This window comes from Streptomyces sp. Inha503 (genome assembly GCF_047215865.1).
In the GTDB taxonomy this organism is placed as follows: domain Bacteria; phylum Actinomycetota; class Actinomycetes; order Streptomycetales; family Streptomycetaceae; genus Streptomyces; species Streptomyces lycopersici.
On sequence record NZ_CP178360.1, the window covers coordinates 2119632 to 2346279 of the forward strand.

At 71.4% G+C, this 226648-nt stretch carries 204 protein-coding genes, 11 pseudogenes and 3 riboswitches (2 of these 218 only partly in view); of the genes and pseudogenes, 104 read left to right on the plus strand and 111 right to left on the minus strand.

The window, feature by feature from the left end; genetic code table 11:
- Positions 1 to 983, plus strand: the 3' portion of a protein-coding gene (locus ACJX2R_RS08625; protein WP_413099528.1) for an ABC transporter substrate-binding protein. It extends 52 nt beyond the left edge of the window; only the last 983 of its 1035 coding nucleotides appear in the window; the start codon falls outside the window, past its left edge; it ends in the stop codon at positions 981 to 983.
- Positions 984 to 1072: 89 nt separating this feature from the next.
- A complete protein-coding gene (locus ACJX2R_RS08630; RefSeq protein WP_413099529.1) occupies positions 1073 to 1537 on the plus strand; it encodes an ATP-binding protein in 465 nt (154 codons plus the stop codon).
- A gap of 49 nt (positions 1538 to 1586) precedes the next feature.
- On the opposite strand, the gene ACJX2R_RS08635 is transcribed toward ACJX2R_RS08630, so the two are convergent.
- Positions 1587 to 2369: a TetR/AcrR family transcriptional regulator gene (locus ACJX2R_RS08635; protein WP_413099530.1), complete on the minus strand. Its 783-nt coding sequence runs from the start codon at positions 2367 to 2369 to the stop codon at positions 1587 to 1589.
- 164 nt (positions 2370 to 2533) lie between these two features.
- Between ACJX2R_RS08635 and ACJX2R_RS08640 the strand changes: the two genes are divergently transcribed.
- On the plus strand, positions 2534 to 3757 hold the full coding sequence (locus ACJX2R_RS08640) for a DUF418 domain-containing protein (RefSeq protein WP_413099531.1): 1224 nt from the start codon (positions 2534 to 2536) through the stop codon (positions 3755 to 3757).
- A gap of 116 nt (positions 3758 to 3873) precedes the next feature.
- Here ACJX2R_RS08640 and ACJX2R_RS08645 read toward each other — a convergent pair whose 3' ends face one another.
- Positions 3874 to 4392, minus strand: coding sequence for a lytic polysaccharide monooxygenase auxiliary activity family 9 protein (locus ACJX2R_RS08645; RefSeq protein ID WP_413099532.1), 519 nt, complete (start codon positions 4390 to 4392; stop codon positions 3874 to 3876).
- Positions 4393 to 4769: 377 nt separating this feature from the next.
- Positions 4770 to 7532, minus strand: coding sequence for an FAD/NAD(P)-binding protein (locus ACJX2R_RS08650; protein WP_413099533.1), 2763 nt, complete (start codon positions 7530 to 7532; stop codon positions 4770 to 4772).
- A gap of 215 nt (positions 7533 to 7747) precedes the next feature.
- On the opposite strand from ACJX2R_RS08650, the gene ACJX2R_RS08655 reads away from it, so the two are divergent.
- Together ACJX2R_RS08655 and ACJX2R_RS08660 are read left to right on the plus strand one after the other, a co-directional pair.
- A complete protein-coding gene (locus ACJX2R_RS08655; RefSeq protein WP_262698878.1) occupies positions 7748 to 8212 on the plus strand; it encodes an RrF2 family transcriptional regulator in 465 nt (154 codons plus the stop codon).
- Positions 8213 to 8276: 64 nt separating this feature from the next.
- Positions 8277 to 8933 (plus strand): maleylpyruvate isomerase N-terminal domain-containing protein, encoded by a 657-nt coding sequence (locus ACJX2R_RS08660; RefSeq protein ID WP_413099534.1) that lies wholly within the window; start codon positions 8277 to 8279, stop codon positions 8931 to 8933.
- A 47-nt stretch (positions 8934 to 8980) separates the two neighbouring features.
- On the opposite strand, the gene ACJX2R_RS08665 is transcribed toward ACJX2R_RS08660, so the two are convergent.
- Both ACJX2R_RS08665 and ACJX2R_RS08670 read right to left on the minus strand, forming a co-directional pair.
- A complete protein-coding gene (locus ACJX2R_RS08665) occupies positions 8981 to 12112 on the minus strand; it encodes a CHAT domain-containing protein (RefSeq protein WP_413099535.1) in 3132 nt (1043 codons plus the stop codon).
- A gap of 47 nt (positions 12113 to 12159) precedes the next feature.
- Positions 12160 to 12600 (minus strand): PPOX class F420-dependent oxidoreductase, encoded by a 441-nt coding sequence (locus tag ACJX2R_RS08670; protein ID WP_413099536.1) that lies wholly within the window; start codon positions 12598 to 12600, stop codon positions 12160 to 12162.
- Positions 12601 to 12720: 120 nt separating this feature from the next.
- Between ACJX2R_RS08670 and ACJX2R_RS08675 the strand changes: the two genes are divergently transcribed.
- Positions 12721 to 13698, plus strand: coding sequence for an MsnO8 family LLM class oxidoreductase (locus ACJX2R_RS08675; RefSeq protein ID WP_413099537.1), 978 nt, complete (start codon positions 12721 to 12723; stop codon positions 13696 to 13698).
- A gap of 162 nt (positions 13699 to 13860) precedes the next feature.
- Positions 13861 to 15306 carry a sulfatase gene (locus ACJX2R_RS08680; protein ID WP_413099538.1) on the plus strand — a complete coding sequence of 482 codons (1446 nt, stop codon included), beginning with the start codon at positions 13861 to 13863 and terminating at the stop codon, positions 15304 to 15306.
- Positions 15307 to 15330: 24 nt separating this feature from the next.
- On the opposite strand, the gene ACJX2R_RS08685 is transcribed toward ACJX2R_RS08680, so the two are convergent.
- On the minus strand, positions 15331 to 15891 hold the full coding sequence (locus tag ACJX2R_RS08685; protein WP_413099539.1) for a YceI family protein: 561 nt from the start codon (positions 15889 to 15891) through the stop codon (positions 15331 to 15333).
- 10 nt (positions 15892 to 15901) lie between these two features.
- Positions 15902 to 17881 carry an aconitate hydratase gene (locus tag ACJX2R_RS08690; RefSeq protein WP_413099540.1) on the minus strand — a complete coding sequence of 660 codons (1980 nt, stop codon included), beginning with the start codon at positions 17879 to 17881 and terminating at the stop codon, positions 15902 to 15904.
- A gap of 128 nt (positions 17882 to 18009) precedes the next feature.
- Here ACJX2R_RS08690 and ACJX2R_RS08695 point away from each other — a divergent pair, with 128 nt between their 5' ends.
- Entirely contained in the window at positions 18010 to 19341 is a 1332-nt protein-coding gene (locus ACJX2R_RS08695; RefSeq protein ID WP_413099541.1) for a family 43 glycosylhydrolase, read from the plus strand.
- A 59-nt stretch (positions 19342 to 19400) separates the two neighbouring features.
- Here the strand turns inward: ACJX2R_RS08695 and ACJX2R_RS08700 are convergent.
- From ACJX2R_RS08700 to ACJX2R_RS08710, 3 genes and pseudogenes are all read right to left on the minus strand, one after another.
- Positions 19401 to 19796 (minus strand): annotated as a pseudogene (locus ACJX2R_RS08700) (hypothetical protein); the annotation flags it as partial.
- 20 nt (positions 19797 to 19816) lie between these two features.
- Positions 19817 to 20050: a hypothetical protein gene (locus ACJX2R_RS08705; RefSeq protein WP_413099542.1), complete on the minus strand. Its 234-nt coding sequence runs from the start codon at positions 20048 to 20050 to the stop codon at positions 19817 to 19819.
- Between the two features lie 27 nt (positions 20051 to 20077).
- Positions 20078 to 21232, minus strand: a complete 1155-nt coding sequence (locus ACJX2R_RS08710) for an inorganic phosphate transporter (RefSeq protein WP_413099543.1) — start codon at positions 21230 to 21232, stop codon at positions 20078 to 20080.
- Between the two features lie 211 nt (positions 21233 to 21443).
- Here ACJX2R_RS08710 and ACJX2R_RS08715 point away from each other — a divergent pair, with 211 nt between their 5' ends.
- Complete coding sequence (locus ACJX2R_RS08715) at positions 21444 to 22460, plus strand: alpha/beta fold hydrolase (protein WP_413099544.1); 1017 nt, start codon at positions 21444 to 21446, stop codon at positions 22458 to 22460.
- A gap of 64 nt (positions 22461 to 22524) precedes the next feature.
- Here ACJX2R_RS08715 and ACJX2R_RS08720 read toward each other — a convergent pair whose 3' ends face one another.
- From ACJX2R_RS08720 to ACJX2R_RS08740, 5 genes are all read right to left on the minus strand, one after another.
- Positions 22525 to 23130: a DNA-binding response regulator gene (locus ACJX2R_RS08720; RefSeq protein ID WP_121824937.1), complete on the minus strand. Its 606-nt coding sequence runs from the start codon at positions 23128 to 23130 to the stop codon at positions 22525 to 22527.
- A complete protein-coding gene (locus ACJX2R_RS08725; RefSeq protein ID WP_413099545.1) occupies positions 23127 to 24341 on the minus strand; it encodes a sensor histidine kinase in 1215 nt (404 codons plus the stop codon). The genes ACJX2R_RS08720 and ACJX2R_RS08725 overlap by 4 nt, the downstream gene beginning before the upstream one ends.
- A gap of 35 nt (positions 24342 to 24376) precedes the next feature.
- Entirely contained in the window at positions 24377 to 25192 is an 816-nt protein-coding gene (locus ACJX2R_RS08730; RefSeq protein ID WP_413099546.1) for an ABC transporter permease, read from the minus strand.
- Positions 25189 to 26115, minus strand: a complete 927-nt coding sequence (locus ACJX2R_RS08735) for an ABC transporter ATP-binding protein (RefSeq protein WP_413105806.1) — start codon at positions 26113 to 26115, stop codon at positions 25189 to 25191. Before ACJX2R_RS08735 ends, ACJX2R_RS08730 begins: the two co-directional genes overlap by 4 nt.
- A 137-nt stretch (positions 26116 to 26252) precedes the next feature.
- Complete coding sequence (locus ACJX2R_RS08740; RefSeq protein WP_413099547.1) at positions 26253 to 27566, minus strand: aspartate aminotransferase family protein; 1314 nt, start codon at positions 27564 to 27566, stop codon at positions 26253 to 26255.
- 97 nt (positions 27567 to 27663) lie between these two features.
- On the opposite strand from ACJX2R_RS08740, the gene ACJX2R_RS08745 reads away from it, so the two are divergent.
- Positions 27664 to 28623 carry a LysR family transcriptional regulator gene (locus tag ACJX2R_RS08745; protein WP_413099548.1) on the plus strand — a complete coding sequence of 320 codons (960 nt, stop codon included), beginning with the start codon at positions 27664 to 27666 and terminating at the stop codon, positions 28621 to 28623.
- Between the two features lie 61 nt (positions 28624 to 28684).
- Here ACJX2R_RS08745 and ACJX2R_RS08750 read toward each other — a convergent pair whose 3' ends face one another.
- A complete protein-coding gene (locus tag ACJX2R_RS08750; protein ID WP_413099549.1) occupies positions 28685 to 28993 on the minus strand; it encodes a hypothetical protein in 309 nt (102 codons plus the stop codon).
- Here ACJX2R_RS08750 and ACJX2R_RS08755 point away from each other — a divergent pair.
- Positions 28884 to 29249, plus strand: a pseudogene (locus ACJX2R_RS08755) (haloacid dehalogenase); the annotation flags it as partial. The gene ACJX2R_RS08750 and the pseudogene ACJX2R_RS08755 sit on opposite strands and share 110 nt — an antisense overlap.
- Positions 29250 to 29285: 36 nt before the next feature.
- Here ACJX2R_RS08755 and ACJX2R_RS08760 read toward each other — a convergent pair.
- Both ACJX2R_RS08760 and ACJX2R_RS08765 read right to left on the minus strand, forming a co-directional pair.
- Positions 29286 to 31673 (minus strand): glycosyl hydrolase family 95 catalytic domain-containing protein, encoded by a 2388-nt coding sequence (locus ACJX2R_RS08760; protein ID WP_413105807.1) that lies wholly within the window; start codon positions 31671 to 31673, stop codon positions 29286 to 29288.
- A 29-nt stretch (positions 31674 to 31702) separates the two neighbouring features.
- Positions 31703 to 31816 (minus strand): annotated as a pseudogene (locus tag ACJX2R_RS08765) (ThuA domain-containing protein); the annotation flags it as partial.
- Positions 31817 to 32121: 305 nt separating this feature from the next.
- Here ACJX2R_RS08765 and ACJX2R_RS08770 point away from each other — a divergent pair.
- Positions 32122 to 32973 (plus strand): putative RNA methyltransferase, encoded by an 852-nt coding sequence (locus ACJX2R_RS08770; protein ID WP_413099550.1) that lies wholly within the window; start codon positions 32122 to 32124, stop codon positions 32971 to 32973.
- A gap of 39 nt (positions 32974 to 33012) precedes the next feature.
- On the opposite strand, the gene ACJX2R_RS08775 is transcribed toward ACJX2R_RS08770, so the two are convergent.
- A complete protein-coding gene (locus ACJX2R_RS08775; protein ID WP_413106181.1) occupies positions 33013 to 33144 on the minus strand; it encodes a hypothetical protein in 132 nt (43 codons plus the stop codon).
- A 142-nt stretch (positions 33145 to 33286) separates the two neighbouring features.
- On the opposite strand from ACJX2R_RS08775, the gene ACJX2R_RS08780 reads away from it, so the two are divergent.
- The 3 genes from ACJX2R_RS08780 to metE all read left to right on the plus strand — a co-directional run bounded on the left by ACJX2R_RS08780 (position 33287) and on the right by metE (position 37217).
- Positions 33287 to 33946 carry a hypothetical protein gene (locus ACJX2R_RS08780; RefSeq protein WP_413099551.1) on the plus strand — a complete coding sequence of 220 codons (660 nt, stop codon included), beginning with the start codon at positions 33287 to 33289 and terminating at the stop codon, positions 33944 to 33946.
- Positions 33947 to 34219: 273 nt separating this feature from the next.
- Positions 34220 to 34441: a hypothetical protein gene (locus tag ACJX2R_RS08785; RefSeq protein ID WP_413099552.1), complete on the plus strand. Its 222-nt coding sequence runs from the start codon at positions 34220 to 34222 to the stop codon at positions 34439 to 34441.
- Between the two features lie 68 nt (positions 34442 to 34509).
- Positions 34510 to 34732: riboswitch (cobalamin riboswitch) on the plus strand.
- A gap of 166 nt (positions 34733 to 34898) precedes the next feature.
- Positions 34899 to 37217 carry a 5-methyltetrahydropteroyltriglutamate--homocysteine S-methyltransferase gene (gene metE / locus ACJX2R_RS08790; RefSeq protein WP_413099553.1) on the plus strand — a complete coding sequence of 773 codons (2319 nt, stop codon included), beginning with the start codon at positions 34899 to 34901 and terminating at the stop codon, positions 37215 to 37217.
- Positions 37218 to 37228: 11 nt separating this feature from the next.
- Here the strand turns inward: metE and ACJX2R_RS08795 are convergent, their stop codons facing one another.
- The gene (locus ACJX2R_RS08795; protein WP_413099554.1) at positions 37229 to 38098 is read right to left on the minus strand and encodes a helix-turn-helix transcriptional regulator; all 870 of its coding nucleotides are present in this window, start codon (positions 38096 to 38098) and stop codon (positions 37229 to 37231) included.
- A 151-nt stretch (positions 38099 to 38249) separates the two neighbouring features.
- Between ACJX2R_RS08795 and ACJX2R_RS08800 the strand changes: the two genes are divergently transcribed.
- Positions 38250 to 39182 (plus strand): SDR family NAD(P)-dependent oxidoreductase, encoded by a 933-nt coding sequence (locus ACJX2R_RS08800; protein ID WP_413099555.1) that lies wholly within the window; start codon positions 38250 to 38252, stop codon positions 39180 to 39182.
- A 16-nt stretch (positions 39183 to 39198) separates the two neighbouring features.
- Here ACJX2R_RS08800 and ACJX2R_RS08805 read toward each other — a convergent pair whose 3' ends face one another.
- Positions 39199 to 39639 (minus strand): Lrp/AsnC family transcriptional regulator, encoded by a 441-nt coding sequence (locus ACJX2R_RS08805; RefSeq protein ID WP_262698844.1) that lies wholly within the window; start codon positions 39637 to 39639, stop codon positions 39199 to 39201.
- A gap of 186 nt (positions 39640 to 39825) precedes the next feature.
- Here ACJX2R_RS08805 and ACJX2R_RS08810 point away from each other — a divergent pair, with 186 nt between their 5' ends.
- The 3 genes from ACJX2R_RS08810 (at position 39826) to ACJX2R_RS08820 (ending at position 45170) form a co-directional block, all read left to right on the plus strand.
- Positions 39826 to 43341, plus strand: a complete 3516-nt coding sequence (locus ACJX2R_RS08810) for an indolepyruvate ferredoxin oxidoreductase family protein (protein ID WP_413099556.1) — start codon at positions 39826 to 39828, stop codon at positions 43339 to 43341.
- Positions 43342 to 43393: 52 nt separating this feature from the next.
- Positions 43394 to 44533 (plus strand): acyl-CoA dehydrogenase family protein, encoded by a 1140-nt coding sequence (locus tag ACJX2R_RS08815; RefSeq protein ID WP_413099557.1) that lies wholly within the window; start codon positions 43394 to 43396, stop codon positions 44531 to 44533.
- A 61-nt stretch (positions 44534 to 44594) separates the two neighbouring features.
- Entirely contained in the window at positions 44595 to 45170 is a 576-nt protein-coding gene (locus ACJX2R_RS08820) for a hypothetical protein (RefSeq protein ID WP_413099558.1), read from the plus strand.
- A gap of 13 nt (positions 45171 to 45183) precedes the next feature.
- Here the strand turns inward: ACJX2R_RS08820 and ACJX2R_RS08825 are convergent, their stop codons facing one another.
- The 13 genes from ACJX2R_RS08825 to ACJX2R_RS08885 all read right to left on the minus strand — a co-directional run bounded on the left by ACJX2R_RS08825 (position 45184) and on the right by ACJX2R_RS08885 (position 57907).
- Entirely contained in the window at positions 45184 to 46101 is a 918-nt protein-coding gene (locus tag ACJX2R_RS08825; RefSeq protein WP_413099559.1) for a MurR/RpiR family transcriptional regulator, read from the minus strand.
- Positions 46102 to 46117: 16 nt separating this feature from the next.
- Entirely contained in the window at positions 46118 to 47047 is a 930-nt protein-coding gene (locus ACJX2R_RS08830; RefSeq protein ID WP_413099560.1) for a phosphoglycerate dehydrogenase, read from the minus strand.
- The gene (locus ACJX2R_RS08835; RefSeq protein ID WP_413099561.1) at positions 47044 to 47625 is read right to left on the minus strand and encodes a glucose-6-phosphate isomerase; all 582 of its coding nucleotides are present in this window, start codon (positions 47623 to 47625) and stop codon (positions 47044 to 47046) included. Before ACJX2R_RS08835 ends, ACJX2R_RS08830 begins: the two co-directional genes overlap by 4 nt.
- Positions 47622 to 48584, minus strand: coding sequence for a shikimate dehydrogenase (locus ACJX2R_RS08840; RefSeq protein ID WP_413099562.1), 963 nt, complete (start codon positions 48582 to 48584; stop codon positions 47622 to 47624). The genes ACJX2R_RS08835 and ACJX2R_RS08840 overlap by 4 nt, the downstream gene beginning before the upstream one ends.
- Positions 48585 to 48638: 54 nt before the next feature.
- Positions 48639 to 50138, minus strand: coding sequence for a glycerol kinase GlpK (glpK, locus tag ACJX2R_RS08845; RefSeq protein WP_413099563.1), 1500 nt, complete (start codon positions 50136 to 50138; stop codon positions 48639 to 48641).
- A 4-nt stretch (positions 50139 to 50142) separates the two neighbouring features.
- Positions 50143 to 51237, minus strand: a complete 1095-nt coding sequence (locus ACJX2R_RS08850) for a zinc-dependent dehydrogenase (RefSeq protein WP_413099564.1) — start codon at positions 51235 to 51237, stop codon at positions 50143 to 50145.
- Positions 51234 to 52322 carry a galactitol-1-phosphate 5-dehydrogenase gene (locus ACJX2R_RS08855; protein ID WP_413099565.1) on the minus strand — a complete coding sequence of 363 codons (1089 nt, stop codon included), beginning with the start codon at positions 52320 to 52322 and terminating at the stop codon, positions 51234 to 51236. The genes ACJX2R_RS08850 and ACJX2R_RS08855 overlap by 4 nt, the downstream gene beginning before the upstream one ends.
- 13 nt (positions 52323 to 52335) lie before the next feature.
- Positions 52336 to 53172, minus strand: coding sequence for an SDR family oxidoreductase (locus tag ACJX2R_RS08860; protein ID WP_413099566.1), 837 nt, complete (start codon positions 53170 to 53172; stop codon positions 52336 to 52338).
- Positions 53173 to 53314: 142 nt separating this feature from the next.
- Complete coding sequence (gene eda / locus ACJX2R_RS08865; RefSeq protein ID WP_413099567.1) at positions 53315 to 53959, minus strand: bifunctional 4-hydroxy-2-oxoglutarate aldolase/2-dehydro-3-deoxy-phosphogluconate aldolase; 645 nt, start codon at positions 53957 to 53959, stop codon at positions 53315 to 53317.
- On the minus strand, positions 53956 to 54855 hold the full coding sequence (locus ACJX2R_RS08870; protein WP_413099568.1) for an MBL fold metallo-hydrolase: 900 nt from the start codon (positions 54853 to 54855) through the stop codon (positions 53956 to 53958). The genes eda and ACJX2R_RS08870 overlap by 4 nt, the downstream gene beginning before the upstream one ends.
- Before the next feature lie 40 nt (positions 54856 to 54895).
- Positions 54896 to 55735, minus strand: a complete 840-nt coding sequence (locus ACJX2R_RS08875) for an ATP-binding cassette domain-containing protein (RefSeq protein ID WP_413099569.1) — start codon at positions 55733 to 55735, stop codon at positions 54896 to 54898.
- Positions 55732 to 56769 (minus strand): ABC transporter permease, encoded by a 1038-nt coding sequence (locus ACJX2R_RS08880; RefSeq protein WP_413099570.1) that lies wholly within the window; start codon positions 56767 to 56769, stop codon positions 55732 to 55734. The genes ACJX2R_RS08875 and ACJX2R_RS08880 overlap by 4 nt, the downstream gene beginning before the upstream one ends.
- A gap of 82 nt (positions 56770 to 56851) precedes the next feature.
- Positions 56852 to 57907: a substrate-binding domain-containing protein gene (locus tag ACJX2R_RS08885; RefSeq protein ID WP_413099571.1), complete on the minus strand. Its 1056-nt coding sequence runs from the start codon at positions 57905 to 57907 to the stop codon at positions 56852 to 56854.
- A gap of 384 nt (positions 57908 to 58291) precedes the next feature.
- Between ACJX2R_RS08885 and ACJX2R_RS08890 the strand changes: the two genes are divergently transcribed.
- From ACJX2R_RS08890 to ACJX2R_RS08900, 3 genes and pseudogenes are all read left to right on the plus strand, one after another.
- On the plus strand, positions 58292 to 58831 hold the full coding sequence (locus ACJX2R_RS08890) for an ATP-binding protein (protein ID WP_413099572.1): 540 nt from the start codon (positions 58292 to 58294) through the stop codon (positions 58829 to 58831).
- 58 nt (positions 58832 to 58889) lie between these two features.
- A pseudogene (locus ACJX2R_RS08895) lies at positions 58890 to 58946 on the plus strand (hypothetical protein); the annotation flags it as partial.
- 304 nt (positions 58947 to 59250) lie between these two features.
- The gene (locus ACJX2R_RS08900; RefSeq protein ID WP_413099573.1) at positions 59251 to 59445 is read left to right on the plus strand and encodes a hypothetical protein; all 195 of its coding nucleotides are present in this window, start codon (positions 59251 to 59253) and stop codon (positions 59443 to 59445) included.
- Between the two features lie 287 nt (positions 59446 to 59732).
- Here ACJX2R_RS08900 and ACJX2R_RS08905 read toward each other — a convergent pair.
- From ACJX2R_RS08905 to ACJX2R_RS08920, 4 genes and pseudogenes are all read right to left on the minus strand, one after another.
- A pseudogene (locus ACJX2R_RS08905) lies at positions 59733 to 59828 on the minus strand (hypothetical protein); the annotation flags it as partial.
- Between the two features lie 60 nt (positions 59829 to 59888).
- Positions 59889 to 60713 (minus strand): aldo/keto reductase, encoded by an 825-nt coding sequence (locus ACJX2R_RS08910; protein WP_413099574.1) that lies wholly within the window; start codon positions 60711 to 60713, stop codon positions 59889 to 59891.
- A 62-nt stretch (positions 60714 to 60775) separates the two neighbouring features.
- Positions 60776 to 61201, minus strand: a complete 426-nt coding sequence (locus ACJX2R_RS08915; RefSeq protein WP_413099575.1) for a GlcG/HbpS family heme-binding protein — start codon at positions 61199 to 61201, stop codon at positions 60776 to 60778.
- Between the two features lie 77 nt (positions 61202 to 61278).
- The gene (locus tag ACJX2R_RS08920; RefSeq protein WP_413099576.1) at positions 61279 to 62484 is read right to left on the minus strand and encodes an MFS transporter; all 1206 of its coding nucleotides are present in this window, start codon (positions 62482 to 62484) and stop codon (positions 61279 to 61281) included.
- A gap of 178 nt (positions 62485 to 62662) precedes the next feature.
- Here ACJX2R_RS08920 and ACJX2R_RS08925 point away from each other — a divergent pair, with 178 nt between their 5' ends.
- Positions 62663 to 63166, plus strand: a complete 504-nt coding sequence (locus ACJX2R_RS08925; protein WP_413105808.1) for a MarR family winged helix-turn-helix transcriptional regulator — start codon at positions 62663 to 62665, stop codon at positions 63164 to 63166.
- Between the two features lie 2 nt (positions 63167 to 63168).
- Here the strand turns inward: ACJX2R_RS08925 and ACJX2R_RS08930 are convergent, their stop codons facing one another.
- A complete protein-coding gene (locus ACJX2R_RS08930) occupies positions 63169 to 64107 on the minus strand; it encodes a LysR substrate-binding domain-containing protein (protein ID WP_413099577.1) in 939 nt (312 codons plus the stop codon).
- A gap of 142 nt (positions 64108 to 64249) precedes the next feature.
- Here ACJX2R_RS08930 and ACJX2R_RS08935 point away from each other — a divergent pair, with 142 nt between their 5' ends.
- The 7 genes and pseudogenes from ACJX2R_RS08935 (at position 64250) to ACJX2R_RS08965 (ending at position 71603) form a co-directional block, all read left to right on the plus strand.
- The gene (locus tag ACJX2R_RS08935; RefSeq protein ID WP_413099578.1) at positions 64250 to 65260 is read left to right on the plus strand and encodes an aldo/keto reductase; all 1011 of its coding nucleotides are present in this window, start codon (positions 64250 to 64252) and stop codon (positions 65258 to 65260) included.
- 37 nt (positions 65261 to 65297) lie between these two features.
- A complete protein-coding gene (locus ACJX2R_RS08940) occupies positions 65298 to 65726 on the plus strand; it encodes an SRPBCC family protein (RefSeq protein ID WP_020873308.1) in 429 nt (142 codons plus the stop codon).
- 507 nt (positions 65727 to 66233) lie between these two features.
- Entirely contained in the window at positions 66234 to 68270 is a 2037-nt protein-coding gene (locus tag ACJX2R_RS08945) for a flavin monoamine oxidase family protein (RefSeq protein WP_413099579.1), read from the plus strand.
- Positions 68267 to 70114 (plus strand): thiamine pyrophosphate-binding protein, encoded by a 1848-nt coding sequence (locus ACJX2R_RS08950; protein WP_413099580.1) that lies wholly within the window; start codon positions 68267 to 68269, stop codon positions 70112 to 70114. The genes ACJX2R_RS08945 and ACJX2R_RS08950 overlap by 4 nt, the downstream gene beginning before the upstream one ends.
- 4 nt (positions 70115 to 70118) lie before the next feature.
- Positions 70119 to 70625: an inclusion body family protein gene (locus ACJX2R_RS08955; protein ID WP_413099581.1), complete on the plus strand. Its 507-nt coding sequence runs from the start codon at positions 70119 to 70121 to the stop codon at positions 70623 to 70625.
- Positions 70626 to 70771: 146 nt separating this feature from the next.
- Positions 70772 to 71263: pseudogene (locus ACJX2R_RS08960) on the plus strand (glycosyl hydrolase family 95 catalytic domain-containing protein); the annotation flags it as partial.
- Entirely contained in the window at positions 71229 to 71603 is a 375-nt protein-coding gene (locus ACJX2R_RS08965) for a glycoside hydrolase family 95-like protein (protein WP_413099582.1), read from the plus strand. The pseudogene ACJX2R_RS08960 and the gene ACJX2R_RS08965, both read left to right, overlap by 35 nt.
- Before the next feature lie 48 nt (positions 71604 to 71651).
- On the opposite strand, the gene ACJX2R_RS08970 is transcribed toward ACJX2R_RS08965, so the two are convergent.
- From ACJX2R_RS08970 to ACJX2R_RS08980, 3 genes are all read right to left on the minus strand, one after another.
- A complete protein-coding gene (locus tag ACJX2R_RS08970; RefSeq protein WP_413099583.1) occupies positions 71652 to 72443 on the minus strand; it encodes a heparin lyase I family protein in 792 nt (263 codons plus the stop codon).
- 114 nt (positions 72444 to 72557) lie between these two features.
- Entirely contained in the window at positions 72558 to 73409 is an 852-nt protein-coding gene (locus tag ACJX2R_RS08975; RefSeq protein WP_413099584.1) for a PaaX family transcriptional regulator C-terminal domain-containing protein, read from the minus strand.
- A gap of 105 nt (positions 73410 to 73514) precedes the next feature.
- Positions 73515 to 73934 carry a RidA family protein gene (locus ACJX2R_RS08980; RefSeq protein ID WP_413099585.1) on the minus strand — a complete coding sequence of 140 codons (420 nt, stop codon included), beginning with the start codon at positions 73932 to 73934 and terminating at the stop codon, positions 73515 to 73517.
- Positions 73935 to 74058: 124 nt separating this feature from the next.
- On the opposite strand from ACJX2R_RS08980, the gene ACJX2R_RS08985 reads away from it, so the two are divergent.
- From ACJX2R_RS08985 to ACJX2R_RS09000, 4 genes are read left to right on the plus strand one after another with little or no spacing between them, the layout of a single operon-like run.
- Positions 74059 to 74544, plus strand: coding sequence for a cupin domain-containing protein (locus ACJX2R_RS08985; RefSeq protein ID WP_413099586.1), 486 nt, complete (start codon positions 74059 to 74061; stop codon positions 74542 to 74544).
- Positions 74541 to 75443 carry an acyl-CoA thioesterase gene (locus ACJX2R_RS08990; RefSeq protein ID WP_413099587.1) on the plus strand — a complete coding sequence of 301 codons (903 nt, stop codon included), beginning with the start codon at positions 74541 to 74543 and terminating at the stop codon, positions 75441 to 75443. The genes ACJX2R_RS08985 and ACJX2R_RS08990 overlap by 4 nt, the downstream gene beginning before the upstream one ends.
- A gap of 40 nt (positions 75444 to 75483) precedes the next feature.
- On the plus strand, positions 75484 to 77157 hold the full coding sequence (locus ACJX2R_RS08995; RefSeq protein WP_413099588.1) for an AMP-binding protein: 1674 nt from the start codon (positions 75484 to 75486) through the stop codon (positions 77155 to 77157).
- A gap of 11 nt (positions 77158 to 77168) precedes the next feature.
- On the plus strand, positions 77169 to 79670 hold the full coding sequence (locus ACJX2R_RS09000; protein WP_413099589.1) for a bifunctional salicylyl-CoA 5-hydroxylase/oxidoreductase: 2502 nt from the start codon (positions 77169 to 77171) through the stop codon (positions 79668 to 79670).
- On the opposite strand, the pseudogene ACJX2R_RS09005 reads toward ACJX2R_RS09000, so the two are convergent.
- The 8 genes and pseudogenes from ACJX2R_RS09005 to ACJX2R_RS09040 form a co-directional block, all read right to left on the minus strand.
- Positions 79606 to 80118 (minus strand): annotated as a pseudogene (locus ACJX2R_RS09005) (ABATE domain-containing protein); the annotation flags it as partial. The gene ACJX2R_RS09000 and the pseudogene ACJX2R_RS09005 overlap by 65 nt on opposite strands.
- Positions 80102 to 80494, minus strand: coding sequence for a nuclear transport factor 2 family protein (locus tag ACJX2R_RS09010; protein WP_413099590.1), 393 nt, complete (start codon positions 80492 to 80494; stop codon positions 80102 to 80104). The pseudogene ACJX2R_RS09005 and the gene ACJX2R_RS09010, both read right to left, overlap by 17 nt.
- Before the next feature lie 3 nt (positions 80495 to 80497).
- Positions 80498 to 80983, minus strand: a complete 486-nt coding sequence (locus ACJX2R_RS09015; RefSeq protein WP_413099591.1) for a hypothetical protein — start codon at positions 80981 to 80983, stop codon at positions 80498 to 80500.
- 114 nt (positions 80984 to 81097) lie between these two features.
- Positions 81098 to 81898 (minus strand): ABC transporter ATP-binding protein, encoded by an 801-nt coding sequence (locus ACJX2R_RS09020; RefSeq protein ID WP_413105809.1) that lies wholly within the window; start codon positions 81896 to 81898, stop codon positions 81098 to 81100.
- Between the two features lie 26 nt (positions 81899 to 81924).
- Positions 81925 to 82938, minus strand: a complete 1014-nt coding sequence (locus tag ACJX2R_RS09025) for a FecCD family ABC transporter permease (RefSeq protein ID WP_413099592.1) — start codon at positions 82936 to 82938, stop codon at positions 81925 to 81927.
- A gap of 56 nt (positions 82939 to 82994) precedes the next feature.
- A complete protein-coding gene (locus tag ACJX2R_RS09030; RefSeq protein ID WP_413105810.1) occupies positions 82995 to 84041 on the minus strand; it encodes an ABC transporter substrate-binding protein in 1047 nt (348 codons plus the stop codon).
- A 54-nt stretch (positions 84042 to 84095) separates the two neighbouring features.
- Positions 84096 to 84310: riboswitch (cobalamin riboswitch) on the minus strand.
- 27 nt (positions 84311 to 84337) lie between these two features.
- Entirely contained in the window at positions 84338 to 85261 is a 924-nt protein-coding gene (locus ACJX2R_RS09035) for an RNA polymerase sigma-70 factor (protein WP_262698798.1), read from the minus strand.
- 43 nt (positions 85262 to 85304) lie between these two features.
- Positions 85305 to 85778, minus strand: a complete 474-nt coding sequence (locus ACJX2R_RS09040) for a carboxymuconolactone decarboxylase family protein (RefSeq protein ID WP_413099593.1) — start codon at positions 85776 to 85778, stop codon at positions 85305 to 85307.
- Positions 85779 to 86303: 525 nt separating this feature from the next.
- On the opposite strand from ACJX2R_RS09040, the gene ACJX2R_RS09045 reads away from it, so the two are divergent.
- Entirely contained in the window at positions 86304 to 86432 is a 129-nt protein-coding gene (locus ACJX2R_RS09045; RefSeq protein WP_413099594.1) for a hypothetical protein, read from the plus strand.
- Between the two features lie 154 nt (positions 86433 to 86586).
- Positions 86587 to 87135, plus strand: coding sequence for a DUF2165 domain-containing protein (locus tag ACJX2R_RS09050; protein ID WP_413099595.1), 549 nt, complete (start codon positions 86587 to 86589; stop codon positions 87133 to 87135).
- 51 nt (positions 87136 to 87186) lie between these two features.
- Here ACJX2R_RS09050 and ACJX2R_RS09055 read toward each other — a convergent pair whose 3' ends face one another.
- The 3 genes from ACJX2R_RS09055 to ACJX2R_RS09065 form a co-directional block, all read right to left on the minus strand.
- Positions 87187 to 89055 (minus strand): serine/threonine-protein kinase, encoded by a 1869-nt coding sequence (locus ACJX2R_RS09055; RefSeq protein ID WP_413099596.1) that lies wholly within the window; start codon positions 89053 to 89055, stop codon positions 87187 to 87189.
- A 370-nt stretch (positions 89056 to 89425) separates the two neighbouring features.
- Positions 89426 to 90208, minus strand: a complete 783-nt coding sequence (locus ACJX2R_RS09060) for a polysaccharide lyase family 7 protein (protein ID WP_413099597.1) — start codon at positions 90206 to 90208, stop codon at positions 89426 to 89428.
- 110 nt (positions 90209 to 90318) lie between these two features.
- Entirely contained in the window at positions 90319 to 91113 is a 795-nt protein-coding gene (locus ACJX2R_RS09065; protein WP_413099598.1) for an FHA domain-containing protein, read from the minus strand.
- A gap of 268 nt (positions 91114 to 91381) precedes the next feature.
- Here ACJX2R_RS09065 and ACJX2R_RS09070 point away from each other — a divergent pair, with 268 nt between their 5' ends.
- Positions 91382 to 91861, plus strand: a complete 480-nt coding sequence (locus tag ACJX2R_RS09070) for a hypothetical protein (RefSeq protein WP_413099599.1) — start codon at positions 91382 to 91384, stop codon at positions 91859 to 91861.
- A gap of 18 nt (positions 91862 to 91879) precedes the next feature.
- Here ACJX2R_RS09070 and ACJX2R_RS09075 read toward each other — a convergent pair whose 3' ends face one another.
- The 3 genes from ACJX2R_RS09075 to ACJX2R_RS09085 form a co-directional block, all read right to left on the minus strand.
- Positions 91880 to 92653 (minus strand): IclR family transcriptional regulator, encoded by a 774-nt coding sequence (locus ACJX2R_RS09075; protein WP_262698791.1) that lies wholly within the window; start codon positions 92651 to 92653, stop codon positions 91880 to 91882.
- Positions 92654 to 92909: 256 nt separating this feature from the next.
- The gene (locus tag ACJX2R_RS09080; RefSeq protein WP_413099600.1) at positions 92910 to 93746 is read right to left on the minus strand and encodes a 2-keto-4-pentenoate hydratase; all 837 of its coding nucleotides are present in this window, start codon (positions 93744 to 93746) and stop codon (positions 92910 to 92912) included.
- Between the two features lie 43 nt (positions 93747 to 93789).
- Positions 93790 to 94896, minus strand: coding sequence for a zinc-binding dehydrogenase (locus tag ACJX2R_RS09085; RefSeq protein WP_413099601.1), 1107 nt, complete (start codon positions 94894 to 94896; stop codon positions 93790 to 93792).
- Between the two features lie 179 nt (positions 94897 to 95075).
- On the opposite strand from ACJX2R_RS09085, the gene ACJX2R_RS09090 reads away from it, so the two are divergent.
- Positions 95076 to 96512, plus strand: coding sequence for an aldehyde dehydrogenase (NADP(+)) (locus tag ACJX2R_RS09090; RefSeq protein ID WP_413099602.1), 1437 nt, complete (start codon positions 95076 to 95078; stop codon positions 96510 to 96512).
- A 90-nt stretch (positions 96513 to 96602) separates the two neighbouring features.
- Here the strand turns inward: ACJX2R_RS09090 and ACJX2R_RS09095 are convergent, their stop codons facing one another.
- Entirely contained in the window at positions 96603 to 97826 is a 1224-nt protein-coding gene (locus ACJX2R_RS09095; protein ID WP_413099603.1) for an alpha-hydroxy acid oxidase, read from the minus strand.
- 254 nt (positions 97827 to 98080) lie between these two features.
- Here ACJX2R_RS09095 and ACJX2R_RS09100 point away from each other — a divergent pair, with 254 nt between their 5' ends.
- From ACJX2R_RS09100 to ACJX2R_RS09120, 5 genes are all read left to right on the plus strand, one after another.
- Positions 98081 to 98854: an SDR family oxidoreductase gene (locus ACJX2R_RS09100; RefSeq protein ID WP_413099604.1), complete on the plus strand. Its 774-nt coding sequence runs from the start codon at positions 98081 to 98083 to the stop codon at positions 98852 to 98854.
- 143 nt (positions 98855 to 98997) lie between these two features.
- Complete coding sequence (locus tag ACJX2R_RS09105) at positions 98998 to 100302, plus strand: MFS transporter (RefSeq protein ID WP_413099605.1); 1305 nt, start codon at positions 98998 to 99000, stop codon at positions 100300 to 100302.
- Positions 100303 to 100356: 54 nt separating this feature from the next.
- Positions 100357 to 101175, plus strand: a complete 819-nt coding sequence (locus ACJX2R_RS09110) for an N-acyl homoserine lactonase family protein (protein ID WP_413099606.1) — start codon at positions 100357 to 100359, stop codon at positions 101173 to 101175.
- Between the two features lie 78 nt (positions 101176 to 101253).
- On the plus strand, positions 101254 to 102543 hold the full coding sequence (locus tag ACJX2R_RS09115) for a hydroxyacid-oxoacid transhydrogenase (protein WP_413099607.1): 1290 nt from the start codon (positions 101254 to 101256) through the stop codon (positions 102541 to 102543).
- 9 nt (positions 102544 to 102552) lie between these two features.
- Positions 102553 to 102999 carry an FmdB family zinc ribbon protein gene (locus ACJX2R_RS09120; protein WP_413099608.1) on the plus strand — a complete coding sequence of 149 codons (447 nt, stop codon included), beginning with the start codon at positions 102553 to 102555 and terminating at the stop codon, positions 102997 to 102999.
- A gap of 3 nt (positions 103000 to 103002) precedes the next feature.
- Here ACJX2R_RS09120 and ACJX2R_RS09125 read toward each other — a convergent pair.
- Together ACJX2R_RS09125 and ACJX2R_RS09130 are read right to left on the minus strand one after the other, a co-directional pair.
- Positions 103003 to 103158: pseudogene (locus ACJX2R_RS09125) on the minus strand (LLM class flavin-dependent oxidoreductase); the annotation flags it as partial.
- Positions 103086 to 104318 carry an LLM class flavin-dependent oxidoreductase gene (locus ACJX2R_RS09130; protein ID WP_413099609.1) on the minus strand — a complete coding sequence of 411 codons (1233 nt, stop codon included), beginning with the start codon at positions 104316 to 104318 and terminating at the stop codon, positions 103086 to 103088. The pseudogene ACJX2R_RS09125 and the gene ACJX2R_RS09130, both read right to left, overlap by 73 nt.
- Positions 104319 to 104597: 279 nt before the next feature.
- Here ACJX2R_RS09130 and ACJX2R_RS09135 point away from each other — a divergent pair, with 279 nt between their 5' ends.
- Positions 104598 to 105158 (plus strand): hypothetical protein, encoded by a 561-nt coding sequence (locus tag ACJX2R_RS09135; RefSeq protein WP_413099610.1) that lies wholly within the window; start codon positions 104598 to 104600, stop codon positions 105156 to 105158.
- 33 nt (positions 105159 to 105191) lie between these two features.
- Here ACJX2R_RS09135 and ACJX2R_RS09140 read toward each other — a convergent pair whose 3' ends face one another.
- Complete coding sequence (locus tag ACJX2R_RS09140) at positions 105192 to 106499, minus strand: flavin monoamine oxidase family protein (RefSeq protein WP_413099611.1); 1308 nt, start codon at positions 106497 to 106499, stop codon at positions 105192 to 105194.
- Positions 106500 to 106740: 241 nt separating this feature from the next.
- Between ACJX2R_RS09140 and ACJX2R_RS09145 the strand changes: the two genes are divergently transcribed.
- The 7 genes from ACJX2R_RS09145 to ACJX2R_RS09175 all read left to right on the plus strand — a co-directional run bounded on the left by ACJX2R_RS09145 (position 106741) and on the right by ACJX2R_RS09175 (position 113101).
- Positions 106741 to 107535 (plus strand): IclR family transcriptional regulator, encoded by a 795-nt coding sequence (locus ACJX2R_RS09145; protein ID WP_413099612.1) that lies wholly within the window; start codon positions 106741 to 106743, stop codon positions 107533 to 107535.
- Positions 107536 to 107920: 385 nt separating this feature from the next.
- Positions 107921 to 109342, plus strand: a complete 1422-nt coding sequence (locus ACJX2R_RS09150) for an LLM class flavin-dependent oxidoreductase (RefSeq protein WP_413099613.1) — start codon at positions 107921 to 107923, stop codon at positions 109340 to 109342.
- Positions 109343 to 109435: 93 nt separating this feature from the next.
- Positions 109436 to 110017, plus strand: coding sequence for a flavin reductase family protein (locus ACJX2R_RS09155; protein WP_413099614.1), 582 nt, complete (start codon positions 109436 to 109438; stop codon positions 110015 to 110017).
- 223 nt (positions 110018 to 110240) lie between these two features.
- Positions 110241 to 111092 (plus strand): oxidoreductase, encoded by an 852-nt coding sequence (locus ACJX2R_RS09160; protein ID WP_413099615.1) that lies wholly within the window; start codon positions 110241 to 110243, stop codon positions 111090 to 111092.
- 77 nt (positions 111093 to 111169) lie between these two features.
- A complete protein-coding gene (locus tag ACJX2R_RS09165; RefSeq protein WP_413099616.1) occupies positions 111170 to 111766 on the plus strand; it encodes a TetR/AcrR family transcriptional regulator in 597 nt (198 codons plus the stop codon).
- 223 nt (positions 111767 to 111989) lie between these two features.
- Positions 111990 to 112811 (plus strand): SigB/SigF/SigG family RNA polymerase sigma factor, encoded by an 822-nt coding sequence (locus tag ACJX2R_RS09170; protein WP_413099617.1) that lies wholly within the window; start codon positions 111990 to 111992, stop codon positions 112809 to 112811.
- A 59-nt stretch (positions 112812 to 112870) separates the two neighbouring features.
- A complete protein-coding gene (locus ACJX2R_RS09175; RefSeq protein WP_413099618.1) occupies positions 112871 to 113101 on the plus strand; it encodes a DUF5133 domain-containing protein in 231 nt (76 codons plus the stop codon).
- 65 nt (positions 113102 to 113166) lie between these two features.
- Here the strand turns inward: ACJX2R_RS09175 and ACJX2R_RS09180 are convergent, their stop codons facing one another.
- Positions 113167 to 114345 carry an Lrp/AsnC family transcriptional regulator gene (locus ACJX2R_RS09180; RefSeq protein ID WP_413099619.1) on the minus strand — a complete coding sequence of 393 codons (1179 nt, stop codon included), beginning with the start codon at positions 114343 to 114345 and terminating at the stop codon, positions 113167 to 113169.
- A 52-nt stretch (positions 114346 to 114397) separates the two neighbouring features.
- On the opposite strand from ACJX2R_RS09180, the gene ACJX2R_RS09185 reads away from it, so the two are divergent.
- From ACJX2R_RS09185 to ACJX2R_RS09200, 4 genes and pseudogenes are all read left to right on the plus strand, one after another.
- The gene (locus ACJX2R_RS09185) at positions 114398 to 115699 is read left to right on the plus strand and encodes an amidohydrolase family protein (protein ID WP_413099620.1); all 1302 of its coding nucleotides are present in this window, start codon (positions 114398 to 114400) and stop codon (positions 115697 to 115699) included.
- Between the two features lie 32 nt (positions 115700 to 115731).
- Positions 115732 to 117270, plus strand: a complete 1539-nt coding sequence (locus tag ACJX2R_RS09190; protein ID WP_413099621.1) for an AbgT family transporter — start codon at positions 115732 to 115734, stop codon at positions 117268 to 117270.
- A 214-nt stretch (positions 117271 to 117484) separates the two neighbouring features.
- Positions 117485 to 118588: pseudogene (locus ACJX2R_RS09195) on the plus strand (amidase); the annotation flags it as partial.
- Positions 118589 to 118688: 100 nt separating this feature from the next.
- Positions 118689 to 118904, plus strand: coding sequence for an amidase family protein (locus ACJX2R_RS09200; RefSeq protein ID WP_413099622.1), 216 nt, complete (start codon positions 118689 to 118691; stop codon positions 118902 to 118904).
- A 20-nt stretch (positions 118905 to 118924) separates the two neighbouring features.
- On the opposite strand, the gene ACJX2R_RS09205 is transcribed toward ACJX2R_RS09200, so the two are convergent.
- Positions 118925 to 119938, minus strand: a complete 1014-nt coding sequence (locus ACJX2R_RS09205) for a threonine/serine dehydratase (RefSeq protein WP_413099623.1) — start codon at positions 119936 to 119938, stop codon at positions 118925 to 118927.
- A gap of 30 nt (positions 119939 to 119968) precedes the next feature.
- Complete coding sequence (locus ACJX2R_RS09210) at positions 119969 to 120652, minus strand: helix-turn-helix transcriptional regulator (RefSeq protein ID WP_413105811.1); 684 nt, start codon at positions 120650 to 120652, stop codon at positions 119969 to 119971.
- 119 nt (positions 120653 to 120771) lie between these two features.
- On the opposite strand from ACJX2R_RS09210, the gene ACJX2R_RS09215 reads away from it, so the two are divergent.
- Positions 120772 to 121656: an NAD(P)H-binding protein gene (locus ACJX2R_RS09215; RefSeq protein ID WP_413099624.1), complete on the plus strand. Its 885-nt coding sequence runs from the start codon at positions 120772 to 120774 to the stop codon at positions 121654 to 121656.
- Positions 121657 to 121673: 17 nt separating this feature from the next.
- Here ACJX2R_RS09215 and ACJX2R_RS09220 read toward each other — a convergent pair.
- Positions 121674 to 122441 (minus strand): annotated as a pseudogene (locus ACJX2R_RS09220) (ATP-binding cassette domain-containing protein); the annotation flags it as partial.
- Between the two features lie 283 nt (positions 122442 to 122724).
- On the opposite strand from ACJX2R_RS09220, the gene ACJX2R_RS09225 reads away from it, so the two are divergent.
- The 5 genes from ACJX2R_RS09225 (at position 122725) to ACJX2R_RS09245 (ending at position 127932) form a co-directional block, all read left to right on the plus strand.
- Positions 122725 to 124260, plus strand: coding sequence for an MFS transporter (locus ACJX2R_RS09225; RefSeq protein ID WP_413099625.1), 1536 nt, complete (start codon positions 122725 to 122727; stop codon positions 124258 to 124260).
- Positions 124260 to 124667 carry a hypothetical protein gene (locus tag ACJX2R_RS09230; protein WP_413099626.1) on the plus strand — a complete coding sequence of 136 codons (408 nt, stop codon included), beginning with the start codon at positions 124260 to 124262 and terminating at the stop codon, positions 124665 to 124667. Before ACJX2R_RS09225 ends, ACJX2R_RS09230 begins: the two co-directional genes overlap by 1 nt.
- Complete coding sequence (locus tag ACJX2R_RS09235; protein ID WP_413099627.1) at positions 124664 to 125563, plus strand: ABC transporter permease; 900 nt, start codon at positions 124664 to 124666, stop codon at positions 125561 to 125563. The genes ACJX2R_RS09230 and ACJX2R_RS09235 overlap by 4 nt, the downstream gene beginning before the upstream one ends.
- 51 nt (positions 125564 to 125614) lie before the next feature.
- The gene (locus ACJX2R_RS09240) at positions 125615 to 126319 is read left to right on the plus strand and encodes a response regulator transcription factor (protein WP_413099628.1); all 705 of its coding nucleotides are present in this window, start codon (positions 125615 to 125617) and stop codon (positions 126317 to 126319) included.
- A 137-nt stretch (positions 126320 to 126456) separates the two neighbouring features.
- A complete protein-coding gene (locus tag ACJX2R_RS09245) occupies positions 126457 to 127932 on the plus strand; it encodes a sensor histidine kinase (RefSeq protein ID WP_413105812.1) in 1476 nt (491 codons plus the stop codon).
- Between the two features lie 76 nt (positions 127933 to 128008).
- Here ACJX2R_RS09245 and ACJX2R_RS09250 read toward each other — a convergent pair whose 3' ends face one another.
- Complete coding sequence (locus ACJX2R_RS09250; protein WP_413099629.1) at positions 128009 to 129502, minus strand: FAD-dependent monooxygenase; 1494 nt, start codon at positions 129500 to 129502, stop codon at positions 128009 to 128011.
- A gap of 100 nt (positions 129503 to 129602) precedes the next feature.
- On the opposite strand from ACJX2R_RS09250, the gene ACJX2R_RS09255 reads away from it, so the two are divergent.
- Complete coding sequence (locus ACJX2R_RS09255; RefSeq protein WP_413099630.1) at positions 129603 to 130244, plus strand: TetR/AcrR family transcriptional regulator; 642 nt, start codon at positions 129603 to 129605, stop codon at positions 130242 to 130244.
- Between the two features lie 119 nt (positions 130245 to 130363).
- Here ACJX2R_RS09255 and ACJX2R_RS09260 read toward each other — a convergent pair whose 3' ends face one another.
- The 3 genes from ACJX2R_RS09260 to ACJX2R_RS09270 all read right to left on the minus strand — a co-directional run bounded on the left by ACJX2R_RS09260 (position 130364) and on the right by ACJX2R_RS09270 (position 132526).
- The gene (locus tag ACJX2R_RS09260; protein WP_413099631.1) at positions 130364 to 131125 is read right to left on the minus strand and encodes a CbtA family protein; all 762 of its coding nucleotides are present in this window, start codon (positions 131123 to 131125) and stop codon (positions 130364 to 130366) included.
- Positions 131126 to 131146: 21 nt separating this feature from the next.
- On the minus strand, positions 131147 to 131368 hold the full coding sequence (locus ACJX2R_RS09265) for a CbtB domain-containing protein (protein WP_020873239.1): 222 nt from the start codon (positions 131366 to 131368) through the stop codon (positions 131147 to 131149).
- 39 nt (positions 131369 to 131407) lie between these two features.
- Positions 131408 to 131558, minus strand: a riboswitch (cobalamin riboswitch).
- A 68-nt stretch (positions 131559 to 131626) separates the two neighbouring features.
- Positions 131627 to 132526 carry a MurR/RpiR family transcriptional regulator gene (locus ACJX2R_RS09270; RefSeq protein ID WP_413099632.1) on the minus strand — a complete coding sequence of 300 codons (900 nt, stop codon included), beginning with the start codon at positions 132524 to 132526 and terminating at the stop codon, positions 131627 to 131629.
- Positions 132527 to 132618: 92 nt separating this feature from the next.
- Here ACJX2R_RS09270 and ACJX2R_RS09275 point away from each other — a divergent pair, with 92 nt between their 5' ends.
- Both ACJX2R_RS09275 and ACJX2R_RS09280 read left to right on the plus strand, forming a co-directional pair.
- Positions 132619 to 133527, plus strand: coding sequence for a polysaccharide deacetylase family protein (locus ACJX2R_RS09275; protein WP_413099633.1), 909 nt, complete (start codon positions 132619 to 132621; stop codon positions 133525 to 133527).
- An 11-nt stretch (positions 133528 to 133538) separates the two neighbouring features.
- The gene (locus tag ACJX2R_RS09280; RefSeq protein WP_413099634.1) at positions 133539 to 134474 is read left to right on the plus strand and encodes a polysaccharide deacetylase family protein; all 936 of its coding nucleotides are present in this window, start codon (positions 133539 to 133541) and stop codon (positions 134472 to 134474) included.
- Between the two features lie 86 nt (positions 134475 to 134560).
- On the opposite strand, the gene ACJX2R_RS09285 is transcribed toward ACJX2R_RS09280, so the two are convergent.
- From ACJX2R_RS09285 to ACJX2R_RS09305, 5 genes are all read right to left on the minus strand, one after another.
- Positions 134561 to 135808: an alpha-L-fucosidase gene (locus tag ACJX2R_RS09285; RefSeq protein WP_413099635.1), complete on the minus strand. Its 1248-nt coding sequence runs from the start codon at positions 135806 to 135808 to the stop codon at positions 134561 to 134563.
- Between the two features lie 80 nt (positions 135809 to 135888).
- Complete coding sequence (locus ACJX2R_RS09290) at positions 135889 to 136704, minus strand: carbohydrate ABC transporter permease (protein WP_413099636.1); 816 nt, start codon at positions 136702 to 136704, stop codon at positions 135889 to 135891.
- A 34-nt stretch (positions 136705 to 136738) separates the two neighbouring features.
- Positions 136739 to 137719 (minus strand): carbohydrate ABC transporter permease, encoded by a 981-nt coding sequence (locus tag ACJX2R_RS09295; protein WP_413099637.1) that lies wholly within the window; start codon positions 137717 to 137719, stop codon positions 136739 to 136741.
- A gap of 5 nt (positions 137720 to 137724) precedes the next feature.
- Positions 137725 to 138957: an ABC transporter substrate-binding protein gene (locus ACJX2R_RS09300; RefSeq protein ID WP_413099638.1), complete on the minus strand. Its 1233-nt coding sequence runs from the start codon at positions 138955 to 138957 to the stop codon at positions 137725 to 137727.
- Positions 138958 to 139424: 467 nt separating this feature from the next.
- Entirely contained in the window at positions 139425 to 140201 is a 777-nt protein-coding gene (locus ACJX2R_RS09305; RefSeq protein ID WP_413099639.1) for a DeoR/GlpR family DNA-binding transcription regulator, read from the minus strand.
- 327 nt (positions 140202 to 140528) lie between these two features.
- Here ACJX2R_RS09305 and ACJX2R_RS09310 point away from each other — a divergent pair, with 327 nt between their 5' ends.
- From ACJX2R_RS09310 to ACJX2R_RS09320, 3 genes are read left to right on the plus strand one after another with little or no spacing between them, the layout of a single operon-like run.
- Complete coding sequence (locus ACJX2R_RS09310) at positions 140529 to 142097, plus strand: FGGY family carbohydrate kinase (RefSeq protein WP_413099640.1); 1569 nt, start codon at positions 140529 to 140531, stop codon at positions 142095 to 142097.
- Positions 142090 to 143577: an FGGY-family carbohydrate kinase gene (locus ACJX2R_RS09315; protein WP_413099641.1), complete on the plus strand. Its 1488-nt coding sequence runs from the start codon at positions 142090 to 142092 to the stop codon at positions 143575 to 143577. The genes ACJX2R_RS09310 and ACJX2R_RS09315 overlap by 8 nt, the downstream gene beginning before the upstream one ends.
- The gene (locus ACJX2R_RS09320) at positions 143574 to 144206 is read left to right on the plus strand and encodes a histidine phosphatase family protein (RefSeq protein WP_413099642.1); all 633 of its coding nucleotides are present in this window, start codon (positions 143574 to 143576) and stop codon (positions 144204 to 144206) included. The genes ACJX2R_RS09315 and ACJX2R_RS09320 overlap by 4 nt, the downstream gene beginning before the upstream one ends.
- Positions 144207 to 144363: 157 nt before the next feature.
- Here the strand turns inward: ACJX2R_RS09320 and ACJX2R_RS09325 are convergent, their stop codons facing one another.
- Positions 144364 to 145644 (minus strand): ricin-type beta-trefoil lectin domain protein, encoded by a 1281-nt coding sequence (locus ACJX2R_RS09325; protein WP_413099643.1) that lies wholly within the window; start codon positions 145642 to 145644, stop codon positions 144364 to 144366.
- A gap of 349 nt (positions 145645 to 145993) precedes the next feature.
- Here ACJX2R_RS09325 and ACJX2R_RS09330 point away from each other — a divergent pair, with 349 nt between their 5' ends.
- Both ACJX2R_RS09330 and ACJX2R_RS09335 read left to right on the plus strand, forming a co-directional pair.
- Positions 145994 to 147037 (plus strand): chitinase, encoded by a 1044-nt coding sequence (locus ACJX2R_RS09330; protein ID WP_413099644.1) that lies wholly within the window; start codon positions 145994 to 145996, stop codon positions 147035 to 147037.
- Positions 147038 to 147051: 14 nt separating this feature from the next.
- Positions 147052 to 148851 (plus strand): coagulation factor 5/8 type domain-containing protein, encoded by a 1800-nt coding sequence (locus tag ACJX2R_RS09335; protein WP_413099645.1) that lies wholly within the window; start codon positions 147052 to 147054, stop codon positions 148849 to 148851.
- Positions 148852 to 148917: 66 nt separating this feature from the next.
- Here ACJX2R_RS09335 and ACJX2R_RS09340 read toward each other — a convergent pair whose 3' ends face one another.
- Entirely contained in the window at positions 148918 to 149622 is a 705-nt protein-coding gene (locus tag ACJX2R_RS09340; protein ID WP_413099646.1) for a GntR family transcriptional regulator, read from the minus strand.
- A 161-nt stretch (positions 149623 to 149783) separates the two neighbouring features.
- On the opposite strand from ACJX2R_RS09340, the gene ACJX2R_RS09345 reads away from it, so the two are divergent.
- The 3 genes and pseudogenes from ACJX2R_RS09345 to ACJX2R_RS09355 all read left to right on the plus strand — a co-directional run bounded on the left by ACJX2R_RS09345 (position 149784) and on the right by ACJX2R_RS09355 (position 152842).
- Positions 149784 to 150323: a YbhB/YbcL family Raf kinase inhibitor-like protein gene (locus ACJX2R_RS09345; RefSeq protein WP_413099647.1), complete on the plus strand. Its 540-nt coding sequence runs from the start codon at positions 149784 to 149786 to the stop codon at positions 150321 to 150323.
- 415 nt (positions 150324 to 150738) lie between these two features.
- Positions 150739 to 151761: pseudogene (locus ACJX2R_RS09350) on the plus strand (chitinase); the annotation flags it as partial.
- An 85-nt stretch (positions 151762 to 151846) separates the two neighbouring features.
- A complete protein-coding gene (locus ACJX2R_RS09355; protein WP_413099648.1) occupies positions 151847 to 152842 on the plus strand; it encodes an aldo/keto reductase in 996 nt (331 codons plus the stop codon).
- Between the two features lie 15 nt (positions 152843 to 152857).
- Here ACJX2R_RS09355 and ACJX2R_RS09360 read toward each other — a convergent pair whose 3' ends face one another.
- Complete coding sequence (locus ACJX2R_RS09360; RefSeq protein ID WP_413105813.1) at positions 152858 to 154543, minus strand: FAD-dependent monooxygenase; 1686 nt, start codon at positions 154541 to 154543, stop codon at positions 152858 to 152860.
- 70 nt (positions 154544 to 154613) lie between these two features.
- Here ACJX2R_RS09360 and ACJX2R_RS09365 point away from each other — a divergent pair, with 70 nt between their 5' ends.
- From ACJX2R_RS09365 to ACJX2R_RS09375, 3 genes are read left to right on the plus strand one after another with little or no spacing between them, the layout of a single operon-like run.
- The gene (locus tag ACJX2R_RS09365; RefSeq protein WP_413099649.1) at positions 154614 to 155240 is read left to right on the plus strand and encodes a TetR/AcrR family transcriptional regulator; all 627 of its coding nucleotides are present in this window, start codon (positions 154614 to 154616) and stop codon (positions 155238 to 155240) included.
- A 9-nt stretch (positions 155241 to 155249) separates the two neighbouring features.
- Complete coding sequence (locus ACJX2R_RS09370; RefSeq protein ID WP_413099650.1) at positions 155250 to 156509, plus strand: AAA family ATPase; 1260 nt, start codon at positions 155250 to 155252, stop codon at positions 156507 to 156509.
- Positions 156506 to 158125 (plus strand): VWA domain-containing protein, encoded by a 1620-nt coding sequence (locus ACJX2R_RS09375; protein ID WP_413099651.1) that lies wholly within the window; start codon positions 156506 to 156508, stop codon positions 158123 to 158125. Before ACJX2R_RS09370 ends, ACJX2R_RS09375 begins: the two co-directional genes overlap by 4 nt.
- 40 nt (positions 158126 to 158165) lie before the next feature.
- Here ACJX2R_RS09375 and ACJX2R_RS09380 read toward each other — a convergent pair whose 3' ends face one another.
- On the minus strand, positions 158166 to 158534 hold the full coding sequence (locus tag ACJX2R_RS09380) for a VOC family protein (protein WP_413099652.1): 369 nt from the start codon (positions 158532 to 158534) through the stop codon (positions 158166 to 158168).
- 33 nt (positions 158535 to 158567) lie between these two features.
- Positions 158568 to 159341, minus strand: a complete 774-nt coding sequence (locus tag ACJX2R_RS09385) for an oxidoreductase (RefSeq protein ID WP_413099653.1) — start codon at positions 159339 to 159341, stop codon at positions 158568 to 158570.
- A 107-nt stretch (positions 159342 to 159448) separates the two neighbouring features.
- Here ACJX2R_RS09385 and ACJX2R_RS09390 point away from each other — a divergent pair, with 107 nt between their 5' ends.
- Entirely contained in the window at positions 159449 to 160012 is a 564-nt protein-coding gene (locus ACJX2R_RS09390; RefSeq protein ID WP_413099654.1) for a TetR/AcrR family transcriptional regulator, read from the plus strand.
- A 10-nt stretch (positions 160013 to 160022) separates the two neighbouring features.
- On the opposite strand, the gene ACJX2R_RS09395 is transcribed toward ACJX2R_RS09390, so the two are convergent.
- A complete protein-coding gene (locus ACJX2R_RS09395) occupies positions 160023 to 160892 on the minus strand; it encodes a helix-turn-helix domain-containing protein (protein WP_413099655.1) in 870 nt (289 codons plus the stop codon).
- 178 nt (positions 160893 to 161070) lie between these two features.
- Here ACJX2R_RS09395 and ACJX2R_RS09400 point away from each other — a divergent pair, with 178 nt between their 5' ends.
- Both ACJX2R_RS09400 and ACJX2R_RS09405 read left to right on the plus strand, forming a co-directional pair.
- Complete coding sequence (locus ACJX2R_RS09400) at positions 161071 to 161988, plus strand: alpha/beta hydrolase (protein ID WP_413099656.1); 918 nt, start codon at positions 161071 to 161073, stop codon at positions 161986 to 161988.
- A gap of 188 nt (positions 161989 to 162176) precedes the next feature.
- Positions 162177 to 162962, plus strand: a complete 786-nt coding sequence (locus tag ACJX2R_RS09405) for a class I SAM-dependent methyltransferase (protein ID WP_413099657.1) — start codon at positions 162177 to 162179, stop codon at positions 162960 to 162962.
- 36 nt (positions 162963 to 162998) lie between these two features.
- Here the strand turns inward: ACJX2R_RS09405 and ACJX2R_RS09410 are convergent, their stop codons facing one another.
- The 6 genes from ACJX2R_RS09410 to ACJX2R_RS09435 all read right to left on the minus strand — a co-directional run bounded on the left by ACJX2R_RS09410 (position 162999) and on the right by ACJX2R_RS09435 (position 169269).
- Positions 162999 to 163748 (minus strand): DNA alkylation repair protein, encoded by a 750-nt coding sequence (locus ACJX2R_RS09410; protein ID WP_413099658.1) that lies wholly within the window; start codon positions 163746 to 163748, stop codon positions 162999 to 163001.
- 116 nt (positions 163749 to 163864) lie between these two features.
- The gene (locus ACJX2R_RS09415) at positions 163865 to 164329 is read right to left on the minus strand and encodes a ribose-5-phosphate isomerase (RefSeq protein WP_413099659.1); all 465 of its coding nucleotides are present in this window, start codon (positions 164327 to 164329) and stop codon (positions 163865 to 163867) included.
- Positions 164326 to 166071: a dihydroxyacetone kinase family protein gene (locus tag ACJX2R_RS09420; RefSeq protein ID WP_413099660.1), complete on the minus strand. Its 1746-nt coding sequence runs from the start codon at positions 166069 to 166071 to the stop codon at positions 164326 to 164328. Before ACJX2R_RS09420 ends, ACJX2R_RS09415 begins: the two co-directional genes overlap by 4 nt.
- The gene (locus ACJX2R_RS09425) at positions 166068 to 167528 is read right to left on the minus strand and encodes an FGGY family carbohydrate kinase (RefSeq protein WP_413099661.1); all 1461 of its coding nucleotides are present in this window, start codon (positions 167526 to 167528) and stop codon (positions 166068 to 166070) included. Before ACJX2R_RS09425 ends, ACJX2R_RS09420 begins: the two co-directional genes overlap by 4 nt.
- Positions 167525 to 168595 (minus strand): 2-hydroxyacid dehydrogenase, encoded by a 1071-nt coding sequence (locus ACJX2R_RS09430; RefSeq protein WP_413099662.1) that lies wholly within the window; start codon positions 168593 to 168595, stop codon positions 167525 to 167527. The genes ACJX2R_RS09425 and ACJX2R_RS09430 overlap by 4 nt, the downstream gene beginning before the upstream one ends.
- Positions 168596 to 168600: 5 nt before the next feature.
- Complete coding sequence (locus ACJX2R_RS09435; RefSeq protein ID WP_413099663.1) at positions 168601 to 169269, minus strand: HAD family hydrolase; 669 nt, start codon at positions 169267 to 169269, stop codon at positions 168601 to 168603.
- A gap of 177 nt (positions 169270 to 169446) precedes the next feature.
- Here ACJX2R_RS09435 and ACJX2R_RS09440 point away from each other — a divergent pair, with 177 nt between their 5' ends.
- From ACJX2R_RS09440 to ACJX2R_RS09450, 3 genes are all read left to right on the plus strand, one after another.
- A complete protein-coding gene (locus ACJX2R_RS09440; protein WP_262698708.1) occupies positions 169447 to 170235 on the plus strand; it encodes a DeoR/GlpR family DNA-binding transcription regulator in 789 nt (262 codons plus the stop codon).
- 104 nt (positions 170236 to 170339) lie between these two features.
- A complete protein-coding gene (locus ACJX2R_RS09445) occupies positions 170340 to 171638 on the plus strand; it encodes an MFS transporter (protein ID WP_413099664.1) in 1299 nt (432 codons plus the stop codon).
- A 190-nt stretch (positions 171639 to 171828) separates the two neighbouring features.
- Positions 171829 to 172497, plus strand: coding sequence for a carbon-nitrogen hydrolase family protein (locus ACJX2R_RS09450; RefSeq protein WP_413099665.1), 669 nt, complete (start codon positions 171829 to 171831; stop codon positions 172495 to 172497).
- A gap of 101 nt (positions 172498 to 172598) precedes the next feature.
- Here the strand turns inward: ACJX2R_RS09450 and ACJX2R_RS09455 are convergent, their stop codons facing one another.
- Positions 172599 to 173375: an alpha/beta fold hydrolase gene (locus ACJX2R_RS09455; RefSeq protein WP_413099666.1), complete on the minus strand. Its 777-nt coding sequence runs from the start codon at positions 173373 to 173375 to the stop codon at positions 172599 to 172601.
- A gap of 111 nt (positions 173376 to 173486) precedes the next feature.
- Here ACJX2R_RS09455 and ACJX2R_RS09460 point away from each other — a divergent pair, with 111 nt between their 5' ends.
- Positions 173487 to 174314, plus strand: a complete 828-nt coding sequence (locus ACJX2R_RS09460; RefSeq protein WP_413099667.1) for a helix-turn-helix domain-containing protein — start codon at positions 173487 to 173489, stop codon at positions 174312 to 174314.
- Between the two features lie 101 nt (positions 174315 to 174415).
- Here the strand turns inward: ACJX2R_RS09460 and ACJX2R_RS09465 are convergent, their stop codons facing one another.
- Positions 174416 to 175084, minus strand: coding sequence for a shikimate kinase (locus ACJX2R_RS09465; protein ID WP_413099668.1), 669 nt, complete (start codon positions 175082 to 175084; stop codon positions 174416 to 174418).
- A gap of 67 nt (positions 175085 to 175151) precedes the next feature.
- On the minus strand, positions 175152 to 175682 hold the full coding sequence (locus ACJX2R_RS09470; RefSeq protein ID WP_413099669.1) for a hypothetical protein: 531 nt from the start codon (positions 175680 to 175682) through the stop codon (positions 175152 to 175154).
- Between the two features lie 280 nt (positions 175683 to 175962).
- On the opposite strand from ACJX2R_RS09470, the gene ACJX2R_RS09475 reads away from it, so the two are divergent.
- The 3 genes from ACJX2R_RS09475 (at position 175963) to ACJX2R_RS09485 (ending at position 178567) form a co-directional block, all read left to right on the plus strand.
- On the plus strand, positions 175963 to 176607 hold the full coding sequence (locus tag ACJX2R_RS09475) for a hypothetical protein (protein WP_413099670.1): 645 nt from the start codon (positions 175963 to 175965) through the stop codon (positions 176605 to 176607).
- Between the two features lie 128 nt (positions 176608 to 176735).
- Positions 176736 to 177893 (plus strand): sensor histidine kinase, encoded by a 1158-nt coding sequence (locus ACJX2R_RS09480; protein ID WP_413099671.1) that lies wholly within the window; start codon positions 176736 to 176738, stop codon positions 177891 to 177893.
- The gene (locus ACJX2R_RS09485; protein ID WP_413099672.1) at positions 177890 to 178567 is read left to right on the plus strand and encodes a response regulator; all 678 of its coding nucleotides are present in this window, start codon (positions 177890 to 177892) and stop codon (positions 178565 to 178567) included. Before ACJX2R_RS09480 ends, ACJX2R_RS09485 begins: the two co-directional genes overlap by 4 nt.
- A 40-nt stretch (positions 178568 to 178607) precedes the next feature.
- Here the strand turns inward: ACJX2R_RS09485 and ACJX2R_RS09490 are convergent, their stop codons facing one another.
- From ACJX2R_RS09490 to ACJX2R_RS09500, 3 genes are all read right to left on the minus strand, one after another.
- The gene (locus ACJX2R_RS09490) at positions 178608 to 179105 is read right to left on the minus strand and encodes a MarR family winged helix-turn-helix transcriptional regulator (protein WP_413099673.1); all 498 of its coding nucleotides are present in this window, start codon (positions 179103 to 179105) and stop codon (positions 178608 to 178610) included.
- A complete protein-coding gene (locus tag ACJX2R_RS09495) occupies positions 179105 to 180547 on the minus strand; it encodes an MFS transporter (RefSeq protein WP_413099674.1) in 1443 nt (480 codons plus the stop codon). Before ACJX2R_RS09495 ends, ACJX2R_RS09490 begins: the two co-directional genes overlap by 1 nt.
- Before the next feature lie 140 nt (positions 180548 to 180687).
- On the minus strand, positions 180688 to 181686 hold the full coding sequence (locus tag ACJX2R_RS09500) for a LacI family DNA-binding transcriptional regulator (RefSeq protein WP_413099675.1): 999 nt from the start codon (positions 181684 to 181686) through the stop codon (positions 180688 to 180690).
- Between the two features lie 244 nt (positions 181687 to 181930).
- On the opposite strand from ACJX2R_RS09500, the gene ACJX2R_RS09505 reads away from it, so the two are divergent.
- The 4 genes from ACJX2R_RS09505 (at position 181931) to ACJX2R_RS09520 (ending at position 189902) form a co-directional block, all read left to right on the plus strand.
- Positions 181931 to 184951 carry an alpha-L-fucosidase gene (locus tag ACJX2R_RS09505; protein ID WP_413099676.1) on the plus strand — a complete coding sequence of 1007 codons (3021 nt, stop codon included), beginning with the start codon at positions 181931 to 181933 and terminating at the stop codon, positions 184949 to 184951.
- Between the two features lie 22 nt (positions 184952 to 184973).
- A complete protein-coding gene (locus tag ACJX2R_RS09510) occupies positions 184974 to 186428 on the plus strand; it encodes a glycoside hydrolase family 28 protein (RefSeq protein ID WP_413099677.1) in 1455 nt (484 codons plus the stop codon).
- A gap of 157 nt (positions 186429 to 186585) precedes the next feature.
- The gene (locus tag ACJX2R_RS09515; RefSeq protein ID WP_413099678.1) at positions 186586 to 188235 is read left to right on the plus strand and encodes an alpha/beta hydrolase; all 1650 of its coding nucleotides are present in this window, start codon (positions 186586 to 186588) and stop codon (positions 188233 to 188235) included.
- A 254-nt stretch (positions 188236 to 188489) separates the two neighbouring features.
- Positions 188490 to 189902, plus strand: a complete 1413-nt coding sequence (locus ACJX2R_RS09520) for a hypothetical protein (RefSeq protein WP_413099679.1) — start codon at positions 188490 to 188492, stop codon at positions 189900 to 189902.
- Positions 189903 to 189947: 45 nt separating this feature from the next.
- Here the strand turns inward: ACJX2R_RS09520 and ACJX2R_RS09525 are convergent, their stop codons facing one another.
- The 8 genes from ACJX2R_RS09525 to ACJX2R_RS09560 all read right to left on the minus strand — a co-directional run bounded on the left by ACJX2R_RS09525 (position 189948) and on the right by ACJX2R_RS09560 (position 196760).
- On the minus strand, positions 189948 to 190772 hold the full coding sequence (locus ACJX2R_RS09525) for a putative hydro-lyase (protein ID WP_413099680.1): 825 nt from the start codon (positions 190770 to 190772) through the stop codon (positions 189948 to 189950).
- The gene (locus ACJX2R_RS09530) at positions 190769 to 192103 is read right to left on the minus strand and encodes an MFS transporter (protein ID WP_413099681.1); all 1335 of its coding nucleotides are present in this window, start codon (positions 192101 to 192103) and stop codon (positions 190769 to 190771) included. Before ACJX2R_RS09530 ends, ACJX2R_RS09525 begins: the two co-directional genes overlap by 4 nt.
- Before the next feature lie 147 nt (positions 192104 to 192250).
- Positions 192251 to 192703 carry a VOC family protein gene (locus ACJX2R_RS09535; RefSeq protein WP_413099682.1) on the minus strand — a complete coding sequence of 151 codons (453 nt, stop codon included), beginning with the start codon at positions 192701 to 192703 and terminating at the stop codon, positions 192251 to 192253.
- A 50-nt stretch (positions 192704 to 192753) separates the two neighbouring features.
- Positions 192754 to 193692, minus strand: a complete 939-nt coding sequence (locus tag ACJX2R_RS09540; protein ID WP_413099683.1) for a biotin-dependent carboxyltransferase family protein — start codon at positions 193690 to 193692, stop codon at positions 192754 to 192756.
- Positions 193689 to 194342, minus strand: a complete 654-nt coding sequence (locus ACJX2R_RS09545; RefSeq protein WP_413099684.1) for a 5-oxoprolinase subunit B family protein — start codon at positions 194340 to 194342, stop codon at positions 193689 to 193691. Before ACJX2R_RS09545 ends, ACJX2R_RS09540 begins: the two co-directional genes overlap by 4 nt.
- Before the next feature lie 71 nt (positions 194343 to 194413).
- Entirely contained in the window at positions 194414 to 195217 is an 804-nt protein-coding gene (locus tag ACJX2R_RS09550) for a LamB/YcsF family protein (RefSeq protein WP_413099685.1), read from the minus strand.
- Positions 195214 to 195918, minus strand: a complete 705-nt coding sequence (locus ACJX2R_RS09555; protein WP_262698677.1) for a GntR family transcriptional regulator — start codon at positions 195916 to 195918, stop codon at positions 195214 to 195216. Before ACJX2R_RS09555 ends, ACJX2R_RS09550 begins: the two co-directional genes overlap by 4 nt.
- Positions 195919 to 196010: 92 nt before the next feature.
- The gene (locus ACJX2R_RS09560; protein ID WP_413099686.1) at positions 196011 to 196760 is read right to left on the minus strand and encodes a dienelactone hydrolase family protein; all 750 of its coding nucleotides are present in this window, start codon (positions 196758 to 196760) and stop codon (positions 196011 to 196013) included.
- Positions 196761 to 196869: 109 nt separating this feature from the next.
- On the opposite strand from ACJX2R_RS09560, the gene ACJX2R_RS09565 reads away from it, so the two are divergent.
- Entirely contained in the window at positions 196870 to 197352 is a 483-nt protein-coding gene (locus ACJX2R_RS09565) for a MarR family winged helix-turn-helix transcriptional regulator (RefSeq protein ID WP_413099687.1), read from the plus strand.
- 154 nt (positions 197353 to 197506) lie between these two features.
- On the opposite strand, the gene ACJX2R_RS09570 is transcribed toward ACJX2R_RS09565, so the two are convergent.
- Together ACJX2R_RS09570 and ACJX2R_RS09575 are read right to left on the minus strand one after the other, a co-directional pair.
- On the minus strand, positions 197507 to 198394 hold the full coding sequence (locus ACJX2R_RS09570) for a serine hydrolase (RefSeq protein WP_413105814.1): 888 nt from the start codon (positions 198392 to 198394) through the stop codon (positions 197507 to 197509).
- Positions 198395 to 198585: 191 nt separating this feature from the next.
- Entirely contained in the window at positions 198586 to 199701 is a 1116-nt protein-coding gene (locus tag ACJX2R_RS09575) for a hypothetical protein (protein ID WP_413099688.1), read from the minus strand.
- Positions 199702 to 199825: 124 nt separating this feature from the next.
- Here ACJX2R_RS09575 and ACJX2R_RS09580 point away from each other — a divergent pair, with 124 nt between their 5' ends.
- From ACJX2R_RS09580 to ACJX2R_RS09595, 4 genes are all read left to right on the plus strand, one after another.
- Positions 199826 to 200392, plus strand: coding sequence for a TetR/AcrR family transcriptional regulator (locus ACJX2R_RS09580; protein ID WP_413099689.1), 567 nt, complete (start codon positions 199826 to 199828; stop codon positions 200390 to 200392).
- A 64-nt stretch (positions 200393 to 200456) separates the two neighbouring features.
- The gene (locus ACJX2R_RS09585) at positions 200457 to 201185 is read left to right on the plus strand and encodes a transporter substrate-binding domain-containing protein (RefSeq protein WP_413099690.1); all 729 of its coding nucleotides are present in this window, start codon (positions 200457 to 200459) and stop codon (positions 201183 to 201185) included.
- 192 nt (positions 201186 to 201377) lie between these two features.
- On the plus strand, positions 201378 to 201812 hold the full coding sequence (locus tag ACJX2R_RS09590; RefSeq protein ID WP_413099691.1) for a DUF6069 family protein: 435 nt from the start codon (positions 201378 to 201380) through the stop codon (positions 201810 to 201812).
- Positions 201813 to 202364: 552 nt separating this feature from the next.
- On the plus strand, positions 202365 to 202517 hold the full coding sequence (locus ACJX2R_RS09595) for a hypothetical protein (protein WP_262698669.1): 153 nt from the start codon (positions 202365 to 202367) through the stop codon (positions 202515 to 202517).
- Between the two features lie 25 nt (positions 202518 to 202542).
- On the opposite strand, the gene ACJX2R_RS09600 is transcribed toward ACJX2R_RS09595, so the two are convergent.
- Positions 202543 to 203418: a CPBP family intramembrane glutamic endopeptidase gene (locus ACJX2R_RS09600; protein WP_413099692.1), complete on the minus strand. Its 876-nt coding sequence runs from the start codon at positions 203416 to 203418 to the stop codon at positions 202543 to 202545.
- A gap of 276 nt (positions 203419 to 203694) precedes the next feature.
- Here ACJX2R_RS09600 and ACJX2R_RS09605 point away from each other — a divergent pair, with 276 nt between their 5' ends.
- Positions 203695 to 205128 carry a sensor histidine kinase gene (locus ACJX2R_RS09605; protein ID WP_413099693.1) on the plus strand — a complete coding sequence of 478 codons (1434 nt, stop codon included), beginning with the start codon at positions 203695 to 203697 and terminating at the stop codon, positions 205126 to 205128.
- Complete coding sequence (locus ACJX2R_RS09610) at positions 205125 to 205889, plus strand: response regulator (RefSeq protein WP_413099694.1); 765 nt, start codon at positions 205125 to 205127, stop codon at positions 205887 to 205889. The genes ACJX2R_RS09605 and ACJX2R_RS09610 overlap by 4 nt, the downstream gene beginning before the upstream one ends.
- Positions 205890 to 206072: 183 nt before the next feature.
- On the opposite strand, the gene ACJX2R_RS09615 is transcribed toward ACJX2R_RS09610, so the two are convergent.
- Entirely contained in the window at positions 206073 to 206879 is an 807-nt protein-coding gene (locus tag ACJX2R_RS09615) for an alpha/beta fold hydrolase (RefSeq protein WP_413099695.1), read from the minus strand.
- 61 nt (positions 206880 to 206940) lie between these two features.
- Here ACJX2R_RS09615 and ACJX2R_RS09620 point away from each other — a divergent pair, with 61 nt between their 5' ends.
- From ACJX2R_RS09620 to ACJX2R_RS09635, 4 genes are all read left to right on the plus strand, one after another.
- Positions 206941 to 207417 carry a MarR family winged helix-turn-helix transcriptional regulator gene (locus ACJX2R_RS09620; RefSeq protein WP_413099696.1) on the plus strand — a complete coding sequence of 159 codons (477 nt, stop codon included), beginning with the start codon at positions 206941 to 206943 and terminating at the stop codon, positions 207415 to 207417.
- A 58-nt stretch (positions 207418 to 207475) separates the two neighbouring features.
- Positions 207476 to 207784: a CU044_2847 family protein gene (locus ACJX2R_RS09625; RefSeq protein ID WP_262698663.1), complete on the plus strand. Its 309-nt coding sequence runs from the start codon at positions 207476 to 207478 to the stop codon at positions 207782 to 207784.
- The gene (locus ACJX2R_RS09630) at positions 207784 to 208602 is read left to right on the plus strand and encodes a S1 family peptidase (protein ID WP_413099697.1); all 819 of its coding nucleotides are present in this window, start codon (positions 207784 to 207786) and stop codon (positions 208600 to 208602) included. The genes ACJX2R_RS09625 and ACJX2R_RS09630 overlap by 1 nt, the downstream gene beginning before the upstream one ends.
- Before the next feature lie 977 nt (positions 208603 to 209579).
- Positions 209580 to 212567, plus strand: coding sequence for a BTAD domain-containing putative transcriptional regulator (locus tag ACJX2R_RS09635; protein ID WP_413105815.1), 2988 nt, complete (start codon positions 209580 to 209582; stop codon positions 212565 to 212567).
- 31 nt (positions 212568 to 212598) lie between these two features.
- On the opposite strand, the gene ACJX2R_RS09640 is transcribed toward ACJX2R_RS09635, so the two are convergent.
- On the minus strand, positions 212599 to 213285 hold the full coding sequence (locus ACJX2R_RS09640; protein ID WP_413099698.1) for a DUF899 domain-containing protein: 687 nt from the start codon (positions 213283 to 213285) through the stop codon (positions 212599 to 212601).
- Positions 213286 to 213482: 197 nt separating this feature from the next.
- On the opposite strand from ACJX2R_RS09640, the gene ACJX2R_RS09645 reads away from it, so the two are divergent.
- Entirely contained in the window at positions 213483 to 215609 is a 2127-nt protein-coding gene (locus tag ACJX2R_RS09645) for a SpoIIE family protein phosphatase (protein ID WP_413099699.1), read from the plus strand.
- A gap of 13 nt (positions 215610 to 215622) precedes the next feature.
- Here the strand turns inward: ACJX2R_RS09645 and ACJX2R_RS09650 are convergent, their stop codons facing one another.
- The 6 genes from ACJX2R_RS09650 to ACJX2R_RS09675 form a co-directional block, all read right to left on the minus strand.
- Complete coding sequence (locus ACJX2R_RS09650; RefSeq protein ID WP_413099700.1) at positions 215623 to 216546, minus strand: LysR family transcriptional regulator; 924 nt, start codon at positions 216544 to 216546, stop codon at positions 215623 to 215625.
- 82 nt (positions 216547 to 216628) lie between these two features.
- Positions 216629 to 217981, minus strand: a complete 1353-nt coding sequence (locus ACJX2R_RS09655) for an MFS transporter (protein ID WP_413099701.1) — start codon at positions 217979 to 217981, stop codon at positions 216629 to 216631.
- 59 nt (positions 217982 to 218040) lie between these two features.
- Entirely contained in the window at positions 218041 to 219192 is a 1152-nt protein-coding gene (locus tag ACJX2R_RS09660; RefSeq protein WP_413099702.1) for a M20 family metallopeptidase, read from the minus strand.
- Positions 219193 to 219200: 8 nt separating this feature from the next.
- Entirely contained in the window at positions 219201 to 219875 is a 675-nt protein-coding gene (locus ACJX2R_RS09665; protein WP_413099703.1) for a DUF1028 domain-containing protein, read from the minus strand.
- The gene (locus tag ACJX2R_RS09670) at positions 219872 to 220351 is read right to left on the minus strand and encodes a RidA family protein (protein WP_413099704.1); all 480 of its coding nucleotides are present in this window, start codon (positions 220349 to 220351) and stop codon (positions 219872 to 219874) included. The genes ACJX2R_RS09665 and ACJX2R_RS09670 overlap by 4 nt, the downstream gene beginning before the upstream one ends.
- 11 nt (positions 220352 to 220362) lie before the next feature.
- Entirely contained in the window at positions 220363 to 221658 is a 1296-nt protein-coding gene (locus ACJX2R_RS09675; RefSeq protein WP_413099705.1) for a flavin-containing monooxygenase, read from the minus strand.
- A 400-nt stretch (positions 221659 to 222058) separates the two neighbouring features.
- Between ACJX2R_RS09675 and ACJX2R_RS09680 the strand changes: the two genes are divergently transcribed.
- Positions 222059 to 223228 (plus strand): family 2 encapsulin nanocompartment cargo protein terpene cyclase, encoded by a 1170-nt coding sequence (locus ACJX2R_RS09680; RefSeq protein WP_413099706.1) that lies wholly within the window; start codon positions 222059 to 222061, stop codon positions 223226 to 223228.
- A 17-nt stretch (positions 223229 to 223245) separates the two neighbouring features.
- Positions 223246 to 224142, plus strand: a complete 897-nt coding sequence (locus tag ACJX2R_RS09685) for a geranyl diphosphate 2-C-methyltransferase (RefSeq protein ID WP_413099707.1) — start codon at positions 223246 to 223248, stop codon at positions 224140 to 224142.
- Positions 224143 to 224214: 72 nt separating this feature from the next.
- Here the strand turns inward: ACJX2R_RS09685 and ACJX2R_RS09690 are convergent, their stop codons facing one another.
- The gene (locus ACJX2R_RS09690; protein WP_413099708.1) at positions 224215 to 225186 is read right to left on the minus strand and encodes a LacI family DNA-binding transcriptional regulator; all 972 of its coding nucleotides are present in this window, start codon (positions 225184 to 225186) and stop codon (positions 224215 to 224217) included.
- Positions 225187 to 225547: 361 nt separating this feature from the next.
- Between ACJX2R_RS09690 and ACJX2R_RS09695 the strand changes: the two genes are divergently transcribed.
- Positions 225548 to 226648 carry the 5' portion of a purine-cytosine permease family protein gene (locus ACJX2R_RS09695; protein WP_413099709.1) on the plus strand. It continues 426 nt past the right edge of the window, so only the first 1101 of its 1527 coding nucleotides appear in the window; it begins with the start codon at positions 225548 to 225550; its stop codon lies beyond the right edge, outside the window.

The window sequence follows — 226648 nt, forward strand, 5'->3', positions numbered from 1 at the left end:
CCGCCTGCGTCAGCTCGCACGCGCAGAACGACTCCGGCTCCTCCGGCAACACCGACGGCAAGGGCGATGTGACCCTCAAGGTCGGTGACCAGAAGGGCAATGACGAGGCGGTACTGCGCGCCGCCGGGCAGCTCAAGAACCTCCCCTACAAGATCAAGTGGTCGACGTTCACCTCCGGCCCGCCGATCCTGGAGGCCGTGAGCGCCAAGGCCGTGGACATCGGCGGGGTCGGCAACACCCCACCGGTCTTCGCCGCGGCCGCCAGGTCCCACATCAAGGTCGTGGCCGCCAAGCACGGCACGTCCGACGGGGAGACGATCCTGGTCAAGAAGGGGTCGCCGGTGAAGAAGACGGCCGATCTCAAGGGCAAGTCGGTGGCGGTCGCACAGGGCAGCTCGGCCCATTACCAACTGGTCGCCTCGCTGGCCAAGGCCGGGCTCTCGATCAAGGACGTCAAGGTCAGCTTCCTCCAGCCCGCCGACGCCCTGGCCGCCTTCAGCCGCGGCAAGGTGGACGCCTGGGCCGTCTGGGACCCGTACACCTCCCAGGCGCTGCGCCAGTCGGACGCGCGGGTCCTCACCACGGGCCAGGGGGTGGTCAACGGCCTCAACTTCCAGGTGGCCAACCCCTCCTCCCTCGAGGACAAGAAGAAGGTCAAGGTCATCAAGGACTATCTCGGGCGGCTCCGCCGGGCCCAGGACTGGGTCTACAAGCACCCCGAGGAGTGGGCCAAGGTGTGGGGCAAGGAGACCGGGCTGCCGTACCAGGTGGCGCTTGACTCGGTGAAGCGGACCAACGGCACCAGGGTGTACGTCGCCGTCGACAAGCCCGCCGTCGCCTCGGAGCAGGAGATCGCGGACACCTTCGCGAAGCTGAAGCTCACCCCGCGCCGCTATCAGTTCGCCGACTATGTCGACACCCGCTTCAACGGGGATCTGCCGCCCTCCACCTCCGCACCGCGCACCTATGGAAAGGGATCCTGAGGGCGTCCCTTTTCGGGAGCGCCGCATCGGGTAAGCGCGTGGAAACCGTCAGCCGCGCGATACGTACCCGATGAAACGAGGTGAGCGTCATGCACACCGCCACGGCCCAGCGGACGGCCGCCACGCCGTCCACGGTGCGGGAGACCCTGGAATGCCGCCCCGAAGCCGCCGCGCACGCACGACATCTCACCAGCGGCTTTCTGGAAGGCCTGCGTCCGGCGCCCGGTCAGGGCGCCGCCGACGCGGTGATGCTGGTCGTCTCGGAGCTGGTCACCAATGCCGTACGGCACTCGGGCGGCCGGTTCTGCTCGTTGCGCGTGTCGGCCGACCCCGACGCCATCACCGTCGCCGTCGGCGATGCCAGCCGCGTACCGCCGCACCGGCGCTCTCCGGATGTGCGCGGCGAGGGGGGCGGATTCGGCTGGCCGATGATCAGCGGCCTGGCCACGGCCACGGCCGTCCGTGAGGAGCCGGGGGGCAAGACCGTGACCGCGGTCATCGCCCGAAGAGGACGGGTGTCGGGGCGTGCCACCACCGCCCCGACACCGAATTGACCCACTCCGTGCCCTCGCGTGGCGTCATCGCCCCCTGCCGCGTCCCGCTCTAGCCCGTCCCCGTCCGCGCGCGGTCGACGGCCACGGCGATCCCGTCGAGGACGCGTTCGAGGCCGAAGACGAAGTCATGGTCGGTCGCCGGATCGTCGTACGCCCCGTCGGGCGCCGCCTCGAACAGGCCCGACGAGAACAACAGCGCCACCTGCGGAAAGCGGTCCGGGGTGATGAGCCGCGCCAGGGTCCTGCCGTAGGCCCGTTCGGTCTCCTCCTGGCTCAGTCCCGTTTCGCTCCTGCCCTGCGCGTGTTCCTGGGACAGCAGGGAGGCGTGGCGCACATAGCCGCTGAGCAGGGCCAGACTGCCGACCTTCGCGGCCCAGTCCAGCTCCGTGCCGCTCAGCGCGCTCAGGCCCGCTTCCATCCAGGCGATCTCATGGGGCCCCATCGGCGGCCCCGCGATGGGGAGGCGCGGGAGCCAGGGACGGTCGTGGTGGACCAGCCGCTGGGCGACGGTCCACTGCCGTAGCCCCTCGCGCCACCGGTCCGGCGCGGTCTCGACCTCGGGCGGAGAGCCGAGCGCCAGGTCCCGCATGAGGACGAGGAGCTCGTCCTTGGACCCCACATGGCGGTAGAGGGACATCGGGGAGACGCCCAGCTCCTTCGCGATCTTCGGCAGCGTCGCGCCCGCCAGCCCGTCGCGGTCCGCCAGTTCCACCCCCGTCCGCACCACGCGCTCGGTGTCGAGTGCGGCGGGCCGGCCGAGGCCCGAGGCCGGGGCCGGGAGCCTCCACAGCCGGGCCAGCTCGGCGGGTGCCTCCTCCTGCTCGGCCGACATGGCGCTTCTCCTTCTCCTGCCTCGGTTGCTCACCAGGTACATCATGGCCTACCGGCACTTAGTATCTGCCATATAGATTATGCCTTATACTAAGCCAGGGCGCCGAGGGCTCGCCCATGCCCCTTGCCCGCTGGGCCCTCATGTCAGGACGGAGAGAGATCCAGGTGACAGCCATAACGCAGTCCCATGCCCAGGGCCCCGCACGGGGCCCCGTCCGCCGGACCGAACGGGCCCTGGCCCCCGATCTGGCGCGGGGCACCATGCTGCTGTTCATCGCGCTCGCGAACGCCGCGGTGGCCGCCTTCGGCAACCAGCCGGGCGCCGAGGCGTCGCCACACGGCTGGGAACGCCCGTTCAACCTCGTCATGTTCGTCTTCGTGCACGCCCGCGCCTATCCGATGTTCGCCGTGATGTTCGGCTACGGGCTGGTGCAGCTCACCCGCAGACAGGACGCGGAGGGGTCCGGGCCCGGCGCGGCCCGCTCGGTGCTGCTGAAGCGCAACGCATGGCTCGTCGCCTTCGGCCTCGTCCATGCCGCACTGCTCAACTTCGGTGATTTCCTCGGGGCCTACGGCATCGTCGGCATCGCCTTCACCCTGCTGCTCCTGCGCCGGGGCGAGCGTGTGCACCGCGTCGTGCTGTGGCTGTGGGGGTGCACGGCGGTGTACGCCGCCGCCCTGGCGGCCGTGGCCGGGTACCGCGCCACGCACGGCGGCCCGGGGTCCGCCGCCGTGCCGACGGACGACGTCGACTCACTCACGGCCCCCGACTACCTCACGTCCGTGGCCGACCGGCTCGGCGAGTGGCCGATCCACACACTGACCGCGCTGGGGATCGTCGTGATCGTCTGGCTGGGCGCGTGGGCCGCGCGGCGCGGCATCCTGGAGGACCCGGCCCGCCACCGGCGGCTGCTGGTCCGCACCGCCGTGGTCGCGCTCGGTGTCGCCTTCGCGGGCGGGGTGCCGATCGGCCTGGTCAGCGGCGGATTCGTACATGTCGACAAGGCCACCGCGGACGCGTTCCTGAGCCTGTACGAAGTGAGCGGCCAGTTCGGCGGCCCCGGATATGTGGCGCTCTTCGGGCTCCTCGCGCTGCGCCTGTCGAAGGCAGGCACCGCGTCGCGGCGGAAGCTTCCCGTGGAGGCCCTGGCGGCGCTCGGCCAGCGGTCGCTGAGCGGCTATCTGTTCCAGTCCCTCGCATGGGTGGTACTGCTCTCCCCCTTCGCGCTCGCGCTCGGAGAGCGGACCGGCAGCCCGACGCTCACCGCATTCCTGAGCGCCGTCCTGGTCTGGCTCGCCACGGTGGCCGGGGCCCATCTCCTCCAGCGCCGTTCGCTTCCGGGGCCCGCCGAAAAGCTGCTGCGCAGGCTGACGTACGGCCCCCGATAGCCGGGCGCACCGCATTTCCCGCACACGGCGACGCCGAAGGCCGGCCGCCCCAGAGGCGACCGGCCTTCGGTGTTCAACCGCCGATGTTCAAACAGCCCGCGTTCACCCGACCGCGTTCAGCCGCCGATGTTCACATCGATGCAGGCGTAGAAGGCGTTGGCGGTGTCCGCGATGTTCCAGACCGCGAGCACCTTCTGCTTGCCCTTCAGGCCGCCGAAGTCCACCTGGTGGGTGACGGTCTCGCCCGGCTGCGCCCCGCCGTCGTTGACCTCGGCGACCTTCTGGCCACCGACGAAGTACTGCCAGGTGTTGGTCGCGTGACGCGCGGTCAGCTTCCAGGTGAAGTCGGCCTTGGACGGGATGGGCGTGACCGCCCAGCCCTTGCTGTCGTCGTCGAGTTCGGCGAACTTCGCATTGCCACCGCTGCAACTCGTCAGCCCCTTGGGGCCTTCGACGCTCTGCGGCTCGTACTTGATGTCGCCGCAGGACACGGTCCCGGCCGCACACTGGGCCTGGCGGCTCGGCGGGGTGGAGATGTAGCCGTGCGCGCTGGCCTCGCTCGCGGGGAGGCTCAGCGCGACCAGGGGGGCTATCCCCGCGCCGACGACGACCGCCAACTTTCGTTTCATGTTCATGCCAACTCCTTCACGGCGAGGCCCCACGCCAGACGGGAAGTCCTTGCCGAAGGTGGGGATGTGGGGGGATGTGGGGGGTGGCTGCACGGAGCGCTTCACGGGCCGCGAGGGGCGGCCGTGAATCAGCGCCGCACTAGGTCTAGACCATACCCTCTGTCCGTTCACGGTCAAGACGTGTGACGGAAGTGGTCTGGTCCACTGTCATCCCCACACATGTCACCGCCCCGGCCCGGGAATCCGGGCCGGGGCGCGTGGGAAACAGTGGGGCTCCGCCCCAGACCCCGGAGACTGGGGCGGAGCCCCGGTTGAGGGAAGGGGAGGGGGAAGCACCGATATGCGGCTCCGCCGCGTGGCCCGCCGCGGGCGGCACAGTGCGGTCAGGAGGAGAGGGCCGCCAGCCGTCGGCGGTCGTGGGGGGAGGAACGGCGGTCCAGCCGCTCCTCCAGACGATCGCGGGCCGCCTCGCACCGGCCCGCGGACACGAGCGCGTACAGCAGGGCCTCCTCCACGACCTCGCGCTGCGCTGCGCTACCGCCCACGCCGGGGAGGCGTGGCAGGAGGCGCTCCAATCCGCGTGCCGCGTCCGTCCAGCGCTCCTCCAGGATGTCCTCGAACGCCGCGCACAGCGGGGCGATGACACGTCGCTGCACCTCGTCGGCGCGCAGGGCGTGGACCCGCAGCCGCCGCAGCCCCGGCAGGTCGTCCGCGGCGGTGAGGGCGACGGCGGAGTGCAGGGCGACGAACGCGGTGGCCGGGCGCTCCAGGACGTCGGCGGGCGCCGTGTCCAGGACGTCGCCGATCGGGAACGGGCCCTGCCACGCACCCGCCAGCCGGGCCCGCCACAGCAGGGAGCCGGAGTCGACCAGGGCGCGGACCCCGTACACCTTCCCCGGCGACAGCTGCTCCGCCCACCGGCGGCGGACCGCCGCGGTGTCCTCGAGGGCGAGTTCGTGGAGGGCGGCGTGCCAGGAGAAGTGGGCGCGATGTGTTCCGCCGCGGCCCTGGTGGGCCAGCCATCGCTGTAGTCGCTCACGGCCCGCCCGGTGGTCGCCGGACTCGTAGTGCACATGGGCGAGCGCGTGCATGGCGTGGCCCGAGGCGGGTTCGGCGGCCAGGGCGCGCTCGGCCAGGACTCCGGCCTCGTCGTAACGCCCCTGCTCCTGGCGCATGAAGGCGAGCAGGGAGGTGTGGAACCAGCTTCCCCCGTGTGCCGGGGCGGTGTGCTCGACCACGCGGAGCGCGGTGGTGCCGTCGAGATCGCGCAGACCGGAGAAGGCGATGGTGGGCACGGCCACGGCGAGCGCCAGCGCGTCACCCGGATACTCCTCCAGGTGGCGCAGGAGGGCGGCGTCACCGTCCGCGGATGTGTGCGGGACGCGGCGGGAGACGACGTCCACGAAGGAGCGTTCGTAGTCGTCGGCGCGTTCGCGCACCGCGCGCCGGGCGTCGGCCAGGGCCCGGGGGACATCCACGTCGGCCCCGCACTCATGGCCGATGAGCGCGAGCGCGGCGTGGCCGAGGGCGAAGCCGGGGTCGAGCGCCACGGAGCGGCGGAGCGCCTGCGCGGCCCCGGTCCGGACCTTCAGCAGCCGGTCCACGCCGAGGCGGTAGGCGGTGGCGGCGGCCGCGTGGGTGCTGAGGGGGAAGCCCGAGGTGTCCGTGGGCCGACGTGTCGGACGCCGGGCGGGGCCGTCGGTGGCGGGGGGTGCGGGGGCCGTCCACGGGTCGAGGACGGCCTCGGCGATCGTGGCGGCCTGTGCCCGGATCTCCGGGATGGCGGTGGTCTCCCACAACTCGCCACGGCGGGGCGCGCCGAGGGTCCACAGGGGGCGTGTGGTGCCGCCGTCCGCGCCACGCAGCCGTCCGTGGTCGGTGGCGACGCCCATGCTCAGCGGGCCGGGCATCGCGGTGCCCTGGTCGAGCAGGCTCCGCCACAGCGGGTCGGCCGTGTCGGAGAGCCGCAGGCCCGGCCCCGTACAGTCCACCACCCAGCCCACGGGCAGCGTGCGGGGGCCATCGGCGGTGGTGAGGGACACGGTCAGGGAGCCGTCCGGCCGGGCCCAGGCGGAGGCGAGCCGCCCCTGGTACGTCCGCATCCGCCGGGTGCGGCGCATGCGCCCGACCGCCTCGGCGGTGGCCGGGGGCATGCGGTGGCGGTGGGTGTTCCACAACGAGCCGTCCCGCTCGACGAATTCGGCCCGTTCCGCGGTGGACATCGACGCCCAGATCTCGGCCGTGACCGGGCGCAGCCCGTCCACCGCGGGCCGCCAGTCGCCGTGGCTGCGCATGACGCGGCCGATGTGCCGGCGCACCGCGGCCCGCAGCGCGGCCAGGGAGAGACCGTGCAGTGGGGCCGTACACGCGGCGGCGGGCAGCGGGTCCACCGCATGCGCCTGCGGCAGCCTTCCGCCACGGGACACGCTGTGTACCGTGCGACCGGGGCGGTCGAGCGTCATGGCGATGTCCACCGAGGTCAGCCCGGTGCCGACGAGGAGTACATCCTCCTTCTGGCCGTCCTGGAGGGCGGCGTCCAGGGCGCCCGGCGCCCAGGGGTCGGCGATGAAGCGGTCATTGCCACGCAGGTCCTCGGGGGCCCAGGCGGAGCTTGCGCGGGACGGCCCGGTGGCCAGCACCACGCGGTGCGCCTCGACGGTACGGCCGTCGGCGAGCTCCAGCCGGGCCCGCGGGTCCCCGCCGCCGGGGAGGGTGGTCCAGTGGCAGCCGGTGGCCCGGGTGCGCAGTCGGCGGACGGTGACGACGCCCTGGGCGGCCATGATGGCCCGGCCGAGGGTGTCGGCGAGGTAGGCGCCGTAGCGGTAGCGCTCCGCGAAGTCGCCGCTCCGTACGTCCGGTTCACCGTGGTGGCACAGCCATCGCACGAAGTGTCCGGGATCGTCGGGGTAGCAGCTCATCTTGCCCGCCGGGACGTTGAGCCGGTGGCGCCGGTCGAGAGTGGAGTAGGCGACGCCGCGACCGGCCTCCGGGGCGGGGTCGATCAGCAGGAGTTCGAACGGGACACGGCGGCGTGCCGCCGTCTCGCAGAGCTGAATCGCCACCAGCGCGCCGGCGGCCCCCGCCCCCACGACGGCGACGGTCCTCGTATACGGCCCTGACGTGCTACACGGCTCTGGCGATGCCATGTGATACCTCCTGCTTCCCCGGAACCGGCGGCGGAGCAGAACCGATGCCCCGCTCACGCAACCGGTACCGTAGCCATCTAAGTTCACCAATTCAATGAACTTGGTGAACTCATGGCGGAACAACGCGGCGACCTCGACCGCCACCAGGGTGGACGCCCAAGCCGGTGGTATGGGGCCCGGCCCCATGAAACGGACGTGCGTGATAACTTGCCCGGGTGCGGATCACAGCCAAGTCGGACTATGCCGTCCGGGCGATGGCCGAACTGGCGGCCGCGGAGGGCTCACCCCTGACCGCCGAGCAGGTGGCGACCCGGCAGGACATTCCCCTGCGTTTCCTCTTCGGCATCCTGCGCGAGCTGCGCCTGGCCCATCTGGTGCGCAGTGTGCGGGGCCCGGAAGGCGGATATCTGCTGGCGCGCCCGGCGAGGGAGATCACCCTCGCCGACGCGATCCGCGCCATCGACGGCCCGCTGGCCAACGTACGGGACGTGGGCCTCAGCGGTCTGGAGTACCCCGGAGCGGCGGCGGTGCTGCCCGATGTGTGGCGCGCGGTGCGGGCGAGTCTGCGGCAGGTGCTGGAGAAGACCACCTTCGCGGATCTGGCCGCCGGTGAACTGCCCCCACTGGTCCAGGAGCGGGCGCGCGAATACCTCGACGACGTCCGCCACTACGACACATAGCCCTTCTGACGGGGCGGGGAAGAAATCGGTCGCCCGATGGGCCGCGCGCTGCTAGCTTGCGGCCGTGGATCTCTTCTCACGCTCGTGGACGGCATTGCGCACGGCGGTCGCCGAACTCCCGGACGAGGACTTCGCACGGCCCTCCGGCTGTGCCGGCTGGCTCGTCCGGGACCTGGTGTCCCACCTGGTCATCGACGCTCAGGACGTCCTGATCACCCTGGTGACCCCCACCGACGCGGAACCGACGCGCGACGCGGTGACCTACTGGGAGGTGGCCGACACGCCACCGACCGGCGACGACCCGCTCGACGCGCTGATCGTCCGGCTGGCCGCCGCGTACGAGGATCCGGGGCTGCTGAAGTTCCACCTCGACGACGTGGGCTCCGCCGCCGGGCGCGCGGCCGGGCTCGCCGACCCGGCCCTCCGGGTCGGCACCCGCGATGTGGTGCTCACCGCGGGCGACTACCTCTCCGCGTACGTCATGGAGTGGACCCTGCACCATCTCGATCTGATCGCCCACCTCCCGGGCGCGGCGGACCCTCCCGCCGAGGGCCTCGCCGGGGCGCGCGAGATGCTGGAGAGGATCGCCGGGGCGGCGTTCCCCGCGTCGTGGTCCGACAAGGACACGCTGCTGGTCGGCACCGGGCGACGGGCCCCGACCGCCGACGAGCGGGCCAACCTGGGCGACCTGGCCGCGAAGCTCCCGCTCGTCCTCGGATAGCCCCGCGTTCGGCCGGAGGGCGCGGGGAGCAGGGCGCGGAGCCGGGATCAGTGTGTGTTCCGGGCCGCCGGGTTGCCCTGGTGGGTGAAGGCGGCCCAGAAGTGGATCTGGTCGAGGTCGGTACGGGCGGCCTCGCCGCGGAGTTCACCGCGGAGGGTGGGCGGGGGCTCCCGGCGCGGGTCGAGCATCCAGAGCTGGGCGGCGCGCAGGGCGTCCACCGGGGCGAGGCCGTGTGTGGTGACGAAGTCGTGGAAGACGGCCATCATCAGGGCCGTCGGCGCGTCGTTCACGGCCCAGCGAGAGCCGATGACATCGGCCGCGCCACGGGCGACCAGGGCGGTGGACAGGGTCAGCGCCTCGTCGTGGTCGCGGGTGCTCAGGTCCGTCTCACAGGCGCTGAGCACCACCAACGGGCCCGCCGCGCCCGGCTGTTCGGTGGCGGCGCCGTCCAGGATGCGGGCCACGGTCAGGCGTCCCGCCTGCTCGGGACCGGTCGGCGGGGCGGCGAGCCAGAGTGCCGAGCGCGTGGGGTCAGGACCGGCCAGGGCGTGGCAGCAGATGTGCAGAACGGCCACCGGTGAGCCGCCACCGGGCAGGGCGGCGAGGATGTCCTCGGGTGTCCCCGGCGCGTCGCTGACGTCGGCCGTGGGGAACTCGCCGTAGCGGAGGCCGCCCGGGTAACAGGCCGTGTGCAGCGCCTCCGTCTCGATCTCGGCCCATACGAGGCTGAGTTCGGGGTCGGCGACCAGGACCTGCCCGGCGGTGGTGGGCAGCCGGTCCCGGGGCGCGGCCCGCAGGAACTCGGCGCCGGAGGGGGCGTAGCTGACCACCGCTTCCTCGCAGGCGTACCGGTGCTCACGCCCGTTGGTCCCGTACGGGGTGCGGGCCGCGTGCCAGGCGACCGCGCCGAGTGGCCCGCACGGCACCAGCACGATCCTGGGCGGCTGGTGGAGCGGGCCCACGGCGGCCAGGACGGGGCCCATCGCGGCGGGCCAGGCCCAGTCGCACAGCTCGCGCAACGCCGCTTCCCACTGCCCGTCCCACTCCGTCCGACGGCCCGGTCCGGCCGTGGCATCGGCGGCTGCCCCGGTACGCCGGGCGGTGACGTCGAGGTAGCGCTCCAGTGGCGGGCTGCCGCGGGTCAGCAGCGGCAGCTTCAGAACGGCGGGCTGCGCACTGTCGGCGTCAGTTTCGGTGTGGGCGTCGGTGTCGGGGCGGACGACCAGGGCGAAGCCGGGCATGCCGGGGCGCTGTCCGGGGACGAGATAGACGAGCGCGTCGGTACCGGAGGCGGTGAGACCGGCCCTCAGCGCCGACAGGTCCGGGGGGCCGAGCAGCCGCCAGGCGTCCGCGCCGCTGCCCGCGCCCAGCGCCTCGAGTGCCCTGCGTCGCAGGGTGCCCGGGATCCGCTGCCCGGTGGCCTGGCCCGGCGGCGCGGCCGTGGCGTCGGACTGGGGCATGTCCGCGGCCACCTCGGCGCGCCACTGCCGGGCCAGGTCCGGGTGTCCCCGGGCCTCGAGGAGTTCGGGAATGCCACGGGACGCGGCGGCGGCCCGCAGCACCAGGGCCCGGCCCAGTTCCAGCGCGTTCACCGCGTCGGCCGGGCGGCCGCATACGGTGGTCCAGTAGGCCAGCCACAGCGCCTGTGCCGACCCGAAGCGGGCCACGGACAGGCCGTCCTCGGAGCCGAGTTGGAGCAGAACGTCGGCGGAGACCCTGACCAGTGCCTCGCCCCGGGCGGCCAGGGCGGCCTCGCGGTCCGCGGTGGCGCGCGGCCCGCCGCGGTCGCGGCGCAGCCAGTGGGCCTCGGACAGCTGTGTCAGGGCGTCTGCGGTGTGCGGCAGGCCATCGCCCCCGGCGATCAGCTCACGGACCCGGGACAGCTCGGTGATGCACAGGTCGAGCAGATCCGGGTCGTCGAGGTGGCGGGCCGCGTGCAGCAGGGCCCGGCCGAGCTGGTACCGCGACTGGAGTTCCTGGCGGGGCGAGGGCTGCGGTCCCTCGACGATCCGGTGGACCTCGGCGATGGCCTCGTCGGCGGCTTCCCGGCTGGGCTCGATCATGATCAGCTGGATCAGCGCGGCGGCGCGTACGGCCGGGAAGTACGGTACGAGCATGGGGGCGAGCCCCCGCGGGTCGGTCTCCACCACCTCCCTGAGGTACCGGGCCGCGGCGCGGCGTTCCTCCGGATCCCGGGTACGGGCGGCCTGCTCCTGATGGACCTCGGCCAGGACACCGGCGAGGGCGAAGCGGTTCTCCTGGTCGGGCGGCAGTATCGCGTACAGACCGGTCAACTCCTCGACCAGGCGCGGCAGCACGGTGGGGTCCCCGCTGCGGCGGGCCAGGGCCAGCTCGTGCTGGGCGGCGAACACCACCGAGGTCAGCGTGGACAGGGACGGCAGGGAGCCGTCGTCCTCGTATGGGGCGCGCAACTCCCTGGCCATGGTGAGCGTGGCGTCGGCGGCCTGGAGGCTGCCGCCGAGCACCGCCACCTCATGGAGCCGCCCGGCCAAGCCGGCGGCCAGGGAACGGCGGGCGGTCGCGACCCTCTCGCCGTCCCCGGACAGTGTGTCGATCATCTCCCGGAGCCGGGCGGCGCTGGTCTCCAGGTGTGCCAGATCGCCGGTCTGGGACACCCGTACGGCGTCGACCAGAGTGGCCAGCCGCTTCTCCACCCCGACATACCCCGGGCCGCTGGGACGGTCGTCGGGATCCGGCCCCGGCTCCGCCATGGCCTCGTCCAGCTCGTCGAAGTCCATCGTGCCGGGGACGAGGAGGTTGGCCCACACCAGCAGGGCGGCGTGCAGCCTGGCGACGCGGGGCCGTTCGGGCGTGTGCGCCGACAGCTCCCGCAGGGCCCGCCGGACCACGTCCGCGCCGCGCCGGACCTCCTGGGCCAGCGCCCGGGGGTCGCCCTCGCCCGACCCGAGCCCGGTCAGCAGCTCGCGCAGCGGGGCGAGGCCGGGCCGGTCCAGGCCCAGGGCCGTCACTTCCGCGTCGGCCTCCTCGGGGGAGGCCGTGGGGTGGTCCACGGCCCGGTAGAGCCACACCAGGAGCTTCGTGAACCGCGGTATGTCGTCCGTGGCCCAGCGCAACACTCCCTGGACGGCGTCGGCCAGCGGTTCACCGGCATGACTACCACCGCCGTCGCCGTCACCATGGCGTCGTTCCTCGTCCACCCCGCGCTCCTCCCCCGTGTCCGCCCCCCCGTGCCCGAACCGCGCCCTCACGCGTCCGGCAGCACCCCCGGCCGGAACTTCTCCACGCCGACCACGCGGTGGACATGGTCCGGCTCGATGTAGACCGCCACCCGCACCTCGCCGGGGGCCAGCCAGGGGAACGTCTCCGTGCCCAGGTACTTCCGCGCGAGACGGTCCATCACCCCTACGGCCGGATCCCCCTCGACGAAGCGGACGGCACGGCCCCGGATCTCCACCCGGTGATACGGGTCCTCGGTGTCCATGCAGCACAGCGACACGCGGGGATCACGCCGGAGGTTCTCCTCCTTGACCCGGCCCGCCGAGGTGTTGATCACCACCAGGCCGTCCTCCAGATCGGCCCACATCGGCGTCAACTGCGGCGATCCGTCCGGGTTCAGCGTGGCCACCTGCCAGAACCGGGGTTCCCGGAGCCAAGTGCGGGTGGTCTCGTCCAGCGTGGCAGCCATGCGGTCTCGCTCCTCTTTCGTGGGCCAAACCGTCAACGCATACCCTGACCACCGGGGTTCCGAACACCCGGAGTCGGGGAAGTGCTGCCGCACACCACCGGCACTCCGTATGCTCACAGCATGATCGATGTGCCGCTCTCCGCGCTGGAAGTCGCCATGGTCCAAGCTGGTACGCGAGCCGTGGACACGTTACGTGACACCACCGCCTTCGCCCAGCGTCTCGACGCCCTCGGCTACCGTCGGCTCTGGTACGCCGAGCACCACCACTCCCCCGCCATCGGCGCCTTCCCACCCGTGGTCCTGACCGCCCACGCGGCCGCGTCGACCTCGGCCATCCGCCTGGGCTCAGGAGGTGTACTGGCGCCCAACCACGCCCCCATCATGCTGGCGGAGCAGTTCGGCACCCTCGCCGCGCTGCACCCCGACCGGATCGACCTGGGCATCGGCCGCGGTCCCGGCACCTTCGACGAGGCCACGGCCCGGGCGCTGCGGCGCGGCGCCGGTCCGACGACGGACGACGAGTACCTGGACGATGTGGCGGCGACGCTGCGGTTCCTGGTCGAGGAGGTCGCGCTCGGCACGCTCCCGGAGCCGTGGCTGCTGGCCTCCAGCAACGCCGGTGCGGCGCTCGCCGCGCGGCTCGGCCTGCCCATGGCCTTCGCCCATCACATCCGCCCCGACAACACCCTCGCCGCGCTCGACCACTACCGCGCGCATTTCTCCCCCTCCCCGTGGTGCGCGAGCCCCCGTGTGCTGGTGTGCGTGGAGACCATCTGCGCCGAGACCGAGGACGAGGCCGCGTGGCTGGCGGGCCCGATGAACGTCGTCAAGGCCGGGCTCCTCAAGGGTCACAGCGAGGTCCCGTTCCCCTCGCCCGAAGAGGCGTCGGCGCATCCGTTCACCGCGGAGGAGCGGGCGGGGGTCGCGGCGTTCGGGGCCCATCAGGCGTACGGCACTCCCGAGACGGTCCTCGGCCGTCTGACGGAGGTGGCGAAGGCGACCGGCGCGGAGGAGCTGATGCTGGTCACACCGGTCTACGCGCTGGCCGCCCGCCTGCGCTCCTACGAACTCGTCAAACGGCACGCCGCCATGCCGTAGGCGACTCACAAGAATCACACAAGACCGCCTCCTACGGTTCCCGGCGACGAAGACGCACAACTCGTAGGAGGTTGCGCCATGTTCGGCAGTCGCCGTCCACGTGTCCTCGCCGCCCTGTGTGCGGCCCTGGCCGTCGCGATGTTGGCCTCGTGTGACAGAGGGGTGAACACGGCCGAAGGTGCCACCTCTGACACCGACGCCTCGGCTTCCGGTAAGAAGCCCAACATCGTGTACGTCCTCACCGACGACCTGTCATGGAATCTCGTGAAGTACATGCCGCACGTACAGGAGATGCAGAAGAAGGGGATGACCTTCAGTAACTTCTTCGCCACCGACTCGCTGTGCTGCCCGTCGCGTACATCCATTCTCACGGGTCAATTCCCGCACAACACCGGTGTCTTCACCAACAGCGGCGACGACGGAGGCTACCGCGCCTTTCTGAAGAACGGCAACGAAAAGAAGACCTTCGGGCCCGCGATGCAACGCGCCGGCTATCGCACCGGATTCATGGGCAAGTACCTCAACGGATACCAGCCGGGCGACAAGAACGGCACCGACAAGCCCTATGTGCCCGCCGGCTGGGACGAGTGGGACGTCGCCGGGGAGGGCTACCATGAGTACAACTACGAGCTGAACGAGAACGGCAAGGTCGTGCCCTATGGCAAGGACCCCCAGGACTATCTGACGGACGTCCTGTCGAAGAAGGCCACCTCGTTCATCGGCTCCTCGGCGGAAGAGAAGAAGCCGTTCATGCTGGAGGTGGCCACGTTCGCACCGCACGGCCCCTACACACCCGCGCCGCGCCACAAGGGCAAGTTCCCGGGGCTCAAGGCTCCGCAGACCGATGCCTATGACAAGGCGACCGTTAACGCGCCGGAATGGCAGCGCTCATTGTCACCGCTGACGCCGAAGGAAAAGCAGGGGATCGACCGGAATTTCGCCAAGCGAGCGCGCTCGGTCCAGGCGGTCGACGAAATGATCGGTCAGCTGGAGAAGACGCTCGAGGACAAGGGCCTGGCGGACAACACCTATATCGTGTTCGGGTCGGACAACGGCTTCCACATGGGCGAACACCGGCTCCGCACCGGAAAGCAGACCGCCTACGACACCGATATCAACGTGCCGCTGATGGTCACCGGACCCGATGTTCCGGCGGGTAAGAAGGTGTCCCAGCTCGCCGAGAACGTCGACCTCAACCCGACCTTCCAGGACCTCGCGGGCGTGGACCCGCCGTCGGGCGTGGACGGACGCAGCCTCAACGACCTGATGCACGGCCGGACCGAGGACGAGTGGCGCGATGCCGTCCTGGTCGAGCACCATAAGGCGGCGTCCAAGAAGGGCGATCCCGACGCGGCGCCCAAGAACGCGGGCGATCCACCGACCTACGCGGCGATGCGGACCGATGACTCCCTCTATGTCGAATACACCGATGGAGAGCGGGAGTTCTACGATCTGGACTCCGACCCCGAGCAGCTGACCAACCGGGAGGCGTCCCTCTCGGCCGAACAGCGGGCCGCCCTGCACCGCACCCTCACCGCGCTCCAGAAGTGCAAGGGCGCGGAAAGTTGCCAGGACGCGTCCCGGACCGGGAGCAACAGCGACAGCTAGCGGCACCCCCGGCGTGGCGGACCCTCAACGGCCCGCCACGCCGGGGCATATGAACTCCACCCGGACCTCGTCGGCCAGCTTCAGCGCGCCCAGGAACGCGGTGTACGGCTTGATGCCCCAGGTGGACTGCGTGAAGGACGCCGAGCCGCGCAGCGTCCCCTCCGGATCGGCGCTCCCGTGCACCGTCACCGGGTGGGTACGGCCCTTGATGGTGAGGTCGCCGGTGATCTCGAAGGACTCAAGTGTTCCGGTGATGTGGGTGGAGCGGAAGGTGATCGTGGGGTGCTCCGCGGTGTGCAGCTGCCCCTTGCCCTCCAGCGTCCGCTTGATGTCGGCCCGGTCGCCGTCGGTGAGTGGTTTCAGCCCGCCGGTCCCCTCGCGGACGGCCCAAGAGTCCGTCTCGACCGTCACGCTCACCGACGACCGCTCGGGGGCGTCGGCCACCACCGTCATGTCCCCGGACCACCGGGTGGCCTCAAGGGTCAGATCGTGCCCCGCCCTCCGGCCGAGCCCGGTACGGCTGGTCCTGATCAGCAGCCGGGCGTCCGGCGGGCCTATCCGATACGTTCCGTCGCTCAGCGTCATAGCACTCACCTCAGTGTGCGAGAGCCGGGATGATACCGCCCGCGAGCACCGCTTCCCGCTGCCGGGGTGAGAGGCGGTGGCGGACGGTGTACTCCTCGTCCCGGGTCGCGTTGCGGACCCGGAGGGCCGGTTCGCCGCCCGGGGCGAGGGCCTCGCGCAGACCGGACACATGCAGCCGGTCGTCGGGGCCGATGCGGTCGTAGTCCGCGGGGTCCTCGAATTCGAGCGGCAGCACACCGAAGTTGACCAGGTTCTGCCAGTGGATGCGGGCGTAGGACTTGGCGATGACGGCTCGCAGGCCGAGGTAGCGCGGGGCGATGGCGGCGTGTTCGCGGGACGAGCCCTGCCCGTAGTTCGCACCGGCGACGATGAGGTGCCCGGTGTCCTCCCGGACCGCCTCGGCGCGCCGCGGATAGTCGGGGTCCAGCCGGATGAGGGTGAATCCCGCCAGCTTGGGGAGGTTGGAGCGATAGGGCAGGGCGTCCGCCCCGGCCGGGGAGATCTCGTCGGTCGAGACGTCGTCACCGGCCTTGAGGAGTACGGGGCCGTGAATGCTGTCCGGCAGCGGATCCAGCTCCGGCAGCGCGGAGATGTTGGGGCCGCGTACCAGCTGGACGCGCGCGGCCTCGTCCGGTGGCAGCGGCGGTTCCAGCATGGCGTCGTTGTTCGACGGCGGCTCGGGCGCCTCCGGCGTGGGAGGGGCCGCCGCCGAGACGCGCTCGGCCCAGTCGCGCGGATCCACGATGGCGCCGGTCAGCGCGGAGGCCGTGGCGGTCTCCGGTGAACACAGCCACACCGCGTCGTCCGCGGTGCCGGAGCGGCCGGGGAAGTTGCGCGGGAAGGTGCGCAGGGAGTTGCTTCCCGTGGCCGGGGCCTGCCCCATCCCGATGCAGCCCAGACAGCCCGACTGATGGATACGGGCACCGGCGGCGATCAGGTCGAATGTCGCACCGCAGCGCGTCAGGTCCTGGAGGATCTCGCGGGATGTCGGGTTGATGTCGAAGCTCACCCCGGCCGGGACCTGGCGCCCGGCCACCATGGCGGCCGGGACGGCGAAGTCGCGGAATCCGGGGTTGGCGGAGGAGCCGATGACGGCCTGGGCGATGGGCTCCCCGGCGGCCTCCCTGACCGGTACGACGTTTCCCGGAGAGGTGGGCCGCGCGATGAGCGGCTCCAGTGACGACAGGTCGATCTCCTCGTCGAGGTCGTAGGACGCGTCCTCGTCCGCGGTGATCTCGACGAAGTCTTCGCCGCGCCCCACCCCGTCGAGGAAGCCGCGCACCGCCCCGTCCGAGGGGAAGACGGTGGTGGTGGCGCCGAGTTCGGCCCCCATGTTGGCGATGACATGGCGGTCCATCGCGGTGAGGCAGGCAAGGCCGGGCCCGTGGTACTCCAGGACACGATGGACGCCGCCCTGCACCCCGTGCCGGCGCAACAGCTCCAGGATCACGTCCTTGGCGCTGACCCACGGGGGCGGTTCCCCGGTCAGCCGGATGCCCCAGACCTTCGGCATGGTGAGGTGGAGCGGCCGTCCGGCCATGGCGAGCGCCACCTCCAGGCCGCCGGTGCCGATCGCCAGCATGCCCAGGGAACCGGCCGCGCAGGTGTGCGAGTCGGAACCGGCCAGGGTTTTGCCGGGGGCACCGAAGTGGTGCATATGGGTCGGGTGGGACACGCCGTTGCCGGGTTTGGAGAACCACAGGCCGAAGCGGCGGGCGGCCGAGCGCAGGAAGAGGTGGTCCTCGGCGTTGCGCTCGTCGGCCTGGAGGATGTTGTGGTCGACGTACTGGACACTGGCCTCGGTGCGGACCCGGTCCAGGGCCAGCGCTTCCAGCTCCTGCATCACCAGCGTGCCGGTGGCGTCCTGCGTCAGCGTCTGGTCCACCCGCAGCGCGATCTCCTCCCCCGGCACCGTCCGGCCGGACAGCAGATGATCATCGATGAGCCGCTGGGTCACGGTGCCGTGCGCACGGGCACGGGGCAGATTCATATGCCACCGCCTTTCCGGACGGAGTGCCCGGACCCTCCGGGCGCCCCGCCCCGGGTACCCCGTCCACGCCGCGTCATCTTTTTTCCTGGCTCTTGACGAAAATCGGCGGGCGTCCGCATGCTGTGCTCATGCCAACCAGCTCCGAGAACAGGTCGCCCATCCACAGACGCACATTGTTGGCCGGAGTCGCGGGTTCCCTGGGCATGGCGGCGGGACTGCCCGCGGCCGCCGCCCAGGCGTCGCCCGCGGGGGCCGCCGCGCTGCGGCGGTACCCGTCGAACTGGCCCGAACTCAACCCCTACGGCCTCGCGGACACCCGCCCGGACCTGTGGCCGCGCAAGGACAACTCCTTCGTCCTCCCGCTCGAACCGCGCCCCCGTGACCGGGAGCGCGGCCTGGTCTGGATGCGGGACACCTACGTCAACTGCTTCGTCGTGGACGGCCGTCCCGTCTACGTGGCCACGGGCACCACCCGCGTGCCCGGGCTCACCGCCGCCGGCCCGTGGAACGACGGCATCTTCGTGTGGGTGGCCCCGTCCCTGCGGGGCCCCTGGAAGCTGGTCGACACGACCGGCATCCGGCCGGGCGCCGAGCGCGGCAAGGTGTGGTCGCCCGAATTCGTCGGCGAGAACCGGCCCGGACGCACCGTCGTCGCCCCGTGGCAGGAGTACTGGTACGACGAGCGGTTCGGCAAGCGCGGCGAGGTCTGGGCCCCGGAGCTGCACCGCTTCCGCGGCACCTGGTACATCGTCGCGTGCATGGGCGACCACTCCCGGAAGGTCGGTTCGTTCCTGCTGGTGAGCGAGGGCGGGATCGAGGGCCCGTACCGGCTCATCGAGGGCAACCACGACAAGCCCTTCGGCGACCCGTTCATCGGGGGGCCGGATTTCATCGAGCCCGGCGCGTACCACCACATCGACGGCAGCCTCTTCACCGAGGGCGACGACGCGTGGCTCGTGCTGCACAACAACCTGTACGCGAGGTTCCGGGACGACATGGAGGACATCGTCCCGGCGAGCGGCCTCCCGGCGTTCCAGCAGCGGCCCTACTCCCCCGAGCCGTATCTCGAGGGTGCGTACGTGTTCAAGTACGAGGGCTCGTACTACCTGCTCCAGGCCGCGTGGAACCGGACGTCGGCCAATCCCGACGGCAGCACCCGCTACGCCTACGACCCGCCCGGCCCGGGGCGTGTCCAGTACCACTACGACGCCGTCATCGCCGTCTCGGACCGGTTCGAGGGGCCGTACTCCAAGCGGTGGACCGCGGGGGTCGGCGCCGGCCACAACAACGTCTTCGTGGACCACGACGGCCGGCTGTGGGCCACGTTCTTCCGCAATCCGAACTTCGGCTACTGGTCCGACCCGTCGCGCATCGCCGACGCCGCCGTGCCCGGTGTCGTCCGGCTGGAGTGGACGGGCCCGGAGGGCCGCCGGCTGTACGTCCGGCGCCGCCGGTGGTGAGCCAGCGCCTGGTCAGGCGTACACCTTGCGCCGCCGCGGGCCAGGCCCGGGGCAGTGGTGTCGTTGCTCTTGACCACCGTCCAGGGCGCGTACTCCGTGTGTAGTCGTTCCAGCGCGCCAGCGAGGCGAGGTCCATCGGGCTGAGCTTCCACTGCCGTACGGGGTCCACCTGGCGGATCGTGAAGCGGGTGCGCTGCTCGCTCTGGGACACCGAGAACCAGAACTTCACCAGGTCCACGCCGTCGTCCACGAGCATCCGCTCGAAGAGCGGCGCCTGGCGCGTGAAGCGCCGGTACTCGTCCTTCGAGCAGAAGCGGCTTCTCCAGCGCCACGACCCGCGCGCCACGCGGGTTGTCGACCGGGCTTCCGTCCGGCCGGATGAGCACGGGGTCGTCATGGTCGCTGTAGTCGACCGTCAGGTCGGCCAGCTCGGACAGCGAGGGCGGCGTTGTCATACGGTCCTGCCTTTCCGTTCTCAGTGGAACTGCGGCACGATCAGGTAGATCCCGTAGGCCACCACCGCCGCGCACGCCACGAAGCACAGTCCGGCCTGGGTGAGGCCCGGGGCCGAGCCGCTGCCGTTCTCCTCACGGGCCGCCTCCACGCGGGCGACGCCCAGGACGCCGAGGGCGAAGACGGTGACCACGGCAATGGTGACGCCGATGCTCACCGCGGTGACCTGGCCGAGTGCGGTCCAGTCGAGATGCATCGTCTTGACTCTCCGGAAATCGAGGGCTTATGCGGCCGTGCCCACCTGGGCCGGCGGCTCGTTGCGGATGGTGACCTCATGGGCGTCGTTGACGTTCTTCGCGTCCACGGGGTTGCGGCGGGAGAGGAGCACGATGCCCCCGGCGAGGGCCGCGCCGATCAGCGCGACGACCGCCGCGCCGATGTTTCCGCCGTTCGTGACCACGCTCGCGGAGACGCCGCCGACCAGCGCGGCGGCGGGCAGGGTGACCATCCAGGCGATCACCATGCGGCCCGCGACGCCCCAGCGCACCTCCGCCAGCCGTCGGCCGAGACCCGCGCCGAGGATGCTGCCGGAGGCCACCTGGGTGGTGGACAGGGCGAAGCCGAGGTGGGCGGAGGTGAGGATGACGGTCGTGGAGGCGGTCTCGGCGGCGAAGCCCTGCGGGGACTGGATCTCGGTCAGGCCCTTGCCCATGGTGCGGATGATCCGCCAGCCGCCCAGGTAGGTGCCGAGGCCGATGGCGAGGCCCGCGGAGGCGATCACCCACAGCGGCGGACCGGCGTCGTGGCCGAGGGCGCCCGTCGAGATCAGGGTCAGCGTGATGACGCCCATGGTCTTCTGCGCGTCGTTGGTGCCGTGGGCGAGCGAGACGAGCGAGGCCGAGGCGATCTGACCGGCCCGGAAGCCCTTGGTCACGGACTTCTTACGGGCCCGGTCGGTGAGCCGGTACGCGAGGTAGGTGGCCAGCAACGCGGCGATACCGGCGACGACCGGCGAGGCCACCGCCGGTATCAGCACCTTCTCGACAACCTTGTCGAAGTGCACGCCGTGAGTGCCCGCGCCGACCCACACGGCCCCGATCAACCCGCCGAACAGGGCGTGCGACGAGCTCGACGGCAGCCCGACCAGCCAGGTCAGCAGATTCCAGAGGATCGCCCCGACCAGACCCGCGAAGATCATGCCCGGGGTGACCAGGGAGTCGTCCACGATGCCGCCGGAGATGGTCTTGGCGACCTCGGTGGACAGGAAGGCGCCGACGATATTGAGGATCCCGCTCACCAGAACCGCGGTTCTGGGGGTGAGCGCGCCGGTGGCGATGGAGGTCGCCATCGCGTTGGCCGTGTCATGGAATCCATTGGTGAAGTCGAAGGCGAGCGCCGTGACGATGACGACCGCCACCAAGAAGGTGATGTGGTCCATCCCTGCATGCAAACAAGGTCAGGCCAATGCCCGGCGAACTCGAGGCAAAGGCAGTACAAGGACGGCGCGGGCAGGTCGTGGGAATCGTTGTCAGCGCGGCACAACCCTGGTGGATCCCCTACTTCACCCGGTCGGACCCTGCCGCGCGGCCGCGCGCCGCGGGCCCGGCGAACGTTGAGGAGCCACAACCCCCAAGGGAAACGAGGACACCATGGCGGCGCCTCCGGCTCTCGGCTCCGGATGCGGGCGGCTCCGGGCACGCGGGCGGCTCCGGTCACGTGTCGCGGCGGCCGGATGCGCCGTGGCGGTGTGCGCGGCCGTGGCGGCCCCGGCCACCGCGGAGGACGCCGACGCCCGTCGTAAACCCACGGTGGTCCTGATCCACGGCGCGTTCGCGGACGGCTCCAGCTGGAACGGTGTCATCGAACGGCTGGAGCGCCGCGGTTACCCCGTCTTCGCCCCCGCCAACCCGCTGCGCGGCCTCGCCACCGACTCCGCCTACATCGCCTCCGTCCTGGACAGCGTCAAGGGCCCGATCGTGCTGGTGGGCCACTCCTACGGCGGCGCGGTCATCAGCACGGCCGCGGCGGGGAACTCCCGGGTGAAGTCGCTGGTGTACGTGTCCGCCCTGATGCCCGACAAGGGGGAGAGCGGGCAGTCGCTGGCCGCCCGGTTCCCCAGCGAGCTCGCCACCGCCACCAAGGCGGTGCGCTACCGGGCCGGTGGCGGTGTGCGGGGCACGGACCTGTACCTGAAGCGGGACAAGCTGCACCGGGTCTTCGCCGCCGACCTGCCGGCCAGTGCGGCGAGGCTGCTGGCGGTGACCCAACGGCCCGCCACGACGGCCACGTTCTCGGAGAAGGCCAAGGTGGCGGCGTGGCGGCAGATCCCGTCCTGGTTCCTCGTCGCCCGGCAGGACAAGACCATCAACCCCCGGCAGGAGCGCTTCGAGGCCAAGCGCGCCCACTCGCACACCGTGGAGATCAACTCCTCCCACGTGGCCATGATCGCCCACCCCCGGGCGGTCACCGACCTCATCGTCAAGGCCGCCACGGCCACCGGTTCGGCCCGGCCGTCGCCCGCGGCCAACCCCTCCGACTCCCGAGCCCGCGCGGAGTCCCGGCCCGCCGACACGGCCGCCGCGTGGGTGACCGCGGGCACGGCGGCGCTGCTCCTGGGCGGTGGCGCCCTCCTGGTCGGCCGCCGCCGACGCCGGCGCCCGCGCTGACCGACTGCCGACCACCATCAGCCGACCGACTGCCGATGACCATCAGGCGAGGGGGCGCCAACCCCTACAGCCATCCCCGTTCACGGGCGATCCGCGCCGCCACATGGCGGTTCTCCGCGCCGAGTTTGGCCGCGGCGGCGGACAGGTAGTTGCGCACCGTCCCCGGGGACAGCGCGGCGCGGGACGCGATCTCCGCCACCGGTGCCCCGTCCTCGGCCAGCGACAGCATTTCCGCCTCCCGGGGAGTGAGGGGTGACTCGCCCGCGGCGATCGCGTCCGCCGCCAGTTCGTGGTCCACGTAGCGGCCGTCCGTGTGCACCGTACGGATGATCTCGGCCAGCCGCCGCGCGGACACCGTCTTCGGCACGAAGCCACGCACACCCGCCGCCAGCGCCTGCTTCAGCGCCCCGGCCCCGGCGTGGCTGGTGACGATCATCGAGGCGCACTCCGGCACCTCGTCGCGCAGCCGCGCCGCCACCGACACCCCGTCACGTCCGGGCATCCGCATGTCCAGCACGGCCACGTCGGGGCGGTGGGCCCGGGCCATGGCCAGCGCCTCGTCGCCCGTTCCGGCCTCCGCCACCACGGTGATGTCGTCCTCCAGCGCCAGGAGGGAGGCGAGCGCGCCCCGGATGAGGTGTTCGTCGTCCGCCAGCAGAACCCTGATCATTCGCCCGCCTCCCACGGGATCCTCGCGGTCAGGCGGAAGATCCCGTCCGGGCGCCGTTCGGTGGCCAGGGTGCCGTCCACCTCGGCCAGGCGCTCGCGCAGCCCCGGCAGGCCGCTGCCGGTGCCCGGTCGGGGGTCCGTGTCCGCCCCGTCGTTCTCCATCAGCAGTGCCACCGAGCCCGCGACCGTGGCGCGCACCGACACCTCGCAGCGGGACGCGCCCTGTGCGTGGCGGAGCACGTTCGTCGTTCCCTCGCGGACCACCCAGCCGAGCGCCGTCTGCGTCTGCGCGGGCAGCCGCGCCGCCGGGCCGTTCTCGATCCGGCAGTCGATCCCGGCCGCTTCGAGCACGGACCGGGCCCCAGCCAGTTCGGCGTGCAGATCGGCGGTGCGGTAGCCGCGTACCACCGCGCGGATCTCCCGCTGTGACTCCTGCGCGATCCGCTGCACCTCCTCCATCTGGGCCACCGCCTCCGCCCGGCCCCGCCGGGCCAGCTCCACCGCGAGCTCGCTCTTCAGCGCCACCACCGCGAGGTTGCGGCCCAGCACATCGTGCAGATCGCGGCCGAAGCGCAGCCGCTCCTCCGCCACGGCCAGGCGGGCCTGCGTCGCCCGCGCCCTGGCCAGCTCCTCGATCAGCCGCACGCTCCACCCCGAGACCCGTAGCGCGGTGGCCATGAACGGAACCAGGAGCGAGGTGGCGCCGATCACGAGGGCCAGCGGCTCGCCCGACAGCCCGCCGGCCACCGCCGCGCCGAGCGCCGCCACCGGCACAGCTCCCACCAGCAACGCCCCGGTGCGGCGCGGCAGCGCCAGCATCGGCGGGCCGGCGTAGTACATCAGCAGCCAGACCAGATACGACGCCAGGTTCCCGTCATGGATGCGTCCGGCGGCCAGCAGCGCACACCCCAGGGCGGCCATGGCCACGGTGACGGCGGCGTACAGCGCGACCAGCAAGACCGGGCGCGGTCCGGCGCCGAGGTAGTGGAGCAGGGCGGCGCGGGAGAGCAGCCCCTGGACGGCGACGTGCGCCGTGCCCACGCCCGCCACCAGGGCCGACCCGAGCGGGCCGGCCTCCGTCGTCGCGATCCAGAACACCCACAGCGCCGCCTCGGTGGCGGCGAGGAAGACGACGGTGGCGAGGGTGTAGCGGCGGTAGCGCTCGGGGCCGTCCGGGCCCCCGAGCCGCTCCACCCAGTCATCCACGCTCATGCTCATCGTCTCCATCACCTTCGGCTCCGCCGTCCTCAACCTCGCGGTCCCCAGCGGAACCACCGGCGTACACCGAACACTGCCAGGCCCGTCCAGGCCAGCGCGAGGAGCGCCGCCCGAAGCTGGTCCACACCGTCCAGACCGCCCGTCCAGCCGCCCCTCAGCAGGTCCATCACCGGCGAGAACGGCAGCCAGGCGGCGATGTCGGCCATCGTGTCCGGCATCACCTCGCGCGGTGCGTAGACCCCGGAGGCGGCCATGGTCACCAGCAGGAACGGCAGGAACGTCAGCTGTGCGCTCTCCGCGGTCCGGGTGAACGCGGCCGTCAGCGCCCCCGCGGCCACCAGCATCGCCACGCCGACGAGCAGGCCGAACACCGCCAGATGCGGGGCGGCCGGCGCGTCCGCGTCCAGGAACGCGGTCATCCCGATCGCCAGCAGCACGGACTGCACGATCGCCAGCAGGAACGCCGGGAGGGCGTTGCCGACGAGGATCTCCCAGTCGCGCACCTCACCGGTGCGCAGCCGCTTCAGTACGAGGGTCTCGCGGCGCAGCACATACACGCCGACCAGGTTCGTGTAGACGGAGAAGAACAGCGCCATCGCCAGCGCGGCGGGCAGCATGACGGTGGCCACCGACAGACCGGTGCCTCCCAGGTCCAGCTCCTTGACCACGCCGCGCATCGCGAAGGCGATGATGCTCGGCAGGATCACGGCGGTGACCAGGGACGCCTTACTGCGCATCAGCAGCGTCAGCTCGGCGCGGCCGAGGGCGGTCAGACGGTCCATGGCGGTGACCCGGGTGGGCGTGGCCGCGTGGGTGCGTCCCGTACGGGCCGTTGACGTCGTCATCGTGTCCCCTCGCTCTCCAGGCCCTTCGCGATCTCCATGAACGCCTCCTCCAGCGTGGCCGACCGGGCGTCGAACCCGCGCAGCGCCACGTCCTTGTCCCGGGCCCACAGCAGCAGCGCCGTCGCCGTGCGCTGGAGGTCGGCGGTCTCCAGCCTGACCGTCCGCCCGGCGTTCTCCTGCCTGGTCACCCCCAGCGGCGCCAGCGGTGGCAGATCGCCGACGAAGTAGTCCATGGGCAGCTCGAAGCTCATCCGCGAGGGCCGCTCGGCGACCACGTCGGCGACCCGGCCCGAGGTGGCGATCCGCCCGGCGTGCATGATCGCCAGCCGGTCGGCCAGATGCTCCGCCTCCTCCAGGTAGTGGGTGGTGAGCAGCACCGTCGTGCCCTGCTCCTTGAGCTCCCGGATCAGCTCCCAGGTCTCGTGGCGGGACTGCGCGTCCAGGCCGGTCGTCGGCTCGTCCAGGAACAGCACCTCCGGCCGCCCCAGCAGGGCCAGGGCGAGATCGAGGCGGCGGCGCTCGCCACCGGAGAGCTGCTTGACCCGCACCGCCCGCCGCTGGGTCAGCCGGGTCAGCTCCAGGGCCTCGGCCACGGGGCGGGCGCCGCTGGTGCACCCCGCCCACATGCGCGCGGTCTCGGTGACCGTGAGCTCGGTCGGGAAGCCGCCCTCCTGGAGCATCACCCCGATCCGGGGGCGGACGGCGGCGCGGTCGCGGTACGGGTCGCCGCCGAGCACCCGAACGGTCCCGGAGGTGGGGGTGGCCTGCCCCTCCAGGACTTCGAGGGTGGAGGTCTTACCGGCCCCGTTGGTCCCCAGGAGCGCGAAGAGCTCGCCACGGGCGACAGTGAGATCGACGCCGCGCACGGCCTCGAATCCCTTGTAGTGCCGCCGCAGGTCGGCGGTTTCGATGACGGTGTCCATGCCTTCCAGGTTTCCGGCACGGCGGGGCCGGGAGGAGTGCGGCATGTCATGAGTCCGCATGACAGATGTCATACGGACTCATGAGGTGGCGTCAGGCGGGCTCATGGCATGGCGCCGGGCGGGCTCGTGGCGTGGCGTCAGAGGCCGCGGACGGCGTCGGTGAGCGCCTGGTCGAGGATGGCGACACCGCGGGCGATCTCATCGTCGCTCGCGGTCAGCGGGGGCGCGATCCGGAAGGTGCCGCCCATGCCGGGCAACTGGACGATGTTCATGTGCAGCCCGAGCTCGAAGCAGCGCCGGGTGACGGCCGCGCCGAGCCGGTCGGCGCCACCGGCGCCCAGCACCTGGTCGCCGACCAGCTCCATCCCCAGCAGCAGCCCGCGGCCGCGGACGTCCCCGACGACGTCGTGGCGGATGGCGAGCTCATGGAGCTGACCGCGCAGTGCCGTGCCGAGTTCGCGCGCCCGCTTGTCGAGGTGGTCGCGGGCCAGGACGTCGAGGACGGTGTTGCCGACGGCGGCCGGCAGCGGGTCGCTGGCATGGGTGGTGAAGAACAGGAACCCCCGGTCGTACGCCTGCTGCTCGATCTCCGGGCTGGTCAGCACGGCGGCCAGCGGGAGCCCGGCGCCGAGCGTCTTGGACAGCGTGAGGATGTCCGGCACGACACCCTCATGGTCGAAGGCGTACCAGTCGCCGGTGCGGCACAGCCCGGTCTGGGCCTCGTCGAGAATCAGCAGCATGTCCCGCTCCCGGCACTTCTGGGCCAGGGAGGAGAGATAGCCCGGCGGGAGTTCGATGACGCCACCGGAGCTGAGGATCGGCTCGACCAGGCAGGCGGCGAGACTGCCGACCGACTGGGCGTCGATGAGGTCGAAGCCCAGGTCGAGCTGGCGGCGCCAGTCGAGCGCGCCCTCGGCGTCGACGATGTCGGGGTGGAAGCGGTCCGGTACCGGCAGCGCGAAGTTGCCCGGTGCGGCCGGGCCGTAGCCCTTGCGTCCGGCGCTGTAGGTGGCGTTCGCGGCGGCCTGGGTCATGCCGTGCCAGGACCGGGCGAACGAGACGATCTCATGGCGGCCGGTGACGAGTTTCGCCATCCGCACCGCGGCCTCGTTCGCCTCCGCCCCGGTGGTGAGGAGCAACGCCTTGTCGAGGGGATCGGGCAGGGTCTCGGCGAGCCGCCGGGTGAGGTCGATGACCGGGCGGCTGAGCATGCCGCTGTGCAGATGATCGAGGTGGGCGACCTGCTCGCGCACGGTGGCGACGATCTCCGGATGGGAGTGGCCGAGGATCGCGCTCATCTGGCCGGAGGTGAAGTCGAGCAGCTCGCGGCCGCCCTCGGTGAACACCGATGTGCCCGCGGCACGGGCGATGACCTCGGGGGTGAACGCGGCTCGGCCGGAATAGCGGATGAGGTGGCGCTCCACGGCGCCACCGGCTGTCTCGGGATCCATACGAACGACGTTAGGGATGCGCCACTGCGCGCGTCCATCGCACAGATCCGACCGTTCTGTTCGTCAGAACCGGACAGCCGACCCGTAGAATCGCCGCATGCTCAACTCGGGCCGGCTGCGGCTGCTCAGCCTGCTGGAAACCCTGGGCACCGTCCGTGCGGTGGCCGAGACGCTGCACCTGAGCGCGTCGACGGTGTCCCAGCAACTCGCGGTCCTGGAGACCGAGACCCGGTGCCGGCTGATCGAGCGGACCGGTCGGAGGGTGCGGCTGACCCCGGCCGGACTGCTGCTGGCCCGCCGGGGCCGGGAGATCCTGGACCAGATGGCGGAGGCCGAGGCCGAGCTGCACGCCCTGAACGACGAGCCCATCGGCACCGTACGGCTCGGGGCGTTCCAGAGCGCGATCTACACCTTCGCGGTCCCGGCGGCGACCCGTCTGGCCACCACCCACCCGCGGCTGCACCTCGAACTGATCGAGCTGGAGCCGCACGAGGGCGGACCGGCTCTCCGCTCGGGCGAGGCGGACGTCATCGTCACCACCACCGACTACGTCGGCCTCTCATGGGGCGCCGACCTCGAGATCATCCCGCTCGGAACCGACCCGATCGTGCTGGTGCTGCCGCGCGACCACCCGCTCACCAGCCGTACGACGGTGAACCTCGCGGCGTGCGCGGAGGAGACCTGGGCGTGTGACCGACCGCAGTCGTACATGGCGGATCTGACCGTGCGGCTGTGCCGCGAGTCGGGGTTCGAACCCCGGGTGGCCTGCCGGTTCAGCAACTATCTGATGCTGCTGCGACACGTCGAGTCGGGCCGGTCGATCACCCTGCTGCCCGCGCTCGCCATCACCCCGGACCACGCCGTCGCCACCCGCGAGCTCAGCACACCGGTGCACCGCAACATCACCATCGCGGTGCGGCGCGGCACGACGCAGCGCGCCGCGGTGACCGCGGTCGTGGCGGCCCTTCGCGACCACCCCGAGATCCCGGCCCTGTCCGCCCCGAACCACCCGTCCGCCCCGAACCAGCGGAACCAGCCCCCGGCCCGGGACCGTTGATTCCCGGCGTGCTCTGGACGCCGGAGGGCGCCACCAGTGCCCGTCCCCGGGAGGACCCGCCTCAGATGAGCCGCGCGTACTCGCGGAACTCCCAGTCGGTGACGTACCGCTGGAACCTGGCGAGCTCATCCCGCTCGAAGGCGAGGAAGGCGTCGGCGAAGGGCTTGCCGAGCGCATCGGTGAGCTGGCCGTCGCCTTCCAGGGCGTCGAGGGCCCGGCCGAGGTCGGTCGGCAGCGGGGTGGCGGTGCGTACGGCGTTACTCGTCGGCGGCGGTCTGATCGCCCCCGTCCCCGGCGCCCGCGAGGCCGTCGGGGAACCCACCGCCGACGGCCGTACCGTCGTGCTCACCACCGGCTTCGCCCGTGTCACCCAGGACGCCATCCTCGACGCGCTCGGCTGGCGCGGCCTGGTGCCGCTCACCCTGTGCCCCGCCGAGGACATGGCGCAGGTGGCCGTCGTCGGCGACACCTCCTACGACATGCTCAGCGGCGTACGGGCCGGGGCGGGGCTGGTCGCCGGGGTGCGCACCGGGGCCCACGGCGACGAGGCGTTCCGCTCGGCCGGGGCGACCCATGTACTGGACTCGGTGGCCGACCTCCCCGCCCTGCTGCGGGGGGTCGGCTGACGCCTGGACGCGGGCTACGGGCAGCCGAACCCACGCTCAGGCGGGACGGACCACATAAGTGGCGCCCGCGTTCGCGGTGAAGGCCGTGACCCCCGGCTCCGGCCGGGTGGTGGTGACGGGCGCGTCCCCCGAGGTCACCCGCACGGCGTTCGCCGTACGCAGCCGCGTCGGGCCTCCGGCCCGTGCCCTCAGCAGCGCCTCGCCCAGCGCTCCGCCCCGCCAGCTGACGTCCACTTCGAAACCGCCCCGCGCCAGCAGGCCACGCACGCTGCCGTCCGGCAGGTTCGGCGGGAGGGCGGGCAGCAGATGCAGTTCGTCGTGCTGGCTCTGGAGCAGCCATTCGGTCACTCCGGCGCAGGCGCCGAAGTTGCCGTCGATCTGGAACGGCGGATGCAGGTCGAAGAGGTTTGGGGCGGTGCGCTCGGGGGTGAGCAGATCGGTGAGCAACTTGTAGGAGCGCTCCCCCTCCTGGAGCCGCGCCCAGAAGTTGATCTTCCAGGCGAGCGACCACCCGGTCCCCGCGTCGCCGCGCTGTACGAGGGTGGTGCGCGCGGCGGCGAAGAGGTCCGGGGTGCGCGTCCGGCTGATCTGGTTGCTCGGATGCAGTCCGTACAGATGGGAGACATGGCGGTGCTGCTGCTCGGGGGCGCCCGCGTCCCAGTCCTGCTGCCACTCCTGGAGCTGGCCCCGCGCGCCGACCTTCATGGGGGCGAGCCGTCCGCGCGCGGCGAGCACCTGGTCCCGGAGGGCGGCGTCGGTGCCGAGGAGGTCGGCGGCCGAGGCCACCGCGCCGAACAGGTCGCGCAGCAGCTGCGTGTCCATCGTCGGCCCGGCGCACAGCGAGCCGCCGCCCCCGGCGTGGTGGGCGTTCTCCGGGGAGACGGAGGGGCAGGTGACCAGCGCGCCCGTGGCCGGCTCGGTGACCAGTGCGTCCAGGAAGAACTGGGCGGCGCCCTTGAGGACGGGGTAGCGCGCCCGCAGCTTCGCCGTGTCGCGGGTGTAGCGATAGTGCTCCCAGATGGCCATGGACAGCCAGGCGCCGCCCATCGGCCACATGCCCCAGAAGGCGCCGTCCACGGGCGCCGTGCCGCGCCAGGCGTCGGTGTTGTGGTGGGTGACCCAGCCGTTCGCGCCGTACTGGGTGCGCGCCGTCGACTGCCCGGCCACGGCCAGCTCGTCGAGCAGCGCGAAGACCGGCTCCCAGCACTCCAGGAGGTTGGCGGGGGCGGCCGGCCAGTAGTTCATCTCCGTATTGATGTTGATGGTGTACTTCGACCCCCAGGGCGGGCTCGTCAGGTCGTTCCAGATGCCCTGGAGGTTGGCCGGCTGGGTGCCGGGGCGGGACGCGGCGATGAGCAGATAGCGGCCGTACTGGAAGTGCAGCTCGACCAGTTGCGGATCGCCGCCGGAGGCGAAGCGGGCGACGCGCTCGTCGGTGGGCAGGGCCGTCGCGTCGCTGGTGCCCACGTCCAGCGAGGTACGGCGGAACAGCGCGCGGTGGTCCTCGACATGGCGACCGCGCAGCTGGCCGTACGGGCGGTTCGCCGCCGGGTTGAGGTCCCCGGCCGCCCGGCCCGCCGCGTCGCCATGGGCGTTCTCCCAGTTCACATAGGTGGTGCCGATGGCCACCAGGACGGTGGCCGCGTCGGCTCCCCGGACGGTGACGGTCCCGCCCGCGCTGGTGGTGGTGCCGCCCTCCGCGAGCACCCGCACCAGCGCGCGGAATCCCACCGCGCCGTCCACCCCGCCCGTGGCGTCGCCGGTCCCGTCGAGTGCGGCGGTGAGCGTATCGGGCGAGGAGAGGGAGGTGCGCAGCGGGCTGTCGAACGTGGCGCCGAAGGACAGGGCGCCCTTCTTCGAGGCGGACAGCCGGACGACGAGGACGCGGTCGGGAGCGCTGGCGAACGCCTCGCGGGTGTACGTCACACCGTCGCGGGTGTAGGTGGTGGTGACAACCGCCGAGTCCAGGTCCAGCTCCCGCCGGTAGCCGGACACCGTGCCGCCCGTCGGCAGCTTCAGGAGCAGGTTGCCGACGGTCTGGTACTGGGCCTGGCCGCCGGGCACGCCCAGGAAGTCGGAGTTGATCAGCGTCTCGGCCTCGGGCCACTTGCCGTCGAAGACGAGCTGCCGGATGCGGGGCAGGGCGGCAAGACCCTTGGGGTTGTCGTAGTCGTGCGGTCCGCCCGCCCAGAGGGTGTCCGCGTTGAGCTGAAGCCGCTCGGTCTCGGTGCCCCCGAACACCATCGCGCCGAGCCGCCCGTTGCCCAGCGGCAGGGCGCCCAGCCAGTCGGCGGCGGGCGCGCGGTACCACAGCGCCAGCGGCCGGTCCGCCGCCTGGTGGCCGCCGTGCCGCGCGGCATGGGCGGACCCGGCGGGCAGGCCGGCGGCGGCGAGGCCCGTTGTCGTCGTGGCGGCGAGGGCCATGAACCGCCTGCGCGGGACGTCGGGGGTCACTCGGCCACGCCCATGGCGTAGGTGATGCCGCCGAGGAGGTGCCGCCGGAAGGCGGGCTCGGCGTAGGACTCCTTGGTGTGGCCGAGGCCGGTGCAGAAGGCGCGGCCGCCCTTCGGCCGCCTGGGGGCGGAGCGGCGCGGGGCGCGGCCGGGGGTGGGCAGGTCTGGACGTTTCCTGTGCACGGGGAACCTCCGGGGAGAAGTGTGATTCTCAATGGGGGCTGGGCACAGCGCGCGCCGTCGCGCCTGGGGCGCAAGGGGACCGTACCGAGTCGGCCCCACTTTGCAAAGCCCGTTGACAAAATCCTGTGCCCGGTCTTCCGTTCACCGCCTCGTGGAAGATGGTGGGTGTGCGGCACCCCCGGGTCCTCCGCATAGGCTGGGGTCCTGTCAGGACAACGGCGGTAACGGGGGACACGATGCGGAAAGAGGCGGTTCGGTACCTTCACTGTCCGTACTGCTCCTGCGCCATGACGATGACCGACGGCACGCTGCGGTGCTCGCGGGGGCACAGCTTCGACGTGGCGAAGCAGGGGTACGTCAATCTGCTGCGCGGCGCCGCCAAGTTCAGCGCGGACACCGCCGCCATGGTGGCGGCCCGCGCGGACTTCCTGGCCGCCGGCCACTACGTACCGATCGCCGGGGCGCTGGCCGCGCTGGCACGCGAGACGGCGCCCGAGGCCACGGGCGGGGACCTCGGCTGTGTCGTGGACATCGGCGGCGGCACGGGCTATCACCTTGCCCGGGTGATGTCGGAGTTCCCGGACTTCGAGGGAATCCTGCTCGACATCTCCAAGTTCGCCGCCCGCCGGGCCGCGCGGGCCCATCCCCGGATCAGCGCGGTGGTGGCCGACGCCTGGGACGGGCTGCCGCTCGCCGACGGGGCCGCGTCGGTGATCCTCAATGTCTTCGCACCGCGCGATCCGGCCGAACTGCGGCGGATTCTGCGTCCCGAGGGTGTGCTGCTGGTGGTCACACCCCGGCCGGATCATCTACGGGAACTGGTGGCGGCGCTGGGGCTGCTGCGGGTGGGCGAGCAGAAGGACGAGCGCCTGGCGGACCGGCTCTCGGCGCACTTCACCGAGGTGGCCCGGGAGCGGTCGCGGAGCACCATGGCACTGGACCACAAGGCGCTGCCGCAGCTGGTGGGGATGGGCCCCAACGCATGGCATCAGCGGAGCGAGCAACTCGAGGAGCGCATCGCGCGGCTGCCCGAGCCCTGCGATGTGACGCTCTCCGTCACGCTCACCGCGTACCGCCCGCTGGTCTGACACCGGACCCCGGCCGCCACCGGGCTCCGCCAGGGGCCATCACGTCCAGACGGTGTGTCCGCCGTCCACCCGGATCGCCTCGATACCGCTGACGTACCGGGCGCCGCAGCGGTCCTGGGGCAGGACGAGCTGGGGCCCGCGCGGCTGAGGTGTCCCCGACCAGGGTCGCATTCACCGCCCCGCCTTCGGTCGAAGGTGATGCGAGCCGCCGGGCTGATGTGCCTGCCGGGCCGCACGGACAGACTCGTGTCCGTGCCGGGACAGTCGAACACCGTCTGCGCGGCGAGGCCGAGCAAGCAACAGGAGCAGAGGCATGTTCAAGGAGTGGCGGCATCGTCGGGCCGTGCAGCGGGTCAAACCCGGGGACGGGCGAGCCCTGAAGCGTTTCCGCTGGTGGCAGTCGCTTACCCGCGCACTGTTCCATCTTCGGCTGATGAACGACGACGGCCGGCAGACGGTCTACTCCGTCGACGTCAGGCATCAGAAGCACTCGTCTTCGTCCGGCAAGGTCATAGCCCACCTGTTCCTCGATGGCAGGCATCACGCCGAGTCCACAGTGCCTGCCGTCTTCCCCGTCCAGGGCGGCACCGTCGAAGTGAGGGCGAGCGGCTTCGGGCTCAAGCGCTGCCACTACGTCACCGCCGAGGGAGCCGAGTTCCAGCTCATCCCGGACCCCGCCTCCGCCGAGGGGCGCCGCGCGCGCTTTGACCGGTCGCACCCCGCGCTGAGCCGCTGCATCGGTTTCCTCTCGGTGATCGTGCTGGTGGTCGGTGTGGTCCTGCTGGTCCTTCAGCTCGCCGAACAGATCACCCGGGATCCGGACGGCTTCGCCCAGTACGTCGGGACCTTCACGTCGCCCATCCAGCTATCGGCATGGAGCAACACCGTGGTCGGACTCGTCACCGTGGCGGCCAGCACGGAGCGGGCGCTGCGGCTGCGCTACAACTGGCTGCTCGACGGCGGGGTGGGCTGATCCCGTTTCCCCGGCGAGGGACGAGCGGCGCGTTGCCCCACACGGAGGAGGGGCGGCCCCGGCCACCCGGCTATGTGGCGTCCGCACAGGCGCGCCCGCGCTGCTCCGGCTCGCCCCCGGCGCTTCCGCGAACAGCAACAGCGGATGACTGTTACCCCATTGGGGGGACGTTGGGCCGCGATCGGCCCGGCAAAGGGGCACCATGCATGCGAAGCCGGTCATTTCCGGCCGCTCATCCCCAGCCCGGCCGCTCATCCCCAGCAAGGAGTTCCCATGCGTATGCGGACCGCCGCCCTGACCGCCCTCTCTTCGCTCGCTCTCACCGCCGCGTCCCTCGCGGTCGGCGCGACCGGTGCCGTCGCGGAGGACGACCCCGATGTCACCGTCAACAACACCAGCAGCACGACCTTCCCCGGCGTATGCGCCAGCAACCAGTTCTCCTTCGTCACCGTCCCGGTCAATCTGGTGGGCGAGTCGGACTCCGGAGCGTGCTGATCCCCTGCTCCACGAGGCCATGAGGAGCGGAACCCCCGGCCGACGCGGCCGGGGGTTTCCCATGCCGTAGGCTGGCCGGCGCAGCTGGTTCGCCCCGTCCGCCAGGCGGGAGGCGTCGCAAGAGGGAACCCGGTGGGAATCCGGGACTGCCCCGCAGCGGTGAGCGGGAACGACCGCCGTCATACGCACTGGGTCCGGTGAGATGGGCCTGGGAAGCGACGGCCAGTAGGTGTCCTCCTGAGGAGGACGCGCCCGTGAGTCCGAAGACCTGCCATCTGCCCGCGTACGGACCACCCGTGCGCGGACATCCCGGTGACCTCGAGGGCGGGTCGGCGAACAGGTACCAGGTGGACGACCGCGCGCCTGCCGCGCGAGGTCGTGGCATCCGGTCCGTCACCCTTCGCGCTCTCCTCCCGTCGCCGGGACCTCAGGGATTCATCTCGCGAAGGAGATCTCCGTGACCACCAAGTCCGCGGCCGGGGCGGCACGGGCCACCGTTTACGGCTACCCCCGCCAGGGCCCGAACCGGGAACTGAAGAAGGCGATCGAGGGCTACTGGAAGGGCCGCGTCACCGCCGACGCGCTGAGCGCCACCGCCGCCGAGCTGCGCCGCGCCAACTGGCGGCGACTGGCCGGGGCGGGCATCGACGAAGTCCCCACGGGCGACTTCTCGTACTACGACCACGTGCTGGACACCACCGTCATGGTCGGCGCCATCCCCGACCGCCACCGGGACGCCGTCGCCGCCGACCCGCTCGACGGGTACTTCGCGATGGCCCGGGGCACACAGGACGTGGCGCCGCTGGAGATGACCAAGTGGTTCGACACCAACTACCACTATCTGGTCCCGGAGCTGGGTCCGGACACGGTGTTCGCGGCCGACTCCGCCAAACAGGTCGCGGAGCTCAGGGAGGCCATCGCCCTCGGGCTGACCGCGCGGCCGGTCCTCGTCGGCCCCGTCACCTACCTCCTCCTCGCCAGGCCCGCGCCCGGCGCACCCGCCGGCTTCGAGCCGCTCACTCTCCTGGACCGGCTGCTTCCGGTGTACGCCGAGGTCATGGCCGACCTGCGGGCGGCCGGTGCCGAGTGGGTGCAGCTCGATGAGCCGGCCCTGGTCCAGGACCGCACCCCCGCCGAACGACACGCGGTCGGCCGCGCCTACCGCGACCTCGGCGCCCTCACCGACCGCCCGAAGCTGCTGGTCGCCTCGTACTTCGGCCATCTCGGCGAGGCGCTGCCGGTGCTGGCCAAGGCCCCGGTCGAGGGGCTGGCCCTGGACTTCACGGAGGCCGCCGCGGCGCATCTGGACGCGCTGGCCGCCGTCGGCGGGCTGCCCCGCAAGCGGCTGGTCGCCGGTGTCGTCAACGGTCGCAACATCTGGGTCAACGACCTGGAGAAGTCCCTGGCCACGCTCGGCACCCTGCTGGGTCTGGCGGATCGGGTCGATGTGGCCGCCTCCTGCTCGCTGCTCCACGTCCCCCTCGACACGGCGGCCGAGCGGGACGTCGAACCGCAGATCCTGCGCTGGCTGGCCTTCGCCCGGCAGAAGACCGCGGAGATCGTCACCCTCGCCAAGGGCCTGGCCCACGGCACCGGCGCGATCAGCGCCGAACTGGCCGCGAACCGCGCCGACCTCGCCTCCCGCGCGGGCTCCCCCATCACCCGCGACCCGGCCGTCCGCGCCCGGTCCGCCGCGGTCACCCGGGCCGACGCCCGGCGCTCCCAGCCGTACGCCGAGCGCGCCGCGGCCCAGCGCGCCCACCTCCGGCTGCCGCTGCTGCCGACCACCACCATCGGCTCCTTCCCGCAGACCGGCGAACTGCGCACCGCCCGCGCCGACCTGCGCGCGGGCCGGATCGACACGGCCGGGTACGAGGAGCGCATCAGGGCCGAGATCCAGGAGGTGATCTCCTTCCAGGAGAGGACCGGCCTGGATGTGCTGGTGCACGGCGAGGCCGAGCGCAACGACATGGTCCAGTACTTCGCCGAGCAGCTCACCGGCTATCTGGCCACCCAGCACGGCTGGGTCCAGTCCTACGGCACCCGTTATGTCCGCCCGCCGATCCTGGCCGGTGACATCTCGCGCCCCGAGCCGATGACGGTGCGCTGGACGGCGTACGCCCAGTCCCTCACCGACCGTCCGGTCAAGGGCATGCTCACCGGCCCGGTGACGATGCTCGCCTGGTCCTTCGTCCGCGACGACCAGCCCCGCGGTGACACCGCACGCCAGGTCGCCCTCGCCCTGCGCGACGAGGTGAACGACCTGGAGGCGGCCGGGACCTCGGTGATCCAGGTGGACGAGCCCGCGCTGCGCGAGACCCTGCCCCTGCGCACCGCCGACCGGCCCGCCTATCTGGCCTGGGCGACCGAGGCCTTCCGGCTCACCACCGGCGGCGTACGCCCCGGCACCCAGATCCACACCCATATGTGCTACGCCGAGTTCGGCGACATCGTCCAGGCGATCGACGACCTCGACGCCGATGTCATCAGCCTGGAGGCCGCCCGCTCCCATATGCGGGTGGCCCGCGAGCTCGCCGCCCACGGCTATCCGCGCGAGGCCGGGCCCGGGGTGTACGACATCCACTCCCCGCGGGTGCCCGGCGCCGAGGAGGCGGCCGAACTGCTGCGGACGGGCCTGAAGGCCATCCCCGCCGAGCGGCTGTGGGTCAACCCCGACTGCGGTCTGAAGACCCGCGGCTGGCCGGAGACCCGCGCCTCACTGGAGAACCTGGTCACCGCGGCCCGTACGGTCCGCGGTGAGCTGCCCGCGTCCTGATCCGGGACCGGCTACGGGCGGGGAGCGGCGATGTGGGCACCTGTGACGCGCAGCAGGTCCAGCTTGCCCGCGTCGCTGCTTCCGGTCGCCGCCGTGTAGGTGACCATGCGCAGATCCGCGCCGGCGACGATGAGCACATCGCAGTCGAGCAGGATGTCGCCGATCTCCGGATGCCGGATCGTCTTGCGGTCGGAGGTGTGCTGGGTGGCGGTCGCCCGGGTGGCCCAGTGGTGGGCGAAGACCTCGGACTCCGCCCGTAGTTCCCGCACCAGGCGGGCGAGCCGGGTGTCGGCGGGGTAGCGGGAGACGGCGTCCTTGAGGTCGGCCACGATCGAGGTCTCGAAGGTGTCGGGTCCGCGCTCGGGGCGGACGCGGAGCACCGGGTCACGGGCGGCGGCACCGGTGCCGAACAGGGCGCGGGCGAGGTTGCGTTCGGCGGCCGGGAGCACGGTGGGGTCGCCGTGCAGGGCGCTCCACATGGCGTTCCACCACACCAGGGTCCAGTCGGCGGTGAACACCCCGATCGGGACGTCGCCCAGGCGCGCCGCGAGCCGTTGGACGCCCGGGGGCACATGGGCGCTGACCGTCCCGTCCCGCGGCGGCAGCAGCCCGGCGCTCCGGTACAGCTGGTCGCGTTCGGCGCGGGACAGCTGGAGGGCGCGGGCGAGGGCGCCGACGACCTGGTCCGAGGGGTGCTTCGCGCGTCCCTGCTCCAGCCGCAGGATGTAGTCGACGGAGAGCCCGGCCAGTTCGGCGAGCTCCTCGCGGCGCAGCCCCGGGGCGCGGCGGCTCGCCTTCGGGGCGAAACCGGCGTCGGCCGGGGCGAGGCGGTCGCGCCAGGCGCGCAGGAGCGCGGCGAAGTCGGAGCGGGAGGAAGCCATGGGTTCATTCTCGCCGCGCGGCGCCGGATGAGCCTGGGTACTGCCAGTCCTAGTGACGGGGACGGCACTGGCCGGCGTGGGCGGGGGCGGCGAACGTGGAGCCGCCGGGCCCGGACCGGGCGCCACCGGCCGACCAGTGAAGGAGCCTTCCATGCCTGCTGCGAACCACACCATCGTGATGACGGGCGCGAGCCGCGGGATCGGGCGGGTCGCCGCGGAGCACATCGTGCGCCGGTCGCCCGACGCGCATCTCCTCGTCGTGGCCCGCGCGTCCTCCGGCGCCCGGCTCGCCGAAGGGCTCGCCACGGGCGGGCGTACCGTCTCGTACGTCCCGGCGGACCTCGGCTCGCTCCAGAGCGTCCGCTGCGCCGCCACCGAGATCCATGACCGGCTGGAGCGCGGTGTGCTACCTCCGCTGCGCGGCTTCGTGGGCAACGCGGGCATGCAGTACACCAACGCGCTGACCGAGTCCCCCGACGGGTTCGAGGCCACCTTCGCCATCAACGTACTGGCCAACCACCTCTTCGTCCGGGTGCTCCAGGACCACTTCGCCGTGCCCGCCCGGATCGTGATCACCGTCAGCGACACCCACTTCGGGGACTTCAAGCACAACATGGGCATGGTGCCCGGCCCCGCCTGGAACTCCCCCGATGTCCTGGCCCGCCCGGGGGCCTTCGCCAAGCCGTCCGGCACGGCGGGCGGGCGCACCGCGTACTCGACGAGCAAGCTGGCCGCCATCCACCTCGTGCACGAGTACGCGCGGAGGCTTCCGGCCGGGATCGACGCCATCGCGTACAACCCCGGTTTCGTCCCCGGCACCGGTCTCGCCCGCAACGCCGGTCCGCTCTCCCGCTTCGCCATGCGGCGCGTCCTGCCGGTGATGGCCCTCACCCCGTTCGCCACCGGGCGCGGCGCGGCGGGCCGCTACCTGGCCGATGTCGTGCTCGGCACGACCCCGGCCCCGACCGGCTCCTACGTCGACCGCGCCCGGGTGGCACGGTCGTCGGAGGAGTCCTACGACCCGCGGCGCGAGCGCGAACTGTGGGACGCCGTCGAGCGGTTCACCGTGACGCACCCGGGCTGAGCGGCGCGCCCCCGGGTCAGGCGTGGCGTGTCCACGAGCCCAGCACCATCAGCGTCTTGGTTCCGGTGACCAGGCCGACGCGCCGCAGACCGTCGATGACCTGCTGTAGATGCTCGATGTCCCGCACCCGGACGTGTACCAGGGCGTCGGGGTCACCGGCGATGGTGAAGACGGCCTGCACCTCTGGGACCGTGTAGCAGGTGCGGACGATCTCCCCGACCGGTGTCGTACCGGTGTAGGACAGCTCCACGAACGCCTCGATGCCCCAGCCGAGCTTGGTGTGGTCGATCTGTACCGTGAAGCCCTTGATCACCCCGGTGTCCTTGAGCCGGTCCACCCGGCGCTTGACCGCGGCCACCGACAAACCCACCTCGGGTGCCATCTCGGAGAAGGTGCGCCGCCCGTCCTCGCGCAGCATGCGCAGCAACTGCCGGTCCACCTCGTCGAACTCGGGCATCGGCCCTCCACTCGGCGCCGCGCGCACCCGCACAACCCGCACCAGCGCACGCAAACTCTTTTAGTCAGGATCGCGAATTTCCCCGGCAGTTTGCGTCTTGTCCCGGATCGGCCGCAAGTTACTTGTGCTCCTCCCGAGGGTGTTGCTGTCCTTGGGCCGGACCCCAGTCACGCCGAGGAGGCTCACATGAGCACCGACCCCGCCACGGTTTCGCTCGATGACCCCTACACGGCCCGCGGCGGCCGTGTGCTGATCTCCGGCATCCAGGCCCTGGTCCGGCTCACCCTCGAACAGCGCCGGCTGGACGAGGCACGCGGTCTGGACACCCGCGCGTTCGTCTCCGGCTATCCGGGCTCACCGCTGGGCGGGGTCGATCTGGAGCTGGACCGGGCACGCCGCTTCCTGGACCCCGCCGGTGTGGTGTTCCGGCCGGGTCTCAACGAGGAGCTGGCCGCCACCGCCGTGGCCGGGACGCAAGCGCTGGGGCAGGTGCCCGGGCGCCGCCACGAGGCGGTGACCGGGTTCTGGTACGGCAAGAACCCCGGGCTTGACCGCGCGGCCGACGCGATGCGGCACGGGACGGTGGCCGGTACGGCGGCGCTGGGCGGCGCGGTGGCCTGGATCGGCGACGACCCCGGGGCCAAGTCCTCGACCGTGCCCAGCTCGTGTGAGCCGATGTGCCAGAGCCTGGCCATGCCCCTGCTCGCGCCCGGCTCCGTACCCGAGATCCTCGAATTCGGACTGCACGCCGTGGCCCTGTCCCGGGCCACCGGCCTCTGGGCCGGGCTGAAGATCGTCGCGGATATCGCGGACGCCTCGGCGGTCGTCGACCTGGACGCGCTCCGGCCCGACATCCCCGCCCCGCCCGCCGCCCCGCGCGGCGCGCCGCCCACGCTCGTGGGCCCCGCGTCCCTGGACGCCGAGCACGACATGCTCACCCGCCGGCTGGACCTGGCGCGCGCCTACGCCCGCGAGGCCGGGCTGAACCGCGTCACCTTCAGCGCCCCGCACGCCACCTTGGGCGTGGTGGCCTCCGGCACCTCCTACGCCGTGGTGCGGCGCGCCCTGGCCGACCTCGGCATCGGCGAGGCGGACATGGACGCCCTCGGCGTCCGGCTGATCCGGCTGGCGATGCCGTTCCCCCTCTGCGACGAAGACCTGGTGGCCATGACCGGCGATCTGGACCAGGTCCTGGTCGTCGAGGACAAGGTGCCCTTCCTCGAAGGGCACCTCAAGGCCGCCCTGTACGGCAGCGCCGACGCGCCCGTGGTGGTCGGCCGCCGCGGCGAGGACGGCCGGCCGCTGCTCACCGCCCGCGGCACCCTCGGGGCCGAGGACGTGGCCAGGGCCCTGGCCCGGCGCATCGGCCAGGACCGGCTGCCGCGGACCGCGACCGCCCGGCTGGCCTCGCTGGCACCGCCGCCCGCGCCCCGGATCGCGCTGCCCACCGTGTCGGCGCGCACGCCCTACTTCTGCTCCGGCTGCCCGCATAACACCTCCACCCGGACCGCCGATGACACCCTCGTCGGCGCGGGCATCGGCTGCCACGCCATGATCGCCCTCGATGGCGCGGGCCGCGGCCACCAGATCGGGCTGACCCAGATGGGCGGCGAAGGCGCGCAGTGGATCGGCCTGGCCCCGTTCACCGACGACCGGCACTTCGTGCAGAACCTCGGTGACGGCACCTTCCACCACTCCGGCTCCCTCGCCATCCGCGCGGCGGTGGCCGCGGGCGTGACCATGACGTACAAGCTCCTCTACAACGACGCCGTCGCGATGACCGGCGGGCAGCGGCCCGAGGGGCGCCTGGACGTCCCCGCGCTGACCCGCTGGCTCGCCCTGGAGGGCGTACGGAAGGTCGTGGTGACCACCGCGGCACCGGCCGACTACCGCGGCGTACGCCTCGACCCGATCGCCACGGTGCGCCACCGCGACGACCTGCCCGAGGCCGAGAAGGAGCTGGCCGCCACCGACGGCGTGACCGTGCTCATCCATGACGACCGCTGCGCCGCGGAGGAGCGCCGGCTGCGCAAGCGCGGTCAGCTGCCCACCCCCGCCGAGAAGGTGGTCATCAACGAGCGGGTCTGCGAGGGCTGCGGCGACTGCGGGGATGTCTCCACCTGTCTGTCGGTGCAGCCCGTGGACACCGTCTTCGGCCGTAAGACCCGGATCCACCAGGCGTCCTGCAACTCCGACTTCAGCTGCCTGAAGGGCGACTGCCCCTCCTTCCTCCTCGTCGAGCCGAAGGCGGAGGCGGCCAAGGAGGCGAAGGGCAAGCGGCCGCGTGCCGTCCCCCAGCCACCCGTGGCCCTGACCGCGCCCACCCCGGCGGTGGCCGGGGACAGCGCACTGCTGCGGATGCCCGGCATCGGCGGCACCGGTGTCGTGACCGTCTCACAGATGCTCCAGCGGGCCGCCCATCTCGATGGCCGCTACGCGGCCGGACTGGAGCAGACGGGGCTGGCCCAGAAGGGCGGGCCCGTCGTCAGCGACGTACGGATCTCGGCCACCCCGGTCACCGGCGCCGTCCGGGCCTCCCGTGCGAGCGCCGATGTGCTCATCGGCTTCGATCTGCTCGGGGCGGCCGCCGACGCCAATCTGCGCATCGCCCGCCCCGGCCACACCATCGCCGTCGTCAACTCCGCCATCGTCCCCACCGCGGCCATGGTGACCAACCGGGTCGTCGTGCCCGGCTCCCCGGACGACGCCCTGGAGCGCGTCGAGTCGGCCACCCGTCCCGGGGACAACCTCTACCTCGACGCGCAGAGCATGGCCGAGGCCCTGTTCGGCGATCACATGCCGACCAACATGCTGCTCGTCGGAGCCGCCTTCCAGCACGGCTGCGTCCCGCTGACCGAAGCCGCCATCGAGGGCGCGATCCGCCTGGGCCCGGCCGTGGAGAAGAACCTCGCGGCCTTCCGCTGGGGGCGCGCCGCCGCCCTCGACCCCGACGCCGTACGGCGCGCCCTGGCCGCACCGGAACGGCCGGTCCTGGAGGTCACACCCGAGGCGCACACCGTCGCGGCCACCGCCGCCGGGCCCGGAACGCTCCAGGACGCCGTCGCCCTGCGCGCCGCCGACCTGATCTCCTATCAGGACCGGGCCTACGCCGAGCGGTACGCCACCGAGGTGGCGGAGGTCGCCGCGGCGGCCCGGCGGCGGGCCGGTGACGAGGCGGGCGAGCGCATCGCCGTCGCCTACGCCGAGGGGCTGCACAAGCTGATGGCCTACAAGGACGAGTACGAGGTGGCCCGGCTCCATCTGGACACCGTGGAACGGGCCAGGATCGCGGACGAGTTCGGTGCCGATGCCGACGTGTCCGTCCTGCTGCACCCTCCGGCGCTGCGCGCGCTGGGCATGAAGCGCAAGATCCGACTCCGCCGCACGGCGCCCGCCCTCTTCTCGCTCCTCCGCGCCCTGCGGCGGCTGCGGGGCACCCGGCTGGACCTCTTCGGATACGCCGAGGTCCGCCGCCAGGAGCGGGCACTGATCGAGGAGTACCCGCGCCTGGTCCGCGCCGCCCTGGCCCGTCTGACGCCCGGCAACGCCGCCGCCGTGGAGGATCTGGTGCGGCTCGTCGAGGCCGTCCGCGGCTACGAGGACATCAAGCTGGCCCGGGTCGAGGAGTTCCGCACCACGGCCCGCGCGGCCCTGGACGAGCTGACCGCCACCGCCGACGCCACCGCGGCCGTCTCCGTCTGACCCCGGCCCTTGAGCCCTCTCCTCGTCCGTCCGCACCACAGGAGCGCCCCTCATGCCCGTCGACCGTCTGCTTCCCACCCGTGAGGCCGAGGACCTGCTCGACCTCGTCCGTGAGATCGCCGACAAGGAGCTCGCCCTCCGCGTCGACGAGCACGAACGCACCGAGACCTACCCCGAGGGCCTGTTCCGCCTGCTGGGCGACGCCGGGCTGCTGGGCCTGCCCTACCCGGAGGAGTTCGGCGGGGGCGGCCAGCCCTACGAGGTCTACCTCCAGGTGCTGGAGGAGCTGGCCGCGCGCTGGGCCGCCGTCGCCATCGCCACCAGCGTCCACACCCTCGCCGCCTTCCCCCTGCTCACCTTCGGCACCGCCGAACAGCGCGAACGCTGGGCCGAGGACATCCTCGGCGGCCGGCTCATCGGTGGGTACAGCCTGTCCGAGCCCCAGGCCGGGTCCGACGCGGCGGCCCTGACCTGCCGCGCCGAGAAGGCCCCCGACGGCTACCGGATCAACGGCGCCAAGGCGTGGATCACCCATGGCGGCAAGGCGGACTTCTACGCCCTGTTCGCCCGCACCGGCCCCGGCAGCGACGGCATCTCCTGCTTCTTCGCGCCCGGCCACACCGACGGCCTCAGCTTCGGCCGGCCCGAGGAGAAGATGGGCCTGCACGCCATCCCCACCACCTCCGCCTTCTGGGACGACGCCCTCCTCGCCACCGACCGGCTCATCGGCGGCGAGGGCCAGGGGCTCCACATCGCCTTCAGCGCCCTGGACTCCGGCCGGCTGGGCGTCGCCGCCTGCGCCACCGGGCTCGCCCAGGCCGCCCTGGACGCCGCGGTCGGCTACGCCCACGAGCGCACCGCCTTCGGCCGCAGGATCATCGACCACCAGGGGCTCGGCTTCCTGCTGGCCGACATGGCCGCCGCGGTCGACTCCGCGCGCGCCACCTATCTGGACGCCGCCCGCCGCCGCGACCACGGGCGCCCGTACACCCGTCAGGCCAGCGTGGCCAAGCTGACGGCGACCGACGCCGCCATGAAGGTGACCACGGACGCCGTCCAGGTCTTCGGCGGCTACGGCTACACCCGCGACTTCCCCGTGGAGCGCTACATGCGCGAAGCGAAGATCATGCAGATCTTCGAGGGCACCAACCAGATCCAGCGGCTCATCATCAGCCGCCAACTAGCCCCCTGACCGGCCCCGCGACGGAATGTCGCACCCGGGCACGCCGGGAGGACGGGTCATGATGACCACCATGACATCGGTACGTGGGACGCGCGGGGCGCGAGCGCATCAGCCGGGATCGGGTCGTACGGCGGCGGTGACGGCGGTGCTGACCGCTCTGACCGTGGCCGGTTGCGGCGGGTCGGACACGACCGACGGGGCGCCCCCACACAGTGGGAACCCGTCGGCGTCCCGTTCCGCACAGCCCTCGGACAGCCCCTCCGGCGATCTCGGCACCCCGGCGAAACCGTCGGTGTCGGCGGCGGACGAGCGCGACGTCGGCGCCTGCGCGGACGGCGACTGCGAGGTCGCGGTGTCCGAGCGGGTGACGGTCAGCTTCAAGGGCCCGGCCGGTCCGGCGACGCTGACCGTGAACGACATCGGCCCGAACAAGGTCACCTACACGGTGAAGTCGGGCAACAACCGCTCCCAGGGCGGGGCGAGCGGACCGGGCCAGGGGTGCGTCACCGTGCTGCGCGACCACGGCAGCAGCAACTCGTGCGGAAGGGTGAGCACCGCGCGGCCGGCCGCCCAGCCCGGCGCCGTGGTGATCCTGATGGCGGCCGGGGAGGACGGCACGGCGATCCTGCACATCGTCTCCAGGTGACCGGCCCCGGTGGTCAGCTCTCCACGGGCGGGATTCCCCCGGAACGGGAGTGGCGGATGCCCGCCTCGTAGGTCTCCTTGAGGTGGTGGAGGGTGTCGTCGAAGTGGCGTGCCGCATAGGTGGCGTAGAGGATGTCGATCAGCAGCAGCTGGCCCCACTTCGAGGTGACGGACTCCCCGTAGAGCCCCTCCCCCGCGACGTTGGAGGTGAACAGCGGCACATCGCTGAGCTCCGCCAGCGGGCTGTCCTGGACGGAGGTGATGCCGATGGAGGTGGCCCCGGTCTGCCGGGCGAGCCGCATGGCGTCCACGATGGCGGTGGACTTGCCGGAGTCGCTGATGCCGATGAGCACATCCCGTGGCGTCAGGATGGTGGCCAGCATGACCTGCACGCTCTGGTCGCGGTAGAGCAGACACTTCTTTCCCGCGCGGGTGAACCGCATGACCCCCTCCTCCGCGGCGATGCTGGAGGAGCCCATGCAGCAGAACACCACCGCGTCCGCCTCGTGCAGCAGATCGACGGCCCGGCTGATGGCGTCGCCGCTGACCTGCTTGGCGGTCTGGGCCAGCGTCTGGCGGCTGCTGCGCTCGATCTTGCCCACGATGGCGGGGGGCTCGTCGCCGCGGAGGATGCCCTCGTAGACGAACTCCTCGTCCCGGCCGGCGGCGGCCGACCGGGTGGCGAAGGTGGCCTCGGCGAGGCTGAGGCGGAGCGAGTGATAGCTGTCCATGCCCAGCTCGCGGACGAACCGGGACACCGTCGACTCGGCCACGCCGCACGCCGAGGCCAGCTGCGAAATGGTCATCGACTGTGCCTGCCGGGGGTGGGCCAGCAGATACTCGCCGATCTGGCGCAGCGCGCCCGGTAGGTAGGGCAGCTTGCTGGTGATGAGGTGCAGCACATTGCCGGCCTCATCCGCCGGGACAGCCATGACTCGCTCCGTGGTCTCAGGAAGGGACGGTAAGTACCCGTAGCAGATTCTCCACGGCCGCGCGGGTGGCGCGCTCCACACTCTCCCCGGTGTACCCCCCGATATGGGGTGTGGTGATCACTCGCGGGTGGTGGAAGAGCTCCTTGGGCTCCGGCGGCTCCTGGTCGTACACATCGGTGGCGTACCCGATGAGCCGGCCGTCCTCGAGCGCGTCGAGGACCGCGCCGTCGTCCACCAGGCTCGCGCGGGCCGTGTTGACCAGATGGGCGCCGGGCCGCATGGCCGCGATGGCGGCCTTGTCGAACAGTGGCCGCTCGGCGGGCGGGCAGTGCAGGGTCACCGCGTCCGCGCCGGCGAGCAGATCCTCCATCGTGGTGTACGAGAAGTCCCCGGCGGGGGTGAACTCCGGGTCGGGGAACGCGTCGAAGGCGCGTACGGACATGCCGAGCCCGAGGCCGAGCCGGACCACCCGGCGGCCGATCTGCCCGCACCCCACGACCCCGAGGGTGCGCCCCGCCACCTCCCGGCCCTGGATCCGCTGCCACCGGCCGGCCTTGAGCGTCACGTCCTGCGGCGGGATGTGGCGCAGCCCGGCGAGCGTCAGGGCGATGGCGAGTTCGGCGACGCCCTGGGCGTTGGCCCCGGCGGCGGTCTCGACGGCCACCCCCCGCTCGGCGGCGGCGGTCAGGTCGACGGAGTCGACTCCTACGCCGTTGCGGCTGATGACCTTGAGGCCGGGGGCGGCGGCCAGCACCTCGCGGGTGATCGGCTCGACCCCGGCGAGATAGCCGACGCACGAGGGCAGGAACCGCAGCTGCTCCTCGCGGGTGGGCTGACGGCCGGGGGTGGGGAACAGCAGGTCGTAGCCCGCCGCCTCCAGGGCGGCCAGCGCGGGGTGGCCCGCCTGGGACAGCGAGCGTGGCGTCACGGCGATCCGGTTCGTCACCGCGCCCACTTCGGGTTGTCCACCACCGCCGGGGCGCCGTCGCGCTCCACCACGATCTTGCGGAAGCCCTTGGACTCGATGGTGCCGTAGTCGTGTCCGGCGTGGCCGGGGAAGGCGAAGAAGGTGATCAGCGGCTCGTCGGGCGAGGTGTTGATGGAGCGGTGGGCGTACCGGCCGGGGACGTAGACGCCCTGGCCGGGGGTGAACTCCTGCCACTGCACATCGCCCTCGGGGTTCTCCATCATCATCAGGCCCCGGCCGCGCAGGCAGTAGTAGATCTCGGCGGTGTCGAGTACGGAGTGGAAGTGGCCCTTGGTCATGAAGTACTCGTCACCGACCTTGCCCGGATAGGTGACGCTGGTGCCGTAGGCCACCTCCCCGGAGCTCTGGGGGACGCCCATGTCGAAGAACTCGTAGACCAGGACGTCCTCTTCGGCCAGTCGCACCGCGGCCGCCTGGTCGGCGTACATCCCGGCCATGGCGGACATGCGGCGCTGGAGCGGCTTCTTGGTCCGGGAGAGCCCGGTGACCAGGCTGAAGTCGGTGACGACGGCCGGGCGGGGGGCGGTGGTGCTCATGCGTGCTCCTTGGTGACGTCGCGGGCGATGCGGGACAGCCGCTCGAAGACGGGGCCGTGGGTGGGGATGTCGATGTGGAAGACCTCGGCGATGACGCGGGTCCAGCCGTGGATGAAGTACGGCCAGCCGTCCACCACGCTCGGCCCGGAGGCGTCCCGCTGGGCCCGTGCCTGGTCGAGGAAGACCAGGTCGCCGCGGTAGTTGAAGTCCCAGGCGATGGCGTCGGCGGGGAACCGGGCGGCGTCGGTGAGCGGGGATCCGGGCCGGTCCTTGCCGAGTCCGGTGGCGTTGACCACGACGGAGCCGGGGGACAGTGTCCGCAGCTGTGCGTCGTTGTCGCTCGGCTCGGGGGCGAGCCGGTAGTCGACGGGGATGGCGAAGCCGAGGCGTTCGTGGACGGTGCGCATCTCGCGCAGCCGGGCCTCGCGGCGGTTGGTCACCACGATGCGGGAGGGGACGTCGCCACCGGCCGCCTCGCGGTTGTGGAGGTACAGCGTGAGGGCGAGGGAGGAGCCGCCCGCGCCGAGCAGCAGCAGCTCGCCCCCGGTGCGGGACCAGTAGCCGTCGGGCACGATGGCCTCCAGGGCCAGGCCGCTGGTGACGGGGTCCATGGCGTGGCCCCACAGCTGGTCGCCGCGCTTGGAGACGCTGCTGACCTCGTCCAGCAGCTCGGTTTCGTGGCCGACGCCGTCGAAGAGTTCGTGGGCGGCCTTGTAGAGGTTGAGCTTGTGGGTGGTGACCAGCGCGCCCAGCGAGTGGGGGTCGTGCTTGATGAAGTCCACCACCTCCCGGTAGTGCTCGGGGGTGTCGTCCAGCGGGAGGTCGATGCCCTCGATGACGGCGTCGAGCTTCAGCTCGCGCGCCCACGCCGGGAAGACCTTCATGATGGAGGACTTGGTGGTGGTGACGCCGATGAAGTACATCGTCGGGCGGGCGGCGGCGGGATACGTCCGCGGCATGTCAGTTCTCCTTCGAGGAGCCGTGCGGGGTTGAGGGCCGGGTGGGCGGCCGGGTCAGTGCTCCTCCCAGTCCCGGGCGCAGCCCACCGCCTTCTGCCAGCCCGCGTAGAGCCGGTCGGCTCGTGCGCGGTCCATCGCGCAGTCGAAGCGGCGCTCGAGCCGGAAGGTGCCGGACAGTTCCTCCCGGTCCTTCCAGAACCCGGTGGCGAGCCCGGCGAGGAAGGCCGCGCCACGGGCCGAGGACTCGATGACGGTGGGGCGCAGCACGGGGACGTCGAGGATGTCGGCCTGGAACTGCATGAGGAAGTTGTTGGCGGTGGCCCCGCCATCGACCTTGATCTCCCGCGTGGTGAGGCCCGAGTCGGCCTCCATACAGCTGATGACGTCGCGGATCTGGTAGGCGATGGACTCCAGCGTGGCCCGGATGACGTGCTTGCGGCTGGCGCCGCGGGTCAGGCCGAAGATGGCGCCCCGCGCGTACTGGTCCCAGTACGGGGCGGCGAGCCCCACGAAGGCCGGTACGACGTAGACGCCGTTGGTGTCGGGGACGTTGAGTGCGGCGTACTCGGTGTCCTCTGCGTCGTAGACGATCTGGAGCTCGTCGCGCAGCCACTGGATGGAGGCGGCGGCCACGAAGATCAGCCCTTCCAGGGCGTATTCGACGCCGCCGTCCACGCCCCAGGCGATGGTGGTGAGCATGCCGCTGCCGCTGAAGACGGGGGTGTCGCCGGTGTTGAGGACCAGCGAGGCCCCGGTGCCGTAGGTGGCCTTCACCGAGCCCGGGTCGAAGCACGCCTGGCCGAACAGCGCGCCCTGCTGGTCGCCGACGGCCGAGGCGACCGGGATCCGGGCGCCGAGCAGCACCGACTCATCGGTGTGGCCGTAGACCTCGCTGGTGGGACGCACCTCGGGGAGGATCGCGCGGGGGATGCCGAGCTCGTCGAGCAGCCGCTGGTCCCAGTCCAGCCGGGTGATGTCGAACAGCATGGTGCGCGAGGCGTTGGTGTAGTCGGTGACGTGTGCGGCGCCGCCGGTGAGGTTCCAGATCAGCCAGGAGTCGACGGTGCCGAAGGCGAGTTCGCCGCGCTCGGCGCGCCGTCGTGCGCCGGGGACGTTGTCGAGGATCCACTTCACCTTGGTGGCGGAGAAGTAGGCGTCGATGATCAGCCCGGTGGTCCGCTTGACGTACTCCTCCAGGCCACGGGCCTTGAGCTGCTCGCACAGTGCGGCGGTGCGGCGGTCCTGCCACACGATGGCGTGGTGCACGGGCTCCCCGGTGGCGCGGTCCCAGACCACCACCGTCTCGCGCTGGTTGGTGACGCCGATGGCGGCGATGTCCTCGGAGCCGCACTCGGCCTGGGCCAGCACCTGCTTGGCGACGGTGACCTGGGTGTTCCAGATGTCGAGCGGGTTGTGCTCGACCCAGCCGGGCTGCGGATAGATCTGCGGGAACTCCTGGCTGGCGAGCGCGGCGATGTCGCCCGCCTTGTCGAAGAGGATGGCCCGGATGCTGGTGGTGCCGGCGTCGAAGGCCATGACATAGCGGTGGGTCATGGGATCACCTGTCTTCCGCCGGGACCGCGGGGCCCGATGTGGTGGCGTGGGGGTCGCCGTGACACGCGATCATGGCCTTCATCCCGGCCCCGGAGGCCGCGTAGCCGAAGGCGTCGTGGATCTTCTCCAGTGGGAACACCTCACTGACCAGTGGTGACAGATCGACGCGGCGCTCGCCGACCAGCCGCAGACAACGGCCGTAGTCGCCGTTGGTAGAGCCGGTCGTCCCGGTCAGGGTGAGGCCCTTGTAGTGCACCGCGTTGGTGTCGAGCGGGATGGTCCGCGCGGCGCCGAGGCCCGCGAAGTAGTTGAGCCGGCCGTGCGGGGCGAGCAGTTCGGCCGCCCGCGCCTGCACCTGGGGGTCGGACACCGCCGTGATGACCACGTCCGCGCCCCGGCCGCCGGTGTGCTCGCGCACCACCTCGGCCAGATCCTGTTCGCCGACCCCGACACACACATCGGCGCCGAGCCGGGCGGCGAGGTCCAGACGGGGGCGGCTGCGGTTGGAGATGATCACCTTGCGGGCCCCGGCGAGCTTGCCGAGCAGCACATGGAACGCGCCGATGGGGCCCGCGCCGGTGATGACCACGACGTCCTCGGGGCCGACCCGGAGCCCGCGCTGCCCGCTGTAGCAGCAGGAGAACGGCTCCACCAGGGCCGCCTCGGCGTACGAGACGCCCTCGGGGATCTCGAAGACGTTGCCGCGCTGGACGGCGAAGCCGGGCACCCGCAGCAGCTCCTGGAAGCCGCCGTCGATGCTGATCCCGAACGCCTCGTAGTCCGGGCACATGTTGTTGTAGCCGTGGCGGCACATGTCGCAGCGGCCACAGCCCACGTTCGGGGTGACGGTGACCCGCATGCCCGGGTGGAACGCGGTCACCCGCGGCCCGGCGGCCACCACGTCCCCCGCCACCTCGTGGCCGAGCACCCGCCGCTGCCCGTCACGGATCTTGAAGTGGCCGTGCTTGAAGACGCGCAGGTCGGTGCCGCAGATGGAGGCCGCCCGGACCCGCACCAGCAGATCGTCGCCGACGACGGTGGGCTCGGCCACGTCCTCGACCGCGAGCTCCCCCGGCCGGCGCAGAACGGCGGCCCTCATGACGCACCTCCGACGACACCGGGCCGGATGAGTTCGGCCTGGGCCTGGTCGGCGACCGCGAAGACGACCTTGTTGTACCAGGTGCGGCGCTCCAGCATGTCGGCGAACATCGCCGGTGCCTCCTCCAGGCTCGGGGTGTGGCTGATGAGTGGCGCCACCTTCAGATCGCGGCCGAGGTGGTGGACCACCATGTCCCATTCGCTGCGCCCGGCCGGGGTGATCCTCGAGTTCCAGGTGCCGTAGACGCGCAGCTCACGGCGGAGGATCGAGGAGACCAGGGCGCGCGGCAGGGTCAGGTCACCGGAGATGTCGCCCAGGAGCATGACCTGGCCGAGCGGGGCCGCCGCGGTGATGGCCTGGACGAGGGTGGCGGGCAGACCGCTCGCCTCCACCGCGCAGTCCACGCCCCGGCCGCCGGTCAGCTCGCGAACCGTGTCCACCGTGTCCCCGGCGGACGCGTCGATGACCGGGAAGCCGAGACCGGCCATGACGGCGCGCTTGCGCTCGTCCACATCGGCCACGTACACCTCACTGGCACCCAGGATGCGCAGCCACTGGGCGGCCAGCGCCCCGATGGGCCCCGCCCCGATCACCAGCGCGGTGGCGTGGGCGGGCAGCTGGAACTTCAGCATGGCGTGCAGGGCGACCGCGGCGGGCTCCACCATGGCGGCGTGCACCAGCGGCACATCCCGCGCCACCGGCACCAGATTGGCCTCGGGCACCTGGAGGAACTCGGCCATGGCGCCGTCGCGCCGCGACCCGTAGTAGTCGTAGCCGGAGCCGACGGCGTACTCGCCGATCTGGGTCATCGGATCCGCCGGATCGGGCAGGAGGGGGAAGACCGCGGCGCGGTCCCCGGGGCGGAAGCGACTTCCCTCCGGCGCCTCCTCGACCACGGCGGAGAACTCATGGCCCAGGACGAGCGGATAGTGATACGCCTTCCCGCGGCCGAATCTCAGCACGTCCGAGCCGCATACGCCCACACCGCCGACGCGGACGAGGACGGAGCGGTCGCCCACGGGGTCGGGGGCGGGGATGTCGGTGAGGGTGAGGACGCCCTCGGATTGCAGTACTGCTGCCTTCATCGCTTGGTCCGCCTCAGACTTCCATGCCGTAGCGGTGTGCCTTGTGCGTCGGGTAGAGCGCGATCTGCGGGATGGTGACGTCGGGCGTGCGGGTGGCCACGTAGAGGGAGACCTCGGCGACGTTGTCGACGTCGATGCAGCTGGCGTGGATGCCCTCGGCGAGCTCCTTGTCGTCCAGCCAGCCGTCGAGGTAGGCGGGGATGTCGCCGTCGTACAGGCCCTTGTCGATGATCTCGGTCATCGGGGTTTTGACGTGGGACGGGTTGATCACCGTCACACCGATGTTCTTGTCCTTGCCCTCAAGGAGGATGTTCTTGCTGAATCCCATCATCCCGTGCTTGGAGGCGCGGTAGGGGCTGTGGCCGGGGCCGGATGCCAATCGGGCCGAGGACGATCCCATATTGATGACGCGCCCGCCGGTGGACTGCCGCTCCATGATGCGGAACGCCTCGCGGCAGCACAGGAAGACCGCGGTCAGATTGGGGCCGATGGTCTTGTTCCACTCCTCCAGCGTCACCTCGGTCACCGGGGGTGAGAGCGAGTCGCGGCCCGCGCTGTTGACGAGGAGGTCGACCTGGCCCCACTCCTCCATGGCGGTCCGGAAGAAGCCCTGGACCTGCTCCTCCTCGGTGACATCGGCCTCGATGCCCACGCAGACGCCGCCCTGGGACTGGATGGAGCCGACGACCTGCTGGAGTCGCTTGCCGTCGATGTCGACCAGGAGGACCTTGGCCCGGTTGGCCGCGAAGATCCGGCCGACGGCCTCGCCGATGCCGGAGGCCCCACCGGTGATGATGGCGACCTTGCCCTCCAGCGCGGTGCCGGGGGCGGGTTCGTAGGTGGTGGTCATGCTGTCCCTTTGGGGTGTGGTGGGTGGGTGTTCGAAGGTGGTCTTCAGGAGGTGGGTTTCAGGGGGTCGTCTTCAGGAAGTGGCTGTCAGGGGGTGGTCCTCAGGAAGTGGCTGTCAGGGGGTGGTCCTCAGGAGGTGGCTGTCAGGAGGTGGCCGCGGCGGCGATCCCGGCCGCGCCGCGGGCGTTGCGTCCGATGGCCGCGTACTCCCCCTCGGCCAGCAGCGCCGTACTGGCGATCCAGGTGCCGCCGCATGCGGCCACGTGCGGCCGGCTCAGATAGTCGGGGAGGTTGTCCGGTGTGATGCCGCCGGTGGGCATGAACGCCATGCCGTCGTACGGAGCCGCCATGGCGTCCAGCAGCCGCAGTCCGCCCGACGCCTCGGCCGGGAAGTACTTCACCAGCGGCAGTCCCCTGGCCACGGCCGCCTCGACACCGGTGGGGCTGTTGACGCCGGGGACGACGGGGATCTTCCGCTCCAGGCAGTGGTCCACGACGTCCGGGTTGAAGCCGGGCGCCACCACGAACTGGGCTCCCGCGTCGACGGCCTGGTCCACGGTGGCGCGGTCCAGGACCGTACCCGCGCCGACCAGCAGCTCGGGGTGGCGGGCCCGCAGGGTGGCGATCCCGTCCCGGGCGGCCGGGGTGCGGAAGGTGATCTCGGCGACCGGAAGTCCCGCCGCGAGCAGCGTCTCGCCGAGCGGGTCGGCGTGGCGTACCTGGGGCAGGGTGACGACCGGGACGACCCGGACGCGGCGCAGTTCGCCGAGGAGTTCGGTGGGGTTCATCGGTCCTCCTTCGCGGTGGGGCCGCCCGGGGTGAGGACGTAGGCGTCACCCACCCGCGGCACGGTCCAGGACAGTGGCGTGGCGCGGCGGCGCAGTGTGTCCCGGGTGTCCTCCGGGTCGACGGTGTTGAAGTCGAACAGGCCGAAGTGGTGGCAGAGCAGGTGCGGGATCCCGGCCGCCTCGCACAGCTCGGCCGCCTCCCGGACGGTGAAGTTGCCGGGGACGCCGTTCTCGGTGCGGTGTCGGTCGCGCCCGTTCACGGGCAGCAGCGCCACGTCGGCGCGGAGTGTGCGCAGGCGCTCGGGCTGCCCGTCGTACGGGACGCAGTCGCCGGAGTGGTAGACGCGGACACCGCCGACCGTGAGCACATAGCCGAGGAAGCGGTGGTCTCCGTTCTCGTCCTGTTCGAGCTGTTCATGGGCGGCCGGGACCGGTTCGACGGTGACCCCGCCGTCCAGTTCCACGCGCTCATCCGCGGTGGTCCCGGTCAGCCGGGTGGCGGGTACGCCACGCTCCAGGGCCCGCGCCCGCTCGGCGCGCGGGACGACGAAGCGCGGGTCGTTGTGCGGGAGCAGGGCCCGGATGGTGCCCGGGTCCATATGGTCGGTGTGTCCATGGGTGCACAGCACCGTGTCCACCCCGCGGATGGCCTCCGGTGCCACCGGGGCGGGGTGCATCCGCCGGTGCGGGAAGAGCTTGCCGCGGTACTTCTCGGCGAGGGTGTCCGAGAGGTACGGGTCGATCAGGATGAGCCCGCCGCGGTGGCGCAGGGCGAATCCGGCCTGCCCGAGCCACCACAGCGTCACATCCTCCGGTCCGGCCTCCGGCGGGGCGGCGAAGGTGCTGGTCAGAGGGGTACCGGACACGGGGCGCACGGCGGGCCGTGTGATGTTCATGCCTGCTCCCGGTGGGTGGGGGTGGGGTCGCCGTGCGCGGTCATCGGGTGCCCGCCGGGGATCTGCCGTCGAGCTCCGCGGGGTCCAGCGCTCCGGTCATCAGGGCGACGGCGTCGGACATCGAGATGTCGGAGGTGCGCACCAGGGCGGCGCGCCGGCCCAGCCGCTGGACGTGGATGCGGTCGGCGACGTCGAAGACATGGGGCATGTCGTGGCTGATCAGGATCACCGGCACACCCCGGTCGCGGATTTCGCGGATGAGGTCGAGCACCCGCTGCGACTCCCGCACCCCGAGCGCCGCCGTCGGCTCGTCCATGATGATCACCCGGCTGCCGAAGCAGGCGGCGCGTGCCACGGCGACGCCCTGGCGCTGCCCGCCGGAGAGCGTCTCCACCGGCTGGGAGAAGTTCTGGATGGTCAGCAGCCCGAGGGAGGTGAGCAGTTCCCGGGTCTCCTCGCGCATCCCCTTCTTGTCGAGCAGCCGGAAGATCCTGCCGAGCGGTCCTGACCTGCGGCGCTCACGGCCGAGGAAGAGGTTGGCGGGAATGTCCCGGGAGGGCGCGACGGCCAGGTTCTGGTAGACGGTCTCCAGTCCGTGGTCCCGCGCGTCCAGGGGGTTGCGGAACCGCACCGGCTCTCCGAAGAGGCGGATCTCCCCGGCGTCGGGGACCTCCGCCCCGGAGAGGCACTTGATGAGCGTCGACTTGCCGGCGCCGTTGTCGCCGATGACGGCGAGGACCTCGCCGGCGCGCAGTTCCACATCGGCCCCGCCGAGGGCGGTGACATGTCCGTAGCGCTTGACCAGGCCGCGCGCCTGGAGGGCGAGTACGTCGGTGGTGGTGTGCCGGGGATCGCTCTGGGGATTGTTCCGGGGATTCATGCCGCCACCTTCCGGATCCACTGGTCGGCGGCGACGGCCACGATCACCAGGACGCCCACGGTGAAGACCTGCCACAGGGCGTCCACTCCGGACAGGGCGAGCCCGCTGCTGAACACGCCCACGATGAGGGAGCCCAGCAGGGTGCCGAGGACATGGCCACGGCCGCCGAAGAGGCTGGTGCCGCCGATGACGACGGCGGTGATGGACTGGAGGTTGAGGTTCTCACCGGCCTGCGGGCTGACCGAGCCGATCCGCCCGATGAGGAACCACGCGGCGAGACCGCAGATCAGCCCCGCCACCACATACACGCTGAGCAGCACCCGACCGGTGCGGATCCCGCTGAGGCGGGCCCCCTCGCGGTTGTCGCCCACCGCGTGCAGATGGGCGCCCCACGCGGTGCCCCGCAGCAGATAGGCCACGGCGGCGAAGCAGCCGATCATCATCAGCGAGCTGTAGGTGACATCGGTGCCCAGGACATTGATGGAACGGCCCGGCCAGCTCAGCAGGGCCGGCACGTCCTGGGCCCGGATGGTCTCGCTCCGCGAGTAGAAGAGAGTGAGGGCGGAGAAGACGCTGAGGGTGCCGAGCGTGGCGATGAACGGCGGGATACGGAACCGGGTGACCAGCACACCGTTGAGTCCGCCGCAGACGCCACCGATGACGACACCGAGCAGCAGGGCCAGGGGCACCGGCAGCCCGTGGTCCACCGCCAGCTTGCCCATCACCACGGAGGCGAGCACGGTGATGGCCCCGACCGACAGATCGATGCCCGCGGTCAGCACGATCAGCGTCTGGGCGATGCCGACCATGCCGATGATCTGCACCTGCTGGACGATCAGCGAGATATTGAGCGGATCGCTGAACCGGGCCCCCACCCACACACTGAAGAACAGCGAGGCGAGGAGCAGCACGATGAGCGGGCCGAGCAGCGGCTTGGTGTGCAGGGCCGACTGTCCGCGGGCGAGCGCTCCGCGCGCCCGCGGCCGTGTGGTGGGCGGATCTGCGGCGGTTGGGGGGACGGTGTCGTGCACCACGGTCAACTCCTGGAAACGGTAAGGGGTTTGTGGATGTGCCGGACGTCCGCCGGGGGCCGGCCCCGAGCGGTGGTGCGCGGGGCTAGCCCCAGCAGTGGCGCAGGCCCCAGTCCGACTTCTGCGATTCCAGGCCGGATACGGGGGTGTCCGTGATGAGGGAGACTCCGGTGTTGGTGAAGCCCTGTCCGGAAGAGCCGGAGTCCTTGCCGCCGTCCTTGGCGTGCGCGGCCACGGCGGCGAGGCCGTCGGCCGCCATCTTCACGGGGAACTGCATGGAGGTCGCGCCGATGACGCCACCGGCCACGTTCTTGACGCCGGGACAGCCGCCGTCGACGGAGACGATGGTGATGTCCTTCTGCTTACCGGCCGCCTTGATGGCCTGATAGGCACCGGCGGCGGTGGGCTCGTTGACGGTGTAGACGAGGTTGATCGAGCCGTTCTTCTGGAGCAGCTTCTCCATGGCGTCGCGCCCGCCCTCCTCGTTGGCGCCGGTCACCTCGTGGCCGACGATCCGGGAGTCGCGCTCGTCGCCGATCCGGTTCGGGTTCCGGACATCGACGCCGAAGCCCTCCAGAAAGCCCTGGTCCCGCAGGACGTCGACCTTGACCTGCTCGGAGCTGAGGTCCAGCAGGGCGACCCTCGGCCGCTTGCCGTCGATCCGCGCCCTGGCCCACTTGCCGATCATGCGGCCGGCCAGCCGGTTGTCGGTGGCGAAGGTGGCGTCCACCGCGGACGCCGGTTCGGTCGGCGAGTCCAGGGCGACGACCATGACACCGGCCTTCCGCGCCCGGTCGATGGCGGGGATGATCGCGCCGGAGTCGGCCGGTGTGATCAGAATGCCCTTGGCACCCGCCGCCACCAGGTTCTCGATGGCCTTGACCTGTGAGTCGTTGTCGGCCTGGCCCTTGCCGGCGAAGGTCCTCAGGTCCACGCCGAGCTGGCGGGCCTTCTTCTGGGCGCCTTCGCGCATCTTCACATAGAAGGGATTGTCGTTGGTCTTGGTGACGAGGCCGACGATGGTCTTGTCGTCACCGTGGCCGCTGATGCCGCTCCCGCATGAGGTGAGCAGCAAGGTGAGACCGATTCCCGCGGACAAGGCCGCGAGCGCTCTGTGGCGCGGCATGACGCGATCTGCCATGAGATTGCCTTTTCTCGACGTGCGGGGGGTGGCTGGGGGGAAGTGCGCCGCCCGCCGGGTGCCGGTTCGCGGCAGCGGGGACTGTCGGTGCCGACGCGTTCATCGGTCGGCTCGGCCCTGATCGGGCTGGGGATGGCCGGTGGGACGTGCTCAGCGGCTCGATCCATAACGTCGCAGAGGTTTCGAGCACTGTCAACGTGCCTCGAAGAAATTTCCACGACACACGCTCGACATGAACCGCACTCCGGGAGGCGGGCGTGGAAATTTCTTCGAATTACCTTGACCATCGCAGAAATCACTACCACTCTGGGAGGTGGCCCCTTCCCGACGGAGTCGGCCACAACCCCCTTCCGGACCGCACAGCGCCCGGAAAGGAGTACGGAAATGACAGTGAACCCAGCGGGCGCGATCGCCACCGTGCCTCCCTCACCGCCCAACGGCCCGCCGCCGCGCCGGCGGACGGGTCCGCCCGATGTCCACACCACCCCGCGCGGGCTGGCCCTGCGGCTGGCCTCCGACCCGGCCGCCGTGGGCCGGGCCCGCCGTACCGCGGCGGGCGCGCTGCGCGGCTGGGGGGTGCCCGACACCGCCGCCGACGACATCGTCCTCATGGTGGACGAGTTGGTGACCAACGCGATCGAGCATGCCGACGGGCCCGTGTGGCTGCGGCTGCGGCTGCGCCGCGGATGCTGTGTGATCTGCCAGGTCGGGGACGGCTGCCATGAGGCGCCCCGGCCGCGCCCCAGCGACCCCGACGCCGAGGGCGGCCGCGGGCTGCTCCTCGTCGCCGCGCTCGCCGATACCTTCGGCACCCGCGTCACCGCCACCGGAAAGGTCATCTGGTTCCGGCGCCGGGTACGGGACGGCCGGATCCCGGCGCCCCGCACCGCCTCCCCGCACCCGTTCATCGGCGTCGATTCCTGAGCAGATTCCTGACCAGAGACGTCTGGCTCTCGTCCGTAAGTCCGTTGAGGTTCTCGACCTGCTCGCGGCGAAGGGAGAGGCGACGGCCGCACAGCTCGCGGAGGAGCTGGGCGAGCCCCGCAGCTCGGTGTACCGGCTGCTGTCGAGCCTCCAGGGCCTGGACATGGTGGAGGGCGGCAGCCGCCGCGGCACCTTCCGTCTGGGGTTCCATCTGCTCACCCTCGGCACCCCCGTCGTGGAACGTTTCGACGAGCGGCGCTTCGCGCAGCCGGTGCTGGAGCGCCTCCACGACGAGACCGGCGAGACGGTGTACCTGTGCGTCCAGCGCGGCCGCGAGGCGGTGTGCATCGAGCGGCTGGACGGCCGGCGGGTCCAGTCCCTCGCCCTGACTCGGCGGTGCGCTGCCGCTGCACGCCGGCGTGGCCGCGCTCGGCGTCCCGATCCTGGACTACCGGGGGCAGGTGCGTGCCGCCCTGTCCATCAGCGGGGTCCGCGAGGCGATCCTCGGCACGGACCCGGCCGGTCCGCGCGAGCGGTTGGTCGAGGCCGGCCAGGAGATTTCGCGGGCGCTGGGCTGGAAGGCCGTCACCGGCGCCGTCGCCGACTTCGGCTGACCCGGCGGGACCGGCTTCGCGCTCCTTGCGCACGAGTGCCTCGACGTCCTTGAAGTGCTCCTCGGTGGTGGACGCGGTGGTCTCGTCCAGCAGCACCCGGTGCTCGTTCACCTGGGATCGGCTGGGCGCCACCATCTGACGGGGGCCGGGGCCGCGCCGTCCGGCCGGCATGCCGAGGTCCACCCCGCGCATCCCGACCACGCCGAGGGCGGCGCACGTACGCTCCGTGCGGTCGCGCCCCCCGACGAGCTGCCACGGCCTGCGGCGGCCCGCCGCGCTGAGGCCGGTCAGCCAGACGTTCTCCTGGACGCTGAAGGTGTCGACTTGCCGGCGCCGTTCGCTCCGCAGATGGCAAGCACCTCGCCCGGGTAGCGGCTCAGGGTGACATCGGAGACGGCGACGACACCGGAAGTGCGGCAGTACGCGGTGGCCCGGCGGCCGGGTCAGTTGAGGGTGTCGGGGTCCGGCCCGGTGCGCTGACCGCGGTCGAGAGCGCCGATCGCCTCGATGTCCTCAGGGGTGAGGGTGAAGTCGAAGACGTCGATGTTCTCCCGGATGCGGGCGGGGGTCACGGACTTGGGGATCACGACGTTCCCCAGCTGGAGGTGCCAGCGCAGGACCACCTGGGCGGGCGTCTTGCCGTGTCGCCGCGCTATCGCGGTGAGGGCGGGGTCCTGGAGAAGGGCGCCCTGGGCCAGCGGGCTCCACGCCTCGGTGGCGATGTCGTGCTGGGCGTGGAAGGCCCGCAGCTCCCCCTGCTGGAGGTAGGGGTGCAGCTCGACCTGGTTGATGGCCGGGACCACACCGCTGTGGTCCAGCAGCCGCCCCAGATGGGCGGGCTGGAAGTTGGACACGCCGATGGCGCGGGTGCGGCCGTCGGCCAGCAGCTTCTCCAGGGCGCGCCAGGTGTCCAGGTAGAGGTCACGGGCCGGGGTGGGCCAGTGGATCAGGTAGAGGTCCACGTAGTCGGTGCCCAGCTTGGCCAGGCTGGCGTCGAAGGCCACGAGGGTGGAGTCGTACCCCTGGTCGGCGTTCCACAGCTTGGTGGTGAGGAACAGCTCCTCGCGGGGGACGCCGGACTCGGCCAGGGCACGGCCGACACCGCCCTCGTTGCCGTAGATGGCCGCGGTGTCGATGGAGCGGTAGCCGGCCTCGATGGCGGAGAGCACCGCGCCGGTGGTCCGCTCGTCCTCCACCTGGAAGACGCCGAAGCCCAGTTGCGGGATCTCGAGGCCGGTGTGGAGGGTGACGTTGGGTACGGAGGTCATGGTGTCCTTCGTCAGGTCGTGGGTGTAGTGGGGTTTCTGTGGCTCGGGGGTCTGGGCCCGGGTCAGCCGAGCGTCGCGACCGCCGTGGTGGCGATCTCGTGGTCCTGCTCGGGGGCGCCGCCGCCCACGCCGAGCGCGCCGATCAGCCGGCCGTCGCGGTGGACCGGGACGCCACCGGCGATGAACAGCAGCGGACGGTCGAGGGCGGTGGGCAGGGTGTGGAAGGCGCCTCCGGGCTGGACCGCGTCGACCAGGCCCGCGGTGGGGGCGTCCAGCTGGAGTGCGGTGAACGCCTTGCGGGTGCTGGTCTCCCCCGCGATCAGTACGGCCCGGTCGTCGCGCCGGAAGGCCAGCGGATGGCCACCGGCGTCGAGGACGCTGATCGCGGCCGCCACCCCGGCCGCCTCGGCGGCGGTGCGGGCGGCCTGGACGAGGGCCTCGGCGTCCTTCGTGGTCAGCGGGGCGACGGCGGTCTCGGGGGTGCTCATGGCGGGTCGGTCTCCTTGATGGTGGTGGTGCTGTTCGGTGTTGGTCACGGGGTGGCTCAGTGCCGGTACGGGGTGGCTCAGTACCGGCCGGTGAACGCGGGGGCCGGTTCGGTGGTGGCGCCGTCGTGGCCGCGGCGGGCGTCGCGGCGCTCCAGGGCGGCCGAGAGGACGGCGAGGACCAGGGCGGATCCGGCGAGGATGGCGCCGACCCAGTTGGGCGCGGTGTAGCCGAGTCCGGCCGAGATCACCAGGCCGCCGAGCCAGGCCGAGAGCGCGTTGCCCAGGTTGAAGGCGCCGATGTTGACGGCGGAGGCGAGGGTGGGGGCACCCGCCGCGTGGTCCAGCACCCGCTTCTGTAGCGGGGGCACGGTGGCGAAGCCCAGGGCGCCGACCAGAGCGATGGAGACGGCGGCCGCGATCTTGTTGTGCGCGGTGAAGGTGAACGCGGTGAGGACCAGCGCGAGGGCGCCCAGCGACACGTACAGCATCGGCATCAGCGCCCGGTCGGCGAACCGGCCGCCGAGGAGGTTGCCGCCGACCATGCCGAGGCCGAAGAGGACCAGCAGCCAGGTGACGGAGGAGTCCGCGAAGCCCGCGACCTCGGTCATCATCGGGGCGATGTAGGTGATGGCGGCGAAGACACCGCCGAAGCCGAGCACGGTCATCGCCATGGCCAGCAGCACCTGTGCGTTACGGAACGCCGCCAGCTCATGGATCAGGTGCACGCCCTCCGGCTTGGGGATGTCGGGAACGAGCTTGGCGATGCCCGCCAGGCCGATCACGCCGAGCGCCGCGACGAGGAAGAAGGTGGTCCGCCACCCCAGTGACTGGCCGATCGAGGTGCCCAGCGGCACGCCGACGACGTTGGCGATGGTCAGGCCGGTGAACATCATCGAGATGGCTCCGGCCTTCTTCTCGGGTGCGACCAGGTCGGCCGCGACGACGGATCCGATGCCGAAGAACGCGCCGTGCGCGAAGGAGGCGACGATCCGCCCCGCGGCCATCACGCCGAAGGCGGGGGCCACCGCGGAGAGCAGGTTGCCCACCACGAACAGCCCCATCAGCAGCATCAGCATGCGCTTGCGGGAGATCTTCGTACCGAGCGCGGTCATCAGCGGCGCGCCGACCATGACGCCGAGCGCGTAGCCGGTCACCAGGAATCCGGCGGTGGGGATGGACACATCGAAGTCCCCGGCGACCTCGGGCAGCAGCCCCATGATCACGAACTCGGTGGTTCCGATCCCAAAGGCCCCGATGGCGAGGGCCAGCAGTGCGATGGGCATGAAAGTTCACTCCAAGTGATTGCTACCGCCCTTTACGTGCACCCACAATACTTGCAGGCGCAGTAATTGCAAGCGCGCTATATTGCTCGTGCTGTGTATCACGTCACCGTCACCGCCGCGGACCCCGACCGGGCCCCGCCCCACCCCGCATCAGGAGGCATCCATGGCCACACCGCCCATGACCACACCGGACCTCGTCGCCGCTCCCCTCGCCCAGAGCTGGTGCGCCCTGTCACTGCTGCACAGCAGGATCGAGACGCATCTGGAGGGGGCTCTACACACCCGTCATGAGCTCAGCGCCCGCGAGTACGCGGTCCTGAACGTCCTGAGCCGACAGCACGACGGGGACAACGGCCATCTTCAGATGAAGCAGGTGGCCGACGCGGTCGCCCTCAGCCAGAGCGCCACCACCCGCCTGGTCACCCGGCTCGAGGACCGCGAACTCCTCTCCCGCTACCTGTGCCCCACCGACCGGCGCGGGATCTACACCAATGTCACCGAGGCCGGGCTGCTCCTGCTCGGCCAGGCCCGGCCGACGTACGAAGGCGCCCTGCGCGAGGCGCTCGACCTGGCGGCGCGGGACCCGAGGCTCACCACCCTGGTCGCCGCCGTGGCCTCGTTGGAGGCGTCCCCCCTTGACGCCTCGTCACTCCGGATTCCGGGGTGTGAGCTCCCCGGCTGACCTCACACCCCGGAGGCGAGACCACCGGCCGGCGGCGCCGCATCCATCTCCCGCTCGTCCGACAGCACCGTCTGGCGGAACGAGGCGACGACCGGCCGCAGATCGATGTGGTGCCAGACCGCCCACAGATGGACGGACGCCTCATACCAGGGCAGTGTGCGCACGGCCACGGCCTCCGTGGCGCCGCGCACCATGCTCTTCTGCACCAGCGCCAGCCCGAGGCCGGAGGCCACCAGGCCGAGCGCCGTCAGGGGATCCGCGGCGTCGAGCCGGATGTCGGGGGTGAAGCCCGAGGCCACGCACGAGGCGACGAACGTGTCCCGCCACGCCGGGTCGCCCGGCTCCTCGACCGCGATCCACGGCTGTCCGTCCAGATCCTTCGCCGAGATCGTCTCGCGCGCGGCCAGCGGGTGGCCCGCCGGGAGGACCAGCAGCAACGGGTCCTCCAGCAGCGGCGCGGCGCGCAGCACGGGGTCGTCGCGGTCCGGCTCCTCCCGCACCAGGGCGATGTCCAGGCTGCGCTGGCGCAGCCCCTCGAACTGCTCGGCCGCGGCCATGCTGTACAGCGCGACATGGACGCCGGGGCTCTCCTCCTGGAGCCGGCGCAGCGCGCCCGGCAGCACACCGGTGTGCATGGCGTCGGCCACGTAGCCGATGCACAGCCCGCCCTCCTCGCCCCTGCCCAGCCGACGGCCCAGGTTCTCCAGCCGGTCGGCGTGGCGCAGCAGCGCCCGGACCTCGCCGAGGAAGATCGCGCCGTCGCGGGTGAGCCGGATGCGCTGCTGGCCGCGCTCGAACAGGGTCAGGCCGAGGTTCTTCTCCAGCTGAGCGATCTGCCGGCTGAGGGGGGACTGGGAGATGTGGAGTTGCTCGGCGGCGCGGCCGACGTGTTCGGTCTCGGCCACGACACTGAAGTAGCGCAGTTGTCGCAGGTCAAGCATGTAAGACCTCCGAGGACTCAAGTACATCCAAGAGAGTCTTGGACAGTCTGAAGTCCCGATCCTAACGTCGAAGGCGAACGAACGGCGGACCGGCCGAGAGCCATGAGTCCGCCCCTTCCCCCTCTTTCCGCGAGGACACTTCATGACCATCACGTCTCTGCTCCCGGGCCGCCTCGGACTGGGCACGGCCCCGCTGGGCAGCATGTTCCGCGACGTCTCCGACGAGGAGGCCGCCGCGACCGTCGACGCCGCCTGGGACCACGGCATTCGCTACTACGACACCGCCCCCTTCTACGGCGCGGGCCTGGCGGAGATACGCCTCGGCGACGCGCTCGCCGGGCGCCCCCGGGACGGTTACGTGCTCAGCACCAAGGTGGGGCGCGTCATCCTGGACGAGGTCGAGGACCCCGCCGCCCGTGAACTCGGCGAGAAGGGCGGGCTGTTCGAGCACGGCCGTCCCAACAAGCTCGTACACGACTGGACGGCCGACGCCACCAAGCGGTCCATCGAGGACAGCCTGCGGCGCCTGCGCACCGACCGGCTCGACATCGTCTGGGTCCATGACGTGGCCCAGGACTTCCACGGCGACGAGTGGCTCGCCGTCTACGAGAGTGCCCGCACCGGCGCCTTCCGCGTCCTCCAGCAGCTGCGCGACGAGGGCGTGATCAAGGCGTGGGGGCTCGGCGTCAACCGCGTCGAACCCATCGAGCTCACCCTCGATCTGGACGAGCCGAAGCCGGACGCCTTCCTGCTGGCCGGGCGCTACACGCTGCTGGACCACGACCGCGCCCTCCAGCGCCTGCTCCCCACGGCGGCCGACCAGGGCGTCAGCCTCGTCGTCGGCGGCCCCTACAGCTCCGGCATCCTCGCGGGCGGCACCCACTTCGAATACCAGGACGCGCCCGCGCACATCATCGAGAAGGTGGCGCGCATCAAGGAGCTCGCCGAGCGGCACGGCGTCAGCGTCAAGGCGGCCGCCCTCCAGTTCCCCCTGGCCCACCCGGCGGCCGCCGCCGTGATCCCGGGCGCGACCCGGCCCAGCCGTATCGCCGAGGACGTCGCGGCCCTCGGCGAGGCCATCCCCGCGGCGTTCTGGACCGAGCTCCGCGAGGCCGGGCTGGTCTCCCCGCTCGCACCGCTGCCCACCGCCTGACGATCCCCCTTCCCCCCACCCCGACAGGAGCACCTCCATGGCCTCCACCACCGCCACCCTCGACCTGCCCGTACCACCGGATCGGGTGTGGCAGCTCATCGGCGGCTTCGACGCGCTGCCCGACTGGCTGCCGTACATCTCCGAGAGCGTCGCCGCCGAGGGCGGCCGCGTCCGCCGACTGCGCAACGAGGAAGGCGGCGTGATCGTCGAGCGGCTCGTGGCCTTCGACGACGCGGCGCGCTCGTACAGCTACGCCATCCTGGAGGCGCCGTTCCCGGTGACCGACTACCTCTCCACGCTGCGCGTGCGCGAGGTCCCCGGCCGGTCCGACGCGTCGCGCGTCGAGTGGTCCGGGGAGTTCACCCCCACCGGCGTCAGCGACGACGAAGCCGTCGCGCTCTTCCACGGCATCTACGCCGACGGGCTCGCCGCCCTGCGCAACACCCTGGCGGACCGAGCCGCCTGACGGGCCGCCACGCAGGGCAAGCGGTGACGACTCCGACTCCCCTACGACAAATGAGCGGGTTTCCGGCGCGCCGGGAACCCGCTCATCCCATTTCCCGTACGCCACGTCCTTGACGGCCTGAAACCAATTCGGATGGGCGGCCGGGCCCGTCGGAATGGGTTTCTGAACGGCAGCCGAGCGGCCACAGGTATTGCTGCGGCGCGCTTTTCTTCATCATCGGGCAGGAGTTCGACGTCCGCCCATATCGCGAGCATGGCCGACCTGGCCCCGTTGCGCCCGTCGCCGGGATGGCCGCCGAGTTCGCCGATGCGCTGACGACGCCGCTCCGCTCTTCCCCTTCGGTCCCTGGTGAAGCATCTGTCCCAGCCGGATCGCGGGCTCCTCCCAGGGAAAATCCAGCAAGTCGAAATTCCGTCAGCCACCAGGTCCACCCTTTTAGGACTTTACCCATACATTACCTTGCGAAAGAAACGAGAAATCGTTTCTTCAAATCTACGATCGCAAGCTATGACCGACGCTCCACGCGATAACTCCGCCACCCGTGCGCGCTGGCAGACGTGTCTCAAGCTGGCCCGCGAACTCCTCCTCATCGGACCGGACAACACCGACCTCAAACTCGGCTATCTGCACACCCTCATCGACACGGGCAGCCTCGGCGTCACCCGCCACCCCCGCAAGAAGATCCTCATCATCGGCGCCGGTATCACCGGTCTGGTGGCCGGCCGCCTGCTCAAGGACGCGGGCCACGACGTCACCATCCTGGAGGCCAACACCGGCCGTGTCGGTGGGCGCATCAAGACCTTCCGCACCACCAAGCACCACCAGCCGTTCGACGACGCCGCCCAGTACGCCGAGGCCGGCGCCATGCGGCTGCCCGACTTCCATCCGCTCGTCCTCGCCCTCGTCGACAAACTCGGGCTCGGCCGCCGCCTGTTCTACAACGTGGACGTCGACCCCGCCACCGGCAGCGGCCCCGATGTCCCCGTCCCCCCGGTGACGTACACCTCCTTCACCGGTCGCACCTGGACCTACGGCGACGACAGCCCCGACTTCCGCGCGCCGGACAAGCGCGGCAACACCTGGATCCGCACCAACCGCGTCCAGGTGCGGCGCGCCGACTACGGCGCCGTCCCGGAGAAGATCAACGAGGGTTTCCACCTCACCGACGACGAGATGCGCGCCCCCGCCGTGCGGATGGTCGACGACGCGCTGGAGAGCGTGCGGGACTACTACTCCGACGTCGTGGACGGGAAGCGGGTCAACAAGCCGCTCGAGGAGTGGATCGAGGGCTGGGCCCGGGTGATCCATGACTTCGACGGCTATTCGATGGGCGGCTTCCTGCGCGACTACGCCGGGCTCAGCGACGAGGCCATCGAGGCGGTCGGAACGCTGGAGAACATGTCCTCGCGGCTCCATCTCTCCTTCTTCCACAGCTTCCTGAGCCACACCGACATCAGCCCCGGGGTGCGCTACTGGGAGATACCCGGCGGCAGCTGGCGGCTGCCGGACGCCCTCCACCGGGGCCTGCGCGACGAGGTGCGGTTCGGTCACCGCATGATCCGCCTGGAGTACTTCGACCCCAGCCGCGACTCCCCGCCCGAGGGCACCGGCGCCGTCGGGCCCGACGGCTGGGGCGTGGCCGTGCGGACCGTCGCCGAGGACAACCCGGCGGGCCCCACGCGACTGTGGACCGCGGACCTGGCGATCGTCGCCATCCCGTTCTCCACCCTGCGCTTCGTGGAGATCGTCCCCTCGATGTCGTACAAGAAGCGCCGCGCCATCATCGAGACCCACTACGACTCGGCCACCAAGGTGCTGCTGGAGTTCAGCCACCGGTGGTGGGAGTTCACCGAGGACGACTGGCGCGAGGAGCTCGACGGCATCACACCGGGTCTCTACGAGTACTACCAGCGCGGCGGCGGGACCGGCACGGACCCCGTTCCCGCGCTCGCCGAGGCCGGCCGCGACCTGCTCGGTGCCGCGGTCAAGGACAGCGGCGTCACCGAGGAGTTGCGCCAGGTCAACAGCGCCATGCCGCTGCGCGGCCCGGCCGTGCGCCCCGCCACCCACTGCTTCGGTGGCGGCTCCGCCACCGACAACCCCAACCGGTTCATCTACTACCCCTCGCACCCGGTCGAGGGCAGCACCGGCGGTGTGGTGCTCGCCTCGTACTCCTGGTCCGACGACGCCGCGCGCTGGGACTCCATGCGCGAGGCGGAGCGCTATGTCTACGCCCTGCGCAACCTCCAGGCCCTGCACGGACGCCGCATCGAGGTGTTCTTCACCGGCCTGGGCGCCACCAAGAGCTGGGCCCGCGACCCGTACGCCTTCGGCGAGGCCGCCACGTACACCCCGCACCAGATGACCAGCTTCCACCTGGACGCCTCCCGCCCCGAGGGCCCGGTGCACTTCGCCGGGGAGCACACCTCCCTCAAGCACGCCTGGATCGAGGGTGCCCTGGAGAGCGCCGTCCGCGCCGCCGTCGCCGTCCACCAGGCCCCGCCCCTCACCACACCGGGCCCGAACCAGGAGGACCCCTCGTGACCGCGAGCGCCCCCGAGTGCACGGTCGCCCGCTATCTGGCCCGCCGCCTGGCCGAGCTGGGCATCACCCATCTGTTCGGGGTGCCCGGCAACCACCTCGGCCCGTTCCTCACCACCCTGCGGGCCGAGGGTGACATCGAGTGGGTCGGCACCCCCACCGAGGGCGGCGCGGGCCAGGCCGCCGACTCCTACGCCTGCCTCCATGGCATCGGCGCGGCCGCGGTCACCTACAGCGTGGGTGCGTTCAACCTGCTCAACGCCTGTGGCGGGGCGTATGTGGAGCATGTCCCGCTCATCGCCATCAACGCCTGCCCGCCGTACGAGCAGTGGCAGAACTACCGCGCCCTCGGCCTGCTCACCTCCCATATGAGCCCGCGCCGGGAGAGCAACCTGGACGCCTATCGACAGGTCACCGTGGAGGCGCAGGTCATCTCCAACCCGGGCCTCGCCCCGGGCCAGATCGACGCCGCGCTCACCGCCTGTCTGTCCGAGCGCAGGCCCGTCTATCTGGAGGTGATGGAGGATCTGTGGGACGAGCCGTGTGCCGTGGCCGAGGAGCCGCTGCTGCGCCGCGAGCGGCCGTTCAGCGCGCGCAACCAGGCCATGCTGGACAAGGCCGTCGCCGCGATCCTCACGCTGGTCGAGGAGCACCCCGGTCCGGACGGCAGGCCCCGTCCGATCGTATGGGCGGGCGAGGAGGTCGAGCGGTTCCGCCTCGACCGGCAGCTCTCCGATCTGACGCAGGCCACCGGGGTGCCGTTCTGCACCACCGTCGGCGCCAAGGCCGTCCTCGACGAGCGGCTGCCGCAGTTCCACGGCGTCTACAACGGCAAGGCCAGCCATCCGGATGTGCACGCGGTCTTCAAGGACTGGGCCACCTGCCGGATCGGCCTCGGCACCTGGTCCACCTCGAAGAACCTCGGCGGTGAACTGGCCGTCGGCACGGACTGGGTGGTGGCGGCCCGGGGCGGGGTCGGCGTCGGCACCCAGTACTTCCCCGACGTCCAGCTCGCCCGGCTGATACCCGCCCTCCAGGACGCGCTGGTGGCGCGCTTCGGCTCAGGCGGCCTGACCGCCGACTACTTCGCCGAGGCCCACGCCCACCACGGCGCAGCCGAGGACCGTCCCGCCTCCCTCGACGACCACCGCGCCACGACGCTCCGCGCCGGCGGCTCACCGTCCGGGTCCGGCGAACGGCTCACGTACGACGGGGTGTTCGACCGGATCAACCACTTCCTGGCCAAGGAGACCCGGGAGAGCTGGACCGTGGTCTCCGACGCCGCGTTCTCCCTCATCGGCTCGATGAACCTGACCCTGCCCGCGGGCGGCTTCCTGTCGCAGGTCAGCTGGCTGTCCATCGGCTGGTCCGTGGGCGCGGCCACCGGCGCGGCGCTCGCCCCCGAGCGCGGCCACGCCCGCCCGATGGTGTTCGTCGGCGACGGCGCCTTCCAGGAGACCTGCCAGGAGATCTCCACCCACACCAGGCTCGGGCTGCGGTCGGTGGTGTTCGTGATGGACAACGGGCACTTCTACGGCATCGAGCAGATGCTGGTGCACCCGTCCTACTACGCGGACCGGAACACACGCGGCGCCGATGACACGGAGGGCGCGGACTTCTACAACGTCCTCCACCCGTGGCGCTACGAGCGGCTGGCGGATGTCTTCTCGGACAAGAAGACCCCGGCGCACGGGGTCGGCGTGGCCCGCGCCGCCGAGCTGGACGAGCTGCTGGCCCGCCTCACCGACCCGACCGACCCGGTCAACTCCGGACCACTGCTGGTCCGGGTCCGCCTGCACCGGCACGACTACCCACGGGCGATGGCGTACAAAGTGAAAGGGGAATAGGAACATGTCGGAAATCATCAATGTGCTGATCGCGTTCGACGCGTACTCGATCGCCAAGCAGTATCCCGACGCGTCGAAGGACTACAACGAGCCGACGTATGTCGACCAGAGCCTGATCTATATGACGACGCGTCAGGACCGCGTCGTCGGCACCTCGGGGGCCGAGCTGAACTTCCGCGCCAACCCCAGGGACATCGTCAGGTGGCGCGAGACGACGCTGTCGCTCAACAGCGAGTACTGCGCCCTGCTGTACCGGTACGTGAGCGACGACCCGCTCATCAGCACACCGCAGGTCGTGATCGGCGACGGCACCTATCCGATCCCGAAGGATGGGGCCACCGACCGGCCGGACTTCGAAACACAGGACTACGAGGATCACTTCTGGGAGGCGGACGTCAAGAAGATCGGCGAGGTCACCTACCACTTCTACTTCCAGATCCTGGACAGCGATCAGCAGCTGGTCGGGTACTTCCAGTGGGACCCGTTCATCACCATCGAGAAGCGCTCCTGACGGCCCTCCCCGCGGTCGGGTAGCGGCACGTCCCGTAGGCGGCGCGGACATCCGCACCGCCTACGGGACACCGGCCCGGCCGCCCGCGCCCTCCGCCACGTCGAAGAGCTCCGCCCTACGGCGTCTACTCGGCCAACCGCCCGGAACTCGCCCGCCCGTACTACGACTTGATCGCATCCGAGATCCCGTACATGCGCAACCTCACCCACGCCGCCAGGTACGAGGGGGTGACGTTCAAGCGGAGCGTCATGCCGTTCGACATGACCCGCCCGGCCCCGGCCGAGGTGCCGGTGGCACCGGTGAAGGATCACACCAAACTGCCCAGCGATCAGCAGACCAATGGCACCTTCGCCGCGCTGCCGTTCCTGTGGAGTTACGAGTACACGGGCGACGAGAAGTTCTTCCGCGAGACCACCTATCCGTTCCTGAAGGAGCTCGGCGACTTCTGGCTGGACTTCGTGGAGAAGGACCCGGCCACGGGGAAGTACATCGTCCGGCACAGCGCGGTCAACGAGGGTGGGGACGACCTCAACTCCGTCTATGACCTGGGCTATATCCGCCGGGTGCTGACCGCGTTGCCTGACGCCCTACCCGACCGCCACCATGGACGGACTCGACGTCATCCTGCTCGCCGATGAGATCAACAACCCGATCAAGGGCAACGCACTGCTCAACAAGAACGACCAGCCCATCAATCTGGAGGGAGTCGTCCCCGCGTGGCCCGAGGGCCGGGACGCGAAGTTCGTACGGCTGCGCGCCAAGGGCGCCTTCACCGTGTCCGCCGAGCGGAAGGCCGGCGGCGTCCGGTACGTGGACGTGACCAGCGATAAGGGCAACCGCTTCGCGCTGGCCACCCCGTGGCGCGGCGATCGGGTCACCGTGGTCGACGACCACGGCCGGCGCGTCGCCCACACCACGCGGGACGGGGTCGTCTCGTTCCGGACGGCGCCGGGGCGGACGTACCGCCTCACTCGCTGAGCGGGATGGGCTTCCCGCCGGGCAGGCGGGAAGCCCATCCCCGCCGGGTCACCAGTTGGCGGGCTCGGCGAGGCCGTAGGAGTTGGCGATGCGCGCCTGGTCGTGGAAGACGGAGAGCTCCGACGGGCCCGCGGGCGGGTTCTCGCGCCAGCCGGTGCAGTAGATCCCGGACGACCAGCGGACCGTCTTCGACGTCTTGGGCAGCACGGCGACCCCGGTCTTGCTGTACTTCTTCACACCGTTGACCCAGATCTCGATGGCGCCGTCGGTCGCGTGGAACTTGAGGCGTGTGACGATCCGGATCCACTTGCCGCGCAGATCGGTCACCTTGGCGACGTTCGCGCTGAAGCCGCCGGATCCGCCGATGCGCAGTTCGTCGTTCTGGATGAACATCAGCTCCCAGGGGCCCTCAGGATCCTCGGGCGACCACTGCTGGAAGGTGACGTTCTGGTTGTGGAACTGCCAGTTGGGGGCGATGTAGACGGCCTGGCCGTAGTAGCGGTCCTGGCCGACGGCCTGGGTGGACGCCTGCACGGTCTCGGAGTGGTAGCCACCGCCCTCGTTGATGTACGTCTGCTTGGCCTCGATGGCGTTGCCGCCCTTGTAGGCGGGGGTGGTGACATTGCGGATGACGCCTTGCTTCTGGGGCTTCTGCGGGTAGTTGGACCACCCTTGGACGGTGCCCTCGTCCTGGAAGTAGACCCCGGCGGGCAGCGCCTGGACGCCCGCGTCCCGCACAGGGTCGGCCCCCGCGGTGCCACCGCTGAGGGCGAGGCCGCCGACCAGTGCGCCGGTGACGCAGAGCAGCTGGATCCGTTTACAGACCGGTTTCGCTAACATCCGATCAATCCTCTCGGGGAGATGCGGTGCAGGTCTGAACCTTTCCCAGAAGCTAGCGTTCAAGGCATGACGAGTCCACATCAAAGAGGAAAATAGATCCGATGACTCTCTGTCCTAGTGCCTGTGGAAGACCTCCGCGGCATGCGCCGACGCGGGGGCGCTCAGCAAGGTGTGGAGCCCGTCGAACAGTTCGCCCGCGGCCACGCCGTTCCACTCCGGCGGAAGCAGCTCCAGGGGAAGCCCCGGGTCGCGGTAGGGCATGCGCCGCCACTGGGTCAGCATCGGTACGTACGTCCGGAACGCCTCCAGCGGCCGCGGCTCGCGGTCCGCCACCGCGTCCAGGACGGGGCGGTACCGGTGCAGGAAGTCCGCGTACATGGCGGTGAGTTCGTCCAGGTCCCACCAGGAGCGGACCTTCCGCCGCGGGTTCCCGAAGGCCACGTGGTCGCCGGTGAAGATGTCGACGTACGCGGACAGCTCCCGGCGTTCCAGGGTTCGCCGCGCCTCGTCCGCCAGATGTCCCGGGGCGATCCAGACACCCGACGCGGCGGTGCCGAAGCCCAGCCGGGTCAGGGCCGTCCGCAGGGCGTGCCGCTTCTCGCGCTCGGACTCGGGCACGGAGAACACCACGAGCACCCAGCCGTCCTCGCGGGACGCCCTGGCCCGCCGGAAGATGCGCACGTCCCCCTCGGCGAGCGTCTGGAGGGTGGAGTCGGCGAGCGAGTACCCGGCGACGCCCTCGCGGCGCTCGCCGCGCAGCACCTCGCGGCGTTTCATCCGGGACACCGAGGACCGCACGGCCCGGCTCTCCACGCCGAGGTCCGCCATGAGGCCGATCAGCGAGGCGACCGAGAGCCAGTTGTGCTCGCCCCGGGCGTAGAGGCCGTAGATCGTGAGGATGAGCGGGGCGTGGCGGGACTCCCGTTCGCCCGCCACGGTGGTGGCCGGTGTCGTCTGCGCGGTCATTCCCGGCACCCTAACGTCTGGCGCGGCGATGGTGATCACCCGCTCGCGCCGGGGCGTCGCGGAGGGATGCGCGGATCGCGTCGGCCCCCCCCTGTGGACGCGGTCCTACGCGCGCGGCGCCACCAGTCGTTCCTCCGGTATCACCGCCACACCCAGAATCTCGATCATGGCTTCGGGCTGCCACAGCGCGGTGCAGCCGATGCCCGCCATGGCCGGGTAGACGGGCCCGGCGAGCTCACGCCAGACCTTGCCGATCTCCTTGCCGTGGGCCTGGTAGTCGGGGATGTCGGTGAGGTAGATGGTCACCCTCACCAGGTCCTCGGGCCGCCCGCCGGCCTCGCGCAGCGTGGTGAGCAGATTGCCGAACGCCTGCCGGAACTGCTCGACGATGCCGCCCGGAACGATCTTCATGTCCGCGTCGAGGGCGGTCTGCCCTCCCAGGTGGAGGGTGTTTCCGGCGAGTGTTCCGTGTGAGTAGCCGCTGGGCTTCGGCAGATCGGGCGGGTTCACGGGGACGGGGGTCATGGTGCCTCCGGCTCGGTTGCGTTCCGTCCTGCCCCACGGCCGGACAGGTGTATTGACTTTAGATGACGACCGTGAGAAACACGAGACATCGGATCCTGGTCCCCGACTGAACGGAGCCGACCCCATGGAGCCCGATCTGAGCAAGTACCGCCTCGAGGGCGACAATTCGATGTACCGGCTGCCGAGCGGCATCGTCGCCCCCGTGGTGACACGTGGCGGCCTGGAGAACGCCGACACCGCCGACTCGGGCGGTGCCGTCCGTGTCTCGGGTGTGAGCATCCAGCACACCCCCGCCACCCGGCTCTGGTTCGGCAAGGTCAGCAACGAACCGGGCTATCGCTCGGTGACCCACCACCACGGCGAGGCCGAGACCGGTGGCTATGTCCTGTCCGGCCGGGCCCGCATCTACTTCGGCGAGGAGCTCCGGGACTACGTCGACATGGAGGAGGGCGACTGGGTCTTCGTACCTCCGTTCATGCCGCACGTGGAGTGCAACCTCTCCCGCACCAAGCCGCTGACCTGGATGACCACCCGCACACCGGAGAACATCGTGGTCAACCTGCCCGATATCGCCGACACCGAGCTGCGCGACTGGCTGGACCGCCGATGACCCCGACGCCCCCCACCTCCGCCGTCTTCACCGCCGCCATCACCCTCAAGCCCGCCCAGCCCGAACACTTCGACCTCGCCTTCACCGCCACCACCCAGCCGTGCCCCTGGCCGAAGGCGTACGGCGGCGATCTGGTGGCCCAGGCCGCGGCGGCGGCCATGCGGTCGGTGACCGACGGCAAGTCCCCGCACTCGATGCACAGCTACTTCCTGCGCCCCGCCGACGTCGGCGCCGAGGTGCGCTACGAGGTGGAGGTGGTGCGCGACGGCCGCGGCTACAGCACCCGGCAGGTGCGCGGCTACCAGAACGGCAAGCCGCTCTACGTCTGCCTGGCCGGGTTCGCGGCGGGCGAGGCCGGTGCGGACTTCCACACCGAGTTCGGCGAGGACGTACCCGACCCGGAGTGCCTGCCCAGTTCGGCGGAGTACCTCGCCGAGCGCGATGGCGGCTCCATGACCGAGGAGTCCAAGGCGTACTGGTCCGGCGGCCGCGGCTTCGACATGCGGCACGTCCCCGGACCGGTCTATCTCACCGTCGAGGGAGAGCGCCTTCCGCACCAGGCGGTCTGGCTCAGGCCCTTCGACACCCTCCGCCCGGTCGACGGGCTGACCGACGCCCAGCGGGACCTGGCCGCCCTGGCGTATGTATGCGACTACACGATCCTCGAGCCCGTGCTGCGGGTGCTCGACCTGCCCTGGGCCAGACCCGGGCTGGTCACCGCGAGCCTCGACCACGCGATGTGGTTCCACCGCCCGGGGCCGGTGGACGGCTGGCTGCTCTACGTCCAGGAGGCCGTCGCCGCCGACGCGGGCCGGGGCCTGGGCACGGGGCGCTTCTTCACGCGCGATCACCGCCACCTGGCCACCGTGGTCCAGGAGGGCCTGATCCGCCCCACCTGATCCGCCGCTCTCCCCGGCGGGCTCCCGGAAGGACCCTTCCGTGACTCTTCCGCTCCCCCTCTCGCCCTCGGCGCACCTCGACACCTTCACCCGCGACCAGCTGCCCCCCGCACATCTGTGGCCGACCCTGGAATTCACCACGCCGGAACTGCGCTACCCGGACCGGCTCAACGCGGCCACCGAGCTCATCGACACCCCCACCGCGCTGTTCGGCCCCGACCGCCCCGCCCTGCGCACCCCGTCCGGTGAGGTGTGGACGTACGGCGAACTGCGCATCCGCGCCAATCAGGTGGCCCAGGTGCTCACCGAGGAGCTGGGCCTGGTGCCGGGGCGGCGGGTCCTGCTGCGCTCGCCCAACAACCCCTGGACCGTGGCGGCCTGGCTCGGCGTCCTCAAGGCCGGTGGCGTCGTGGTGACCACGATGGCCGCCCTGCGCACCCGGGAGCTCGTCCCCGTGGCCGAGCGCACCCTGCCGTCGATCGCCCTGGTGGACCACCGGTTCGCCGATGACGTCCGCACGGTCCGGGACACCGTGCTGCCCGGGCTGACGGTGGTGGAGTACGGCTCCACCGGCCCGGCGGACCTGGTGACCAGGGCCACGGGCAAGTCCGGTGAGTTCACAGGCGTGGACACCGCCGCCGACGATGTGGCGCTGCTCGGCCCCACCTCCGGCTCCACCGGCGCACCCAAGATCACCATGCATTTCCACCGGGACATCCTGTCCATCGACAACACCTTCGGCCGCCACACCCTGGGTCTGGCCCCGGACGACCTGGTGGCCTGCACCGCGCCCCTGGCCTTCACCTTCGGCCTCGGCATGCTGGTCGTCTTCCCGCTGCGGGCCGGAGCCTGCGCCCTGCTGACGGAGTCAGCCACTCCCCCGCAACTCGCGGAGCTGGTGGAGCGGCACGACGTCACCGCCCTGGCCACCGCGCCCACCGCCTACCGGGCGATCCTGCGCGAGGGCGCCGAGCGGCGGCTGGCCGGACTGCGCATCGGCGTGTCCGCGGGCGAGCACATACCCCGCACCACCTGGCAGGAGCTGCGGACGCACATAGGTCTGAGGATCGTCGACGGCATCGGCGCCACCGAGCTGCTGCACATCTTCATCTCCGCCGCCGGAGACGACATCCGGCCCGGCGCCACGGGCAAGGCGGTCCCCGGCTACCGCGCCACCATACTCGGCCCCGACGGCGCGGAACTCGGACCCGGAGAGCCCGGCAGACTCGGGGTCATCGGCCCGGTCGGCTGCCGCTATCTGGGCGGCGAACGCCAGCGGGACTACGTCCTGGAGGGCTGGAACGTCACCGGTGACATCTTCCACCGGGACGAGGACGGCTACTTCCACTACCACGCCCGCAGCGACAGCATGATCGTGTCCTCCGGATACAACATCGGCGGCCCCGAGGTGGAGGCCGCCATCGACACCCACCCTGACGTCGTGGAATCCGCCGTGGTGGCCCGGCCGGACGCCGAACGCGGCTCGATCGTATGCGCCTTCGTGGTGCTGCGCGACGGCGTGCCCGGCGACGCGGCCAAGGCGAGGGAGATCCAGGACCACGTCAAACGGGTCCTGGCGCCCTACAAATACCCGCGCGAGGTGCGGTTCCAGGACGCCCTGCCGCGCAACACCAGCGGCAAACTACAGCGCTTCGCACTCCGCGGGATGGTCGAAGACGAGCAGGCCTCCGCCGAGGCCGTCGCCGAGAGTTGAGAGGAACCCCCTTGAAGATCGCCATCATCGGCGGCGGCCCCGGCGGGCTGTACTTCGCGGCCCTGATGAAACAGCTCGACCCCGCCCACGACATCACCGTCTGGGAGCGCAACGCCCCCGACGACACATTCGGCTTCGGCGTCGTCTTCTCCGACGAGACGCTCGGCGGCATAGAGAACGCCGACACCACCATCGCCCAGGACATGGCCCGCCGCTTCGCCCGCTGGACCGACATCGACATCCACTACCGGGGCGAGAGCCACACCGTCGGCGGCCAGGGCTTCGCCGCCATGAGTCGCAAGGAACTGCTCCGCCTGCTCCAGGAGCGCTGCCACGCCCTCGGCGTCACCCTGCGCTTCTCCACCCCCGCCCCGGACACCGAGCGGCTGCGCGGGTCGTACGACCTGGTGGTGGGGGCCGATGGCGTCAACTCCCTGGTACGGGCGGCCCACGCGGAGGTCTTCCGCCCCTCCCTGGACCGTCGGCACAGCAAGTACATGTGGCTCGGCACGGACCTGGTCTTCGAGGCGTTCCAGTTCTTCGTCAAGCAGACGGAATGGGGCGTCGTACAGGTGCACGGCTACCCCTACTCCGCCACCGGATCCACCTTCATCGTCGAGATGCACGAGGACGTCTGGCGGCAGGCGGGCTTCGACACCACCGAGGGGGCCGACTTCGCGCCGGGCGCCTCCGACGAGCACGCGGTGGCGCGCGTCCGCGAGCTCTTCGCCCACGAACTCGACGGCCACCAGGTGTTCGCCAACAACTCCAAGTGGCTGAACTTCACGACCGTACGCAATGAGCGCTGGCACCACGGCAACCTCGTGCTCATCGGAGACGCCGCCCACACCGCGCACTTCTCCATCGGCTCGGGCACCAAACTGGCGATGGAGGACGCGCTCGCGCTCGCCGCCTGTCTGCACGAACACCCCGATGCCGAGCGCGCGTTGACCGCCTACGAGTCCGAGCGGCGCCCGGTCGTGGAGTCCACCCAGCGGGCGGCGCAGGGCTCGCTGGAGTGGTTCGAGAACATCGGGATGTACGTCCACCAGGAGCCGACCCAGTTCTGCTTCAATCTGCTGACCCGCTCCCGCCGCATCACCTATGACAACCTGCGCACCCGCGACCCGGAGTTCGCCGATCGGGTCGATATGGCCTTCGCGGCGGCGCAGGGCCTCGACGGTGTGGCACCGGCCATGTTCCAGCCCTACCGGCTGGGCGAGTTGGAGCTGAAGAACCGGGTGATCGTGTCGCCGATGGACATGTACTCCGCCGTCGACGGCGTACCCGGCGACTTCCACCTCGTTCACCTCGGCTCCAAGGCCATGGGTGGCGCCGGGCTGGTGATGACCGAGATGGTGTGCGTCTCGCCCGAGGGCCGCATCACCCCCGGCTGCACCGGTCTGTGGAACGGCGAGCAGGGCGATTCCTGGCGGCGGATCGTCTCCTTCGTCCATGAGCGGAGCACCGCCCGTATCGGCCTCCAGCTCGGCCACTCGGGTCGCAAGGGCTCGACCCGGCTGATGTGGGAGGGCATGGACGACCCACTGCCGGAAGACAACTGGGAGGTCGTCGGCCCGTCCCCACTGCCGTACGGCCCCGGCTCCGCCGTACCCCGCGAGCTCACCCGGGAAGACATGGACCGGATCGCCGCGGACTTCGTCGCCGCCGCCCGCCGGGGCGCGGAGGCCGGGTTCGACCTGCTCGAACTGCACTGCGCACACGGCTACTTGCTGTCCTCGTTCCTCTCCCCGGTCGCCAACCGCCGCACCGACGCGTACGGCGGCCCGCTGGGGAACCGGCTGCGCTTCCCGCTGGAGGTCTTCGACGCCGTGCGGGAGGCATGGCCCGCGGAACGGCCGATGATCGTGCGCATCTCCGCCACCGACTGGGTGCCGGACGGCAACACCGAGCATGACGCCGTGGAGATCGCCCGCGCGTTCATCGCCCACGGCGCGGACGCCATCGACGTCTCATCCGGCCAGGTCACCAAGGACGAGCGGCCCGCCTTCGGCCGCTCCTACCAGACCCCGTTCGCCGACCGCATCCGCCACGAGGTGGCCGCCGCCACCGGGGCCGCGGTCATCGCGGTGGGCGCGATCGCCTCGTACGACGACGTCAACTCGCTGCTGCTGGCGGGGCGCGCCGATCTGTGCGCCATCGGCCGCACCCATCTGTACGACCCGCACTGGACCCTGCACGCGGCGGCCGAGCAGGAGTACCGGGGCACGGGCGCCGAATGGCCGGCGCAGTTCCGCGCGGGCGGCCGCAAGCCCCCGGCCGCGCGCACCGACGCCATACGCCCCCGGCTGTCACTGCTCCGGCCCGACCCCGCCGACCAGGCCGTTCATCTGCGCTGGACCCCTGCACGGGGCGGGATCAGGTCGACCGGCGGCGATACGCCTGCGTCTTCGCGCGGTTGCCGCACAGCTGGGGTGAGCACCATTTGGCCCGGCCCGGGCGGGAGTTGTCGTAGAAGACCCACTGGCAGTCGGGGGCCGGACACATCTTGAGCCGATGCCAGGTCCCATTCACCGTGGCGGTCAGTGCGGACATGACGATATGCGCGAGGGCGGTGTCCACGGGGTCGGCGGCGATGGTCAGATGGGCGCCGTGGCCCGCGGTCAGTGTGACGTGGAAGGAGTAGCCGAGCGCGGCATCGCCGCCCTGGCCGTCACCGTCCGCGTCCTGGCGCAGCGCGGCCCGCAGCGCCGTGCGCAGCTCGTGGGCTCTGTTCAGGTGGCCCTGATGGGCCCTGGTGTCGGGGGCGTCGCCCATGAGCAGGTCATGCTCGCGCAGCCAGCGCTCCAGATCGACGGGCGTGGTGAGCGCGTCGCGCCCCGTGAGGCGCCGCCCGTGCGCGACGAATCCCCGGCGGTCCTCGGTGTTGGCGAAGTGATGGAGCAGGGCGATGCCCACCGGGAGGCCCTCGACGTCCTCGGCCCTAGTCGGTGGCAGCATGACCGATGTCTCCGTGAACGCGCCGGTAGGCGTCCTTCACCCGGATCCGATCGCCGTCGAACTCGAACATGTCGCAGCCGTGCACCTCGTGGACCCGGCCATCGGCATCGGTACCGGAGTAGGACCACTGGGAAGCGCCCCGGTCCCCGGCGATGAAGGCCACTCCGCCGGGCCGCGACTCGAGCCCCGCGTCGTAGGCGAGCATCAGTTCAAAGCCCTCGCGCACTTCGGCCCGGCCGCGGAAGGTCATGCCCGGCTCCGGGCCGACGGAGGCGCGGAACACACAGTCGTCCGTCATGAACTCCATCAGCAGGTCGAGATCCTTCCGTCGCCATGCCTCGCCGAAGCCCGCCAGCCGTTCCAGCGTCATCCCCATGAACTAGACCCTTCCTGCGAAGCGTGCGGTGAGGTAGGCATCCGTGTTCGGGCCGTCGGGGTTGGCGAGCACATGGCGCAGCCAAGCGCGGCGTTCGAAGTCGGTGACGGCCAGCTCCCAGACGCAGCCGATGGCCTCACCGGGGTGCGGTGTCAGCGCGTCCGGCCGCTCCAGGGGTGCCGAGAACAGCCGCTGATGGATCTCGTTCTCCCCGTGCCACCAGTCCACCAGCGCGAAACAGCGGTCGGCCGCGTCATGCGCGATGGCGAAGCCGATGCCATAGCGGCTGTCGGTCCGGGCGGGGCCGGGCAGCGCCGAGGCCGCGGCCTCCACGGTCGCGGCCACCAGCGCGGGACGCGGCACATCGGTCCACGCGCTGATGCCGTACACCTTCACGGCCCATTCACCGACCGTCTCCAGGCCCAGGAAGCCGATGGCCCGAGGGCGATGCGGCCGCCGAAGCACGACCGATCCCCGTTGCGTACCCATGGCCCGCCCTCCTCCACGACGACACGAGTTAAATGATTAGCAGGTGTCGTCACTCTCGCGCAACACATGGCCCCAAGCTGCGCGCCATGGATGGAGGTGTCCGTCACGGCCTTCTCACGGCTTCGCCGTCCGGCGCAGGAAGCGGATGACCGGGTGGCCCGGACCGTGGCTGACATCGGCCCGGACGCCGTAGACCCGCTTGATCAGGGACGGGGTCAGCACATCGCCGGGAGTGCCTTCGGCCACGACGTGTCCCTCGCGGAGGACCAGCAGGCGGTCGCAGTACATCGCGGCGAGGTTGAGGTCGTGGAGGGCGATCACGGTGGCGATCGGCAGGCCGACGACGAGGTCGAGCAGATCGAGCTGGTGCTGGATGTCGAGGTGGTTGGTCGGCTCGTCGAGCAGCAGCTCGCGCGGTTCCTGGGCGAGGGCGCGAGCGATCTGGGTGCGCTGGCGTTCGCCACCGGAGAGGGTGTGCCACGACTGACCGGCCCGGTCGGTCAGTCCGCTGCGCTCCAGGGCCGCGTCGACGGCCCTGGTGTCCGCGGCGGAGGCCGACGCCCAGGCGCGCCGGTGCGGGATGCGGCCGAGGGCCACCACCTCGCGGACGGTCAGTTCGGTCTGGGTGTGGGCGTGCTGTTCGACGGTGGCGATACGGCGGGCCGTGGCACGGCGGCCGGCCCGTGGCAGGGCACGGCCGTCCAGGGTGACCGCTCCGGCGGAGGGGGCGAGGATCCCGGCGAGCAGCCGCAACAGGGTTGACTTTCCGGAGCCGTTGGGGCCGAGCAGGCCCACCGTCTCGCCGGGGCGCAGGGTGAGGGTGACGCCGTCGACGATCAGCCGGCCGTCGGTGCGGCGGCTGACCCGGTCCGCGCGGAGCCCGGACGCCGCTTCCGGAGTGGCGGCGGACTCCATGCCGGGGGTTTCCGCGGTGGGGTCGGTCATGTCTTCCTCCGCCCGCGGTAGAGCACGGCGACGAAGGCCGGTACGCCGATGAGGGACGTCACCACGCCCACCGGGACCTCCTGGGGGTCGATGACGGTGCGGGCGGCGGTGTCCACCCACACCAGGAAGATGGCCCCGGCCAGTGCGGTGACCGGCAGCAGACGGGCGTGGCCGGAGCCGGTGAGGGCGCGGGTGGCATGCGGGAGGACCAGGCCGACGAAGCCGATGGCCCCGGCGGAGCTGACCAGGGTCGCGGTGAGCAGCGCGGTCGCGCACAGCAGGACGAGACGGGTACGGGCCACCCGGACACCGAGCGCCGCCGCGGCCTCCTCCCCGAAGGCGAACGCGTCCAGGGTGCGGGCGTAGCCGAGACAGACCACGAGGACGGCGGCCAGGACGCCGGTGCACAGCAGTACATCGCCCCATCCGGCGCCGGTGAGCGAGCCGAGGAGCCAGAACAGCACGGCCCGGGTGGTGTCGGCGTCCGCGGAGGTGAGGACGATGAACGAGGTCAGCGCGGAGAACAGCTGCATGGCGGCCACTCCGGACAGCACCACGCGGTCGGTGCTGCCGCCGAGGCTGTGGCTGAGCACCAGCACCAGCCCGAACGACACCAACGCACCGGTGAACGCGCCCGCCGACAGGGACACGGCCCCGCCGCCCACGCCGAGCACGACCACGGTGACGGCGCCCGTGGAGGCGCCCGAGGACACCCCGAGCACGAAGGGATCGGCCAGTGGATTGCGCAGCAGGGACTGCATCACGGCCCCGCAGAGGGCCAGTCCCGCCCCGCACACCGCGGCGAGCAGTGTGCGCGGCATGCGCAGGTTCCACACGATGCCGTCCCGAAGCGGCGGCAAGGTGCTCTCCCCCAGGCCGAGATGGGCGGTGACCGCCGCCCATACGTCGGCGGTGGAGATGTCGGCCGGGCCGATGGTCACGGCGAACGCGACCGACGCGAGCAGCGCGGCCGGCCCGCCCGCGATCAGCAGCAGGAGGCGGACGCTCACGCGGCGGATGCCCAGGTGACCAGTACTCGCGCGGCGGGTGCTCACATTCCGAGTACTCACTTGGCGAGCCCGAAGTCGCGCAGCCCGGCGGCGACCTGTTCCACCCCTTCGACCGTACGGAGGGACGGGTTCATGGCCTGCCCGCTCAGCAGGATGTACCGCTTCTTCCGCACGGCGGTGAGATTGCGGGTGGCGGCGTTGGTCTCGAGGAAGCGCGTCTTGGCCCTGGCGGTCTCCGCGGTCTGCTGCTTGCGCGTGAGGTCGCCGAGGACGATGACGTCCGGGTCGCGGTCGGCCACGGTCTCCCAGTTGATCTGCGGCCACTCGTCGTGGGTGTCGGAGAAGGCGTTCTCCGCCCCGACGGCCCGGGTGATGGCGCCCGGCGCGCCACAGCAGCCGGCGAGGTAGGGCGACTGGGAGTTGGCGAACCAGTACATGAGGGTGACTCCGGAGGCGTCCACTCCCGCCGTGGCCCTGCGGACGCGCTCCTTCAGCCGCGCGACGAGCCTCTCACCGCGCTCCTCGACACCGAAGGCGTGGGCGAGATCGCGTATTTCGCCGTACACCACATCAAGCGTGAGGGGTTTGCCGCGGGAGCCGTCGCCACCGCTGTCGGTGTCCCGGCCCGCCGCGCAGTCGGACGGCGAGACATAGGTGGGCACGCCCAGCTTCTCGAACTGCTCGCGGGTGGCCACGCCGCCCTTGCCGAGGGTGGAGACGAACGAGGCGGTGACGAAGTCGGGTTCGGCGTCCAGGGACTTCTCGAAGGACGGCGCGTTGTCGGCCAGCCGGGGCACCGTGGCGTTGGCCTTCTCCAGGCCCTTCATCACCGGGTCGGTCCAGGTGGCGGTGGCCGCCATGCGGTCGGCGAGGCCGAGCGAGAGCAGGATCTCCGTGGTGCCCTGGTTGAGCGAGAGGGCCCGCTTCGGGGCGGACTTCAAGGTGACCTCGTGGCCGCAGTTGTCGATCGTGCGCGGATAGCCCGCACCGGCGGGCCTTCCGGCGTCCGCGTCGTCATGGCCGGAGCCACCGCACGCGGTGAGCAGAAGAGCGGGGGCGAGCAGGAACGCCGCGGTACGGCGGGCGGAGCGGAGCACGGGCAGCCTCGGTGGTCGGGGCTCGTACGCGGAGCCTGGGCCTACGGACGTCCTCCGCGCGCCGGGCGCGGAGGTGCCAGCAGGTCTTCGGACTCGGGCTCGTCCGGACGGGGCCCCTTCCCGGTGCTCGTTCGCGCCGGCCCCACGGCCGCCACGGACTCCTCCCAGTGGTGTCACATGCCCCGCCCGTCCCCCTCACCGCTGCGCGTCAGTTCCGGATTCGCACCGGATTCCCTGGCCTCGGATGTGGCACGACTGGCTCCCCGAGCCTACCAAGCGCGCCGGGCGGCCACATCCCACGGTCAGTCCGTGCGCCGACGGGCCCGCCTCACCTCGCGGTCCACGGCCCAGGCGTCCCCGACCGGCCCGAGGTGGCCGAGCTTGTCGGGGTTGACCACCGTGCGGATGGTCTGGATCTGCCCGTCGAGCACATCGAGGACCAGGGTGTGGAGCACCTTGCCGTCCCGGTCGCGGAGGATCGCGCCGGGCTGGCCGTTGACCTCGTGCGGCTCGATCGACGCATCGATCCGCAGCAGCCAGGGGAAGACGTTGCCCAGCAGCCGCGCCACGTTCTCCGCGCCCATGACGGCCCTGGCCAGCTGCGGCGCCTTGCCGCCACCGTCCCCGACCAGTTGCACATCGGCGGCCAGCAGCTTCCGCAGCCCGCCCACATCGCCGTCCTTCAGCGCCTCGAAGAACCGCGTGGCCAGCTCCTGCCGCTCCTGGCGGTCCGCTTCGAACCGCGGCCGCCCGGCCTCCATGTGGCGCCGCGCCCGCACCAGCAGCTGCCGGCACGCCGCCTCCGACCGCCCCACCGCCGTGGCGATCTCGTCGAACCCGAAGGCGAACACCTCCCTCAGTACGAACACCGCCCGCTCCAGCGGGCTGAGCCGCTCCAGGAGCAGCAGCGCCGCCATCGACACCGAGTCGGCCAGCTCCACCGCCCGGGCCGGATCCTGGTACGGGTCGCTGAGCAGCGGCTCGGGGAACCACGGGCCCACGTACTCCTCCCGGCGCACCCGCGCGGAGCGCAGCACATCGATCGAGACGCGGGTCACCGTGGCGGACAGATACGCCTTGGTGGACGTGGGCCGGGTGGCCGAGCCGTCGAAGCGCAGCCAGGTGTCCTGCACCGCGTCCTCGGCCTCGCTCACACTGCCCAGGATCCGGTAGGCGATCGAGAACAGCAGTGGCCGCAGCTCCTCGAACTCCTCGACCTTGCTCACGCCGATTCCCCCCTGGACGACCGGCCGGACAGTCCGACACCGATCAATGGAACTGCCCGACCTGGTAGTTGCCCGCCGGCTGCTGGGTGATGACGTTCAGCCGGTTCACCATGTTCATGAACGAGACCAGTATCACCAGCGCGGTGAGCTGCTCCTCGTCGTAGTGCTTGGCGGCGTTCGTCCACACCTCGTCGCCGACGCCACCGGCCGCGTCCGCGACCCGGGTCCCCTCTTCCGCCAGCTCCAGCGCGGCACGCTCGGCGTCGGTGAAGACGGTGGCCTCCCGCCACGCCGCCACCAGGTTGAGCCGCACCGCGGTCTCACCGGCCGCGGCGGCCTCCTTGGTGTGCATGTCGATGCAGACGGCGCAGCCGTTGATCTGGCTCACGCGCAGCGCCACCAGCTCCTGTGTGGCGGGCGGCAGCGGCGAGCCCTTGACCGCCTTGCCCGCGGCCATGACGGGCCCCAGGACCTTGCCCGCGGTCGGGCTGGCGGAGTAGTTCAGTCGCGCGTCCATGGTGTGCTCCTCCGTGGTTGTCGGTGGCTACACCCCTGAGACGGGGTAGCCCGGCCCCCTGTGACATGGACGGATGTGACCTGCGTCTCCCCGTCACCGGGCCCGCTGAGCCGAACGGGTGACTTCTCCCGCTTTCCTTGTCACCGCCCTGCGGTTTTGCGTTACTGGGGTTGATGAACCCGGATCGGCAGCCCATCCCTTTCGGGGGAGTTCGCCGCCGACCGCGACGGTCGGCAGCGCTCTCGGATGGGCGCTCCGTACCCCGCGACGAGCAGTGTGTTCGTGTACGACACGACCACCTTCGCCCAGACCACCGTCACCGGAATCATCCCGGGCGGCTCCCCCGGGGCGTGGCGGTCCTGCCGAACGGCTCGTTCGCCTATGTGGCCAGGTGTGGGTGACCAACAACAACAATGACACGGTGACCGTGCTCACGCCGTCCGTGACGCTCGCGACCACCCTGACACGGCCAACGCCGTCACCGGTCCGCTGCCACTGGGCTCGGCGGTCACCAACGCCAGTGGCGTGGCCAGCCTCAGCAATGTGGTCGTCCCGCCCAACGCCCTCACGGCGGCGACGTACACCGCCGCCTTCGCCGGGGCGCCCGGCTTCGGCCCGTCGTCCTCCACCGCCTCGCTGACCTTCACCGGCTGACGCTCCGGCGACGACCGCGTCGTGCCCTCCGGGACCGCCACACCGGAGGGCACGACAACGCATCACCTACGGCGTCCATGACCGCCGTGATCCAGACAGTTGTACGCTACGGCTCGGTCCGATCAACGGAATACAACGGGGAGACTGAGTCATCGTGAGCGAGCGCACCGGCAGAATACGTTCCCCTCGCACCTACTCCGCCGTCTCGGGGGTGCTCACCGGGACGATCGCCCTCTACATCGCGCTTGTCGCCCTCGGCAACATCACCGACTTCGACTCCAATCAGCAGTTCGTCCGCCATGTCCTGGCGATGGACACCACGTTCAAGGACGACGACCTGATGTGGCGGGCCATCAAGTCCACCGCGCTCCAGGACACCGCCTACGTCGCCATCATCGTCTGGGAGAGCGTCGCCGCCCTGGTCCTGCTCGCCGCGACGGCCATGTGGGGCGTGGGATTGCGCGGGGGCAGCGTCCACCGCGCCCGCCAGGCCAGCACCGTGGGGCTGTTGATGCTGATGGTGCTGTTCGGCGCCGGGTTCATCGCCATCGGTGGCGAGTGGTTCGCCATGTGGCAGTCCAAGCAGTGGAACGGGCTGGAGGCCGCCACCCGCGTCTTCCTGATCTCCGGGATCGTGCTGCTGCTCATCCATCTGCTCGCGGCCGAGCGGGACGAGCGGATCGAGCCCGGTTCCACGGACTGATCGGAGTCGCGGCCCGACCGCCGACCTGTCGTCATACCGGACCCCCACCCTCTACGCGGGTGGCAACGCGGCGGCGGCCGACCCGGCGAGGTCGGTGGCCAGTTCGCAGGGCTGGTCCTTGCGGCCCGCTCCCTTCAGGACGAGGGCCACCCGCTCGGTGCCCTTCACCCGGTCCAGGCCGGTGTAGTCGCGGTGGACCACCTCGACGCGGCAGCTCCCCGGGCCCTCGTACTCCGGCATGACGATGGCCTGGTGATCGCTGAGCCTGGTCGACCGGGCGTTCTTGTCGCTGGGCAGGTCGCCTTGGTCGAAGCGCAAGTCCACCTCGTACTCGCTGGTGGTGCTCTTCCACTGGCAGTCCCAGCGGCCGAATCCGACGTCCGGGTCCCGGGCGTCGATGCCGGGCACCTTCTCCAGCGTCTTGGCGTCCAGAAGCGTGCACGCGTCCTGGTGCGCCAGCGAATTGGACGGGAAGCCCGGGGAACGCCGGGGAATCTCACCACGGTTGAGCACCTTGACCGCGAATCGCGTGGCGACATCGGCGGTGTCGCACAGCGGCTCCTTGACCTCCGCGGGCCGTCTCGCGACCGCGGTGATCCGAAGGCTGTTGTCGCGAGCGCCGTTCACCGCCATGGCCCGCACGCACTCGTCGTCCTCGGCAGCGTGCTCCACGACGGTGACCCTGCCCTTGGTCTTCCTCGTCACGGCCTCGGGCAGCGAATCGGCGTCGAGCTCCACCCTGACATCCACGACCTCCTCGTCGCGCTCCTTCAGGTTGACGTCGCAGCGATTGAAGTTGCCCTCATCACGCTTCAGCTCCGCCACTTCGTACCGATGGAACACGCCGGCCTTCAGCAAGGCACAGGGATCGGCCGTGCGGGGGTCGCCGATGAAGCCCGCGGCGGCCGTTCTGCCCGGTGCCGGGGTGGCCTTGTCCCCGCCCTCGTCCCCCAGGCTCATCACGATGAACGGAACGGCGATGGCCAGTGCCGTGACGGCGGCGGCGCCGGCCAGGAGCAGAGGGCGCCGCCGGACCAGCGTCGCCGTGCGGCGCGGGGGCCCTCCCGCCGGGGTCTCGGAGCGCGTCAGGACGTCCGTGTACGGCGTGGTCGACGGGGACATCGGGAGGGCCGGGAACTGGTCCGGGGGTCCCGCGACGTCCGTGAGGGCGGCGAGCGCCTGGGCGGCCGTGGGCCGGGCCCCGGGGTCGCGCTGGAGCATCGCGGTGAGGATGGCCCCGAGCGGCCCGACCTGGGGGCTGATGGCCTCCATCCGGACCGCCCGCCCGGGGCCGCGCATCGGCGGGGTCCCGGTCACCAGCCAGTACATCGTGGCACCGAGCGAGAACACGTCGGACGCGCGCTCGGGCGCGCCCCGGAACGCCTCGGGGGCGGCGAAGTACGGGGTGAGGCTGACCGGCCCGTTGGGCGTGATCGTCTCACTGCCGTCCACCCGGTACGCGGCGCCGAAGTCGGTCAGCTTGGCGACCCTGTCGGGGGTGATCACGATATTGCCGGGCTTGACGTCGCAGTGCACGATGCCCTTGTCGTGCAGGGCCGCCAGCGCCGCCGCGATCTGTGCGCCGATATGTGCCGCGAGCTCGGGGGCCAGCTTCACCGGGACGTCCAGACTGCCGCCGGTCACATGCTCCATCACCAGCCAGAACGTGGCGTTCCTGCCCTTGCCCGCGCGGACGGCGTCGTAGAGGGTGACGACGTTCGGGTGGCTGAACTTCGCCAGAGCGCGGGCTTCGGCCAGCAGCTCGTCGAAGTCGGCCTGGCTGTTGTCCTCGAGCAGGGCCCGCTTGAGGACGACGGACCGGCCCAGCTCCGTGTCGACGGCGAACCAGACCGCGCCTCTCCCTCCCTCGACGGGCCCCTTGGTGAGCCGGTACTTGCCGACCTTCTCCCCCCGCCGCACGACGACACTCCCCTCCTACGAGACCAGAACCGCTGCTGTCTGCCGTTACCGCACGCGGATCGAACTTACTGCGTACGCGGAAAGACACGTACCGGTTGCGGCGTTCGTGAGGGCGGTACGGGGCTCGGTTCGCGCCGGAGGCGCGTGGGACCTGGCCGGTTGAGAAGGGAATTCACCTACCACTCCAGAAATCTTCACCTTTGTGGAGGTTGCGGTGTTGCGGAAGCACATGCGACGGGGGCAGGCGCCACGGTCACATGCCACCGGCGCGGCGCGGCTGTGCGGCGCGTCCGTGCGGCACGCCGATGCCGGGTCTCCCCGCGAGGGGTGAGACCCGGCACCGCGTCCCCCTGGTCAGGAGTGCCCCTGGTCAGGAGTGGGTGACCTTGAGGCTGGATATGTGGACCTCCCCGTAGTTGTCATCCTCGCAGGGGTCCGAGTTGTCGCAGTTGGCCTGGGTGTAGGCCCCCGCCTTGAAGTAGTTGGTGTCGCCGTCGGAGGAGATCGTGGTCTCACGCTCCCCGTTGTAATAGGCGTCTATCTTCCCGTTCCGCGCCACGAACTTGGCCTCGAACTCGGTGCCCAGCTCATAGTCGTCGGTGACGAGGTGGTGGTGGGTGTCGTCGCCGTTGGTGATGTAGAGCTTGCTGCCTTCGAGGCGGAAGACCGTGACATCGTCGTCCCCGCCGTGGATCTGGGCGCCCACCAGGTGCGGCTTCTCCTTGGGGAGCGCGGTGAACGCCTCCTTGACCACGAGGGTGTGGGTGCCCTCGCTGGTCGACCAGGCGGCCTCCTCCTCCCCGTCATCGGTCATCTCCCGCAGCTCGGCGCGCGGGTAGCTGGAGCCGCCCGTCGTCACGCCGTTGACGGAGGACCGGAACTGGACCGCGTCGCAGTCCCCGGTGACCTGGAACCAGGGCTTGGCGGAGAAGGTGGCGAGATCGGGCTGTGTGATCTCGGTCGGGTCCTCGTCCTCGCCGGTGGGCAGGGTCAGCTTCCAGTTGGTCAGATCGAGGACGTCGGCGGGGTATTCGCACTGGGCGGCCGGGGTGTGGTGGCGGGCGGGAACGTCGGCCTGCGCCGGGAGCGCGAGGGCGGCCGTCGTGGCGGCCACGGTGCTGCCCGCGAGGACGACGATGCGCATGCGCCTCATGGGGGTGTTCCTTCCTGTTCGTTCGGCGACTTCGTTCGGCGACAGGCATGATTCGCCGCCGGTTCCGGGACGGGTCCCGGAACCGGGCAGTCGGCGCGGAATGGCTGGGGCTAGGCCTCCGGCGCGGGATCGGGCCAGAGGGCGTCGTCCTCGATGAGGTCCAGATCGGGCGGTACGAGCGTGGTGGACTCCACCAGCCCCTTGAGCAGGTTGTGCAGCAGTCCGTTGTCGGCGGGGCGGCCCTGCGACTTGTCGTGCAGCACCGGGTACCTGAATCCGGTGCCGTGCAGACGGCGGCGTACCGCCTCGACCCGGTACTCGATCTTGCGCTCGTTCCAGCCCGCGTCCGGGCGGAGGTACATGAGCTGCTTGGCCGCCGTGGCGTACGTCAGGGGGCGCGGATCCTCCTCGTACAGCAGATACCGCTGGCCGAGGACGGTCAGCAGCAGCCGTTCGTCGTCGTCGAGCGGCCAGAGCTCCGGCCGAAGCGTCTCGGCGCGCCGCCGCGACACCGGCCCCTGGTCGTCGTGGCCCGCCACATACAGCTCGACCAGGTGCTCACGGTAGCCGGAGCCCTTGACGAACAGCGGGGTGTAGCCGGTGTCGAGGGGGATCGGCTCGGTGCTGAGGTGCATCATCGTGCCGCGGGGCAGCCGGACGAGCTGCCGCCCGGTGTTGCGCAGCCACCACTGCCCCTGGCGGTACGTCAGCTCGCCGTGGCGCCGGCTCACCCGGAGGTCGTCCACACCGACGCCCAGATCCACATCCGGCTTCTCGCCCCGCCCGAAGCGGACCGTCAGCCCCGGCCGGGGCGGGGCGCTGAGGTCGCCGGTCACCGTGCGGGCGTGCAGCATGCCGGGCGTACTGGGCGCGACTCCGCGCGCGAGGCTGGCGGAGAGGGGCATCGGTGGTCTCCTCGGTTCGGGCGATTCTCGACACGCGTGCGGACACGCACACCCACCAGGCTCCGCGCCCTCCTCCGGGACCCGTCCCGAAGCAGGCTCGTGTGGCGGGAGGACGCCCCGTCGCTACGGGCTCATCGGCCCCACAAGCGTACGAGTTGAATGCCGCGTCCGGTCCGGGACGGGTCCCGGACCCCCGGACGGACGATGCCCGCCACGACCCCGGCACGGCCGCCGCGCGGCCACCGGACCCGCGGACAAGGAGGGCACGATGACCGGCTCACCGGACGAGAACCACTGGCCGGACCCGGCTCCGGAGCCGGTCCCAGGCCCGGACCCGGCCGCGGACCCGGACCCGGACCCGGACCCGGTCCAGCGTCCCGGCCACATCACCGCGGCCGCCGTGCTCCTGGTCGTCTCGGCGTTCATCAGCGCCACCATCGCCGTGAACGACCCGGAGCTGGCCCAGTTCGTATATCTGCTCCTCTTCATCACCATCGGCGCCGCCCTCCGCCTCCGCAAGGGCGGACGCCCGGCCCGCGTCACGGCGACGGTGACGGCCGCGCTCTTCCTCTTCTATCTGCTCCCGCACGCGATGCGCGGACTCTCCGACCCGGGCGGGGTCTACCAGCCGGACTACGCGGTCCGCGCCATCCTGGCCATCGCCGTCTCCGCCGCCGGGGTGGCCCTCCTCCACGCCCCCAGCAGCCGCGCCTACTTCCGCACCCGCCGCCACCAGACCGTCCGGTGACCGTGTGCGGGCGCGTGGTTACGACGGCACGCTCGCTCCCAGGCGTTGCGCCATCGCCTTCGCGCCGCCCAGTACCAGCTCGACGTAGTGGTCCTTTTCCGCGTCGCCCCATCGCGGGGTGGGCACCGAGATGCTCATGGCCGCCACGCAGTTGCCCAGGCGGTCGTGTACCGGGGCGGCGACGCAGGCCGCATGGTCGTTGGACTCGCAGTACTCCTCGGTCCAGCCGCGCTCGCGGGCCGTCTCGATTTCGGACAGCAGCCGCTCGCGGGTGGAGATGCTGTTGGAGGTCATCTGCCGCAGCGCCTTGTCGTTCGGGAACAGCTCATCGAGCTCCCGGGCCGACAGGGCGCTCAGCAGGGCCTTTCCGCCCGCGGTGCAGGAGGCGGGCAGGCGGCTTCCCACCTGGGACACCAGCCGGACCGAGTACTTGCTGTCGATGCGCACGATGAACACGGCGAATCCGCCGTCGCGCACGACGACCTGAACCGTTTCGCCGCATGCCCGCGCCACCTCCCCGGCGCACTCCCGGCCCACGGTGGCCAGGTCGAGCCCGCGTTCGTAGCCCGCGCCGAGACGCAGGGCGCTGAGCCCCATCGCGACGCGTCCGGTCTCCTTGGAGATCGTCACATAGCCCCGGTCGGCCAGTGTGTTGACGAGTTCGTGCGTGGTGGCACGGGGCAGGCCGAGGTGTTGGGTGATCTCCGGAACCCGTAGCCCCTCATCCTGGTCGATGAGCAGTTCCAGGATGTCCAGGCCCCGACGAAGGGCCGGAGCGGTGAGACGCGCCACGATGGCCTCCCAGCACACGTTTCAGCGGAACACATTTCCGTAGACAGTGTTCAAAATATCAGACACCCATGTTCCGGCGTCCGCGGTCCGCGTCCGGCACCGGCTCGGGCGACGTCGTCCTGGCGAACTCCCGCGGACCGGCTGCGCGCCCTGCTGGCCGAGACGCCCCGCGTCCTCACCGCGCACCGTGTGATGCGCTGACGCCCCGCACCCGCGGGGGCTGGGCCGCGTGCGTCCCGGCCCCGGCCCCTGGCGGTCAGTTGACGTCGAGGGCGATCCGGCCCAGCTCGCCGAGGTCGGCCACCAGGCGGTCGCCGGGGCTGATCGCGGTCGGGGCGCACAGGGTGCCGCTCAGGACGATGTCCCCGGCTTCCAGTCGCCTTCCACCGCGCAGCAGATGCCGGGCGAGCCAGGCCACCGCCTCGGCGGGGTCGCCCATGACGGCGGCCGCGCTCCCCGGCACCGTACGGGAGCCGATCGTCAGCGTGGCGGCGAGCTTCGACAGGTCCATGGCCGCCGACGGCGCGACCGCGGGGCCCACCATCGCGCGAGCGGCGTTGGTGTTGTCGGCGACGAGCATGGGGAGCGTTCGCGCGCCGCCGCGCCACCGGCTGTCGACGATCTCGAAGGCCGGTGCCACGGCGGCGGTGGCGTCGCGGACGTCCCCAGCGGTCACCCGCGGACCGGGCAGCGCCTCGCCCAGGGTGAACGCGACCTCCACTTCCGCCAGCGGGGCGAACAGCCCAGCCGTGGCAAGGGGCTCGCCGTCCCCGATGAGCCTGCCGGCGAGCAGATGGCCGGCGGCGGGCTCATCGGCGCCGAAAGCCTCCCGCGCGGGCCGTGCCGTGAGGCCGACCTTGTAGCCGATCGCCCGCTCACCGGCCGCGATCGCCAGGTCGTGGGTGGCGCGCTGGACGGCATAGGCCATTTCGAGGCCATCGAGCCGATCGGCCAGGGCCGAGTCGACCGCGGCCGAGTCCACCGAGGCCGAGCCGACCGCGGCCGAATCAGCCGGGGCCGGGTCAACGGCACCGGCTCCCTCGCTCGCGTGCCACAGCCGTCGGCCCAGTTCCGCGACCAGTTCCTCGTTCATCGATCTCCCCTACCACCGGTTCCGCTCATGAGCCGGTCCGCACTCACAGCTTAGGACCGGGAACGATCACCGCACGGCCGGTGGCCCCCTGCGCCAGCGCCGCGTACGCCTCGTTGACCGCCGACAGCTCGTACCGCTCACCGAGCAGCTTGTCGAGCGGCAGTCGGCCGGTCTTGAAGAGCTCGACCAGCCTGGGGATGTCGACCGGTGTGTTGGCCGAGCCGTAGAGACTGCCGATCAGCCGCTTCTCCTGCTGCACCAGGGGGTTGACCGGCACAGCCGCGGTGGCGCCCACCTTGCCGAGGCCGACGGCGACGGCGGTCCCGCCGACGCCCACGACCTCGACCGCCTGGGCCAATGTCTCGGGCCTGCCGACCGCGTCCAGCGACCAGGCCATCGGGCGTGGCGAGATCCTGGTGAGCTCTTCGACGAGCTCGTGCGTGCGGACGTTGACCGCGTGGGTGGCGCCCAGCTCGAGCGCCTTCTCCAGCTTGGCGTCCACCGTGTCGACGGCGACGATGGGATCGGCGCCGACGAGGCGCAGCCCCATCACCGCGCTCAGCCCGACGCCACCGGCGCCGATGACCACGACGCCCGCTCCGGTGGCGTCCTTCATGACGTTCAGCGCGGCGCCTGCCCCGGTCACCACGGCGCACCCGGTGATCGCCGCGATCTCCGGCGGAACGTCCGGATCGATCGTGAGGACCGACCGTTCGGACACGACGCACCGCTCGGCGAAGCAGGAGACTCCCATGAGGTGGTGCAGTTTCTCGCCGTTCAGGTTCAGCCGTGACGTCCCGTCGAGCAGACCGCCGGAGGCCGCCTGTACCCGGCCCAGCGCACACAGGGCGGGGCGGCCGGTGGTGCAGAACTCGCAGTCGCCGCACCGCGGGCGCCACAAGGTGATGACGGTGTCGCCGGGGCGGACCCGGGTCACCCCCTCCCCCACCCGCTCCACGACGCCCGTCCCCTCGTGCCCGAGCACCGCGGGCAGGCGGACGTCGAGGTCGCCGTTCATGTAGTGCAGATCGCTGTGGCACACCCCGGCGGCGAGCACACGGAGGCTGACCTCGCCCGGTCCGGGGGCGTCGAGGTCGACGTCCTCGACGGTCAACGGCACACCGGGCCGGTGCAGTACTGCTGCCTTCATGGAGCCACGCCTCACTCTGTCCACCGTGTACGAAACTTCAGACATTGTCTTACGGGTTGAGTATGTGAGCCCGCCTCGGCGGCCGTCAAGCGCGTTGACGGAGGCGCCGACGCATGCAACTGTGTCTCGAGAGTGAGATTACGTCTCATATTTAAGACATCATAAGGGGAGCACGCCTGATGACCGATGCGACAAACGCGCTGGAGCTGGTGCGGAAACTCGACGCCGCCACAGGCGCGTTCGAGCGGTGGAGCCGCCTCGAACCGGCCGCCCGCGCCCCGTTTCTCGAGGCCATCGCGTCCGCGCTCGAAGAGGCCGCGCCGAAGCTCGTGGCCATCGCGGACGAGGAGACCTCCCTCGGGGAGACCCGGCTGCGCAACGAGATGGTCCGCACGGTGTTCCAGCTCCGGCTCTTCGCCGAGACGGTGAAGCGGGGCGCGTACCTCGGGGCGACGATCGACCGTGCCGACCCCGCGTGGCCGATGGGCCCGCGGCCCGATCTGCGCCGGGTGCTCGAACCGCTCGGCCCGGTCGTCGTCTTCTCCGCGAGCAACTTCCCGTTCGCGTTCAGCGTGGCGGGCGGGGATACCGCCTCGGCGCTCGCGGCGGGCTGCCCGGTCGTGGTCAAGGCCCACTCCGGCCACCCCAGGCTCTCGGCGGCCACGGCGGAGGTCGTACAGCGGGCGCTGCGGTCCACCGGCGCGCCCGATGGGCTCTTCGACGTGGTCTTCGGGACGGAGGCGGGCCGGGCCGCGATCGTGGATCCGCGGGTCAAGGCGGGCGCGTTCACCGGATCGACCGAGGCGGGCCGGGCGCTCTTCGACCTCGCGAGCGGCCGTCCGGAGCCCATCCCGTTCTTCGGTGAACTCGGCAGCGTCAACCCGGTGTTCGTGACGGAGGCCGCCGCCGCGCGGCGCGGGGCCGCGATCGTCTCGGAGTTCGTCGGGTCGTTCACCCTCGGCGCCGGGCAGTTCTGCACCAAGCCCGGCGTCCTGCTGGTCCCGGCCTCGGCCAAGCTGGTGGACGAGCTGCCCGGCGCGGTCCCGGGCGCGCCGCTCACCTTGCTCAACGAGCGCATCCGGACCTCCTACGCGAGTGCGGTGCGGGAGCTGCGCGACACGGCCGGGGTGCGCGTCGTGGTGAGTGGCGACCACGACGGCGCCGAACCGTCGCCGACGGTGCTGCGCACGACCTCGGCCGACCTGCTCCGCGACCCGGATGCGCTCATCCGGGAGGTGTTCGGGCCGACCGCGCTGGTCGTGGAGTACGCGGAGGAGAGCGAACTGCTGGACGTGGCGAAGGCCATCGACGGACAGCTCACCGCGTCCATCCAGGGCGAGGACGACGACACCATCGCCGCGGAGCTGATCAGGCTGCTGGCCGCCAAGGCCGGACGGGTGCTGTGGAACCAGTGGCCCACGGGCGTGTCGGTCACCTACGCGCAGCAGCACGGCGGCCCCTACCCGGCCACCACGGCACCGGCCACGACCTCGGTGGGGACCGAGGCCATCCACCGGTTCCTGCGGCCGGTCGCGTATCAGGGCGTGCCGCAGCACCTGCTGCCGCCCGCACTGCGCGACGCGAACCCGCTGAGCGTTCCCCAGCGGGTCTCCTGAGCCGGGACCGGCCAGCGGGCCCGCCTCCCCGGCGGGCCCGCTGCCATTCCCACACCGCTCACGGCATACGGCCGCTCACCTCGTACGACCTCACGGCATCCGCACGTGGTGCCGCTCGATGGCGTCGCTCGCCTTCAGCCCGAGCAGCTGGAGGCTGCGTGAGTACTCCTCGCGCAGGATCGTGACGGCGCGCTCCACGCCCCGCTCACCACCGGCCATCAGGCCGTACAGATAGGCGCGGCCGATCATGACCGCGTCCGCCCCGAGCGCCCGCGCGGCGAGGATGTCCTGGCCGTGGGTGACACCGCTGTCGAGGATCACCGTGGCGTCGGGGCCGAGCTCCTCGCGTATCCCGGGCAGCACCGTGAGGGTGGCGGGGGTGCGGTCGAGCTGCCGTCCGCCGTGGTTGGACACGACCACACCGTCCGCGCCCGTCTCGACGGCGCGGCGCGCGTCGCGCGGGCTGAGGACGCCCTTGACCAGCAGCCGGTGCGGCCAGTTGGCGCGCAGCCACGCCAGATGGTCGTAGTTCAGCGTCGGTTCGAAGACCACGTCGGCCACCCGTACGGCGTCGATCACATCCGTCTCGCCGGTCATGCCGCGCAGCGACGCGAACGCGATCGGGGCCGTGGTCAGCTTGTTGAGTACCCAGGACGGGTAGCGGGCCATGCCGAACAGCGTCCGCAGGGTGAGCGACGGCGGGATCGTGAGGCCGTTGCGCATGTCCTTGGGGTGGCGGCCCGCCACGGGGGTGTCCACGGTGAGGACCACGGTGGTGAATCCGGCCGCGAGCGCGCGGTCGAGGAGTTCCGCGTTGAGGCGCTCATCGCGGGTCAGATAGAGCTGGAACCAGTGTTCGCCGCCGGGAGCCGCCTCGGCGACGTCCTCGACGGTCGAGGTGCCCACGGTGGACAGCGTGTACGGCAGGCCGTGGCGGGCGGCCACGCGCGCGACCGCCGCCTCGCCCTCGTGGTGCATCATCCGGGTGTATCCGGTCGGCGCGAAGATCAGCGGCATCGCGATCTCCCGGTCGAACACCCGCGTGGACAGGTCCGGATGGTCGACCGGCGACAGATACTCCGGCACGAGTTCGACCGCCGCGAAGGCCGCCCTGTTCCGCCGCGCCGTCAGCTCCGCGTCGGCCGCGCCGTCCACGTAGTCGAACACCGCGCGCGGCGTCGTACGCACCGCCACCTTGCGGAGATCGCGGATGCTCAGCGCGGCCCCGAGCCGCCGCTCGACCGGGTTGAGGGTCGGCCGGCGTACTCGCAGAACCTCGCGGAGCTCGGACCACCGGGGGCGCTGCCGCGCCACGCGAGGCCGTTTCGGGGCTGCGGACGGCACTGGGGGCTGGGTGACGGTCACGGTCCTGCCTCTCGATGTACGGGTGTCAATGGCCGTTCGACCAGTGACGAGATATTGGACGCTGTCCGAGAAACCGGAGTCTGACTCTCGACTTCGGCGTGCGTCAAGCCTTGACGTGGCACTCCCCCGTGGGCACCATCTGGTTTGCATATAAGACAGCGTCTTATATTTCAGACGGCACAAGCCGAAAAAGGAAGGGTGCCATGCAACTCGGTCTGGCAGGCAAAACCGCTCTCATCTGCGCATCCACGTCCGGCCTCGGCCGGGCGACCGCCCGGGCCCTGGCGGAAGAAGGGGTCAGCGTCGTGGTCACCGGCCGGTCGGCCGAGCGCGCCAAGGAAGTGGCGGGCGAGCTGCCGGGCGCGGTCGGCGTGGGCTGTGACCTGGTCGCGGACGGTGGCGCCGAGCGGCTTCTCACGGCCGCCCGCGACGCCGTCGGCGACCTCGACATCCTCGTACTGAACGGGCCGGGCCCCGCGCCCGGACCGGCTCGCGCCATCGACACCGCCGGGGTCGCGCAGGCCATCGCCACGCTGGTCACCCCCCAGGAGATCCTGGTGCGGGGCACCCTGCCGGCCATGGTCGAGAAGGGCTGGGGCCGCATCCTGAGCATCAGCTCGACGAGCGTGCAGGCGCCCCTGCCGAACCTCTCGCTGTCCAACCTCGGACGGGCGGCGCTCGCCGGGTACCTCAAAACGCTCGCCGCCGAGGTGGCCGCACAGGGCGTGACGGTCAACTCCCTGCTGCCCGGGCGCATCGCCACCCCACGGGCCCGGCAGATCGACGAGGCCGCCGCCCAGCGCACCGGCCGGCCGCTGGACGAGATCGAGGCCGCGTCCAAGGCGACGATCCCGGCCGGGCGCTACGGCGAACCCGATGAGTTCGGCGCCGCCGCCGCGTTTCTGTGCAGCGCCCAGGCCGCGTACATCACGGGCACCGCCCTCCGCTGTGACGGCGGCATGGTGCCAACCCTCTGACCCCAGGTGCCAACCCTCCGATCCCGCCAGAGGGTTCACCCGACTCCCCAAGACGAGAGCAGCGCACCCGCATGAGCCATATCCCCGTTACCGACGCGGCACCCGACGCCAGAGCCGAAGGACATCACCAGGCAGCATCCCGGGTGGCCATCCGCAGAACGGCGCTGGCCGGAATGATCGGCACCACGATCGAGTGGTACGACTTCTACATCTACGGCCTCGCCGCGGCGCTGGTCTTCGGCACGGAGTTCTTCCCCGACTTCTCACCGACGGCCGGCACCCTGGCCGCGTTCGGCACCTTCGCGGTCGGCTTCATCGCCCGCCCGCTCGGCGGAGTGATCTTCGGTCACTTCGGCGACCGTGTGGGGCGCAAGAACGTCCTCATGCTCACGCTGTTCCTGATGGGCGCGGCGACCGTCGTCGTCGGTCTGCTGCCGGGCTACCGGACCATCGGCCTCTGGGCACCCGTCCTGCTGGTCACGCTGCGCTTCCTCCAGGGGTTCGCCGTCGGTGGCGAGTGGGGCGGCGCGGTGACGATGGTCGTGGAGTCCTCGCCACGCGACCGCCGGGGGTTCTACGGGAGCCTGCCGCAGATGGGGGTGCCGCTGGGGCTTGTGCTGTCGTCGACCGTGTTCGCGGTGGTCTCCACGCTGCCCGATGACGACCTCCTCGCCTGGGGCTGGCGCATCCCCTTCCTGCTCAGCGTCCTGCTGATCGGGGTCGGTCTCTTCCTCCGCTCCCGCATCACCGAGACCCGGACGTTCGCCCGGGTGAAGGCGTCGGGGCGGGCGCGCAAGATGCCGGCCATGGAGGCGTTCCGCCACCACTGGAAGGCGATCGCCCTCACCGTCGGCATGTATGTCTCGGCCGGTGTCCCCTTCTACATCGTCTCGGTCTTCGTACTGTCCTACGGCTCCTCCCATCTCGATCTGTCGCGGGGTGTGCTGCTGACCGGGATGCTCATCGCGGCGGTGGCCGAGGGGCTGGCGGTGCCCTGCTTCGGCGCGCTGTCGGACCGCCGGGGCCGGCGCCCCGTGTTCATGGGCGCCGCCGGATTCGCGGCCGCGCTCGCCTTCCCGTTCTTCTGGCTGCTGGCCACCGGGCAGACCGGGCTCACCTGGCTGGCCATGCTGCTCGCGCTCGCCGTGGCACACGCGGGGATGTACGCGCCCACGGCGGCGATGTACGCGGAACTGTTCCCCGCGGACGTCCGCTACACCGGTACCTCGATCGGCTATCAACTCGGCGGTGTGGTGGCGGGGTTCGTGCCGCTCGTGGCGGGCGCCCTGGTCAGCGCGGCCGACGGCGCCTCCTGGCCGATCGCCTCCATCTGGGCGGGCGCGGCACTCGTCGGGCTGGTGTGCGCGCTGATCGTCCGCGAGCCCCGCGGGCGCGACCTCCAGCCCGGTCAGCCCCTCGATCACACCGAGTCCGCCCAAACCCCTTGATCCATGACCGCCGCCCGGCCCTTGGGCGGCCGTCCCGACCGGAGGTGAAGCTCCATGACCGCGAAGACCGCGACCAAGGTCCACGTCCTGAGCTGCGGAGCGATGAGCTGCGATCTGACGTGGCTGCTGCTCAAGGCGGGCCGTACGATGCGCACGCGCACCGAGCGCCAGCGGCCCCCGGAGTGGTACTCCTGCACCACCCACTGCGTACTGGTGGAGACCCCCGAGGGGACGCTGCTGTGGGACACCAGCTGCCCCCGTGACTGGGAGACCCGCTGGGCCCCGACCGGCCTCCAGGAGTACTTCCCCTACGACCAGGTGAGTGACGAGGAATACCTCGACGCGCGGCTCGGCCAGCTCGGCGTCCAGCCGCGGGACATCGACTATCTGGTCCTGTCCCATCTGCACTTCGACCACGCCGGGAACATCGGCATGTTCACCGGCACCGGCGCGCGGCTGGTGTGCCACGAGAAGGAGAAGGAGTTCGCCTTCGGCTTCGAGGGCGCCTTCAACGGTGCCCACCTCAAGACGGACTACGCGGCGGCTGACTTCGACACCGTCAGCGGCGACACCGAGATCCTGCCCGGTGTCACGCTCATCGAGGCCCCGGGGCACACCCCCGGCACCATGTCGATGAAGGTGGACCTGCCGGAGACCGGGACGATGCTGTTCACCTCGGACGCCGTCTACATGGGTGACTCCTACGGCCCGCCGGCCACCCCCGCCGCCATCGTCAACGACCTGACCGCCTGGTACGCGTCGGTGGAGAAGATCCGCGGCATCGCCGAACGGTCGGACGCCACCGTCGTCTTCGGCCACGACGCCGAGCAGCTGCGCTCGATGCGGCTCGCCCCCGATGGCTTCTACGCTTGATCGTCCGGACCCGGCCGGCGCTCCGAGCCCGGCTCGCCGCGCCGCCGGGACCTACTCCGATCCCCAGGAGGGACGCGTATGAGCAGCACCGTTCCGGCCCGACCCGAGTCCGTGTTCACCTACGGCGCCCCGGCGCTGAAGTTCGGCCCGGGAGCATCCGACGAGATCGGCTTCGACCTCTCCCAGCACGGGGTCCACCGGGTCCTCGTGATCACCGACGCCGGCGTGGCCGCCACCGGCGCGCCACACCGCATCGCCGAACGGATGACCGCGTTCGGCATCGAGGCCCATGTCTTCGACGGCGCGCATGTGGAACCCACCGACGTCAGCCTGCGGGAAGCGGTCGACCACGCGCGGGCGTCGGGCCCGTGGGACGCCTTCGTCGCGGTGGGCGGCGGCTCCAGCATCGACACCGCCAAGGCCGTCAATCTGCTCAGCACCAACCCCGGCACGCTGATGGACTACATCAACGCGCCCGTGGGCCGGGCACGGACGCCCGAGAATCCGCTCAAACCGCTGGTCGCGGTCCCCACCACCACCGGCACCGGCTCGGAGTCCACCACCATCTGCGTGCTCGACGTGCTGGAGCTGAAGGTGAAGACCGGCATCAGCCACGCCCGGCTGCGGCCCACGCTCGCGGTCATCGACCCGGACCTGACCTTCACCCTGCCCGCCGGGGTGACCGCCGCCAGCGGCATGGACATCCTGTGCCACGCGCTGGAGAGCTACACGGCCCGCCCGTACGACACCTATCCGCGCAAACACCCCGAGCAGCGGGTGCCGTACTGCGGCGCCAATCCCATCTCCGACGCGTGGTCGGAGCGGGCGCTGCACCTGCTCGCGCGGTCCTTCCGTACCGCGGTCCGCGACGGGGAGGACCCCGAGGCGCGCTCCGAGATGGCCCTGGCGGCCACCTTCGCCGGTCTCGGCTTCGGCAACGCGGGTGTGCACATCCCGCACGCCAACGCCTATCCGATCGCCGGGCGGGTGAAGGACTTCCACCCGGCCGGCTACCCCGCACACGAGCCGATGGTGCCGCACGGGATGGCCGTCTCGCTCACCGCGCCGGAGGCGTTCCGCTTCACCTTCCAAGCCCAGCCCGAACGGCATCTGCGGGCCGCGGAACTCCTCGCCCCGGAGATGGAACGCCCCGCCGACGCGGCCGAGTACCTGCCCACCGCGATCCAGCGGTTGATGCGCGACATCGGCATGCCCGACGGCATCGGCGGGGTCGGCTACGCCAAGGGCGACATCCCCGCACTGGTGGACGGCGCCATGAAGCAACAACGGCTGCTGGCCACCGCCCCGCGCGAGGTCACCGAGGACGACCTCGCCGGGATCTTCGACCGCTCGCTGTCGCTCTGGTGAGGAGGACCGATGGCCATCTATGAACTCGCGTGTGAGACCGGGCACCGCTTCGAGGTGATCCAGTCGTTCACGGCCCCGCTGCCGAGCTGCCCGGAGTGCGGGACCGCCACCCGCAAGATCCCCAGCAGCTTCGCACTCGGCGGCACCGCCGCCGTGCCACCGCCACCGGAGCGGATGCCGCAGACCTGGAAGGGGACCTACCGCGGCGACCGCGACTACGTCACCGCGATGCGGCGCACCGCCGAGTCCCGGCAGAAGCTGGAGGAGAGGTACCCCGAACTCGCGGGCGACCGGCGGCCGATCGTCGCCCACGAGGGCAGATACGAGGCGGCCCCGCTGCGCGCCGGGGACACGGTGCCCGCACCGCCCGAGGGAGCCGGGCATGGGCACGCACACGGACACGGGCACGGCCACGCGCACGGGCACTCACACCAGCGGGGCCACTCTCACACATAAGGGCTACGGGGCCGGTTGCCAGCCCAGTGCCGGGGCGAGCTCGGTGGCGATGTCCTCGGAGGTGCCGACGAGGTCGGGCGCGAACATCATGCGCGCGGGCCCCTGGGGCGTGGCGGTACGCGGCAGCCGCTGCCGGGCGTACTGCTCGTACATGCGGCGGCCGAACCCCGGGGCGTGCGGCTGGACGCGGTCGAGGCGGCCAGCGCGGTGGTGGCGCGGTGGGCGAGTTCCTGGCGTACGAGGGGGATCAGATGGCGGCCGTAGTCGATGGCGTCGTCGAGCGGGTCGTAGCCACGGATGAGGAGGGTCGTGGCGCCGATGTCCACATAGTCCAGCAGCGCCTGGGCGACCGTCTCGGGAGTGCCGACGAGGGCGGTGGTGTTGCCGCCCGCGCCGGTCGCGGTGGCGGTGGGGGTCCACAGCGCCCGGTCGTGGCGGTCGGCCTTGGCGGCGGCCGCGAGGAGCCGCTGTGATCCGGCGTTCTGGGGTGCGCGCTCGCCGTTCCGCTGGTGGAAGAACGGGCGTCCGGCCCCGGTCCTGATGGTGTCCAGGACGCGGTGGGCCCGTTCCCAGGCCTGCTCCTCGGTGGCCGCCAGGATCGGGCGGAAGGACACGCTGATCCCGGGCGCCTCGGCACGTCCGGCGGCTGCCGCGGCGGCGCGTACGGAGGCGATCTGCTCGGCGGTCTCCGCGAGCGGTTCGCCCCACAGCGCGAAGGTGTCGGCGTGCTTGCCGCCCACCCGGTAGGCGGCCTCGGAGGAGCCGCCGAAGTACAGCGGGATGCCGGTGGCCCGGTGCGGCAGGATCTGCGAGGAGTAGTCCTCGAACCGGTAGTGGCGGCCCTCGTGGCTGAACGGTTCGGCGGAGGACCAGGCGCGCCGCAGGATGCCCAGGTACTCGTCGGTGCGCTGGTAGCGCTCCTCCTTGCCCAGGAAGTCGCCGTCCTTGCGCTGCTCCGCGTCATTGCCACCGGTGATGGTGTGCACGGCCACGCGCCCGCCGGTGAACCGGTCGAGGGTGGCGAAGCCCCGCGCGGCGAGGGTGGGGGCGACGAAACCGGGGCGGTGGGCGATGAGCAGGCCGATCCGTTCGGTCCGGGCCGCCACGTGCGCGGCCACCTGGGTTCCGTCGGGCCGACGGGAGCTGTAGCCGATGAGGATCCGGTCGAAGCCCGCGTCCTCATGGGCGCGGGCGAAGCGGGTGGTGTACTCCGGGTCGACCGCCGGGCCGGTGGCGGGCCGGGTCTCGGAGACCTCCTGGGTCTCGATCATGCCGATGAACTCGACCGACGACGCGGATGTTGGGGCAGATGCGGGCATGGGTCAATTGCCTTTCGAGGCGGGCGGGTTGTACGTGGCAGGAGGTGGTCGGCCTACGGGTGCCGGGCCTCCGGGGGCGGTGCGACCGCCCGGTCAGCGACAGAGGGCGCTGGAGGTGCGCAGATGGTCCACGTAGCGGCAGAGCACGCCCGGATGCGTCGAATGCATATCCCATATGGTCGTGACCACAGGAGCCGCTGTCAATGGACACCTTTTGGTGTCTCATGCCGCGGAACCTCGACGACCTGCGTGTCCGTGCCTCGTGCTATCCAGTCGGGTATGACGGACACGACGTACTCCGAACTGCTGGAGACCATCGATCAGTTCGCCGCGAAGCTGGACCCGCATGAGCGGGTGCGCCGCCTTTACGGCCTGATCGCCCCCCTGCTCGACCGCGTTGAGCGGGAGGACGAGGAGTTGAGCGACGAGCCCGTGCTCTCGACCCCGGACGCGGTGCGGGGCATCCGCGAAGCCGCCACCGGCGAGCCGGTCGACCTCGACGCGGTTCATGAGCAGCTGACCGAGGTGGGGTTGTGCTACTCCGAGGACCAGGACCCGGAGCGGCATCTCGTGTCGCAGTCGGCCTACGCGGCGGCGGCCTGGCTGCGCCTGCTGGCGGGGCGGGAACTGCGTACGACGAGGTACCTCGAGGGCGAGGACGAGGATCCGGTGCCGCCGTTCGCTCCGTCGGCCTTCACGCGGATCGTCGACCTCCTGGCCTGGACGCGATCGGACCAGGTGTACGTCCACTGGGAGGATGCCGTCACCTACCCCGAGGAGTTCGACCTCCCGGCCGCGACACACGAGCTCCGGACCATGCACCGGGAGATCACCGCCTGAGGCGGTCCTCAGGGGCGGACCACGGCGTACCGGTCAGCCGCCGGAGGGCCGCTTGAGGTCCCGGTGGACCTGGCGGGCCACCCGGGTGCCGCTTTCGATGGCGCCGTCGATGAAACCGGCCCAGATGTTCGCGTAGTCGCTGCTGGCGAAGTGCAGGACTCCGGCGCTCTCCTGCTGGGCGCGGTGATAGCGGGTGAGGTGGTGGGGTTGCTGGATCAGCCAGGTCTCCTGGGAGTAGGGATCGGCCATCCAGTCGTGGCCACCGACCTCGACCACCTCGAGGTCGTCGCGCCAGACCTTCAGCGCCGCGTCGACGGCCCGCGGGTCGTTGACGTCGATCCGGGTCGAGTCCGGGCCGAAGGCGACCAGTACGGCGTCGTCCTCCCCGATGAACTCGGTGCGCACGACGGCGAGGGGGTGGGCTTGAGAGGAGTAGGCGAAGAAGGGCTTGATGGGGCCGCGGACCCGGATCCACGCCTTGGCGCCACGGGAGGCGGTCTTCTCCAGGCTGGGGCGGAGCTTGCCGTCCGGCAGCGCGGGGGCGATGTCGAGCTGGTGCAGGACGTTCTGCGGCACGGTGATCACCACACGCCGGGCGGTGATGGTGTGTCCGTCGCCGTAGGTGATCTCGGCGCCGTGGGCGTCGTGGGTGAGGGAACGGACCGGTGCGGACAGGCGGATGTCGGCTTCCGCGTCGGCGGCGATGGCCTCCACCAGGCTCCGGGTGCCGCCGGTGAGCCGGAAGATCGCGGATGCCTCGTGCATGAGGTGCCAGGACCCGGCGGTGGCGGCGGTCCAGCGCAGGGCGCTGGTGTAGGCGCACCGGTCGAGCGGGGCGTTGAAGTGGCCGACCCACGCGGCCTCGTTGGCGTTCCTCTCGTCGATGGACAGCTCGAGGTCGTCCAGCATCTCCTGGAGGTTGAACTGGTCGACGTCGGCCAGCCGTGGGACGGTCAGCGGTGCGTTCGGGCGGGGGATCCACTTCATGGTGTCTTCCAGCAGCCGGGTCATGCCCGGGTCGATGAGCCGCATGAAGTCGTCCAGGGTCCCGCGGCGCACCTGGTCACCGGCGAGCCAGTAGGTCTCCTCCGAGCGGGGGCCGCGGGTGATCTCCAGTCCGTAGCGGGTGATCTCCGCCCAGACGTGCGGCTGGACCCAGTGCACCCAGGTGCCGCCCATCTCCAGGTCCCGCCCCAGCCGGTGATCGGTCCAGGTCCGGCCGCCGATCCGGTCGCGCGCCTCGAGGACGACGACCCGCGCTCCCTTCCGGCCGAGTTCGCGAGCGGTGATCAGGCCGGCGACTCCGGCTCCGATGACGACGACGTCTGCCTGCCCGGGCACGTGAGTCCTCCTTCGTAGAGCCCCGACTCCGAGGTGCGTCCACTTAGTGAACGCGACGTTCATATCAACGCGTACGGATAGTGGGCCGCATACGCCGCCCCACTGTCAAGACCTCACGCGGCCGCGGCTCCCGGCTCATCGCGGCGACGGCGTTCACTCCCCGAACAGGCCGACGGTACGGTGGGGGAAAGGTCGCGCGCGGAGCGGCTCCGCACGGCGATCGGCACGACGAAAGGGCCCCATGAGCGACGCGTCCGGACCGGCGGACATGACCAACAAGTCCGTGACCAAAGGCGTCCGGCTGCTCCGCGAGTTGGCCGCCCAGCCCCGGTCCGGAGCCACCGTCACCACCCTCGCGAAGGCGGCGGGGATCTCCCGGCCCACCGCCTTCCGCCTGCTGTACAGCCTGGAGCAGAGCGGGCTCGTCGATCGCGTCGACAACAACTACATCCTGGGCTGGGAGCTGGCCCGGCTCGGCCGCTACGCGGACCCCCACGCGGGCCTCGCCGCCCGCGCCCAGCCCCTGCTTCAGGAGCTGGCCGACAGGTTCAACGAGTCGGTGACCCTGTCGGTGCCGGACCTCAGGGGCGGGGTCGAGTTGATCGCCGAGGCCGCGGGCTCCCACGTGGTCAGCATCGTGCCGCGGAACATGGTCGGCGAGCACTACCCCCTGCACGCCAGCTCCACCGGCAAGGTCCTGCTCGCGGACTTGCCCGTGGAGCAGGTGCTCGCGCTTCTGCCGGAGCGGCTGGAGCCCTACGCCTCGCGCACCATCACCGATCGCGCGGTCCTGCTCAGGGATCTGGAACAGGTCCGTGAGCAGGGCTTCGGCGTCATCGACAACGAACTCGAGGAAGAGCTGCTGTCCCTGGCCCGCCCGATCCGCGACTCGTCCGGGACCCTGGTGGCGATCCTGGCCCTCGACGGCCCCCGGTACCGGTTCGGCCGGGACCGGATCCCCGAGGCCCTCGAGGAGATGCGGTCCACCGTCGACCGCCTGACCGAGGCGTTCTGGCAGGACTCGCCCTCCACCTAGGGGTCTCCAACGGGTCGCGGCCCCCTGCGGTGGACTGGCTCCACCTCCCCGCCCCTTCCCGAAGCATCGCCATGCGGCTCCGCCGCGTGGAGGCTCCGCCGCGTGGTCCGCCGGACACCCCGTAGAGCTGGGGCGTCCCGCCCCGGGGGCCGCGGCCCCGGTATGGCCTTCCGGCCCCCCGTAGGCGATTTATCGACTCCGCCCCGCCGTGGGCACATCGCGCGTCGGGCCCGCCTGTTGACACCGGCCCTCGCGAGACTCCAGCATGCTGAATATGGACGCCGCGTTCGCATACTGAACGTCGAAGCGTTCCTACTCTCCCATCTCAGGTGCTCTGCGGAACCCTCGCCGCAGGAAGGCCCCGCCTCTCGCCCTGGAGCGCAGCATGAGCAATCAGCCGCTGAAGTTCTTCGCCTTCGACGTCGCCGCTCCCGCCCATCTGACCGCGGGTTCCTGGCGTGACCCGGAGGACGAGGGCCGGCGCTACACCGACGTGCACTACTGGACCGACACGGCTCGGATGCTGGAGGACGCCTGCTTCGACGGCGTCTTCTTCGCCGACACCGTCGGATATCACGACGTCCATGGCGGGTCCCCCGACGCCGCGATGCGCGACGCCGCCCAGTTCCCGATCAACGACCCGGCCCTGATCGTCCCGGCGATGGCTTCGGTCACCCGCCACCTGGGCTTCGGCGTCACCGCGTCCCTGACGTACGAGCAGCCGTACGCGCTGGCCCGCAAGTTCAGCACGCTGGACCATCTGACGGCCGGCCGGGTCGGCTGGAACATCGTCACCTCCTACAGCGAGTCGGCCGCGCGCAACCTCGGGCTCGGTACGCAGATCCCGCACGACAAGCGCTACGACATGGCGGACGAGTACCTGGAGGTCTGCTACAAGCTGTGGGAGAGCTCCTGGCAGGACGACGCGGTCATCCGCGACACGGAGGCCGGTGCCTACCTCGATCCGCGGCGCATCCACCCCATCGGCCACAAGGGCACCTACTTCGAGGTCCCCGGCGTCCACCTGTGCCAGCCGTCCCCGCAGCGGACGCCCGTGCTCTTCCAGGCCGGTGCCTCCTCGCGCGGTCTGCTCTTCGCCGCGCGGAACGCCGAAGCGGTCTTCGTGAACACCATGACACCAGAGCTCACCCGGCACGGCGTCGACCGGATCCGGACCGCGGTCGCACAGGCGGGCCGCGACCCCAGGAGCGTGCGGATCCTCGCCCTGATCACCGTGATCGTCGCGCCCACCGACGCACAGGCGCGGGAGAAGTACGAGCGCCACCTGGCGAATGTGAGCTACGAGGGCGCGCTGGCCCGGTACGCGGGCTGGACCGGGATCGACCTGAGCACGCTGGACCCGGATATGCCGCTCCAGTACGCGGACGTGGACGGCTCGCGCTCGATCGTGGAGATGTTCTCCAAGGCGGACCCCACCCGGACCTGGACCGCCCGGCAGATCGCCGAGTTCATCGGCGTCGGCGGCACCGGCGCGGTCATCGTCGGCTCCCCGCGGACCGTCGCCGCCGAGCTGCGCGCCTGGCGGGACAAGGCGGACCTCGACGGATTCAACCTCAGCTACGCGACCAAGCCCGGCGGCTGGGAGGACTTCATCGAGCTGGCGCTCCCGGAGCTGCGGCGGCAGGGCCTGGCCCGCGAGGCCTACGACGAGCGGGCCACCACCCTGCGCGAGAGCTTCTACGGCGCGGGCCGGCGCCGCACCCTGCCCGACCATCCGGCCTCCAGGATCCGCGCGGCGCGGCGCGAGGTCGGCCAACTGCCGGGCGCCGTGGGCGCACTGGCCTGACCCGTCGGTGCGTCGGCCCGGCCGCCGGCGCACCGGTGCGCGATCTCAACCGTTCCACGTCAACCGTTCCACCGCATCGAAGGGAGCATCACCATGTCCACCGCCCCGACCACCGCCTCCGGCCTCGGGACCGACCAGCTGGACCAGCTGGACTTCCGGCACGTCATGTCCCACCTGCCCACCGGTGTGGTGGCGGTGACCGGTGTGGAACCCGACTCGGCGCGGCCCGTCGGCCTGGTCGTCGGCTCCTTCGCGTCGCTCTCCCTCGAACCTCCGCTGGTCGCCTTCAGCATCGCCCGCACCTCCAGCAGCTGGCCCAGGGTCCGCCGCGGCGGCCGGTTCAGCGCCAGCGTCCTCGCCGAGGGACAGGACGCGGTGTGCCGGTCGCTGTCCCGCAGGAGCGGCGACAAGTTCGCCGATGTGCCCTGGCACCCCTCCCCCGACGGCGCCCCGCGCGTCAACGGCGCGGTCGCCTGGATCGACTGCGAACCGGAGCAGGAGCTCGACGGCGGCGACCACCTCATCGTCATCGCCCGCGTACTGCGCATGGCCACCGGCCCCGGGGAGCCCCTGGTCTTCCACAAGGGCAGGCTCGGCAGCTACCGGGACACGGTTGCCGCCACGCCACCAGCGGCACGCAGCAGGCGTTCATCAGCCACTCCCCCCACCGCGTGATCTCGGTCACATCCGCCTGGGGCACACGAAGGCGTCCGTCTTGGGGCGCATGCGCGCGGGTGGGGGTCAGGCCTCGGGACCACCTCCGCGCGACCGCTCTCGTCGGGGTCCGCACCCCCGGACGACGTCGCGACGAAAAAAATCGACGTGGTGTAGATTTTAGGGAGGAGAGGCCAGAACCTATGCGCGGCGCGGCTGCCGCGGCCAAGGGATGTGAGCGGAGATGAAGACCTTTCTGATCACCGGTGTGAGCAGTGGGCTCGGCCGGGCGTTCGCCGAGGGAGCGCTCGACGCGGGGCATACGGTGGTCGGCACCGTGCGCCGGGAAGCCGACCGGGAGGCGTTCGAGGCCCTGGCGCCGGGACGGGCCCATGGGCGTCGGCTGGATGTCACCGATGACGTGGCCGTGCGTGCCGTGGTCGACGAGGTCGAGGCGGCCGTCGGTCCGCTCGATGTGGCCATCGCCAACGCCGGGTACGGCCTGGAGGGGATCTTCGAGGAGACACCGCTGTCGGAGGTCCGGGCGCAGTTCGAGACCAATGTGTTCGGGGCGGCGGCGACACTTCACGCCGTCCTCCCCCATATGCGCGAGCGCCGCGCGGGCCACCTGATGGCGGTGACCTCCATGGGCGGTCTGATGGCGGTGCCCGGGATGTCGGCCTACTGCGGCAGCAAGTTCGCGCTGGAGGGCATGCTCGAGAGCATCCGTAAGGAGGTCGCCGCGTTCGGCATCCATGTCACGGCCGTCGAGCCCGGCTCGTTCCGTACGGACTGGGCGGGCCGGTCGATGACCCGCGCGGAGCGGACCATCGCCGACTACGACGCGCTGTTCACGCCGATCCGCGAGGCGCGGATGGCGGCCAGCGGCAATCAGCTCGGCGACCCGCGGAAGGCCGCCGAGGCGCTGCTGCACATCCTCGACGTCCCCGAGCCCCCCGCCCATCTGGTGCTGGGCTCGGACGCGCTGCGCCTGGTCGCGGCGGCCCGGCAGGCGGTGGACGACGACATCCGCGGCTGGGAGAAGCTGTCGCGGACGACGGACTTCCCCGACGGAGCGCGGATCACCAGCGCGTGAACCCGCCGCCGGACGGGTCCTGAGTCCTTGTCCGGCGGACGTACAGTGCTCGGAGGAGTCGATCAGGGGAGATCACCGTGGGAAGGCGCAGTGCCGCCCCGAGAAAGGGAGACCTGCGCGAGCAGGCCCTCCTGGACGCCGCCGAGGCGCTGCTCGAGCACACCGGCCTCGAGGAGCTCACGGTCGAGGCGATCGCCAAGGGCGCCGGGATCTCACGCGGTTCCCTCTACTTCTACTTCGGCAACAAGCACGAGGTCCTCGCCGCCCTCGTCGAGCGCACCCTGCGCACCATCCGGGCCGAGGCCGACAGCACGGCGCGGGACGCGGCGTCCCCGCCCGTCGAGGTGATGGCACGGGCCGTCGAGGGCGTGGAGCGGGTCTGGCGCGAGCACGGCACCGTCATGCGGGCGGCCGTGGACTACTCCGCGCTGCACCCGGTGATCGGAGCCGCCTGGAACGACACGGTCGAAGCCTTCGCCCGCACCATGACCCAGGTGCTGACGCGGGCGGGGATCCCCGACGAGAGCGGCCCCGAAGGAGCCGCCGCGCTGGCAAACGCCCTGTGCTGGCTGACCGAACGGGCCTTCTACCGCGCCGCCTGCTCCCCCGGGAAGGACTTCTCCGCCGCGACCGCGACCACCGTCACCATCTGGCGTCGCGTCATGGGCAATTGACGCGACCGCAAACCCGGCGTGACCCACGCCACACGAACTAGAATTCATGAATTCATTGGTTTGAGCTCTGTGGCCCTGGCTAGAAGAGTGAGTGACCAAGGTGCTTCGGAAGGCAGGCACACCTGGCGGGAGGCGCGCGGCGCGCGCCATGAGCCCCAGATGTGCCGTGCCGGCCTCCCGCTCCGCTGAACAGCGAACCGAGCAGGGAGGGAAGAGGACCTTGATGAGCGCCATGTGCGCGGGCGCCCGCCGCCGCCACGACGACACCCCTGACACCGCGGCCGACTTCGAGCGGCTGGCCGCCACGCCCAAGGGACCCGAGCGGGAGGCCCTGGCCGAGAAGCTGGTCGAGGCATGGCTGCCGATGGCCCACCGCCTCGCCCGCCGCTACCGCAACCGCGGGGAGAATCTGGAGGATCTGGAGCAGGTCGCCGCCCTGGGCCTGGTCAAGGCCGTCGACCGTTACGACCCCCAGCGCGGAGGCGCCTTCCAGCCCTACGCCATCCCCACGATCGTCGGGGAACTCAAGCGGTACTTCCGCGACTGCGCCTGGGACCTCCATGTCCCCCGGCGGGTGCAGGAGCTGCGCAACAGGGTCCGCGCCACCATTCAGGACCTCGCCGCGGCCGAGGGCACCGACCGCTCCCCGACCGTGGCCCAGGTCGCCGAGGCCGCCGACATGACCGAGGAGGACGTCCTGACCGGGATGGAAGCCATTGACAGCTTCCGGTCCCTGTCCCTGGACGCCGAACTCGCCGGCGCCGACGACGGCTATTCGCTGGCCGACACCCTGGGCCGGTCCGAGACCCGCTACGACACCGTCATCGCCCGGGAATCGGTCAAGCCGTGCCTTGACCGACTCCCGGAGCGGGAGCAGCACATCCTGTATCTGCGGTTCTTCCGCGATATGACCCAGGCCGGCATCGCGGAGGAGCTGGGCATCTCCCAGATGCACGTCTCCCGCCTCATCTCCCGCAGCTGCGCCCGGATCCGCGACCAGGTCGAGACCGAGCCCCGGCCCGCCCGGATCCCGGTCCACGCCTAGCGACGCCGCGCCCCGCCCCGTCCCGTCCCGTCCCGTCCCAGGAGAAGAAGGAGCCTGCCATGCTCATGGCCCACCCCGCCGTGCTGACCGACCTCATCCGGCAGTACGAGACCCTCCGCGCGCTGCACGCCGAGAACGGCAGCCCCGAGGCGCGGCAGCGGCTCGCCGACGTCTCGTACACGCTGTGCGTCGTCACCGGCACCCGGGACATCGACGCCGCCCTGATCGCCGCCCGGCACCAGCTCCCCGGCGCCCACCCCGAGGACGATTCCCTCGTCCCCAGCGCCTGAGGCACAGCGTTCCCGCGCGCCCCGGACACCGGCGGCATCGGTGTCCGGGGCCCGCGGGACGCCCGTCAGCGGTCCGCGGCCTGGACGGTACGGCCTTCGGGGTCCGCGGCGAGGCTCGTGTCGGACGGGCGCGGGCCGTACGGGTGCAGCAGCGGGACGACGCCCACCGAGCGGCCGTCCTCGTCCAGCAGCCGGCCCATGTGTTTGACCGTGCGCAGGACCAGCGAACGGTCGTCGACGGTCAGGCGGGGCAGCCGCCGGGCGAGGTGCGCCTCGAAGGCGTGCACATCGCTCAGGCCGCGCAGCCAGACGTCGACCACCAGATTGTGCGGACCCGCCATGATCGCGCACGCGCGCACCTCGCGGAAGCCGGACAGCACACGGCTCGTCTCCTCCAGGTGCTGGGCCGGTACGGACGCGAAGTAGACCGCGGACTGCGGCCATCCGAACGGTGAGCGGGCGAGGTCGCAGCGCAGGCTCATCCGTGACGGGAGCAGCGCGTGCAGTCTGCGGCGCACCGTGGTGAGGCCCACATCGGTGGCCGCCGCCAGCTTGCGCATCGACATGCGCCCGTCGGCGCTGAGCAGTTCGAGGAGCCGCGCGTCCAGGGCGTCCCAGCCCGCGGCGGTGTCGTCCTCCGGCCGGGCCGACGGGGGCAGGACCGCGTCGATCCGCGCGCACTGGTCGCTGTCCAGGCTGCGGAGCCGCCATCGGCTGCCCTCCGTGGGCATGCCCGTGGAGATGTGCGCCCGGGTCGCCCGCACCCGGGGTGTCCCCTGGAACAGCCGGGTGGTGAGGCGAAGCAGCTCATTGAGGTCCCGGACCTGCACCTCGGCGATCACATCGCGGCCGCCCGCCGTGAGTTTGACGTTGACCACCGCGTGGTCCGCCGCCAGCGCCCGTGCGACGTTCGCCGCGGCGCCGGGATCCGTGTCGACCTCGATGACGCCGGTCGCCACGACCCGGGAGTTGGCCAGCCGCGGATGCGCGGTCACCCAGGCGAGTCCGGCGTCCTCCAGGCGCTGCCAGCGCCGCGCCGCCGTCACCGGGTCGACGCCGAGCACCTCACCGACGAGGGTCCAGGGGGCACGGGGGTGGATCTGAAGGGCGTGCACGATGCCGCGGTCGAGTTCGTCCAGCTCCGGTGAGGCACATTCCTGCGCCGTCCGGGGCGGCGCGTTCCTGCGGGTTTCCCGGGAATCGCGGTGCAAAGCCGCATCACGGCGCGGGTCGTTCTTCCGCATTCCACACTCCATTCGCCTGCCCCTGAGATTCGGAGGAGTGATTCCGCCCGCCATGACGGATGCCACGACGCACGAGACCGCCAAGACCACCAGGACCGCTCTGCGTGTCCACCACACCCGGCTCATCGACGGCACGGGTGCCTCCCCCGTGGACGACGCCGTCGTCACCGTCGACGCCGAGGGGACCATCACCTACGCCGGGCCCGCCGCGGCGGAGCCTCCGGGGCCCGGGGCCACGCCCCCGGTCCGGGACATCGACGCGGGTGGCCGGACGTTGCTGCCCGGCTTCTTCGACTGCCATGTCCACCTTGCGTACGCGCACCGAGCCCACCCCGGACGCCGTGGCGAACTGGATCCGGTGCTGGTCACGTACGATACGGCCACGCGGCTGCGCGAGACCCTGGACGCGGGCATCACCACCGCCCGTGACCTGGGCGGACTGTCCGCGGGCTACCGAACGGCGGTGGAGACCGGCCGGATCGTGGGCCCGCGGCTGCACACGGCCGTACGGATCATCGGCCACACCGGCGGCCACTCCGACTTCCGGCTGCTCGACGGCACCGATCTCACCGGCGGCGAGATGGCCACTCTCGCGGACACCGTGGACGAGGCCCGGCTCGCGGTGCGCGAGGTGCTGCGCGCGGGCGCCGACGTGATCAAGATCTGCGCCACCGGCGGTATGGCCAGCCCCTACGACCAGCCCGAGGACGAGGGCCTTCGGGAGGAGGAGATCCGTGCCGTCGTGGACGAGGCGCGGCGGCACGGCGGCACACCGGTGGCCGCCCACGCCCAGGGCACCGCGGGCATCCTCAACGCCATCCGCGGCGGTGTCACCAGCGTCGAGCACGGCTACGGGCTGGACGAGCGGGCGCTGGAGCTGGCGGGTGAGCGTGGTGTCTTCGTCGTACCGACGCTGTCCGCCGCGTTCACGAGCGTCGACAAGGACACGATGCCGGAGTACCAGTACCAGAAGAAGACCCGCTGGGCCGGTATCACCAAGGAGAACATCTCCCGTGCCATCGAGCGGGGCGCCCGGATCGCACTCGGCACGGACGCGGCGATCGCCCCGCACGGGGTGAACCTCACGGAGCTCGGCCACCTGGTGGCCCTCGGCATGGACCCGATGGCGGCCATCGTCGCCGGCACCCGCACCTCCGCCGAACTCCTCGGCCTGGCCGACCGGCTCGGCACGCTCGTCCCCGGCCGCACCGCCGACCTGATCCTGTGCGACGGCGATCCGCTCACGGACATCGGCCTGCTCGGTGAGCCCGCCAACATCGTGTGCGTGGTCCAGGGCGGTGTGGTCCGCAAGGGTCCGCTGCTCCCAGCCGCCCCCGCCGTGAGGCAGCCATGATGTCCTCATCGCGCACTCTCCCCACCACGGACATGAAGCCTCCGGGCAGCGGGCGGCGCGGCGGTCTCGACCGGCTGCTCTCCCTGGTCGAACGGGCGGGCAACGCCCTGCCCAACCCCGTCATCCTGTTCGCCGCGCTCTTCGCCCTGCTGGCCGTCGTCTCCACCGCACTGGACCTCGCCGGTGTCTCCGCCGCGGTGCCGGGCACGGACAAGAGCAAGCCCATCACCGGTCTGCTCACCGGCGAAGGGCTGCGCTGGCTGCTGGAGAACCTGGTCCTCAACTTCGCCACCTTCCCGCCCATCGGCACGGTGCTGACGCTGTTCATGGCCGTCGGGCTGGCGGAGCGGACCGGTCTGCTGAACACCCTGATGCGGGCCACGCTGGCCCGCGCCCCCAAGGCCGTACTGCCGTACGCGCTGGCGCTCTTCGCCTGCCAGGCCCATGTGATGACCGACGTGGCCGCGCTCGTCTTCCCACCACTCGCGGCCATGGTCTTCAAGAGCGCGGGCCGCCACCCGGTGGCGGGCCTCATCGGTGCCTTCGCCTGCGTCAGCGCGGGCTACGCCGCGGGGTTCACCGTCGGCTCGCTCGACGCCACGTACGTCGGCATCACCCAGCAGGCGGCCTCGGCGCTCCCCGCGGGCGACGGATCGCACATCCACCTGCTCATCAACTACTTCTTCACCGCGGCCAGCAGCGTCGTGCTCGGCCTGCTCGGCGGTTTCCTCATCAGCCGGGTGCTCGAACCGCGCCTCGGGCCGTACCGGGCGGCCGAGGGCGAGCCGGAGCCGGAGGATCTGACGCTCACCCCCGCCCAGCGCCGCGGGCTGCGCCGCACCGCGCTCGTCGTCGCCGTATATCTGGCGGCGGTCCTCGCCCTGTGGCTGCCCCCCGGGGCTCCGCTGCGTGGCGAGGGCGGGGCCCTGCTGCCGTCCCCGGTCCTCACCGGCATGGTCCCGATCGTGTTCTGCGGCTTCCTCCTGGCCGGGATCACCTACGCCACGGCGGCCAAAACCGTCACCGGCGCCGAGGAGCTGATCACGGCCGTCTCGGACTCGTTGAAGGCCATGTCCGGCTACCTCGTCATGATGTTCGTGGCGGCTCAGGTGATCGCGCTCTTCAACTGGTCCAACGTCGGCATCCTGCTCGCCGTGAAGGCCGCCGCGTCCCTCAACTCCATCGGGCTCACCGGCTTCTGGGTCATCGTGGCGTTCGTCCTGCTGACCGCCTGCCTCAACCTCTTCATCGTCTCCGGCTCCGCCCTGTGGTCCCTGGCCGGGCCCATCTTCGTCCCCGCGTTCATGCTGCTCGGGATGAGCCCCGCGCTCAGCCAGGCGGCCTTCCGCATCGGGGACTCCGCCACCGGCATCCTCACGCCGATGAACCCGTACCTCTTCCTGATCCTCGCCATGCTCCGCCAGTACGAACCCGAGGCCCGGCTCGGCACCCTCATCGCCCGGCTCTCGGTCTTCGCCGTGCCGTTCCTGGTGGTGTGGCTGGCGATCCTGGGCGTCTTCTACGGGTTCGGTCTGCCGCTGGGGCCCGGTGCGCACATCGGTATGAGATGACGGGGCGACCCGGTCGGCCGGGTCCTCCCGCGTCGGGGCGTGGAGGCACGGCTCGGTGCGGAGCATGGCGCCTCCGTCGTCCGTCGGGGCTGGCACGGTATGGCCCTCTCGCGCCGACCGCCATCGCTCCGGACCGCTCAGCGGACCGGTGGACGTCTCCGATTCCAGACACACGGACAGAACGGGAGAGAACCACATGACCACCCTGGCCACGATGGACGCACTGGCCCAGGCGGAGCTGGTCCGGCGGGGCGAGGTGTCCCCCCGGGAACTCGTCGAGGCCGCCATCGCGCGCATCGAGGAAACCGACCCCCGGCTCAACGCGATCACGCACCGGCGGTACGAGCGGGCGCTCGCGGAGGCGGACCGGGTGCGCCGGGAGGCCCCGTTCGCCGGAGTGCCCACGCTGACGAAGTCCCTCAGCGACAGCGAGGGCGACCCGGCCAACTTCGGGTGTGCGTGGGTGGCCGGGCACGGCCGGGTCGCGCGGGAGGACGCCGTGGTCAACCGGCGGCTCAAGGAGGCGGGTTTCATCGTCGTCGGCCAGACCTCGGCGCCGGAGTTCGGCCTGCTCTCGGTGAGCGAGAGCCGGGTCCACGGGGTGACGCGGAACCCGTGGCGTACGGATCTCACCCCGGGTGGTTCATCAGGTGGCGCGTCGGCCTCGGTCGCCGCGGGCATGGTGCCCGTGGCGCAGGGCGGAGACGGCGGCGGCTCGATCCGGATGCCGGACGCGTTCTGCCACCTGGTGGGCCTGAAGCCCAGCGCGGGGCGCGTCAGCGCGGGTCCGGGCAGGCCCAGCAGGTGGGGGCACAGCGTCCCGGCCGTGGTCACCCGGACCGTACGGGACACCGCGGCGGTGCTGGACGCGGTGAGCGGTGGCGCGCCCGGGGACCTGGGTGGCCCAGCGCCCCTGCCTCCGGGCGGTCTGACCGCGATGGCCGGCCGTGATCCGGGGCGGCTCAGGGTCGGTGTCCTCGCCCATGCGCCCGAGCACACGCCCCAGGTCGTGGACGCGGTGCGGGATGCCGTTCTCGACACGGCCCGGATACTCGAGCGGCTCGGGCACGAGGTCGAGGAGGCACACCCCGCCCCCATGCTGGATCCCCGGTGCCTCACGGCGTTCTTCGACGCGCTGAGCGTCACCGCGGCACAGGGTGTCGAGGCGCTGGTCAGGGAGCTCGGCGAGGAGCCCGGCCCCGGCGACCTCGACCCCGTCACCTGGTTCTGGGTGCGGCGCGGGCGGGAGATCACGGGGCTGGAGCTCGCCGACGCCCTCGTCTGGCAGAGCGGGCTCCGGGCCGCCATGGCCCGCTGGTGGCAGGAGTTCGACCTGCTGCTGAGCCCGGTGTTCGCCACACCGCCCAAGCCGGTGGGGTGGCCGTGGCGGGAGCCCGACGGCCTCCAGAGGTCGGGACGTGCTCGCCTTCACCGCGCCGTTCAACACCACGGGCCAGCCCGCGATCGCGGTACCGGCGGCGCTGTCCGAGTCCGGCACGCCCATCGGCGTCCAGTTGGCCGCGGCGTACGGACGGGAGGATCTGCTGGTGTGCGTGGCGGCGCAGTTGGAAGCGGAACGCCCCTGGGCGTCACTTCGCCCACCGGTCTTCCCCGCCGGGGCGACGTCAGCGTAGTGCTCCTCGGTGGAACGGTCTCAGTCCGCCAGGGCCTTGCGGTAGACCGCCGGATCGACGTTGCCGCCCGACGCCACGAGCGCCACGACCTTGCCCCGGACGTCCGCCTTCCCCGACAGCAGGGCCGCCAGGGACGCGGCGGCGCCCGGCTCGACCACGAGCTTGAGGACGCGGTGGGCCGTGGCCATGGCGGCCAGGGCCTCCTCGTCGGTGGCGGTCAGGCCGGTCACGTCGTGGTGGCGCAGGACGGCCAGGGGGCGGGCACCGGCCACCGGGCCGGAGACGGCGTCCATGAGGTCGCCCGGCGGGTGGGGGTTGGCGCATACGCGTCCGGTGGCGAGGGACCGGGCCATCTTGTCGAAGCCCGCGGGTTCGACGATGTGGTTCGCGAGGCCGGGGAGCGCGTGGTCGAGCGCGGTGATCACACCGGCGGCCAGCCCGCCGCCGCTACAGTTCACCAGGACCGTGTCCGGGGTCAGACCCAGTTCGCGCGCCTGCTCGGCGATCTCCAGGCCGACGGTGCCCTGCCCGGCCATGACGCGGGGGTCGTCGAAGGGCGGGATCAGCGTCATCCCGCGCTCCTCGACGATCTTCCGGGCGGCCTCTTCCCGGTCCTCGGTCCGCGGGTCGTACGGGACCGTCTCGGCGCCCCACCAGCGGCAGTTGTCGACCTTGATACGGGGAGCGGTGCTCGGCATGACGATGACCGCGGGGCACCCGGCGAGCCGCGCCGCGGCGGCCACGCCCTGCCCGTGGTTGCCCGCCGAGTAGGCCACGATCCCGGCGCGGCGGACGTCCTCGTCCAGGCTGAGCAGCGCGTTGAGCGCCCCGCGCACCTTGAACGAGCCGGTCAGCTGGAGACATTCGGCCTTGACCAGGACGCGGGCGCCCACCAGGTCGTCCAGCATCGGGGAGTTGAGCAGCGGCGTCCGGACCACATGGCCGGTCAGGCGCCGCGCGGCCGCATGGATGGCGTCGATGCCGAAGCCGGGCACGATGCCGTCCGCGGCGGCGTGGAGAGGTGATTCGGGCACGGGCGTGAATGTAGCCCATGGGCGATCCCGTCACGCCACGCCGTGAGTGGCGCGGCCGAAGTCGGTGGTCAGCCAGTGCTCGATGGACTCATCGGGGAACGTGTGCGGCCGGTAGGTGCCCGCCACCCGTGAGATGTCGGTGATCCGGTCGAGGCGGAAGGTGCGCCAGTCGTCCCGGTCGGCGTCGAACGCCACGAGGTACCAGTGTCCGGCGCGCAGGAAGTGGCGGTACGGCTCGACCAGCCGGGTGGAGGGGCGGCCGTGCTGGTCGGTGTAGTGGAAGCGGACTCTGCCGTCCTCGGCCACCGCGTCGGCGATCACCCCGACGGTCGCCGCCGAGACCACCGCGCCGGGCTGCTGGAGCACCTCGGTGGCCAGGTCGGTGGCGGCCGCGCGGCGCCGCAGCGGGCGGGGCAGCACTTGGTCCAGCTTGAGCAGCGCGCTCGACGCGACCGCCTCCTCGGGGAGGAAGGCGCGGATCAGATGCAGCCCGGCCACCAGCGCGGTGATCTCGTCGGCGGTGAACAGCAGCGGCGGGATCCTGGTCCCGGGGCTCAGCCGGTAGGCGCTGCCCGGTCCCGGGCGGGCCTCGACGGTGTACCCGAGACGGCGCAGCCGCTGGGCGTCGCGTCGCACGGTGCGGACGCTCGTGCCGAGCCGTTCGGCCAGCTCGGTGGCGGTCCACTCGCCACCTGACTGAAGCAGCGTCAGCATGGTCAAGGTCCTGATCGTGGGATCGAGCTCCATGTCCTCAGCCTTCCAGGAGAGGAGGACAGCTTCCGGCCGCCTTGGTTCCTAGGGTGCCGTCGAGCCATCGATGAGAGGAAACAGCCATGCGGATCGCCGTCACCACCCCGACCGGAAACGTCGGCCGCCACGTCGTCGCCACACTCGTCCGTGCCGGGGTCCGGCCACGTGTTCTGCTGCGCGACCCCGGGCGGCTGGCGCCCGGGGTCCGGGACGAGGTGGACGCGGTGCCGGCCGACCAGTACGACGCCGACGCGGTGGTGGCCGCCACCCGCGACGTGGACGCCCTGTTCTGGGTGAACCCGACCAGCGGCCACGGCGATCCGCTCGCCGAATACGCCCGCGCCACCGACAGCGTGGTGCGCGCCGTCACCGAGAACCGGATCGGCCGCGTGGTGTTCCAGAGCAGCGTCGGCGCGGAGAAGCGCCACGGTGCCGGTGAGATCGACGGCCTGGCACGGACCGAGATCGCGCTGGACGGCACGGGCGTCGACGTCACCCATCTGCGCTGCGCCTACTTCTTCAGCAATCTCGAATTCGAGCTCGAGGCCCTGCGCGCCGGTACCCTCCAGGTGATCCTGCCGCTCGACCAGCCCATGGGGTGGGTGGCGCCCCGCGACATCGCCGAGGTCGCCGCCACCCGTCTGCTGGCGCCCGCCTGGTCCGGCCGGTGCGTACAGGCCGTTCACGGGCCCGCCGACCTCACCTGGCGACAGGTCGGCGACATCCTCACGGCCGCCACCGGCCGCCGGATCGGCGTCGAGCGGATCACCGACGACGCCATGCGCGCGCGACTGCGCCGGGCGGGGATGGCCGAGGGCCTGGTCGAGGCCGTGCTCGGCATGTCGACCGGACTGCGCGAGGACTTCGTGCCCGAGCAGCCCCGCACCCTCCGGACCACCACCCCGACCACCCTCGCCGCCTGGGCCTACGACCACTTGCGACACCGGATCGCGGACGACGTCTCGTAGGCGATCCGCATGTCGTCCTAAGCGACCTGGCCGGACCAGGCGCGCGTCAGGTCGGCCGTGAACGGGTGGCTGGGGGTGGTCAGCACCTGCTGGGCCGGGCCCTGCTCGATCAGTTCGCCCGCCTCCAGGACGGCGACGCGGGTGGCCAGGGCCGCCGCGTCCAGGTCGTGGGTGATGAGGATCAGGGCCAGGTCGGTGTGGTCGCGGGGCAGGGCGATGAGGCGGTCGAGGATGTCCCGGCGGGTGATCGGGTCCAGACCGGAGGTGACCTCGTCGCATACGAGCACCCGGGGCCGGGCGAGCAGGGCGCGGGCGAGGGCGGCACGCTGTGACTCGCCGCCCGACAGCTGTCCCGGGAGGCGCCGTACGAGGTCGGGCGCGAGCCCGAGGCCGTTCAGCGTCGCCTCCGCCTCGGCCCGCGCCGTCGCCGGGTCGGCCCCTCGCAGCCGTATCGCCGTGCGCGCCACCTGGTCCAGGACCGGCCGGTGTTCGTCGAAGGCGGACCGTGCGTCCTGGAAGACGTACTGGACGGCGGCGAGTTGCTCCCGGGTGCGGGAGCGCAGACTGCGGGGCAGCGGGGCGCCGTCGAGCAGCACCTCTCCGTCGTGGTCGCGGTGGAGTCCGGCCAGGCACCGGGCGAGCGTGGTCTTGCCGCTGCCCGAGCGGCCGACGATGGCCAGGCAGGTGCCGGAGCGGACGGTGAGTTCGGCGGTGCGCAGCACCGTGGTGGCGCCGTGGCGTGCGGCCAGCCCGCGTACCCGCAGCCCGCGCGCCCCCGGCCCGGACGTCGCTTCCCCGGCTACACCACCGGCCCCGGTCTGCCCGAACCGGGCCTGCCCGAGCCGGACCAGGGCTGACCGGCCGACCGATTCTGTGAGTTTCTGTGAATGACCGGCCGGTCGGCCGCCACGACCGGCCGGTTTCCCCCGGAGCCGACTTCCGGTTCTCATACGACACCCAGACTCGTGCAGAGCTGTCCCAGACCAGCGGATCACTGTGATGCCACGCGCCACGACGACGTCGGGCGACCGCGACCAGGTCCAGAGGGACAGGGGGGAAGAGCGCTTCATGCCCAACGGCAGCACCGGCACCGGCATCAGCACGAGCACCAACACCGGACCGCTCCGCAGCGAACAGCACACGAGGTGGAACAGACGGCTCATCGGCCAGGTGGCCATCCTGATTCTGGTGAACACCATGGTGGACACCGTCGTCACCGCACCGCTCCTCGTCCTTCCCGAGATGCTCGACCACTTCGGCACGGATCAGTCGGCGTGGATCGACGCCAGTTCGCTGCTGGCGGGAGCGATGTGGGCGCCACTGCTCGGGAAGAGCGCCGATATCCACGGCAAGCGCAGGGTGCTGGTGGCGACGTTGATCACCGCCCTGGCGGGCGCCCTGGTGTGTCTCGTCGCCCCCAATCTCTGGGTGTTCATCTTCGGCCGGCTGCTCCAGGGAGCGGCCGTGGGAGCCGTGTTCCTCACGGTCGCCCTCATCCGTGACATGTGCGCACCGGACATGGCGATGGTCGTCACGGGCGTCGTGACCTCCGGCTCCGCGCTCCTCAGCATCGTCATGCCCGCCCTCTTCGAGCTGACGGCCGCGGAGTTCGGCTGGCGGAGTGTGTTCGTGGCGTCGGCCATCTTCGCGGCCGTCGCGGCGGTCCTGGTGCACCGCCTGGTTCCCCAGTCCACGATCAGGACACCGGGCAAGGTCGACATCGCCGGGGCCGTTCTCCTCGGTGGCGGGCTGGCGGCGGTGCTCAGCTATGTGAGCCTCGGGTCGGAGTTCGGCTGGTTCACCGTGGGCCCGCTCGCCCTGCTCGTCGGTGGCGCCGCGGCACTGGCCCGGTGGTTCCTGGTGGCGAGCCGGATTCCCGAGCCCGTGATCGACATCAGGAACCTCGGCAGGCCGCTGGTGCTCACGCTGCTCGTGGTCGTCTTCGGAACCGGCGCGTACCAGAGCATGCTCACCCTCTTCGGCCTGATCGCCAAGGTCTCGGCGGACCAGGATCTCGGGTACGGACTCGCCGCCCCGGGAGCGCTCGGCCTGCTGTACGGCATACCGGCGATCGGCATCGTGCTCGGGGGCACCCTGGCGGGGGTGCTCAGCACCCGCGTCGGACCGGCCGTGGCACTGGCGGGCGGAGTGGCGATCGGGACGGTCGGAACCGTCGGGATGTTCCTCGGGGACTCCGTACTCCCTCTCGCGGTCGTCTGCTCGTTCCTGCTGAGCCTCACCGCGGGAACGCTCGTGACCTCCGGGTTCAACATGGCGGCGACACTCGCGCCCCCGGAACGACAGGGCGTGGTGTCCAGCATGGTCATGGTGATGGTGGCGACCGGTGCGGTGATCCTGAAGTTCGTGGGTTCGGCCGTGCTCAAGTCCACCAATACGGTCATGGACGGAGAGACCGTGAACTCGGCCCTGGGTGTGCACGGTTACATCGCCATGGCCACCAGCGCGTTCTTCGCCGCCGCCGTGGTCGTCGGCATCCTCCTGCGCACGCAGCGGCGGCGCTGCTGGGCGATCCCCCGGTACTCGTCTTCGACGAGCCGCTCAACGGGCTCGACCCGGAGGGGATCGTCTGGATCCGCGGGCTGATGCGGCGGATGGCCGCCGAGGGGCGCGCGGTGCTGATGTCCAGCCACCTGATGAGCGAGATGGAGCTCACCGCCGACCACCTCATCGTCATCGGCCGCGGACGGCTGATCGCGGACACCTCCATGGCGGCGTTCATCGACGCGCACTCCGGCCGTGAGGTCCTGGTGCGCGGCCCGCGGGTGGAATCGCTGCGCCGAATGCTGGCACCGGCGGCGGAGGTGCGCACCGACGGCGCGGACGGCCTGGTGGTGACCGGGATGGACGCGGCCGGGATCGGCGCGCTGGCCGCGGCGGGCGGAGTGGAGCTGCATGAGCTGACGCCCCGGCAGCCCTCGCTGGAGCGGGCCTTCATGGACCTGACCCGCGACGCCCTCGAATACCACACGGACCAGGAGACGGACTCATGAGCGGAAGCACCGCGGACACCCGCGCGGCGATGGGCCACGAGCCGACGCAGGACCGGCCACGAGCACACCGGACACGCCCGGCACCGGCGCACCGGACACCCCAGGCACCGGCGGGCCGGGCGACGTTCCGCCACTCCCTGCACGCCGAGTGGATCAAGATCCGCACCATGCGGTCCACCGGCTATGTCATCCTCGGCACCCTGGCGTTCTGTACGGGTCTCGCCTCGCTCAACGGCACATCCGCCGGAGGCGACTACGCGACCATGACGGCCGCCGACCGGGCCGCCTTCGACCCGCTCGCCACCAGTCTGCGCGGCTACCTGCTGGCGCAGATCGCCCTCGGTCTGCTGGGCGGCCTGGTGATCACCTCCGAGTACGGCGCCCGCACGATCGTCAGCACGCTGACCGCCGTACCGCACCGGGTCCGGGTACTGGCCGCAAAAGCCACGGTGCTGATCGCGGTGGCGCTGCCGGTCGGGCTGGTGGTGTCCCTCAGTGGCTTTCTCGTGGGGCAGGCGGCGCTCGCGGGTGCGGACGCCCCGCACCTCGTCCTCTCCGATCCGCAGGCGCTGCGCGGCATTCTGGGCGGCGGGCTCTATCTGACGCTCGCCGCGCTGTTCGGCCTCGCGATCGGCGCGGTGATCCGCAGCACGACGGCGACGGTGACGACCCTGTTCGGCGCGATGCTGATCGTGCAGGCGTTCGCACCCGCGTTGCCCGGGGCGTTCGGCGACCGGGTGGCGAAGTACTGGCCGCCGATCGCGGGCGGACAGATCATCACCGGCCACCGCGATCCGGCGCTGCTGGCCCCCTGGTCCGGGCTCGCCGTCATGGCAGGGTGTGTCGGGGCCCTGCTGACCGCGGCGTTCATCGTCTTCCGCCGGCGCGACGCGTAGCGGGCCGGGGAGCCGGAGAGCGGACGATCGGGCGAGGACGGGACGGGACGGATGACGGCATCGGAACGGCTGCTGGTGGTGGAGGACGAGCCGACGCTGCGCGAGTTGCTCTCCGCGAGTCTACGGCTGGCGGGCTTCGCCGTGGTCGCGGTCGCGACCGGCGAAGAGGCGCTGGCCGCGGTGCGGGAGCGGCGTCCCGACCTGATCGTGCTGGATGTGATGCTGCCCGACATCGATGGCTTCGAGGTCGTCCACCGGCTGCGCGGCCAGCATCCGCTCGCCGCGGCGGGCCATCCCCCGGTGCTGTTCCTCACCGCCCGCGATGCGCCCGAGGACCGGATCAACGGGCTCAGGGCGGGCGGTGACGACTACGTCACCAAGCCGTTCAACCTGGAGGAGCTGGTCCTGCGCATCCGGGCCATCCTGCGCCGCGTCAGCGGCCGTCAGTCGGACGGCCGGCTGGTCGTCGGCGATCTGGAACTGGACCCCGACAGCCATCAGGTGATCCTGGGCGGGCAGCCGGTGGGGCTGTCCCCGACCGAGTTCAGCCTGCTGCGCGTGCTGATGGAGAACGCCGGGCAGGTGCTGTCGAAGTCCCAACTCCTGGAGCTGGTCTGGCAGTACGACTTCGGGGGTGACGACAGCATCGTCGCCTCCTACATCAGCTATCTGCGGCGCAAGGTGGACCTGGGCGAACCGAAGCTGATCCATACGGTGCGCGGCACCGGGTATGTGCTGCGGAGGCCGCCGCGGTGAGCGAAAGCCCCGAGCGCGGCCGACTCCCGCCTCGTGGCCGACTCCCGCTTCGTCGGCGACTCTCGCCGCGTGGCCGACTCCCGCTTCGTCGGCGACTCTCGCCGCGTGGCCGACTCCCGCTTCGTCGGCGACTCTCGCTGCGCGGCCGACTCTCGCTCCGTGGCCGACTGCTGGCGATCGCCCTGGCGCTGCTCGTTGTCGCCCTGCTCGGCAGCAACGCCCTGGCTGTCGTCCTGCTCCAGCGCGACCTGGTGCATCAGCTGGACAACCGGCTCCGTACCGCCGCCGCGGCCACCGCCCGCCTCACCGACCCGTCCGACATGGCGGGCGATCGGACATCGCGGGTGCGCGACACCGTGGAGCAGCAGCTGACCGGCGATGTCTATCTGGCCTCCGTCGGCCCGGACGGCCGGGTGCGGCGGGTCATCCGGCCCGCGGCACACAGCGCTCCCGCCCTGCCCCCGCTCGACGCGGCGGCGGTCGGCGAGCGCGGCCGTCGGCCCTTCGAGGCCCCGGCCGCCGACGGCGGTGAGACATGGCGGGTGATCGCCGTACCGCTCAACGCGCCGGGAGAACAGCACAAGCGGGCCGAGGGCGCCCACAGTGTCGTCCTCGCGGCCTCCCTCACCCAGGTCGACGCGACGATCAGACAGCTCGGCACCCGGATGCTGCTCATCGACTCCCTGGTGCTGGCGCTGCTCGGCGGGGCCGGGTGGTTCGCCGTACGCGCCGGGCTGCGCCCGCTGCGCCGGGTCGAGACCACCGCGGCGGCCATCGCGGACGGCGACCTGTCCAGCCGCGTCCCGGAGCTGGCCGCGTCCCGTACCGAACTCGGCCGTCTGGCCAGGGCGCTCAACGGCATGCTGGACCGGGTCGAGGAGAGCGACGCGGCGCGGGCGGCCGCCGCCGAGCGGATGCGCCGCTTCATCGCGGACGCCAGCCATGAGCTGCGCACCCCGCTCTTCGGCATCAAGGGGTTCACCGAGCTGTACCGGATGGGCGGCATGCCCGAGCGCGCCGACGTCGACGCCGCGATGGGACGTATCGAGCGGGAAGCGGCACGGCTGGTCGGGCTGGTCGAGGATCTGCTGCTGCTCGCCCGGCTCGACGAGTACGCCGCCGCCGCGGACCTCCCGCTCCATCCCACCCCGATGGATCTGCGCACCCTGGCCGTCGACGCCCTGCACGACCTGCGCGCGCTCGATCCACGGCGCCCCGTCACCCTCACCGGCCCCGGCGGCGGGCCGCCGGGTGGCGCGCCGGTGCTCGGCGACGAGGCGAGACTGCGCCAGGTGACCTCCAACCTCGTCGGCAACGCGGTGGCCCACACCCCGCCCGGCACTCCGGTCCGGATCGGCGTCGGCACCGAGGACGGTCTGGCGGTGCTGGAGCTGCACGACGAGGGTCCGGGGATGTCCGAGGAGCAGGCCGCCCGCGCCTTCGACCGCTTCTACCGCGCGGATGACGCCCGCGGCCGTACCAAGAGCGGCGGCGCGGGGCTCGGCCTCACGATCGTCAGCTCCCTGGTGACGGCCCACCACGGCCGGGTGGAGGTGCGTACGGCCCCGGACGAGGGCGCCACGTTCCGCGTCCTGCTCCCCCTGGACGACTGAGCGCCAACGGCCGGGCGCCGGGGCGCCGTCGCCCTGATGTCCGGGGCGCGGCTGACCTCGGTCCGACGCGCCCGGCTCAGTGCGCCTTCACCAGCCCGCCCTCGATCGTGGCGAGCAGGGTCTCGTCACAGGCGGCCGAGGTGTCCGCCGCCCAGCACACATAGCCGTCGGGGCGGATGAGCAGGGCGGCGGCGCCCAGGTCGTCGGCGCAGGTGGCCCGGACGAGGTCGACGCCTGGCGGGAGCGGGAGGCCGTCCGGGACGGCTCCGGCCAGATCGAGCAGAACGGCGTGGCCCGAGCCGAACAGCGCCGACAGCCGGGTGGCACCGGCCTCGGTGACCAGGTCGGCGTCCGGCATCCGCTGCCCGGTGAGGGGGTGTTCGCCGGGCAGTTCGTAGCGCAGCGAGAGCCCGGACATCAGCCCCGCGAGGTGGCGGTTGGCATCGGGCAGGCGCAGCAGGTCGATGAAGATGTCACGCAGGGCGGCCACGTCCTCGCTCGGGTTCGGGTCCGCCAGGACGCGCTGTGCCGAAGTGTGGTGCAGGACCCGGGCCGCGGCCGGGTGCCGTTCGGCGTGGTAGCTGTCCAGGAGGCCGCTCGGCGCCCGGTCCTGGATGACCGCGGCCAGTTTCCAGCCGAGGTTGAACGCGTCCTGCATACCGAGGTTGAGCCCCTGGCCGCCCATCGGCGAATGGATATGGGCGGCGTCGCCCGCGAACAGCACACGGCCCACGCGGTACCGCTCCAGCTGTCGCGTGGCGTCGCTGAAGCGCGAGGAGTTGTCCACGGCCCCGAGGGTGGTCTCCTCGCCGTACACCTCCCGCAGCGCGGTGGCGATCTCCTCATGGGTGACGGGGGTGTCGCGGGCGGTGTCCGCCTGGTCCGCGCGCCCGAAGGTGAAGCGGTAGAGGTCACCGCCGACCGGGACCAGCATGGCCCAGTAGCCGCCCGCCTGACGGGTCATGGTGCTGATGTGTCCCATCTGCTTCGGCACCAGCGAGGACACCGCGGTCAGCCGGATGTCGGTCAGCACCGCCTGATGGGTCCCGGCCCGCCCGGGAAACGGCAGCTCCAGCAGTTTGCGCACCGTGCTGTGGCCGCCGTCGCACGCCACCAGATAGCGCGCCCGCACCCGTAGGCCGTCCGCCGTCACGACCACGCCGTCCTCGTCCGACTCGACCTCCGAGACGGCGGTGGAGCGCACAACCCGCGCGCCCGCGGCGAGCGCCCGCTCCTCCAGCACCTCCTCGATCTTCCACTGGGGGATGCCGATCGGGCAGTTGTGCCTGGTCCGCCAGGGGGTGCAGTCCAAGGACACGGGCAGCATCGCGAAGTGCCCGCCCACCGGGTCGCGCGGGGTGGCCCGCCGCAGCATCGGCTCCAGCAGCCCGCGCGATTCCAGCAGTTCGGCCGTACGGGGCTGGATCGCGCCGCCCTTCACCTGCTCGATGCGCTGGTCCAGCTTCTCCAGCACCAGGGTCTCGACCCCGGCCAGCGCCAGCTCGTACGCCAGCATCAGCCCTGTCGGGCCTGCGCCCGCGATGACGACTTCGGTCGTGCTCTCCGTCATCTCCATCGTCCCCGCCCTCTCCTCGATTTCTCGCCTCGGACTATATGTATACCAGGTGCAGAAATCCCCTGGGGGCAAGTGCTCTGCTACGGTGGTCGTCGTGGACGGCAAGCCAGGGCTACGGGAGCGGAAGAAGCAGCGGACCCACACGGCGATCTCCGAGGCGGCGATCACGCTCTTCCTCGAACACGGCTTCAACCAGGTCTCGGTGGCCCAGGTGGCCGAGGCGGCCGAGGTGTCCAAGCGCACGCTCTTCGCCTACTTCCCGGCGAAGGAAGACCTCGTGGTGCACCGTCTCGCCGACCACGAGACCGAGAGCGCCCGCGTCGTACGGGCCCGCCCGCCCCGTACCACCCCGCTGACCGCACTGCGCGAGCACTTCCTCAAGGGCCTGCGCGAACGGGACCCGATCACCGGGCTCAACGACCATCCCCAGATCCTCAAGCTCACCCGGATGATCCTCGACACACCCTCGCTGGTGGCCCGGATGGAGCGGTTCAAGGCGGGTGCCGAACGCGCGCTCACGGAGGCGCTGCGGGAGACGGCGGACACCCCGGAGCTCACCGCGCGGCTGGCCGCCGTCCAAATCGTCGCGGTCCAGTGGTCACTGGCACAGGACAACACCGCACGCGTGACGTACGGGGAGCCGGCCGACGAGCGGTACGCGGGTGCGGTGGCCGACGCGGAGCACGCGTTCGCGCTGCTGGCGAACGGACTGCGGCACCTGCCCCCGCGGAAGTGACTCCAGGCCGCCCCGCAGGGGTGCCTCCGGGACGCCAGGCCGTTAGGCCGCCAAGTGCCCGCACAACGCGAGAGGGCCCCGGATTTCTCCGCGGGCCCTCATGCGTCTCGGTGTGGTGGTCAGTTCGGGGCGGCCGCCATCGCCCGGCTCTCCTCGGCCTTCGCGGGCTTGGGGTTCAGCATCCGCTCGGCGAGTTCGCCGAAGAGGAGGCCGAAGCCACCCCACAGGATCAGCTGCATGGCGAGGGCGGACAGCCGGAACCGCCACAGGACGGTGGCCGGGAAGTCCGCCGGGACCTCGTTGACGACGGGCAGGAAGGCGAACGCAAGCCCGATGACGACGGCGAAGGCGGCCACCGCGGCGACGGTGGCGTACCAGGCGCCCAGCTTCGGGGCGAGCCGCTTGCCGAGAATGGTGGCGGCGATCGCCAGGAGCACGCTGAGCACCATCATCAGGAAGTACAGCGTCGTCCGCTTGCCGATGGTGTCGCCGTTGCCGACGGCGGGCGGGTTGGCCGGGTACTTCAGGAACGGCACGACATAGACCGCGAGCAGCGCGCAGCCGGACAGCAGCAGCGCGGTGGCCCGCGGGCTGAAGCGGCCGACGCGGCCGAGGGCGACGCAGTAGGCGAGGGCGGCGATGCCGCCGAACGCGATCCCGTAGATGAGCACACCGGTGGCCAGGCCCGCGGTGGACTGAAGACTACGGGAGACGATCTCGACCTCGTGCTCATGCGCGGGGGCGTGGGCCTCCTCGAAGCCGATCGCGCGGTCGACGTTCGGCTCACCGAGGAAATAGGCGGCGATCAGGGCGAGCACACCGGCACCAAGACCGGCGAGCATGCCCCGCACCAGCAGGTTTCTTACCGTTGCGGAGTTCATGGGGGTGCGGCGTCCCTCGCCTCAGTGGCAGGGGAAGCCGAGCAGATGGCGGGCGTCGTGCACCCACTCGTGGACACCCGAGCCGGAGACGACCGCGGTGGCGCCCTGCTCGGCGCCGACGAAGTACAGCAGGACCAGCATCAGGATGCCGAAGAAGACGGCCCAGGGAGCTATCGCCTTCAGCGGCAGTGTGGCGGGGAGGGCGGGGGTGGTGGCTGTCGGCTGCGCGACATGCTGCGCCATGACAGTGGCCTCCTAAGGGAGTTCGCGTCCCATCTCGGTGGTGCACAAGACGATGGCTGCGGGTCTGACTCACGGACGTCCCCTTCGGATACGTCTCGTTCACAGTGGCGCGACCGTGCCGGACTCCCACCGGCTTCCGTCAGACCATCGTCGATATCGCACCGACGGTACCGCGTGTCGGATGCCTGGCCAAGACCGGCCACCTGGTGAGACGCCTCTCTCGTACCGGGCGGACGGCCCCGGAGGGACGCACCCGCATCACTCGTCGCGGCCGTAACGGGGGCTGTTGGGCGGCAGGAAGTGACCGCGGAGGCGGGTCAGGAGTTCCGAGGTCTCCAGCGCGCGCTCGCCCAACTGGGAGGCCACGGCCAGGGCCAGGGCGTCGACCACGGCCAGCGAGCCGAGCGTCTCGCGGGTGGCCCCGGAGGCGGAGAGGGTGGCGAGGAGGGTGACGGCCACGCGGTCGCCGAGGGCCGGGCCGAGGGCGTCGGTGATCAGGACGACCGGGGTGCCCACCTCCTCGGCATGGTCGATGATGACCTCGATCTCCGTGAAGAGCCGGGCCGGGGCGAAGACCACCACGACGTCGTCCGCCGAGAGCGGCACCAGCGCGTCCGGCAATCTGAAGCCCATGTCCGCAGTGTGACGGGCCTTGAGCCCCAGCCGGTTGAGCCTCAGCGCGAGGTACTCGGCGATGATGCCGGACGGGCCGGCGCCGAAGGCCATGACCTCCTTGGCGGGCAGCAGCCGCTCCACGGCCGCGGCGAAGGCGTCGGCGCGCAGACCGCGCCGGGTCTCGTGGATGACCTCGGCGGCGTCCTCGAAAACCCGGTCCAGCAGTTCCTCGGTGGATCCGGCCATGTGCTCGACGCGGCTGCGCAACCGCGCGGAGGGCCGCATCAAGGTGGCGAGTGACCGGGCCACGGCGTGCTTGAGACCGGTGAAGCCGCTGTAGCCGAGGGCCTTGGCGGTGCGGACCACCGTGGCGTCGCTGGTGCCGGTGAGCGCGCCGAGCTCGCTGGCGGAGGAGAAGCCCACCTCCTGCGGATGCTCTCTGAGGAACGCCGCCACCTTCTGCTCGGCGGGAGCGAGCCGCGGCCAGGCGGCCGCCACCCGCTGCTGGAGCGGCGCACCCTCCGGGATCTCCGCCATGTCCATGGGCTGCCCTCTCTTGACGCGCGTCCGTAGCGCATCCTACTTTCCTCGCGTCGCATTCACGACAAGTTCGTAGCAGATACTACGGAGCCTCCATGACCACTTCCGCCACCCCGACGCCCGGCTACCGGCCCCGGCCGGGGGCGGTCGACCGCCCGCGGTGGCCGGGCGGCGCCCGCTGCGCCGTGATGCTGAGCTTCGACGTGGACGGCCCGGCGCTGCTGGCCAACCTCGGCCACGCCCCCGACATCTGGCGCTCCCCACGGCTGTTCTCGCTCGGCGCCTACGGTCCGCACCGGGGCACCCCCCGGATCCTGGACCTGCTGGAGGACTTCCGGATCCCCGCCACCTTCTTCGTCCCCGGCTGGACCGGCGAGAGCTGGCCCGACCTGCTGAAGACCATCGCGGACCGCGGCCATGAGCTGGGCCACCACGGCTATCTGCACGAGCTGTACTACTCCAGGTCCATCGCCGAGCAGCGGGCGCTGATCGAGCGGAGCCAGGAGATCTTCCAGCGGGTGGCCGGCACGACGGCCGTGGGGTTCCGCACCCCCTCCGGTGACTTCCGCGCCGACAGCCCCCGGCTGCTGTGCGATCTCGGCTTCTCCTACTCCAGCTCCATGCGCGGCGACGACCGCCCGTACCGCTGGCGGATCGACGGGCAGGACACCGACCTCATCGAGATCCCCGCGCAGTGGGAGCTGGACGACTTCCCCCAGTTCGCCTACAACGACGTCCCGGCGGAGCCGCGCAGCCAGGACCGGATCGCCGGCACCGAGCTCACCCTGGACAACTGGCGGCGGGAGTTCGACGGCTACTACCGCTACGGACTCTGCTACGTGGTGATGATGCACCCGGAAGTCATGGGCAAGCCGAGCCGGGCGCTGCTGCTGCGCCGGCTGATCGAGCACATCCGCTCCCATGACGACGTGTGGTTCGCCACCGGAAGCCAGATCGCCCAGTGGTGGCGGACCCACCACGGAGCCGCCGGGGGCGACAAGTGAAGGAGAACGCGGTGGAGAGCGAGCAGGCGCGGCCCCGGCTGGAGGAGAACCCGCCCTGGCCGGACGGTGCCCGGTGCGCGGTCGTGGTGACGGTCAACCTCGACGCGGAGCTGTTCTGGCTGCGGCTGGACGAGTCCTGCCACGAGCGGCCCAAGACCCTGTCCATGGGCGAGTACGGTCCCAAGCGCGGTGCTCCCCGGGTGCTCGACGCCCTCGAGGCGGCCGATGTGCGCGCCAGCTGGATGATCCCGGCGACGGTGGCCGAGCGCTACCCCCGGACGGTGCGGGACGTGGCCGCCCGCGGCCATGAGATCGCCTCCCGCGGCGACGGCCTGGAGGACTACGCGACCCTCGACGCGGAAGGGCAGCGCCGCGCCATCGAGCGTTCCGCGCGGGTGCTCGAGGACATCTCCGGGCGGCGGCCCACCGGCTTCCGGCCGCCCTCCGCGGAGATCGGCGACGACACCGCCGGGGTGCTGGGCGAACTGGGCTTCACCTGGACCTCCCTGGCCCGGGGCGACGACCGGCCGACCCTGCTGCACCCGGCCACCGGCCCCGGCGCCACCCCGCTGGTGGACGTTCCGGCCCACTGGGAGCTCAATGACTTCCCCCGCTTCATGTTCAACTACGGACCGGCCTACCCCGCCGGTCAGGTGCGGATCGCCGGATACGGGCAGACCCTGGACGACTGGTGCGCCGAGTTCGACGCGTACCACGGCTACGGGCTGTGCTGTGTGATCACCCTGGAGCCGTCCTGCATCGGCAAGCCGGGCCGGATCGGGGTGCTGGAGGAGTTCCTGGCGTACATGCGGCGGCGCCGGGACGTATGGTTCGCCACCGGCGCCGAGGTGGCGCGGTGGTGGCGCTCCCTGGACCGCCCGAACGACCCCGGGTCCTCGGAGGAGGTACGTCACCGCACCGACCCGCGAGGCGCCGCGGCCGTCTGACGGCGCCACACCACCCCCACACCACCTCCCACACCACCGGCGCCCCGCCGACCTCGCGCCACCGGGGGCGCGCCCCCGATCCAGTGTCAGGTGTCCTGGCGCAGGAACAGTTCCACGACCGGTACCGCCACATCGGGGCGGACGACCGGCAGGGTCAGGGTCAGGGTGCCGGGCGGCTGGCCGCCGAGGCCGGTGTTCTGTGCCTTGATCGACGGGTCGATCTCGCGGTACTTGATCTCGGACGCGTCGTGCAGGAGCTGTGCGTACTCGACCTTGCCCGCCAGGTCCGGCAGATGGACATGGCCGAAGGGCCAGGTGAAGAGGTGCAGATAGAGGCGGTTGCCGCGCTGGGTGTAGCGGGTGTCGACCGGGGCGCGGTGCGGGGAGGGTCCGGCGCCGTGGATGGAGCGCTGGTGGCGGGACATCCACGCACCGATCCCCTCCAGCGTGGCGAGGGCGGTGGTGTCGAAGTCTCCGCGTCCGGTCGGGCCGACGTTCAGCAGCATGTTGCCGTTCTTCGAGACGCCGTCAACGAGCATCCGGACCAGCAGGTCGACCGGTTTCACATTGAGGTTGTCGCGGTCGTAGCCCCAGCTGCCGTTGAGGGTCTGGCACGCCTCCCACACCACCGGCCGCCCGTCGACCTCCATGGGCCTGTCGGGCTGGTACTGCTCGGGAGTGACGAGGTCACCGGGGATGGCGAGCCGGTCGTTGACGATGATCTCGGGCTGCAACCTGCGGGTGAGCGCGAGGAGTTCCTCCGAGCCCCACTCCTCCTTGCCCTTGCCGTTCCACACGTCGTGGTGGTCGTCGTCCTTGTACGAGAAGTCGTAGAAGAGGTAGTCGATGGTGCCGTAGCCGGTCAGCAGCTCCTCCACCTGACCGTGCAGATAGGCGCGGTAACGGGCCATGTCGCGGCCCTCGTTGAGCCGCTTGATCTCCTCCGGCGGGTCGTCACGGCGCGGGTGGAGGCCGTCGATGACGAAGTCCGGGTGGTGCCAGTCGATGAGCGAGTGGTAGAAGCCGACGCGCAGCCCCTCGGCGCGCACGGCCTCGACGAACTCGGCGACGAGGTCCTTGCCGATCGGGGTGTTCATCGAGGTGTAGTCGGTGAGCTTGGAGTCCCACAGGCAGAAGCCGTCATGGTGCTTGGTCGTGAGCACCATGTACTTCATTCCGGCCCGCTTGGCGGAACGCGCCCACTCGCGGGGGTCGAAGAGGTCCGGTTCGAAGTGGCGGAAGTAGCGGTCGTAGTCCTCGTCCGTGATGCGTTCGCGGTTCTTCACCCACTCGTGGCGGGCGGGCAGGGCGTACAGGCCCCAGTGGATGAACATGCCGAAACGTCCTCGGTGAACCAGGCGGGGATGGCCATCGAGGGAGATTCCTTTCCCGGAGAAGAGGGGGCACACAGGGGTCAGCGGCCGCCCAGGCCGCTGGTGACGATGCCGCGCACGAGGTGCTTCTGGAGGAGGACGAGGATGATCACGGTCGGCAGCATCGAGATCACCGAGGCCGCCATGACGAGGCTCCACTCATTGCCCTGCTGTCCGAAGAACGCCTGGAGGCCGAGCGGGATGGTGGCGCGCGCGTTGACGTCGTTGACGATCACGAGGGGCCACAGGAAGGAGTTCCAGTAGCTGATGAAGGTGAAGACGGCGAGCACGGCGAGGGTGGGCCGGGCCAGGGGCACCATCACGCTGAGGAAGGTGCGCACGGTCCCGGCGCCGTCGACCCGGGCCGCGTCGTCCAGCTCCTGGGGAACGGTCAGGAAGAACTGGCGCAGCAGGAACGCGCCGAGCGCGGTGAACGCCCACGGGATGATGAGCGCCTGGACGGTGTCCACCCATCCGAGGTTCTGCATCATCACGTACATCGGGATGACGAGGACGTCCTGCGGGATCATCAGGGTCGCGAGGAACAGCAGGAACACCACGTTCCGGCCGCGCCAACGCAGCCGGGAGAAGGCGTATCCGCTGAGCGCCGCGACGGTCACGTTGATGGCGGTGCCGACCGCGGCGACGAGGACACCGTTGAAGATGAAGCGGGCGAACGGCAGATAGCTGAAGACGTCGGTGTAGTTCTGCCACCGGAGCGCGGAGCCCCAGAGGGTCGGCGGGGTGGTGAAGGTCTCCGACTCGGGCTTGAGGCTCGTGGCCACCATGTAGATGAGCGGTGCCATGAAGGCCAGGGCGATGAGGCACAGGATCACATAGCCGATCGCGTGCCGCATCCGCGGTGCCGCACCCGTCGTCCGCGTACCGCCGCTACTCATAGTGCACCCATCGCTTCTGGCCGAGGAACTGGACCGCCGTGATGCCGAGGATGATGACGAACAGCACCCAGGCGCCCGCCGAGGCGAGCCCGAGCTGCTGGTTCTGGAAGCCGGTGTTGTAGATGTACTGGACGAGGGTTTCGGTCTCCGTCCCCGGGCCGCCCTTGGTGAGCAGGAACGGCTGGGTGAACACCTGGAAGGAGGTGATGAGGGTCATCATGGTGGCGAAGAAGATCGACGGCGAGATGGCCGGGAACTTCACATGCCAGAAGGTCCGCCACGCGTTCGCGCCGTCGAGCTGGGCGGCCTCGATCTGGCTGTCCGGCACCGCGTCGAGCGCGGCGGAGAAGATGAGCATGTTGTAGCCGAAGCCCGCCCAGACGCTCATCGCCACGACCGCGAACATCGCCCAGGTGTCGTCGGCGAGGAAGTTGGGGGCGTGCTCACCGAGGGTGGACTGGAGCGAGGCGTCGATGAGGCCGTCGGGCTGGTACAGCATCCGCCAGACGACGACGTTCGCCACCAGCGGGGTGATGGTCGGGATGAAGAACAGCACCCGGAAGATGTGCCGGTGTCTGATCCGGGGTGTCAGCCAGGCCGCGAGCCCGAGGGAGACCACGAGGTTCAGCGGCACATAGAGGATCACGTACTCGGCCGTGTTGCGCACCACGACCCAGAAGACCGGATCGTCGAAGAGCCGGCGGTAGTTCTCCAGTCCGGTCCAGGTGTGGCCGCCGATCATCGGCCAGTTCATGAAGCTCACGACGAGCGACGCGACGATCGGGACCACGGTGAAGAGCGCCAGTCCGATCGAGTGGGGGGCGGCGAACGCCGCGCCCCACCACGAGCGGCGCCCGACCTCGGCCGGGCGCCGCCCCTCGGGCTCCTCGTCCACCGCGATGGCGGTGCCCGGGGCGGCCACCGGCACCGTCATCACCTCCTCCTCGGCCGGGGCGGCCTGTTGTGTTGTCACGGCCGTCACTGCCCGAGCTGGCCCGCGATGGACTTCATCGTCTCGGCGCCCGACTGCTGTCCGTTGACGGCTTGGATTCCGTATTGGGAGAAGAGCTGCTGGAGCTGGTCGCTCTGTTTGTTGCCGGGCAGCGGTGTCGATGCCTTCTGTGCCGTCTTGAGGACCCTCTCGACGCCGTCGATGTGCGCGTTCTCGTACCACGCCTGCTGGGCGGCGGTGCGTCCGGGGAATGCCCGGCCCTGCCGCGCGAGCGTGGTGAGCACCTTCTGGCTCGTCATCGTCTTGATGGCCTTGAACGCCTGGTCGGGGTAGGCGCACTGTTTGGAGATGCCGAATCCGGAGCCCGCCGAGAAGGTGGACGGACCGGAGGTGTGGCCGGTGGGTATGGTCGTGACCCCGATCGGGAAATTCACCTTGCCCTTCCGGTCGAGCAGGGACCAGGGACCGTCGAGATACATGCCGACTTTCTTGGACACGAAGTTGTTGGAGGGGGCGTCGGTGTCCGCGCTGGCCTGGGTGGCGGTGCCGTTCTTGACGAGCGAGGCGAGCCAGTCCAGCCCCTTGGCGAATGCGGGATTCGACGGATCGAGCGTTCCGTCGGCCTTGATGACCCGGCCGCCGTTGTAGCCGAGGATCATCGATTCGAGATTCATGTCCGAGACGCTCGAGGCGAACATCGTCTTTCCCGCCGCCTTGAACTTCGCCGCGGCCGCCGTGAAGTCGGCGAGCGTCCAGCCGGGCTTCGGTTCCTCGGCACCGACCTGCTTGAACAGGTCCTTGTTGTAGAAGAGCAGCATGGGCCCGGTGTCATACGGCAGGGCGTACAGCTTTCCGTCGACCTTCATTCCGTTCAGGGCGGTGGTGTCGAACTCGGAAAGATCGAGCCCACCCTTCTTGGCGTAGGAGTCGATCGGCCGCAGGACATCGGTGTAATTCGCCGCGCGGAGACTCTGGATGCTCACCACGCACGGCGCGCTCCCGGTGCTGAGCTGGGTGCGGAGCTTGGTGAAGTAGTCGTTGAAGGGCGCGCCCTGGATCGTGACCTTCGGGCCGCCCTGGGCGCTGACCGAATTCGCCACCTGCTGCCAGGCCGCCTTGTCGGACGAGCCGGCGATCCACATCGACCAGACGAGTTTGTCCTTCGACTGGTTGGACGTGCTGGAACTGGAGGAACATCCCACCAGCAATCCCCAGGCGGCGGCCGCCGCGGTGACACCGACGAGGAGTCGTCTTTTCATAGCAGAGTCCACTTCATGTGCGTGCTCGGATGGCCGTACACGGGCAGCACGGAACGCGGGCACGGAACGCGGGCATGGAATGCGCATGCGGATGCCGCTGCGACTGCTGTGGAAAAGCCCCGACCACGGCGAGTGGGGTGGGGCGAGAAGATGTGACGGGTGTGGTGAACCTCAGATACCGAGTAAGAACGGCGCCGTGTGTACGGCGGCCGCTCCACGGTGCGCTCGATACGTACGGAAACCGAAGTCCCTGACCGTCACTGTTGTGATCCGACCCATGGCGACTCCTTTGGCCGGCCCCTTTTACCAGGACGCATCGGCGTCAGAACATCCGATGTATTGGGGTGTCAAGGTGTCGTACGGGCCGGATCCTCGGCTAAATCCTCTGCCCCACTGCGTCAGAGCTTGGACGTCTCCGGCAAGTCCGGCTGGGCACCGTGTGAAGTCGACGTGATGTTCACGTGACGTCATCGAGGGACGACGCGCACATCGACGCCGCGCTCACGCAGCCCGCGCACCTCCCCGGCCGGTGCCGCGTCATCCACCACGACCAGGTCGAAGTCGGTGAGCGGAGCCAGGGCGTACAGCCCCTGGTTGGCGAACTTCGTATGGTCGACGAGGAGTACCCGGCGTGCCGCGGCGGCCATCATCGCCTGCTTGACCTGCACCGTCTCGGGTGACATGTGGTAGCAGCGGCCCGCGGTGACGGCGGTGGTGGACATGAACAGCACATCGGCGCGGAAGGCGGACACGCTCTGCGCGGTGTGGGGTCCCATGAACGCGTCGTACGCCGGGAAGTAGGTGCCGCCGAGCGCCACCAGCGCCGCGCCGGGCTCCCTGGCCAGGGCCGTGATGGCGGGCAGCGAGTTGGTGATCACCGTGATCGGTGTGTGGTGGGGCAGGTGCTCGGTGAGCCCCAGGCAGGTGGTGGAGTCGTCGATCACCACGATCTGGCCGGGAGCCAGCTCCTCGGCGGCCGCCCGCGCCAGCCGCTGCTTGGTCTGCGCCATCGTCGCCATGCGCTCGCCGACACTGCCGTGGAACTGCGTGGACGGCAGACAGCTCGCGCCGCCGCGCACCTTGCGCAGCCAGCCCTGCGCCTGGAGGGCGTCCAGGTCGCGGTGGATGGTCATCACACTGACGGCGAACTCGGCCGCCAGGTCCGAGGTGCGGACGAAGCCCTTGGTCGTGACCAGTTCGCGCAGTCGGCGCCGCCGCTCCTCCTGCCCATCCGTACGGCTCATGGCCTGCGGCTCCTCATCCCCGCCGCACCACCACGGCGCGGTGCCGCGACGGACCGACGTGAGACGAACTGATGTGAAACTCACGCGAAGGTAACACGCCCGGGGGCCGTCGCCTCCCCGTGTGCGGGGCCGGTGTCCCAGGACATCGCACGGCGCCACGGACCGGCCGCGGGATAATCCCGCGCCCCGATTGACGTGGCTTCCCCACGGCGATTCCCTGGCTTTGCCGACGCCCAGTTCCGCCGGCGGCGTCGGTTCCTCGAAAGCGGCGGCGATCCACTGGTACGCCGCTGCTCCGGCCGTGGTGGAGGGGCAGGTATTCCGGTCATGACGGTGCTCACTGTCGACGTCGGCACGTCGGTCATCAAGTCCGTCGTGTTCGACGCCGAGGGAAGGGAAGTGGCGGTCTCCCGCATCGGTACGGAGGTGCTGCGACCCCACCCCGGCTGGGCCGAGCAGGACATGGACACGGTATGGCGCGGGGTCGCCACCACCGTGCGCGGCGCCCTCGCCCAGCTGGGACCCGGGCATGACGCGGTGCGGCTGATCGCGTTCACCGCCCAGGGGGACGGCTGCTGGCTGGTCGACGGCGACGGCCGCCCCACCGGCCCGGCCATCCTCTGGTCCGACGGGCGCGCCGGTGATCTGCTCGCGCGCTGGCAGGCCGATGGCGTCCTGGCGGAGGCGTACCGCCGCAACGGCTCCCTCACCTGCGCGGGCATGCCCAACGCGGTGCTCACCTGGCTCGCCGAGCACGACCCGGCGCGCCTGGAGCGCTCGCACACCGCGCTGACCGCGGCGGGCTGGCTGTTCCTGAGGCTCACCGGCGTCACCGCGATCGACGCCTCCGACGCGTCGGCCCCCTTCCTCGACCACGCCACGGGCGGGTACGACCCGGCGATCGTGGACCTGTTCGGCCTGGCGTGGGCCCGTCGGATGCTGCCGCGCGTCCTCGGACACGACGAGTGCGTCGCCGAGCTCACCGACCACGCGGCGGCCGAACTGGGCCTGGCCACCGGCCTTCCCGTCGTGATGGCGCCTTACGACATCGCCGCCACCGCCCGCGGCGCCGGGGTCGTCGACCCCGGACAGGCGTGTGCCATCCTCGGCACCACCCTGTGCACCGAGGTGGTGCGCCGATCCGTGGACACCTCGGGCGAGCCGTGCGGCATCACCATCGCCTTCGGCCGCCACGACCGCCTGCTGCGCGCCCTTCCCACCCTCTCGGGCACCGAGGTTCTGGACTGGGCGTGCCGGACACTGGCCGTCGAGAGCCCCGCCGCGCTCGGTGACCTCGCCGCCGCGTCCGCGCCCGGCGCCGCCGGGCTGGGTTTCCTCCCCTACCTCTCACCCGCCGGGGAACGCGCCCCGTTCCTCGACGGGCGGGCCCGCGGCACCTTCTGGGGCCTGTCACTGGACCACACCCGCGCCGACCTGGCCCGTGCGGTCTTCGAGGGGCTGTCCCTCGTCGTACGGGACTGCCTGCGGGCCTCCGGAACCGAGGTGCACGAGCTGCGGCTGTGCGGCGGAGGCGCGGGCAGCGACCGCTGGTGTCAGCTCATCGCCGACGCCACCGGCGTCCCGACGGCGCGCGGCACCGATACCGAGCTGGGCGCGAAGGGCGCCTTCCTCACCGGTCTGGTGCTCATCGGCGCCGAGCGGAGCTTGGAGGAGGCCGCCGCCAAGTACGTACGTAGGGGAGCCAGTTGGGCGCCGGACCCGGACCGGGCCGGGCTCTACGACGAGCTGGCCGCGGCACACCTGGCGTGGCGGGACGCGGCCCGGTCCCTGGGCTGGTCGCCATCCCGGGGACCGGACGCGTCATCGGCCCGGCCGCCCACCGGCACCCCCGCTCAGCGCCCCCACGACCCCCGTCCGGAAACCTCGTATGTCTGACGCCCTCTCCCCCGACGCCGTCCATCTCGGCCTGGACCTCGGTACGCAGAGCGTGCGCGCGGTCGCCGTGGACGGCACCGGGAAGCTGCTCGCCGCGGCGTCCCGCCCCCTGACCGGCCACCGCGACGGCGTACGCCACGAACAGGACCCCGAGCAGTGGTGGTCCGCGGCCGGTGCCGCCTGCCGCGAGGCCCTGAGCGGCATCGACGACCGGCGGGTGCGAGGTGTGGCGGTGGACGCCACCTCCGGGACCGTCCTCCTCGCCGACCGGTCCGGAACGCCCCTCACCCCGGCCCTGATGTACGACGACGGGCGCGCCGCGGGCCACGCCGACCGCGTCAACACCGTCGGCGCGGCGGTCTGGGAAAGGCTCGGCTACCGCACCATGCAGCCGTCCTGGGCCCTGCCCAAACTGCTGTGGCTGCTCCGGCACACCGATGTCCCGCCGGGGGCCCGGCTGCTGCACCAGGCCGACCTGATCACCTGGCGGCTGGCCGGGCGACAGACCCCCGGCGACACCAGCCACGCCCTGAAGACCGGCTACGACCTGCTCGCCGACCGCTGGCCCGCCGAGGAGCTGGCCGCCCTCGGCGTCCCCGATGGCCTGCTGCCGGAGGTCGTACGGCCGGGCACGGTGATCGGCACGGTCTGCGCGCGGGCCGCCGACGGCACCGGAATCCCCGTCGGCACCCCCATCGTCGCGGGGATGACCGACGGCTGCGCTGCCCAGATCGGGGCGGGCGCGCTCGGCCCGGGGGCCTGGAACTCGGTGCTGGGCACCACTCTGGTCCTCAAGGGCGCCAGCCCCCGTCCGGTGCACGACCCCGCCGGGGTGGTCTACTGCCACCGCGGGCCCGGCGGCAACTGGTTGCCCGGCGGCGCCTCCAGCAGCGGCGCGGGCGTACTGACCCGGCGCTTTCCCGGCGCCGACCTCGACGCCCGCACCGAAGCGGCCGCCGCGACCGGTTCCACCGCGGTCGTCTATCCGCTCGTCGGCGAGCGGGGCGAACGCTTTCCCTTCCGGGCGCCCGACGCGCGCCCCTTCGTCCTGGGCGAACCCTCCGGCGCGGCAGAGGAGTTCCACGCCTGTCTGCTCGGCGTGGCCTGTGTGGAGCGGCTCTGCCTCGACCACCTGGAGCACATCGGCGCTCCCGTGACCGGCCCGCTGAGCCTGACCGGCGGCGGCGCCCGCAACCGCTACTGGTCGCGGCTGCGCGCCGACCTGCTCGGCCGGAGCGTGACCCTGCCCGAGCAGGCCGAGAGCGCCGTCGGCATGGCGGTGCTCGCCGCCACGGCCTCGGGCGTCACGCTGGAGCGGGCCGCCGCCGCGATGGTGCGCGACGGAGTCGAACTGCACCCCGACTCCGCCCGCACCGCACGGCTGCTCCCCGTCTACCTCGGCTTCGTCGACGAACTGGTCCGCCGGGGCTGGCTGGAGCCGGAGGTGGCCGCCCACGCCCGCAGAAAGGCCGACCAGTGACCGACTTCGTCCTCGTACGGCACGGGGAGACCGTGTGGCACGCGGAGAACCGCTACGCCGGCCGTACCGATGTGCCACTGACCGAACACGGGCACAAGCAGGCCGCCGAGCTCGGCGCCTGGGCCGCGGACCGGCGGCTGGACGCGGTGCTCTGCTCACCGCTGTCCCGCGCCCGGCTCACCGCCGAGCCCGCCGCGGCCGCGCTCGGCCTCACCCCGCGCGTCGACGAGCGGCTGTACGAGGTGGACTTCGGGCGCGGCGAGGGGCTGACCCGGGCGGAGATGCGGGAGCGGTTCCCGGCGGAGCTGGCCGCGTTCCTGGCCGATCCGGTCGCCCACCACCTGCCCGGTGGCGAGGACCCGGCGGCGGCCGCCGACCGCGCGATCGCCTGTCTGACGGACATGGCGCGGGAGGTGCCCGAGGGACGGGTCCTGGTCGTCGCCCACTCCACCCTCGTCCGCCTGGTCCTGTGCCAGTTGCTCGGCATTCCGCTCGCCCGCTACCGCCAGGTGTTCCCCCGGCTGGAGAACGGCGCCCTGACCGAACTGCGCCTGCGGGACGGCCGGGCATCGCTTCTGCGGCTCAACGCCCCGGCCCTGACCGCCGGGCCCGGCCCGGCTCGCCCCTGAACGGCGTCCCTCACCTGGGTAAACTGTTGCTGCCCCGATACGCCCTGCGAGATCCGGCACCCCTACGGCTCGGGCGCCGGATCTCGTCGCTCAGGTTCCTATGGGAAATGGATGGTGCGTCGAGTCATGGGTCAGCCGCCGCGCAGGGGTCGGCCGTTCATCTGGTCACCGTCCACTTCTGGTTGGCGGCGCCGGTGCAGGTCCAGATCTGCAACCGCGTGCCATTGGCCGAACTCCCGCCCGTGGCATCCAGGCACTTGTTGGCCTGCGGATTCACAATGTCACGCGCCGCCGGAACCGCCCACTGCTGCGCCGCACTCCCATTGCAATCCCACAGCTGGACCAGAGTGCCATCGGCCGTACCACCCGATGCCACATCCAGACACTTCCCCAACGCACGAATCGTGCCGTCGGAGCCAACGGTCCACTGCTGCGCGGCGGTTCCATTGCAGTCGTAGAGCTGCACCGCCGTGCCATTGGCGCTGTCGGCACCCGCCACGTCCACACACTTGCCACCGACACCGGTGATGGCACCGCCGCTCGGCTGTCCGCCGTCGGTGCTGACCCGGACGTAGTCGACGAGGAGCTGCTGGGGGAAGGAGGTGCTGCCGTCCGGGTCCCCGGGCCAGTAGCCGCCGACCGCGAGGTTGAGGATCACGAAGAAGGGCTTGTTGAACACCCACTGGCGGCCGCCGAGGTCGGCGGGGGTGCGCCGCTGGTACACGGTGCCGTCGACGGACCAGCTGATCGCGTTGGGGCTCCAGTCGACGGCGAAGGTGTGGTACGCGTCGGCGAACGCCTGGCCGCCGGGCAGGGAGTACCCGGCGCCGATGCCACCGGAGCCCGAGTACCCGGGGCCGTGGAGGGTGCCGTGGACCGTGGAGGGCTCGAAGCCCACGTTCTCCATGATGTCGATCTCACCGGAGTTGGGCCAGCCGACCTGCCCGATGTCATTGCCCAGCATCCAGAAGGCGGGCCACATGCCCTGCCCGCGCGGGATCTTCATCCGGGCCTCGACCCGGCCGTAGGTGGTGGTGAACTTGCCGGAGGTGTTCAGCCGGGCGGAGGTGTACTCGCACCGTCCGTACCAGCACTGGTAGTTGCCGGGGTTCTCGCGGCGGGCGGTGATGACCAGGTGGCCCTGGCCGTCGAGGGCGGCGTTGCTGTTGCCCGCCGTGTAGTACTGCCGCTCGTGGTTGTTGACGTTGTCCCCCGTCTCGATCTGCCACTTGCCGCCGTTGACGGCGGAGCCGGCGGGCCCGTCGAACTCGTCGGAGAAGGTGACGGCGGCCGCCGTGGCGGGTCTCTCGGTGGACCTCGCGGCGGGGCTCGCCGCGGAGGCCGAGGTGCCCTGTGCCAGTCCGGTGGACAGCGACGCGAGGGCGAGGACCGAGACGAGGGACACCAGCAGTCGCCGGGGTAGGCGCGGGGAGTCCATGACTCTCCCTTCCAGAAACAGGTGATGACAGGTGCGGAGAGTTAAGAAGTGAAGGAAAAGCCTGTCAAGGGTTTGGTATGGACCAGATATGCCAACAAGTCACCGCGCGAAGGGCTGTTCGCCGCCACGGACGCCGACGACACGACCAGTGAGTTCGCCCTTTGAAGGCATGTCATTCATTGGTGCGGACCTATTGACGGGACACGTTCAACTCCCGAAATATATGGGCCCGAGAGTCCGGCCGAGACCTTCCGGCCGGACACCGCATGTCGCGGGCTGCGGCGGCGCCTGTCCGACGGACATGCCCACCGCCGGGGCCCGTCCGCGTGTCAGGAAGGCATCCCCCCACATGAATCACAGCGAAGACCTCTCCGCCCGGGACCGCGCCCGGCGCCGCCGCCGGCGGACCGTCCTGGCCGTGGCCGCGGCCCTCGCGGCCACCGCCGCGAGCACGACCGCGGCCGCCTGGGCCGACAACACCGGCCAGGACCGCGCCGACCGCGCCTCGGCATCCGCCGCGCCCGCCGCCGTGGCCCCCTACCTCTACAACGGATGGGGCGATCCCCCGGACCCGGGCGAGGTGATGGACGCCACCGGGGTCGGCTGGTTCACCCTCGCCTTCGTCCTCGACTCGGGCGACTGCGACCCCCGGTGGGACGGCAGCCGCCCGCTGGCCGGTGGGGCCGACGAGCAGACCGTGCAGGCCATACGGGCCAAGGGCGGCGACGTGGTGCCGTCCTTCGGTGGCGCGAGCGGCAACAAGCTGGAGCAGTCCTGTGCCGACGCGAAGGCACTCGCCGGGGCCTACCAGAAGGTCATCGACGCCTATGGCCTCAAGGCCATCGACATCGACATCGAGGGCGACGCCTACAACGACCCGGCCGTCCAGCAGAAGACGATCGACGCCCTGAAGCAGGTGAAGGCCGACAACCCGGGGCTGCTCACCTATGTCACCTTCCCCAGCGATCAGAGCGGCCCCGACGACGGCATGATCCGCCGGGCCGCCGAATCCGGCTTCGAGGCCGACAGCTGGACCATCATGCCGTTCGACTTCGGCGGCGAGGGCCAGAACATGGCCGAGCTGACCAAGCAGGCCACCGACGGCCTGAAGAACGCCGTCAAGGGCGCCTACGGCTACAGCGACGAGGACGCCTACCGGCACAGCGGCCTGTCCTCGATGAACGGCATCACCGACGTCAAGGAGACCGTCACCACGGACGACTTCGAGGCGATCCTGGGCTACGCCTCCGAGCACCACCTGTCGCGGCTCTCCTTCTGGTCCGTCAACCGCGACCGCCCCTGCCCCGGCGACTACCCGAACGACGACACCTGCTCCGGAGTCGCCCAGGAGCCCTGGCAGTTCACCGGGATATTCGCCCGGTACAAGGGCTGAGGGGAGACGCCACCATGACGAACGACACCACCGGCACGGACACCACCGGGGACACCACTCAGCCCGGGCACCGCCGACGCCGACGCCGACGCGTCGCCCGCGCCGGCGCCGCGTTCGCCGTGCTGGCCGGGGCCGTCGCCGCGGCGCTGACCGTACCGTCGGCGCACGGCGCGGACGCCGAGCCGGACCTGGGTCCCAATGTGCAGATCTTCGACCCGTCGATGTCCGCACAGGAGATCCAGGGCAAGCTCGACTCGGTCTTCGGCGAGCAGGAGAAGAACCAGTTCGGCCAGGCCCGGCACGCCCTGCTGTTCAAGCCCGGCTCGTACGACGTCAAGGCCAACGTCGGCTTCTACACCCAGGTGGCGGGCCTCGGCCTGTCGCCCGACGACACCACCATCAACGGCCAGGTGCACGCCGAGGCCGACTGGTTCGACGGCAACGCGACACAGAACTTCTGGCGCGACGCCGAGAACCTCGCCGTCAACCCGGACGGTGGCGCGGACCGCTGGGCCGTCTCGCAGGCCGCCCCGTACCGCCGCATGCATCTGAAGGGCGATCTCCAGCTGGACGACGGCGGCTGGTCCAGCGGCGGTCTGCTGGCCGACACCAAGGTCGACGGGCAGGTGAAGTCCGGCTCGCAGCAGCAGTGGCTGTCCCGCAACACCGAATGGGGCAGCTGGACCGGCTCCAACTGGAACATGGTGTTCGTGGGCGCGCGGAACGCCCCGTCCGGGGACTTCCCCAACCCGCCGTACACCCGGGTCGACAAGTCGCCCATCACCCGTGAGAAGCCGTTCCTGTACGTCGACGACGACGGCGCGTACAAGGTGTTCGTGCCGGAGGTGCGCGAGGACTCGACGGGCACTTCCTGGTCCTCGGGGACGCCGAAGGGCGAATCGCTCCCGCTGAGCGACTTCTTCATCGCCAAGCCGGATGCCACGGCCGAGGAGATGAACGCGGCGCTCGACGCGGGCAAGCACCTGCTCATCACCCCAGGCGTCTACCACCTCGACGCGCCGCTGAAGGTGACCAAGCCCGACACCGTCGTACTGGGCCTGGGGCTGGCCACGCTGGTTCCGGACAACGGGGTCACGGCGATGAAAGTGGCCGACGTGGACGGCGTCAAGCTCGCCGGCCTGCTCATCGACGCGGGTACCGAGAACTCCGACACGCTGATGGAGGTCGGCCCCGAGGACTCGTCCGCGAATCACGCCGACAACCCCACCTCGCTGCACGACGTATTCTTCCGGGTCGGCGGCGCGGGCGTCGGCAAGGCGTCCACCAGCCTGGTGGTCAACAGCTCGAACGTGATCGGCGACCATACGTGGATCTGGCGCGCCGACCACGGCGACGGCGTCGGCTGGGACTCCAACACGGCCGACAACGGGCTCGTCGTCAACGGCGACGACGTGACCATGTACGGCCTGTTCGTCGAGCACTACCAGAAGCACCAGACGACCTGGAACGGCGAGGGCGGCCGCACGTACTTCTACCAGAACGAGATGCCCTACGACCCGCCCGACCAGGGCGCCTGGATGAACGGCTCCACCAAGGGATACGCCGCCTACAAGGTGGCCGACTCGGTCAAGCGCCATGAGGCGTGGGGCCTGGGCAGCTACTGCTTCTTCAACGCCGACAAGTCCGTCACCGCCGAGCACGCCTTCGAGGTTCCGCAGGGCCCGGATGTGAAGTTCCACCACATGGTCACCGTCTCGCTCGGCGGCACCGGCACCATCAACCATGTCATCAACGGCACGGGAGGTCCCTCGGACGCCAACAGCAACGTGGCGAACGTGACCGAGTACCCCTGATCCCGTAACACGTTCCACCGGTTCCACCGGCTTCACCAGTCCGAGCCGGGCGGGCGGCGCGGTGTATCAGCCTTCCCTCGCGGGGTCGTCGGACGTGGAGCCGGTCAGGGCGGCCGCGGTCCGGGTGAGGTGCTGGGCCAGTACCTCGGCCGCGGTGTCGGCGTCGCGGGCCACCGCCGCCTCCTCCAGGCGGCGGTGTTCGTCGATGCCGTCCCGGTCCGGGTTGCGGTGTGCCGACCAGCGGCGGGCCAGTTCGCTCGCGGTCCACATCCGGTCGAAGGTCTCCAGGAGGATGGGGTTGCCGCAGCCCTCCAGCAGGGTGCGGTGGAAGCTCCGATGGGCCTCGGACCAGGCGTCGCTGTAGTACTCGCCCTCCTCCGGCGGATACGGCGGGGTGCGCGCCAGACGGTGGTGGGCGGCCCGTACCCGAGCCTCCCAGTCCACGTCGCCACGTTCGATGGACATGCGCAGCACGACCGGTTCGACGGTCCGGCGGGCCTCCGCGATCTCCTGCCAGCGGCGGTCGGAGAAGGCCGGGACGGCGAAACCGCGGTTGGGCAGCCGGTCGGCGAGGCCCTCGCCGACCACCCGTACGAGCGCCTCGCGCACGACGGCCAGGCTCACGCCCTGCTCCTTGGCGAGATCCTGCGGTTTGAGGGCGTCACCGGGGGCGTAGTTCCCCCGCATGATCGCGTGCCGCAAGTGGGCGTAGACCTGCTCGGAGAGCATCTGCTTCCCCGACGAGGCCGAGGTGGGAGCCGTCTGAGTCATACCCCTCAGCATAGACGATCCCAGAGATAATCGATTATCGGTGCTATGGTCGATCCATCGGCTTCGAAGAGGGCGACGGCGGTGCCGCCGTGCGATGCCGCGCGCCCTCTGCCGGTCACCCCTCTTCGTCGCCCCCAGCACGGCCAGAAAGGAACGACGCCATGAGCGCCAACGACCCCTTCGCCCGCCTCCCCGAGGCGGCCTCCTTCACCGTCACCAGCACCACCGTCACCGACGGCGCCGCCTGGTCGCCCGAGCAGCTCTCCGGCATATCCGGCGTCCCCGGCGGGAAGGACGTCTCCCCGCAGCTGACCTGGAGCGGCGCCCCGGAAAACACCAGGAGCTACGCCGTCACCGTCTACGACCCCGACGCCCCCACCGGGTCCGGGTTCTGGCACTGGGCGGTGGCCGACATCCCCGCCACCGTGACCGAGTTGCCCGAGGGCGCCGGCGACGACACCGGCTCGGGACTGCCCGCGGGCGCCTTCCAACTGCCCAACGACGCCCGCGCGGCCCGCTACATCGGCGCCGCCCCGCCGGCCGGGCACGGCCCGCACCGCTACTTCGTCGTGGTGCACGCCCTGGACGTCGAGTCCATCGGCGTCCCGGCCGACGCCACCCCGGCCGTCCTCGGTTTCACCATGAGCGGCCACATCCTCGGCCGCGCCGTTCTGACCGCCACCGCCGAAACCCCCGCCTGACCAACGGCAACCCAGGGTGGCCCCCGACCACGCCGCACGGTCGGGGGCCACCCTCACGAACGCGCATACGGCCGACCAGCCGTGGAGCGAACGCCGCGGCGCCGCAACACAGAACGTGAAGATCCGCCGCCGGTTTTGGTCCGGACCATTGACACTACTGGTCTAGTCCTGTTGTCTCATGGGCGCGCGACCTCCCCCATGCCTCCTGTCCATCCCTCACCCCCCACTTCAGCTCCGCCTTCCCCCCACACACCAAGGAGCGGCCCCCATGAGCCTCCGTTTCCCCTTGAGCAAGAGGGTTCTGACCGGCGTGTGCGCCTCCGTCGCCGCGGCCGGGCTGCTCGCCACGGTCTCGACGACGACCGCCGACGCGGGTACCACCTCCGACAAGGGCAGCACCTCCGCCACCACGAAGGCGGCGCTCCCCGAGCACGCGCTCGTGGGCTATCTGCACTCGAGCTTCGCCAATGGCTCCGGATACACCCGGATGGCCGATGTCCCCGACAGCTGGGACATCATCGACCTGGCCTTCGGCGAACCCACCTCCACCACCTCCGGCGACATCCGCTTCAGCCTCTGCCCCCAGAGCGAATGCCCGAACGTCGAGTCGGAGGACGAGTTCAAGGCCGCCATCAAGGCCAAGCAGGCCGCGGGCAAGAAGGTGCTGATATCCATCGGCGGGCAGAACGGCCAGGTGCGGCTCACCACCACCGCCGCCCGCGACAAGTTCGTCGAGTCGGTCGGGGCGATCATCGACAAGTACGGACTGGACGGCCTCGACATCGACTTCGAGGGCCACTCGCTGTCGCTGGACGACGGCGACACCGACTTCAAGAACCCGAAGACCCCCGCGATCGTCAATCTCATCGCGGCCGTGAAGTCGCTCAAGGCGAAGTACGGATCCGACTTCGTCCTCACCATGGCTCCGGAGACCTTCTTCGTCCAGCTGGGCTACCAGTTCTACGGCTCGGGCGCCTCCGGCGGCCAGGACCCCCGCTCCGGGGCGTATCTGCCGGTCATCCACGCACTGCGGGACGATCTGACCCTGCTGCACGTCCAGGACTACAACTCCGGGCCGATCATGGGGCTCGACAACCAGTTCCACAACATGGGCAGCGCCGACTTCCACATCGCGATGACCGACATGCTGCTCACCGGCTTCCCCGTCGCGGGTGACACCAACAACGTCTTCCCCGCCCTGGACCCGTCCCAGGTGGCGATCGGCCTGCCCGCGAGCCCCAACGCGGGCAATGGCCACACCACGCCGGGGGATGTGACCAAGGCCCTCAACTGTCTGACCAAGAAGAGCGACTGCGGCGGCTACGAGCCCCACGGCAGCTGGCCCGCCCTCCGCGGGCTGATGGCCTGGTCGATCAACTGGGACGGCTTCAACGGCGGCGAGTTCTCGAAGAACTTCGACAGCTACTACGGCCGCTGAGCCCTCGCCCCGGTCCTGGGCGCCCGCGGCGCCCAGGACCGGGAGCTTGCCTTCGTGTGCGCTTCAACTCCTAGCGTTCACCGGCATGGAGACCATGGCGCGCAACAGAACGCTGGGCCGCAGCGGCATCGACGTGAGCCCCCTCGGCTTCGGCTGCTGGGCCATCGGCGGTGAGTGGGGGTCCACCGACGGGCAGCCCCTGGGCTGGGGCAAGGTCGACGACGACGAGTCGGTGCGCGCGATCCGGCGCGCACTCGACCTCGGCGTCACCTTCTTCGACACCGCCGACGCGTACGGCACCGGCCACAGCGAACGTGTGCTCGGCCGCGCACTCGGCAAGCACCGCGGCGATGTCGTCGTCGCCACGAAATGGGGCAATGTCTTCGACGAGCGGACCCGGATCCGCGAGGGCCAGGACGACTCGCCGGAGCATGTACGCCGCGCCCTGACCGCCTCGCTGCGACGCCTGAACACGGATCACGTCGACCTGTATCAGCTCCACATCTCCGACGCCGACCCCGAACGTGCCGCCCAACTCCGCGAGGTTTGTGAGGAGTTGGTGAGCGAGGGGCTTATCCGCGCGTACGCGTGGAGCACCGATGACCCCGACCGGGCCGCCGTCTTCGCCGAGGGCCCGCACTGCGCGGCCGTCCAGCACCGGCTGAACATCCTCCAGGACGCGCCCGAACTCCTCGCGCTGTGCGCGGAGTCGGACCTCGCCAGCGTCAACCGCAGTCCGCTCGCCATGGGGCTGCTCGCCGGTAAGCACACCGCCGGGCGCGCCTTGGACGACGGGGACATCCGCAACGCGCCGCCCGCCTGGCTGCCGGGGTTCATCGCGAACGCGGGCGCGGATCCGGCGTGGCTCCGGCGGGTCGATGCCCTGCGGTCCATCCTCACCAGCGACGGCCGTACCCTCGCGCAGGGCGCCCTCGGCTGGATCTGGGCGCGCAGCCCGCGGACGATCCCGATCCCCGGCTTCCGTACGGTCGCCCAGGCCGAGGAGAACGCGGGCGCGATCGCGAAGGGGCCGCTCACGGCCGGGCAGATGGCCGATGTCGACCGGATCCTGGGGCGGTGAGCGGAGGCGGCACGCTCAGCGAGCGTCGACCCACCGCTGAATCGCGGCGTCGAGCTCCTTGAGGACGCCGTCGTCGGACGTGGCGGAGTCGGACATGGCCGAGCCGGACGTGGCGGGGGCGAGTGTGGCGGTGTCGGACGTGGCGGTGTCGGGTGAGTCGGCCCAGACGATGACACCGTCGGGACGTATGAGCAGGCTGGGTGGCGACGTGGCGGAGGCGGGGTCCGCCACGTACGCGATCCGGTGCTCCAGCGGGCGTACGGCCTCGGCGAAACGCCCCCCGGGCGAACGGTCCACGAGGACGAAACGGCCGTCGTGGGCGTGGTCGGCGAGCCGGTCGCCCGAGGACAGCGCGACATCCCCGGCGATCGAACCGACCGGTCCCGCCGCCCCATCAGCCACGTCATAGCGCTGGGTGATGCCGGACGTCAGCGCGACCACGCGGTTCATCACACCCGGCACGGTGAACAGTTCCCCGCCGACGACCTCGCGCAGCCGCGCGGTGTGTTCGTCGCCGCGCATCAGTGCGACCTGCGCCCGCGTCCAGTCGAGCACCCACGCCGCGATCGGGTGGCGTTCGCTCTCATAGGTGTCGAGCAGTCCGGCCGGGGCGTGTCCCCGCACGGTCGCGGCGAGCTTCCAGCCGAGGTTGACCGCGTCGCCGAGGCCGAGGTTCAGCCCCTGGCCGCTGAACGGCGCGTGCACATGGGCGGCATCACCCGCGAGCAGTACCCGGCCCCGCCGGTAGGACTGGGCCTGCCGGGCGTTGTCGGACCAGCGGGTCGCACGGCCGTGAAGACCCTTGAGCGTCACATCGACGCCGGTGACATCCCGTATGACCGCCTGGAGTTCGTCGAGCGTGACGGGCGCGTCGCGGTCCGGCGGCCGCGGGCCGAAGCGAGCGACGAGAATGCGCCCGGGGATCGGGCCGTAGGCGTAGATGCCGCGGGGTGTCCACGTCCAGCCGCGGCTCAGCTCACCGGGGTCGTCGAAGTCGGCGACCGCCTGGTACCCCACCAGCTGCGGATCGGTGCCGGTGAAGCCGATGCCCAGTTGCCCGCGGATCGCGCTGCGGCCGCCGTCGGCCGCGACGACCCACCCGGCCGTCATCTCGCCCGCGCTGGTCTCCACCACGACATCGGCGTCGTCGGTGAGGCCCGCTTCCGCGTGCCGCGTACCACCAACACCGCGCACATCCACACCGCGCAGGCCTCGCACCTCGACGCCTCTGCGCACCTCCACGCCGAGCCGGGCGCAGTGCTCCCCGAGCAGCAGCTCGAGATCGTACTGGGGCACGAGGACGCCGCCCGACGCCGCGGTGTGCGCGGCCAGCGCCGGATCTCCCTGGTCCACCAGCTCATCGCGGAACAGCATGCCCGCGAAATGCCCGGCGACCGGGAAGCGGCGCGCGCCCCGCGCATCCCGGTCCAGCTGGTTCACGAGGGCGTTCTTCCGGCCGTGGCCGGCGAAGGCACCGACGGACGCCAGCAGCCGCCGCTGCACGTCCTCCGCGGCCGGCAACAGCCCCCGCCGGTCGAGGATTTCCGCGCCGGCGACGTTGATCGACCCGGCCTTGATCGTCGAATCGGGCTCCCGGAGCCGCTCCAGGACCCTCACCCGTACGCCCTGGAGTGCCAGTTCACCGGCGAGGAAGAGGCCCGTGGGCCCCGCTCCGACGACGATCACATCGCTGCGCCGCATGGACACGCTCCCTTATCCTTACTCGGTAAGCTTACTCAGTAAAGGTAACGGGAAGGGCTAGCGTTGTCACATGCCGAATCGAGGGGACCGTGGCGGGGCACAGACCCGGGCCCGCATCGCTTCCGTCGCAACCCAGCTGTTCCTGGAGCGCGGGTTCGATGACGTGACCATCAACGAGGTCGCCGCGGCCGCCGGAGTGTCGAAGGTGACCGTCTTCGCACACTTCGACCGCAAAGAGGACCTCCTGTTCGACCGCTTTCCGGAGGCCCTGGACACCGTGCGGACCGTGCTCCGCGAGCGCGCGGACGACCTGGACCCCGTCGATGCCGTGCGCCGAGCCGCACTCGCACTGGCCGCGGAACGCCATGTGCTGTCCGGGCTCGGGGAGGGAGCCGAGCCGTTCCTGCGCACCGTGATGGCGTCTCCCGCGCTGATCGCACGGCTTCGCCTCTTCGCGTCCGAGATGGAGGAGACACTCGCGGCGGAACTCGACGCCGACCCTCGCTTCTCCGGCGACAGCACGCTGACCGCGGCCCTGCTCGTCGCCGCGTACCGCACGGTCGCCGTCGACACGGTGAAGCGGCGACTCGCCGGAGATGACATCGACGAGGTCGGGGCCGCGCACCAACGTCGTCTGGCCTTCGCCTTCGACGCGCTGGCGGGTGGGTTGAACAGCGCGGCGAAGGCTGGGAGTTGAATGTCGGACATGGACGCACAGGACACGCCGGACGCACTCGACACACAGGACGCGGACACACACGACACACACGAGACGCCGGACGCGCAGGACACCGCCAAGAGACTGCGGGCCATCACCGACGAGCTGTCGGACCGCTTCTACGAGCGCGCCGACGTGGTGCGGACGCTGGTGGTGACGCTGCTCGCCGGACAGCACTCCCTGGTGCTCGGCCCGCCCGGGACGGCGAAGTCCGAGCTGGCCCGGGAGCTCACGGGCAGGGTCGAGGGCGCGGCGTACTGGGAGATCCTGCTGTCGAAGTTCACCGCGCCCACGCGGATGTTCGGCCCCATCGACGTGGCCGCGCTGGCCCGGGGCGAGTACCGCCAGGTCTACGACGGCCGCGCCACGACCGCGCACATCGCCTTCATCGACGAGATCTTCAAGTGCTCCACGGCCGCGCTCAACGAGACGCTGGGCTATCTCAACGAGCGGATCTACCACCCCGAGAACGGCGGTGAGCCGATCCGCTGCCCGCTGATCGGGGCCATCACGGCGAGCAATGAACTGCCCGGCGGGGAGGACACGGCCGCGATCTACGACCGGCTGCTGGTGCGGATCGAGGTCGGCTACCTCGAAGACCCCTCGAACTTCGCCGCGCTGGTCCGCTCCGCCGTCAGCCGCCCGGCGGCACCACCACGGACCACGGTCGAGCTGGCCGCGTTGCGGCACGCCGTGGCCGAGGCCGTCCCGGCCGTGGACGTCCCCGACGGGATCGTGGACGCGGTGTGCACACTGCGGGCCGCGCTGCGCCGCAAGGAGCTCATCGCCTCCGACCGCCGCTGGCGGCAGGCGGTGGGCCTGCTCCAGGCGTCCGCGTACCTCGACGGCCGCCCGGCGGTCGCCGAGACCGATCTGTCGGTGCTGACCCATGTGCTGTGGGACTCCCCCGCCCAACGCCCGACCGTCGAGCGCGAGGTGCTGCACCTGGTCAACCCCGACGCCAAGGAGGCCCTTGATCTGGCCGACGCCCTCGACGAACTGGAGGCCCAGCTCGACGCCATGGCCGGGCAGTCCCGCGAGGCGCTGAGCGAGTGGGTCATCAAAAAGGCCCACAACAAGCTCGCCATGGCGGGGAAACGGCTGGAGAAGCTGCGCGAGGATGCGGCACGCGCCGGTCGCTCCACCGCCGCCATCGACCGGGTCACCGGGCGCCAGCGCGCCGTCCGCGCCCGTGTGCTCACCGAGGCCCTCGGCGTGGACGCGAGCATGGTGCAGGCCCAGCTGTGAGCGAGCGCGACGAGCCCCCGCTCGACGAACTGGCGAGCCGGGCCGGAACGTGGCTGGGCCGGTCGGCCACCGCTCCCGTACGGCACACCGCGGCCGTGGTCGCGGACCGGTTCGACCGGATCACCTGGCGCGACACCTACGAGCAGTCCGCCGGACTGCGCGAGGTGGCCGAGGAGCTCGGCGAGCGCCACGACCACGCCACCGACCTTCTGACCGACGTGTTCCTGGCCGCCTACAAGGTCGGGCCGCGGTTGCGCGAGCGCGCCGAGATGGACGCCTCCCGGCTGGTCAACCACCAGGTCGTCACCGCGCTGGTGGAGTCACCGGAGTTCGCCGAGCTGCGCCGGGAGACGGCCGGCGACCCGTACGCCGCCGCCATGGCCGTGCTCGCGCAGGCCGCCGCGGTGCGCGGGATGCTGGAGCGCTCCCGGGAGGCCCAGGAGCGGGCCGAGCGGGCGAGCCGGGCCCAGCGGGACGCCGACCGCGCGGCGGCCGCCGTGGACGACGCGCTCCAGCGGGCCACCGACGAGGCCGACTCCGTGTCTGCCCAAGCCGCCGACGCCGTACGCCGGGCGATCGACGCCGCCGAGGCCGCGGAGGCCGCCGCGCGGCGAGCCGCCCAGCACGCCGCGCGGGCCCTCGGGGCGGCGGCCCCCGGCATCCGCGCCGCCGCGCGGAGCGCGGCGGGCAGGGCCGCCGGGGCCGTACGGGAGGAGGCCGCGCTGATGCGGGCCTGGGGCGTGGACCCCGGCGAGCTGGAGCGGATGCCGTTCGGCGAGCGCGCCCGGCTCGCCGAGCGGCTGCGCACCGGCCGCCTCGCCCAGTGGGCCGAACTGATCGGCCGCTTCCGGCAGATGGCCGACGGTGAGCGCGCCCGCAAGATGGAGAACGCCACCGGGGAGTTGGTCGGCGTCACGCTCGGGAACGACCTCTCCCGTGTCATCCCCTCCGAGCTGGCGGGCCTCGGCCTGCCCGAGTCGCGCGCCGTGTTCGCCGCGCGCTACGCCGCCGGGGAGCTGATGCTCTACGACGCCCGGGAAGAGCAGACCACCGGCCAGGGCGCCATCGTCGCGTGCGTGGACACCTCCCACTCCATGTACGCGGCGGGCCCCGGCGGCGTCACCCGGGAGGCGTGGTCCAAGGCGTGCGCCCTGGCCCTGCTGGACCAGGCCCGCCACGCGGGGCGTGACTTCGTCGGCATCCTGTTCTCCGCCGCCGACAAGCTCCGGGTCTTCCGCTTCCCCGCCGGCGGGCCGCGGCCCGCCGGTATCGACCCGATCCTCGACTTCGCGGAGACCTTCCTCGGCGGCGGCACCAGCTACCAGGCGCCGCTGACGGCGGCCGCCGGACTCCTGGAGGAGGAGTTCGACGACGCCGCCCGCGCACGCGGCGACATCGTGATGATCACCGACGACGAGTGCGATGTCACCGAGGAGTGGACGCGCGGCTGGAACGACGCCAAACACCGGCTGGGGTTCCGGGTCTTCGGCGTGGCCGTCGGAGCCCCGCGCGCCGCCGGGACCGGCTCGGTCCTGGAGGCCCTGTGCGACAACCTCCGCTCCATCGAGGACCTCACCGACGTCCGCGCGGCCGCCGACCTCTTCCGGGTGATCTGACCGTGCCACCGGCGGTTCGCCGGGCTGGTGGCTTTGGAGGTCAGGCCGAGCGGACGCAGAAGGGGTGTCCGCCCGGACTGGCGTACACCCCGGCGCCCTTCTCAGTGGCGACGTCGATGTCCTCCGTGGGCCGCAGCCGTCGCCCACCGGCGTCGAGCACCCGTCTGTCCGCGGTCGCCACGTCGTCCGTCGTGAGATCGATATGCATCTGCTGAGAGGCGCCATCGGGCCACTGTGGTGGCACATGGTCCGGAGCGTGCTGGATCGCGATCACGGGGAAGCCGTCGATCCGCAGAAAGTGGTGTGTCGCCGTCCTCGCGATCGAGCCACCGAGCAGCCGGTGCCAGAACGAGCTCTCGCCCTCCAGGTCGGCGGCGTCCACGATGAGTGCGGTGAGGTTGATGTTCACGGTGTTCCTCCTCGTTCCGTGTGTGGGTACGGCTCAGACCACGGGGATGATGCCGCCGTCGACCCGGAACTCGGCCCCGGTGAGCCACTTGCCGCGGTCGGAGGCGAGGAACGCGATCATCTCCGCGACGTCCTCGGGCTCGCCGGGACGTCCCATCGGCACCTTCAGGTGGTCCACGATCCGCTGCTTCACTTCGTCGAAGGCCAGCCCCTGGCGGTCGGCCATCTGCTGGAGATGGTCGGCCGCTCCCTCCGTGGCGACGAAGCCGGGCAGCACGCACACCACGCGGACGCCATGCGGTCCCACCTCTGTCGCCAGCTCGCGGCTGTACGCGTTGAGTGCCGCCTTCGCCGCGGCGTACGACGCCTCGGCGGGCTGTGGGAGCCGGCTGGCGATCGAGGAGACGTGCACCACGACGCCGGAGCCGCGCCGGGTCATCCCGGGAACCAGGGCCCGGTCGACCCGGACGGCGCTGAGCAGGTTCATCTCCAGGTCGGCGAGCCAGGACGCGTCGGACCGCTCCAGGGTCGGCATCGGGGCGGTCGAGGCCCCCGCGTTGTTGACCAGGACGTCGACGCCTCCGACGCTGTCCAGCACCCGTCGGCCGAGGGCCGCCACCCCCTCCTCGGACCGCAGGTCCACGGGGAAGAAGGTGGCCGGCATGTCTTCCGGGGGCGCGGTGCGCGAGGCCGTCAGTACGGTCGCGCCGGCCGCGGCGAAGCGACGGGCTGTCGCCTCTCCCAGTCCACGGCTGCCACCGGTGACCAGTACTCGCAGGCCGCTGAGCCCCTCATCCACAACCGTCATGCGTATGCTCCTTCAGTAAGATGAACCAGACTCCGGAAGCTGACTCCGGAAACTGTACACACAAACGGAGTCCGACTCACCTTATGGGCTCACCTTATGGAGGACTGTTGCCGTCATCACGCCCGTTGCGCGCCGATGCCCGCCGTAACCGCGAAGCGCTCCTGACCGCCGCGCGTGAGGCGCTCCTCACCGGCGACGCCGACGCTCATGTGGAGGAGATCGCCCGGCGGGCCGGGGTGGCGGTCGGTACGCTCTACCGCCACTTCGAGACGCGCGAAGCGCTCGTCGAGGAGGTGTACCGCCAGGAGGTCGCCGAACTCTGCGCCGCCCCCGCCCGGCTGCTCGCGCACTACGCCCCGGACGAGGCCGTGCGCCGCTTCCTCCTGCTGCTCGTCGAGCACTCGGCAGTGGGCAAAGGCATGGCCGAGGCGCTGGAGAGCATCATGGCGACGGACTCTCCGATCTTCGACGACGCGCGCGCCGAGATGGCCCGCGCCCTTGATGAGCTGCTCGCCGCGGGGGTTGCCGCCGGTGCCATCCGCGACGGCGTCAGCGGACGCGTCCTCCTGCGCGCTCTCGGCGGCATCTGCGGAATGCGCGCCAAGGGGTGGGAAGACGACGCGGTACGCATCACCACGATCCTCTACGACGGGCTGCGCAGCGGCCGCTGAGAACCGTGTGTCAGTGGTCCGCCACCGGGTCGTCGGCCGATCGCGCGGCCCATGAGGCGAGGATGCGCAGCCGGTCGTGGCTGGGTGTGCCGGGCTCGGCGGTCAGGGTGATGAGCTGCTGGTCGGGGTCGTCGGCGCAGGTGAGGAAGGACCAGTCGAGGGTGAGCTCGCCGACGACCGGATGGCGCAGGACCTTCGTGCCGGTGCCCTGGACGGCGACGCGATGGGCGCCCCACCACCGCCGGAAGTCGGGGTCCTGAAGTGACAGCTCGCCGACCAGTCCGGCCAGTCGTGGATCTCCCGGGTCCCGGGCGGCCTCCATGCGCAGCTGTGCCAGGCTGGTCTGCGCCACCCAGTCCCAGTCCGGGTACAGCGCCCTGATGGCCGGTTCGCGGAAGACCAGCCGTACGAAGTTGCGCTTCTCCACCGGGATGCGCGCGAAGTCGGTGAACAGGGCGGCGGCCATGGGGTTCCAGGCGAGGATGTCCGTGCGCCGGCCCAGGACGACGGCCGGCGTGGTGGCGAGGTCGTCCAGCAGCCGCCGCAGCTGCGGATGGACCTTCTGTGTGGTGCGCCGCCGGGGCCGGGCGGCGTCCCGGCCGGACAGTTCGAACATATAGGCACGCTCGCCGTCGTCGAGCCGGAGAACGCGCGCGAGGGTGTCCAGCACCGGTTCGGAAGCCTGGCGGCGGCCCTGCTCCAGGCGCGTGTAGTAGTCGGGGCTGATCGATGCCAGCAAGGCCACTTCCTCCCGGCGCAGCCCCTTGACCCTGCGCCTGCCCGTCGAATCGGGCAGCCCGACCTGGGCCGGGCTCAGCTCCCTGCGCCGCGCCTTGAGGAAGGCGCCCAGTTCGCCGTGGTGCGCGTCGCTGCTGCTCATAGCCACAAGTCTGACAAACAACGAGGCCCGTGACAGGGGGCCTGGCCTGTCCCAGGACAGCGTTGTCCGGGGACACAGGTCGCCCCTTACCGGCCTCCGTACCGCGTGCGAGTGTCGGTGACGTGACCGGCGGACGGCCCGCCCCACTCACCCGCACCCACCCAGGAGCCACAGAACCGTGAAGGCCAACGTCACCTTCCCCAGCAACCATCTGGCCCTCGCCGGGATTCTCTTCACCCCCGACGGCCACACCGGCGGCCGGTTGCCGGCCGTTGTCATCTCCCATCCGGGAGGCGGCGTCAAGGAGCAGAGCCCGAGCGTCTACGCCGCGCGGCTGGCCGGCGCCGGGTTCGCCGCGCTCGTCTTCGACGCCGCCCACCAGGGCGAGAGCGAGGGCGAGCCGCGAGGTCTGGAGAACCCCTTCCAGCGAGCCGAGGACATCAAGTCCGCCGTGACCTACCTCACCACTCGTGACGACATCGACCCGGACCGTATCGGGGCTCTGGGCATCTGCGCGTCCGGCGGTTACGTTCCCTACGCCGCGCAGACCGACCACCGCATCAAGAGCGTCGCCACGGTCAGCGCCGGGGACCTGGGGTCGGTGTTCCGCGAGGGGCTGGGCCGCACCCAGGACCCGGCGGTCCTCCAGGCCATGCTCGACCAGGCCGGTGCCCTGCGCACCGCGGAAGCGCGCGGCGCGGCCCCGCGGATGGAGGCATGGATTCCCGACAACGCGGAGGAACTGCTGGAGACCGCCACCCGGCAGTTCCGGGAGACCTACGAGTTCTACCGCACCCCGCGCGGCTACCACCCCCGTGCGAACCAGGGGTGGGTGCTGCGCAGCATCGATCTGATCGCCCAGTACGACTCGTACGCGATGATCCGGCTCATCTCGCCCCGCCCCCTGCTGATGATCGCCGGTTCGGAGGCGGAGACCGCCTACTTCAGCAGGGAGGCGATCGAGAGGGCGGCCGAGCCCAAGCGACTGGTCATCATCGACGGCGCCAGCCATATCGACCTGTACGACAGGGACGAATACGTCACCCCCGCCGTGGCCGAACTCACCGCCTTCTTCGGCGAGTACCTGGCCGGCTGACCGCCCACCACCGCCGCCCGCGATCAAGGCACCATGCCGTCGGCCGCCGCCCCCACCCGGCTGGCGGGCACCGCTGATCTAACCGGTGGCGTCTTTAACCAGTGGCGTCCCCGTGGACCAGCCGCATAGCTTGTGCGCCCGTGACTGGTGATCCGGAGAAGCGCGCGAACCGACGTGACCTCGGTCGAGTGTTCAACGAGGTGGCGGAGGTCTACGACCGGGTCCGGCCCGGATACCCCGACGAGCTGTTCACGGACCTCGTCGCCATCACCGGCGTGGACGAGAGGTCGTCGGTGCTGGAGGTGGGCTGCGGTACCGGGCAGGCGACGCGCTCGCTGGCGGCGCTGGGATGCTCGGTGACCGCCGTCGAGCCGGGCCGGGACATGGCCGCACTCGCGCGCCAACGGCTGGCCGCCTTCCCCGGCGTCGAAGTCGAGACATCGACATTCGAGGAGTGGGACGACCGCGGTGCGCGCTTCGACACCCTCGTGGCCGCGTCCTCCTGGCACTGGGTCGACCCGTCGATCGGCTGGCGGCGAGCCCACGATGTGCTCCGCCCCGGAGGGTGGCTGGCGCTGCTCGGCAACGTCGTCGTCCGCAGGCCGGGAGAGCCGGAGGTGTACGCCGAGACCGCCGATCTCCACGAGCGGTTCTGCCCCGGGAACCCGGGCTGGGGTCATCCGCCGCTCGAGGACGACGTACGCGGCACCGACGAGGGCTGGGGGCTGGTCGACGGCCCCGGCGGCCTGTTCGGCCCGACGATCGTGCGCTGGTACCCGACCGTTCAGTGGTTCGACGGGGCAGGCTTCGCCGATCACCTTCGCTCGACGTCGCTCTACCGGGGACTCGACCGCGATGTCCGCGAGCCGCTGCTCGACGCCATCGCCGAGCGCGTCCTCACCCGAATGGGTGACCGGGCGTCACGCCGCTATCTGACCGTCCTCCGGGTCGGACAGCGCAGAGACCTTCCGTGAGCTCATCGGGCCGCGCCCCTACCGCAGGCCGCGCCCCTACCGCAGCGCCATCAGGGAAGTTCGCGTCTCCTTGGCCATCTTTTCGATCGCGTACCGGAATGTGTCGCGGCTCATCTCGGTGTGCCATGTCCGCAGGAACTCGGCCACCTCGTCCGGATGGACCTCTGCGGTGACCTTGAGCAGCCACCCACAGCCCTTCTGCACATACACATCGTCGTCGTGCATCAGCCGGACGCAGTTGCCGAAGACGTGGGACAGCGGCAGTTCGAACACCGTCCGCCCCACCTTGCGCCGGACGAACTTCACGACGGCCACGTTCGCCGCGCGCCTCGCCCAGCCTGACCGGGACTCGACCCAGGCTCGCGTCCGCGGGATCTGATCGAGGTGGCCGCGGAAGAACGGGTACAGCAACTTCAGGCACAGGTCGTCGCACTGCGCCCAGTTCGAGACATACGATCCGAGCCAGTGCTCACAGCGGTCGAGCAGTTCGGGGCCCAGCCCGACCCTCGCGACCTTGTGCAGGACCGCGAATCCCAGCAGGACCTCTTCGTGGTGGGAGGCGCGCGACAGGACTTCTTCCGCGAGAGCCAGCCGCGTCGCCGCGGGGACGTCCCGCCTCTCGCGGAAGTAGTCGTTCGCGATCTCCACGGCGGAGGCGTTGCTCACCCCGAGCGCGCGGATCCCCTGCGGAAAGTAGCGCTGCGTTCTGACCGCGAAGTCCGCGTCGGCCCTTGCCGCGAGGGACCCCAGAAGCTCGTCGGCCGCCGCCGCCACGTCCATTGCCATGCTCCCAGTGTGCGGGAGACCGAATCCCGGTCACGATCCGCATCGCGTCGGCCGACCGGTCCGTGAGCCCGACCGGGCCTGAGCCCGGCCGGTCCCTGAGCCCGGCCCGCCCGCGGTCAGCCCTCGTAAGCCCGGATGGCGGCGACCTTCTCCGCCGACGGGGAGGTCTCGTCGAAGCTCTGCGCGAGCCAGTCGTCGGTGAGCGCGCGGGCGAGTTCCAGGCCGATGACGCGCTGGCCGAAGCAGAGCACCTGGGCGTTGTTGCTGAGGACCGAGCGGCGCACGGAGTAGGTGTCATGGGCGGTGACCGCGCGGATGCCGGGGACCTTGTTGGCGCTGATGGCCACGCCGAGGCCGGTGCCGCACACCAACAGGGCGCGGTCGGCGGTGCCTTCGGCCACGCGGCGGGCCGCCTCCACCGCGACATGCGGATAGGCGGTGTGCTCGTCGCTGCCCACGCCGACGTCGATGACCTCGGCGACCCGGGGGTCGTCCAGCAGATCCCGCTTGAGGACTTCCTTGTAGTCGTAACCGGCGTCGTCGCAGCCGACGACGATCCGGAAGGCATGCGCGGTGGTCATACGGGATCGCTTTCTGTCGTCGCGCGGAGAGTGGCCACCGCGGTCAGCACCGCGGCGAGTGAGGTGGCTCCGGGGTCGGGGGTGCCCACGCTGCGGTCGGCGAGGGGGCGGGCGCGGCCCAGGCGGGGGCGCAGCCCGGCGGTGTTCTCCGCGGCCGTACGGGCTTCGGCCACGGCGGACGCGTACGCCTCGGGCACCGGGGCTCCGGTCCGCAGCCCCGTCGCGAAGGCGGTGGCGAACGGCGCGAGGGCGTCGACCAGGGTCTTGTCGCCCACTTCGGCCCCGCCGAGCGAGGTGACGGCGGTGAGCGCCTCCGTGGCGGCGGACGCCAACTCCTCGCGCCCCGGCGCCCGGTCGGCCGGCAGCGCCGCGCCGATGGCACGCAGCCCCACTCCCCACAGCGCTCCCGAGGTGCCTCCGGCCTCCGCCGCCCAGGCATCACCGGCGGCGGCCAGCACCACCGCCGGGGCGAGCCGGTCGGTGTGCGCCTTCTCGGCGGCCGCGAGTGCCGCGTCGACGCCCTTGCACATGCCACGGCCGTGATCGCCGTCGCCCGCCACCGCGTCCAGCCGGCCCAGATCCTCCGCGTCCCGGTGCAGTACGTCGCGGGCGGCGCGCAGTGCCTGGACGGCCAGCCCGGCGACCTCGACCGCCGCGCCGGACGCGGTGGCGGCGGACCGCTCCGGGCGGCGCGGGGCCGCGGCGGGCCGTACGGCGGCGTCGTCCAGCGGGGGTTCCGGCGGTGCCGTACGGCAGAAGGCCGGGGTGTCGGCCGGGGCGAGCCACAGCCGCTCCAGCTCCTCGTCCAGCCAGCTCAGGGTCAGCGAGCAGCCGGCCATGTCGAGGCTGGTGACGAGTTCGCCGACCTCGGGGCGCACCGGTGTGAGCCCCGCCTCGTCCAGTTGGCGGGCCACGGCGCCCCACAGCACGTACAGCTCCTCGTACTTCGTGGCGCCGAGCCCGTTGAGTACGACCGCGACCCGCCCGCCGTCGCCCGTCCCGGCGGGCCGGTCCGCGAGCAGCCCCGTCACCAGGGCGCGGGCCAGGTCCTCCGCGGTGCCCAGGGTGTCCTCGCTGACCCCCGGTTCGCCGTGGATGCCCAGACCGAGGCCCAAGCGGCCCTCGGGAACGGTGAACAGGGGCGCGTCGGCGCCCGGCAGGGTGCAGCCGTCGAAGGCCACTCCGAGCGTGCGGGTACGGGCGTTGGTGTGCTCGGCGACGCGGATGACCTCGTCCAGCGAGGCGCCTTCCTCGGCCGCCGCCGACGCGGTCTTGAAGACGACGAAGCCACCCGCGATGCCACGCCGCCGCGCCGTCTGGTCGGCGGGCGCCGAGGCGATGTCATCGGTGACGGCGAAGCAGCGGGCGGGAATCCCGTCGCCCTCCAACTGCCGTGCCGCGAGACCGAAGTTCATCACGTCTCCCGCGTAGTTGCCGAAGAGGAAGAGGACACCGCCGCCCGCCTCCGCGGCCTCGGCGACCGAGCGGGCGCGGGCGGCCGACGGGGAGGTGAAGACATCGCCGATGACCGAGCCGTCGGCGAATCCGGGGCCGACGACACCGCAGAAGGCGGGGTAGTGGCCGGAGCCGCCGCCGGTGAGCACGGCCACCTTGCCCGCACGGGCGGGACGGGCGCGCACCACACCGCCGGGCACGGCCCGTACGTGCCCGGGGTGGGCGGCGGCGAAGCCGGTGATCATGTCGTCGGTGAACCGGGCGGGGTCGTTGAAGAGCCTGGTCATCGTGTGCTCCAGCCTTCGCGTGCGGTGTCGAGGGCCTGGCGGTAGGCGGCGTAGCCCTCGGCGTAGTGGTCGATCAGCCCGCGCTCGGCGGTGACGGTACGGAGGCGGGCGCGCCAGGCTCCGGGGTCGACCGGCGTGCCCAGGGAGCGCCAGGCGACATGGGCCGCGCCGCGGATGCCCACGGCGTCGTCACACACCTCCAGGTCGCCGCCGAGGACACCGGCGAAGATCCGTGCCCACTCCCCGGAGCGCGCGCCACCGCCGCAGGCGGTGACGGTGCGGGTGACCCCGAGGGTTTCCATGCAGTGCCGGGCCGAGTAGGCGACGGCCTCGCACAGCGCCCGTACCAGGTCGGCGCGGCCGGCCAGCGGGGAGAGGCCGTCGAACCGGCCGCGGGCCCGCGGGTCGACGAAGGGCGCCCGCTCGCCGCTGGTGGACAGGAACGGCAGCGCGGTGACGCCCGCGGCGCCGGGCGGGGACTGGACGAGCAGCGCGTCCAGCGCCTCGATCTTCACATCGAGCAGCTTCAGCAGCCAGTCCAGGCCCGCCGTGCCGATCATGGCGGGCATGACCCGCAGGAACCGGCCCTCGTACGGAGTGGCGAGCACCATCCCGGCCGGGTCCTCGGCGAGGGCCGGGCGCGGCTCGGTGTCCAGGACCTGGGCGGCGAGGGTGGTGCCGATGATGAGGTTGCCCTCGCCCGGTTCGGCGACCCCGGAGCCGAAGGCGCAGGCGGGGATGTCGAACGGGCCGGCGGAGACCGGCAGCCCCGGGGGCAGGCCAAGCCGCCGGGCGGCGTCGGGCAGCAGCCGGTGCAGGGTGCCGGGCGGCGCCGGATCCGGCAGCAGCCGGCGGTACGCGGACAGCCCGCACAGTTCGAGCGCGGTCTCGTCGTACGTACGGGTGGCCACGTCGAGGAACGGCTGCGAGGCGTCGGAGACGTCGACGGTCACGGCGCCGGTCAGCCGTTGCACGACGGCGTCCACGCAGTACCCGGCGACCTCGGCCGCCGCCAGCCGCTCCGGCTCGTGCTCGGCCAGATGTGCCAGCAGGGGTGCCGCGGAGCCGGGGAAGAGGCCGACCCCGGTGCGCCGGTGCAGGGCGCGCAGGGTGCCGTCGGCGGTCCACCGGTCGAGCCGGTCCGCGGCCCGGCCGTCCATCCAGGACAGCGCGCGGCCGACCGGGGCGCCAGCGGCGTCGCGCAGCCACAGCCCGTCGCCCTGCCCGGTGAGGGCCAGGGCCTCGACCGGTTCGTCGCCCAGCTGCGCGGCGTCGGCGAGCGCCGCCCGTACGACGGTCTCCACGGTGCCCACGACGTCGTCCAGGTCCTGCTCGACGCGGTGTCCCGGCAGGGTGTAGACGGTGCTGCGGGCCTCGTGCGCGGGGGTGGTCCGGCCGTCGTGGGAGATCAGCTGGGCCTTGGTGACCGAGGTGCCGATGTCGACTCCGACGATCATGGCCGGCCCCCGGTCAGCACCTCCGGATTGGCCACGTGCCGCAGCGGTTCGCCGCGCAGGAAGCGGGCGGCCTCACCGGCGGTGATCAGGGCGGCCCGGTCGGCGGTCTGCCGGGTGGCGCCCGCCAGGTGGGGTGTGGTGATGACGTTGGGGGCCTTGTGCAGCGGCCAGTCGGCCGGGGGCGGCTCGATGTCGTAGACGTCGAGGGCGAGCGCGCCGAGCCGGCCGGACTCCAGCAGGCCGGGCAGCGGCGCGTAGTCGAGCAGCTCACCGCGGGCGGAGTTGACGAGGACGGCGCCCTCGGGCAGCAGCGCGAGGTTGTCGGCGTTGAGCAGATGCCGGGTCTCGGGGGTGACCCGGGCGTGCAGGCTCACCACGGAGCTGCGCCGCAGCAGGTCCTCCAGGGCGGTGAGCTCGACGCCGTCGGCGTGTGCCCGCTCCGGGTCCGCGTACGGGTCGGAGACGAGGACGTGGGCGCCGAAGGCGCGCAGCACGCGGGCCACGATCGAGCCGATGGCCCCGTATCCGACGAGGCCGACGGTGGCGCCGTCGAGCTCCAGGCCCGCGTTCTCGTAGGCGTAGTAGTCGCCACGCCAGATGCCCTCCTTGAGGGCCGCGTCGGCGTGGGTGATGCGGCGCATGGCGGCGAGGATCAGGCCGACGGCGAATTCGGCGGCCGCGGCGGCGTTGCGGCCCGGTGTGAAGGTGACGGGGATCCCGGCGGCGGTGGCGGCGGCCAGGTCCACGTTGACCGGACCGCCGCGGGCCACGCCGATGAACTTCAGACCGGGTGATTCGCGGATGACACGGGCGGTGAACGGCGCCATCTGGGTGAGGGCGACACTCGCGTCACCGAGCGCCTCCAGCACCTGCTCCTCGGTGCCACTGGCCTCCTTGACCCCGCCGTTCCCCTGCCCGTCGGCCCCGACCGGTCCGAAGGGTTCGTTCGGCCAGCGGGTGCGCAGGGTGCGGAAGCTCAGCCCGGCGGAGGGCAGGCTCTCGCTCAGGGCGGTGGAGAAGAGGTCGGGCGCGATGAAGTCGTCACCGGCTACCAGGACCGTGGTCATGTCGGTCACTCCCCTCGGATCTCGAGCCTGCTGAGCAGGAAGTCACGTACGGCATGGTGGTCCGAAGAACGGTAAGCGGCGGCGGCCAGGGCGTCCTCGGCGGGTGGGTACTGCGGATTGGGAATGGCCACGACGGTCATCCCGGCGGCCGCGGCGGCGCGCAGCCCGTTGCTGGAGTCCTCCACCGCCAGACAGCGCTCCGGGGCCACGCCGAGGGCGTGCGCGGCGGCCAGATAGACGTCCGGGCTCGGCTTTCCGCGCTCCACCTCGGCGCTCGAGACGGTCGCCTTGAAGTGGTGGTCGACGCCGTGGTGGACGAGGACGGCGTCGATGACCCGGCGGGGTGCGGAGGAGGCGAGCGCCACGGGGGCGAGCTCGGCGGTCGCGGTAATCATTTCACGGGCTCCGGGCAGCAGGCCGATGCGGCCGTCGGCCAGGGCCTGGACCATGCCGTCGACGACGGCCCGCTCGGTACTGGCGGCGGCGTCACCCGCCCCGCAGAACCGGGTGAGGTAGGCGGCCCACTCGGGGGCGCTCATCCCCTGGACGTCGCGCGTCTGCTCCGGACCCCAGGTGCGGCCGCGTGCGGCGGCGTAGGCGGCCCACAGCTCCTCCCACAGATGCTCGCTCTCCACGAGCACGCCGTCCATGTCGAAGACCACTGCGTCGGCCATGCGTACCCCTGATCTCCCGGCTGATGATGTCTGGCTGGCGGGGCACGGGATGTCCGTGCGCCCTGCGGTGTCCGCCAGGTGGTGGCACCCGGCGGGGTCCGCCACAGCGAAATTAACAGTCACGACGTGAGTTGTCACTGGTTCTATGTGAGAAATAAACACGGCAGGATGGAGGGCATGACTACTCCCCCGCCGTCGCGCGGTGCGCGGCAACAGCGTCAGCAAGTGATCGTCGACCACGTTCTGGCCCAGGGGGACGCCACCGTGTCCGAACTGGTCGAGCTGACCGGCGTCAGCCTGATGACGGTCCACCGCGACATCGCCGAGCTGGCGGACCGCGGCATCCTGCGCAAGTACCACGGTGGCGTCTCCGCTCAGCCCTCGACGGTCTTCGAGTCCAGTTCGGACTTCCGGCTGCACGCGCACACCGAGGAGAAGCGGGCACTGGCCCGCGCCGCCCTGCGGTTCGTGGCCCCGGGGATGTCGGTGATGCTGGACGACTCGACCTCGGCGCTGGCCCTGGCGCGACTGTTGCCCGAGGTGGGACCGCTGACCGTGGTGACCAACTACCGCCTGATCACCGAGGAGCTGAGGAGCGCCGAGGGCATCCGGCTGATCTGCGTGGGCGGCGAGTACTCGCGCACCCATGACTCATGGATCGGCCTGCCGGCGATGGACATGATCAGCGGCGTCTCCGTCGATCTGAGCGTGCTCTCCACTTCCGCGATCACCGCGGGCATGACCTTCCACCAAGAGCAGGAGATCGTCAGCATCAAACGGGCGACCCGGCAGGCGGGCGCGACGAGCGTGCTGCTCATGGACCACAGCAAGGTGGGCCGTCGCGCGCTGCACCGGCTGGAGAGCGTGGACTCCTTCGACCATGTTCTGCTGACCGGCCCGGTGGACGAGGAGCTGCTGCGGGAGATGCGGGAGCTCACGGATGTGCGAGTCGTCGAGACCGAGTAGTTACCATCGAATCTCGTTATTCTTACCAGACCTCTTGATATTTCTCTCGGCTCACTTGAGTATCTGCGGTCGTACTCCGTCATCCCCGCAGAGTGGAGGAAGCGATGCCGAAACCCTTGGTCCTGGGCTATCTGGGCGTACTCCTGTTCATGATCGGCGACGGTGTCGAATCCGGCTTCATCGCTCCGTACATGGCCGACCACGGCGCGGCCACGGACGTACGGGCCGGGTACGTCATCACCGTCTACGGCATCGCCGTCATGCTGGCGTCGTGGTTCTCCGGCGCGCTCTGCCAGGTGTGGGGGCCCCGCCGGGTGATGTGGACGGGCCTGGCGATCTGGGCCGTCTTCGACGCCGCGTACCTGCTCTTCGCGCTGGGCACCGAGAACTACCCGATGATGCTGATCTTCTACGGCATCCGGGGCTTCGGCTATCCGCTCTTCGCGTTCGGCTTCCTCGTATGGATCACCAACACGGCACCCAAGGCCCGGCTGGGCACCGCGGTGGGCTGGTTCTACTTCGCCTTCACGGGCGGCCTGCCCACCCTCGGCTCGCTGTGGTCGAGCCTGACGATCCCCTCGCTCGGCCGCCTGGGCACGCTGTGGTCGGCGCTCGTCCTCATCCTCATCGGTGGCGCGATCGCCCTGGTCGGCGCCCGGCGGCGGCCCGGCGGCGACCGGATGGCGCCCCCGGAGGTCACCACCGGCGAGAGCCTGCTCAACTCCGTCTCCATCATCTGGACCCATCCGCGGGTCCTGGTGGGCTGCCTGGTCCGGATCATCAACACGGCCCCGGAGTTCGGCATGCTGGTGTACCTGCCGCGGATCTTCTCCGACGACGTCGGCTTCGGCGAGGACAAGTGGCTCCAGCTGCTGGCGATCATCTACGGCACGAACATCTTCTTCAACCTGATCTTCGGCGTCCTCTCCGACCGCATCGGCTGGCGTACGACCATCGCGGGCTTCGGCGCGCTGGGCTGTGCGATCAGCGTCACGACGCTGTACTTCGTGCCGACGTGGCTCGGCCCGGACTACTACTGGGTCGCGGTGCTCGCCGGCATGTTCTACGGCGCGACCCTCGCGGGATTCGTCCCCATCTCGGCCCTCATCCCGTCGATGGCGCCCGAGAACAAGGGCGGCTCGATGGCCCTGCTCAACCTGGGCGCGGGCGGCGCGGCCTTCGTCGGCCCGGCCATCGCCAGCCTCTTCCTCCCGCTCGTCGGCGCCGGCGGAGTCACGCTGATCTTCCTCGCGCTCTATCTGGTGGCGCTCGTCCTGACGCTGACGCTGAAGCTGCCCGAGGAGCGCGACGGCGGGCCGTCGGCCCCGAGCTCGGCGGACGACGGCCGGAAGCCCCGCACCGGCACGGCCCCGACCCCCTCCTCGCCCGCCACGTCCGCCTGAGGTTCGGTACGCGGGGCCCCGCGCCGGCAGGCCGACCATGAGGTCGGGCTGCCGGCGCAGTGCCTCCGCCGGATTTCGGCGGTGTCCGCGGTACGGGCTTGGATAGGCTGACCGTGCGATTCGGCGAGGGGAGTTCGGGGTGGCACAGCCTGCACGGCCGACACAGCCTGCACGGCCGTTGAGCATCGCGGTGGCACAGCCGAGGTGCGCCGCTCATGACGTGGCGGCCAACGCGGTGGCCCACGCGGAGGCCGTCCGGGCGGCGGACGCGCGGGTGGTGGTCTTCCCCGAGATGTCGCTGACGGGATACGAGCTGGACGCGACGCCGGTCGCCCCGGACGATGAACGGCTTGCCCCGATCGTCGCCGCGTGCGCCGGGACCGGGACGCTCGCCCTGGTCGGCGCGCCGGTGCCAGGGCCACGCATCGGCATCCTGGCGTTGTCCGGAGACGGCGCACGGGTGGTCTACGGAAAGGTCCACCTGCACCGCAGCGAGGCCATCCACTTCGTGCCCGGGGAGCCCGCCGTCCTCGACGTGGACGAGTGGCGGCTGGGGCTCGCCGTCTGCCGCGACACCGGTTTCCCCGAGCACGCCGCGAAGACGGCCGCGCTGGGGATCGACGGCTACGTGGCCGGCGTCGTCCACGCCGAACACGAGGCCGGGCTCCACGGCGAGCGCGCCCGCCGGGTCGCCGCCGACCACGGTGTGTGGGTCGCCACGGCGGCCTTCGCGGGTCCGACCGGTGGCGGCTTCGACCGCACGTCCGGCCGTTCGGGCATCTGGTCCGCGGACGGGGAGCCGATCGCCGAGACGAGCGCCGCGCCCGATGACATCGCGCGGGCGGTCTTCACCAAGTGAGCCCGGCTTCTCAGCATCTACGGTGCGACGCGGCAGGGCCTGTCCCGGCCCCCGTGGGCGGGTGATCAGGGGCACAGCCCGTCGTCGGGCCGCGGGGACGGTCAGGCTGCCGGCGCGAATGCGGTGATGGCGTCGACGAGCTCGGCCGGGGCTTCCAGCGGGATCAGGTGACCGGTGTGGGGGACCACCACGAAGTCGGCTTGGGAGAGGTAGGGCACCAGGTTGTCGCGGAGCACGCCGACGGGCTCCACCTGGTCGTGTTCTCCGGCGACGACGAGAGCGGGCACGCTGACCATGCGCGTGTGCTCGGTGATGTCCTGCGCGATGCCGCGCAGCGGCCACTCGGTGCGGGCGGCGTCGGTGACGGTCCGCGAATCGGTCACGATCTGCGCCTTGACCGGAGCGGGCAGCTCGGTCGCGGTGAGGACGTGATCCCGTGCCCCGGCCACGGACTCGGCGGAGTCGTAGGCGTGCGACAGGGCTTCCTGGTACTCGGGAGTGACCTGGGCGGCGGGCTTCGCCGGGCCGGAGCCGACCAGAACGATGCCGCGCAGGCCGGCGGGCCTGGTGGCCGCGACCAGCTGTGCGACCTTACCCCCCATCGAATGCCCCACCAGGACGTAGTCGGTGACCCCCGCATCCGCGAGCACGGCGAGCGTGTCGTCGGCGAGCTGACCGAGCGTATAGGGACCGGGCAGAGCGCTCGACCGGCTCCACCCGCGGAAGTCGACCGTGAGCACGTCACGGCCCGCCAGGCGGTCGACGACGAGGTCCCAGGTGCGGGCAGAACCACCCCAATAGTGCAGGAACACCAGAGTCGGCCCGGTCCCCGGCCGATGGTCGTAAGCGGGCAGAAGCGTCTGCTGCGTCGTGTTCATGATGGCTCTTCCGGTCGATGCTCTAGGCGATTGCCCTGTGTATTCATTGAAACTTCCGCACCCGGACGGGGCATCGGCGCGACTGGTCGCCCGATGGTGAAAACTGGACACGTGAGCGTGATCCGGCAGATGACCTACCAGCCCGCAGGACGCCGCGCCGCCTCGGTCGAGACGATGACGTTCGACCGCCTTCGCGAGCTGAACGACGGCGGCACGCAGCGCGCCGACTTCCACGTCCTTGCCGTCATCGACGCCGGACCCGGCTCAGTCACGGTCGATTTCCACCTCCACCCGCTCCAAGATCGGTCCGCGGTGTGGATTCCACCCGGCGCGGTACACCGGTGGGACGACATCGCCGAAGTGGCGGGGCACCTCGTGCTGTTCGTGCCGACCGCGCCGGTCACCCACACCACCCGAGAACTCGTCGCCTCCCCGGACCTGGCCGCGCACTGGAGCATCCCCGACGCCGACTGGCCCTTCGTCGACACGGCGCGCGACCATCTCCTCCTCGAAACATCCGCCCCACCCAGTGACTCCTCGACGGAGCTGCCCGAGATCCTGCTCTCCGCGCTCATCACCCGGCTGCACCCACCGCACGCCGAAGCACGGCTCACACATCCGGTGTTCCGGTTGTTCCGCTCCAGCGTCGAAGCGCACTTCCGGCAACACCACGACGCCGGCTACTACGCCCGTGCGCTGGGATACGCGCCCCGCACCCTCTCACGAGCGGTGCAGCAGGCCACCGGCCGCACCGCGAAGGCGTACATCGTCGAACGGATCACCCTGGAAGCCAAACGGCTCCTCGCACACGACCGCCTCACCGCCGCCCGCTGTGCCGACGTACTCGGCTTCCCCGACGCATCCAACTTCTCGGTGTTCTTCCACAAGGCCACAGGCAAACGCCCGGGCGCGTGGCAGGCGACGGTGGCCGCCGAGTGAGGAGGTGCCCACAGGTACGCCACCGTGCCTATCCGCGCGAGTTCTAAGCCCGGCTTCACCAAGTGAGTCCGGGGCGCGCGGCGGCCGTGGGAGTCGTCGCGTCAGAGCCGGAACGCCCTGGTCACCCGCTCAGCGAGAGCGTCCTCCGTCGTCGCGGTGTCGACCTCGATGGTGTGCAGCCGTAGCCGCTCGGCTTCCTCCTCGAGGCGCGTGGTGAACATGCGATCCCGTTCGGCGAGGTTGCGCCCGGCCCGCGCCGGATCGCTGGTCCTCCAGACGAACCCTTCCCCCGGTACGGACCGACTGCGGAAGGCGGCCTGACGGAAACCGGGAGTCGGAATAAGCCAGACCGCCTGCTGAGGAGCGTCGAGCAGCGGCTTCACGAGGTGCGGGAGCAGCCGGAACCCCTCGACGATGACGCAGGGCTCCGGCGGCAGACGAAGGAGGTCTTCGACGATCAGGCCGAAGCCCTCACCCCGAAACCAGTGGAACGTCTCCAGCATGGCCTCGGGAGACCGGTTCACCCATCGCTCGTCCATGTCCATGGCGATGAACCGATGCAGAAACGGCGCCTCCTCGGGGGTGGCCCGCCCGGCGTGATCCCGCATCACATCGTCGGTCGCGTAGAGCCGCCACCCGTACCGGTCGGCGAGGCGGCGGGCGATGGTCGACTTGCCCGCGCCACTCCCGCCACCGATCCAGAAGACGTGGCGCAGCCGCGCCGCGAGCTGCGCGGCGTCGGTCGCTTCTCCATCCTGTCCGGGCCGCATATCTCTCCGATCCGAGGAGGCGGAACAAGGCGAACCTCATTGTGGTCTCGTTGGCCGCACGCCACCGTTACTCGGCCGCGGGCGCGGCGGGCACCCGGCGGCCGACGGTGGCCGCTCGCGCGGCGAGTCCGATGGTGCGGGTGAGCGTCATCGCCACGGCCATCAGCAGCAGCGCGTCGGTGAGGGCGTCGGCGGTCACCTGGTGGTCGACCATCCAGCGGCCCAGCTGCCGGGCGAACCAGTGCTCCGATCCGTATGAGAACGCGGCCCGTGCGCCGATCACGACGATCCACAGCGCCGCGTAGGCGAAGCCCGCACGGCTGACCGGCTTGCCGGTCGTCGGACTGGCGTAGACCGTGGTGAAGGTCATCGCCAGCAGCCCGACGAGCAACCCCGCGACGACTGCGGCGAGTTCGAGCGCCAGACCGGAGCCGTGGGTGGCCGGGCTCTTGATGAAGAGGGGGACGATCGCGGCGGTCATCAGCAGCGGTCGCAGGATGCGCGGCTTCCCGATCCTGCGGTGGGGCCCGAGGTCCGCCTCCAGGACGGCGATCAGGACCGCACCGTTGATGATCATGGCTTGACCGATGGTGGACATGGGATGGCGAGCCTCTCGGTGGACGGTTTGCCGCGGATTCGGCTCGCTCAGACTCGTGCCGGTACGCGTTCCCGCGCGCCGTAGCGGGGGGTGACCTCCGGGGTGATCGCTTCGACCGCCCGGTGGTACCGGTCCCCAGCGCCGGTATCACCCGCGGATCACCCCGCGGGTCACCCCGGAGGTCACCGCTCGGGGTGACGCGGTGCCCCGCGGGCCTTCCTAGCCTCGGGGCGAGTCAACGGGCGTACGCGACCGAAGCGTGGCCGACGGGAGTCCTCCAGTGAACGTGCTGCAAGTGCTGGCCGCGATCGCCATCGTGATCTTCGTCATCGCACGTCAGCTACGCGGCGAGCCGCTGCGCGGCAAGCGGCTGATCCTGCTTCCCGCGGTCCTCGCCGTCATCGGTTTCACCGGCCTCGGCAAGGACGGCCGCCACCTCACCACGGCCGATCTCGCATGCCTGGTCATCAGCGCGGTGATCGCGGCCGGAATCGGCACCGCCCAGGGAGCCGTGCTGCGGTTGGAGCCGCGCGAAGGGGTGCTGTGGGCGCGGATGCCGGTGTACGGACTGTGGCTGTGGCTCGCGCTGGTGGTCTCGCGGGTCGTGATGACGGCCGTCGCCATGGCGCTGCACGCTCCCGTGGCGGGCTCCTCGGCGCCCATCCTGATGCTGCTCGGCCTCAACCGGCTCGGCCAGGCCGCCGTCGTCACACCGCGCGCCCTCGCCTCCGGCGTGCCGTTCGCCCCGGAGAAGGACGGCCGCCCCTTCGACGTGCGGGGCGCGCTGGCGGGACTGCTGGGCGGGCCGGGCGGCCCGTCGGCACCCGGCGCTGAGCGGCCCGCGCAGTACCCCCGCCCCACGGGATCGTACGACCGGTCGACGCGTGACGGCCTACGCGACCGGGCCCACCGGGGACGGCGATGACCGGACGGCGCCCGGAAGGCGCTCCCGCGGCCCCCACAGGAGACGACGGAACGGGCGTACCCTCGGCCCATGCCGCGGTACCCCCCGGTGCCGCGGCCGAGCGGTCCTGGGGCCGCTATCCTGCGTCCGTGCTGCGTACGGTGTCATGGCTGATGAGGGCCGGCGCGTACGCGTTCATCGGTCTGCACACCTTCACGGGCCCTCCGGCCGGGCCCGGGGCGGTGACCCTGGCCGTCGTCACGTACGCGCTGGGCGGCTTGGCGCTGCTGCTGTGGGAGCTCACCCACGCCCTCGGCGACGAGGCCGCGAAGCGCGCGCCGCGGATGCGGATGCGGATCCTGCTCGGCGTCGCCGCCGCCCTCTCCGGCTACGCCAGCGCCTTCCCGCACGCCGGAGCGCTCATCGGCCTCTCGCTGATGGCCGTCATGCACCTGGGCACCGAGCTGAGCCTCCCGGTGGGCTGGGCCGTGGCGGGCTGCACGGTGGTGGCCCTGGAGACCGGGGTCCCGGTCGCCGGGGCGAGCCGCGGGTTCGCACTGGGCTATCCGATGCTGGTGGCGCTGGTCCTGGTCGCGAGCCACAACCGGCGCGCCTACCGGATACGCGCCGAGCAATCGGCCGCCATGCTCGCCCAGAGCGAACTGCTCCGCGCGGAGCAGCGCCGGGTGGCCGTACTGGACGAACGCACCCGGATCGCCCGTGAGATCCATGACGTACTGGCCCATTCGCTGGGCGCCCTGAGCATCCAGATCCAGGCCGCCGGCGCCCTGTTGACGGATCACCGGGACATCGACCGGGCGGTCACCGTGCTCGACGGGGCGAGGCGGCTGACCGCCGACGGGCTCGCGGAGACCCGCCGCGCGGTACACGCCCTGCGCTCCGACCTCGCGCCACTCGACGAGGAACTGGGCACGATGGCGGACACCCACCGGCAGCGGCACGGCGTTCCGGTACGGCTCAGGGTCGAGGGCGAGCCCTCCCCGCTCCCGGCGGACCAGGCCCTCCCCCTCTTCCGTACCGCGCAGGAAGCCCTGACCAACGCCGCCAAACACGCCCCCGCCCAGCCGGTGGAGGTCACCCTGACCTATGAGGACGAACACGTGACACTCACCGTCGACAACCCGCTCGGCGCGCCCCCATCCCCTCGGCAACCACCCGCGCTAGCCACCGTCGACGGCGGCTACGGCCTCACCGGGATGCGGGAGCGCCTCCTGCTGCTGGGCGGGACACTCGACGCGGGCGTACGGGACGGACAGTGGCGCGTCCGGGCCGAGGTGCCACGATGAGCGCCCAGGACACCCGGCCGCTGCGGATCGTGGTCGCCGACGACCAGGCCAGCGTCCGGGAGGGGCTGGTCCTCATGCTCGACCTGCTGCCGGACATCGACGTCGTCGGCTCCGCGGCCAACGGACAACAGGCGCTCGACCAGGTCGCCGAGCACCACCCGGACGCGATCCTGCTCGACCTGCACATGCCCGTGCTCAACGGCACCGAGGCCACCCGCCGGCTCACCGCCGAGCACCCCGGGGTCGCCGTCGTCGTCCTGACCACCTACGCCGACGACACCTCCGTCCTGGAGACGCTCCGGGCCGGGGCCCGTGCCTACCTCACCAAGGACGCGGACCGGCTGCACATCGCCCGTACCCTGCACAGCGCCGTCGCGGGGCTCTCCGTCCTCGACCCCAGGGTCCAGGCCACCCTGCTCGCCGCGGCGAGCGCTCCCACCGCCCCTCCCCCAGAGCCCGACGCCGCCGACCGGCCGCTCCCGGACGGCCTCACCCGTCGTGAGGCGGAGATCCTCACGCTGATGGCACGCGGGATGACCAACGCGGAGATCGCCGCCGCCCTCTTCCTGAGCGGCAACACCGTGAAGACCCACATCAACCGGGTCTTCACCAAGACCGCCTCCCGCGACCGCGTCGCGGCCATCCGCTACGCCCGCGACCACGGCCTGGACTGACACCGCCTGGACTGACACAAGGCCGCCAAATGCCATCGCCTCATCGCAGAAGCTTGGCCACCACGCGGTCGAGCGCCTGGATGTCCTCGAGCGGCAGGTCGAGCAGGGCGTCGGGCGGGGTGGTGAGGATCGCGATGGCGCGGGCGGCCAACTCCTGGCCGTCCTTGGTGAGATGGACCAGCTTGGACCGGCGGTCGGCCGGGTTGGTGATGCGTTCGGCGAGGCCGCGCCGTACGAGGTCGTCGACGATGACGGAGGTGTAGGGCGGGTCGGCGCCCAGCCGCTCGGCCAGTTCGCGAAGGGTGATCGGACCGGCGGCGAGCCGGCGCAACGCCCTGACGCGGCTGAAGCTCATGCCCAGGCTCTCCGCGACCGCCTTACGGCGGTTGTAGCGCTCCATCAGGAGCGTGTTCAGCCCCTGCCAGGCTCGGGCCGCCGTCCTGACGGTCTCGTCGTCCCGCTCGTCCCGTCCGTCCCTCTCGCCCCCCTCCTCCCGCTCGTCCGCCTCGTGCGGCTCGTTGTCATGTGGGCGCTCCATCAGACGTTCACTGTCTCCTTGGTCTCCTCGGCGGCGAGCCGCTTCGCCGTGCGCTGGGCCGTTGCCCGGGCCCAGCGGCCGGAAGTGAGCGTACCCATGACCAGCACCGCGGCGCCGCAGCCCGCGATGATCCACCATGCCGTGCGTGCCGCGTCCGTGAAGGCCGCCGCGTCCGTATGCGCTCCCCCGGCCATCAGAGCACCCATGACGGCCACGCCGAGGGACTGGCCGGTCTGCCGGCTGGTGGAGGCCACCGCGGCCGCGACACCGGCCTGCGAACGGGGCATCCCCGAGACGGCCGTGTTGGTGATGGGCGCGTTGACCAGCCCGAAGCCGGTGCCGAAGAGCAGATACGCGACGACCAGCAGGGGCACCGGAAGGTGCTCGGAGTAGGTGAGCGCCTGGAGCACGGCGCTCGCGCACAACGCCGCCCCGGCGAGCAGCAGCGGAGTACGCGGCCCCCGCGAGGCCACCATGCGACCTGATACGGGTGCGGTCAGCAGGGCCATGACCGCCATGGGCAGCATGAACAACCCCGCGTGCAGCGGATCGAGCCGCCGAACATCCTGGAGGTACAGAGAGCTGACGAACAGGAAACCGCCCAGACCGGCGAACGCGGCAACCGCGATCACGGTGGCGCCCGAGAACGGCACGGAACGGAAGAACCGCGGGTCGATGAGCGGGTCGGCGCGCCTCGGTTCGTACCACAGGAACCCCAGCAGCGCGCACAGCGCCGCGGCCGCACACCCGATGACCACCGGAGAGGTCCAGCCCAGGTTCGGCGACTCGATGATCGCGTACGTCAGCGCGACGAGCAGCACGATGACGAGCGCCTGCCCGACCGGGTCCACTCGGCGAGCCCGCGGCGCCCGGGATTCCGGCACATACCTGCGGGTCAGGAAGAGCGCGGCAAGGCCGATGGGTACGTTGAGCCAGAAGATCGCCCGCCAACCCGCCGACTCCACCAGCGCACCCCCGATGATCGGCCCGGCGGCCATGCTGATGCCCACGACACCACTCCACACACCGATGGCGCGGGCGCGTTCCCGGGGGTCGGTGAAGGTGTTGCTGATGATCGACATGGCGACGGGGTTCAGCATCGATCCCCCGACCGCCTGAAGCATCCGCGCGACGACCAGCCAGCCGAGCCCGGGAGCCAGGCTGCACAGCAGCGAGGCCGCGGTGAAGATCACCAGCCCGGTCTGAAAGGTGCGGCGACGGCCCACCCGGTCGGCGGTCGAGCCGGAGAGCATCAACAGGCTCGCCAGCACCAGCGTGTACGCGTCGACCGTCCATTGCAGCCCGGACACCGATGTGTGCAGGTCGCGCTGGATGGAGGGCAGGGCGACGTTCAGGATCGTGTTGTCGAGACTGACGATCAGCAGGCTCATGCAGCAGATGGCCAGCACGAGCCATCGTCGCCGAGGAGCGAGATCGGACATGAAGGGGCCTCCATTTAATTGTGTTTACATAATCATTATACAGACACAACTAAATGGGCCCACCACGCCATCGGCTGCGGCCACATCACGCCACCCTGCGGCGGCCACGTCAGGATGACTCGCGCACGGCGCCGGCCACATCAGGACGACTCGCGTACCACCAGGCGTGGCACGATCACCGTCTCCCCCGTCCCGGCGCCGGTCATCTGCGCGGCGACCTGCCGCACCGCGGCCCGGCCGAGGAGTTCCTTGTCGACCGTCAGGGTGGTCAGCGGCGGGTCCACGAGCCGGCTCAGCGTCAGCCCGTCGCACCCGACGAACGCGCAGTCCTGCGGCACCCGCATTCCGCGGTCGCGGGCGCGGCGCATGGCGCCGATGGCGATCAGGTCGTTGTACCCGAGCACCGCCGTCGCCCCGAAGCCGCCGGCCAGTACGTCGTCCATGGCCGCCGCCCCGCCCTCGAGGGAGTTGGCCGCCGGGAACACCCACTCCTCATCGGCGGGCAGCCCGAGTTCGGCGGCGGCGCCGAGGAACAGCGAGTGGCGGGTGCCGTGGCCACCGGCGTCCGGGCGGCCGCGGTCGTCGAGCATCGCGATCCGCCGGTGGCCGCGCTCGACGAGGTGGCCGACCGCGTGCCGCATACCGGTGGCGAAGTCGATCCGCCCCCCGCTCACGCCCGGCGGCCGGTGCTCGTTGTCGAGCAGGACGAAGGGCATACCGGAGCGGTGGATGAGCTCGATGGCGCCGGGGTCGAGCAGGAAGGCGACACACGCGTCCACATGGTCCACCACGGTCCGCGCCACCGCGGTCTCGCGCTCCAGGGCGGACCCGGTGCTGTAGACGGCGACCTGCCAGCCGCACTCGTCGGCCGCCGCCAGCACACCGGAAACCACCTCGGGGAAGAAGGGGTTGAGCACATCCGCGATGACCAGGCCCAGCGTGGTGAGGTGCGGGCCGACCATGCCACGGGCGAACCGGCTGGGCCGGTACCCCATCGACTCGGCCACCCGCAGCACCCGCTGCCGCGTGGCGGGGTCGATCTCCGGTTTGTCGTTGACCGCGCGGGAGACCGTCTGCCGGGACACCCCGGCCGAGCGCGCCACATCCTCGATGGTGATACGGCGCGGCCTGGCGCTCATGGGCACGGGCCCCACCCCTCTCCCCACCCTCGAACGCGGTAGGACCTGGTACGACGTGGCACTCGGGGCCGCTCACGGGGGTGATCCCCGAACCGCTCCTCCTCGATAATCACCGCGGCGACGACGGGCGTCAACGGAACCCCACAGCCGAACACCCCAACCTCGCACACATATTGACACGGCGGCCGGGTGGGCCGGACAGTGCTCCGTGAACGCTCACGGGAACGTTCACGGAGGACAGGACATGCCCACGCCGAGGATCCCGCTCCGCCCCATCCACATCCCCGCGGCCCGCGCCGCCGATGCCGCCCACACCGAACGCGCCGCCGGTGCCGCCCGCACCGCACGCGCCGCACGCGCCACCCGCTCCCGGTGGCGCGCGCTGTGCGCGGCGGTCGTACTCGCCCTGGCCATCGGCCTACTGGCCACCCCCGCCCAGGCCGAGGTCCAGCACCCCCGGCAGGAGTGGCTGCGCCAGTCCACCGCCGGACTCTTCCTGCACTGGGGCATGTTCACCTATCCCCAGCACCGCGACTGCGCCACCTGGGAGCGCGATGTCACCGAGGGCGGCTGGAGTGCCGACACCTGGGTGGACGAGGCGCGCAAGCTCGGCGCCTCGTACATCGTGCTCGCGACCTTCCACAGCAGGCTGGGCTACGCCCGCCCCTGGCCCTCGAAGATCCCCGGCAGCTGTGCCACCGAGCGCGATCTGCTCGGCGAGCTCGTGGCCGCGGCCAAGGCCAAGGGCGTGCGCGTCATCCTCTACATGACCGACGACCCGCAGTGGCACAACGAGTCGGGCACCGAAACGCTGGATTCGGCCGCCTACTCGAAGTACAAGGGCCAGCGGGTGGACCTGACCACGCGCCGCGGCTTCGGCATGTACAGCTACGACCTGTTCCTCGAGGTCATGGACAAGTACCCGGATCTGTCGGGGTTCTGGATCGACAACGACAACGAGTACTGGGAGGAGAACGGTCTCTACGAGAAGATCCGCGAACGCCGGCCGGACTGGCTGCTGAGCAACAACAACGAAGACACGCCGATCATGGACACGGTCAGCAATGAGCAGAAGACCGGCATGACCCCGGCGTACGACTACCCCGCCGCCGTGACCGTTCCCATGCCCCGGCTGACCGAGGCCGACTACAAGCTGCCGACCACCGGCGACTGGTGGTACGACGGCGGTGACCACGAGGTCGACGCCCGGCTCAGCACCGGCCGTTACATCACCAACGCGGGCTCCTCCATCAAGTCGCTCATGGCCGAGACACCCATGGTGAACGGCGAACTCCCGCCGCAGCAGGAGGAGTTCAACGACTTCATGGGCAAGTGGGTCGAGCCCATCCGGGAGTCGGTGTACGGCGTCGAGGGCGGCGGCTACATGTACGGCGGTATGCAGCCCGGCTTCTGGAACGACGGCGCCCACGGCGTGGTCACCGTGGGCCGGGGCGAGAACGGCGACCGCACCCAGTATGTGCACGTGGTCACCCGGCCCCGCACCGACATGGTGCGGCTGGGCGACAACGGCTACACCGTGCGCCGGGTCACCGATCTGCGCACCGGCGAGGCGATGCGCTTCAGCCAGTCCGGTGGCCATCTGTCGATCCTCGGGATCCAGGACTGGGATCCGTACGACACCGTCTTCAAGGTCGAGACCGATGGCCGACGGCCCGTCTACCCGCAGTCGGGGGTCGGCGCCACCGCCACGTCCGCGCGCACCGGCCACCCGGCGGCCGACCTCGCCGACGGCGACTACGAGACCTACTGGGACAGCGACGGCGAGCTGCCCGTCTCCGTCACCCTCGACCTCGGCACGCGCAAGCACGCCACGGCGCTGGCGGTGAACCAGCGCGAGTGGTCCCCGACGCACGCCCGGTCGTCCTTCGGCCGCCCCGAGGACTCGGCGCGCATCAAGGACTACCGTGTCTACGCCAGCGGCGACGGCAAGCGCTGGACCCAGGTGCGCTCGGGCACACTGCCCAGTGCGCGCGGGGTGCGCACCATCGACATCGGCGACCGGACCGCCCGCTATCTGAAGCTGGAGGTGCGCAGCCTGTGGGGCGGCCCGCAGGCGCCGGAGTTCTACGACCAGCTGCGCATCGACGAGATCCAGGTGGCGTACGGCCGCTCGAAGACCACCCGGACCGCGCTGCCGCTGGAGGCCGAGGCGCGGGAGAACCGGCCGTCGGGCGCGGCCCACTCCGTGGCCTGCGGCGCCTGCTCGGGCGGCCGCCGCGTCGACGGCCTCGGCGGCGGGCCGCGGAACTCCGTGACGTACCGCGATGTGCGCGCGCCCGAACAGGGCGACTACCGGCTCCAGTTGGACCACACCGCCGCGGCCGGCTCCTCCCTGTCGGTGAGTGTCAACGGCGCGGCACCGGTCGAGGTGCCCGTGCCCGCGGACAGCCCCGAGGTGCCGGGGAGCACGGCGGTGTCCGTACCGCTCAAGGCCGGTGCCAATACGGTGAAGGTGTTCAGCACCGCCCGCCGTGGCCCCGGTCTGGACCGGATCGCGGTGGCCCCGCTGCCCCCGGACTCGTACGCCCCCAAGACCACGCTCACCGTCAAACCCCACGGCCTGCAATGGGTCGGCCCCGGGCAGCGGTCCCTCACCGTCACGGCGACGCTCCGGCTGGACGACGACGAGCAGCTCGACAACGTCAGCCTCGCGCCCCGGCTGCCGGCCGGCTGGACCGCGGACGGCGGGCCGGTGACGGCCCGGTCGCTGCGGCTCGGTCAGACGGTACGCGGCACATGGACCGTCACCTCCCCGCCCGGCCAGGACGCCGGGTCGGCCGACATCCCCGTCACGGCGGACTACGCGCTGCTCGGCCGGCAGAAGTCCGTCTCGGACCAGGTCCGGGTGCGGCCACTGCCCGAGGGCCGGATATGGGCCCGTGAGGCGGAGGACTCGGCCAACCAGTTCGGCAGCACGGGCATCACCGGCTGCGGCCCCTGCTCCGGGGCCGAGAAGGTGCGCAACATCGGCGGCAGCGAGCAGGCGGCCATGGTGTTCCCCGATGTGGTCGTCCCCGACGGCGGGGAGCACACGCTGCACCTCGACTACACGGTCAACGGCACCCGCTCGTTCCAGGTGAGTGTCAACGGCGGCCCACCGGCCAAGGTGACGGTGACCGACACCGGGAACACCACGCCGCGTACGACCACTCTCCCCGTCACCCTGAAGCCCGGCGCCAACACCATCAGGATCTCCAACGACACCGAGGCCGCACCCGACCTGGACCGGATCTCCGTCGGCTAGGGCGTTGCCAAGGAGGCAGGCCATGCACCCGAGACCTTCCCGCCGCGCGGCGCTGCGCACCGGCGGTCTGCTGGCGGCGGGCACGCTGCTCCCGGAGCAGGCGTACGCGGCCGCCCCGAACACGGGCCCGGCCACCCCGAACATGGGCGCGGCCGCCGCCTACACCGGGGCGTGGCGGGCGGTGCCGGGGATCCTGGCCCGGATCAGGCCGCCCGCCTTCCCCCGGCGTACGTTCAGGGTCACCGACTACGGCGCGGTCGGCGACGGGCGGACGATGAACACCGTGGCGTTCCGGGCCGCCATCGCCGCCTGCCACCGCGCCGGGGGCGGCCATGTCGTCGTCCCCGAGGGCCGCTTCCTCACCGGCGCGATCCATCTGCGCAGCCGGGTGGACCTGCATGTCACCGCGGGCGCCACCATCGCCTTCAGCCCCGATCCGCGCGACTTCCTGCCGGTGGTGCTCACCCGCTGGGAGGGCACCGAGGCTTACAACTACTCGCCCTTCATCTACGCGTACGGCGAGCGGGACGTGGCGGTCACCGGCCGCGGCACGCTCGACGGGCAGGCGCGGCTCGGGCCGTGGGAGAGCTGGTACCGCGACGGCGGACCGCAGGGGGCCGACCAGAAGCTGCTGCGCGAGATGGGCTCCACGGGGGTGCCGGTGGCGCGGCGCGTCTTCGGCGACGGCCACCATCTGCGGCCGAAGATGGTGCAGTTCTACCGCTGCCGCAACGTCCTGGTCAGCGGTCTGACCATCGTCGATCCGCCGATGTGGACCGTCCATCCGGTGCTGTCGAGCAACGTCACCGTGCGCGATGTCACCGTGGACAGCACGCTGTACAACACCGACGGGTGCGACCCCGAGTGCTGCTCCGATGTGCTCATCACCGGCTGCCGGTTCAACACCAACGACGACTGCGTGGCCGTCAAGTCCGGCCGGGACGAGGACGGCCACCGGGTGGGCGTGCCGAGCAGCAACATCGTGGTGCGCGACTGCCGGTTCTCCGGCCGGTGGGGCGGGATGACGGTCGGCAGCGAGATGTCCGGCGGGGTGCGTGATGTGTTCGCCGAGGACTGCGAGATCAACCCGCCGGACTTCCCCGGCCGTTACCCCGTCAAGTACGCGCTGTACGTCAAGGCGAACAAGAAGCGCGGCGGCTCCATCGACGGTGTGCACATCCGCAACTTCACCGGGCGGGGCGTGGAGCGTGACATCGCCTTCGTGACCATGGACTACAACGGTGGCGAGAACGGGACACTGCCGGTGTCGGTGCGGAACGTCCATCTGGACCGGATGGCGATCGACGGCGCCCAGACCGTGCTGCGGCTGATCGGCCTGGAGACCGACCATCTGCGCGGAGTACACCTCTCCCGCTCCACGTTCACCGGCATCCGCGACCCCGACAGCGTCGCCCACACCGACGACCTGACCTTCCGGCGGGTGTTCGTCAACGGCCAGGAGGTGCCGCAACCCTGAGCTGTGCGCGGGCCGCCCGTACAACCAGAGGACCACTCACCGCCGTCTCATCCCTCCCAAGAGGGAGGGGAGTTGGGGACGCACGGGCGATGTTCCCCGGCGCACATCACCTGAATGATCGTTCCCGTCCCGATACGCGACCGGAAGGAACGATTTCGTGCGTAGACGAGGTCTCGCGCCGCTGTTGGCCGTCGGTGTCACGGCAACGCTGGCTCCCGCGCTCGCCACCTCCACGGCCAGTGCCGCCCAGACCGGTACCGCACAGACCGGCACCGCCCAGGCCGCCGCCCCGGCGTCCGCCACCGCGAGCGCCCTGGACCCGTACGTCAAGCAGAAGCCGAAGTGGCAGCGGTGCGAGGCCGACAAACCGGCGGAGTACCAGTGCGCGACGATCAAGGTGCCGCTGGACTACCGGGCTCCCGGCGGCAAGCGGATCGACATGGCCATATCCCGGATCAAGACCACCACACCGGACAAGCGGCACGGCGTCCTGCTCGCCAACCCCGGTGGCCCCGGCGGGCCGGGGCTCGACATGCCGCTTCAGATGAAGGACATGCTGCCCGAGTCCGCGCGGCAGAGTTACGACCTCATCGGCTTCGACCCGCGCGGGGTGGGCCGGTCCACGCCCGTCACCTGCGGCTTGACGTCGGAGGAGGAGAACTGGCTGCGGCCGTACAAGGAGGCGACGTTCGACAAGGACGTCGCCTGGGCGCGGGATGTCGCGCGCAAGTGCCGTGAGAAGTCGGGCGCCACGCTGAAGCACATCACCACGCGCAACACGGCCCGTGACATGGATCTGCTCCGGGCGATCCTCGGCGAGAAGAAGCTCTCGTACTTCGGCTACTCGTACGGGACATACCTCGGCGCCGTCTACACCCAGCTGTTCCCGAGCCGGGCCGACCGGGTCGTGGTGGACAGCGCGGTGGATCCGGCGCGGGCCTGGCGGAAGATGATCCAGTGGTGGGCGGAGGGTGCCGAGCCCGCGTTCGACCGGTGGACCGAGTGGGCCGCCGCGCGTTCGGCGAAGTACGGCCTCGGCGACACCCCGAAGAAGGTCGACCGGACGTTCTGGGACCTGGTCCAGCGGGCGAACGAGAAGCCCATCGAGATGGACGGGGAGAAGTACACCGGCGATGACGTCCGGAGCATGATGCGCGGCGCGGTCTTCAGCGTGCGGGAGGGCACCGAACTGGTCGTGGAGCTGAAGAAGGCCGCGGCCGGCCGGCCCGCCTCCGGGAAGGAGCTCCCGGATCCGGCCGGAACGCCACGCCTGGCCGCCGGCTCCGCCGATGTGCCGAGCGACAACATGACCGCGAGCTTCTGGGCCGTGGTGTGCAACGACAACTCGGCCGCCTGGTCCCGCGACCCCGAGAGCTATCGGCGGGACGCCATCGAGGACAAGGGCCGCTACCCGCTCTACGGCGACTTCGCGTCCAGCATCAAGCCCTGCGCCTTCTGGGACAGGTCGGTCGAGCGGGCCACCGTCGTGAACAACAAGGTCGGCTCGCTGGTGGTGCAGAACGAGTGGGACTCCCAGACCCCGCTGCCCAGCGGTCAGGCCCTGCACGCCGATCTGAAGGGCTCGAGGATGCTGACGGTCCTCGGCGGCGAGGGCCACGGCGTCTACCCGAGCGGCAACGCGTGCACGGACGGCACGGTGGCGGACTACCTGACCACCGGCAAGCTGCCGACGAAGGACGTGACCTGCGAGGCGACGGGCGACTCGAACGGCGGCGCCCAGGAGGACCGGAAGCCGGACGTCCGCCCCGGGGCCCCGCTTCCGCAGCGCTCCCCGGACCGCTTCTGATTCTGACGGCCGGCGCCTGACGTACAGAGGGCGGGGCGGAACCTCCGACTGGTTCCGTCCCGTCCGCGCCGACTGTTCGCATACGAGGAGCCGTGCACGTTAAGAACAGAACTCCCTGCTCAATGGTGTCGGCGGAACAGGTGTCCTTAACATCGCAACGCCTGGCGCGAGGGAGCGCCACTGAGGTCAGGAGCGTTGCTGTGCACAGCTCGAGTCGGAACGTACCTTCCTCCCTTCCACGAAGCCTGACGCGTATGCGGCGTACCGTGGCGTCGGCCGTCGGCATCGCGGGCATCGTCGCGGGGACGCTGGGCAATGCCGGTCCGGTCCAGGCGGCCCAGCCGCGCCCCGCACCGGTCGCGTGCCCGGCGAGCGTGGGCGACAAGGCCACGTGTTACACCGGCAAGGACGGCAACGGCGCGTACTACGCGATCGCCATTCCGAAGAAGTGGAACGGTTCGCTGATCGTCCACTCCCACGGCGGTCCCGACCTCGGCGACGGATCCGATCCCGAGCGGAGCGTGGGCGACCTGGACCGCTGGTCGGTGATGGTCTCCGAGGGCTATGCCTGGGCGGGCTCCTCCTACCGGCGAGGCGGCTACGGAACGCGCATGGCCGCCGCCGACACCGAGAATCTGCGCCGCCTGTTCGTGGCGGACTTCGGCAAGCCCGAGCGGACGTACGTACACGGCCAGTCCTGGGGCGGAAACGTCGCCGCCAAGGTCGTGGAGACGTACGGGAGGAAGAACGGCCCCTACGACGGCGCCCTCCTCACCAGCGGTGTCCTGGGCGGCGGCTCCCGGGGCTACGACTACCGCGTCGACCTGCGCGTGGTCTACCAGTACTACTGCCGCAACCTGCCACGCCCCAGCGAGCCCCAGTACCCGCTGTGGCAGGGGCTGCGTCCCGGGTCGACCCTGACGACGGCCGGGCTGCGCGCCCGCCTTCAGGAGTGCACCGGCTACGCCTCCGCCCCCGAGGAGCGCACCGCACTCCAGCAGCGCAACCTCGACGACATCCTCGCCGTCACACGTCTTCCGGAGCGGACCCTGGAGTCCCATCTGCGGTTCTCGGTGTTCACCTTCCGCGACATCGTGCACAACCGGCTCGGCGACCGCAATCCGTTCAGCAACCAGGGCGTGTGGTACTCCGGTTCACACGACGACAAGGCGCTGAACGCGGGCGTCGAGCGCTTCGCCGCCGCCCCCGACGCCCGGCGTGACCTCTCCTACGACAGCGACCTCACCGGGCGCGTGTCCATCCCGGTGCTGACGATGCACGCCATCGACGACCCGACGGCATTCGTCGAGCACGAGTCGGCGTACCGGGAGACGGTCGAGGGCGCGCACCGCGGGAAGAACGTCGTGCAGACCTTCACCGAGGAGAGCGAACACAGCGAGCTGAGCAACGCGGAGTACGCCAACTCCATCGCCGCGCTGGACTCCTGGGTGCGCACGGGAAACAAACCCACACCGCGGTCCATCGCATCCGCGTGCGCCACCTTCGACCGCGTCTACGGCACCGGGTGCTTCTACGACCCCGCCTTCCGTCCCCAGCCCTACGCCTCCCATGTCCGGCCCCGGCCGGGCGGACTGACCTGGCCGGCCATGACGTCCGCCCAGGAGCGGGCCTGGAGCCGGATCGACGGTGTGGGCATCGCTCCCTGAAGCACCCGCCGCCGGACCGCGGATGCCGTTCACCCCGGTGGCCGTTCACCCCAGTGCCGGGCCCGCCTCGACGGTGTGGTCGAAGATGAACATATGGCCCGGGTAGTGGGTGATGGTGTACGGGGCCCGGGTGGCGGGGAGCGCCAGTTGGGGTGTCACCCCGCAGGCCCAGAACACCGGGACGTCGCCGTCCTCGACGACCGGGGAGGGGCCGAAGTCCGGCCGGGCCAGGTCGGTGATGCCGAGCGCGGCCGGGTCGCCGATGTGCACCGGCGCCCCGTGCCCGGCCGGATAGCGGGCGGTGACCTCGACGGCGCGCGCCACCAGGCGAGCCGGTATCGCGCGCATGCTGACCACCAGCGGTCCGGACAGCCGCCCGGCGGGGCGGGTGGCCACGTCGGTGACGTAGACAGGCGGCGCCGCGGACTCCGGGGCGTACCGGACCGGGACGCCCGCGGCGCGCAGCGGGCCCTCGAAGGTGTGGCTGCAACCGAGGAGGAAGCCGACCGCGTCCGGACGCCAGTGGGCGGTGATGTCGGGTGGTTCGGCGGCGAGTTCGCCGTCGTGCCAGACCCGGTAGCGCGGCAGGTCCGTCCGCAGGTCGGCGACGGTCGTGCCGAGCCGCACCACCGGGTCGCCCGGCTCGGTGACGGCGAGGACGGGGCAGGGCGCGGGGTTGCGGGTGCAGTACAGCAGGAAGTCGAAGGCCAGGTCGCGCGGGACGATCACGAGGTTGGCCTGCTGGTATCCGTCCAGCAGACCGGCCGTGGGCCCGGTCCACCGGCCGTCCGCCACCAGGCGCCGCAGCGCCGCCGGGGTGGCGGGGACGTCCTCGGGAAGGCCATCTCCCGAAGGGGCGGGGGCCGTCACGCCAGTTCCCGGTGGCTGGACTCGGTGACGGTGCGCAGCGTCAGCAGGGCGACCACCACGGTCGCCATCAGCAGGAAGCCCGGGGCGAGCAGACTGCCGGTGGCCGAGATCAGCCAGGTGGACAGATAGGGGCTGAGCCCGCCGCCGACGATGGTGCCGATGTTGAAGCTGAAGGAGAGCCCGGTGTACCGCACCCGGGTCGGGAACAGCTCGGCGTACGTCGGGTACGTGACGGACTGGACGACCGGCATCGGCAGGGCCAGCACCACCATGGCCGCGACGGCGAGCGGGAAGCTGCCAAGACCCATGACCAGCATCGCGGGGACGACCAGCACCGCGTACCCCGCGAACCCGACGGTGATGAGCCGCTTGCGTCCCCACCGGTCGGACAGCGCCCCGCACACCGGCATCAGGGCGGCCACGAACAGGCTGATCCCGCCCATGATCCAGAAGGTGGAGTCCTTGGGGTAGCCGAGGTCGGTGGTCAGGTAGATGTTCATGAAGATCAGGCCGACCCAGTAGCCGCAGTTGGAGCCGATGGCCAGCAGGGTCACCTTCAGCACCGGGCCGCGGTGGTGGGTGAACACCTCGGTCAGCGGCGCCTTGGCGGTGGCCCGCTCCGACTTCGCCGCGAGGAAGCTCTCGGAGTCCGCGAGCCGGTTGCGGGCGATCAGGGCGACGGCGACCAGGGGCAGCGAGAGCAGGAACGGTATGCGCCACCCCCAGGCGTCGAGCTGGCGCTCGCTCAGCGCGGTCGTGGTGACGCCCGCGACCAGCGCCGCGGCCCCGCCGCCGAGGGCCACCCCGACCGGGGTGAAGGACCCGAAGAAGCCACGCCGCCCGGCCGGGGCCGACTCGGCGAGATAGGTGGCCGAACCGGTCACCTCACCGCCCGCGAAGAACCCCTGCGCGAGCCGCACCACCAGCAGGGCGACGGGCGCGGCCACGCCGACGGCATCGGCCGTGGGCAGCAGCCCGACGGCCGCGGTGGCGCCGCCCATCCCGGTCACGGTGAGGATCAGTACGGGCTTGCGGCCCACGCGGTCCCCGAGCCGCCCGAGCACGATGCCGCCCAGCGGCCGCATCAGGAACGCGCTGCCGAACACCGCGAGCGTGGCCAGCAGGGCGGCGGTGGGGTCGTCCCCGGGAAAGAAGTGCGGGCCGATGACCACGGCCAGATAGCTGTAGACGCCGAACTCGTAGTACTCGATGGCGGTGCCGGCGGCCGCCGCCAGCGCCGCCCGGCGCGGGCCGCCGCGCGCCGCGGTGGCCACGGCGGCCGCGTCCCCGGTGTCTCCGGGTGCCGTTGAGGCCGTTGATACGCTCGTCATGGGTTCCTCCGGGTCTGACGTGTCCTTTGGCCGGGATGTGCTGTCAGTGCCGCCGGTACGGCGACGGGGGCCCGTACGACGGTCATCCGCGGGACCAGTCCTCCCGCTGATGGCCGTCGTCCCGCCGGGCCGGGCGCCGCACCGTGGTCAGACGGCGAAGAGCTGTCCGAGGTCGGCGAACGCCTTGAACTCCAGCGCGTTGCCCGCCGGGTCGAGGAAGAACATCGTCCACTGCTCACCGGGCTCGCCCTGGAAACGGACGTACGGCTCGATCACGAACTCCGTGCCCGCCGCGGTGAGGCGCTCGGCCAGCTTCTGGAACTCCGGCACCGGCAGCACCAGGCCGAAGTGCGGCACCGGCACCTGGTGGCCGTCGACCGGGTTGGTCCCGGCGATGCCGTCGCGCGGCGCCCCGGACGGCCCGTCGCCGACCTGGTGGGTGACGACCTGGTGGCCACCGAAGTTCCAGTCGATCCACTTGGTGTCCGAGCGGCCCTCGGCGAAGCCGAGCACCTTGCCGTAGAACTCCCGGGCGGCCTCGATGTCGTCCACCGGGATGGCCAGGTGGAAGGGGACGAGGGAGTCGGGCTGAGCGGTCATATGCGTATCTCCTCGAGGTGTTTCCGCGGGTTGCGGGTTCAGTTGCGGTTTCAGTGGACGGGGGCGAGCCGGAGCTCGTCCCCGGGGAGGGTCTGGCCGACGAGATCGATGTCGGCGTCGGTGACCACCCCGATGACCGGATAGCCGCCGGTGACCGGGTGGTCGGCGAGGAAAACGATCGGCTCGCCCGAAGGCGGCACCTGGATGGCGCCGCGTACCGTCCCCTCGCTGGGCAGGTCGACCGAGCCGATGGCCAGTGGCGGTCCGGTCAGCCGCGCCCCCACCCGGTCGCACTGGGCGGAGACCCGCCAGGGCGTGGTGGTGAGCCGGTGCCGGTCCGCGGCGCCGAACAGCTCGTGCCGCGGGCCCCAGCGGAACCGCACGGTGACCGGACCGCCGTGCGGGACGACGCTGAACGCCAGCTCCAGCGGGATCGCCGGGACCGGGCGCACCGGGCCCAGTCCGTACTCCGCCCCGGCGCGCACCTGGTCGGGGCCGAGCCCGGTGAGGGAGTCGCGCGAGGCCGACCCCAGCACCCGCTCCGCCTCGATCCCGCCGGAGACGGCGAGGTAGGTGCGGCAGCCCGCCCAGGGGCGGCCGATGGCGAGCACCGATCCGGCACGGAGCCGGAGCCGCGGCGCGCCGTCGACCGGCACCCCGTCGACCGTCAGCGGCGCCGGGGCTCCGGTGACCGCCACATGGCGGGTGGTGGAGAGGGTGATCGTGAGGCCGCCGAGGGTGACCTCCAGGGCCGGGGTGTCCTCCGGGTTTCCGGCCAGCCTGTTGGCCAGCCGGAAGCTGCGCCGGTCGGCCGGACCGGAGGCGGGCACGCCCAGATGGGCCATCCCCGGACGGCCCAGGTCCTGCACGCTGGCCGCCGGTCCCGCCCGGACGACCGTCAGCACGGCGGGCTCCGGGCCGCTGCCGGGTTCGGGTGGCCGGTGCCGGGGGCGGACCCGGCGGCCCGGGGCGGCGGAGGTGACCGTCATGGCGTCACCGCCTCGAAGACGACCCGGTCGCCGACCGCGAGCCGGTTCGGCGGTTCGGCGGTCACGTCCCACAGCCGGGTGGTGGTGACGCCGATCTGGTGCCAGCCGCCGGGAGTTCCACCGGGGTAGACCACCGTCTGGTTCCCGGCGATGGCCACCACCCCGGCGGCCACCCTCGGCCGCGGGCTGTCCAGCCGGGGCAGCCGCAGGCTCTCCGGTACGCCGTCCAGATACGCGAAGCCGGGCGCGAAGCCGAAGAAGCCGACCCGGTACTCCCCCGCGCGGTGCCGCCGCGCGACCTCCTCCGGGGCCAGGCCGAGGCGTTCGGCGACCTCGGGCAGGTCCGGGCCGTCGTACCGGACAGGGATCACGATCCGCCTGCCGGACGGCGGTCCGGTGCGGTGGGCGCCGGGCCCGTCGAGCACGGTGCGCAGCGCGGCGGCGAGTTTGCCCATCCCGGCGGCGGTCTCCGCCACCACCAGCACGGTCGTGGCGGCGGGCACGACCTCCCGCAGCCCCGACGCCCAGGGCTGGGCGCGGATCGAGGTGGCGACCTCGGCGGGGTGCCGGTCCGCGCACTCGATCAGCCAGCCCCGGTCACCGGCCCTCCGCAGAATCGTTTTGCCTGACGCCGCCCTCACAGATCTCACGTCCACAGGGGGCACGTTCTCCTGGGGCACGTTCTCCTGGGGCACGCCCACAGGCGGCATGTCCGCCGGGGTCACGGCCGTACCCCGACCCGGTCCACGGCGGCACCGGGCGGGCCCACCGCGACACCCCCCGACGCCAGCGCCTCCCGTACGGCCGCGGCCAGCCCGGCCGCACCCGGGGTGTCGCTGTGCACGCACAGCGCGGCCAGCTCCCCGCCGTCCGGGGCGATCCGTACGACGCCGCCGCTCACCGAGACCACCGTCCCCGACTCCGCCATCCGCAGGGCGCGTTCGGCCGCCTCGGCCGGGTCGGTGATCAGGGCGCCGGGCGCGGAGCGGGGCACCAGAAGCCCCTCGTCGGTGTAGCCGCGGTCGATGAACCCCTCGGCCAGCGGGCGCACCCCGGCCGCCACCGCCCGCTCCCAGACCGCGGTGCGCGGCTGGCACAGCAGCGGCAGCGCGCGGTCGTACAGGGCTACGGCCTCGACGATCGCGGCCGCGTGCCCGGTGTGCCGGGCCGCCGCGTTGTAGAGCGCGCCATGGGCCTTCACATAGCCGACGCGACCGCCCGCGAGCCGGGCGAACACCTCCAACGCGCCCATCTGGTAGAGGAGTTCGTTGACCAGCGTGGCCGGTGGCACATCGATGAAGCGGCGGCCGAAACCGGCCAGGTCGCGGTAGGAGACCTGGGCCCCGATCGCCACGCCCCGGGCGGTGCTCGCCTCGCAGGTGCGGCGCAGGATGTCGGGGTCTCCGGCATGGAATCCGCAGGCCACGTTGGCCGCGGTGACCTGGTCGAGCAGTTCGCCCTCGTCGGCCGGCCCCCAGACCCCGAACCCCTCGCCCACATCGGTGTTGAGCGCGAGCGCGGTCACCGGGCGGACTCCGCCCAGTACGCCTGGAGGGCGCCGCCGCTGTTCTCCCAGGCCGTGTGCAGCCCTTCCTGACCGCCGTCGATATGCGCCGTGATCTGCCGGGCCAGCTCCTCCGCGTCCCCGTCGGCCAGCGCCTGGACCATCGCGGCGTGCTCGTGGTGGACGCGGCCGTACGCGCAGGTGCCATGGACGTAGAACCGGGAGTACGGCTCCAGCCGGTGGTACATCTGCGAGATGATCTCGTAGCGCATGGGCAGCCGGGACAGCCGGTACATGTCCAGGTGGAAGGCGAGGTTCGTCCGCGACCAGATATCGGCGCCGGACCCCGCGGCCCGCTCCATCGCGGTCGCCATCTCCTCGAACCGGCTGATGTCGCGCCGGGAGACCCGCTCGGTGACATGCTCGGCGAAACTCGGCTCGATGAGCCGCCGCAGGTTGTAGATCTCGTCGATCTCCTCGAGGTCCAGCACCGTGACGAACGTGCCGCGGCCCGGCGTCGAGCGCAGCAGGCCCTCGCTCGCGAGGGTGCGCATGGCCTCCCGCAGCGGGATGCGGCTCACCCCGAAGCGGTCGGCGAGTTCGTCCTGGACCAGTCGGTGGCCCGGCGGGTAGACGCCCTCGACGATCAGCCGGCGCAGCTCGTCGGTGAGGGCGTCGGCGCCTTGGGCATCACCGCGGCGGCCTCTGTCTTCTCGGCTCATATACTGTGTATACAGTGCATGCACCGGATGCGTGAAGGGGTTGGGCCGCGGGAAATCCGTCCGTCAGGTTCGCGCTCGGAGCCGGAGCCCGCTCAGCCGCCCGTCAGGGCGCGGCCCAGGAGCGGGAGCAGCCGGTCCCAGTGGCGTCGCAGCGCGGAGGGGCTGAAGGCGTCGGTGTCGGACATGGTGAAGCCATGGACGGTGCCGGGGTAGACCTCGGTGGTGTAGCCGACACCCGCGGCGTCCAGTGCCTGGTTGAGTTCGCCGATGGCCTCGGGCGACATGTCGCCTTCGGCGAGGCCGATGTGGACGTCGGCGGTGAGATCGGGGACGAGGCGGTGCGGGCTGTCGGGCGCGTCGGTCACCAGGAAGCCGGGGTGGAATCCGGCGACGGCGGCCACCTGGCCGGGATGGGCCGTCGCGGTGCGCATCGCCAGGGCGGCGCCTATGCAGTAGCCGATCACGCCGACCGGTCCGGGGCCGACCTCGGGCCGGGTGGTGAGGAACCTCAGATAGGCATCGGCGTCGCGCAGGATCCGTTCGGTGGTGTGCTCCACGATCAGGGGCATCAGCTGTCCGATGATCGCGGGCCGGATCTCCTCTCCGATGTGCTCGGGAAGTTCGATCACCGGTGCCGGGCCGTGCCGGTAGAGGAAGTTGGGGACGAGCACGTAGTACCCGTGCCCGGCCAGTTCACGGGCCCGCTCCTCCAACTCGGACCGGATGCCGAAGGCGTCCGGGTACAGCAGCACCCCCGGGTGCCGCTCGCCCCCGTCGGGGAAGGCGGCGATGGCGTCGGCCTGACCGTCGGTGGTGGGGATCCGCAGTGTCGTAGTGGGCAAGGTCTTCCTTCCATGGAGTTCGCTCAACAAACGTTTGTCGCACTAACGTTGTCGGCGCGAGCGAACGTACAACGTTAGCCGGACTAACGCAATCGGTAAGATCAGCGCCATGACCAGAGCCGAAGCCGCGGACGTCCCCGACGACGGCGCGCCCCAGACGCCCGAACGGCTGCGCCGACTGGCGAGCCGACTGCTGTCGCAGCTGACCACGCGGTCGGACCGGCTGATCAACGAGGGCCTGGCCCGGGCCGACGCCCGCAAGTGGCACTACGCCGTGCTCGCCTCACTGGAGGAGTACGGGCCGGGCAGCCAGGCGACGCTGAGCAGGCGCACCGGCATCTACCGCAGCGACATGGTCGGCGTGCTCAACGAACTGACCGGGCGTGGCCTCGTCGAGCGGGCGCCGGACCCCGACGACCGGCGCCGCAACACCATCACGATCTCCCCCCGGGGCCGCCGTCGGCTACGCCGCCTCGACAAGGTCCTGGACGAACTCCACGACGAACTGCTCGCACCGCTGAGCCCTGTCGAGCGCGACCAGCTCACGGGGCTGCTCACCCGCCTGCTCGACCACCACACCCGGACCTCCTGATCCGGATGGGCCGTCCCGGTGCGGCCTTCGCTCCGCCCGACCGGGCTACGAGGTGTCCGGCGGACCACGCGGCGGAGCCGCATATTCGACGCTGCCGGGAAGGGGCGGGGAGGGGAGCAGCCCGCCGCAGGTGGCAAGGCCCGCCGGACACCTGCTAGGGCCGAGCGCTGGGTGCGGGTGGGTTGAGGTCTTGGTGGACCGCGCGGGCGATGCCCTCGATGTTGGCGATGCCGTCGTCCATCGTGGCGTTGTCCTGCGAGAGCACGGTGATCGTGTAGTCGTGGTCGCCACCGGTGAAGGCGCCGAGGCTGTGCACCCGCCAGCCGTTCGTGGCCCGCTCCAGCCAGCCGTTCTTCACATGCACCCGTGCGTCGCCCGGCGCACCGGCCGGGGTGCCCCAGCGCTGCGAGGGGATGACCTCGCTCGTCAGCTTCAGGATGTAGCCGCGGGAGTCCTCACTGAGCACCGGGTTCGCGTGGGTCACCAGGTTGAGGAGCTTTTCCTCGTCGTTGGCGGTGATCTGGGTGAGCCCCCAGTGACCCTCGCCGTCGAGGACGGTGTCGCTCATTCCCGCGGCCCGCATGAATCCATTGACCTTGACCACCCCGAGCTGCCTCCACAGCGCGGTGGTGGCATCGTTGTCGGACTGCGTGATCATGGCGGTGGCGCGGTCCTTCTCCTCCTGCGTCAGGGCGCGGTCGTCCTTCTGCGCGTCCCACAGCAGCGTGGCGAGCACGGTCACCTTGACCGTGCTCGCGGAGTCGAACGCCCGGTCCGCGTCGAGGGTGCAGGTGGTGTTCGTGGTGCGGTCGTGGAGGCTGATCGCCGTCGTGGCGGTGGAGCCCTCCAGTGCCGAGTTGATGTCTTCGGAGAGCTTGTCGGCGAGCCCCGGCTCGTCCGAGGTGCAGATCGCCGACTGCGGGGTGGCCGCGTGAGCCGACCCCACCGAGGCGATCGTCGGCACGAGCGCCCCCGCGGCCAGCGCCGCTCGCGACGCCAGCGTGGTCCGGGGAAGCCGGGATATTCGTCGGTGTCGCCCCATGGTGTGCCTGTCCATTCGCTCGTGGTGCGGTCGCGGTTCATCACTCGGAGCGGGCCGTCGCTCCGTCGCGAAGACGTCCCGGTGCTCCGGCACTGGAGGACGGGCAAGCAGTGGATGGGGTTCAAATACGTGTCCGAATCTCACAAGATCGCTCCACAACCGGCACGAGCGGGGACTGTGCTCGGCGGTCTTCAGTCCAGTACGAAGGTGCCGCCCGCGGTCGTCGCGAGGTCGGCCCCGAGGGCGGCTGCCGGGGTCCAGGCCCCGGGCCTGCCGACGCCGCGGACCAGCAGTTCGGCGACGGTGGCGGTGACGTCGGCCGTGAAGTCCATGCCGTCGTCGGCGCGGAGCCATCCCTCGTGCCGGGTGCCGTCGACCCACTCGACGACGGCGTGCCCCCAGGAGTGCTCGCGCGGACGGGGTGCGGCCTTCGCCCGGGCCCGGCCGAGCCGGTCGACGGCCAGGCGTCGCAGCACCGGAACGGACAGCAGGCGGCCGAGCGGCGGGAGCAGGCCACGTATCAGCGGAGCGGTCGGCACGAGGGCCGAAGCCGCGGTGACGAACGGTGCTCCGCTCACCGCATGCGCCGCGAGGAGCTCACCGGACGCGACACCTGCCGACGTCGCCGACTCACCGTCCGGGAAGACGAGCCGCTGCGGGTCCGCGCCGAGGCGCGAGGTCACCAGCCGCCCGTTCTCGTACCGCCGCCCGCCGGCGGTGAGCGCGTCCACGACGCTGGCCGCGAGGGCGGCACCGAACACGCCCGCCTCGACGGCCACCGAAGCCACGGCGTCGACCCGGACCCGGTGCGGCGTGGGACGCCCTTCGCAGAGCTTCGCCACCACCGCCTCCGTCGCCAGCACGCCGAATCCGGCGCCGGTGACCAGGGTGCTGTCCGCCCGCACCGCTTCGTCGTGCAGGGCGAGCAGCCGGTCCACGGCGACCACGTCGTTGGCCTGGTCGACGTAGTGGCCGCCCGGCATGCAGGCACGGGCGATCACCGGTGCGGTGGCGGCGAAGGCGCCCATCGTGTTCACCACCACCCGCGGGCGCTCCCGGACGATCTCGTCCGCGATCCGCTCGGCCGAGTCGGCGACGACCACCTTCGCGTCCCCGGGCAGACCGGCTTCGGTCCCGGCGGCGACCATCCGCTCCCGGCCGCGTCCGACCGGCACGACCGTCAGTCCCCGCGCGACCAGTCGCGCGGTCACTCCTCGGCCGACACGGCCGGTGGCCCCGATGATCCACACCTCGTCGTTCACCCTGCTCTCGCCGACCGTTCCGCCGGTATCGCTGGTCTCCGTCATGCGAACGTCACCCCTGTCTGCTCCGGGTCGCACCGGGGACGGGCACCCCAGTGATGACACAGTGTGTCGTGGATGCAGGCTAGCACTGATGACACAGTGGGACATCACCTGTTACCGTCGACCCATGGCAAGGTGGGATCCGGGTGCCGAGGAGCGCCTGAAGCGGGCGGCTCTGGAGCTCTACCTGGAGCGCGGCTACGACAACGTGACGGTGACCCAGATCGCCGAGCGGGCCGGACTCACCCGGCGCTCCTACTTCCGTTACTTCCCGGACAAGCGCGAAGTCCTGTTCGGCGGCTCGGAACGCCTGCCCCCGGCACTCGCGGAGGCGGTCCTGGCGGCGGACCCGGACGCGGCTCCGCTCACCGCCGTCCTCGACGCCCTGGCGCGAGTCGGCACCCAACTCGTCGAGCACGTGGACGGCGCGGCGGAGCGCCGGGCGGTGATCGACGCCAGCCCGGAGTTGCAGGAGCGGGAACGGACCAAGGCGGTCGCGATCACCGAGGCGATCCGCGATGCCCTGAAACAACGTCGAGTGAGGGCCGAGACGGCCGAATTGGTCGCGCAGCTCGCCACGGTGGTCTTCCAGAACGCCTTCCGGCACTGGATCGAGGGCGAAGGGCATACGAGTTTCGACAGCTGCGTGCACACGGTGACCGATGAACTGCGAGCCACCCTCGCCGGGACCTGAGAAGAACGTCCGCCCATGGCCGTAGGCGAAGCCGAGGAGCGCCGACCGTTCCTAGACTCGGCCCATGGAGATCACCGACAGCACCGCGCTCGCCCGCGACCTCGCCCCCACCGGAGTGCTCCGCGCCTCCATCAACCTCGGCAACCCCGTCCTCGCCCAGGGCACCCCGGACGCGCCCGGCGGTGTCACCGTCGACCTCGCCCGTGAGGTGGCCCGGCGCCTCGGCCTGCCCGTGGAGGTCCTCTGCTTCGACGCGGCCCGCAAGTCCTACGAGGCCATGGCCACCGGCCACGCCGATCTGTGCTTCCTGGCCATCGAACCGGCCCGCGAGGCGGAGATCGCGTTCACCCCTCCGTACGTGCACATCGAGGGGGTGTACGCCGTCCCGGCCGGGTCCCCACTGCGGACGCCGGAGGACGTGGACCGCCCGGGCATCCGCATCGGGGTGAAGCAGGGCTCCGCGTACGATCTGTTCCTCACCCGCACCCTGCACCACGCCACCGTGGTCCGGGGCCCGGAGGGGGTGGACGTCTTCCACACCGAGAAACTGGAGGCCGCGGCCGGAATCCGGCAGCCGCTGACGGCGCACCTCGCCGAACACCCCGAACTCCGCCTGGTCGAGCCCGCGTTCATGACCATCCGGCAGGCCGTCGGAACGACGAGGACACGACGTCCGGAGACCGTGCGCTTCCTGAGCGAGACCGTGGCCCAGTTGACGGCCTCCGGGTTCATCGCCGAAGCGCTGAGCCGGTCCGGGCAGAACCCGGCCCTGGCCGCGCCGACGGAGCGGTGAACGAAGCGGGGGGTGACCACCCAGCAACCCGCGCTTCGCCATGTCCGCCGACGGTCGGCCCGTGGCCGGAAGCGCGCCCTCCGAAACGATCAACGGGCAGAATGACGTGGCCCAAAAAGCCCCGCACTCCTGCCCCACCCGACTCGCGGGGCCGGTCACCGCCCACTTTCCCCAATCCACGGAAGAAGTTCCATGACCGACACCGCATCCACCCGCCCCGCCGCCGCCATCGCCCGCCTCCTCATACCCGCGGCCCTGGCCGCGGCGGTCGCCGTCCTCGTGGGCTACCTGATCTTCGACGCCGCCGGAGCCGACTTCGACGTCACCATGTCCGGCACCGAGAGCACCGTCACCGCGGTCCAGGCGTGCCTCGCGGCCTTCCTGGTGAGCCTGGTCGGCGGCACCGCCGCGCTGCTCGTCGCGCGGCGCACGGCCCGGCCGACGCGCACCTTCGCCGCGATCGTGACCATAGCGGTGGTGCTGTTACTCGTCGGGCCGCTGGTCGGCGCCGACCAGGCCCTGACCGTCGTGGCCCTCGAAGTGCTGCATCTGCTCGCGGCGGCAGCCGTGCTCCTCGTCGTCCTGCCGCGCATCGACACGACCACCACCACATCGACGGACGCCTGACCGCGTCGCGCTCGTGAGTGCCCAACGACTCTGGACTCATGCCGCGTCGCCGCACGCACGAGTCCAGGGCCGGGCACATGGTTCGAACTCGCTGGGGGAACGGCGAGAGAGCGTGTGTGTAGCCGACAAGGGCACCCGCCAGGTACTGACTTCCGCGCCGCCCTGACTCGGACCCGCCAAACCGAACAACGCACCCGAGGGAGTCCTGGCCGTCCGCTGCTCACTCTCGTTGACGACGTACGGCCGGGAAGACGGCGTCCCGCTGGGTGGGTAGCCGCCGCGGCCCGGGGCGGTGACGTCGGAAACTCGCCAGCCTCTTCGATCGCGCCCTGGTTTCTACGCCGATGGTGACCGGGTGATCGTGGAGGAGACCATGACGGCAACGCTCGCGAACGGCAACCACTACGCCAATCGGGCACCGTATGGTCTTCGGCGGATTTCAGGCGTAATAATCCCATTCGACCGACGCGCGGGGAGCTTCGGGACGACCGGTGGTCACAGAAACCTCAACAGGCCGCCGCACACACCTACTTCTTGGCATATGTTGGACCGATGAGTTCACGTGACCTGGAGCCCCGGCCTCCGTCCCCGCTGGTGGAAAAGATAGACAGCACGCTCGCAGTACTGATCATCGTCGGTATCGCGGGCGGATCGTTCTGGCTGGCCTCGGGCCTCACTTCGTCCTACATGGTGCTCTTCAGCTGACCCGCCCGCGCCCGGGCCGGACCGGCTACCGGCCGGGCCGGGCGCGGGCGTAGAAGCGGTCCCGGCGCTTGGCCGCGCGGAGGAACAGGGCCGTGGGGATCAGGCAGATCACGATGGCCACCAGACTGGCCTCCGGCCCGAACGCGCCGCCGGTCAGCGCCTCGGGGCCGCTCACCGAGGCGCTGAACAGGCTGCCCTGGCTCGCGTCGGAGCCGGAGACGGTGGTGCCGAAAACGCCGCCCTCTGCCATGTTCCACCCCAGATGCAGCCCGATCGGCAGCCACAGGGAGCGGGTGGCCGCGTAGACCGAGCCGAACAGCAGGCCCGCCTCGACCGCGATGGCCAGCCCGCCCCACACCGTGGCGTCCGGGTTCACCATGTGCAGCGCCCCGAACAGCAGGCCCGACGCCGCCAGCGCTCCCCATGTGCCGGTCTTCTCCTCCAGGACGCGGAACAGCGCGCCGCGGAAGGCCAGTTCCTCCGTCACCGCCACGCAGGTCATCAGGCCCAGCGTCGTGAGCGCCCCGCCGAATGTGCCCCAGCCCTCCAGGTGGTAGCCGCCGCCCATCGCGATCACCGCGATCACCAGCGAGAACATCCCGAGTCCGAGCAGCGCGCCCGTGCGCAGTTCCGACCGGGCGTTCGCGGGCCGCAGTTCGGCCGGGCTCCGGCGGCCCTCGAGCCGCCGCACCAGCCATACGTACGCGCCGAGCGCGAGGCCCGCCGTGGCCACGCCCGACAGCAGGCCGGTCACCGGGGTCGCGTCGGCCACGCCGTTGATCAGCGTGGTCAGTCCGTTCACCGCCAGGAGCAGTACGAACAGCACCGGCAGCCGCACCCACGCGGACTCCCAGCGCGCTGAACGCGATGTCGGTTTTGGTCGCTCGCTCGACTGCGACATGGTGTCCTCCTCGTGGACCGGCTCCTCGTGGACCGGTGCGGATGTGCTCCGGCCCGGCGCAGCGAGCAAGCTACGAACGGGGACCGGCACGGATCGTCACCGCCACGTGGACAGTTCCCGAGGCGGGGTCCCCCGCGCGGGGCATCCGGGAGTCCACTCGCGGGGGATGCCCGCGGCGGCGTTCGCGGATACGTTCGGCGGGCGCAGCTCCGCCCCGCCCTCCCGTGCCCGCCCGTACCGGGCCACGGCCGTATCCCTGGGACCACAGTGAAATCCGTGAGAAGTGAGAGCACCGACAGCACGCTGTCGCCCGGACCGGGCACAACGGCCGGGACGCGCGGCGCCGCGCGCATGGCGGCGGTGCGCGCCGGGTGGTGGCGGACCTGGACCGCATGGTGGCGGACCTGGACCGCGTGGTGGCAAGGGCGGCCGCGCGCCGCGCGGGACCGGGAGTTGGCGTTCGTGCTCACGGTGCTGTCCTTCGCCGAGCCGCTGGCCGGTGTCGGTGCCCGGTTCGGTGACCTGCCGACCCGGCACGCGCCCGTGCTCGCGGTGCTGCTCGCGCTGGGGCAGACGCTGCCGCTGGCCGTGCGCGCCGGCCGCCCCGCGCTCTGTCTCACGCTGGTGGGCCTGTCCTTCGGGGTGCACCAATCGCTGGGGCTGCCGCAGACGTTCGCCAGCATGGGGCTCTACCTCGCGCTGTACTCGGTGGGCGCGCACGCGGAGCGCGGGCGGCGGCTGCTGGTCGTGCCCGCCGTGGCGGCGTACGCCGTCCTGTCCGTCGTCCTGCACGCGCGCGGAGCGCCGCAGCCGCCGCAGGACTATGTGGTCATCGGGCTCGTGCTGGCCGCCGTCTGGGGTGGTGGCGCCGTCGTACGGGGCCGTCGGGCGGCCGAGGCCGAGCGGCGGCGGCTCGTGGCGGTGGCCGCCACGGCGGCCGAACGAAGCCGCCTGGCACGGGAGTTGCACGATGTGGTGACCCACCATGTGACCGCGATGGTGGTGCAGTCCGACGCCGCGCCGTTCCTCATGGCCACTCCGGAGCGGGTGACCGAGGCGCTGGCCGCGATCAGCGGCACCGGGCGGCGCGCGCTGGCCGAACTGCGATACCTGCTAGGCGTGCTGGAGGCCACGGGCGAGTCCGCGGCGGACGGATCCGTGCCGATGCCGGACGCGGCGCCGGGCGGGTCGATGCCGGGCGGGTCGATGCCGGGCGGGTCGGCACCGGGCAGGTCGGCACCGGGCAGGTCGGCACCCGACAGTCGCGCGCCTGCCCGCGGCGATCTGCGTGACCTGGTCGAGCAGACCCGTAGGGGCGGCCAGCCCGTCGACCTGACCGAGGAGGGCAAGCGGCTGCCGCTGTCGATCGGCGCGGACCTGACCGTGTACCGGCTCGTCCAGGAATCCCTCACCAACGCCGTGAAGTACGCGTCCGGGCGGCCCACCCGCGTCACGGTCGGCTACGGCCGCGAACACGTCGACGTCGAAGTGGCCAATGACGGTCCCGACGACCACGCCCGCCAGGGCATCGGCGAGGCTCACGGCGACGGCCGTCACCCGGCGCCCGGACCGCGCCACATATCCGGCGGCCGGGGTCTGGGCGGGCTCCGCGAGCGTGTCAGAATGCTCGGCGGCGACTTCACCGCGGGCCCGTGCGCCGACGGGGGCTTCTCGGTCCGCGCCCGTATACCCACCGGAGGCGACGCATGACCGCGGGGCCCCCTCCGCCACTCCCCCTCCCGCCGTTCCCCCCGGCGGACTCCAGCGCTCCGATCCGTGTGCTGATCTGCGAGGACCAGGCCCTGGTGCGGGCCGGTTACGTCACGATCTTCTCGGCCCAGCCGGACATCGAGGTGGTGGGTGAGGCGGACAACGGGCAGGCCGCGGTCGAGGCGGCGAAGGCGCTGCGGCCCGATGTCGCCGTGATGGACATCCGGATGCCGCTGCTCGACGGCATCGAGGCCACCCGGCAACTGGCCGGCCCCGGCGCGACGCCCACCACCCGGATCCTCGTGATCACCACGTTCAACGTGGACGCGCTGGTGTACGAGGCGCTGCGCGCCGGTGCCAGTGGCTTCCTGCTGAAGGACGCTCCGCCGGCTGAACTGGTCAACGGCGTACGGACCGTCGCACGCGGCGAGTCACTGCTGGCGCCCGCCGTGACGCGCGCGCTCATCGGCGAGTTCGCGGGCCGGGTGCGCGCGGTGGACGACCCGGCCCCCGCCCCGGAGCCGGTGCCGGAGGCGGTGCGCGAGCGCGAACGTCTGAAGGTGCTCACCCCGCGCGAGTACGAGGTGCTGAGGCTGATCAGCGTGGGCCTCTCGAACGCGGAGATCGCGGCGGAGCTGGTGCTCAGCGGGGAGACCGTCAAGACGTATGTGTCCCGCATCCTGACCAAGCTGGACCTGCGCGATCGCGTCCAGGCCGTCGTCCTCGCCTACCGGGCGGGAGTGGCCCCGGCGCTCGACTAGGGCCCTTCTGACGGATCTCCGCGGCGTCGCGACGCCCGGCACGCACTCTCGCCGCACCGCACGAAAACCCAAGTAGCTCCGCTACGAGGGCTTCCGCGCGGCACGCCGAGAGCACGCCCCGGACGCCGCTCCTTCCTCCACGGAGATCCGTCAGAAGGACCCTAGCGCTCGTCCGCCCGGACTTCAGGTGGCGGTGGAGTTGGCCGTGCGGTGGGCGTGGGCGTCGATCAGCGCGAGCGTGGCCTCGGGCTGTTCGATCTGGGGCAGATGGCCGGCCCCGGGGATGACTTCGAAGTGGCCGTTGGCGAAGGCCGCGGCGTAGGCGGCGCCGTAGGCCGGTGTGACCACGCGGTCGTTCTCCCCCCACAGCAGGAGTGCGGGTGTGTCCACCCGGCGCAGTCGGCGCAGCAGTTTCGCGTCGTGCATATACGGCTCGCCCGCGAGAACGCGCATGGTGGCCATGTTGGCCTGCCGGGTGGCGAGTTGGTCGGCCGGTATGTCGGCGGGGTCCGCGTAGTAGCGGTCCGGGTCGTGCCAGGAGTGCTCCGCCACCCCGCGGGCGTCCAGCGCGAAGAAGTCCGTGATCGGCTCGCCGGGGATGTGTACGCCCACCGCGTCGATCAGGACGAGGCCGCTGATGACACCCGCGGTGTCCCGTACCGCCATCTCGGCGGCGATCCAGCCGCCGAGCGAGGAGCCGATGACCAGGGCGTCGCGCAGGCCGCGGTCGTGCAGAAGGTGCAGGTAGGTCAGGGCCAGATCGTCCACGCCGGTCAGCCAGTCGGGGCGGGGCGTCCCGTCCCAGCCGGGATGCACGGGTGCGAGCGTATGCGCGGTGCGCGAGAGATGTGCGGCGATACCGGCGACCGTGGCGGGCCCGCCACCTCCGTGCAGGACGAGCACCGGGCGGCCGGTGCCCGACTCGGAGAGGGTGAGGGCCAGATCGTCGCACGAGGCCGCATGGGCAAGGGAGTTGATGTCCGTCGTCATGCCCCACACTCTAACTAAGCTTCTTTAATTAAGCTAGTTTCATTGCGGGTAGACTTACGGCATGGATGCTGATGTGCAGGTTTTGGGACGCGCGGTCAAGCAGGCGCAGTACCGGCAGCACCGAGCGCTGGACAGCGCGCTGGGCGAGGTCGGCACGACGCTGGCGCAGTGGGACGCGCTGCGCGCCATCAGCGGCCGGCCCGGAGCCTCGGCACGCGAGCTGGCCACGGTGACGTTCCAGAGCGAGCAGGCGTTCGGGGCGCTCGTGGGCCGCCTGGCCGCCCAGGGACTGGTGGAGCGCAGGCCAGGCCACGGACGCCGCATCGAACACCGCCTCACCCCCACCGGCGAACAGACCCTGACCGCCGGCCACCAGGTCAGCGAGAGGGTCCTGGAGGAGTGCTTCTCGCCCCTCCCCGCCACGGACCGGGCAGCCCTGCTCGGCCTGCTGCGACAGCTCAACGGCGAGGCCGACCCTCATCAATCCGACGACGCGTCACCCGGGCGTGACGCGGAGCCACTGGGTCAGGACCGCTAGGGTTTCACCCTGATGGGATGTCGCGACTGAGGGCGCCTCGACGACGGGAAGTGCGGTCATGGCTGACATAAGGGTCGAGACGGTTGCGCTCGACGATGCGGGGAACCGGCAGATTGCCAGCAGGACCAGGACCACAGCCTCCCTCGGCGAGCGTGCGCCCGAGATCGAGGAAGCGATCGTCCAGGCCTCGGCCATCGCACAGCAGTCGCTCGCCCAGGTACCGCAGCGCGACGGTTGGCGGATCACCAGTCTGGACGTCACCTTCGGGCTCACCCTCGCGGCGGAAGCCGGTGTCATCCTGTCAAAGGCGTCGGCGGAGGCTTCGTTCGAAGTCACCCTCACTGTGGAGCGGACGCCGGGGGCGTGATGACGAGCGCGGGGTACTGGGTCGAGCTGCATCAGGCCGATGAGCGTCTGGGCGGCGGTTTCCTTCTCACCCGCCGCTTCGTCCTCACCGCCCTGCACTGTCTGCGCGGTCTTTCCGTCGACCAACACGTGGTGATCGTCCTGGCGGACGGGGAGCGGATCGACGGACGGGTGAGCCGACAGGACAAGGAGGCCGACCTGGCCCTCGTGGAGATCGCCGCCGAGTACCGGGTGACCCTTCCGATCCCCGCCGCGCACGTCGCCCATGACGGCGACCGCTGGCGCGGCCCCTACCGGCCGGCCTCCCACGACGTGCATCTCAGTGGCCACGTCAGCGCTGGATCAGCCGATCATCTCTGCGTCGGGGGCGGGACGATCGAGGCCCTGCACCTGACGGCGGACCAACTCCTCGGAGACTACTCGGGCTACTCGGGTGGGCCCGTCGAGGGCTTTTGGGAGGACAGCGCTCAACAGCCCGTCGTCATGGGCGTCCTCATCGAACAGGCGCGGGACAGGGCCGACGGCACCCGCGCGGCCAATGTGCTCTTCGCCGCCACCATCGGTGAGGCGATGCGGCGCTTCGACCACTTCGACGTCGCCCATCTGATCGATGTGGTCCGGCCGCCCCGCCAGTCCGGGGTACCCGACGCCGACAGGCGCCCCGCGACGACGGGGAAGTTCGCCACCGCGGAGGCGGTCCTGAACCGGCTCGACCAATGGGACGAACGCGACGTCATGGACCCGGCCCAGATCGCCGAGCTCAGGTTCATGACCGTCAAAGCGCTCATCGAGAGCGAGCTCGGCGGAGGCGGCGCGTGACGGACCTCTGGCGAGAGACGATCTCGCGCGCCGAGCGGGCACTGCGCGGCGACGCCACCGCGCGGGCGCGGCTGGCCGACGCGGCCGAGACCCTCCGCAAGGATCCACGGTTGCTGAAGCGCGCCACCATCGGCAAGGATCTCGCCCGCCTCACCACGCTGCTCGACGCCCTCGGGCTGTACGGGGCGTCCCGTGCCCTCTTGGAGTATGTGGTGTCCCGCCTCGTATGGGACCCCGAGGGGCTCGGCCTGGATGTCTCCGTCCGCAACCAGCTGGCGGTGGTGCTCGCGGACCGGGGCCATGTGTCGGCCGCCGCGAACTTGCTGGCCGGGACGGTCGAGTTCGCGGCGCGGCAGGGCGGCGTTCCGGCCATGGCGGGGACGTACGCGAACCTGGCCGCCGTCAAGTTCCGACTCGGCGATGCCGAGGGCGCCGTGACGGCCGCCCGCCGGGCCGAGGCCGCTCTCGCGGCCCGCACCGAAGCCACGGAGGATCTGGAGGAGGTCCGGCTGCTGGTGATCTCCGTGCTGACGTCGGCGGCGCGGCGGAGGAACCAGCACGCCGAGGCGGACCTGCTCCTCGAAAGGCTGGAAGGAAGCGTCCGGCGCCTCGTGGACATGCTCGGCGGCGAGCATCCCCAGTCCCTCTCGGCGCTGGTGACGCTCGCCTCCGCCGAGTTCGAGTCGGCGAGCGCGGCGGGCTCCCCGGAGCGCATGGAGCGGGCCGCGGACGTGTTGGCCGTCGCCGCGCAGCGGGCCTCCGCGACCATGGGAGCCCACCATCCGCAGGCGATCAGCGCGCTGTCGAGCCTCGCCACCGCCGAGGCCGAAGTGGCCCGCGCCACCGGGGACGAGCGCCGTGCCACCGCGGCCGAGTCCATGCTCGCCGCGGCCGCCCGGCGCGCCACCGCTCACCGGCAGGGCTCGACACGGCCGCCCTCGTCCGGGCCGCGGGAGCCGCGTGTTCCCCCTCGTCGTATGCCCTCCGCCGGGTCAACGGCCGAGCAGCGGCCCCGCGGCGAGCCGGGGGACCCGGCCGAGTCCACGGCGACGTTGCGCTTCCACGTGCTCGGCCCGGTCCGTGCCTGGCGCGGCAGTGAGCTGCTGTCCAGCGGCTCACCCCAGCAACGCGCCCTGCTCGCCGCCCTGCTGCTGCACGACGGACACACCGCCACCTCGCCCGAGCTCGTCGAGGCTCTCTGGGGCGAGGAACCGCCGAACGCCGCCATTGCCGCGCTGCGCACCTACGCCTCACGGCTGCGCAAGGCCTTCGGCCCCAACGCCGACGTACTCGTCAGCGAATCCGGGGGCTACGCGCTGCGCGTCGCACCGGCGTCGCTGGACCTCTCCGTGGCCCGGGACCTCGCCCTACGGGCGGAGCGGGAACACAAGGCGGGTGAAGCACGGCAGGCACGCGAACTCCTCGGCAGGGCCCTGGCGCTGTGGGAGGGCGAGACGTTGGCCGGCGTCCCCGGTCCATTCGCCGAGCACCAGCGTCTCCGGCTCGAGGAGTGGCGGCTCCAGCTCCTGGAGACCCGCCTCGACCTGGACCTCGAACTCGGCCACCACGCCGAGGCCGTCTCCGAGCTGACGGCGCTCACGGCGGCCCACCCGCTGCGCGAACGGCTCCGCGAACTGCTCATGCTCGCCCTCTACCGCAGCGGCCGCCAGGCCGAAGCCCTCGCCGTCTACGCCGATACCCGCCGGCTGCTCGCCAATGAGCTCGGCCTCGATCCCAGGCCCGAGCTCTCCCGCCTCCAGCAGCGCATTCTGCGGGCCGACGCCGAGCTGGACCACCCGGTCGAGGAGTCCGCCCCGGCCGCCGCGACGATCGTCCGTCCCGCCCAACTCCCCGCCACCGTCTCGGACTTCACCGGCCGCGCATCCTTCGTACGGGAGCTGGACGACCAGCTCGCCGACCCCGAGGGGCGCGTCCTGAAGGTCTCGGCCATCGCGGGCATCGACGGCGTCGGCAAGACCACCCTCGCCGTCCACGCGGCGAGCCGGGCCAGACCGTACTTCCCCGACGGCCAGCTGTACGTCGACCTACAGGGCGCCGGTCCCCGGGCGGCCGAGCCCGAGGCTGTCCTCGGCGCGTTTCTCCGGGCCTTGGGCACACCGGACTCGGCCATCCCGGACACGCTGGACGAACGAGCCGCGCTCTACCGCTCCACCCTCGACGATCGCCGCGTCCTGGTGCTGCTGGACAACGCCCGCGACGCGAGCCAGGTACGGCCGCTGATCCCCAGTTCCCCCGGCTGCGCCGCGCTCATCACCAGCCGTGCCCGGATGACGAACCTCGCCGGGGCCCACCTCGTCGACCTCGATGTCATGGCCCCGGAGGAAGCACTCCAGTTCTTCACCGAGATCGTCGGGCGGGAGCGGGTGTCGACCGAGCGTGAGGCGGCCCTGGATGTGGTGGCCGCCTGCGGATTCCTGCCGCTTGCCATCCGTATCGCCGCGTCCCGGCTGGTGTCCCGGCGCGTCTGGACGGTCTCGGTGCTCGCCGCCAAGCTCGCCGACGAGCGCCGTCGCCTTGACGAGCTCCAGGCCGGGGACCTCGCGGTGAAGGCCACCTTCGAGCTGGGTTACGGCCAGCTGAGCCCCCAACAGGCCCGTGCCTTCTGTCTCCTCGGTCTCGCCGACGGCCAGGACATCTCGCTCGCCGCGGCCGCGGCCATGCTCGACCAGCCGTGGGAAGAGACCGAGGACGTCCTGGAGTCACTGGTCGACACCAGTCTTCTGGAATCGGCGGGACCGGGACGATACCGCTACCACGACCTCGCGCGGTTGTACGCACGGGACCGCGCCGAGCTGGACGAACGGGAGGCGGCGCTCTCCCGGCTGCTCGACTTCTATCTCGCGACCGCGACCGAGGCGTACGCCGCGGAGCACCCCGGAGACCGGAGTGTGGCGCACCTGGAGCCCACCCGGTACCCCGGTGTGGAGTTCTCCTATCTGGACGACGCCCGGCGCTGGCTCGGCTCCGAGGCGCAGTGCATCCTGTCCTGCGCCCGCCAGCTCACCCACGGAACCCATCTGCGCCGCTCGATCGACCTGCTGTGGAGCGTCAAGGACACCGTGGGGTCGAGCAACCCCCGCCAGTACCGGGAAACCGCGGAGGCGGCGAAGCGGGCGGCGCACGGAGCCCGGGACGCACAGGCCGAGGGCCGGGCCTGTGCCGCGCTCTCCGCGGTGCACCTCACCGCCGGGAACCTGGAACAGGCCGATGCGGAGGCACAGCGCGCACTGGCGCTGGCCGTGGCCATCGACGATCCGGTCACCGGGGCCTGGGCACCGTACGATCGCGGCGTCATCGCCCTGGAGCAGGGACGGCACACGGAAGCGGACCGGTACCTGAGGGAAGCCCTCTCCAGGTTCCGCGCGGACGACAACCCGTTTGGCGTGGCCAACGCCCTGTGCCGGCTGTCCCACCTGGAGACGAGCCTGGGCAATGTGCGCAGCGCCGTCGCCCTCGCCGAGGAGGCCATCGACCGTCTTGGCGACGAGGCCGCCACTCTGGCCCTCGCGGAGTGCCGCTACGCGCTCGGGCTCGCGCTCCTCCGCACCGAACACACCGACGAGGCGCTGGAACAGCTGGACCAGGCCCTGGAGATCTTCCAGGACGGTGGGCAGGCCCTCGGAGCGGGCATGGTCCACTTCCGGCGGGCCCAGATCCTCCTCACCGCGAACCACCCCGCGCAGGCCGCCGCCGAGGCCGAGCAGGCGCTGGCGGTCCTCCACAGAGTGGGCGGCGACCGGCGAAGGGCAGACGTCCTGCTCGTGCTCGGGCACGCCATGGACGGGATGGGCGAGTCCGCGCGGGCGCGCACCTGCTGGGCGGAGGCCCTGGCCCTGTACGAGGACGTTCCCGGCGAGGAGAGCGCCGAACTGCGTGAACACCTGCGGTCCAGGCTCGGCGACACGGCGGCGCACGACGGGACGAGTCACCTCACGGGCACATGAGTCACGGGTACATGAGGTCTTCGGCCACCCCTCACGTGTCCCGGCCGTAGAGCGCGGCGATGTCCTCGGAGCCGGTCCACCGGCTGTAAGTGGGCTGCTGCGGCCATCCGTCGGGCGAGTCCTGCCACTCCTCCTGGCGCCCGTACGGCAACACGTCGATCAGCGCGAAGGAGTAGCTGAGCTGTTCCGTGCCACGGCCGTTGGTGTGCCAGGTGCGGTAGACGGTGTCGCCGTCGCGCAGGAACACGTTGACGGCGAATCCGCCGCCGGGCGGGGCGCCGACGTCGGTACCGAACGGGCTGTTCGCCGTGGAGTACCAGGCCATCGTGTTCCCGACCCGTCGCTTGTAGGCGAGTGCCTCGTCGATCGGGCCCTGGGTGACGATGACGAACCGGGCGTCGTAGTTGCCCAGGAACTCCAGCCTGGTGAACTGCGAGGTGAACCCCGTGCAGCCCGGGCACTGCCACTGCTCGCCGGGGAACCACATGTGGTTGTAGACGATCAGCTGCTTCCTGCCGTCGAAGAGGTCCACCAGCCGGACCGGCCCGTCCTCGCCCTCGAGGGTGTAGTCGGGCATCTCGACCATCGGCAGGCGGCGGCGCTGGGCGGCGATCGCGTCGAGTTCCCGGGTCGCGGCCTTCTCCCGGACACGCAGCGCTTCGAGCTCACGTTGCCAGGTGTCGGCGTCAACGACGGACGGCAGTGCGTTGGCGGTCATGCCATGGTCCCTTCCTGATCATGTATGTGGTGTGCGATCTATAGGTGTAGACCCCGCTCGGTCGTCGAACTCATCGGTGGCCGGCCACTCGGATCGGCTCCGATCGGCTCCGATCGGCAGAGCCCCGGCCGCTGCCCCGGCGCGTTACCCTTTTTGCAGGACATCCACCGATATCTGTGACTACGGAGGGTATCGGGATGGTGGGAAGAGCCGGGGTCGATTCCGAGGCGAAGCGGATGCCGACCGGCTTCGCGGACGTGCCCGAGGCGCCCGCTCCGGCCCTCGCTCTCCTGGGCTCCGACGGCACCATCCTGGCGTGGGGAGAGGGCTGCCGGCGGCTGCTCGGGCACCGCGCGGAGGACGTCGTGGGGCTGCCGGTGCGGGAGTTGCTGGAGACCCCGGTCGAAGCGGTGCGGTGGTCCTCGGCTCCGGGAGACATGGGCAGGCACGGCGGCCGGCGGGCCGCCAACGCGGTCGTGAGGGTCAGGCACCGGGACGGCGAGCGGTTCCGGCTGACGGTGGAGACCATCGCGCTGACCGGCGGAGACGGTGAGAGCTGCTGGTTCGTCGCCATCACTGGGGCGCCGGACGGAGTGCGGAGCGCCGACGCCGAAGCGGCGCTTCTGGACCGGTCGCCGCTGGCCGTGGCGGTGTGGGACACGCGCACACGGCTGCTGTGGTCGAACCGGGCCTGCCGGGAGATCGTGGGCCGCTCGGAGGTGGACCCGCCCACCCGGTCCACGCGGCGCGCCGTGCGCGGTTTCGACCGGGCCACCATCGAGCCGGTGATACGGCGGGTGCTCACCTCGCGGGAGCCGGTCGGCGACCATGTGCTGCGGTGGGTGTCGCCGGAGCACGGCCGGGAGGTCGTCTTCGCCTCCTCCGTCTTTCCCCTCGCCCCCGAGGGCGGTGGCCCACTGGGCGTGTGCACCGTCTCATTGATCACCAAGAGCGGGGAGCGTGAGCGGCTGGCGCTGCTCGGCAGGGCGGCCAATCGGATCGGCACCACGCTCGATGTGATGACGACCGCGCAGGAACTCGCGGACACGGCCGTCCCCGCCCTCGCCGACTACGTCACGGTGGACCTGGCCGATGCCGTCCCGCTGGGCGGGGAGCCGCTGAAGCGGATGTCCGAGGCCCCCTCCGGCATCCCCGTCTTCCGCCGCGCGGGTCAGTCCTCCATCCACGGCGGTATGCCGGAGGCCGCCTTCCTGGTGGGGGACGTGGTGTACGTACCGCCCGGCTCGCCGTTCCTCACCGCGCTGTACGGGGACCAGCCCTACTTCGAGCCCGCCATGAAGACCGGCCCGGGGACCTGGCTCGACCGTGACCCCCAGCGCAGACGGCTCATCCACGACACCGGTATGCACTCGGTGATGATGATCCCGCTCAGGGCCCGCGGCACCATCCTCGGCATCGCCGTGTTCACGCGGACCGACAACGCCGTGCCCTTCTCCCAGGACGATCTGCTGCTGGCCGAGGAACTCTGCGTCCAGGCGGCGCTGAGCCTGGACAACGCCCGCCGCTACACACGGGAGCGGTCCGCCGCCCTCGCCCTCCAGCGCAGCCTCCTGCCGCAGGAGCTGTCGGGCGGCGCCGCGGTGGACCTGGCAGGCCGCTATCTGCCGTCGGACCGGCACGAGGGGGTGGGCGGGGACTGGATGGACGCCATCGAGCTGCCGGGCAACCGGATCGCCCTGGTCATCGGCGATGTCATCGGCCATGGCATCGACGCGGCCGCCGCCATGGGCAGGATGCGCACCGCGGTCCACACCCTCGCCGCCCTCGACCAGCACCCCGCGGAACTGCTCGACCACCTGGACAAGGTCACCGCCCGGCTCGCCGAGACGGGCACCTGGTCCCCGGAGTACTCGTCGGTCACCGGCGGAACCTGCCTCTACGCCGTCTACGACCCGGCCACCCGCCTCTGCACCCTGGCCCGCGCCGGGCATCCGCCACCGATGCTGGTGGCCCCCGACGGCCACGCCAGGATCGCCGACACACCGGTGGGCCCACCGCTCGGAATCGGCACCGGAGCTTACGAATCCATCGACCTGGAGCTCCCCGGGGGGAGCCTGCTCGCCTTCTTCACCGACGGGCTGGTGGAGACCCGGCACAGCGACATCGACGCCGGTCTCGACCGGCTGCTCGCCGCGCTGCAACGCCCCTCGGCGAGCCTTGAGGAGCTGTGCGCCCGCGTCATCACGAGGATGACCACGGGCGCTCCCCCGGAGGACGACATCGCCCTCCTCATGGCCCGGACACGCGCCGACCGCGGCGGCCGGGCGGCCGCCCACGGGGAGCACCGCGGGCCGTCGGCCTGACGCACACCGTCCGTCACGGGATCGTGGCGGCGGCGACCTCCCGCAGCAGCCCCATCACGGCCTCGGCGCGCGCGGTCTGGGTCATGCCCTTCACCGAGGCGATCTTGACTTCGAGCGGGGGGCTTCCGTCCCGCAGCTCCAGTTCCGCGATCTCGCCGCCGCCGTAGGTCTGGCTGGTCGCCGGCCGCTGGTTCAGCACGGAGTATCCGAGCCCCCGGGCCACCAGGGAACGCACCGTCTCGTAGCTCCGGGTGCGGTAGCGGACATCGGGCGCGGTGCCGGTGGCGGCCACCAGCGAGCGGAAGTAGTCGCGGCTGTGCGGCAGGTCGAGCAGGACGAGGGGTTCCGCGGACAGTTCGGCCAGCTCCACGGTGCCCTGCCCGGCCAGCGGATGATCGGCGGGGACGATGACATAGGCCGGGGCCCGCGCGATCGTCTCGCCGCACAGGTCCGGCTCGGCCGACAGACCCAGGCCGTAGGTGAGGGCGAAGTCGATACGCCCCGCGCCCAGGGCCTGGACGAGCTGATCCGTCTCCGCCTCCACCACGTCGATCTCGATGCCCGGGTAGCGGCCGGTGCATTCGCTGAACAGGGGCGGCAGATAGTACGGGGCCAGCGTCACGAAGCAGCCGACGGCCACCGGTCCGGAGATCGTCTCACCGTCTCCCCGGGCCTCCCGCTCGACCTCACGCGCACGGGCCAGCAGCTCCCGCGCGTGGCTCTGAAGCCGCTCCCCCGCGGGCGTCAGGGTCAGCCCCCGTCCCCTGCGGCGGATGAACAGCTGCACCCGCAGATCGCGCTCCAGGTTGTGGATGGCCGCGGACACGGCGGACTGCGCGATGTGGAGCGCCCCCGACGCCTCCGTCATCGAACCGCGCTCGGCGGCCTCGAGGAAGTAGCGGAGCTGGAGGAGGGTGAAACCCACCGGTGCTGTCATGCGTGACCCTCGCGCCTGGTGATCGGTGTCCGTGCCGGTGCCGACCCTATGCGGCGGCGTCCATGGGCGCTCAAGAGGCGGCCTATGGGTGCTCAGGGGGCGTGTCGGCGACGTCCTCGGGGCGCAGCAGGGCGGATCCGGTGGTCTCCTTCAGGGACAGGGCGGCGATGAGACCGCCGGCGGCGAACACCATCAGGTAGGGGCCGGGCAGCAGGGTGGAGCCGGTCGCGGAGATGAGCACGGTCATCAGATACGGCACCGTGCCGGCGAACAGGGCGGCGGTGAGGTTGTAGGCGATGGACAGGCCGCTCTGACGGGTGCGGGTGGGGAAGATCTCCGCCGACCACACCGCGTAGGTGCCGAGGATCGCGGCGAGGATCACGCCGAGCAGCAGACCGGCGATCCAGGTTCCGGCGAGCCCGGTCCGCATGAGGAGGAACGCGGGGGTGGCGGCGACCAGGAGGGCCGCGGTGGCGCCGACGAAGACCGGTTTGCGTCCCACGCGGTCGGACAGCAGCCCGAACACCGGGACCAGCACCAGCCCCAGCAGCGAGATCACCGTGGACAGCAGGGCGGCGCTGCCGGCCGAGTGCCCCAGGTGGTCGGTCTCGTAGGTGACCAGGTACGTCAGCACCGCGTAGAAGGGCACGTGCATGGCCGCCATCAGGCCCGCCGCCTGGAGCAACTGCCGCTTGTGGTTGCGGAGCAGCTCCCGTACGGGGGTGCGCGGCACGGCGTCGTTGGCCTCGAGCGTCCGGTACTCGGGGGTGTCCTCGATCTTGTTGCGGATGATGAAGCCGATGACGCCGAGCGGTGCGGAGATGAGGAACGGGACGCGCCAGCCCCAGGAGGTCAGCTGGGCCTCGTCGAGCCCGGTCGACAGCAGCAGATAGACGAACGAACCGGCGAGGAACCCCAGCAGGGAGCCGACCTCCAGCCAGCTCACCCCGAATCCGCGACGGCGCCGGGGGGCGCTCTCGGCGAGGAAGCTCGCCGCGCTGCCGAACTCGCCGCCCGCCGCGAATCCCTGGATCAGACGCAGGATCACCAGGAGCACCGGGGCGCCGACCCCGATCGCGGCGTAGCCGGGCAGCAGACCGATGGTCAGGGTCGCGCCGGACATCATGAAGATGACCAGCGACAGTGTGCGCTTGCGGCCGATCCGGTCGCCGAGCGGTCCGAACACCATGGCGCCGATGGGCCGGATGCCGAAGGACACGGCGAACACGCCGAACACGGCCAGCAGTCCGGTGGTGCCGTTCTCGTCCGGGAAGAACACGGTCGCGACCGTACCGGCGAGATAGGCGTAGGCGGCCCAGTCGAACCAGTGCACGAACACGCCGACGGCTCCCGCGGCAACGCTTCTGCGCAGGGCGACGGCGTCGGTGGCCACCTCGACCTCGGTCGTGGTGACGTCGGTGTGAGTGGTGGGCATTGCGCGCCTCCTCGGGGATGGGGTGGAAGAAGACGAAGCTGTGCGGGCGGCCGCCTCGGTCAGCGGCTCGCGTATCGGGCCGGGCTCCGGTCCACACCGGTCCAGGCCAGCGCCGTCGCCCCGTCGAGGAGGGCCCGCTGGGCCGTCCCGCCCACGCAGAACGCGGCGAACTCGTGCTGGTGGTTGGTGGCGGGCAGCGAGCCGATGCCGATGTAGGGGTGGATGGCGGGCACCACCTGCGAGACGTTGCCCATGTCGGTGGAGGCGCGGTTCATCCGGGCGGCCTGCCCTGGCGGCGCGAACTCCCTCCCCAGGGCGAGGGCGTTCGCGCGGTAGTGGCCTAGGGCGGTCTCGTCGTTGCGGAACTCCGCGTACGGCTTGCTCTCCGGCTCGATCTCCAGCTCGCACCCGGTGGCGAGGGCGCCCGCCTCGAAGGCCCGCATGACCCGTGGTTCGAGCCGGGCCAGTTCGGCGAGGGTTTCCGCCCTGACGTACCAGCGGCCGGCGGTTCGCTCCGGGATGGCGTTCGGGGCGTCCCCGGCGTGGGTCACCACACCGTGCACCCGGGCGGAGGACGGCAGTTGCTGGCGGAGCAGCCCGATGGCGACCTGGGCCACGGTGAAGGCGTCGGCCGCGTTGACCCCGGCCTCGGGGTAGGCCGCGGCGTGCGCGGATCTGCCGGTGTACGAGACCTTGGAGTGGCTGACCGCGAACGGACGGGCCTCGGCGACGTCCACCGGCGCCGGATGCGCCATCATCGCCAGGTCCACCCCCGCGAAGGCGCCCCGGTCGAGCATCTCGATCTTGCCGCCGCCGCCCTCCTCCGCCGGGGTGCCGTACACCTCGACGGTGAGGCCCGCGTCGTCGGCGACGGCGGCGAGGCCCAGCGCGGCGCCGACCGAGCTCGCCGCGATGAGATTGTGCCCGCACGCGTGGCCGAGGCCGGGCAGCGCGTCGTACTCGGCGCACAGCGCGATCCGGACCGGCCCGCCGCCGAACCGGGCGTGGAAGGCGGTGTCCAGGCCCAGGTAGGAGGAGGTGACGTCGAATCCGGCACGGTCCAGCAGCTCGGGTACGGCGGCCGCCGCCCGGTGCTCCTCCCAGGCGGTCTCCGGGTCGGCGTGCAGCCGCTCGGACAGCCGGATCAGCTCCTCGGCGTGCCGGTCGACCTCGTGCCGGGCGGCCTCTTTCAGCGGCCCCGTCGTGCCCATGGCCGCCATCACCGATCGCCCGGTACGCCGTAGGAGGGGGCGGAGGCGGGATCGAGTCCACGGCGCACGTAGTCGTCCCGCTGCGGCAGCCAGACGTCGAGGAGTTCGGCGAGCCGGTCGACGGGGTCGTCTGCCCAGTCCACGCGCAGATCGGTCACCCGCCAGTCCACGTCCGCGACGACCGCGAGGCCCGCGGAGTGCACCGGCCCCTCCTCGCCACCGGCCTCGACGGCCGCCTTCAGGGCGGCGACCAGCCGCTCCTCCAGTTCCCCCGGGGCGGCGGAGTACGCGTCGAGGAGGACGTCCGGGATGTGCTCGCCGCACAGCATGTTGCCGGCCGCCACCGCGCCCTCGGCGGTGGCCGAGGCGTATGTGCCCAGGGTGTGCGAGCCGCTGTAGGCGAACCCGGGCCCGGAGCGGCCCACCAACGTCAGCTGACGGTAGGCGATCGACTTCGCGTTGCGCGCCGCGCCGGTGACATCGGCCAGGGCGCGTTCCGCGTCGCCGTGGTCCGCCAGCCCCTCCAGCAGGCTCGTGCCGAGTGTGGGGTCGGTGACGTTCTGCGAAGCCGCCGCGCCGATCCCGGGCCGCAGATGGGCGACCCGGGCGGCGACCGCCGGACTGGACGAGCTGGCCACGATGCCGAACCGCGCGCCGTCGCGGACCACCAGGGAGAACGTCATGCCCGCACCTCCCCGGGGATCACGGCGACGGCGTCGATCTCGCACAGCCACTCCGGACGGGCCAGGGCCGACACCACCAGGCCGGTGGAGATCGGGTGGACGCCCTTGGTCCAGCGGCCCACGGTGCGGTACACCGCCTCGCGGTAGCGCGGGTCGATCAGATAGATGGTCAGCTTGACCAGGTGCTCCATCCGACTGCCCGCCTCTTCGAGCAGCGTCTTGATGTTCGCCATGGCCTGTTCGGCCTGCGCCCCGGCGTCGCCGATGCCCACGGACTCGCTGGTGTCGAGGTTCTGGCCGATCTGGCCCCGGACGTACACGGTGTTACCGGCGACGACGGCCTGACAGAGGTCGTTGTCGAGGTTCTGCTCCGGATAGGTGTCGCGGGTGTTGAACGGGCGGATCCGGGTGTGCCCGCCGGTGACGATCGGTGCCTTGACGGCGTTCGCCCGGCGGCCCTCGTTCGTGGAGGTCATCAATCTGCTCCTCACTTCTTCCAGGCGGTCGGCGTGGCGCCGGGCCGGTCACCGGCGCCGTACGCGAGGTAGCCCCGCTGGGTCGTGATGTGGTCGGCGATGTACCGGGCGTCGTGCCAGACACCCCAGATGAAGCTCGAGCCGCGGCGGGACAGCCAGGGCAGGCCCAGGAAGTAGACGCCGGGCTCGGACGACACCCCGCGCCGCTGGTCCGGCCTGCCGTGCTCGTCGAACGCGTCGACCTCGAGCCAGCCGTAGTCGGTGGCGAAGCCCGTCGCCCAGACGATCGAGGTGACGCCCGCCCCGGCCAGGTCGAGCTCCAGCCGGGGGTCGGCCACGCCCGCCGGGTCCGGCCCGAGGACGTGGGCGGCCGGCTCCTCGGGGAGGTCGAGCCCATTGCGCTCGACGTACTCGTCGGCCGCCCGGAGGAGTTCGAGGTACTTGGCGTCGCCGAGCGCGATGTTCGTGGCGAGATCGGGTGCGAAGCGCAGCACGCCGTCGTCGTAGGACGCGGTCAGGCCGACGAGCTCGATGCCGTCGGCGGCCAGGGCGCGGAAGTCCACGGTGTGGCCGCCGCGGGCGCCGCTGACCGCGATGGTGACGTGTTCGGCCCCCTGCGGAGGCGTCTGCGCGTCCCAGCGCCCGAGCACACCGAGCCACCAGCAGAAGTCACGTCCGCGGTACTCGCGGGCGGGACGGTCGTGCGGACCGACGGAGAGGAGGACCCGGCGACCGGACCGGCGCAGCTCGTCGGCGATCTGCACCCCCGAGGACCCCGCCCCGACCACGAGGACCGCGCCCTCGGGAAGCCGCTCCGGATTGCGGTACGCGCTGGAGTGGATCTGCACCGGAACGGCACCGTCCGGCACGATGGGCGGGATCACGGGCCGCTGGAACGGTCCGGTCGCGGCCACGACGAAGCGCGCGTCGATGGGGCCCTCCGAGGTCTCGACCCGGAAACCGGGCCGACCGGGGGGCTTGCGCACCGAGGCCACCTCGACACCGCACCGGATCGGGGCGCCGATCTTCTCGGCGTACGTGACGAAGTAGTCCGCGATTTGGTCCTTGGAGGCGAAGGCATCGGGGTGGATCCCGGGGTCGACGTCGGAGAACTCCAGCCCCGGGAACCGGTCGTGCCACGCGGGCCCGTTCGCCACCAGGGAATCCCACCGCTCCGACCGCCACCGCTCGGCGATACGGTGCCGCTCCAGGACGATGTGCGGCACACCGCGGGCCCCCAGGTGCTCGCTCATCGCCACACCGGCCTGGCCCGCCCCGACGACGACTACTTCGGTCTCTTCACTCAACGTCCAGCCTCCACTCAGCCGGTGGTCCATCCCGGTGTCGCGTCGACCGGGCCACCGCACGAGGGATCCTTGGACATGGGCGTAGTTCTGTCCAACAGATGTTTCCGTGGAAGGCGATCTGATTTACAGATCCGGATGTACGGATTCAGAGCGCCGCGGCTGAGGACCGGGGCGAGCCCGGCGGTGATCGGAGACCCGGGCGAATCGGAGACCCGGGCAAACATCGCGCGGCTCTAGATCATCTTATCGAGTTAATGTCAATGGCTTCTCAGGGCCAACTGGGTGCGCCAGCCGCTAGTGTTCCCGCGGATCTGGACGGATTCCTGGATATTTGCCCCCTTCCCCTTTCCCGGTGACACGCACGCACACCAGCCACCCAAACCCCACCGAGGAGCCACGCATGCCCGCCCCCGAGCCTTCCCCTCCGCAATCGAGCCTCCTTGCGGCCGCTTCCCGCTCCGGGGCGAACGCCGACGTCGAACGGATCCTGCGCGGCCCCAGCGGCCTCGGCACGGCAGGTCTGCGCCTGGCCCGGCGCGAGGAACCGACGGCGCCGCCGGCGCCACCGACGCCGTCGGCGGTTCCGGCGGAGGGCAATCCGATCCCGGGCCTCTACCACCACCCGGTGCCGGAGCCCGACCCCGTGCGGGTGGAGGAGGTCAGCCGCAGGATCAAGGCCTGGGCGTTGGACGAGGTCGACCTGTACCCCGAGGAGTGGGAGGAGCAGTTCGACGGCTTCTCCGTGGGGCGTTACATGGTCGCCTGCCATCCGGACGCTCCCACCGTCGACCACCTGATGCTCGCCACGCGTCTGATGGTGGCGGAGAACGCGGTGGACGACTGCTACTGCGAGGACCACGGAGGCTCACCCATCGGCCTCGGCGGACGCCTGCTGCTGGCGCACACCGCCCTTGACGCCCTGCACACGACGCGGGAGTACCAGCCGCGGTGGGCGGAGTCGCTCCACTCGGACGCGCCCCGGCGCGCCTACCGGTCCGCCATGGAGTACTTCGTCCAGGCGTCCAGTCCCTCCCAGGCCGACCGGTTCCGGCACGACATGGCCCGTCTGCACATGGGGTACCTCGCGGAGGCCGCCTGGGCGCAGACGGACCATGTCCCCGAGGTGTGGGAGTACCTGGCGATGCGCCAGTTCAACAACTTCCGCCCCTGCCCCACCATCACCGACACCGTCGGCGGCTATGAACTACCGGCCGACCTGCACGCCCAGCCCGCCATGCAGCGGGTCATCGCGCTCGCCGGAAACGCCACCACCATCGTGAACGACCTGTACTCGTACACCAAGGAACTCGCCAGTCCGGGCCGGCATCTGAACCTGCCCGTGGTGATCGCCGAACGCGAGGGCCTCTCCGAGCGCGACGCCTATCTGAAGGCGGTCGAGGTCCACAACGACCTCATGCGCGACTTCGAGGCCGAGGCCGCGGCCGTGGCCGTCGCCTTCCCCGTCCCGGCCGCGCAGCGCTTTCTCCGGGGCGTGGCCGCGTGGGTCGACGGCAACCACTACTGGCACCAGACCAACACCTTCCGCTACAGCCTGCCCGATTTCTGGTAAGAAGAATGGAACCATCTGTGACCAGCACCGACCTCAGCGCCGACGTCGCCACCCCCTCCGGCGCCACCATGTTCATCCCGGCCCCGGCGACCCCCTACCAGGGGGACATCGCCCGCTACTGGGACCGCGAGGCCAGGCCGGTGAACCTGCGTCTCGGCGATGTCGACGGCCTTTACCACCACCACTACGGCATCGGAGACGTCGACCGCGCCGCCCTCGGCGACCCCGACGACAGCACATACGAGAAGAAGTTGATCGCCGAGCTCCACCGCCTGGAGTCGGCACAGGCCGAACTCCTCCTGGACCACCTCGGCCCCATTGGACGTGACGACACGCTCGTTGACGCCGGCTGCGGCCGCGGCGGCTCGATGGTCATGGCCCACCAGCGCTTCGGGTGCCGGGTCGAGGGCGTCACACTCTCGGCCAAGCAGGCCGACTTCGCCAACCAGCGCGCCCGCGAACTCGGCATCGAGGACCATGTCCGCGCCCGCGTCTGCGACATGCTCGGTATGCCCTTCGAGACCGGGCGGGCCGCGGCCTCGTGGAACAACGAGTCGACCATGTACGTGGACCTGGAAGACCTCTTCGCCGAGCACTCCCGCGTCCTCGCGGTCGGCGGGCGCTATGTGACCATCACCGGCTGCTGGAACCCGCGTTACGGCCAGCCCTCGAAGTATGTCTCCCAGATCAACGCGCACTTCGAGTGCAATATCCACTCCCGCCGGGAATACCTGCGCGCCATGGCCGACAACCGCCTCGTACCGCAGGCCGTTGTCGACCTCACTCCCGCGACCCTGCCGTACTGGGAGTTGCGGGCCACGTCCTCACTGGTCACCGGCATTGAGAAGGCGTTCATCAACTCCTACAGGGACGGTTCCTTCCAGTACCTGCTCATCGCCGCCGACCGCGTCTGATCGTCGGCACCCACTCCGCGGGTGGGGGGCATGGGGCCCGGCGGGCGCTCATGCACCCACCCAGGAACGCGGTCAGCCGCTGGAACCGCGGACCACGAGCTCGGGTTTCAGGACGACGTCTTCGCTGCCGCCGTCGAGGAGGGCGAGGGAGGCCTCGACCATGCGCTCGGCGGTCGAGCCCAGGGTGGTGAGCCCCGGTGCGGCGGTGTCGGAGATGTACGTACCGTCGAAGCTCGTGATCGCGTACTCGGCGGGCACCCGCTTACCGGCGTGCTGAAGCGCCGTCAGCAGGCCGAGCGCGACAGTGTCGGCGGTGCAGATGATCGCGTCCGTGTCGCCGGGGTTCGCGAGCAGGAGCTTCGCCGCGTCGGTGCCGCTCGCCACCGTGAAGTTCGGCATTTCCAGAACCCGGTCGTCCGGTCCGGCGAGCGCGCGGAACGCGGCTGTGCGCTCGATGCTCGACGAGGAGTCCTCCTGCGCGTCGACCATCAGGATGCTGCGGCGGCCCCGCGCCCGCAGATGTTCCACGAGCAGGCGGACCCCCGCCGCGTTGTCGAGCCGTACCGAAGGCGCTTCGACGCCTCGGGCGCGGCGGTCGACCTGCACGACGCGGTTGGACCGCGCGAGCTCCGTGATCGCCGCGCCGCTCCGCTCGAACGCCGCGGGCACCACGAGCACCGCGTCCACCAGCACCCGATCCATGGCGCCGAGCTGGCGCCGCTCGGTCTCCGGGCTCTCGCCCGTGTCGATCGTCACCAGCCGCTTGCCCTGAAGGTCCAGACGGCGCGAATACGCCGACACCAGCTCCGCGAAGTAGGCGTTCGCGATCGCCGGAACGACAAGGGCCAAGGAATCCGTCGACTGAATCCGCAGCGCCCGCGCCGCCGCGTTCACCCGGTAGCCGAGTTCGTCGCATGCGGTCCGCACCCGCAGCGCCAGCTCGGGATCGACATTGCGCTGAACGCCGGACAGCACACGGCTCGCCGTCGGCACTGACACCCCCGCGCGCAGCGCCACGTCCTTCAAGCCTATGCGCGCGCCCATCCTGATCTCCCCTGATTTCCGCCCGCCGATGCTATCAGGACGGTCTCGGCGACCCATTGACGCGGCAGGGGCCGGCGTGCTTGGGTTCGGAAATGGTTTTCCTGGCGAGAGTACCCTACGACCGCCGCACCGGCGGTTTAGCGGTCCACCCCGCCGCTTAGCACCCCGCCTCGCCGCCGTACACGCCTCCCATCCTCGGGCGCGATGGCGGTCACCGCGCACCGCGCCCGCCGCACATCCCACGCGGAGCCGCGTCGTCCCCGGACGCGGTCCACGCGCCCCTCGAACGCGAACCCATGATTTCCCCGAGCTCAACCATCCGCCCCTCCCCACATCGCCATACGTCGAAAGGCGCCCTTCCATGAGCACTGAGGCTCAGCAAGGTCGTAGAGGCACGACCGTCGAATCGAACGGCGTCAATCCCGTTCCCGATGCCGAGCGGCGCGGGAAGCCGCGGGGCCTGTTCGCCGTGTGGTTCGCCTGGAACATCTCGATCCTCGGCATCAGTTACGGCATCTTCGTCTTCGGCCTCGGTCTGAACGTCTGGCAGACGATCGTCGCCGGTACCGTCGGCTACCTCGTCTCGGCCACCCTCGTGGGCATCCTCGCGGTCGGCGGGCCCCGCACCGGACTGCCGACCCTCGCCCAGACGCGTTTCGCGTTCGGCATGAAGGGCAACAGGATCCCCGCGTTCTTCGCCTACCTGTCCAATATGGGATGGAAAGTAACGATCATCACCCTCGCCTCGACCACCGGTGCGAACCTGTTCGCGAAGCTGTGGCCGTCGGTGTTCGCCGACGCCGACGGGTCGAGCGCCACGTCCACGATCGTGCTGTGGTTCGTGCTCGTGCTCGCCCTGACGATGACGGTCTCCGTCCTCGGCCACGAGCTCATCATGAAGGTCGAGGTCTGGATCTCGTGGGTGACCGGCGTCATGACGGTCGCGTTCCTCGGATTCATGGTGCCCGAGATCGAGTGGGCGCGTCTCGGTGAGACCCCCGCGGGCGGACCGCTGGTGTTCATCGGCGGCATCATCATGGCGATGACCCTCGTCGGTCTCGGCTTCCTCAACTACGGCGGCGACTTCGCCCGTTACCTCCCGCGCGACACCCCGGCGCGCGGCGTGATCGGCTGGACGGTCTCCGGGCTCAGCCTGCCGGTCGTCATCCTCCTGGCCGTCGGCGCGCTCCTCGTCGGCGGGGATTCCAAGCTCGGTGCCGCCACGGCGTCCGACCCGATCGGGGCGCTCACCGCGCTCCTGCCGATGTGGTTCTTCGTCCCCTTCTCCGTCGTGATCGTCATCTCGCTCGTCTCGGCCGCCATCACCGGCATGTACAGCTCCGGCCTCGCGCTCATGGCCGTCGGCGTACCGCTGCGCCGCTCCGTGACGACCGCGATCAACGCGATCATCATCGCGGCGGGCGCCTTCTACCTGCTGTTCATCTCCACCTCCTTCCTCGCG

Coding starts and splice junctions, on each gene's coding strand:
- ACJX2R_RS09120 (WP_413099608.1), top strand. CDS start 102,553: ATGGCCATCTATGAACTCGCGTGTGAGACCGGGCACCGCTTCGAGGTG.
- ACJX2R_RS09180 (WP_413099619.1), bottom strand. CDS start 114,345: ATGCGGAAGAACGACCCGCGCCGTGATGCGGCTTTGCACCGCGATTCC.
- ACJX2R_RS08650 (WP_413099533.1), bottom strand. CDS start 7,532: ATGGCATCGCCAGAGCCGTGTAGCACGTCAGGGCCGTATACGAGGACC.
- ACJX2R_RS09170 (WP_413099617.1), top strand. CDS start 111,990: ATGAGCGCCATGTGCGCGGGCGCCCGCCGCCGCCACGACGACACCCCT.
- ACJX2R_RS09060 (WP_413099597.1), bottom strand. CDS start 90,208: ATGAGGCGCATGCGCATCGTCGTCCTCGCGGGCAGCACCGTGGCCGCC.
- ACJX2R_RS09155 (WP_413099614.1), top strand. CDS start 109,436: ATGTCCACCGCCCCGACCACCGCCTCCGGCCTCGGGACCGACCAGCTG.
- ACJX2R_RS09465 (WP_413099668.1), bottom strand. CDS start 175,084: ATGCGGCCCGGACAGGATGGAGAAGCGACCGACGCCGCGCAGCTCGCG.
- ACJX2R_RS09110 (WP_413099606.1), top strand. CDS start 100,357: ATGACCGCGAAGACCGCGACCAAGGTCCACGTCCTGAGCTGCGGAGCG.
- ACJX2R_RS09430 (WP_413099662.1), bottom strand. CDS start 168,595: ATGACCACGGTCCTGGTAGCCGGTGACGACTTCATCGCGCCCGACCTC.
- ACJX2R_RS08855 (WP_413099565.1), bottom strand. CDS start 52,322: ATGAAGGCAGCAGTACTGCAATCCGAGGGCGTCCTCACCCTCACCGAC.
- ACJX2R_RS08965 (WP_413099582.1), top strand. CDS start 71,229: ATGGACGGACTCGACGTCATCCTGCTCGCCGATGAGATCAACAACCCG.
- ACJX2R_RS09455 (WP_413099666.1), bottom strand. CDS start 173,375: ATGAACACGACGCAGCAGACGCTTCTGCCCGCTTACGACCATCGGCCG.
- ACJX2R_RS09210 (WP_413105811.1), bottom strand. CDS start 120,652: ATGCTGACGCTGCTTCAGTCAGGTGGCGAGTGGACCGCCACCGAGCTG.
- ACJX2R_RS09330 (WP_413099644.1), top strand. CDS start 145,994: ATGAATCACAGCGAAGACCTCTCCGCCCGGGACCGCGCCCGGCGCCGC.
- ACJX2R_RS08820 (WP_413099558.1), top strand. CDS start 44,595: ATGACATCGGTACGTGGGACGCGCGGGGCGCGAGCGCATCAGCCGGGA.
- ACJX2R_RS08795 (WP_413099554.1), bottom strand. CDS start 38,098: ATGGCTTCCTCCCGCTCCGACTTCGCCGCGCTCCTGCGCGCCTGGCGC.
- ACJX2R_RS09175 (WP_413099618.1), top strand. CDS start 112,871: ATGCTCATGGCCCACCCCGCCGTGCTGACCGACCTCATCCGGCAGTAC.
- ACJX2R_RS09505 (WP_413099676.1), top strand. CDS start 181,931: ATGCCCACGCCGAGGATCCCGCTCCGCCCCATCCACATCCCCGCGGCC.
- ACJX2R_RS09495 (WP_413099674.1), bottom strand. CDS start 180,547: ATGTCCGATCTCGCTCCTCGGCGACGATGGCTCGTGCTGGCCATCTGC.
- ACJX2R_RS08870 (WP_413099568.1), bottom strand. CDS start 54,855: ATGAACATCACACGGCCCGCCGTGCGCCCCGTGTCCGGTACCCCTCTG.
- ACJX2R_RS09355 (WP_413099648.1), top strand. CDS start 151,847: ATGGAGACCATGGCGCGCAACAGAACGCTGGGCCGCAGCGGCATCGAC.
- ACJX2R_RS09315 (WP_413099641.1), top strand. CDS start 142,090: ATGTCTGACGCCCTCTCCCCCGACGCCGTCCATCTCGGCCTGGACCTC.
- ACJX2R_RS08760 (WP_413105807.1), bottom strand. CDS start 31,673: ATGGCCCTCGCCGCCACGACGACAACGGGCCTCGCCGCCGCCGGCCTG.
- ACJX2R_RS08875 (WP_413099569.1), bottom strand. CDS start 55,735: ATGAATCCCCGGAACAATCCCCAGAGCGATCCCCGGCACACCACCACC.
- ACJX2R_RS09085 (WP_413099601.1), bottom strand. CDS start 94,896: ATGAAGGCAGCAGTACTGCACCGGCCCGGTGTGCCGTTGACCGTCGAG.
- ACJX2R_RS09385 (WP_413099653.1), bottom strand. CDS start 159,341: ATGACGGTTGTGGATGAGGGGCTCAGCGGCCTGCGAGTACTGGTCACC.
- ACJX2R_RS09325 (WP_413099643.1), bottom strand. CDS start 145,644: ATGGACTCCCCGCGCCTACCCCGGCGACTGCTGGTGTCCCTCGTCTCG.
- ACJX2R_RS09600 (WP_413099692.1), bottom strand. CDS start 203,418: ATGTCGCAGTCGAGCGAGCGACCAAAACCGACATCGCGTTCAGCGCGC.
- ACJX2R_RS08775 (WP_413106181.1), bottom strand. CDS start 33,144: ATGCGACCCTGGTCGGGGACACCTCAGCCGCGCGGGCCCCAGCTCGTC.
- ACJX2R_RS08915 (WP_413099575.1), bottom strand. CDS start 61,201: ATGAGCACCCCCGAGACCGCCGTCGCCCCGCTGACCACGAAGGACGCC.
- ACJX2R_RS09215 (WP_413099624.1), top strand. CDS start 120,772: ATGCGGATCGCCGTCACCACCCCGACCGGAAACGTCGGCCGCCACGTC.
- ACJX2R_RS08975 (WP_413099584.1), bottom strand. CDS start 73,409: ATGACCGCGCAGACGACACCGGCCACCACCGTGGCGGGCGAACGGGAG.
- ACJX2R_RS08690 (WP_413099540.1), bottom strand. CDS start 17,881: ATGAATCTGCCCCGTGCCCGTGCGCACGGCACCGTGACCCAGCGGCTC.
- ACJX2R_RS09345 (WP_413099647.1), top strand. CDS start 149,784: ATGAGCGCCAACGACCCCTTCGCCCGCCTCCCCGAGGCGGCCTCCTTC.
- ACJX2R_RS08935 (WP_413099578.1), top strand. CDS start 64,250: ATGACCATCACGTCTCTGCTCCCGGGCCGCCTCGGACTGGGCACGGCC.
- ACJX2R_RS08920 (WP_413099576.1), bottom strand. CDS start 62,484: ATGCCCATCGCACTGCTGGCCCTCGCCATCGGGGCCTTTGGGATCGGA.
- ACJX2R_RS08980 (WP_413099585.1), bottom strand. CDS start 73,934: ATGACCCCCGTCCCCGTGAACCCGCCCGATCTGCCGAAGCCCAGCGGC.
- ACJX2R_RS09425 (WP_413099661.1), bottom strand. CDS start 167,528: ATGATCGTCGGAGTCGACATCGGCACCTCGGTCACCAAGGCCCAGCTG.
- ACJX2R_RS09335 (WP_413099645.1), top strand. CDS start 147,052: ATGACGAACGACACCACCGGCACGGACACCACCGGGGACACCACTCAG.
- ACJX2R_RS09020 (WP_413105809.1), bottom strand. CDS start 81,898: ATGGAGTCCGCCGCCACTCCGGAAGCGGCGTCCGGGCTCCGCGCGGAC.
- ACJX2R_RS09185 (WP_413099620.1), top strand. CDS start 114,398: ATGACGGATGCCACGACGCACGAGACCGCCAAGACCACCAGGACCGCT.
- ACJX2R_RS09620 (WP_413099696.1), top strand. CDS start 206,941: ATGGATGCTGATGTGCAGGTTTTGGGACGCGCGGTCAAGCAGGCGCAG.
- ACJX2R_RS08940 (WP_020873308.1), top strand. CDS start 65,298: ATGGCCTCCACCACCGCCACCCTCGACCTGCCCGTACCACCGGATCGG.
- ACJX2R_RS09670 (WP_413099704.1), bottom strand. CDS start 220,351: ATGACCTCCACGAACGAGGGCCGCCGGGCGAACGCCGTCAAGGCACCG.
- glpK (WP_413099563.1), bottom strand. CDS start 50,138: ATGACCCACCGCTATGTCATGGCCTTCGACGCCGGCACCACCAGCATC.
- ACJX2R_RS08990 (WP_413099587.1), top strand. CDS start 74,541: ATGACCCCGACGCCCCCCACCTCCGCCGTCTTCACCGCCGCCATCACC.
- ACJX2R_RS08675 (WP_413099537.1), top strand. CDS start 12,721: ATGATCGATGTGCCGCTCTCCGCGCTGGAAGTCGCCATGGTCCAAGCT.
- ACJX2R_RS09445 (WP_413099664.1), top strand. CDS start 170,340: ATGCCGAAACCCTTGGTCCTGGGCTATCTGGGCGTACTCCTGTTCATG.
- ACJX2R_RS09360 (WP_413105813.1), bottom strand. CDS start 154,543: ATGCGGCGCAGCGATGTGATCGTCGTCGGAGCGGGGCCCACGGGCCTC.
- ACJX2R_RS08695 (WP_413099541.1), top strand. CDS start 18,010: ATGCCAACCAGCTCCGAGAACAGGTCGCCCATCCACAGACGCACATTG.
- ACJX2R_RS08805 (WP_262698844.1), bottom strand. CDS start 39,639: ATGCCCGAGTTCGACGAGGTGGACCGGCAGTTGCTGCGCATGCTGCGC.
- ACJX2R_RS09680 (WP_413099706.1), top strand. CDS start 222,059: ATGCCCGCCCCCGAGCCTTCCCCTCCGCAATCGAGCCTCCTTGCGGCC.
- ACJX2R_RS08930 (WP_413099577.1), bottom strand. CDS start 64,107: ATGCTTGACCTGCGACAACTGCGCTACTTCAGTGTCGTGGCCGAGACC.
- ACJX2R_RS09640 (WP_413099698.1), bottom strand. CDS start 213,285: ATGACCGCCAACGCACTGCCGTCCGTCGTTGACGCCGACACCTGGCAA.
- ACJX2R_RS09660 (WP_413099702.1), bottom strand. CDS start 219,192: ATGGGCACGACGGGGCCGCTGAAAGAGGCCGCCCGGCACGAGGTCGAC.
- ACJX2R_RS08705 (WP_413099542.1), bottom strand. CDS start 20,050: ATGCATCTCGACTGGACCGCACTCGGCCAGGTCACCGCGGTGAGCATC.
- ACJX2R_RS08890 (WP_413099572.1), top strand. CDS start 58,292: ATGACAGTGAACCCAGCGGGCGCGATCGCCACCGTGCCTCCCTCACCG.
- ACJX2R_RS09580 (WP_413099689.1), top strand. CDS start 199,826: ATGGCAAGGTGGGATCCGGGTGCCGAGGAGCGCCTGAAGCGGGCGGCT.
- ACJX2R_RS09590 (WP_413099691.1), top strand. CDS start 201,378: ATGACCGACACCGCATCCACCCGCCCCGCCGCCGCCATCGCCCGCCTC.
- ACJX2R_RS08910 (WP_413099574.1), bottom strand. CDS start 60,713: ATGACCTCCGTACCCAACGTCACCCTCCACACCGGCCTCGAGATCCCG.
- ACJX2R_RS09340 (WP_413099646.1), bottom strand. CDS start 149,622: ATGACTCAGACGGCTCCCACCTCGGCCTCGTCGGGGAAGCAGATGCTC.
- ACJX2R_RS09160 (WP_413099615.1), top strand. CDS start 110,241: ATGAAGACCTTTCTGATCACCGGTGTGAGCAGTGGGCTCGGCCGGGCG.
- ACJX2R_RS08720 (WP_121824937.1), bottom strand. CDS start 23,130: ATGATCAGGGTTCTGCTGGCGGACGACGAACACCTCATCCGGGGCGCG.
- ACJX2R_RS08835 (WP_413099561.1), bottom strand. CDS start 47,625: ATGAGCACCACCGCCCCCCGCCCGGCCGTCGTCACCGACTTCAGCCTG.
- ACJX2R_RS08645 (WP_413099532.1), bottom strand. CDS start 4,392: ATGAACATGAAACGAAAGTTGGCGGTCGTCGTCGGCGCGGGGATAGCC.
- ACJX2R_RS08635 (WP_413099530.1), bottom strand. CDS start 2,369: ATGTCGGCCGAGCAGGAGGAGGCACCCGCCGAGCTGGCCCGGCTGTGG.
- ACJX2R_RS09540 (WP_413099683.1), bottom strand. CDS start 193,692: ATGACGGTCACCTCCGCCGCCCCGGGCCGCCGGGTCCGCCCCCGGCAC.
- ACJX2R_RS09230 (WP_413099626.1), top strand. CDS start 124,260: ATGCGGCGGATGGCCGCCGAGGGGCGCGCGGTGCTGATGTCCAGCCAC.
- ACJX2R_RS09275 (WP_413099633.1), top strand. CDS start 132,619: ATGACCACTTCCGCCACCCCGACGCCCGGCTACCGGCCCCGGCCGGGG.
- ACJX2R_RS09305 (WP_413099639.1), bottom strand. CDS start 140,201: ATGAGCCGTACGGATGGGCAGGAGGAGCGGCGGCGCCGACTGCGCGAA.
- ACJX2R_RS09270 (WP_413099632.1), bottom strand. CDS start 132,526: ATGGACATGGCGGAGATCCCGGAGGGTGCGCCGCTCCAGCAGCGGGTG.
- ACJX2R_RS08860 (WP_413099566.1), bottom strand. CDS start 53,172: ATGACCACCACCTACGAACCCGCCCCCGGCACCGCGCTGGAGGGCAAG.
- ACJX2R_RS09635 (WP_413105815.1), top strand. CDS start 209,580: ATGCCCTCCGCCGGGTCAACGGCCGAGCAGCGGCCCCGCGGCGAGCCG.
- ACJX2R_RS09370 (WP_413099650.1), top strand. CDS start 155,250: ATGGACGCACAGGACACGCCGGACGCACTCGACACACAGGACGCGGAC.
- ACJX2R_RS09415 (WP_413099659.1), bottom strand. CDS start 164,329: ATGACCACCGCGCATGCCTTCCGGATCGTCGTCGGCTGCGACGACGCC.
- ACJX2R_RS09395 (WP_413099655.1), bottom strand. CDS start 160,892: ATGAGCAGCAGCGACGCGCACCACGGCGAACTGGGCGCCTTCCTCAAG.
- ACJX2R_RS08735 (WP_413105806.1), bottom strand. CDS start 26,115: ATGGACACCGTCATCGAAACCGCCGACCTGCGGCGGCACTACAAGGGA.
- ACJX2R_RS08955 (WP_413099581.1), top strand. CDS start 70,119: ATGTCGGAAATCATCAATGTGCTGATCGCGTTCGACGCGTACTCGATC.
- ACJX2R_RS08825 (WP_413099559.1), bottom strand. CDS start 46,101: ATGGCTGTCCCGGCGGATGAGGCCGGCAATGTGCTGCACCTCATCACC.
- ACJX2R_RS09150 (WP_413099613.1), top strand. CDS start 107,921: ATGAGCAATCAGCCGCTGAAGTTCTTCGCCTTCGACGTCGCCGCTCCC.
- ACJX2R_RS09115 (WP_413099607.1), top strand. CDS start 101,254: ATGAGCAGCACCGTTCCGGCCCGACCCGAGTCCGTGTTCACCTACGGC.
- ACJX2R_RS09690 (WP_413099708.1), bottom strand. CDS start 225,186: ATGGGCGCGCGCATAGGCTTGAAGGACGTGGCGCTGCGCGCGGGGGTG.
- ACJX2R_RS08685 (WP_413099539.1), bottom strand. CDS start 15,891: ATGACGCTGAGCGACGGAACGTATCGGATAGGCCCGCCGGACGCCCGG.
- ACJX2R_RS09630 (WP_413099697.1), top strand. CDS start 207,784: ATGACGAGCGCGGGGTACTGGGTCGAGCTGCATCAGGCCGATGAGCGT.
- ACJX2R_RS09310 (WP_413099640.1), top strand. CDS start 140,529: ATGACGGTGCTCACTGTCGACGTCGGCACGTCGGTCATCAAGTCCGTC.
- ACJX2R_RS09555 (WP_262698677.1), bottom strand. CDS start 195,918: ATGAGCCGAGAAGACAGAGGCCGCCGCGGTGATGCCCAAGGCGCCGAC.
- ACJX2R_RS09065 (WP_413099598.1), bottom strand. CDS start 91,113: ATGCCCCTCTCCGCCAGCCTCGCGCGCGGAGTCGCGCCCAGTACGCCC.
- ACJX2R_RS09290 (WP_413099636.1), bottom strand. CDS start 136,704: ATGCGGCACGCGATCGGCTATGTGATCCTGTGCCTCATCGCCCTGGCC.
- ACJX2R_RS09040 (WP_413099593.1), bottom strand. CDS start 85,778: ATGGACGCGCGACTGAACTACTCCGCCAGCCCGACCGCGGGCAAGGTC.
- ACJX2R_RS09565 (WP_413099687.1), top strand. CDS start 196,870: ATGACCAGAGCCGAAGCCGCGGACGTCCCCGACGACGGCGCGCCCCAG.
- ACJX2R_RS09015 (WP_413099591.1), bottom strand. CDS start 80,983: ATGGGTACGCAACGGGGATCGGTCGTGCTTCGGCGGCCGCATCGCCCT.
- ACJX2R_RS09665 (WP_413099703.1), bottom strand. CDS start 219,875: ATGACGTTCTCCCTGGTGGTCCGCGACGGCGCGCGGTTCGGCATCGTG.
- ACJX2R_RS09300 (WP_413099638.1), bottom strand. CDS start 138,957: ATGAAAAGACGACTCCTCGTCGGTGTCACCGCGGCGGCCGCCGCCTGG.
- ACJX2R_RS08730 (WP_413099546.1), bottom strand. CDS start 25,192: ATGACGACGTCAACGGCCCGTACGGGACGCACCCACGCGGCCACGCCC.
- ACJX2R_RS09470 (WP_413099669.1), bottom strand. CDS start 175,682: ATGTCCACCATCGGTCAAGCCATGATCATCAACGGTGCGGTCCTGATC.
- ACJX2R_RS09435 (WP_413099663.1), bottom strand. CDS start 169,269: ATGGCCGACGCAGTGGTCTTCGACATGGACGGCGTGCTCGTGGAGAGC.
- ACJX2R_RS09595 (WP_262698669.1), top strand. CDS start 202,365: ATGAGTTCACGTGACCTGGAGCCCCGGCCTCCGTCCCCGCTGGTGGAA.
- ACJX2R_RS08850 (WP_413099564.1), bottom strand. CDS start 51,237: ATGAGGGCCGCCGTTCTGCGCCGGCCGGGGGAGCTCGCGGTCGAGGAC.
- ACJX2R_RS09585 (WP_413099690.1), top strand. CDS start 200,457: ATGGAGATCACCGACAGCACCGCGCTCGCCCGCGACCTCGCCCCCACC.
- ACJX2R_RS08800 (WP_413099555.1), top strand. CDS start 38,250: ATGCCTGCTGCGAACCACACCATCGTGATGACGGGCGCGAGCCGCGGG.
- ACJX2R_RS09485 (WP_413099672.1), top strand. CDS start 177,890: ATGAGCGCCCAGGACACCCGGCCGCTGCGGATCGTGGTCGCCGACGAC.
- ACJX2R_RS08985 (WP_413099586.1), top strand. CDS start 74,059: ATGGAGCCCGATCTGAGCAAGTACCGCCTCGAGGGCGACAATTCGATG.
- ACJX2R_RS09090 (WP_413099602.1), top strand. CDS start 95,076: ATGACCGATGCGACAAACGCGCTGGAGCTGGTGCGGAAACTCGACGCC.
- ACJX2R_RS09285 (WP_413099635.1), bottom strand. CDS start 135,808: ATGTTCATCCACTGGGGCCTGTACGCCCTGCCCGCCCGCCACGAGTGG.
- ACJX2R_RS09510 (WP_413099677.1), top strand. CDS start 184,974: ATGCACCCGAGACCTTCCCGCCGCGCGGCGCTGCGCACCGGCGGTCTG.
- ACJX2R_RS09615 (WP_413099695.1), bottom strand. CDS start 206,879: ATGACGACGGACATCAACTCCCTTGCCCATGCGGCCTCGTGCGACGAT.
- ACJX2R_RS09265 (WP_020873239.1), bottom strand. CDS start 131,368: ATGGCGCAGCATGTCGCGCAGCCGACAGCCACCACCCCCGCCCTCCCC.
- ACJX2R_RS08780 (WP_413099551.1), top strand. CDS start 33,287: ATGTTCAAGGAGTGGCGGCATCGTCGGGCCGTGCAGCGGGTCAAACCC.
- ACJX2R_RS09240 (WP_413099628.1), top strand. CDS start 125,615: ATGACGGCATCGGAACGGCTGCTGGTGGTGGAGGACGAGCCGACGCTG.
- ACJX2R_RS08630 (WP_413099529.1), top strand. CDS start 1,073: ATGCACACCGCCACGGCCCAGCGGACGGCCGCCACGCCGTCCACGGTG.
- ACJX2R_RS09235 (WP_413099627.1), top strand. CDS start 124,664: ATGAGCGGAAGCACCGCGGACACCCGCGCGGCGATGGGCCACGAGCCG.
- ACJX2R_RS08970 (WP_413099583.1), bottom strand. CDS start 72,443: ATGTTAGCGAAACCGGTCTGTAAACGGATCCAGCTGCTCTGCGTCACC.
- ACJX2R_RS09520 (WP_413099679.1), top strand. CDS start 188,490: ATGCGGCGTACCGTGGCGTCGGCCGTCGGCATCGCGGGCATCGTCGCG.
- ACJX2R_RS09070 (WP_413099599.1), top strand. CDS start 91,382: ATGACCGGCTCACCGGACGAGAACCACTGGCCGGACCCGGCTCCGGAG.
- ACJX2R_RS09260 (WP_413099631.1), bottom strand. CDS start 131,125: ATGAACTCCGCAACGGTAAGAAACCTGCTGGTGCGGGGCATGCTCGCC.
- ACJX2R_RS09365 (WP_413099649.1), top strand. CDS start 154,614: ATGCCGAATCGAGGGGACCGTGGCGGGGCACAGACCCGGGCCCGCATC.
- ACJX2R_RS09130 (WP_413099609.1), bottom strand. CDS start 104,318: ATGCCCGCATCTGCCCCAACATCCGCGTCGTCGGTCGAGTTCATCGGC.
- ACJX2R_RS09190 (WP_413099621.1), top strand. CDS start 115,732: ATGAAGCCTCCGGGCAGCGGGCGGCGCGGCGGTCTCGACCGGCTGCTC.
- ACJX2R_RS09420 (WP_413099660.1), bottom strand. CDS start 166,071: ATGACCAGGCTCTTCAACGACCCCGCCCGGTTCACCGACGACATGATC.
- eda (WP_413099567.1), bottom strand. CDS start 53,959: ATGAACCCCACCGAACTCCTCGGCGAACTGCGCCGCGTCCGGGTCGTC.
- ACJX2R_RS09570 (WP_413105814.1), bottom strand. CDS start 198,394: ATGGGGCGACACCGACGAATATCCCGGCTTCCCCGGACCACGCTGGCG.
- ACJX2R_RS09250 (WP_413099629.1), bottom strand. CDS start 129,502: ATGACGGAGAGCACGACCGAAGTCGTCATCGCGGGCGCAGGCCCGACA.
- ACJX2R_RS09010 (WP_413099590.1), bottom strand. CDS start 80,494: ATGGGGATGACGCTGGAACGGCTGGCGGGCTTCGGCGAGGCATGGCGA.
- ACJX2R_RS08785 (WP_413099552.1), top strand. CDS start 34,220: ATGCGTATGCGGACCGCCGCCCTGACCGCCCTCTCTTCGCTCGCTCTC.
- ACJX2R_RS09490 (WP_413099673.1), bottom strand. CDS start 179,105: ATGGAGCGCCCACATGACAACGAGCCGCACGAGGCGGACGAGCGGGAG.
- ACJX2R_RS08925 (WP_413105808.1), top strand. CDS start 62,663: ATGACCACACCGGACCTCGTCGCCGCTCCCCTCGCCCAGAGCTGGTGC.
- ACJX2R_RS08725 (WP_413099545.1), bottom strand. CDS start 24,341: ATGAGCGTGGATGACTGGGTGGAGCGGCTCGGGGGCCCGGACGGCCCC.
- ACJX2R_RS09145 (WP_413099612.1), top strand. CDS start 106,741: ATGAGCGACGCGTCCGGACCGGCGGACATGACCAACAAGTCCGTGACC.
- ACJX2R_RS08715 (WP_413099544.1), top strand. CDS start 21,444: ATGGCGGCGCCTCCGGCTCTCGGCTCCGGATGCGGGCGGCTCCGGGCA.
- ACJX2R_RS09500 (WP_413099675.1), bottom strand. CDS start 181,686: ATGAGCGCCAGGCCGCGCCGTATCACCATCGAGGATGTGGCGCGCTCG.
- ACJX2R_RS09080 (WP_413099600.1), bottom strand. CDS start 93,746: ATGAACGAGGAACTGGTCGCGGAACTGGGCCGACGGCTGTGGCACGCG.
- ACJX2R_RS09655 (WP_413099701.1), bottom strand. CDS start 217,981: ATGCCCACCACTCACACCGACGTCACCACGACCGAGGTCGAGGTGGCC.
- ACJX2R_RS08745 (WP_413099548.1), top strand. CDS start 27,664: ATGCTCAACTCGGGCCGGCTGCGGCTGCTCAGCCTGCTGGAAACCCTG.
- ACJX2R_RS09440 (WP_262698708.1), top strand. CDS start 169,447: ATGACTACTCCCCCGCCGTCGCGCGGTGCGCGGCAACAGCGTCAGCAA.
- ACJX2R_RS09535 (WP_413099682.1), bottom strand. CDS start 192,703: ATGACCGCTCAGCCCGACTCCCTCGTCCCCTTCCACCTGGCCATCCCG.
- ACJX2R_RS08945 (WP_413099579.1), top strand. CDS start 66,234: ATGACCGACGCTCCACGCGATAACTCCGCCACCCGTGCGCGCTGGCAG.
- ACJX2R_RS09575 (WP_413099688.1), bottom strand. CDS start 199,701: ATGACGGAGACCAGCGATACCGGCGGAACGGTCGGCGAGAGCAGGGTG.
- ACJX2R_RS09530 (WP_413099681.1), bottom strand. CDS start 192,103: ATGACGAGCGTATCAACGGCCTCAACGGCACCCGGAGACACCGGGGAC.
- ACJX2R_RS08770 (WP_413099550.1), top strand. CDS start 32,122: ATGCGGAAAGAGGCGGTTCGGTACCTTCACTGTCCGTACTGCTCCTGC.
- ACJX2R_RS08815 (WP_413099557.1), top strand. CDS start 43,394: ATGCCCGTCGACCGTCTGCTTCCCACCCGTGAGGCCGAGGACCTGCTC.
- ACJX2R_RS09135 (WP_413099610.1), top strand. CDS start 104,598: ATGACGGACACGACGTACTCCGAACTGCTGGAGACCATCGATCAGTTC.
- ACJX2R_RS08840 (WP_413099562.1), bottom strand. CDS start 48,584: ATGCCGCGGACGTATCCCGCCGCCGCCCGCCCGACGATGTACTTCATC.
- ACJX2R_RS09610 (WP_413099694.1), top strand. CDS start 205,125: ATGACCGCGGGGCCCCCTCCGCCACTCCCCCTCCCGCCGTTCCCCCCG.
- ACJX2R_RS08670 (WP_413099536.1), bottom strand. CDS start 12,600: ATGGCTGCCACGCTGGACGAGACCACCCGCACTTGGCTCCGGGAACCC.
- ACJX2R_RS09625 (WP_262698663.1), top strand. CDS start 207,476: ATGGCTGACATAAGGGTCGAGACGGTTGCGCTCGACGATGCGGGGAAC.
- ACJX2R_RS09645 (WP_413099699.1), top strand. CDS start 213,483: ATGGTGGGAAGAGCCGGGGTCGATTCCGAGGCGAAGCGGATGCCGACC.
- ACJX2R_RS08710 (WP_413099543.1), bottom strand. CDS start 21,232: ATGGACCACATCACCTTCTTGGTGGCGGTCGTCATCGTCACGGCGCTC.
- ACJX2R_RS08810 (WP_413099556.1), top strand. CDS start 39,826: ATGAGCACCGACCCCGCCACGGTTTCGCTCGATGACCCCTACACGGCC.
- ACJX2R_RS09650 (WP_413099700.1), bottom strand. CDS start 216,546: ATGACAGCACCGGTGGGTTTCACCCTCCTCCAGCTCCGCTACTTCCTC.
- ACJX2R_RS08740 (WP_413099547.1), bottom strand. CDS start 27,566: ATGGATCCCGAGACAGCCGGTGGCGCCGTGGAGCGCCACCTCATCCGC.
- ACJX2R_RS09410 (WP_413099658.1), bottom strand. CDS start 163,748: ATGGCAATGGACGTGGCGGCGGCGGCCGACGAGCTTCTGGGGTCCCTC.
- ACJX2R_RS08885 (WP_413099571.1), bottom strand. CDS start 57,907: ATGGCAGATCGCGTCATGCCGCGCCACAGAGCGCTCGCGGCCTTGTCC.
- ACJX2R_RS09225 (WP_413099625.1), top strand. CDS start 122,725: ATGCCCAACGGCAGCACCGGCACCGGCATCAGCACGAGCACCAACACC.
- ACJX2R_RS09100 (WP_413099604.1), top strand. CDS start 98,081: ATGCAACTCGGTCTGGCAGGCAAAACCGCTCTCATCTGCGCATCCACG.